232 protein-coding genes, 2 tRNA genes and 1 pseudogene (1 of these 235 only partly in view) are annotated in these 224,926 nt (G+C 67.6%); 143 read left to right on the top strand and 92 right to left on the bottom strand.

The features are described from left to right. The 15 genes from ABQF13_RS08890 to ABQF13_RS08820 form a co-directional block, all read right to left on the bottom strand. A protein-coding gene (locus ABQF13_RS08890; RefSeq protein WP_448392357.1) for a hypothetical protein crosses the window boundary here: on the bottom strand, positions 1-806 show its 5' portion. Its footprint begins 562 nt before the window's first position; only the first 806 of its 1,368 coding nucleotides appear in the window; its start codon is at positions 804-806; its stop codon lies beyond the left edge, outside the window. A gap of 6 nt (positions 807-812) precedes the next feature. Then, positions 813-1,094, bottom strand: coding sequence for a type VII secretion target (locus ABQF13_RS08885; protein ID WP_448392356.1), 282 nt, complete (start codon positions 1,092-1,094; stop codon positions 813-815). 62 nt (positions 1,095-1,156) lie between these two features. Further along, positions 1,157-2,059, bottom strand: a complete 903-nt coding sequence (locus tag ABQF13_RS08880) for an SAM-dependent methyltransferase (RefSeq protein ID WP_448392355.1) — start codon at positions 2,057-2,059, stop codon at positions 1,157-1,159. Continuing rightward, positions 2,046-2,408 carry a monovalent cation/H(+) antiporter subunit G gene (gene mnhG / locus ABQF13_RS08875; RefSeq protein WP_448392354.1) on the bottom strand — a complete coding sequence of 121 codons (363 nt, stop codon included), beginning with the start codon at positions 2,406-2,408 and terminating at the stop codon, positions 2,046-2,048. The genes ABQF13_RS08880 and mnhG overlap by 14 nt, the downstream gene beginning before the upstream one ends. Next, entirely contained in the window at positions 2,405-2,692 is a 288-nt protein-coding gene (locus ABQF13_RS08870; RefSeq protein ID WP_448392353.1) for a monovalent cation/H+ antiporter complex subunit F, read from the bottom strand. The genes mnhG and ABQF13_RS08870 overlap by 4 nt, the downstream gene beginning before the upstream one ends. After that, complete coding sequence (locus ABQF13_RS08865; protein ID WP_448392352.1) at positions 2,689-3,222, bottom strand: Na+/H+ antiporter subunit E; 534 nt, start codon at positions 3,220-3,222, stop codon at positions 2,689-2,691. The genes ABQF13_RS08870 and ABQF13_RS08865 overlap by 4 nt, the downstream gene beginning before the upstream one ends. Further along, a complete protein-coding gene (locus ABQF13_RS08860; RefSeq protein WP_448392351.1) occupies positions 3,219-4,817 on the bottom strand; it encodes a Na+/H+ antiporter subunit D in 1,599 nt (532 codons plus the stop codon). The genes ABQF13_RS08865 and ABQF13_RS08860 overlap by 4 nt, the downstream gene beginning before the upstream one ends. Next, complete coding sequence (locus tag ABQF13_RS08855; RefSeq protein WP_448392350.1) at positions 4,814-5,287, bottom strand: Na(+)/H(+) antiporter subunit C; 474 nt, start codon at positions 5,285-5,287, stop codon at positions 4,814-4,816. Before ABQF13_RS08855 ends, ABQF13_RS08860 begins: the two co-directional genes overlap by 4 nt. Then, on the bottom strand, positions 5,284-8,181 hold the full coding sequence (locus ABQF13_RS08850) for a Na+/H+ antiporter subunit A (RefSeq protein WP_448392677.1): 2,898 nt from the start codon (positions 8,179-8,181) through the stop codon (positions 5,284-5,286). The genes ABQF13_RS08855 and ABQF13_RS08850 overlap by 4 nt, the downstream gene beginning before the upstream one ends. 169 nt (positions 8,182-8,350) lie before the next feature. Next, positions 8,351-10,426: an acyltransferase family protein gene (locus tag ABQF13_RS08845; RefSeq protein ID WP_448392349.1), complete on the bottom strand. Its 2,076-nt coding sequence runs from the start codon at positions 10,424-10,426 to the stop codon at positions 8,351-8,353. 175 nt (positions 10,427-10,601) lie between these two features. Next, positions 10,602-12,749, bottom strand: a complete 2,148-nt coding sequence (locus tag ABQF13_RS08840) for an AAA family ATPase (protein ID WP_448392348.1) — start codon at positions 12,747-12,749, stop codon at positions 10,602-10,604. Position 12,750: 1 nt separating this feature from the next. Next, entirely contained in the window at positions 12,751-13,602 is an 852-nt protein-coding gene (locus ABQF13_RS08835; RefSeq protein ID WP_448392347.1) for a CDP-alcohol phosphatidyltransferase family protein, read from the bottom strand. Next, on the bottom strand, positions 13,599-14,327 hold the full coding sequence (locus ABQF13_RS08830; protein WP_448392346.1) for a phosphatidylserine decarboxylase: 729 nt from the start codon (positions 14,325-14,327) through the stop codon (positions 13,599-13,601). Before ABQF13_RS08830 ends, ABQF13_RS08835 begins: the two co-directional genes overlap by 4 nt. 40 nt (positions 14,328-14,367) lie before the next feature. After that, positions 14,368-15,621: a molybdopterin molybdotransferase MoeA gene (gene moeA, locus ABQF13_RS08825; RefSeq protein WP_448392345.1), complete on the bottom strand. Its 1,254-nt coding sequence runs from the start codon at positions 15,619-15,621 to the stop codon at positions 14,368-14,370. Further along, positions 15,621-16,532 carry an SDR family NAD(P)-dependent oxidoreductase gene (locus tag ABQF13_RS08820; protein ID WP_448392344.1) on the bottom strand — a complete coding sequence of 304 codons (912 nt, stop codon included), beginning with the start codon at positions 16,530-16,532 and terminating at the stop codon, positions 15,621-15,623. The genes moeA and ABQF13_RS08820 overlap by 1 nt, the downstream gene beginning before the upstream one ends. Positions 16,533-16,573: 41 nt before the next feature. Here ABQF13_RS08820 and ABQF13_RS08815 point away from each other — a divergent pair, with 41 nt between their 5' ends. The 4 genes from ABQF13_RS08815 to ABQF13_RS08800 are packed head-to-tail and all read left to right on the top strand — an operon-like array spanning position 16,574 to position 19,644. Beyond that, on the top strand, positions 16,574-17,056 hold the full coding sequence (locus tag ABQF13_RS08815) for a PH domain-containing protein (RefSeq protein WP_448392343.1): 483 nt from the start codon (positions 16,574-16,576) through the stop codon (positions 17,054-17,056). Continuing rightward, the gene (locus ABQF13_RS08810; protein ID WP_448392342.1) at positions 17,053-18,525 is read left to right on the top strand and encodes a PH domain-containing protein; all 1,473 of its coding nucleotides are present in this window, start codon (positions 17,053-17,055) and stop codon (positions 18,523-18,525) included. The genes ABQF13_RS08815 and ABQF13_RS08810 overlap by 4 nt, the downstream gene beginning before the upstream one ends. A 25-nt stretch (positions 18,526-18,550) precedes the next feature. Next, entirely contained in the window at positions 18,551-19,372 is an 822-nt protein-coding gene (locus tag ABQF13_RS08805) for an HAD-IIA family hydrolase (protein WP_448392341.1), read from the top strand. After that, the gene (locus ABQF13_RS08800; protein WP_448392340.1) at positions 19,369-19,644 is read left to right on the top strand and encodes an addiction module protein; all 276 of its coding nucleotides are present in this window, start codon (positions 19,369-19,371) and stop codon (positions 19,642-19,644) included. The genes ABQF13_RS08805 and ABQF13_RS08800 overlap by 4 nt, the downstream gene beginning before the upstream one ends. 51 nt (positions 19,645-19,695) lie before the next feature. Here ABQF13_RS08800 and ABQF13_RS08795 read toward each other — a convergent pair whose 3' ends face one another. After that, a complete protein-coding gene (locus tag ABQF13_RS08795; protein ID WP_448392339.1) occupies positions 19,696-21,384 on the bottom strand; it encodes a DEAD/DEAH box helicase in 1,689 nt (562 codons plus the stop codon). Between the two features lie 66 nt (positions 21,385-21,450). Beyond that, complete coding sequence (locus ABQF13_RS08790) at positions 21,451-21,951, bottom strand: cupin domain-containing protein (protein ID WP_448392338.1); 501 nt, start codon at positions 21,949-21,951, stop codon at positions 21,451-21,453. A 202-nt stretch (positions 21,952-22,153) separates the two neighbouring features. Here ABQF13_RS08790 and groL point away from each other — a divergent pair, with 202 nt between their 5' ends. Further along, positions 22,154-23,779, top strand: a complete 1,626-nt coding sequence (gene groL / locus ABQF13_RS08785; RefSeq protein ID WP_448392337.1) for a chaperonin GroEL — start codon at positions 22,154-22,156, stop codon at positions 23,777-23,779. A 142-nt stretch (positions 23,780-23,921) separates the two neighbouring features. Here groL and ABQF13_RS08780 read toward each other — a convergent pair whose 3' ends face one another. Both ABQF13_RS08780 and ABQF13_RS08775 read right to left on the bottom strand, forming a co-directional pair. Continuing rightward, positions 23,922-24,296: a pyridoxamine 5'-phosphate oxidase family protein gene (locus ABQF13_RS08780; protein WP_220691247.1), complete on the bottom strand. Its 375-nt coding sequence runs from the start codon at positions 24,294-24,296 to the stop codon at positions 23,922-23,924. Further along, a complete protein-coding gene (locus ABQF13_RS08775) occupies positions 24,293-26,017 on the bottom strand; it encodes an N-acyl-D-amino-acid deacylase family protein (protein WP_448392336.1) in 1,725 nt (574 codons plus the stop codon). Before ABQF13_RS08775 ends, ABQF13_RS08780 begins: the two co-directional genes overlap by 4 nt. A 22-nt stretch (positions 26,018-26,039) precedes the next feature. Here ABQF13_RS08775 and ABQF13_RS08770 point away from each other — a divergent pair, with 22 nt between their 5' ends. The 6 genes from ABQF13_RS08770 to ABQF13_RS08745 all read left to right on the top strand — a co-directional run bounded on the left by ABQF13_RS08770 (position 26,040) and on the right by ABQF13_RS08745 (position 31,026). Continuing rightward, positions 26,040-26,444 carry a VOC family protein gene (locus ABQF13_RS08770; RefSeq protein WP_448392335.1) on the top strand — a complete coding sequence of 135 codons (405 nt, stop codon included), beginning with the start codon at positions 26,040-26,042 and terminating at the stop codon, positions 26,442-26,444. A 13-nt stretch (positions 26,445-26,457) separates the two neighbouring features. Further along, entirely contained in the window at positions 26,458-26,973 is a 516-nt protein-coding gene (locus ABQF13_RS08765; RefSeq protein ID WP_448392334.1) for a mycothiol transferase, read from the top strand. Continuing rightward, the gene (locus ABQF13_RS08760; protein WP_448392333.1) at positions 26,970-27,536 is read left to right on the top strand and encodes a phosphatase PAP2 family protein; all 567 of its coding nucleotides are present in this window, start codon (positions 26,970-26,972) and stop codon (positions 27,534-27,536) included. Before ABQF13_RS08765 ends, ABQF13_RS08760 begins: the two co-directional genes overlap by 4 nt. A 9-nt stretch (positions 27,537-27,545) precedes the next feature. Beyond that, the gene (locus ABQF13_RS08755) at positions 27,546-29,063 is read left to right on the top strand and encodes an aldehyde dehydrogenase family protein (RefSeq protein WP_448392332.1); all 1,518 of its coding nucleotides are present in this window, start codon (positions 27,546-27,548) and stop codon (positions 29,061-29,063) included. Positions 29,064-29,174: 111 nt separating this feature from the next. Next, positions 29,175-30,026, top strand: coding sequence for a hypothetical protein (locus ABQF13_RS08750; RefSeq protein ID WP_448392331.1), 852 nt, complete (start codon positions 29,175-29,177; stop codon positions 30,024-30,026). 28 nt (positions 30,027-30,054) lie between these two features. After that, positions 30,055-31,026: a DUF2889 domain-containing protein gene (locus tag ABQF13_RS08745; protein ID WP_448392330.1), complete on the top strand. Its 972-nt coding sequence runs from the start codon at positions 30,055-30,057 to the stop codon at positions 31,024-31,026. Here ABQF13_RS08745 and ABQF13_RS08740 read toward each other — a convergent pair. After that, positions 31,023-31,925, bottom strand: coding sequence for a crotonase/enoyl-CoA hydratase family protein (locus ABQF13_RS08740; RefSeq protein ID WP_448392329.1), 903 nt, complete (start codon positions 31,923-31,925; stop codon positions 31,023-31,025). The genes ABQF13_RS08745 and ABQF13_RS08740 overlap by 4 nt on opposite strands. Before the next feature lie 116 nt (positions 31,926-32,041). Here ABQF13_RS08740 and efeO point away from each other — a divergent pair, with 116 nt between their 5' ends. Together efeO and ABQF13_RS08730 are read left to right on the top strand one after the other, a co-directional pair. Next, the gene (gene efeO / locus ABQF13_RS08735; RefSeq protein ID WP_448392328.1) at positions 32,042-32,965 is read left to right on the top strand and encodes an iron uptake system protein EfeO; all 924 of its coding nucleotides are present in this window, start codon (positions 32,042-32,044) and stop codon (positions 32,963-32,965) included. After that, positions 32,962-34,221 carry a Dyp-type peroxidase gene (locus tag ABQF13_RS08730; protein ID WP_448392327.1) on the top strand — a complete coding sequence of 420 codons (1,260 nt, stop codon included), beginning with the start codon at positions 32,962-32,964 and terminating at the stop codon, positions 34,219-34,221. Before efeO ends, ABQF13_RS08730 begins: the two co-directional genes overlap by 4 nt. On the opposite strand, the gene ABQF13_RS08725 is transcribed toward ABQF13_RS08730, so the two are convergent. Then, positions 34,214-36,223 (bottom strand): prolyl oligopeptidase family serine peptidase, encoded by a 2,010-nt coding sequence (locus tag ABQF13_RS08725; protein WP_448392326.1) that lies wholly within the window; start codon positions 36,221-36,223, stop codon positions 34,214-34,216. The two genes, ABQF13_RS08730 and ABQF13_RS08725, sit on opposite strands and share 8 nt — an antisense overlap. Positions 36,224-36,287: 64 nt before the next feature. Between ABQF13_RS08725 and adh the strand changes: the two genes are divergently transcribed. The 9 genes from adh (at position 36,288) to ABQF13_RS08680 (ending at position 43,943) form a co-directional block, all read left to right on the top strand. Next, a complete protein-coding gene (gene adh / locus ABQF13_RS08720) occupies positions 36,288-37,823 on the top strand; it encodes an aldehyde dehydrogenase (protein WP_448392325.1) in 1,536 nt (511 codons plus the stop codon). Further along, positions 37,823-38,308 carry a DUF779 domain-containing protein gene (locus tag ABQF13_RS08715; protein WP_448392324.1) on the top strand — a complete coding sequence of 162 codons (486 nt, stop codon included), beginning with the start codon at positions 37,823-37,825 and terminating at the stop codon, positions 38,306-38,308. The genes adh and ABQF13_RS08715 overlap by 1 nt, the downstream gene beginning before the upstream one ends. Positions 38,309-38,335: 27 nt before the next feature. Then, on the top strand, positions 38,336-38,614 hold the full coding sequence (locus tag ABQF13_RS08710) for a putative holin (RefSeq protein ID WP_448392323.1): 279 nt from the start codon (positions 38,336-38,338) through the stop codon (positions 38,612-38,614). Further along, positions 38,607-39,053 (top strand): hypothetical protein, encoded by a 447-nt coding sequence (locus ABQF13_RS08705; protein ID WP_448392322.1) that lies wholly within the window; start codon positions 38,607-38,609, stop codon positions 39,051-39,053. The genes ABQF13_RS08710 and ABQF13_RS08705 overlap by 8 nt, the downstream gene beginning before the upstream one ends. Before the next feature lie 74 nt (positions 39,054-39,127). Then, a complete protein-coding gene (locus ABQF13_RS08700) occupies positions 39,128-40,726 on the top strand; it encodes an ABC transporter substrate-binding protein (protein ID WP_448392321.1) in 1,599 nt (532 codons plus the stop codon). Beyond that, a complete protein-coding gene (locus ABQF13_RS08695; RefSeq protein ID WP_448392320.1) occupies positions 40,710-41,750 on the top strand; it encodes an ABC transporter permease in 1,041 nt (346 codons plus the stop codon). The genes ABQF13_RS08700 and ABQF13_RS08695 overlap by 17 nt, the downstream gene beginning before the upstream one ends. Then, positions 41,747-42,571 carry an ABC transporter permease gene (locus ABQF13_RS08690; RefSeq protein ID WP_448392319.1) on the top strand — a complete coding sequence of 275 codons (825 nt, stop codon included), beginning with the start codon at positions 41,747-41,749 and terminating at the stop codon, positions 42,569-42,571. Before ABQF13_RS08695 ends, ABQF13_RS08690 begins: the two co-directional genes overlap by 4 nt. Beyond that, entirely contained in the window at positions 42,565-43,341 is a 777-nt protein-coding gene (locus ABQF13_RS08685; protein ID WP_448392676.1) for an ATP-binding cassette domain-containing protein, read from the top strand. The genes ABQF13_RS08690 and ABQF13_RS08685 overlap by 7 nt, the downstream gene beginning before the upstream one ends. Then, the gene (locus ABQF13_RS08680; RefSeq protein ID WP_448392318.1) at positions 43,338-43,943 is read left to right on the top strand and encodes an ABC transporter ATP-binding protein; all 606 of its coding nucleotides are present in this window, start codon (positions 43,338-43,340) and stop codon (positions 43,941-43,943) included. Before ABQF13_RS08685 ends, ABQF13_RS08680 begins: the two co-directional genes overlap by 4 nt. On the opposite strand, the gene ABQF13_RS08675 is transcribed toward ABQF13_RS08680, so the two are convergent. Further along, a complete protein-coding gene (locus tag ABQF13_RS08675; RefSeq protein WP_448392317.1) occupies positions 43,940-44,602 on the bottom strand; it encodes a TetR/AcrR family transcriptional regulator in 663 nt (220 codons plus the stop codon). The two genes, ABQF13_RS08680 and ABQF13_RS08675, sit on opposite strands and share 4 nt — an antisense overlap. A gap of 132 nt (positions 44,603-44,734) precedes the next feature. On the opposite strand from ABQF13_RS08675, the gene ABQF13_RS08670 reads away from it, so the two are divergent. From ABQF13_RS08670 to ABQF13_RS08655, 4 genes are read left to right on the top strand one after another with little or no spacing between them, the layout of a single operon-like run. Then, positions 44,735-45,121 (top strand): MmpS family transport accessory protein, encoded by a 387-nt coding sequence (locus ABQF13_RS08670; RefSeq protein WP_427072687.1) that lies wholly within the window; start codon positions 44,735-44,737, stop codon positions 45,119-45,121. Further along, entirely contained in the window at positions 45,118-48,030 is a 2,913-nt protein-coding gene (locus ABQF13_RS08665) for an MMPL/RND family transporter (RefSeq protein ID WP_448392316.1), read from the top strand. The genes ABQF13_RS08670 and ABQF13_RS08665 overlap by 4 nt, the downstream gene beginning before the upstream one ends. A gap of 9 nt (positions 48,031-48,039) precedes the next feature. After that, on the top strand, positions 48,040-49,434 hold the full coding sequence (gene lpdA / locus ABQF13_RS08660; protein ID WP_448392315.1) for a dihydrolipoyl dehydrogenase: 1,395 nt from the start codon (positions 48,040-48,042) through the stop codon (positions 49,432-49,434). Beyond that, positions 49,431-49,700: a hypothetical protein gene (locus ABQF13_RS08655; RefSeq protein WP_448392314.1), complete on the top strand. Its 270-nt coding sequence runs from the start codon at positions 49,431-49,433 to the stop codon at positions 49,698-49,700. Before lpdA ends, ABQF13_RS08655 begins: the two co-directional genes overlap by 4 nt. A 64-nt stretch (positions 49,701-49,764) precedes the next feature. On the opposite strand, the gene ABQF13_RS08650 is transcribed toward ABQF13_RS08655, so the two are convergent. Together ABQF13_RS08650 and ramB are read right to left on the bottom strand one after the other, a co-directional pair. Continuing rightward, positions 49,765-50,316 carry a carboxymuconolactone decarboxylase family protein gene (locus tag ABQF13_RS08650; RefSeq protein ID WP_448392313.1) on the bottom strand — a complete coding sequence of 184 codons (552 nt, stop codon included), beginning with the start codon at positions 50,314-50,316 and terminating at the stop codon, positions 49,765-49,767. A gap of 10 nt (positions 50,317-50,326) precedes the next feature. After that, positions 50,327-51,742, bottom strand: a complete 1,416-nt coding sequence (gene ramB / locus ABQF13_RS08645; RefSeq protein ID WP_448392312.1) for an acetate metabolism transcriptional regulator RamB — start codon at positions 51,740-51,742, stop codon at positions 50,327-50,329. 101 nt (positions 51,743-51,843) lie between these two features. On the opposite strand from ramB, the gene ABQF13_RS08640 reads away from it, so the two are divergent. Together ABQF13_RS08640 and aceA are read left to right on the top strand one after the other, a co-directional pair. After that, positions 51,844-52,662, top strand: coding sequence for an acyl-ACP thioesterase domain-containing protein (locus tag ABQF13_RS08640; RefSeq protein ID WP_448392311.1), 819 nt, complete (start codon positions 51,844-51,846; stop codon positions 52,660-52,662). Between the two features lie 238 nt (positions 52,663-52,900). Next, positions 52,901-54,187 carry an isocitrate lyase gene (aceA, locus tag ABQF13_RS08635; protein ID WP_448392310.1) on the top strand — a complete coding sequence of 429 codons (1,287 nt, stop codon included), beginning with the start codon at positions 52,901-52,903 and terminating at the stop codon, positions 54,185-54,187. Between the two features lie 74 nt (positions 54,188-54,261). Here aceA and ABQF13_RS08630 read toward each other — a convergent pair whose 3' ends face one another. After that, positions 54,262-55,098, bottom strand: coding sequence for a polyphosphate kinase 2 family protein (locus tag ABQF13_RS08630; RefSeq protein ID WP_448392309.1), 837 nt, complete (start codon positions 55,096-55,098; stop codon positions 54,262-54,264). Further along, the gene (locus ABQF13_RS08625) at positions 55,095-55,811 is read right to left on the bottom strand and encodes a TetR/AcrR family transcriptional regulator (RefSeq protein WP_448392308.1); all 717 of its coding nucleotides are present in this window, start codon (positions 55,809-55,811) and stop codon (positions 55,095-55,097) included. Before ABQF13_RS08625 ends, ABQF13_RS08630 begins: the two co-directional genes overlap by 4 nt. 102 nt (positions 55,812-55,913) lie before the next feature. On the opposite strand from ABQF13_RS08625, the gene ABQF13_RS08620 reads away from it, so the two are divergent. The 8 genes from ABQF13_RS08620 (at position 55,914) to ABQF13_RS08585 (ending at position 63,274) form a co-directional block, all read left to right on the top strand. Then, the gene (locus ABQF13_RS08620) at positions 55,914-57,254 is read left to right on the top strand and encodes a DUF445 domain-containing protein (RefSeq protein WP_448392307.1); all 1,341 of its coding nucleotides are present in this window, start codon (positions 55,914-55,916) and stop codon (positions 57,252-57,254) included. 90 nt (positions 57,255-57,344) lie between these two features. Then, positions 57,345-57,758 carry a helix-turn-helix domain-containing protein gene (locus tag ABQF13_RS08615; protein WP_448392306.1) on the top strand — a complete coding sequence of 138 codons (414 nt, stop codon included), beginning with the start codon at positions 57,345-57,347 and terminating at the stop codon, positions 57,756-57,758. Between the two features lie 63 nt (positions 57,759-57,821). Then, a complete protein-coding gene (locus ABQF13_RS08610; RefSeq protein WP_448392305.1) occupies positions 57,822-58,481 on the top strand; it encodes a heparin-binding hemagglutinin in 660 nt (219 codons plus the stop codon). Between the two features lie 48 nt (positions 58,482-58,529). Further along, a complete protein-coding gene (locus tag ABQF13_RS08605) occupies positions 58,530-58,811 on the top strand; it encodes a DUF2516 family protein (protein ID WP_448392304.1) in 282 nt (93 codons plus the stop codon). Further along, entirely contained in the window at positions 58,811-59,227 is a 417-nt protein-coding gene (locus ABQF13_RS08600) for a DUF2599 domain-containing protein (RefSeq protein ID WP_448392303.1), read from the top strand. Before ABQF13_RS08605 ends, ABQF13_RS08600 begins: the two co-directional genes overlap by 1 nt. Before the next feature lie 2 nt (positions 59,228-59,229). Beyond that, positions 59,230-59,919: a deoxyribose-phosphate aldolase gene (deoC, locus tag ABQF13_RS08595; RefSeq protein ID WP_448392302.1), complete on the top strand. Its 690-nt coding sequence runs from the start codon at positions 59,230-59,232 to the stop codon at positions 59,917-59,919. A gap of 272 nt (positions 59,920-60,191) precedes the next feature. After that, positions 60,192-61,826: a S53 family peptidase gene (locus ABQF13_RS08590; RefSeq protein WP_448392301.1), complete on the top strand. Its 1,635-nt coding sequence runs from the start codon at positions 60,192-60,194 to the stop codon at positions 61,824-61,826. Next, entirely contained in the window at positions 61,823-63,274 is a 1,452-nt protein-coding gene (locus ABQF13_RS08585) for a zinc ribbon domain-containing protein (protein WP_448392300.1), read from the top strand. Before ABQF13_RS08590 ends, ABQF13_RS08585 begins: the two co-directional genes overlap by 4 nt. Before the next feature lie 4 nt (positions 63,275-63,278). On the opposite strand, the gene ABQF13_RS08580 is transcribed toward ABQF13_RS08585, so the two are convergent. From ABQF13_RS08580 to ABQF13_RS08565, 4 genes are read right to left on the bottom strand one after another with little or no spacing between them, the layout of a single operon-like run. After that, the gene (locus ABQF13_RS08580; protein ID WP_448392299.1) at positions 63,279-64,178 is read right to left on the bottom strand and encodes an LmeA family phospholipid-binding protein; all 900 of its coding nucleotides are present in this window, start codon (positions 64,176-64,178) and stop codon (positions 63,279-63,281) included. Next, on the bottom strand, positions 64,175-65,002 hold the full coding sequence (locus tag ABQF13_RS08575; RefSeq protein ID WP_448392298.1) for a carbon-nitrogen hydrolase family protein: 828 nt from the start codon (positions 65,000-65,002) through the stop codon (positions 64,175-64,177). Before ABQF13_RS08575 ends, ABQF13_RS08580 begins: the two co-directional genes overlap by 4 nt. 58 nt (positions 65,003-65,060) lie before the next feature. After that, positions 65,061-65,573: a DUF2505 domain-containing protein gene (locus tag ABQF13_RS08570; RefSeq protein ID WP_448392297.1), complete on the bottom strand. Its 513-nt coding sequence runs from the start codon at positions 65,571-65,573 to the stop codon at positions 65,061-65,063. Between the two features lie 22 nt (positions 65,574-65,595). Continuing rightward, the gene (locus ABQF13_RS08565; protein WP_448392296.1) at positions 65,596-66,108 is read right to left on the bottom strand and encodes a DUF2505 domain-containing protein; all 513 of its coding nucleotides are present in this window, start codon (positions 66,106-66,108) and stop codon (positions 65,596-65,598) included. A 26-nt stretch (positions 66,109-66,134) separates the two neighbouring features. Between ABQF13_RS08565 and ABQF13_RS08560 the strand changes: the two genes are divergently transcribed. After that, on the top strand, positions 66,135-67,190 hold the full coding sequence (locus ABQF13_RS08560; protein WP_448392295.1) for a UDP-N-acetylmuramate dehydrogenase: 1,056 nt from the start codon (positions 66,135-66,137) through the stop codon (positions 67,188-67,190). A 15-nt stretch (positions 67,191-67,205) separates the two neighbouring features. Beyond that, positions 67,206-68,501 carry a L,D-transpeptidase gene (locus ABQF13_RS08555; protein WP_448392294.1) on the top strand — a complete coding sequence of 432 codons (1,296 nt, stop codon included), beginning with the start codon at positions 67,206-67,208 and terminating at the stop codon, positions 68,499-68,501. Between the two features lie 56 nt (positions 68,502-68,557). Here ABQF13_RS08555 and ABQF13_RS08550 read toward each other — a convergent pair whose 3' ends face one another. From ABQF13_RS08550 to ABQF13_RS08540, 3 genes are read right to left on the bottom strand one after another with little or no spacing between them, the layout of a single operon-like run. Further along, complete coding sequence (locus ABQF13_RS08550) at positions 68,558-69,304, bottom strand: SDR family oxidoreductase (RefSeq protein ID WP_448392293.1); 747 nt, start codon at positions 69,302-69,304, stop codon at positions 68,558-68,560. Positions 69,305-69,349: 45 nt separating this feature from the next. Beyond that, positions 69,350-69,778, bottom strand: a complete 429-nt coding sequence (locus ABQF13_RS08545; protein WP_448392292.1) for a TA system VapC family ribonuclease toxin — start codon at positions 69,776-69,778, stop codon at positions 69,350-69,352. Continuing rightward, on the bottom strand, positions 69,779-70,009 hold the full coding sequence (locus ABQF13_RS08540; protein WP_448392291.1) for a CopG family transcriptional regulator: 231 nt from the start codon (positions 70,007-70,009) through the stop codon (positions 69,779-69,781). 99 nt (positions 70,010-70,108) lie between these two features. Here ABQF13_RS08540 and mshA point away from each other — a divergent pair, with 99 nt between their 5' ends. The 5 genes from mshA (at position 70,109) to ABQF13_RS08515 (ending at position 74,769) form a co-directional block, all read left to right on the top strand. Beyond that, positions 70,109-71,440 carry a D-inositol-3-phosphate glycosyltransferase gene (gene mshA / locus ABQF13_RS08535; RefSeq protein WP_448392290.1) on the top strand — a complete coding sequence of 444 codons (1,332 nt, stop codon included), beginning with the start codon at positions 70,109-70,111 and terminating at the stop codon, positions 71,438-71,440. Then, positions 71,437-71,943, top strand: coding sequence for a type III secretion system chaperone family protein (locus ABQF13_RS08530; RefSeq protein WP_448392289.1), 507 nt, complete (start codon positions 71,437-71,439; stop codon positions 71,941-71,943). Before mshA ends, ABQF13_RS08530 begins: the two co-directional genes overlap by 4 nt. Before the next feature lie 87 nt (positions 71,944-72,030). Beyond that, a complete protein-coding gene (locus tag ABQF13_RS08525) occupies positions 72,031-72,780 on the top strand; it encodes a phosphoglyceromutase (RefSeq protein ID WP_448392288.1) in 750 nt (249 codons plus the stop codon). A gap of 130 nt (positions 72,781-72,910) precedes the next feature. Next, entirely contained in the window at positions 72,911-74,086 is a 1,176-nt protein-coding gene (locus ABQF13_RS08520) for a sensor histidine kinase (protein ID WP_448392287.1), read from the top strand. Then, complete coding sequence (locus ABQF13_RS08515; RefSeq protein WP_448392286.1) at positions 74,083-74,769, top strand: winged helix-turn-helix domain-containing protein; 687 nt, start codon at positions 74,083-74,085, stop codon at positions 74,767-74,769. Before ABQF13_RS08520 ends, ABQF13_RS08515 begins: the two co-directional genes overlap by 4 nt. 76 nt (positions 74,770-74,845) lie before the next feature. Here ABQF13_RS08515 and ABQF13_RS08510 read toward each other — a convergent pair whose 3' ends face one another. Next, entirely contained in the window at positions 74,846-75,622 is a 777-nt protein-coding gene (locus tag ABQF13_RS08510) for a DUF3109 family protein (RefSeq protein WP_448392285.1), read from the bottom strand. Positions 75,623-75,654: 32 nt separating this feature from the next. Between ABQF13_RS08510 and ABQF13_RS08505 the strand changes: the two genes are divergently transcribed. The 9 genes from ABQF13_RS08505 (at position 75,655) to ABQF13_RS08465 (ending at position 83,236) form a co-directional block, all read left to right on the top strand. Then, complete coding sequence (locus ABQF13_RS08505) at positions 75,655-76,635, top strand: Ppx/GppA family phosphatase (RefSeq protein WP_448392284.1); 981 nt, start codon at positions 75,655-75,657, stop codon at positions 76,633-76,635. A gap of 25 nt (positions 76,636-76,660) precedes the next feature. Beyond that, positions 76,661-77,758 carry an Rv0497 family membrane protein gene (locus ABQF13_RS08500; RefSeq protein ID WP_448392283.1) on the top strand — a complete coding sequence of 366 codons (1,098 nt, stop codon included), beginning with the start codon at positions 76,661-76,663 and terminating at the stop codon, positions 77,756-77,758. 17 nt (positions 77,759-77,775) lie between these two features. Then, complete coding sequence (locus ABQF13_RS08495; protein ID WP_448392282.1) at positions 77,776-78,621, top strand: sugar phosphate isomerase/epimerase family protein; 846 nt, start codon at positions 77,776-77,778, stop codon at positions 78,619-78,621. A 28-nt stretch (positions 78,622-78,649) separates the two neighbouring features. After that, entirely contained in the window at positions 78,650-79,459 is an 810-nt protein-coding gene (locus ABQF13_RS08490) for a thioesterase family protein (RefSeq protein WP_448392281.1), read from the top strand. A 29-nt stretch (positions 79,460-79,488) separates the two neighbouring features. Next, positions 79,489-80,349 (top strand): pyrroline-5-carboxylate reductase, encoded by an 861-nt coding sequence (gene proC / locus ABQF13_RS08485; protein ID WP_448392280.1) that lies wholly within the window; start codon positions 79,489-79,491, stop codon positions 80,347-80,349. 142 nt (positions 80,350-80,491) lie between these two features. Continuing rightward, positions 80,492-80,755, top strand: coding sequence for a helix-turn-helix domain-containing protein (locus tag ABQF13_RS08480; RefSeq protein ID WP_427059206.1), 264 nt, complete (start codon positions 80,492-80,494; stop codon positions 80,753-80,755). A gap of 150 nt (positions 80,756-80,905) precedes the next feature. Then, on the top strand, positions 80,906-81,007 hold the full coding sequence (locus ABQF13_RS08475) for a 30S ribosomal protein bS22 (protein WP_003402602.1): 102 nt from the start codon (positions 80,906-80,908) through the stop codon (positions 81,005-81,007). Positions 81,008-81,038: 31 nt separating this feature from the next. Next, entirely contained in the window at positions 81,039-82,136 is a 1,098-nt protein-coding gene (locus tag ABQF13_RS08470; RefSeq protein WP_448392279.1) for an SDR family oxidoreductase, read from the top strand. A 38-nt stretch (positions 82,137-82,174) separates the two neighbouring features. Continuing rightward, positions 82,175-83,236, top strand: coding sequence for a lysophospholipid acyltransferase family protein (locus tag ABQF13_RS08465; RefSeq protein WP_448392278.1), 1,062 nt, complete (start codon positions 82,175-82,177; stop codon positions 83,234-83,236). Between the two features lie 63 nt (positions 83,237-83,299). Here the strand turns inward: ABQF13_RS08465 and ABQF13_RS08460 are convergent, their stop codons facing one another. After that, positions 83,300-83,830 carry an FAS1-like dehydratase domain-containing protein gene (locus tag ABQF13_RS08460; RefSeq protein ID WP_448392277.1) on the bottom strand — a complete coding sequence of 177 codons (531 nt, stop codon included), beginning with the start codon at positions 83,828-83,830 and terminating at the stop codon, positions 83,300-83,302. A gap of 14 nt (positions 83,831-83,844) precedes the next feature. Beyond that, entirely contained in the window at positions 83,845-84,759 is a 915-nt protein-coding gene (locus tag ABQF13_RS08455; protein ID WP_448392276.1) for an HAD family hydrolase, read from the bottom strand. A 39-nt stretch (positions 84,760-84,798) separates the two neighbouring features. Between ABQF13_RS08455 and ABQF13_RS08450 the strand changes: the two genes are divergently transcribed. From ABQF13_RS08450 to ABQF13_RS08380, 15 genes are all read left to right on the top strand, one after another. Next, positions 84,799-85,053: a glutaredoxin family protein gene (locus ABQF13_RS08450; RefSeq protein ID WP_448392275.1), complete on the top strand. Its 255-nt coding sequence runs from the start codon at positions 84,799-84,801 to the stop codon at positions 85,051-85,053. 110 nt (positions 85,054-85,163) lie between these two features. Next, entirely contained in the window at positions 85,164-86,507 is a 1,344-nt protein-coding gene (locus tag ABQF13_RS08445; RefSeq protein WP_448392274.1) for a glutamyl-tRNA reductase, read from the top strand. Positions 86,508-86,510: 3 nt separating this feature from the next. Continuing rightward, the gene (hemC, locus tag ABQF13_RS08440) at positions 86,511-87,461 is read left to right on the top strand and encodes a hydroxymethylbilane synthase (RefSeq protein WP_448392273.1); all 951 of its coding nucleotides are present in this window, start codon (positions 86,511-86,513) and stop codon (positions 87,459-87,461) included. Positions 87,462-87,477: 16 nt separating this feature from the next. Next, positions 87,478-89,151, top strand: a complete 1,674-nt coding sequence (locus tag ABQF13_RS08435; protein ID WP_448392272.1) for a bifunctional uroporphyrinogen-III C-methyltransferase/uroporphyrinogen-III synthase — start codon at positions 87,478-87,480, stop codon at positions 89,149-89,151. Positions 89,152-89,213: 62 nt separating this feature from the next. Next, positions 89,214-90,146 carry a porphobilinogen synthase gene (gene hemB, locus ABQF13_RS08430; protein WP_448392675.1) on the top strand — a complete coding sequence of 311 codons (933 nt, stop codon included), beginning with the start codon at positions 89,214-89,216 and terminating at the stop codon, positions 90,144-90,146. Then, entirely contained in the window at positions 90,143-90,589 is a 447-nt protein-coding gene (locus ABQF13_RS08425; protein WP_448392271.1) for a hypothetical protein, read from the top strand. Before hemB ends, ABQF13_RS08425 begins: the two co-directional genes overlap by 4 nt. A 12-nt stretch (positions 90,590-90,601) precedes the next feature. Next, complete coding sequence (locus ABQF13_RS08420) at positions 90,602-90,973, top strand: hypothetical protein (protein ID WP_448392270.1); 372 nt, start codon at positions 90,602-90,604, stop codon at positions 90,971-90,973. Further along, positions 90,970-91,464, top strand: coding sequence for a transport-regulating membrane protein Mce1N (locus ABQF13_RS08415; RefSeq protein ID WP_448392269.1), 495 nt, complete (start codon positions 90,970-90,972; stop codon positions 91,462-91,464). Before ABQF13_RS08420 ends, ABQF13_RS08415 begins: the two co-directional genes overlap by 4 nt. Beyond that, complete coding sequence (locus ABQF13_RS08410; RefSeq protein WP_448392268.1) at positions 91,461-91,697, top strand: hypothetical protein; 237 nt, start codon at positions 91,461-91,463, stop codon at positions 91,695-91,697. Before ABQF13_RS08415 ends, ABQF13_RS08410 begins: the two co-directional genes overlap by 4 nt. Positions 91,698-91,837: 140 nt before the next feature. Continuing rightward, positions 91,838-92,707 carry an oxygenase MpaB family protein gene (locus ABQF13_RS08405; protein WP_448392267.1) on the top strand — a complete coding sequence of 290 codons (870 nt, stop codon included), beginning with the start codon at positions 91,838-91,840 and terminating at the stop codon, positions 92,705-92,707. After that, complete coding sequence (locus ABQF13_RS08400; RefSeq protein ID WP_448392266.1) at positions 92,694-93,287, top strand: TetR/AcrR family transcriptional regulator; 594 nt, start codon at positions 92,694-92,696, stop codon at positions 93,285-93,287. The genes ABQF13_RS08405 and ABQF13_RS08400 overlap by 14 nt, the downstream gene beginning before the upstream one ends. An 11-nt stretch (positions 93,288-93,298) precedes the next feature. Then, positions 93,299-94,474 (top strand): macrolide family glycosyltransferase, encoded by a 1,176-nt coding sequence (locus ABQF13_RS08395; RefSeq protein WP_448392265.1) that lies wholly within the window; start codon positions 93,299-93,301, stop codon positions 94,472-94,474. Positions 94,475-94,514: 40 nt separating this feature from the next. Beyond that, positions 94,515-94,787, top strand: coding sequence for a hypothetical protein (locus tag ABQF13_RS08390; protein WP_448392264.1), 273 nt, complete (start codon positions 94,515-94,517; stop codon positions 94,785-94,787). Positions 94,788-94,796: 9 nt separating this feature from the next. Beyond that, the gene (locus ABQF13_RS08385; RefSeq protein WP_448392263.1) at positions 94,797-95,279 is read left to right on the top strand and encodes a pyridoxamine 5'-phosphate oxidase family protein; all 483 of its coding nucleotides are present in this window, start codon (positions 94,797-94,799) and stop codon (positions 95,277-95,279) included. Between the two features lie 58 nt (positions 95,280-95,337). Beyond that, entirely contained in the window at positions 95,338-96,696 is a 1,359-nt protein-coding gene (locus ABQF13_RS08380; protein WP_448392262.1) for a cytochrome P450, read from the top strand. A gap of 39 nt (positions 96,697-96,735) precedes the next feature. On the opposite strand, the gene ABQF13_RS08375 is transcribed toward ABQF13_RS08380, so the two are convergent. After that, positions 96,736-97,116 (bottom strand): nitroreductase family deazaflavin-dependent oxidoreductase, encoded by a 381-nt coding sequence (locus ABQF13_RS08375; RefSeq protein ID WP_448392261.1) that lies wholly within the window; start codon positions 97,114-97,116, stop codon positions 96,736-96,738. 23 nt (positions 97,117-97,139) lie between these two features. Between ABQF13_RS08375 and ABQF13_RS08370 the strand changes: the two genes are divergently transcribed. From ABQF13_RS08370 to ABQF13_RS08330, 9 genes are all read left to right on the top strand, one after another. Next, the gene (locus tag ABQF13_RS08370; protein ID WP_448392260.1) at positions 97,140-97,520 is read left to right on the top strand and encodes a nitroreductase/quinone reductase family protein; all 381 of its coding nucleotides are present in this window, start codon (positions 97,140-97,142) and stop codon (positions 97,518-97,520) included. A gap of 99 nt (positions 97,521-97,619) precedes the next feature. Beyond that, positions 97,620-99,923, top strand: coding sequence for an MMPL family transporter (locus tag ABQF13_RS08365; protein WP_448392259.1), 2,304 nt, complete (start codon positions 97,620-97,622; stop codon positions 99,921-99,923). A gap of 59 nt (positions 99,924-99,982) precedes the next feature. Further along, entirely contained in the window at positions 99,983-101,299 is a 1,317-nt protein-coding gene (gene hemL / locus ABQF13_RS08360) for a glutamate-1-semialdehyde 2,1-aminomutase (protein ID WP_448392258.1), read from the top strand. Next, positions 101,296-101,907, top strand: coding sequence for a histidine phosphatase family protein (locus ABQF13_RS08355; protein WP_448392257.1), 612 nt, complete (start codon positions 101,296-101,298; stop codon positions 101,905-101,907). Before hemL ends, ABQF13_RS08355 begins: the two co-directional genes overlap by 4 nt. After that, positions 101,904-102,500, top strand: a complete 597-nt coding sequence (locus tag ABQF13_RS08350) for a TlpA disulfide reductase family protein (protein ID WP_448392256.1) — start codon at positions 101,904-101,906, stop codon at positions 102,498-102,500. Before ABQF13_RS08355 ends, ABQF13_RS08350 begins: the two co-directional genes overlap by 4 nt. Further along, positions 102,497-103,330 carry a cytochrome c biogenesis CcdA family protein gene (locus tag ABQF13_RS08345; RefSeq protein ID WP_448392255.1) on the top strand — a complete coding sequence of 278 codons (834 nt, stop codon included), beginning with the start codon at positions 102,497-102,499 and terminating at the stop codon, positions 103,328-103,330. The genes ABQF13_RS08350 and ABQF13_RS08345 overlap by 4 nt, the downstream gene beginning before the upstream one ends. Further along, positions 103,327-104,970 carry a cytochrome c biogenesis protein ResB gene (resB, locus tag ABQF13_RS08340; protein WP_448392254.1) on the top strand — a complete coding sequence of 548 codons (1,644 nt, stop codon included), beginning with the start codon at positions 103,327-103,329 and terminating at the stop codon, positions 104,968-104,970. The genes ABQF13_RS08345 and resB overlap by 4 nt, the downstream gene beginning before the upstream one ends. After that, the gene (gene ccsB, locus ABQF13_RS08335) at positions 104,967-105,983 is read left to right on the top strand and encodes a c-type cytochrome biogenesis protein CcsB (RefSeq protein WP_448392253.1); all 1,017 of its coding nucleotides are present in this window, start codon (positions 104,967-104,969) and stop codon (positions 105,981-105,983) included. The genes resB and ccsB overlap by 4 nt, the downstream gene beginning before the upstream one ends. Before the next feature lie 44 nt (positions 105,984-106,027). After that, entirely contained in the window at positions 106,028-107,098 is a 1,071-nt protein-coding gene (locus tag ABQF13_RS08330) for a MinD/ParA family ATP-binding protein (RefSeq protein ID WP_448392252.1), read from the top strand. On the opposite strand, the gene ABQF13_RS08325 is transcribed toward ABQF13_RS08330, so the two are convergent. After that, positions 107,095-107,256, bottom strand: coding sequence for a hypothetical protein (locus ABQF13_RS08325; RefSeq protein WP_448392251.1), 162 nt, complete (start codon positions 107,254-107,256; stop codon positions 107,095-107,097). The two genes, ABQF13_RS08330 and ABQF13_RS08325, sit on opposite strands and share 4 nt — an antisense overlap. 55 nt (positions 107,257-107,311) lie before the next feature. Here ABQF13_RS08325 and ABQF13_RS08320 point away from each other — a divergent pair, with 55 nt between their 5' ends. Then, positions 107,312-107,620, top strand: coding sequence for a DUF4229 domain-containing protein (locus ABQF13_RS08320; RefSeq protein WP_448392250.1), 309 nt, complete (start codon positions 107,312-107,314; stop codon positions 107,618-107,620). A 44-nt stretch (positions 107,621-107,664) separates the two neighbouring features. After that, complete coding sequence (locus tag ABQF13_RS08315) at positions 107,665-108,009, top strand: ester cyclase (RefSeq protein ID WP_448392249.1); 345 nt, start codon at positions 107,665-107,667, stop codon at positions 108,007-108,009. A 2-nt stretch (positions 108,010-108,011) separates the two neighbouring features. Here the strand turns inward: ABQF13_RS08315 and ABQF13_RS08310 are convergent, their stop codons facing one another. The 6 genes from ABQF13_RS08310 to ABQF13_RS08285 are packed head-to-tail and all read right to left on the bottom strand — an operon-like array spanning position 108,012 to position 112,928. Further along, on the bottom strand, positions 108,012-108,725 hold the full coding sequence (locus ABQF13_RS08310) for a hypothetical protein (RefSeq protein ID WP_448392248.1): 714 nt from the start codon (positions 108,723-108,725) through the stop codon (positions 108,012-108,014). Next, complete coding sequence (locus ABQF13_RS08305) at positions 108,722-109,609, bottom strand: vWA domain-containing protein (RefSeq protein WP_448392247.1); 888 nt, start codon at positions 109,607-109,609, stop codon at positions 108,722-108,724. Before ABQF13_RS08305 ends, ABQF13_RS08310 begins: the two co-directional genes overlap by 4 nt. After that, complete coding sequence (locus ABQF13_RS08300) at positions 109,606-110,607, bottom strand: hypothetical protein (RefSeq protein ID WP_448392246.1); 1,002 nt, start codon at positions 110,605-110,607, stop codon at positions 109,606-109,608. The genes ABQF13_RS08305 and ABQF13_RS08300 overlap by 4 nt, the downstream gene beginning before the upstream one ends. Next, a complete protein-coding gene (locus ABQF13_RS08295; RefSeq protein WP_448392245.1) occupies positions 110,598-111,071 on the bottom strand; it encodes a hypothetical protein in 474 nt (157 codons plus the stop codon). Before ABQF13_RS08295 ends, ABQF13_RS08300 begins: the two co-directional genes overlap by 10 nt. Beyond that, entirely contained in the window at positions 111,061-111,924 is an 864-nt protein-coding gene (locus ABQF13_RS08290; protein WP_448392244.1) for a DUF58 domain-containing protein, read from the bottom strand. The genes ABQF13_RS08295 and ABQF13_RS08290 overlap by 11 nt, the downstream gene beginning before the upstream one ends. A gap of 2 nt (positions 111,925-111,926) precedes the next feature. After that, positions 111,927-112,928: an AAA family ATPase gene (locus tag ABQF13_RS08285; protein WP_448392243.1), complete on the bottom strand. Its 1,002-nt coding sequence runs from the start codon at positions 112,926-112,928 to the stop codon at positions 111,927-111,929. Between the two features lie 96 nt (positions 112,929-113,024). Between ABQF13_RS08285 and ABQF13_RS08280 the strand changes: the two genes are divergently transcribed. Next, positions 113,025-113,249: a helix-turn-helix domain-containing protein gene (locus ABQF13_RS08280; protein ID WP_448392242.1), complete on the top strand. Its 225-nt coding sequence runs from the start codon at positions 113,025-113,027 to the stop codon at positions 113,247-113,249. Between the two features lies 1 nt (position 113,250). Beyond that, complete coding sequence (locus ABQF13_RS08275; protein ID WP_448392241.1) at positions 113,251-113,814, top strand: Clp protease N-terminal domain-containing protein; 564 nt, start codon at positions 113,251-113,253, stop codon at positions 113,812-113,814. Positions 113,815-113,908: 94 nt separating this feature from the next. Here the strand turns inward: ABQF13_RS08275 and ABQF13_RS08270 are convergent, their stop codons facing one another. Next, positions 113,909-115,072, bottom strand: coding sequence for a sulfotransferase family protein (locus ABQF13_RS08270; protein ID WP_448392674.1), 1,164 nt, complete (start codon positions 115,070-115,072; stop codon positions 113,909-113,911). Between the two features lie 112 nt (positions 115,073-115,184). Here ABQF13_RS08270 and ABQF13_RS08265 point away from each other — a divergent pair, with 112 nt between their 5' ends. Continuing rightward, on the top strand, positions 115,185-115,760 hold the full coding sequence (locus ABQF13_RS08265) for a TetR/AcrR family transcriptional regulator (RefSeq protein WP_448392240.1): 576 nt from the start codon (positions 115,185-115,187) through the stop codon (positions 115,758-115,760). Next, a complete protein-coding gene (locus tag ABQF13_RS08260) occupies positions 115,757-116,860 on the top strand; it encodes a DUF1214 domain-containing protein (protein WP_448392239.1) in 1,104 nt (367 codons plus the stop codon). Before ABQF13_RS08265 ends, ABQF13_RS08260 begins: the two co-directional genes overlap by 4 nt. 31 nt (positions 116,861-116,891) lie before the next feature. Here the strand turns inward: ABQF13_RS08260 and ABQF13_RS08255 are convergent, their stop codons facing one another. Further along, positions 116,892-117,773 carry a 1,4-dihydroxy-2-naphthoate polyprenyltransferase gene (locus tag ABQF13_RS08255; RefSeq protein ID WP_448392673.1) on the bottom strand — a complete coding sequence of 294 codons (882 nt, stop codon included), beginning with the start codon at positions 117,771-117,773 and terminating at the stop codon, positions 116,892-116,894. 59 nt (positions 117,774-117,832) lie between these two features. On the opposite strand from ABQF13_RS08255, the gene ABQF13_RS08250 reads away from it, so the two are divergent. Genes ABQF13_RS08250 through ABQF13_RS08225 form a run of 6 tightly spaced genes read left to right on the top strand, consistent with a single transcriptional unit; the run spans position 117,833 to position 122,980 of the window. Then, a complete protein-coding gene (locus tag ABQF13_RS08250) occupies positions 117,833-118,609 on the top strand; it encodes an S-methyl-5'-thioadenosine phosphorylase (RefSeq protein WP_448392238.1) in 777 nt (258 codons plus the stop codon). Beyond that, the gene (locus tag ABQF13_RS08245; RefSeq protein ID WP_448392237.1) at positions 118,606-119,637 is read left to right on the top strand and encodes an NAD-dependent epimerase/dehydratase family protein; all 1,032 of its coding nucleotides are present in this window, start codon (positions 118,606-118,608) and stop codon (positions 119,635-119,637) included. The genes ABQF13_RS08250 and ABQF13_RS08245 overlap by 4 nt, the downstream gene beginning before the upstream one ends. Further along, positions 119,637-120,452, top strand: a complete 816-nt coding sequence (locus ABQF13_RS08240) for an alpha/beta hydrolase (RefSeq protein WP_448392236.1) — start codon at positions 119,637-119,639, stop codon at positions 120,450-120,452. The genes ABQF13_RS08245 and ABQF13_RS08240 overlap by 1 nt, the downstream gene beginning before the upstream one ends. 13 nt (positions 120,453-120,465) lie before the next feature. After that, a complete protein-coding gene (locus ABQF13_RS08235; protein ID WP_448392235.1) occupies positions 120,466-121,593 on the top strand; it encodes a nitronate monooxygenase in 1,128 nt (375 codons plus the stop codon). A 20-nt stretch (positions 121,594-121,613) separates the two neighbouring features. Then, positions 121,614-122,303, top strand: a complete 690-nt coding sequence (locus ABQF13_RS08230) for a glycosyltransferase family 2 protein (protein WP_448392234.1) — start codon at positions 121,614-121,616, stop codon at positions 122,301-122,303. Positions 122,304-122,305: 2 nt separating this feature from the next. Further along, positions 122,306-122,980 carry a TIGR04282 family arsenosugar biosynthesis glycosyltransferase gene (locus ABQF13_RS08225; RefSeq protein WP_448392672.1) on the top strand — a complete coding sequence of 225 codons (675 nt, stop codon included), beginning with the start codon at positions 122,306-122,308 and terminating at the stop codon, positions 122,978-122,980. On the opposite strand, the gene ABQF13_RS08220 is transcribed toward ABQF13_RS08225, so the two are convergent. Continuing rightward, the gene (locus ABQF13_RS08220; protein WP_448392233.1) at positions 122,952-124,304 is read right to left on the bottom strand and encodes a hypothetical protein; all 1,353 of its coding nucleotides are present in this window, start codon (positions 124,302-124,304) and stop codon (positions 122,952-122,954) included. The two genes, ABQF13_RS08225 and ABQF13_RS08220, sit on opposite strands and share 29 nt — an antisense overlap. A gap of 61 nt (positions 124,305-124,365) precedes the next feature. Further along, a complete protein-coding gene (locus tag ABQF13_RS08215) occupies positions 124,366-124,980 on the bottom strand; it encodes a pyridoxamine 5'-phosphate oxidase family protein (protein WP_448392232.1) in 615 nt (204 codons plus the stop codon). A 56-nt stretch (positions 124,981-125,036) separates the two neighbouring features. Here ABQF13_RS08215 and ABQF13_RS08210 point away from each other — a divergent pair, with 56 nt between their 5' ends. Further along, positions 125,037-125,381 carry a DUF3140 domain-containing protein gene (locus tag ABQF13_RS08210; RefSeq protein ID WP_448392231.1) on the top strand — a complete coding sequence of 115 codons (345 nt, stop codon included), beginning with the start codon at positions 125,037-125,039 and terminating at the stop codon, positions 125,379-125,381. A gap of 2 nt (positions 125,382-125,383) precedes the next feature. On the opposite strand, the gene menE is transcribed toward ABQF13_RS08210, so the two are convergent. The 10 genes from menE to ABQF13_RS08160 form a co-directional block, all read right to left on the bottom strand. Next, positions 125,384-126,502 (bottom strand): o-succinylbenzoate--CoA ligase, encoded by a 1,119-nt coding sequence (gene menE, locus ABQF13_RS08205; RefSeq protein WP_448392671.1) that lies wholly within the window; start codon positions 126,500-126,502, stop codon positions 125,384-125,386. Positions 126,503-126,549: 47 nt separating this feature from the next. Then, the gene (locus tag ABQF13_RS08200; RefSeq protein WP_448392670.1) at positions 126,550-126,852 is read right to left on the bottom strand and encodes a DUF3349 domain-containing protein; all 303 of its coding nucleotides are present in this window, start codon (positions 126,850-126,852) and stop codon (positions 126,550-126,552) included. 14 nt (positions 126,853-126,866) lie between these two features. Then, positions 126,867-127,151 carry a hypothetical protein gene (locus ABQF13_RS08195; protein WP_448392230.1) on the bottom strand — a complete coding sequence of 95 codons (285 nt, stop codon included), beginning with the start codon at positions 127,149-127,151 and terminating at the stop codon, positions 126,867-126,869. A 22-nt stretch (positions 127,152-127,173) separates the two neighbouring features. After that, complete coding sequence (locus tag ABQF13_RS08190; RefSeq protein ID WP_448392229.1) at positions 127,174-128,385, bottom strand: inorganic phosphate transporter; 1,212 nt, start codon at positions 128,383-128,385, stop codon at positions 127,174-127,176. Between the two features lie 27 nt (positions 128,386-128,412). Beyond that, positions 128,413-128,784 carry a VOC family protein gene (locus tag ABQF13_RS08185; protein WP_448392228.1) on the bottom strand — a complete coding sequence of 124 codons (372 nt, stop codon included), beginning with the start codon at positions 128,782-128,784 and terminating at the stop codon, positions 128,413-128,415. Positions 128,785-128,836: 52 nt separating this feature from the next. Continuing rightward, on the bottom strand, positions 128,837-130,378 hold the full coding sequence (locus tag ABQF13_RS08180; RefSeq protein WP_448392227.1) for a long-chain-fatty-acid--CoA ligase: 1,542 nt from the start codon (positions 130,376-130,378) through the stop codon (positions 128,837-128,839). Positions 130,379-130,383: 5 nt separating this feature from the next. After that, entirely contained in the window at positions 130,384-131,262 is an 879-nt protein-coding gene (locus tag ABQF13_RS08175) for an SDR family oxidoreductase (protein WP_448392226.1), read from the bottom strand. Between the two features lie 94 nt (positions 131,263-131,356). Continuing rightward, positions 131,357-132,268 carry a 1,4-dihydroxy-2-naphthoyl-CoA synthase gene (locus ABQF13_RS08170; protein WP_448392225.1) on the bottom strand — a complete coding sequence of 304 codons (912 nt, stop codon included), beginning with the start codon at positions 132,266-132,268 and terminating at the stop codon, positions 131,357-131,359. Further along, positions 132,265-132,711 (bottom strand): nitroreductase/quinone reductase family protein, encoded by a 447-nt coding sequence (locus ABQF13_RS08165; RefSeq protein WP_448392224.1) that lies wholly within the window; start codon positions 132,709-132,711, stop codon positions 132,265-132,267. The genes ABQF13_RS08170 and ABQF13_RS08165 overlap by 4 nt, the downstream gene beginning before the upstream one ends. A gap of 10 nt (positions 132,712-132,721) precedes the next feature. Next, on the bottom strand, positions 132,722-132,787 hold the full coding sequence (locus ABQF13_RS08160; RefSeq protein WP_448392669.1) for a hypothetical protein: 66 nt from the start codon (positions 132,785-132,787) through the stop codon (positions 132,722-132,724). Between the two features lie 191 nt (positions 132,788-132,978). Here ABQF13_RS08160 and ABQF13_RS08155 point away from each other — a divergent pair, with 191 nt between their 5' ends. Continuing rightward, positions 132,979-133,188: a ribosome modulation factor gene (locus tag ABQF13_RS08155; RefSeq protein WP_448392223.1), complete on the top strand. Its 210-nt coding sequence runs from the start codon at positions 132,979-132,981 to the stop codon at positions 133,186-133,188. Then, on the top strand, positions 133,188-133,796 hold the full coding sequence (locus tag ABQF13_RS08150; protein WP_448392222.1) for a nucleoside/nucleotide kinase family protein: 609 nt from the start codon (positions 133,188-133,190) through the stop codon (positions 133,794-133,796). Before ABQF13_RS08155 ends, ABQF13_RS08150 begins: the two co-directional genes overlap by 1 nt. Positions 133,797-133,874: 78 nt before the next feature. Here the strand turns inward: ABQF13_RS08150 and ABQF13_RS08145 are convergent, their stop codons facing one another. From ABQF13_RS08145 to ABQF13_RS08135, 3 genes are all read right to left on the bottom strand, one after another. Further along, a complete protein-coding gene (locus ABQF13_RS08145) occupies positions 133,875-135,128 on the bottom strand; it encodes a hypothetical protein (RefSeq protein ID WP_448392668.1) in 1,254 nt (417 codons plus the stop codon). A 116-nt stretch (positions 135,129-135,244) separates the two neighbouring features. Then, positions 135,245-136,846: a fatty-acid--CoA ligase FadD8 gene (gene fadD8 / locus ABQF13_RS08140; RefSeq protein WP_448392221.1), complete on the bottom strand. Its 1,602-nt coding sequence runs from the start codon at positions 136,844-136,846 to the stop codon at positions 135,245-135,247. Between the two features lie 61 nt (positions 136,847-136,907). Continuing rightward, positions 136,908-137,099 (bottom strand): hypothetical protein, encoded by a 192-nt coding sequence (locus tag ABQF13_RS08135; RefSeq protein WP_448392220.1) that lies wholly within the window; start codon positions 137,097-137,099, stop codon positions 136,908-136,910. 141 nt (positions 137,100-137,240) lie between these two features. On the opposite strand from ABQF13_RS08135, the gene ABQF13_RS08130 reads away from it, so the two are divergent. Next, positions 137,241-137,867 carry an Rv1363c family protein gene (locus ABQF13_RS08130; RefSeq protein WP_448392219.1) on the top strand — a complete coding sequence of 209 codons (627 nt, stop codon included), beginning with the start codon at positions 137,241-137,243 and terminating at the stop codon, positions 137,865-137,867. Next, entirely contained in the window at positions 137,867-138,664 is a 798-nt protein-coding gene (locus tag ABQF13_RS08125) for a mannan-binding family protein (protein WP_448392667.1), read from the top strand. The genes ABQF13_RS08130 and ABQF13_RS08125 overlap by 1 nt, the downstream gene beginning before the upstream one ends. 45 nt (positions 138,665-138,709) lie before the next feature. Here the strand turns inward: ABQF13_RS08125 and ABQF13_RS08120 are convergent, their stop codons facing one another. Next, positions 138,710-139,171, bottom strand: coding sequence for a YciI family protein (locus ABQF13_RS08120; protein WP_448392218.1), 462 nt, complete (start codon positions 139,169-139,171; stop codon positions 138,710-138,712). Positions 139,172-139,271: 100 nt separating this feature from the next. On the opposite strand from ABQF13_RS08120, the gene ABQF13_RS08115 reads away from it, so the two are divergent. Together ABQF13_RS08115 and ABQF13_RS08110 are read left to right on the top strand one after the other, a co-directional pair. Continuing rightward, the gene (locus ABQF13_RS08115; protein ID WP_448392217.1) at positions 139,272-140,876 is read left to right on the top strand and encodes an amidohydrolase; all 1,605 of its coding nucleotides are present in this window, start codon (positions 139,272-139,274) and stop codon (positions 140,874-140,876) included. 2 nt (positions 140,877-140,878) lie between these two features. Beyond that, positions 140,879-142,447, top strand: coding sequence for a long-chain-fatty-acid--CoA ligase (locus ABQF13_RS08110; RefSeq protein WP_448392216.1), 1,569 nt, complete (start codon positions 140,879-140,881; stop codon positions 142,445-142,447). 6 nt (positions 142,448-142,453) lie between these two features. Here ABQF13_RS08110 and ABQF13_RS08105 read toward each other — a convergent pair whose 3' ends face one another. After that, positions 142,454-143,029, bottom strand: a complete 576-nt coding sequence (locus ABQF13_RS08105) for an SOUL family heme-binding protein (protein ID WP_448392666.1) — start codon at positions 143,027-143,029, stop codon at positions 142,454-142,456. Positions 143,030-143,098: 69 nt separating this feature from the next. Between ABQF13_RS08105 and ABQF13_RS08100 the strand changes: the two genes are divergently transcribed. From ABQF13_RS08100 to ABQF13_RS08090, 3 genes are all read left to right on the top strand, one after another. Beyond that, a complete protein-coding gene (locus ABQF13_RS08100; protein WP_448392215.1) occupies positions 143,099-144,064 on the top strand; it encodes an o-succinylbenzoate synthase in 966 nt (321 codons plus the stop codon). A 62-nt stretch (positions 144,065-144,126) separates the two neighbouring features. Continuing rightward, positions 144,127-145,077 (top strand): GlxA family transcriptional regulator, encoded by a 951-nt coding sequence (locus ABQF13_RS08095; protein WP_448392665.1) that lies wholly within the window; start codon positions 144,127-144,129, stop codon positions 145,075-145,077. A 13-nt stretch (positions 145,078-145,090) separates the two neighbouring features. Continuing rightward, positions 145,091-145,801: a DJ-1/PfpI family protein gene (locus tag ABQF13_RS08090; protein WP_448392214.1), complete on the top strand. Its 711-nt coding sequence runs from the start codon at positions 145,091-145,093 to the stop codon at positions 145,799-145,801. Here ABQF13_RS08090 and ABQF13_RS08085 read toward each other — a convergent pair. After that, on the bottom strand, positions 145,798-146,670 hold the full coding sequence (locus tag ABQF13_RS08085; protein WP_448392213.1) for a DUF559 domain-containing protein: 873 nt from the start codon (positions 146,668-146,670) through the stop codon (positions 145,798-145,800). The genes ABQF13_RS08090 and ABQF13_RS08085 overlap by 4 nt on opposite strands. A 125-nt stretch (positions 146,671-146,795) precedes the next feature. Here ABQF13_RS08085 and ABQF13_RS08080 point away from each other — a divergent pair, with 125 nt between their 5' ends. The 3 genes from ABQF13_RS08080 to ABQF13_RS08070 are packed head-to-tail and all read left to right on the top strand — an operon-like array spanning position 146,796 to position 149,778. Beyond that, on the top strand, positions 146,796-147,584 hold the full coding sequence (locus tag ABQF13_RS08080; protein ID WP_448392212.1) for an alpha/beta fold hydrolase: 789 nt from the start codon (positions 146,796-146,798) through the stop codon (positions 147,582-147,584). Beyond that, positions 147,581-149,230, top strand: a complete 1,650-nt coding sequence (gene menD, locus ABQF13_RS08075; protein WP_448392211.1) for a 2-succinyl-5-enolpyruvyl-6-hydroxy-3-cyclohexene-1-carboxylic-acid synthase — start codon at positions 147,581-147,583, stop codon at positions 149,228-149,230. Before ABQF13_RS08080 ends, menD begins: the two co-directional genes overlap by 4 nt. A gap of 29 nt (positions 149,231-149,259) precedes the next feature. Further along, positions 149,260-149,778, top strand: coding sequence for a DUF3592 domain-containing protein (locus ABQF13_RS08070; RefSeq protein ID WP_448392664.1), 519 nt, complete (start codon positions 149,260-149,262; stop codon positions 149,776-149,778). On the opposite strand, the gene ABQF13_RS08065 is transcribed toward ABQF13_RS08070, so the two are convergent. After that, complete coding sequence (locus ABQF13_RS08065) at positions 149,765-150,436, bottom strand: DsbA family protein (RefSeq protein WP_448392210.1); 672 nt, start codon at positions 150,434-150,436, stop codon at positions 149,765-149,767. The two genes, ABQF13_RS08070 and ABQF13_RS08065, sit on opposite strands and share 14 nt — an antisense overlap. A 108-nt stretch (positions 150,437-150,544) precedes the next feature. On the opposite strand from ABQF13_RS08065, the gene ABQF13_RS08060 reads away from it, so the two are divergent. The 3 genes from ABQF13_RS08060 to ABQF13_RS08050 all read left to right on the top strand — a co-directional run bounded on the left by ABQF13_RS08060 (position 150,545) and on the right by ABQF13_RS08050 (position 154,248). Continuing rightward, positions 150,545-151,672 (top strand): glycosyltransferase family 4 protein, encoded by a 1,128-nt coding sequence (locus ABQF13_RS08060; protein ID WP_448392209.1) that lies wholly within the window; start codon positions 150,545-150,547, stop codon positions 151,670-151,672. 42 nt (positions 151,673-151,714) lie between these two features. Continuing rightward, positions 151,715-152,401 (top strand): demethylmenaquinone methyltransferase, encoded by a 687-nt coding sequence (locus ABQF13_RS08055; protein WP_448392208.1) that lies wholly within the window; start codon positions 151,715-151,717, stop codon positions 152,399-152,401. Between the two features lie 68 nt (positions 152,402-152,469). Next, the gene (locus ABQF13_RS08050) at positions 152,470-154,248 is read left to right on the top strand and encodes a hydroxysqualene dehydroxylase (protein ID WP_448392207.1); all 1,779 of its coding nucleotides are present in this window, start codon (positions 152,470-152,472) and stop codon (positions 154,246-154,248) included. A gap of 12 nt (positions 154,249-154,260) precedes the next feature. On the opposite strand, the gene ABQF13_RS08045 is transcribed toward ABQF13_RS08050, so the two are convergent. From ABQF13_RS08045 to menJ, 3 genes are all read right to left on the bottom strand, one after another. Continuing rightward, positions 154,261-154,476, bottom strand: coding sequence for a hypothetical protein (locus tag ABQF13_RS08045; protein ID WP_448392206.1), 216 nt, complete (start codon positions 154,474-154,476; stop codon positions 154,261-154,263). A gap of 94 nt (positions 154,477-154,570) precedes the next feature. Continuing rightward, positions 154,571-155,011, bottom strand: a complete 441-nt coding sequence (locus tag ABQF13_RS08040; RefSeq protein ID WP_448392205.1) for a GAF domain-containing protein — start codon at positions 155,009-155,011, stop codon at positions 154,571-154,573. Further along, complete coding sequence (gene menJ, locus ABQF13_RS08035; protein WP_448392663.1) at positions 155,011-156,240, bottom strand: menaquinone reductase MenJ; 1,230 nt, start codon at positions 156,238-156,240, stop codon at positions 155,011-155,013. Before menJ ends, ABQF13_RS08040 begins: the two co-directional genes overlap by 1 nt. Positions 156,241-156,252: 12 nt before the next feature. On the opposite strand from menJ, the gene grcC1 reads away from it, so the two are divergent. After that, a complete protein-coding gene (gene grcC1 / locus ABQF13_RS08030; protein WP_448392204.1) occupies positions 156,253-157,260 on the top strand; it encodes a nonaprenyl/(2E,6E)-farnesyl/geranylgeranyl diphosphat synthase in 1,008 nt (335 codons plus the stop codon). 84 nt (positions 157,261-157,344) lie between these two features. Then, positions 157,345-158,235, top strand: a complete 891-nt coding sequence (gene htpX, locus ABQF13_RS08025; RefSeq protein WP_448392203.1) for a zinc metalloprotease HtpX — start codon at positions 157,345-157,347, stop codon at positions 158,233-158,235. Here htpX and ABQF13_RS08020 read toward each other — a convergent pair. Then, positions 158,229-158,702, bottom strand: coding sequence for a nitroreductase family deazaflavin-dependent oxidoreductase (locus tag ABQF13_RS08020; protein ID WP_448392202.1), 474 nt, complete (start codon positions 158,700-158,702; stop codon positions 158,229-158,231). The genes htpX and ABQF13_RS08020 overlap by 7 nt on opposite strands. A gap of 100 nt (positions 158,703-158,802) precedes the next feature. Here ABQF13_RS08020 and ABQF13_RS08015 point away from each other — a divergent pair, with 100 nt between their 5' ends. Next, a complete protein-coding gene (locus ABQF13_RS08015) occupies positions 158,803-159,375 on the top strand; it encodes a hypothetical protein (RefSeq protein WP_448392201.1) in 573 nt (190 codons plus the stop codon). Between the two features lie 76 nt (positions 159,376-159,451). Here ABQF13_RS08015 and ABQF13_RS08010 read toward each other — a convergent pair whose 3' ends face one another. Continuing rightward, positions 159,452-160,477, bottom strand: coding sequence for an NAD(P)H-dependent glycerol-3-phosphate dehydrogenase (locus ABQF13_RS08010; protein WP_448392662.1), 1,026 nt, complete (start codon positions 160,475-160,477; stop codon positions 159,452-159,454). 106 nt (positions 160,478-160,583) lie between these two features. Between ABQF13_RS08010 and ABQF13_RS08005 the strand changes: the two genes are divergently transcribed. After that, positions 160,584-160,841, top strand: a complete 258-nt coding sequence (locus ABQF13_RS08005) for a ribbon-helix-helix protein, CopG family (RefSeq protein ID WP_448392200.1) — start codon at positions 160,584-160,586, stop codon at positions 160,839-160,841. Beyond that, entirely contained in the window at positions 160,828-161,265 is a 438-nt protein-coding gene (locus ABQF13_RS08000; RefSeq protein WP_448392199.1) for a type II toxin-antitoxin system VapC family toxin, read from the top strand. Before ABQF13_RS08005 ends, ABQF13_RS08000 begins: the two co-directional genes overlap by 14 nt. Here ABQF13_RS08000 and ABQF13_RS07995 read toward each other — a convergent pair. After that, the gene (locus ABQF13_RS07995) at positions 161,256-161,747 is read right to left on the bottom strand and encodes a YajQ family cyclic di-GMP-binding protein (RefSeq protein WP_064414076.1); all 492 of its coding nucleotides are present in this window, start codon (positions 161,745-161,747) and stop codon (positions 161,256-161,258) included. The genes ABQF13_RS08000 and ABQF13_RS07995 overlap by 10 nt on opposite strands. A 119-nt stretch (positions 161,748-161,866) precedes the next feature. On the opposite strand from ABQF13_RS07995, the gene ABQF13_RS07990 reads away from it, so the two are divergent. The 4 genes from ABQF13_RS07990 (at position 161,867) to ABQF13_RS07975 (ending at position 165,018) form a co-directional block, all read left to right on the top strand. Beyond that, a tRNA-Tyr gene (locus ABQF13_RS07990) sits at positions 161,867-161,952 on the top strand. A gap of 1,001 nt (positions 161,953-162,953) precedes the next feature. Next, positions 162,954-163,079 (top strand): hypothetical protein, encoded by a 126-nt coding sequence (locus ABQF13_RS07985; RefSeq protein ID WP_448392198.1) that lies wholly within the window; start codon positions 162,954-162,956, stop codon positions 163,077-163,079. Next, positions 163,076-163,429, top strand: a complete 354-nt coding sequence (locus ABQF13_RS07980; protein WP_448392197.1) for a hypothetical protein — start codon at positions 163,076-163,078, stop codon at positions 163,427-163,429. Before ABQF13_RS07985 ends, ABQF13_RS07980 begins: the two co-directional genes overlap by 4 nt. A 935-nt stretch (positions 163,430-164,364) precedes the next feature. Continuing rightward, the gene (locus tag ABQF13_RS07975) at positions 164,365-165,018 is read left to right on the top strand and encodes a DUF6308 family protein (protein ID WP_448392196.1); all 654 of its coding nucleotides are present in this window, start codon (positions 164,365-164,367) and stop codon (positions 165,016-165,018) included. Positions 165,019-165,890: 872 nt separating this feature from the next. Here ABQF13_RS07975 and ABQF13_RS07970 read toward each other — a convergent pair. After that, the gene (locus ABQF13_RS07970; RefSeq protein WP_448392195.1) at positions 165,891-167,072 is read right to left on the bottom strand and encodes an endonuclease/exonuclease/phosphatase family protein; all 1,182 of its coding nucleotides are present in this window, start codon (positions 167,070-167,072) and stop codon (positions 165,891-165,893) included. 56 nt (positions 167,073-167,128) lie between these two features. Here ABQF13_RS07970 and ABQF13_RS07965 point away from each other — a divergent pair, with 56 nt between their 5' ends. After that, positions 167,129-169,129 carry an AAA family ATPase gene (locus tag ABQF13_RS07965; RefSeq protein ID WP_448392194.1) on the top strand — a complete coding sequence of 667 codons (2,001 nt, stop codon included), beginning with the start codon at positions 167,129-167,131 and terminating at the stop codon, positions 169,127-169,129. 774 nt (positions 169,130-169,903) lie between these two features. On the opposite strand, the gene ABQF13_RS07960 is transcribed toward ABQF13_RS07965, so the two are convergent. Next, a complete protein-coding gene (locus tag ABQF13_RS07960; protein ID WP_448392193.1) occupies positions 169,904-170,593 on the bottom strand; it encodes a TetR/AcrR family transcriptional regulator in 690 nt (229 codons plus the stop codon). 76 nt (positions 170,594-170,669) lie between these two features. Here ABQF13_RS07960 and ABQF13_RS07955 point away from each other — a divergent pair, with 76 nt between their 5' ends. The 4 genes from ABQF13_RS07955 (at position 170,670) to ABQF13_RS07940 (ending at position 173,842) form a co-directional block, all read left to right on the top strand. Beyond that, a complete protein-coding gene (locus ABQF13_RS07955; RefSeq protein WP_448392192.1) occupies positions 170,670-171,395 on the top strand; it encodes a carboxymuconolactone decarboxylase family protein in 726 nt (241 codons plus the stop codon). Further along, positions 171,395-172,228 (top strand): mycofactocin-coupled SDR family oxidoreductase, encoded by an 834-nt coding sequence (locus tag ABQF13_RS07950; protein WP_448392661.1) that lies wholly within the window; start codon positions 171,395-171,397, stop codon positions 172,226-172,228. The genes ABQF13_RS07955 and ABQF13_RS07950 overlap by 1 nt, the downstream gene beginning before the upstream one ends. After that, complete coding sequence (locus ABQF13_RS07945; protein ID WP_448392191.1) at positions 172,225-173,028, top strand: SDR family oxidoreductase; 804 nt, start codon at positions 172,225-172,227, stop codon at positions 173,026-173,028. Before ABQF13_RS07950 ends, ABQF13_RS07945 begins: the two co-directional genes overlap by 4 nt. A 331-nt stretch (positions 173,029-173,359) precedes the next feature. Beyond that, positions 173,360-173,842, top strand: coding sequence for a YflT domain-containing protein (locus tag ABQF13_RS07940; RefSeq protein WP_448392190.1), 483 nt, complete (start codon positions 173,360-173,362; stop codon positions 173,840-173,842). Between the two features lie 98 nt (positions 173,843-173,940). On the opposite strand, the gene ABQF13_RS07935 is transcribed toward ABQF13_RS07940, so the two are convergent. Continuing rightward, on the bottom strand, positions 173,941-174,423 hold the full coding sequence (locus ABQF13_RS07935) for a hypothetical protein (RefSeq protein WP_448392189.1): 483 nt from the start codon (positions 174,421-174,423) through the stop codon (positions 173,941-173,943). Between the two features lie 144 nt (positions 174,424-174,567). On the opposite strand from ABQF13_RS07935, the gene ABQF13_RS07930 reads away from it, so the two are divergent. Beyond that, on the top strand, positions 174,568-175,440 hold the full coding sequence (locus tag ABQF13_RS07930; protein WP_448392188.1) for a phytanoyl-CoA dioxygenase family protein: 873 nt from the start codon (positions 174,568-174,570) through the stop codon (positions 175,438-175,440). Here the strand turns inward: ABQF13_RS07930 and ABQF13_RS07925 are convergent. From ABQF13_RS07925 to ABQF13_RS07915, 3 genes are all read right to left on the bottom strand, one after another. Beyond that, positions 175,425-175,844, bottom strand: coding sequence for a hypothetical protein (locus ABQF13_RS07925; protein WP_448392187.1), 420 nt, complete (start codon positions 175,842-175,844; stop codon positions 175,425-175,427). The genes ABQF13_RS07930 and ABQF13_RS07925 overlap by 16 nt on opposite strands. A gap of 213 nt (positions 175,845-176,057) precedes the next feature. Continuing rightward, positions 176,058-176,546, bottom strand: coding sequence for a hypothetical protein (locus tag ABQF13_RS07920; protein ID WP_448392186.1), 489 nt, complete (start codon positions 176,544-176,546; stop codon positions 176,058-176,060). Between the two features lie 43 nt (positions 176,547-176,589). Continuing rightward, the gene (locus tag ABQF13_RS07915; RefSeq protein WP_448392185.1) at positions 176,590-176,976 is read right to left on the bottom strand and encodes a DUF2237 family protein; all 387 of its coding nucleotides are present in this window, start codon (positions 176,974-176,976) and stop codon (positions 176,590-176,592) included. A gap of 62 nt (positions 176,977-177,038) precedes the next feature. Here ABQF13_RS07915 and ABQF13_RS07910 point away from each other — a divergent pair, with 62 nt between their 5' ends. Beyond that, positions 177,039-178,289 carry a KasA/KasB family beta-ketoacyl-ACP synthase gene (locus ABQF13_RS07910; RefSeq protein WP_448392184.1) on the top strand — a complete coding sequence of 417 codons (1,251 nt, stop codon included), beginning with the start codon at positions 177,039-177,041 and terminating at the stop codon, positions 178,287-178,289. A gap of 59 nt (positions 178,290-178,348) precedes the next feature. On the opposite strand, the gene ABQF13_RS07905 is transcribed toward ABQF13_RS07910, so the two are convergent. The 4 genes from ABQF13_RS07905 to ABQF13_RS07890 form a co-directional block, all read right to left on the bottom strand. Continuing rightward, positions 178,349-179,242, bottom strand: a complete 894-nt coding sequence (locus tag ABQF13_RS07905; RefSeq protein ID WP_448392183.1) for a cyclopropane mycolic acid synthase family methyltransferase — start codon at positions 179,240-179,242, stop codon at positions 178,349-178,351. A 71-nt stretch (positions 179,243-179,313) separates the two neighbouring features. Continuing rightward, positions 179,314-180,249 (bottom strand): cyclopropane mycolic acid synthase family methyltransferase, encoded by a 936-nt coding sequence (locus tag ABQF13_RS07900; RefSeq protein WP_448392182.1) that lies wholly within the window; start codon positions 180,247-180,249, stop codon positions 179,314-179,316. A gap of 123 nt (positions 180,250-180,372) precedes the next feature. Beyond that, positions 180,373-182,742 carry a flippase-like domain-containing protein gene (locus ABQF13_RS07895; RefSeq protein ID WP_448392181.1) on the bottom strand — a complete coding sequence of 790 codons (2,370 nt, stop codon included), beginning with the start codon at positions 182,740-182,742 and terminating at the stop codon, positions 180,373-180,375. Positions 182,743-182,842: 100 nt separating this feature from the next. Beyond that, on the bottom strand, positions 182,843-184,300 hold the full coding sequence (locus ABQF13_RS07890; RefSeq protein ID WP_448392180.1) for an aldehyde dehydrogenase family protein: 1,458 nt from the start codon (positions 184,298-184,300) through the stop codon (positions 182,843-182,845). Between the two features lie 121 nt (positions 184,301-184,421). Here ABQF13_RS07890 and ABQF13_RS07885 point away from each other — a divergent pair, with 121 nt between their 5' ends. The 9 genes from ABQF13_RS07885 (at position 184,422) to ABQF13_RS07845 (ending at position 194,386) form a co-directional block, all read left to right on the top strand. Beyond that, a complete protein-coding gene (locus ABQF13_RS07885; RefSeq protein ID WP_448392660.1) occupies positions 184,422-185,414 on the top strand; it encodes a PQQ-dependent sugar dehydrogenase in 993 nt (330 codons plus the stop codon). A gap of 49 nt (positions 185,415-185,463) precedes the next feature. Beyond that, a complete protein-coding gene (locus tag ABQF13_RS07880; protein WP_448392179.1) occupies positions 185,464-186,858 on the top strand; it encodes a cytochrome P450 in 1,395 nt (464 codons plus the stop codon). A gap of 325 nt (positions 186,859-187,183) precedes the next feature. Further along, entirely contained in the window at positions 187,184-188,977 is a 1,794-nt protein-coding gene (gene stpK7, locus ABQF13_RS07875) for a serine/threonine protein kinase StpK7 (RefSeq protein WP_448392178.1), read from the top strand. Between the two features lie 64 nt (positions 188,978-189,041). Then, complete coding sequence (locus ABQF13_RS07870; RefSeq protein ID WP_448392177.1) at positions 189,042-189,413, top strand: hypothetical protein; 372 nt, start codon at positions 189,042-189,044, stop codon at positions 189,411-189,413. A 161-nt stretch (positions 189,414-189,574) separates the two neighbouring features. Further along, positions 189,575-191,116 (top strand): serine/threonine-protein kinase, encoded by a 1,542-nt coding sequence (locus tag ABQF13_RS07865; protein ID WP_448392176.1) that lies wholly within the window; start codon positions 189,575-189,577, stop codon positions 191,114-191,116. Positions 191,117-191,391: 275 nt separating this feature from the next. Further along, on the top strand, positions 191,392-191,883 hold the full coding sequence (locus ABQF13_RS07860; protein WP_448392175.1) for a DUF5994 family protein: 492 nt from the start codon (positions 191,392-191,394) through the stop codon (positions 191,881-191,883). Between the two features lie 123 nt (positions 191,884-192,006). Further along, a complete protein-coding gene (locus tag ABQF13_RS07855) occupies positions 192,007-192,210 on the top strand; it encodes a cold-shock protein (RefSeq protein WP_069404468.1) in 204 nt (67 codons plus the stop codon). A gap of 183 nt (positions 192,211-192,393) precedes the next feature. Next, positions 192,394-192,912 (top strand): DUF5994 family protein, encoded by a 519-nt coding sequence (locus ABQF13_RS07850; RefSeq protein ID WP_448392174.1) that lies wholly within the window; start codon positions 192,394-192,396, stop codon positions 192,910-192,912. Between the two features lie 322 nt (positions 192,913-193,234). Then, positions 193,235-194,386, top strand: coding sequence for a fatty acid desaturase family protein (locus tag ABQF13_RS07845; RefSeq protein WP_448392173.1), 1,152 nt, complete (start codon positions 193,235-193,237; stop codon positions 194,384-194,386). Here ABQF13_RS07845 and ABQF13_RS07840 read toward each other — a convergent pair. Together ABQF13_RS07840 and selD are read right to left on the bottom strand one after the other, a co-directional pair. Beyond that, on the bottom strand, positions 194,358-195,746 hold the full coding sequence (locus ABQF13_RS07840; RefSeq protein ID WP_448392172.1) for a glycoside hydrolase family 183 protein: 1,389 nt from the start codon (positions 195,744-195,746) through the stop codon (positions 194,358-194,360). The genes ABQF13_RS07845 and ABQF13_RS07840 overlap by 29 nt on opposite strands. A gap of 223 nt (positions 195,747-195,969) precedes the next feature. Further along, on the bottom strand, positions 195,970-196,962 hold the full coding sequence (selD, locus tag ABQF13_RS07835) for a selenide, water dikinase SelD (protein WP_448392171.1): 993 nt from the start codon (positions 196,960-196,962) through the stop codon (positions 195,970-195,972). A 37-nt stretch (positions 196,963-196,999) separates the two neighbouring features. On the opposite strand from selD, the gene ABQF13_RS07830 reads away from it, so the two are divergent. Continuing rightward, a tRNA-Sec gene (locus ABQF13_RS07830) sits at positions 197,000-197,094 on the top strand. A 14-nt stretch (positions 197,095-197,108) separates the two neighbouring features. Here ABQF13_RS07830 and ABQF13_RS07825 read toward each other — a convergent pair. Next, positions 197,109-197,627 carry a DUF488 domain-containing protein gene (locus ABQF13_RS07825; protein WP_448392170.1) on the bottom strand — a complete coding sequence of 173 codons (519 nt, stop codon included), beginning with the start codon at positions 197,625-197,627 and terminating at the stop codon, positions 197,109-197,111. A 41-nt stretch (positions 197,628-197,668) separates the two neighbouring features. Here ABQF13_RS07825 and selA point away from each other — a divergent pair, with 41 nt between their 5' ends. The 6 genes from selA to nrfD all read left to right on the top strand — a co-directional run bounded on the left by selA (position 197,669) and on the right by nrfD (position 206,521). After that, positions 197,669-199,009 carry an L-seryl-tRNA(Sec) selenium transferase gene (gene selA / locus ABQF13_RS07820; RefSeq protein WP_448392169.1) on the top strand — a complete coding sequence of 447 codons (1,341 nt, stop codon included), beginning with the start codon at positions 197,669-197,671 and terminating at the stop codon, positions 199,007-199,009. Then, positions 198,997-200,685 (top strand): SelB domain-containing protein, encoded by a 1,689-nt coding sequence (locus tag ABQF13_RS07815; RefSeq protein WP_448392168.1) that lies wholly within the window; start codon positions 198,997-198,999, stop codon positions 200,683-200,685. Before selA ends, ABQF13_RS07815 begins: the two co-directional genes overlap by 13 nt. 160 nt (positions 200,686-200,845) lie before the next feature. Beyond that, positions 200,846-201,406: a hemerythrin domain-containing protein gene (locus ABQF13_RS07810; protein WP_448392167.1), complete on the top strand. Its 561-nt coding sequence runs from the start codon at positions 200,846-200,848 to the stop codon at positions 201,404-201,406. A gap of 62 nt (positions 201,407-201,468) precedes the next feature. After that, on the top strand, positions 201,469-204,738 hold the full coding sequence (gene fdh / locus ABQF13_RS07805) for a formate dehydrogenase (protein ID WP_448392166.1): 3,270 nt from the start codon (positions 201,469-201,471) through the stop codon (positions 204,736-204,738). Next, positions 204,735-205,580: a 4Fe-4S dicluster domain-containing protein gene (locus tag ABQF13_RS07800; RefSeq protein WP_448392165.1), complete on the top strand. Its 846-nt coding sequence runs from the start codon at positions 204,735-204,737 to the stop codon at positions 205,578-205,580. Before fdh ends, ABQF13_RS07800 begins: the two co-directional genes overlap by 4 nt. Further along, positions 205,577-206,521 carry an NrfD/PsrC family molybdoenzyme membrane anchor subunit gene (gene nrfD, locus ABQF13_RS07795; RefSeq protein ID WP_448392164.1) on the top strand — a complete coding sequence of 315 codons (945 nt, stop codon included), beginning with the start codon at positions 205,577-205,579 and terminating at the stop codon, positions 206,519-206,521. The genes ABQF13_RS07800 and nrfD overlap by 4 nt, the downstream gene beginning before the upstream one ends. Before the next feature lie 33 nt (positions 206,522-206,554). On the opposite strand, the gene sodC is transcribed toward nrfD, so the two are convergent. Further along, on the bottom strand, positions 206,555-207,427 hold the full coding sequence (gene sodC, locus ABQF13_RS07790; RefSeq protein WP_448392163.1) for a superoxide dismutase[Cu-Zn]: 873 nt from the start codon (positions 207,425-207,427) through the stop codon (positions 206,555-206,557). Positions 207,428-207,495: 68 nt separating this feature from the next. Between sodC and ABQF13_RS07785 the strand changes: the two genes are divergently transcribed. After that, complete coding sequence (locus ABQF13_RS07785) at positions 207,496-208,134, top strand: DUF1361 domain-containing protein (RefSeq protein WP_448392162.1); 639 nt, start codon at positions 207,496-207,498, stop codon at positions 208,132-208,134. Positions 208,135-208,149: 15 nt separating this feature from the next. On the opposite strand, the gene ABQF13_RS07780 is transcribed toward ABQF13_RS07785, so the two are convergent. Further along, a complete protein-coding gene (locus ABQF13_RS07780; protein WP_448392161.1) occupies positions 208,150-208,878 on the bottom strand; it encodes a M15 family metallopeptidase in 729 nt (242 codons plus the stop codon). 3 nt (positions 208,879-208,881) lie between these two features. After that, positions 208,882-211,134, bottom strand: a complete 2,253-nt coding sequence (locus tag ABQF13_RS07775) for a molybdopterin-dependent oxidoreductase (protein WP_448392160.1) — start codon at positions 211,132-211,134, stop codon at positions 208,882-208,884. A gap of 90 nt (positions 211,135-211,224) precedes the next feature. On the opposite strand from ABQF13_RS07775, the gene ABQF13_RS07770 reads away from it, so the two are divergent. Continuing rightward, positions 211,225-211,689: a Crp/Fnr family transcriptional regulator gene (locus ABQF13_RS07770; protein ID WP_448392659.1), complete on the top strand. Its 465-nt coding sequence runs from the start codon at positions 211,225-211,227 to the stop codon at positions 211,687-211,689. A gap of 55 nt (positions 211,690-211,744) precedes the next feature. After that, positions 211,745-213,127, top strand: a complete 1,383-nt coding sequence (locus tag ABQF13_RS07765) for a WS/DGAT/MGAT family O-acyltransferase (protein WP_448392159.1) — start codon at positions 211,745-211,747, stop codon at positions 213,125-213,127. Positions 213,128-213,513: 386 nt separating this feature from the next. Here the strand turns inward: ABQF13_RS07765 and ABQF13_RS07760 are convergent, their stop codons facing one another. Beyond that, positions 213,514-213,798 carry a hypothetical protein gene (locus ABQF13_RS07760; RefSeq protein ID WP_448392158.1) on the bottom strand — a complete coding sequence of 95 codons (285 nt, stop codon included), beginning with the start codon at positions 213,796-213,798 and terminating at the stop codon, positions 213,514-213,516. Between the two features lie 600 nt (positions 213,799-214,398). On the opposite strand from ABQF13_RS07760, the gene ABQF13_RS07755 reads away from it, so the two are divergent. Then, positions 214,399-216,678, top strand: coding sequence for an esterase-like activity of phytase family protein (locus tag ABQF13_RS07755; RefSeq protein ID WP_448392658.1), 2,280 nt, complete (start codon positions 214,399-214,401; stop codon positions 216,676-216,678). 225 nt (positions 216,679-216,903) lie between these two features. Beyond that, entirely contained in the window at positions 216,904-217,467 is a 564-nt protein-coding gene (locus ABQF13_RS07750; RefSeq protein ID WP_448392157.1) for a VldE C-terminal domain-containing protein, read from the top strand. Between the two features lie 66 nt (positions 217,468-217,533). On the opposite strand, the gene ABQF13_RS07745 is transcribed toward ABQF13_RS07750, so the two are convergent. Beyond that, positions 217,534-219,084, bottom strand: coding sequence for a DUF7937 domain-containing protein (locus tag ABQF13_RS07745; protein ID WP_448392156.1), 1,551 nt, complete (start codon positions 219,082-219,084; stop codon positions 217,534-217,536). A gap of 126 nt (positions 219,085-219,210) precedes the next feature. On the opposite strand from ABQF13_RS07745, the gene ABQF13_RS07740 reads away from it, so the two are divergent. Then, the gene (locus ABQF13_RS07740; protein WP_448392155.1) at positions 219,211-220,638 is read left to right on the top strand and encodes a DUF7159 family protein; all 1,428 of its coding nucleotides are present in this window, start codon (positions 219,211-219,213) and stop codon (positions 220,636-220,638) included. A gap of 30 nt (positions 220,639-220,668) precedes the next feature. Here the strand turns inward: ABQF13_RS07740 and ABQF13_RS07735 are convergent, their stop codons facing one another. Then, positions 220,669-221,817: a Fic family protein gene (locus tag ABQF13_RS07735; RefSeq protein WP_448392154.1), complete on the bottom strand. Its 1,149-nt coding sequence runs from the start codon at positions 221,815-221,817 to the stop codon at positions 220,669-220,671. A 380-nt stretch (positions 221,818-222,197) separates the two neighbouring features. On the opposite strand from ABQF13_RS07735, the gene ABQF13_RS07730 reads away from it, so the two are divergent. Then, positions 222,198-223,226, top strand: coding sequence for a patatin-like phospholipase family protein (locus ABQF13_RS07730; RefSeq protein WP_448392153.1), 1,029 nt, complete (start codon positions 222,198-222,200; stop codon positions 223,224-223,226). Here the strand turns inward: ABQF13_RS07730 and ABQF13_RS07725 are convergent. Continuing rightward, a complete protein-coding gene (locus ABQF13_RS07725) occupies positions 223,219-224,199 on the bottom strand; it encodes an ERCC4 domain-containing protein (protein ID WP_448392657.1) in 981 nt (326 codons plus the stop codon). The two genes, ABQF13_RS07730 and ABQF13_RS07725, sit on opposite strands and share 8 nt — an antisense overlap. Positions 224,200-224,277: 78 nt before the next feature. Further along, a pseudogene (locus ABQF13_RS07720) lies at positions 224,278-224,898 on the bottom strand (DUF3375 family protein); the annotation flags it as partial. Between the last annotated feature and the right edge of the window lie 28 nt (positions 224,899-224,926).

The following is a 224,926-nucleotide window of genomic DNA, read 5'->3' as shown; positions in this document are numbered from 1 at the left end:
CTCGAGATGATGTTGCCGCTGGCGTCGTAATGGCTGTCGGTCACTTTGGGGACCAACGGACCGCCGAATTCCCAGAGCACGTGCTTGGTGCCGTCTTGCATCGTCAAGGTCTTTCGGTACTCGTCGTCGTTGACGATCTCCTCCTTTGTCTCTCGCACGGAGGTCGCCATGTCTTCGCCGCGGATGGTGGCCTGTTGGAACAAACCGATGTGGTCACCAGGATCGGGTACGTCGTCATCAGGCTTTTTGACACCGGGAATCATCATGCCGCCCAACCCGTCCGAAGTCGGCGCGGTGAACCCGAACGGTTGAGCCGCCGCGCTGACTTTGGCGGCGGTGCCGTCGTCGGCCTCGCCCACCGCTTGCAGCAGACCGTTGATGACCCCTTGCTGGACAGCCGCCTGTTCCATCAATTCTGCGACATCGTCGGCAGACATCGGCGCGGGCTTGATCAGTACAACCCAGTTGTCCGAGACATGCAGCCGACCCTGATCTATCTCGTCCGCCTTGTTGAGGAGCGCCGACCGTGTGTCGGCGATCCAACTCGCGCCCTCCTTGAGGGCGTAGCCGATTGCGGTGGTGTATTCGGAAAAGCGATCTGCATGATGGCGCGCGCGCTCGAGCATCTCCGCCGCCGCGTCATGCGCCTGCCCGGACCACACCTTGGTTTCCGGCATGACATCGAGACTGTTGTGGATTCTGGTGACGGCCTGCGCCACGTTTGCTCCGGCGGATTCGACCGCGGGACCGGTGAACGACAACGAGTCTGGTTTCCAGCCTTCCAGCCGGGTGCGTGACGGCAGCATGCGGGATCAGATCCTGCCGAAGCGTTCTGCGAGGGCCGAGTCGGTCGCCTCGTACGTGTTGCCCGCACCGCGGACTGCCTCGCCCATCGTGGCGACATTCGCGGCGATGGCGTCGACCTGCTCGGCCACGTGCGCGCCGACCAGTCGCGCGGCCCACTGCGTGCTTGATCCGTTGAGTCCATCAGCAGCAGTGCGGACCTTGTTCCCAGCATCTGCCTCTCGGAGCGCTGCACCCGCCACGTCGACTTGACCGGCGAAGGCTCGCAAGATTTCGGGATCGACCTCCATGGAGTTGAAGCTACCCGACGTCAGCGCTCGTCCCGCGCGCTAATTTTCGGTCGAACCTCGCCTCAGCAGACCAGTCGGGCGTCAATGAACTCGGTGCGCGGCGTGTTCTCCGCTGATTCGTCGGAACCGCAGCGGCCGTAGCGATCCATGAGTTCGGCCGCGGAGGTTGTTGCGACCTCCCACCCCTGTTCCGTCAGCCACTTAACCACGTCGGTGCGCTCCTCGACGTACCAAAGGTCCTCGACATCGAAGACGTTCTCGTCGTCGGTACCGGATTCTTCCCGTAGCTTGCGCATCTGTTCACGCCGGCCGGCCAGGTAATCCGCATCGAAGAAGCCGGTCCCGAACGCTTCCACGGCGATGCGGCTGCCGCTCGCGCTGAGTTCATGGATGCGGTCGAACAGCAGATCCTGGCCGTCGGCCGGTAGGTAGGGCAATAGCCCTTCTGCCGCCCAGGCGGCCGGTTCAGCGTCGTCGAATCCGGCGTCCAGCAACGCCTTCGGCCAGTCCTGCCGCAGATCGATGGCCACCTGCACATACCGGGCTGCCGGCCGGACATCGTTGGTCCGCAGCGTCTCGGCCTTGAACGCCAAGACTTTCGGCTGATCGATCTCGTAGACGACGGTCTCGTCTACCCACGGTAGCCGCCACGCCCGCGAGTCCAGCCCGGCGGCCAGGATCACCACCTGCTCGATACCGTTGGCGCCCGCGGCGATGAAGAACTCGTCGAACCACTTCGTGCGCGACGCCGCATAGTCCGCGATGGAGCGGATCCGCTCCACCACGTACGCGGGCGGCAACTGCCAGCCGCGCGCCATGGCGGCGTCGATGAACATCTGCGCGTACGGATCGGTGAACAGCGGGCACTCCGAGGCGTTCTCCTGGGCGCGCGACCACGCCACCCCCAGCGCCGTCGCGCCTACGCCCTCGGTGACATCCCAATGGTCGTCGTCAGTTCTCGCCATTCTGGTCGAGTTCCCTTTCCGCGACAGCTTCACGCATTTCGTCTCGGGAGAGCAGATCGTCACGGAAGCTGTGTTCGCGGTAGGCCAGCTGTCCCACCCGGTTCGCGATCACCGGCGCAGTGATCACGGCGAACAAACCTGTCAGGATCAGCATCCCGACATCGGCGTTACCCCGTAGCCGAATCACCGCCCCGGTGAGCACCAGCAGCAACCCAAGGGTCTGCGGTTTGGTCGCAGAATGCATGCGCGTCAAGGTGTCTGGGAATCGGACGATCCCGATAGCCGCCGTCAGCGCCAGCGTCGAGCCGCTGAGGATCAGCACCGCGGTGATGATGTCCGCGACGTTCATCGCGCCCCCCGTCCACCGCGTGGTTTCTCGACATCTGGAACACGGAAACGCGCGACGCTGATCGTGCCGACGAACGAGACCAACGCCATGGCGGCAAGGGAGTAGGTGACGGTGGAGTCTTGGCTGTACGCAGCCCACGTACCGATGCCGCACATCGTCACCGCCGTCAGGGTGTCCAGTGACACCAACCGGTCCAGCGTGCTCGGACCTGCCAGCATCCGATACATCGTGACGCCGGCGGCAGCGCTGAGCAGCACGCCGGCGATCATCCACACGTAGCTCACGCGGACTCCTTGTCGGCCGCCGGACGCCAGTCCTCGTCGCGTTCCAGCGCCGCCTTCAGCATTCGCTCCAGCGTTGCCATCTGGTCGTGGAAGTCTTGGACGCGTCGCTCAGTGTGTGCGTTGAGCACATGGACGTAGACGACCCGGCGCGCCTGGTCCACCTCGAGTGCGATGGTCCCCGGGGTGAGGTTGATCAGGTTCACCGCCATCGCCAGCACCAGGTCGGATTTCAGTGCGAACTGCGCACGCAGCACCGAGCTGACCGGCGGCGGGCCCGGCTTGACGGATAGCCAGGCCACCTCGATCGAGGACTTCACCAACCAATAGAACATCTGGATCACCAGCCGAAGCAACGACAACGGGTGCAGTTTGCCTTCGACAGGCACCACCGGCAGCGGTAGCAGCAGCGTGATCACCAGCGCGACCCCGAGACCACCGAGGAAGTTCGCCACAGAAACGCTGCCCCACAACAGCATCCACACCAGGGTCAGTCCGGCCAGCACGCTCAGCCGCAGCAGCGTGGCCCTCATCGGTCCACCACCAACACGGCGGAGATGTACTGGTCACGGTTCAGCACCTGATCGGCGGCGCGGTCGCTGTAGGCGATGATCGGGCCGGCGAAGATGGTCAGGGCCAACCCGACCAGGATGAGGCCGGCGGTGGGCACCAGCATGCCGACCGGCATACGGCCGACGTGGAGCCGGTCGGCGAACTCGACGTCCTCGGAGTCGTCGAGCAGCACCGCAGGCGTCGCGGCCGCGAGGTGCCCCTCGGGAGCGTCGGACCGGGTCCGCCAGAACGCCTTCGTCCACACCCGCGTCACCACGTACAGGGTGAGCAGGCTGGTGACCACGCTGCCACCTACCAGCATCCAGGCCAGTACCGATCCGTTGTCAGCACCGGCCTGCATCAGGGCGACCTTGCCGATGAAGCCGGAAAACGGTGGAATACCACCGAGATTGAGTGCGGGCACCACAAAGACGAACGCGAGCAACGGGCTGGCCGCGGCCAACCCGCCCAGCCGCTGAAGTGTCGACGCGCCCCCTTGCCGCTCGATCAGGCCGACGACCAAAAACAGCGTCGTCTGCACGACGATGTGGTGGGCGACGTAGTAGATCGCACCCGCGGTGCCCAGATCACTGGACAGCGCGATGCCGAACACCATGTACCCGATGTGGCTGACGAGCGTGAACGACAGCAGTCGTTTGATGTCGCTTTGGGCGATCGCGCCCAGAATTCCGACCAGCATGGTCACCAGCGCGGCTACCAGCAGCACCGGGTCGAGGCCGCCGTTGGGGAACAGCAACGTGTGGGCCCGGATGATCGCGTAGACACCGACTTTGGTCAGCAGGCCGGCGAACACCGCGGTGACCGGTGCGGGCGCGGTGGGGTAGGAGTCCGGTAGCCACGCCGAAAGGGGGAACACCGCGGCTTTGATGCCGAACGCCACGAGCAGCACGGCGAACATCGCGGTGCGGGTGCCACCGCTGACATGGTCGAGGCGCACAGCCAGTTCGGCCAGGTTCAGCGTTCCGGTGGCCGCGTAGACGAACGCGATGCCGAACAAAAAGATCATCGACGAGACCATCGACACCATGACGTAGGAGGCGCCGGCCCGTACCCGGTCTTCGCTGCCGCCGATGGTCAACAGCACGAAGCTGGCCGCGAGCAGCACCTCGAAGCCGACATACAGGTTGAACAGGTCACCGGCGAGGAACGCCATGCACACGCCCGCCGACAGCACCAGATAGGTGGGCAGGAAGATCGACACCGGTTGGCGTTCGTCGCCGTCGCGGATACCCTGCCCGATCGCGTAGAGCATGACGGCGAGCAGCACGATCGAGGACACGACGAGCATCAGCGCCGACAGCCGGTCGACCACCAGCGTGATGCCCAGCGGACCGATACCGGCGACCGTGGGGCCCCAACCGCCGACGTGTAGCGCCATGGTGCCGCCGCCGTCGGACAACCCGAGCAAGACCGAACACACCACCACCACCGCCGACAACGCGACGGTGGTGATCAGGCGCTGCAGCCGGACCCGCCGTCCGGCCAGCAGGGTTGCGGCAGCGCCGAGCGTGGGAATCAGCACCGGCAGCGGCGTCAGTACGCCCGCGAGGGTCATCGCGACCCCTCGTGTCCGGGCAACGCGTCGATCTCGTCGGGCGCGTCGGTGTCCTTGTATATCCCGGCTGTGGACGGGCGGTCGGCGTCGATGGTGGTGGCTTCCTCGTCGGACAGCTGCGAAACCCTGGTGTCCTCGGGGTCGTCGCTGACTTCATCGACCGTGGTCAACCGATAGGAGCGGTAGGCCAGCGCCAGGACGAACGACGCGATGCCCATGGTGATGACGATTGCCGTCAGGATCATCGCGTGGCGCAGCGGGTCGGCCATGTTCTCGGAGGCGTTGCTGGTGGCGCCGCGGATCGGCGGGCTGCCCGCCTTGCCGCCCGCGGTCAGAAGGAGCAGGTTGACGGCGTTGCTGATCAGCAACAGCCCCATCAGCATCCGGACCAGACTGCGTTCCAGCAGCAGGTACACCCCGGCGCTGGTGACCCCGCCGATCACCAGGAGCTGAACGATGTAAGAGGTCATCCGACCCGCGCCTGTGTGCTTCGAGCCGAACTCGACTCGGCCAACTCGACGTCAAGGCGCGCGCCCAGGCTGCGTAACACGTCGAGAACCAGGCCGAGCACGATCAGGTAGACCCCCGCATCGAAGAACAGTGATGTGACGAGCTTGACGGTGCCCAACACCGGCACGTCGAATTCGAGCACCGCCGAGGACAATGCGGGCGCGCCGAGTAGCAGCGAGCCGACCGCGGTGCCCGCCGCCAGGGTGAGGCCCGCACCGAGCACCTTACCGGCGTCGAATGGCAGCGTTTCGCCGAGTTCGTAACGGCCACCGGCGATATAGCGCAACACCACGGCGAGCCCCGCGGTCAGACCGCCCGCGAAGCCGCCGCCGGGAGTGTTGTGGCCCGCGAAGAAGAAGTACACCGACAACACCATGATCAGCGGGAAGATGATGCGGGTCGCCACTTCCAGCACCAGGGACCGGTGTTGCGGGTCGCGCAGGTCGCTGCCGCGCAGCCAGGTGATGTCGCCGACGGCCGGGCTGATGTTGATGAACGACGCGATCCGGCCGATGTCGGGCTGGCCTGCGTCGGCGACGCGCGGTGGTGTGCCAAAACGCCGGTGCCGGAACACCATCGACGTCACCCCGGTGGCCGCCACCAAGAGCACCATGATCTCGCCCATGGTGTCCCAGGCGCGGATGTCGACCAGAAGTACGTTGACGGTGTTGGAGCCGTGGCCGCGGAAGTAGGCGGCGTCGGGCAGCAGTTCGGAAACCGAAACCCCGGTGCGCGCGGCGGCTGCGAAACTCGCCAGCGTGACGACGGTGGCGCCCACCGCCAGCGCGAGCACGGCGCGTGGCAACCGGCGCGCGTTGACGTGGGCCCGGTCGGCCTCCGCGGGCAGGGTCCGCAACACGAGGACGAAGACGACCAACGTGAGCGTCTCGACCAGGAACTGCGTCAGCGCCAGATCCGGGGCGCCGTACACCGCGAAGATCGCGCCGCATCCGTAGCCGGTCACGCCGACCAGCAGGGCGGAAGCCAGCCGGTTGCGCGTCACGGTCAGACCGATTGCGGCTGCCAGCATGACGAACCCGATCACGGTGTTCAGCGGGAGGTCCCACATCGCGAAGGTCGGGCGGTCGCGCGCCCCCAGGGTCAGCCCCACCGTCGGCACCACGACGAGCGTGGCCAAGATCGCCGACTGGGTCGCCGGAATCGATCCACGCTGGGTCAGGGCCGTCACGCGCACCGACCACACGTCGAGTGCGCGGATCACCGCGTCGTACATGTGGTCGGCGTTGCCCAGCGGTGTCGGGGCGGTGCGCATGCGCCGCAGCTGCTCCCGCCCGACGTAGGCGGCAGTGCCGGCGGCGAGCACCAAGATCGACAGGTACAGCGGCAGACCGAAGCCATGCCACAGCGCGAGCTCGTAATCGTCCACCCCGCCGGGAACCGTGTCGGCGTAGTCGTCGAGGACGTCGTCGATGCGCGACGGCCACAGCCCCAAGGTCAGCCCCGCAACCGCGAGGATGGCCGGTGGGAGCTGGAAGCTGACCGCCGGACGGTGCATCTCGGCGACCAGCTTGCTGGGTTTCGATTGCCCCTTGCGGCCGAACGCGCCGAACAGGAACCGCAGGCTGTAGATGACGGTGAACACCGACCCGAGCACGATGCCCGCCAGCACGAACGGCGACGCGGCGCCCAGCGACGGGCTGTGCAGCACGGTTTCGAAATCCGCTTCCTTGGCCACGAAGCCGAAGAACGGAGGCAGACCCGCCATACTCGCCGTCGCGAGGACAGCGATGGCCAGCAACGGTTTCGCACGATCGCCCAGCCACGCCAGCCGCCGGATGTCACGGGTGCCGGTGGCGTGGTCGATGACTCCGACGACCATGAACAGGCACGCCTTGAACATCGCGTGCGCGACGAGCATCGCCAGCCCGCCCAGCATCATGTCGCTGCCGCCGCCGCCGACCATCACGGTGATGAACCCGAGTTGGCTGACCGTGCCGAACGCCAGGATCAGCTTCAGGTCGTACTCGCGTACCGCGCGCCAGCCGGCCAACAGCATGGTGAGCAGGCCGAGCGTGAGCACGACCGGACGCCAGATCGGGAAGTCCGCGAACCCCGGCGCCATCCGCGCAATGAGATAGACGCCGGCCTTGACCATCGCGGCGGCGTGTAGATAGGCGCTCACCGGGGTGGGGGCGGCCATCGCGCCCGGCAGCCAGAAGTGCAGCGGCACGATGGCCGACTTCGACAACGCGCCGACGAGGATCAGCACCAGGCCCACCGAGGCGGCCATCCCGGTCGGCGGCGACGCGATCAGCTCCGAAAGCAGGTAGGTGCCCGCGAGGTTGCCGAGCACGACGATGCCCACCAGCATCGCCAGCCCGCCGAAGGTTGTGACCAGCAGCGCCTGGGTGGCCGCGCGTCTGCTGGTGGCACGTTCGGCGTAGTGGCCGACCAGCAGGAACGACAGCACGGTGGTGAGCTCCCAGAACACGTAGAGCATCAGCATGTTGTCGCTGACAACCAGGCCGAACATGGTGCCCGAGAACGCCACCATCTCGGCGGCGAAGCTGGGTAACCGGTTCTCCATGCGGCCGTCACGGCGGTGAAAGTAGGGACCGCAGTAGAACAGGATCAGCGAACCGATGCCGAGCACCAGCACGGCCAGGATTGCCGACAACGAATCGAAGCGCAGCGCCACGTTCATCGACAGCTCGGGCACCCAGGCCACGTCGACCGTCTTGGACTGGCCGGCCCCAGGCCAATTCTGTACCACCCAGATCAGCGAAACCGCTGGCACCATCGCCAGCGGATAGAACGCGCGCCTGCCCCACCGGTACACCAAAAGCGGCGCCAACGCGGTTGCCGCCGCATGGGCGAGCAAGATGGCGAGCACGGCACTCCGATCGGGTCGTCTGGTCGTCATCGGCCGTCAGGCGATGTGCAGACGCGGGGTGTCAGCCGGTGTCAAGGGCTTGTCTGGCTAAGGTCGGGGCCATTCTACGTGGGCCGATGGCGCACCTTCGCACCGTATGTGCAGTGGGCAGTGTGATATTGAAGCCGCGTCACCACCATCCGGTCGCGTCGGAAAGTTGGCGTGCCAGTTCGTCGGTCAGCGTCCGCACATAGGTCGACGAGAGGTGGTGGGCGTCGTGGTAGACGAGTACGTTGCCCTCGACGGCACGGCAGATGTCGAGTCGGCACACCGCGTCGGTGAGGTCCAGTAGCGCCATCGACCGGTAGCGGTCGGCGTAGTCGAGGGTGGGGTTGCGCTCGGTCAGCGCTTCGTGGCGCGGCAGCCCGCAGGACTCCGCGTCGCCGCCCTCTGCCAGACAGTCCACCGGCGCAAAGAGCGTGCCGTCGCGGAACATCCACGGGGTGTCGCGTAGGCCAAGGATCGCGATGCCGTTGGCGTCGAGGGCATCCCAAATGCCGAGATAGCCGTCGGGCACCATGTCGCCGGGCCCGTCGGGATGGGGCCGCGTCGTGGTCGTGAACACGAAGTCAGGCCGGTCGGTGGCCAGGGCGGCCATGGCTTTGTGCACCCACGACCGGCACTCGGGATAGGGCTCATGCGTGACGGCGTTGCGTGGATCGTCGTCGCTCGTGAGCGGGCAGCCCATCTTGAGGTAGGTCACGACGCGGAAGCCGTGGCGCACGCCGAGTAAGTCGAGCGCGGCGATCCAATGTTCTGAGTGCGAACCGCCTGCCAACGCGATCGTGCGCGCCGCGCCGGCGTCGCCGTACACGCACCGGATCACCTCGGTGCTGTCGAACTCGGTGATGCAGCCGTCGGTCGTGGTCGGAGGAAGATCCTCGGCGGCCTCCAGGATGGTGGGCCGCATGGGCAGGTCGGGCACGCGCACGGGGTCGAGCAGCGCGCGGGCACCGGGATAGTCGCGCGGCGACAGGGACGCAAGCTCATTGCCGTTGGCCCGGATGTCCGCGATGTGGTTGCGCCACCCGAACGACGCTACGCACAGCGCCACGACCAGCAGCACGACGGCGCCGCCCAGCCACGGGTGGGCCTTACGGTCTTGGGCACCGCTCACCTGGCGCAGCGGATCCTCGACGAGCCGCAACGTCAGGTAGGCCAGCAGCAGCGAAGCGGCGAACAGCAGGATGCCGCCGCGCAACCCGACGGTGTCGCGGTCCAGAAACGTCATCGCGAAGATCAGCAGCGGCCAGTGCCACAGGTACAGCGCATAGGCCATGGCGCCCAACGTGACCAGCGGTGCCGCGGCCATCAGCCGGTTCGGCCACGGCAAGCCGGCCTCGGCGCCGGCGCCGCTGAAGATCAGCAGCAGCGCGGCGCCGACGGGGACCAGGGCCCACGGTCCCGGGAACTGTGCCGCGCCGTCGAGCAGGACGCCGCAGCTGAAGAGCATGGCCAGCCCGGCCAACGCAGCGGCGACGCGCAACCAGCCGGGCAGGCGCACGGCGGAGATCGCCGCGGCCGCCAACACGCCGGCCAGCATCTGCCATGCCCGGGCGAAGCTGTCGTAGTAGGCAGTGGCCGGGTCGAGATGGTGGGCCAGCACTGCGTAGGCGAACGAGGCGACGGTGGCGGCGGCCGTGACCGTGACCAACACCTGACGTCGCCGCGCGCCCCAGCCGCGCTTGTCGGCGGCGATCATCACCAACCAGGCGAGAAGCAGCATCGCGACCAGGAACTGGCCCTGCACCGACATGGACCAGATATGTTGCAGCGGGCTGACGCTCTGGCCGGCCCGCAGATAGTCGCCCTCCGTGACGGCCAGATACCAGTTCTGGAAATAGCCGAGGCTGGCCAGGCTCTGATCGGCGAACGCCTCCCAGCGCGTCTGCGGTTGGATCAGCACCGTCAGCGCGGCCGCGGCGGCCAGCACCACCACCAGCGCCGGGCCCAGCCGGCGGACCAGCCGAATCAGCGCGCGGGGTAACGGCTCGTCGGCGCCGGGTTCGGAGGCCTGCCGCAACAGTCGGCCGCCGAGGAAAAAGCCGGAGAGCACCAGGAAGACGTCGACGCCGCCGGAGACCCGGCCGAACCAGATGTGATAGATGACGACGAGCACGATCGCGATGCCGCGCAACCCGTTGAGATCGTCGCGGACCCCACGGCGCACCGTCGGGGCAGCGGGATAGAACTGAACGGCGGGCACGCGGATCCTAGGGGCGGTCGAGCATCACGCCCGGTCGCTAGGGCGGAGGTGGCTTAAAACTATCGAAGCCGCGTACCCCCAGGCCAGCTGGGCTGGGCATCAGCGGGTGGCCGAGCACGCCTTCCTGCGATTTCGGCGCGCTTTCGGACCCGCACGGGGCGTTAGCGCGCCGAAATCACGTGCCGAACGCCCGCAGCGACTGCACCTGGGCGGCGTCCAGCGACGGACGCACGGCCTCGCTGGCCTTGGCGACATCGGCGGCCGTCACGTCGGCGGCGTCGATGGAGCGCCGCATCGCCGTGAGCGCCGACTCGCGCAGCAACGCGACACAGTCCGCGGCGCTGTAGCCGTCGAGTTCCTGGGCCACCGCATCGAGATCCACATCGTCAGCCAGCGGCACCGATTTGCCTGCGGTGCGCAGGATCTCGCGGCGGGCCTCGGCGTCCGGCGGTTCGACGAACACCAGCTTCTCGAGCCGCCCGGGCCGCAACAGGGCCGGGTCGATCAGGTCGGGCCGGTTCGTCGCGCCGAGCACCACCACCTCGCGCAGCGGTTCGATGCCGTCGAGTTCGGTGAGCAGCGTGGCCACCACCCGGTCGGTGACACCGGAGTCGAAGCTCTGCCCGCGCCGAGGGGCCAGCGCGTCGATCTCGTCGAGGAACACCAGCGACGGCGCGGAGTCGCGGGCGCGTTGAAATAGTTCGCGCACGGCCTTTTCCGATGAGCCCACCCATTTGTCCATCAGCTCGGCGCCTTTGACCGCATGCACCGACAGCCGTCCCGTACTGGCCAGGGCGCGCACCACGAACGTCTTACCGCACCCGGGTGGGCCGTAGAGCAGCACGCCGCGCGGCGGTGCGACCCCGAGTCGGGCGAACGTGTCGGGATGCTGCAGCGGCCACAGCACCGCCTCGGTTAGCGCCTGCTTGGTGGCTGCCATGTCGCCGACGTCGTCGAGCGTCACCGAACCGACCGAGACCTCTTCGGTGGCTGACCGCGACAGCGGGCGGATGACCGACGTCGCGCCGATCAGGTCTTCTTGGGTCAAACGCGGCGGTGCGTCCTCGGCGCTGGCCCGTGCCGCCGCCCGCAGCGCCGCCTCGCGCACCAGGGCGGCCAGGTCGGCGACCACGAAACCCGGCGTGCGACCGGCGACTTCGTCGAGCTCCAGGTCGTCGGCGGGGACGTCGCGCAGCAGCACTTCCAGCAGCTGTTTGCGGATCGCGCCGTCGGGCAGGGTGAGCCCGAGCTCGCGGTCGCACAGATCGGGGGCGCGCAGCCGGGCGTCGACGTTCTCAGGCACCGCCGAGGTGGCGATGAACGCGACCCCGCGGGTCGCCACGGCGTTGCGCAGTTCGGCCAGGATCAGCGACGCCACCGAGTCCGCCGCTGACGGCAGCAGCGCGTCGATATCGGTGATCAGCAGCACGCCGCCGTCGTCGCGCACGGTCTTGACCGCCGATGCCACCCGGTTGAGCCGGTCTTCGGCGGCCAGCGCCCCGACGTCGGGTCCATCGAGTTCGATGAGTCGCCGCTCGGCGCACACGGCGCGCACCATGGTGGCCTTACCGACCCCGGCGGGACCTGACACCAGCACGCCGAGATGGGCTGCGGCGCCGAGTGTTTCCAACAGCTCCGGCTGATCGAGTGCGAGCTTGAGCCATTCGGTGAGGCGTTCGGCCTGGGGTTGGGCGCCCTTGAGGTCGTCGATGCTGCGCACCGGCGTCGTATCCGGTGGGGCCGGCGGTGACGCCGACGCCGACGTCGACACCGCCCATGCCACCGCCGTATTCGGTTGGACGCTGACCGGTCCGCTGGGATCGGTGCCGGTCACCGTCAGCAGCTCTGAGGTCCAGGTGATGCCGACCGACGACGCCAGCGCCGCGGTGGCCCGCGAGGTGGGGATGTCGGGCCCGAGTTCGCGGGGCAGCAGCGACACCGTATCGCCGACCGTCATCACCTTGCCCAGCAACGCTTGTCGTAGCGTCTGCGGTGAAATCGACTGCGACGTGAGCTTGGAGCCCGTCACCGTCACCGACCGTGCGCCGTAAACGGTCACCGGAGCGACCAGCACCGTGGTGTCTTCGCGTAACCCGGCGTTGGACAACGTGACGTCGTCGAGCAGCGCCGTGCCCGCCGGGGTGCCCGACGGCGCCGCACCCACGACCGCTGCAGTGGTCCGAGAGCCGGTCAACGACACCGCATCCCATTCCCGGAGGCCCAGCGCCGCAATCGCTTCGGGATGCAGCCGGACCACGCCGCGCCGGGAGTCCAGCGCGGACGTGTTCAGCCGGGCGGTCAGGCTGAGTTGCTGGTCCGCCACGTCAGGAGCCGGGCCTGCGTAGTCCGAGCCGCAGCATCGAGCGCCGGTGCGGCTGTGCGCGGCGGATGGCCCGGCGCGCCGCGCGCTGTTGACGTGGCCGCTCGTCCCACACCTCGGGGTGCTGCGCCAGGAACCGTTTGGTTCGCACGGCGAACGGGATGTGGATGACGTAGGCGGCGATGATCAACAGGATCACCAGGTAGCCGAAAAAGATCGCGGCCGCCACACCCATCGCCAGCAGCGCAAGCAGCGGCGCGACCATGTTGGGCGAGACCGAGAAGGTGTGGATCTTGCGCATCGGGATGGTGCTGACCACCAAAAGTGACACGCCGATCATCCAGATGACCACCGCCCACTCCGACGTCCACCAGCCCTCCCCGAACTGCATCTTGGCGGCAAGCGGCCCGATCGATCCGATCGCGCCGGCCGGGGCGGGCATCCCGACGAAGTACTTCTTTTCGTAGGCGGGCTGGTCGATCTCGAGCATCGCGTTGTAGCGCGCCAACCGCAACACGATGCACACCGCGTACAGCAGCACCACCATCCAGCCGACCCGCGACTGTGACAGCAGCGTGGCGTACACGATGAACGCCGGTGCCACCCCGAAGTTGACCGCGTCGGCAAGCGAGTCGATCTCCTCGCCCATCCGCGAGGTCGCCTTGAGCGCGCGGGCCATGCGCCCGTCGAGCGCGTCGAGGATGGCCGCGACCGCGAGAAACGCCATCGCCTCGGTGGGCCGGTCGTCCAGCGCCATTTTGACCGCGGACAGGCCCAGGCAGATCGCGGCCACGGTCATACCGCTGGGCAGGATGCGCAGGCTGACCACGCCGGGCTTGACCCGAGGTTTGATCACGGAGCCGCTCCGGCGGCGACATCGGATCGCGGCAGCTCGGCCAATACCGTTTCACCGGCCAGCGCGCGTTGCCCGGTGGTCACCAGGACGTTCGCATCGGCGGGCAGGTAGGTGTCCAGCCGCGAGCCGTAGCGGATCAGCCCGTAGGTCTGGCCCATGGCCAGCGTGTCGCCGACCTTGGCGTCGCAGATGATGCGGCGTGCGATCAGCCCGGCGATCTGTACGGCGATCACCTCCACCCCCGCGGGGTCGCGGATCACCATGCTGTTGCGTTCGTTGTCCTCGCTGGCGGCCTCGAGTTCGGCCGAACCGAACAACCCGGGCCGGTGAACGACGGCGGTCACCTGGCCCCCGATCGGTGCGCGCTGCACGTGCGCGTCGAACACCGAAAGGAAGATACTGATGCGCGGCAAAGGTGTTGGCGGCAAACCGAGTTCGGCCGGCGGCGGTTTCTCCTCGATGAGGCAGATCAGCCCGTCGGCCGGTGCCACGACAAGACCAGGACGGGTCGGCGCCACCCGGGGCGGATGCCGGAAGAACGCTGCGTTGGCGGCTGCCGACGACAGCCCAGCCCGGCGCAACCACGGGTTTTTCCAGCCGAGCGCGGCGACAGCGAGGCTGGCGCCCACGAAGGGCAGCCCGGCGCGGTGCATCGGCGGAATCGTGGTGCGCACCAGCGCCGCGAGCCGCTCGGGGCCTGATGTGAGGTCGGGGCGTCTGGCCATTGTCCCGCGATTCTACGGGCGGGCGGTGCGGCCTAGACGGCTATGCCAGGTCCCACACCCGCACCTGCGTGCCCTCAGCTACCTCCGTGACGTCCTCGTCGATCTCGAGCAGACAGTTCGCCGACGCCAGCCAGCGCAGATGGTGCGAGGCGGGCGGGCCGTAGCTGGTGACCGTGCCCGCGTCGGCGTCGAACACGCCGCGGCGAAACTGCCGCTTACCGCGCGGCGAGGTCAGATCCTCGGTCAACACCGCGGTGCGGCGCGGACGCTCCGGGTGCGGCAGGCCCATCGCAGCGCGCAGCGGCGCACGCAGGAACACCTCGAACGACACCAGCGCGCTGACCGGGTTGCCCGGCAGCGTGACGATCGGCGTGCCGGTGTCTGATGTCGCAGGCAAGCCTGCTCCGGTGATCCGCCCGCAGCCCTGCGGCATCCCCGGCTGCATGGCCACCTTGACGAAGTCGACGGAGCCGCCCCGGCCGGATGTCGTCGGCGGCCCGACTCCGAACGCCTCCTTGACGACCTCGTAGGCGCCCGCACTGACCCCGCCGGTGGTGACGATCAGATCGGCGTCCCCGACGTGGCGGGCCAACGTGTCGCGGAACGAGTCGACGTCGTCGCCGGACATCGCCGAGGCCACCACCTCGGCGCCGGCGTCGCGCAGGGCGGCCGCCAGCATCACCGCGTTGGACTCATAGATCTGGCCGGGCTGCAGCGGTGTGCCCGGTGCGACCAGTTCGGTGCCCGTCGACATCACCAGCACCCGTTGTCGCGGAATCACGGTCAGCTCACCGAGTCCGAGCGCCGCCGCCAGACCCAGCGCCGCCGGGGTGACCAGATGTCCACGGCGCAGCACCGTGGTGCCCGCCGTGACGTCCTCGCCCGCGCGGCGGATGTGCTTGCCGGGCGTCGCGGTGGCGCGCACGGTGACGGTGTCGACGCCGCCGTCGGTCGCCTCCACCGGTACGACGGCCGTCGCGCCGGAGGGCACCGGTGCCCCGGTCATGATCCGGTGTGCGGTACCGGGTTTGAGCGTCAGCACGTCGGTGCGGCCCGCCGGGATGTCCTCGGCGACGGGCAGCACGACGGGTTGCTCGGGTGTCGCGGCGGCCACGTCGTCGGCGACGACGGCGTATCCGTCCATGGCGGAGTTGTCGAACCCCGGTAACGCCAGTGGCGCGATGACGTCGTCGGCCAGCACCAGTCCCAACGCGCCGGCCAGTGGCACTGCGACCGGCGAGCGGGGCACGATGAGGTCCGCGACGGCGCGCTGATGCTCCTCGACTGAACGCATCAGACGGGGAAGGTGACGCCGGTCAGCTCTTCGGACATGGTCCACAGCCGACGTTGGATGTCCTGGTTGTGCGACTGTGCGCTGGACGCAACGACTTTCGGATGTCCGCGTAATTCTCCGATACCGTCGGGTCCGTAGTACTGACCGCTGTGCACGGCAGGGTCGGTGGCCGCGCGCAGCGTCGGCAACGCGCCCATGTCGGCGGGCTGGGTGACGAACTTCCAGATGAAGCCGGGGATGAAGTCGGGCAGGTGCCGCATGAGTTCAGTGTCCGAGAACCCGGGATGGGCGGCCGCCGCGATGGTGGGGGCCGCCTTGGCCTTCAGCCGGCGCGCCAACTCGTAGGTGAACAGCAGGTTGGCCAGCTTGGACTGGCCGTAGGCCGCCACCCGGTTGTACTTGCGCTGCAGATGCGGATCCTCGAAATGGATGCGCGCCAAGGCGCGGTGCCCCACGCTGCTGACCGTCACGACCCGCGACCCGCCGACCGGCAGCAGGTTCTCCAACAGCAGCCCGGTCAGCGCGAAGTGGCCGAGGTGGTTGGTGCCGAACTGCATCTCGAAGCCGTCTTCGGTGGTCTCGCGCCTCGGCACGTACATCACACCGGCGTTGTTGATCAGCAGATCGATGCGGGGATGGGCCGCGCGAAGTGCGTCCGCGGCCTTGCGGACGCTACGCAGCGACGACAGATCGAGCTCTTGCACCGTGACGTCGGCGTTGGGGCTGGCCGACTTGATCCTCTCGACGGCTTGCCGGCCCTTGTCCAGATCGCGCACGGCGAGCACGACATGTGCACCCTTGTCGGCCAGCACCGCCGCGGTGTCATAGCCCAATCCGGAGTTGGCGCCGGTGACGATTGCCACCCGCCCTGACTGATCCGGCACATCGGCTGCGGTCCATTTGGCGGTCATGGCATCAACATACTGCGCCCGTCGTGCGTCATGCTCGAATCATGGATCTGCTTGAACCCGCCCATCCGCCGAGCCGCAAAGCCCCTCTGGTCTGGGCGATCGGCGCGGCGATTCCGTGGCTGGGCCTGGCGTTCGCCCAGCTGGTGTGGCTGATCGTCGATTTCCGGGTGTGGTGGCTGCACGCGTTGGCGGCCGTGCTCACGGCGGTGGGCATCGTGGTGTTCGTCATCGTGGTGCCGCTGTGGCGGTATCGGGTGCACCGCTGGGACATCGATAGCCGAGCGGTGTACACCCGGTCGGGTTGGCTGGTGCAGGAGCGCCGGATCGCGCCGATATCGCGGGTGCAGACCGTCGACACCGAACGCGGGCCACTGGACCGGCTGTTCGGCCTGTCCACTGTCACGGTGACGACGGCGTCGTCGGCGGGTGCGGTGCGCATCGTGGCGCTGGACGCCGAGGTGGCCGACCTGATCGTCGCCCAACTCACCGACGTCGCGGCGCTCGGCGCGGAGGACGCTACATGAGCGCGCCGCCCGCCGCCCGCAACGAGGTGTGGCACCGGCTCAGCCCGCGCATGCTGCTGGTGCATCCGGTGCACGAGGTGATGCGCCAGATCCCGGTGATCGTCGGGTCGCTGGTGCTCGGCTCGGCGACCGGTAACCCGACCGTGGTGGTGATGGTCGTCGCGGCGACGGTCGCGTTCGGCGTGGCGCGGTGGTTCACCACGACCTACCGGATCGGGCCCAGCGATGTACAACTGCGCACCGGCGTACTGCAACGCAAGGTCCTGGCGGTGCCGCGCAACCGAATTCGGTCGGTGTCCACTGAGGCCCGGCTGCTGCACCGGCTGCTGGGGTTGACGGTGCTGCGGGTGAGCACCGGACAGGAGGCCAGGGGTGACACGGTGTTCGCGCTCGACGCCGTCGAAGCCGAGGAGGTGCCGCGGCTACGCGCTGTCCTGCTGGCCGAGTCGTTGGCTGTCGCCGACGAGGAACAGGGGCCCGCGGGCCGGGTGCTGGCGCGGTGGGACCCGTCCTGGTTGCGCTACAGCCCGCTGAGTTTCACCGGCCTGGCGATGATCGCCGCGGCCGCCGGCCTGATCTATCAGATGGGAGCCGGTGCGGCGCTGCAGGATTCGGAGGCCGCCCGCTCCGGCCTGGACACTGTCGCGCAGTGGGGTGTGGTGGCCACGGTCGCGGTGACGGTCGTCGTCGTGCTGATCGCGTCGGTTGTGCTGTCGGTGCTGCAGTCGCTGCTGAGCTACGCGAACCTGGTTCTGCGGCGCGACGCCGAAGTGCTGCACTTGCGGCTGGGCCTGGTGCGGGTGCGCGAGCACACCTTCGACATGCGGCGGCTGCGCGGAGGCACGCTGCGGGAGCCGTTGTTGGTGCGGTTGTTCGGTGGTGCGCGGCTGGATGCGGTGATGACCGGTGTCGGCGGTGAGGGGGAGGCGTCGTTGCTGCTGCCGCCGTGTCCCAGGCCGACGGCCGAAACGGTGCTGTCGGATTTGATCGAGCGCCCCGAGGTGGTGAGCGGTCCGCTGCGCGCGCACGGCCCGGCGGCCACGCGGCGGCGGTGGACGCGGGCGATGGTGGCCCCGGTGGTGCTCGCGGTCGTGCTGGCCGTCGCCGCGGCGCCGATATGGGCCTGGGTGTTGTGGGCGATGTTCGCGGTGTGCTGCGCGCTGCTGGCCCACGACCGGTCCCGGTCGCTGGGGCACCGGGTCGGGGACGGCTGGTTGGTCGCGCGCACCGGCAGCCTGCAGCGGCGCCGCGACTGCATCGAGGCGTCGGGCATCATCGGCTGGACCGTGCGCCAGACGCTGATGCAACGCCGCGCGGGGGTGGCCACGCTGATCGCGGCGACGGCGGCGGGCGTCAAGCACTATCAGGTGATCGACGTACCCGCGGAGTTGGCGTGGTCGATCGCCGCCCAGGCGTCGCCGTGGCTCGACGACACCGAGTGGGCTCGGGCGGGGTCCGAGTTGCGCTGAAACGATTGCCGTTTAATGTCGGGCAATGGCAATCGGTGGAGTGCTCTTCGACATCGATGGTGTCCTGGTGACTTCGTGGAAACCTATCGAAGGGGCGGCGGCGACGCTGCGCACGCTCAACGATCACCAGGTCGCGTGCTCGTATCTGACCAACACCACGACGCGCACCCGGGTGCAGATCGCTGAATTGCTCACCGAGGCGGGCATGGTGGTGCGTCCCGACGAGGTGATCACCGCGGCGGTGTTGACGGCCGAATACGTCCGCGACCGTTTTCCGGACGCTCGGTGCTTTCTGGTCAACAGTGGCCAGATCGCCGAGGATATGCCCGGCATCGACATCGTGTCCTCGAGCCAGTTCAGCGGACCCGAGACGCCCGACAGACCCGACGTCGTGCTGCTCGGCGGCGCGGGACCGGAGTTCGGCCATCTGACGCTGTCGTGGGTCTATGACTGGATGGCTCAGGGGGTGCCGGTGGTCGCCATGCACCGCAGCACCGCATGGACCACCACCGACGGGTTGCGGATCGACACCGGGATGTACCTGATCGGGATGGAGCAGACCTCCGGCCGCCAGGCGACGGCTGTCGGTAAGCCCGCGCCTGAGGGGTTCCTCGCTGCCGCTGGCCGTCTGGGTGTCGAACCCGACGAGATGTATATGGTCGGTGACGATCTCAACAACGACGTGCTGGCAGCGCAGGTGGTCGGGATGACAGGGGTGTTGGTGCGCACGGGCAAGTTTCGGCAGGACACGCTGGACCGTTGGGCCGCAGACGAGTTCGCGATGCAGCCCAACCACGTGATCGACTCGGTTGCCGATCTGCCGGAGCTTCTCGGGCTGGAGCGATGACCGTGTGGGAGCGGATGCAGCAGGCGTTGCTGCGGCGCGGCATCAACACTGTGTTCGAACTCATGTTGTGGATTGCGTTGTTGTACACCGTGATTGGTGTCGCGTATGCGATGTTGCACATCGAGCTGATCGGCCAACTCAAACATGCGCTCAGCGCCCAGTTCACCGTGTTCGCCAACATCGCGGCGCTGGTGGTCACCGTGGCGTTCTGGCCGGCCCTGCTGGCCAGCTCGCTGCTCTGCGGTGTGGCCGGCTGCGGGCTGCTCACCTAGTGTGATTTCGGCGCGCTTATGCACCCTCAGCGGGTTGTAAGCGCGCCGAAATCACGAATTCAGCGTGCGGACCGCTTCGATACGCGCCTGCAACTGCTCGGTGGTGGCCGCTGCCACCGGCGGGCCACCGCAGATCCGGCGCAGCTCGTTGTGGATCCAGCCGTGTGGCTTGCCGGTGCGGTGATGCGCGATCGACACCAGCGCGTTGAGTTCTCGGCGCAGCTCGCGCAGCTGCCCGTGGCGCGCGATGTGAGCCGCCCGCTGCACCTCGCCGCTTGCAGTGCGTTTGGTCAACTGCTCTTCTTGCCTGCGCCGCAGGAGGTCTCGCATCTGCTCGGCGTCGAGCAGCCCGGGGATACCCAGGAAGTCGGCTTCCTCGTCGCTGCCTGCGGGCGTCGCGGTGCCGAACGACGAGCCGTCGAAGATCACCTGATCCAGCTCGGCGTCGGCGCCCAGCGATTCGAAGCCGTTGTCGAGCTCGCTGGGCTCGGACTTGCGGGGCTCGACGTACTCGTCGTCACCGTCGGTTTCGCGGTGGGGCTTGCCGAGTACGTGGTTGCGCTCGGCCTCCATCTCACTGGCCAGCAACAGCAGGTTGGGTACCGAGGGCAAGAAGATGCTAGCGGTCTCCCCAGGTCTACGGGACCGCACGAAGCGGCCGATGGCCTGGGCGAAGAACAACGGCGTCGACGCGCTGGTGGCGTACACGCCGACGGCCAACCGCGGCACGTCGACCCCCTCGGACACCATCCGGACGGCGACCAGCCAGCGGCTGGTGCCCGCGGCGAACTCGCTGATCCGGTCCGACGAGCCGGGGTCGTCGGAGAGCACCACGGTCGGCGCCTCGCCGGTGATCTTGGTGAGCAGTTCGGCGTAGGCCCGCGCGGCGGTCTGGTCGGAGGCGATCACCATGCCGCCGGCGTCGGGCATGTGCTGGCGCTTCTGCTGCAGCCGTCTGTCGGCGGCGGCGATGACGGCCGGCATCCATTCGCCCGCCGGGTTCAGCGCGGTGCGCCAGGCGCGTGCGGTCTGTTCGGCGGTCAGCGGCTCACCGAGGCGCGCCGAGTGTTCTTCGCCCGCGCTGTCGCGCCAGCGCGCCTCACCGGAGTAGGCCAGGAAGACCACGGGCCGCACCACGCCATCGGCCAGCGCCTCGGCGTAGCCGTAGGTGTGGTCGGCCACCGAGCGCTGTACGCCATGCCCGTCGGGCTGGTAGGCGACGAACGGGATCGGGTTGTCGTCGCTGCGAAACGGCGTACCGGTCAGCGCCAGCCGGCGGGTGGCGTCGCTGAACGCCTCGCGCATGGCCTCGCCCCAACTCTTGGCGTCCCCGCCGTGGTGGATCTCGTCGAACACCACGAGCGTGCGATAGTTCTCGGTGCGCACCCGGTGGCGGGTCGGGTGGCTGGCCACCTGCGCGTAGGTGACGACGACCCCGTGGTACTCCGACGACGTCTGCGCCGACGAGTTGCTGAACTTCGGGTCCAGCGCAAGGCCGACCCTCGCGGCGGCCAGTGCCCACTGGATCTTGAGGTGATCGGTCGGCACGACAACGGTGATGCGCTCGACGGTGCCGTCGCCGAGCAGCTCACCGGCTACGCGCAGGGCAAACGCCGTCTTACCGGAACCCGGCGTCGCGACCGCCAGGAAATCGCGCGGCCGGGCGCCAAGATACCGCACCAAAGCCCGACGCTGCCAGCCTCGCAAAGCCTGGGTGTCGGGCGCTGAATTAGCCCGCACCCAAGACTCCTCACTGATCGGTAAGCAGCCTAACGCAACGGATTACGCGTTCGCATCTTTCCCGCGTCAAGTGTCGATAAAGAAATTGTCGTTGCGAATGAACCACTCGCGCCGCTCGTCTTCGGTCATGTCCCCGAGCTGCGCCATGCCCTCGAAATAGTGTTCACGCGGGGCGCCCGGAGCAAACAACATCAACAGCGATGCCGGCGCGTCGGCGTCGTTTCGGAAGCCGTGGATGCCGCCGGGCGGAACATAGAGAAAGTCGTTGCGGTGCCCGTCGGTCCAACCGGTGCCGTCGTAGAGCGTGACCGTACCGGACAGCACGAAGAACGCTTCGGACATCGCACGGTGAAAATGAGGTCCCGGGCCACCGGCTTTGGGCGCGATCTCGACGCGGTAGAGCCCGTAGTCGCCGTCGGTGGCCTGCTGATTGGCCAGATAGTGGTATTTCACCAGGCCGAACGAGTCGTAGTCCGCTGGATCGTCGCCGCGTTTGAGCCACGCGCTGACCTCCGGTTCGTCCTCGGTGTACCGGGGCGGAGGATAGGGCGGCACGACAAGTGACATCGGCGTCGAGCCTAGCCCTCGGCGACCTTGCACTCTCCCTGGTCGAGTGCTAAGAATGCAGTTGGCACTCGCGACCGGTGAGTGCTAGGTCGGGACGGTGAGGCAAGGGGCCGCACCCGCGGAGCACACCCAAGCCGTCCGTCGCGGGCACTGCACCCGGCCAACAGATGTGCCATCCCCAATCCGGAGGAAACACTTCGCAATGGCCAAGCAAATTGCGTATGACGAAGAGGCCCGCCGCGGCCTCGAGCGGGGCCTGAACGCCCTCGCCGACGCGGTAAAGGTGACGTTGGGGCCCAAGGGTCGCAACGTCGTTCTGGAGAAGAAGTGGGGTGCTCCCACGATCACCAACGATGGTGTGTCCATCGCCAAGGAGATCGAGCTGGAGGACCCGTACGAGAAGATCGGCGCCGAGCTGGTCAAGGAAGTCGCCAAGAAGACTGACGACGTCGCCGGTGACGGCACCACGACCGCCACCGTGCTGGCACAGGCGCTGGTCAAGGAAGGCCTGCGCAACGTCGCGGCCGGAGCTAACCCGCTCGGCCTCAAGCGCGGCATCGAGAAGGCCGTCGACAAGATCACCGAGACGCTGCTGAAGTCGGCCAAGGAGGTCGAGACCAAGGAGCAAATCGCTGCGACCGCCGCCATCTCGGCCGGCGACCTGCAGATCGGTGAACTGATCGCCGAGGCGATGGACAAGGTCGGCAACGAGGGTGTCATCACCGTCGAGGAGTCGCAGACCTTCGGGCTGCAGCTCGAGCTCACCGAGGGCATGCGCTTCGACAAGGGCTACATCTCGGGCTACTTCGTGACCGACGCCGAGCGTCAGGAAGCCGTCCTGGAGGATCCCTACATCCTGCTGGTCAGCTCCAAGATCTCGACCGTCAAGGATCTGCTGCCGCTGCTGGAGAAGATCATCCAGTCCGGTAAGCCGCTGCTGATCATCGCCGAGGACGTCGAGGGCGAGGCGCTGTCCACGCTGGTCGTCAACAAGATCCGCGGCACCTTCAAGTCCGTGGCCGTCAAGGCTCCGGGCTTCGGTGACCGCCGCAAGGCGATGCTGCAGGACATGGCGATCCTCACCGGTGGCCAGGTCATCAGCGAAGAGGTCGGCCTCTCGCTGGAGACCGCCGACGTGTCGCTGCTGGGCCAGGCTCGCAAGATCGTCGTCACCAAGGACGAGACCACGATCGTCGAGGGCGCAGGCGACAGCGAGGCCATCGCCGGTCGCGTTGCGCAGATCCGCAGCGAGATCGAGAACAGCGACTCCGACTACGACCGCGAGAAGCTGCAGGAGCGGCTGGCCAAGCTGGCCGGCGGCGTTGCGGTGATCAAGGCCGGTGCCGCCACCGAGGTGGAGCTCAAGGAGCGCAAGCACCGCATCGAGGACGCGGTGCGCAACGCCAAGGCTGCCGTGGAGGAGGGCATCGTCGCCGGTGGCGGTGTGTCCCTGCTGCAGGCCGCCCCGGTGCTCGAGGAGCTCAAGCTCGAGGGCGACGAGGCCACCGGCGCGAACATCGTGCGTGTCGCGCTGGAGGCTCCGCTGAAGCAGATCGCCGCGAACTCGGGCCTGGAGCCCGGCGTGGTCGCCGAGAAGGTGCGCAACCTCAAGGCTGGTGAAGGCCTCAACGCCGCCACCGGTGATTACGAGGACCTGCTCAAGGCGGGCGTGGCCGACCCGGTCAAGGTGACGCGTTCGGCGCTGCAGAACGCGGCGTCCATCGCGGCGCTGTTCCTGACCACCGAGGCCGTCGTCGCCGACAAGCCGGAGAAGGCAGCCGCACCCGCGGCCGACCCGACCGGCGGCATGGGCGGCATGGACTTCTAAGTCTGTCCAACGGAAAGGCCCGGTCCCTCTTGCGGGGCCGGGCTTTTTCGTGCGCGAACAGATCCGCCGAACGTGGGTTACCCGCACGCTTTTTCGCGCCAGCCGTGACACGAGGCCACACTCGGCGGGCCGCGCAGCGGGGTTACTTCTTCAGCGGCACGCAGTCGTGCAGGCAGTCCGGGCTCGTCGACGGCGATTGAGCCGTGGCTTTACGGTGCAGCACCGCGCGGGTCGGCGTGATCTGCAACGTGTCGTCAGCGGGTCGGCCGGTTCCGTCGACGATCAACGAGTAGCCGCCAGGTTCGCGCGGCGGCCAGAGCACCGTGACATCGCCGTGCGCGGTGACGTTGCGTTGTGTGGTCTTGCCGATGGATCCGACGTCGAGCGTGCCGTCGACGAGGACCGGGTCCACCGCGACGGTGTGCGCGCGGTAGTCGTCGCCGACGGTGATCAGGTAGGCGAAGTCGAAATCGGCCAGCGCGTCACCCAGCTTGTCGAGGTCGACTTTGACACTCATGACGTCGGCTCCGGTTGACGACCCCGGATCAACCGGCCGGGACGCGCCGCGGTGGGCACCCCGTGCTCGGCGATGACCTCACCGGACACAATGGTCGCGACATAACCGTCGGCGCGCTGGTCCAGGCGTCGACCACCCGCGGGCAGATCGTGGGCGACGACGGGCCGGTGCAGCTGCACCGCGTCGTGGTCGATGACGTTGAGATCGGCCTTGTAGCCCACCGCTATTCGGCCGCGGTCGGCCAGGCCGGCCACCCGCGCAGGCACCGACGTCAACTCGCGTACCGCTTCGGCCACCGACAGCCGGCCCGACGCGCGGTCGCGCGCCCAGTGCGCCAACATGTAGGTGGGAAAGCTTGCGTCACAGATCATTCCGTAGTGCGCACCGCCGTCACCGAGACCCAGCACGACGTCGTCGCGGCGGATCAACTCCGCCACCGTGTCGAGGCTGCCGTCGCGGAAGTTGGCCAGCGTGACGAGCAGCATCGCGTGCCCGTCGTCGTCGAGTAGCCGGTCGTAGGCCTCCTCGAGCGGGCTGACGCCGCGGACCCTGGCTCGGCTGGCGATGCTCTCCGAACGCGGAGGTTCGTAGTTCGGCGGGTCACCAAGGGGGAACATCCACTCGAACGCCTGCGCCGCGAACATCAGCGGGTGGCCGTCGGAAGCCGGGGTATCAGACAGGATCCGCTGGCGCACTTCGGGTTTGCGCATCTCGGCGACGCGTTCGGCCAGCGGCAGCGCCGCGATCTCGCGGTAGCTCGGGTACATGACGAACGGGTTGCCCGACAGCTCCAGCCCGAGCACCAGCCCGATCGGGCGGGGGAAGATCTGCGCGGTGATATCGCCGCCCGCTGAGTTGGCCTTCTCCACCATGGTCAGCGCGTCGACGAAGAACGGGTCGCCGGCGTTGCCGATGGCCAACGTGAACGTCACCGGAAGGCCGACGTCCTCGGCGACATCGAACACCGTCTGCAGCACGGGTTCGTAGTCGCCGGCGACCAGGTCGGGGACGAACTGGATCAGGCCGCCGCCGGCATCGTCGACGCCGCGTGCGATGGCCTCGATTTCGGCGCGGTCGGCGTCATAGCTGGGGATCGGCCGGCCGCTTTCGGTCTTGTGCAAAGTGAACCGCGACGACGCGAAGCCCAGCGCGCCGACCTGGACCGCTTCGGCGGCGAGCTTGCGCATCAGCGCGAGGTCCTCGGTCGTGGCCGGTTCGCGGTCGACGCCGCGCTGACCCATCACGTAGACGCGCAGCGGGGAGTGCGGCAGCAGCGCCGCCACGTCGATGTCGCGGTGTCGCGACTCCAGCGCGTCGAGGAACTCGGGGAACGTCTCCCAACTCCACGGCAACCCGTCCACCATCACCACACCGGGGATGTCCTCGACGCCGGCCATCACGTCGACCAGCACGTCGTGGTCTTCGGGGCGGCAGGGCGCGAACCCGACGCCGCAGTTGCCCATCACCGCCGTGGTCACCCCGTGCGCCGAGGAGGGGGTGAGCCGGTCCGACCAGATCGCCTGGCCGTCGTAGTGGGTGTGCAGGTCGACGAAGCCGGGCGTGACGAGCAGGCCGGTCGCGTCGATCTCGCGTGTTCCGGTGCCGTCCACCGCGCCGACGGCGGCGATCACGCCGTCCGAGATCGCCACGTCGCCGACGAAGGGGTCGCCGCCGAGGCCGTCGACGACGGTCCCGCCGCGGATCACGAGTTCATATGTCATACGTCGAATCTACGATGAGCCGGTGATCGATCACTTCGGAATCAACTGTGCGGACTGGGAGCGGTCGAAGGCCTTCTACGACAAGGTGCTCGGCGTGCTCGGCTACACCCGGCAGTTGGACTATCAGGTCGCCATCGGCTACGGCGCCGACGGCAAGCCGGATTTCTGGATCGCCGACATGACCAAGGGCGACGCGGCCGGACCCAACCGTGAGGTGCATTTCGCGTTTGAGGCCGTCGACACCGATGCGGTGCAGGCCTTCTACGCCGCCGCGCTCGAGGCCGGCGCCGAGTCCCTGCACGCGCCGCGGCTGTGGCCGGAGTATCACCCCGGCTACTACGGGGCGTTCGTCCGTGATCCGGACGGCAACAACATCGAGGCGGTTTTCCACGACTTTTCCGCTGGCGCGGCGTCGGCGGCGGACTGAGTAACGTCGGGGCATGGCTGACTCTGATGTTTCGGCGGTTCGCGAACTGCTGCGTGACATGTTCACCCGGCAGATCGAGCACGTCGAGGAGCTGACAGACGGACTGACCGATGAGGTTGCGTTCTACCGCCCGACCAACGAGGCCAACAGCATCTCCTGGCTCATCTGGCACAGCGCGCGCCAGCAGGATCTGCAGTTGTGCGCCCTCGCCGATACCGAGCAGGTGTGGTTCCGCGACGGCTGGGTCGACCGGTTCAACCTCGACCTGCCGCGTGGCGCGATGGGGTACGGCGACGGGCCGGCGGAGGTCGCCAAGGTGCGCGCGTCGGCCGATCTACTCGCCGGCTACTACCGCGCCGTGCACAAGATGACGTTGGAGTACATCGCGTCGGTGACCCCCGATGAGTTGCGCCGCGTCGTCGACGAGAACTGGGATCCGCCCGTCACCGCGGGCGTGCGCCTGGTGAGCATCGTCGACGATGCCGCCCAGCACCTCGGCGCGGCCGCCTACCTGCGCGGAATTGCGTGATCAAGTGGTGGCCGGCGGTCGGGTTGACCGCGATGGTTCTGCTCGGCTGGGTCGTGGGCAAATCATCCACCGGCATTGACGACTGGTTTCACCAGTACAGCAATAGCCCGACGCGTGATCTGCGAGGGTTCACCGATCCGCTGGCGCTGGTCGTCATCGTGGCTGCCACGGTCGCCTTTGCGATGTATCGGCGACGGTGGCTGCTGGCCGCCATCGCCGCGGTGCTGCCGTATAGCGCGTATCTGCTGGTGCAGGTGATCAAGCCCGTTTTCGGCCGGGAGAAGGGCGGCGGCCTGGCTTATCCGAGTGGGCACATCACGACGACGACCGTGGTGTTGGGGCTGTTCGTGCTGGTCACCGGCTGTGCACTGTGGGCGCTGGTGTTTGCGACGGTGTATATCGGGTTGGCGGTTATCGGGGTCGGCACAACGTTTCACTACTTCACCGACACGGTCGGCGGGATGCTGTTGGGCACGTCGCTGGTCGGCATCGCGGCGCTTCTCGCGGCACCGAACTTGACGCGTGTCAACACGCGTGCGGTCTGGGTCACACGAGGTGGTTAGCATGGGGTTATGACTGCGACACCCGACGTTGAGCGGCCCGATACCAGCACCATCCACAACCCCGCGACGGGCGCGGTCGCCGGAACCGTGCGATGGACCGATCCCGCCGATGTGCCGCGGGTCGCGGCCCGGCTGCGCGACGCGCAGAAACAGTGGGAAGCGCGCGGGCCCAAGGGGCGTGCCAAGGTATTGGCCCGGTATGCGGTGTGGATGGGTGAGCACCGCGACGAGATCGAGGCGATGCTGATCAAGGAGACCGGCAAGTCGGCGGCCGACGCCGCCCAAGAGGTGCCGCTGCTGGTCATGATCGCGTCGTACTACATCAAGACGATGGAGAAAGCGCTGGCGCCGGAGACCAGGCCGGCGGCCCTGCCGTTCCTGGCGATCAAGAAGGTCGAGGTGCACTACCGGCCGCGTCCGGTGGTCGGCATCGTTGCCCCGTGGAACTATCCGGTGGCCAACCTGTTGATGGACGGCCTGGCGGCGTTGGCGGCCGGGTGCGCGGTGATGCTCAAACCGTCGGAGCGCACGCCGCTGACCGCCGAGCTGCTGCTGCGCGGCTGGCTGGACTCGGGGGCACCTGAGGTGATGGCGATCGTGCAGGGCGCGCGTGAGGCGGTCGAGGCCGTCGTCGACAACTCCGACTACGTACAGTTCACCGGTTCGAGCGCGACGGGCGCCAAGGTGATGGAGCGGGCGGCGCGTCGGCTCACCCCGGTCAGCCTGGAACTGGGCGGCAAGGACCCGATGATCGTGCTGGAGGACGCCGACGTCGAGCTGGCGGCCAACGCGGCTGTGTGGGGCGCGATGTTCAACGCCGGTCAGACGTGTGTGTCGGTCGAGCGGGTGTACGCGCTGGCACCCGTCTATGACCAGTTCGTCTCCGCGGTGGTGCGCGCGGTGGAGAACCTCAAGATGGGTGCGGGCGAAGGCTACGACTTCGGCTCGCTGATCGACGAGAGCCAGATCGAGGTGACCGAACGGCATGTGCGCGAGGCCGTGGCGGCCGGAGCGAAGGTGCTCACCGGCGGCAAGCGCCTCGACGGACCGGGCAGCTTCTATCAGCCGACGGTGCTCGTCGACGTCGACCATTCGATGGCGTGCATGACCGAGGAGACCTTCGGCCCGACGCTGCCGATCATGAAGGTCGACAGCGTCTCCGAAGCGATCCGGCTGGCCAATGACAGCCCGTACGGCTTGTCGGCATCGGTGTTCTCCAAGGACATCGAGCGCGCCAAAGCGATTGCGGTGCAGTTGGATTGCGGCGCGGTCAACATCAACGACGTGATCTCCAACCTGATGTGTACGACGGCGCCGATGGGCGGCTGGAAGGCATCGGGAATCGGGGCGCGGTTCGGCGGCGCGGAGGGATTGCGCAAGTTCTGCCGCCAGGAGGCGGTGGTGGCGCCGCGCACCAACGTCGGCGCGGGCGGCACGTACTACAACAACTCGCTCAAGGCGCTCAAGCGGTTGAACACGCTGATGATGAAGCTGGCGTTGGCACGGCCGCGCCGCGTCGCGAAGTAGCTCGGGGATCGCCGAAACCTTACCGAGGGTCGTTTGCCCGTCGGCGCAGAAATTCTCCGCCGGAAGGGCTTGAGTAAGTTCGACTACGGCAACGAGGTAAGGAGGGCACGCGTGCGGCTGGTGACGACCATGGTCTTGTGGCTCGTCACCACGATCCTTCTTGCCGTGGCCGTCCCGGCGATGTGGGCACAGCGCAACGTCGTCAGCGAGGACGGTTATGCCGCGCTCGCGGCCTCAGCGGCCAAAGACCCGCAGTTGCAGAGTGCGATGGCCGCCGAGCTGACACGACAGATCCTCTCTTTCGCGTCCGACAACGGCTACACACTCAACCGCGATCTGGTCCGCGGCGGAACCGTCGCCTACACCAGCAGCGCCGGCTTTCCCGGGCAGTTCGGCCAGGCCAACCGCATTGCGCACCGCTGGCTGTTCACCGATTCCGTGCAGCGCGAAGAAGGCTCCAACCGCTGGCTGATCGATATCGCCCCGATGCTCAACGACCCCTCGATCAAGCAGTTGCTCGGGGACATCGACCTCGACGTGCCCCAGACCCTGACCGTCCCGATCACGGTGCCAGAAACCACGGGGCTACATCCGGGGAAGCTGCGGCTGGTGTCGATGTGGGGACCGTGGGTCAGCGTCGGCGCGACGATCCTGACCGGCGTCTTCGCCCTGTTGACCCTGGCCGCGTCCCGATCACGCGGTAAAACGTTTGCCGCGCTGGGCGTTTCGGCGCTACTGGTCGGCGCCGCCGGGTGGGCGGGGTTGGAGGTGGCGCGCAGCCACGTCGACGACGCGCTCAACCAAACCACCGGCGACATCCGCCTGATCGCCGAGGTACTGGTCGGCCGCGCCGAAGACAGCCTGCACCACTGGCTGAACCTGACGCTGGCCGCCGGCGCAGCGCTGGTGGTGTTCGGGGTGCTGGTGTCGATGCTGGGTGGATTGCGCCGACGCGACGGTTAGCCCATCTTTGTATTGATACCGTCGACGCATGCCGTTCGTCTCGGACATCGTCGGCCCCCAGCAGCCCGTGCAAGCGTCGCCGCCGCTGGCCGCCGGGGCGCTGCGCCGCACGAGCACCATCGACACGCATCCGACCGATGACGGGGGTTCCGACGTCCACCTGCGCGCCAGCGACGTGGTGGGAGGCGGAGCCGACACACTCGACCGGGTCGCGATACATGCGCGCCTGCACAACCGCATCATCGCCGACCTTTCCGCCGTTCCGTACGACGACCGGCTGAGCCGGCTGGTAGGCCACCGCGTCGGCCCCGGCTTCCGCTCGACGGTGACTGAACTGCTGCCCGAGGATGTCGAGCGGGCCAGCCTTCTGAATCTGCTGCTCGACGACTGGGTGGGCGCGGCCCTGGTGTCCGGTTATGCGCTGCAACACACGGCTATCGAGCTCGGTGCCGAGCGCGAACTGCCGGCTGGCACCGTGGATCGGATGACGGGCATCTGCGCGGGTTTCGCGCCGGATGCGTCGCTGGTGTCGTACGCGCGACGCAACGACATCATCCCGACCGCGCGCGGCCCGGTTGCGCCGGTTCTTGACTCTGCGCATGCTGTCGAACCGTTGCGCCCCAACGGGATGCGTCGCTACCGGCGACTGGACCTGCATCCGGCGGATGCCGGATCAGCGGAGTTCGATGCCCACTTCCGTGACTCGCATGTCGACAGCGACGGGCTCGAGACGATCGTGCACGAGTACACCGTCACCGGCGTTGTGGATACGTCGACGCGGACCATCGCCTCGGTGCGGGCGGAGGTGCGGGTGTTGCCGTGGCAGGAATGTCCCGGCGCCATCGGAAGCGCCCAACGTGTCCAGGGGATTTCGCTGATGGAGTTGCGGGACCGTATCCGCCGCGAGTTCGTCGGCACGACCACATGCACGCACCTCAACGACACGTTGCGTGCGATCGGGGATCTCCACGCGCTCTTCGAGCTGCGTACGAGCCGCTAGGGTTCGATGATGTGTGACGGGTCTGGCCGCTTCTCGGGCGGCGCCTGACTGTAGTCGCCCCAGGGACCGTCGCGCTGTTCGACGGCGGCCCGAACGCCTTGGGATGCAGCGGTGTCGACGAAGCCGAGAGCATCGGGGGTGTTGCGCATCAGCCCGTCGAGGATGCCGCCGAGGGTCTGGGTGGAGGCCAGGCCCATGTTCTCGTAGGCCTGGTTGACGATCAGTTTCTGGGCCTGAAGCTGAGACAGCGGGATGTTGGCGAGCTTGGCTGCGATCTCGCGCACGCGGGCTTCGAGCTTCTCGAACGGCACCGACTCGTTGATGAGTTCGACTGCGGCAGCTTCCTTTCCGGTCAGCGGCTCACCGGTTAGGGAATGCCATTTGACCTTCGACAAGCTCAGCCGGTAGAGCCACATGCCGGTCAGGTAGGCACCCCACATGCGCGCGTATGGCGTGCCGATGACGGCGTCGTCGCTGGCGATGACGATGTCGGCGCACAGCGCGTAGTCGCTGGCACCGCCGACGCACCAACCATGCACCTGCGCGATGACGGGTTTGGACGCGCGCCAGATCGCCATAAACTTCTGATGCGGACTGGTTTCGCGGGCGCTGACCATCGCGAAATCCTTGCCGGGGTCCCAGCGACCGTCGGTGTTCATCGCCTCACCCCAGTGCTGGAAGCCGCCGCCGAAGTTGTAGCCGCCGGAGAAGGCGCGGCCCGCACCGCGCAACACGATCACAGCGACCGCGGGATCGCGTTCGGCCAGGCCGATGGCCTGCTCGATCTCGTCGGGCATCGGCGGAACGATGGTGTTGAGCTGATCTGGCCGATTCAGCGTGATGGTGGCGATCGGGGGTTCGCTGCGGTACAGAAGCGTCTCGAACTGCGGTGTCGACATGCCTGCAGTCTGGCGCGAGTGTCGGGTTGACGCACGCTTTCTGCGCTCAGACGTAGGTGAACCCGACAGTCGGCAAGGGGTGTAAAGTTCAGCCTCGCCCGACGGAGAGGTGGCAAATGAACCGCTACATCGCATGGTCAGTGCCCGTGGCAGCCGTGAGCCTGATCTTGGTCGGATGCTCCGGTGACAACTCCACCAGCACCGACGCCCCCACGACCGCCGAAGCGACCACAACCTCGGCGGCCGCAGCGGTTCCCGCCGAAGTCTTGGACAAGGCGGCCGCCGACTACAAGGCCTATGTCTCGAGCAACATCGACGAACTCGAGCGCGTCGTAAAGGTTTTCACCGATGCGGTGCGCGCAGGCGACCTGCAGGCGGCGCAGGACGCCTACGCGCCGTCGCGGGTGCCGTGGGAGCGCATCGAGCCGATCGCGGGCCTGGTCGAAGACATCGACCGCAAGATCGACGCCCGCGTCGACGACTTCGCAGGTGTCGACGATCCCGAGTTCACCGGCTGGCACCGGCTGGAGTACATCCTGTTCGAGCAGAACACCACCGAGGGCGCCGCCCCGTTCGCCGACCAGCTCGACTCAGACGTCGCGGCGCTCAAGGAGCAATTCCCCTCGGTCGAGGTGAAACCCGTCGACGTGGCCAACGGAGCCGCGGAGCTGATCGAAGAGGTGTCCGAAGGCAAGATCACTGGCGAGGAGGACCGCTACTCCAAGACCGACCTGTGGGACTTCGACGCCAACCTCCAAGGTGCCCGCGACGCGGTCGGCAAGTTGAATCCCGCGCTGGTTGAGGCTGATCCGGCGCTACTCGGCAAGATCGACGCGGGCATCAACTCGGTGTTCGACACCATGCGACCCCTGCGTCGCGGCGACGGCTGGGTGTTGTTCTGCACCGAGAACGATCCCTACCCGTCCCCGCGCTGCACCGGGGTGACCGTCGACCCGCCGACCATCGACAAGCTCAAGGCCGAGCTCGCCGGGCTCTCCGAGAACATGTCTCAAGTCGCGGGAGTACTGAAGCTGAAGTGAGCCCAGGGCCGCGCCGGCCAGGCATCTCGCGCCGGGCCTTCGTGACCGGGGCGCTTGGCACCGGCGCGGTCGTCGGCGCCGGCGCCGGGCTGGTCGGCTGCGCACGCGACGCCGGCCCCGCTGCCGCGCCGCAGCCGACGTTCGTGCCGTTCGAGGGCCCACACCAAACCGGCATCACCGCGCTGCCGGTGCCCGAGCAGGGGCTGGTGGCGTCGTTCAACGTGCTGTCCAAGGACCGTGCCGCGCTGGCGGACACGCTGGCCACGCTCACCGACGAGATCCGCGGCCTGATGGCGGGCAAACCGCCGGAGGTGCGCGACCCGGAATATCCGCCGGTGGACTCCGGCATCCTCGGGGACAAGCCGCCCGCCGACAACCTGTCCATCGTCGTCGGGGTGGGGGCGTCGCTGTTCGACGACCGGTTCGGGCTGGCCGACCGCAAGCCCAAAGAACTGGTCACCATGCCGTTTCTGGCCAACGACCGGCTGGACCCGACGCTGTCGCACGGCGATCTGTCGATCATCTTCGAGGCCGGCCACAACGACACCGTGCAGTTCGCGCTGCGTCAGTTGATGCGCCGCACCCGAAGCGATCTGGTGCTGCGCTGGATGGTCGACGGCTACGCCCGCGGCATCGGCGCGGGCCGGGCCTCGGAGGCGACGACGCCGCGAAACCTGTTGGGATTCAAGGACGGAACTTCCAACCTGGATGTGAACGACGCCGCTGTGATGGACCGGCACGTGTGGGTGGGGCCCGACGACGGCGAGCCGGCGTGGGCGGTCGGCGGGTCGTATCAGGCGGTGCGCATCATTCGGATGTTCGTCGAGTTCTGGGACCGCACCCAGCTGGTCGAGCAGGAGGCGATCTTCGGGCGCAGCAAGGTCAGTGGCGCGCCGCTGGGCATGTCCGACGAGTTCGCCGATCCCGACTACCCTTCGGACCCCGACGGCGAGCGGATCCCGCTCGATGCGCACATCCGGTTGGCCAACCCGCGCACCACGCAGACGGACGAAAACCTGATCCTGCGCCGCGGATTCAACTACTCCCGCGGTTTCGACGGTGCCGGCCGGCTCGACCAGGGGCTGGCGTTCATCGCCTACCAGCGCAGCCTGCAGCAGGGGTTCCTGACCGTGCAGAGCCGGCTGAAGGGCGAACCGCTCGAGGAGTACATCCTGCCGGTCGGCGGCGGCTTCTACTTCGTCCTGCCCGGCGTCAGCGGCCCCGACCGGTTCCTCGGCGACCAGCTGGTCAGCTGAGCACCGACCACAGAAACTCATAGATCAAGGCCGAACGGAACGCGATCTGGGCGTTGTCCGCAGCACCCGCATGCCCGCCCTCGATGTTTTCGTAGTAGTGCACCGGATGGCCGGCCGCCTCCAGCGCCGCAGTCATCTTGCGGGCATGTCCTGGATGCACCCGGTCGTCGCGGGTCGATGTGGTGATCAACACCGGCGGATAACGCCGGCCCGCCGAAATATTCTGGTACGGCGAGTATTTGGATATGAACGCCCAGTCCTCCGGATCGTCGGGATCACCGTACTCGGCCACCCACGACGCACCGGCCAGCAGCAGATGGAAGCGGCGCATGTCCAGCAGCGGGACGCTGCACACCAGCGCGCCGAACAGCTCTGGGTACTGCGTCAACATCACCCCCATCAGTAGTCCACCGTTGCTGCCGCCCTGAGCGCCCAACTGGTCGACGGTGGTGATACCGCGCTCCACCAGATCCCGTGCCACAGCGGCGAAATCCTCGTACACCAGGTGCCTGTTCTCGCGCATCGCCTGGGTGTGCCAGCGCGGACCGTACTCCCCGCCACCGCGGATGTTGGCCAGCACATAGGTGCCGCCGCGGGCGAACCACAGCCGACCGAGTACCCCGCTGTAGCTCGGTGTGTTGGCGACCTCGAACCCGCCGTATCCGCCGAGCAGCGTCGGGCCCGACGCTTCGATGTGACGGTGGCCCACAACGAAATACGGGATCGCGGTACCGTCGTCAGACTGCGCGAAGTGCTGGGTGACCACGAGATCGGCCGCGTCGAAGAACGACGGGGCCCGCTTGATCTCGGTCAACTGGTCGCCGGCAGATCCGTGCAGCAGGCGTGATGGGGTATCGAATCCGCTTGAGTCCAGGAAGATCTCGTCGCCGACATCGTCGGCTGTGACGATCACCGTGTTGGTATTGGCGGGCAGGCCCGGCACCGGCTCGGCCTGCCACGTTCCCGGTGTCACGACCTCCACGCGGCTGGCGACGTCAGCCAAAGTCACCATGACCAGCTTGTCGCGCGTCCATGCGTACTGGTTCAGGCAGGTGTGCTCGTCGGGGGCGAACACGACCGTCAGTTCCGCAGTGCCCGCGAGGAACTCGTCGTAATCGGCGGCCAGCAGCGACCCGGCCGCATACTGCGCCGTGCCGGTGTACCAATCGGTGCGCAGCTCGATCAGTAGCCAGTTGCGGTGCGCCGAAACGGTCGCATCGGTAGGCGCGTCGATCCGAATCAGTTCCGCACCGCGCAGTTCGTAAACCTCGTCGTTGAAGAAGTCGATCGCCCTGCTGATCATGGTGCGCTCGAAGCCCGGCGTGCGGTCCACGGCCGCCGCGACGATGACGTCATCCCGGGCCCCGCTGAACACCGTCTCGGCCTCGGTGAGCGGCTGTCCCCGGCGCCAGCGCTTGACCTGGCGCGGATAGCCCGACTCGGTCAGCGAGCCCTCGCCGAAGTCGGTGCCGACCAGGACGGTGTCCTCGTCAGCCCAGGTGATCTGGGTCTTGGCCTCGGGCAGCTCGAACCCGCCGGTAACGAATTTCCGTGTCGTCATGTCGAATTCGCGCACCACCGCGGCGTCGGAGCCGCCGCGTGACAGCTCGACGAGCGCCAGCCTGTAATCGGGTTCGATCACGTCGGCGCCGGCCCACACCCAGTTCTCTTTGTCGACACGCGCAAGCTCATCAATGTCGATGAGCACGTCCCATTCGGGCTCCTCGCTGCGGTAGCTGGCCAGCGTCGTGCGCCGCCACAGCCCACGCGGGTTGGCCGCGTCGCGCCAGAAGTTGTAGAGGTGTTCGCCGCGCCGACGCACATAGGGGATGCGGGCGTCGGTGTCGAGCACCTCCAGCGCATCGACGCGCATCTGCTCGAAACGTTCGCCGCCGAACTCGGCGAGCGTCGGCTCGTTGCGCTTGCGCACCCAGTCCAGCGCGTCGTCGCCGGTGATGTCTTCCAGCCACAGGTACGGGTCATCGGTCACAGAGCCAGTCACAGATCCATTGTGGCCGCTCGGCGTAGTGTGAGGTCGGTTACACCGTCTGAGGAGGGAGTCGCTGATGACTGTTTACGCTCGTCCCGGTTCGGCGGACGCGCTGATGGCATACGAGTCGCGCTACGAGAACTTCATCGGTGGCCAGTGGGTGCCGCCCGTTGCCGGGGAGTACTTCGAGAACCCGACGCCGGTCACCGGCCAGCCGTTCTGCGAGGTCGCGCGCTCCACCGAGGACGACGTCAACAAGGCTCTCGACGCCGCCCACGGCGCCGCAGGGCAGTGGGGTAAGACCGCGCCCGCCGAACGCGCCAACATCCTCAACAGGATCGCCGACCGCATCGAAGCCAACCTCGAATCGATCGCGCTGGCAGAGTCGTGGGACAACGGCAAACCCATCCGCGAGACCCTCAACGCCGACATCCCGCTCGCCATTGACCACTTCCGCTACTTCGCAGGCGCGATCCGCGCCCAGGAGGGCTCGCTGAGCCAGATCGACGATGACACCGTCGCCTACCACTTCCACGAACCGCTCGGCGTCGTCGGCCAGATCATCCCGTGGAACTTTCCGATCCTGATGGCCACCTGGAAGCTGGCGCCCGCGCTGGCGGCAGGCAACGCCGTCGTGCTCAAACCCGCCGAGCAGACCCCGGCGTCGATCATGTACCTGATGTCGTTGATCGGCGACCTGCTGCCCGCCGGAGTCATCAACGTGGTCAACGGGTTTGGGTTCGAGGCCGGTAAGCCGCTGGCGTCCAGCAACCGCATCGCCAAGATCGCGTTCACCGGTGAGACCACCACCGGCCGGCTGATCATGCAGTACGCATCGCAGAACCTGATCCCCGTCACCCTGGAGCTGGGCGGCAAGAGCCCGAACATCTTCTTCGCCGACGTGCTGGCCAGTCCGAATGGGGAAGCCGACGACTACCAGGACAAGGCGCTGGAGGGCTTCACGATGTTCGCGCTGAACCAGGGCGAGGTGTGCACCTGCCCGTCGCGCAGCCTGGTGCAGGCCGACATCTACGACGAATTCCTGGAGCTGGCCGCGATCCGGACCAAGGCGGTGCGCCAGGGCGATCCGCTGGACACCGAAACCATGATCGGCTCGCAGGCGTCCAACGACCAGCTCGAAAAGGTGCTGTCCTACATCGACATCGGCAAGTCCGAGGGCGCCAAGGTGGTCACCGGCGGGGAGCGCGCGCAACTCGGCGGCGACCTCAACGGCGGTTATTACGTGCAGCCGACGATCTTCGAGGGCCACAACAAGATGCGGATCTTCCAGGAGGAGATCTTCGGCCCGGTCGTGGCCGTCACGTCTTTCCGCGATTACGACGACGCCATCGCGATCGCGAACGACACCCTCTACGGACTCGGCGCCGGGGTGTGGTCGCGCAACGGCAACACCGCCTACCGCGCCGGTCGCGACATCAAGGCCGGCCGGGTGTGGACCAACTGCTACCACGCCTACCCGGCGCATGCGGCGTTCGGCGGCTACAAGCAGTCGGGCATCGGCCGCGAGAACCACAAGATGATGCTCGACCACTATCAGCAGACCAAGAACCTGCTGGTGTCCTACAGCGACAAGGCGCAGGGCTTCTTCTGATGTCGGAGCGATTTCGGCGCGCAAACGCCCCCTCCGCGGCCGTTAGCGCGCCGAAATCGCCGCCAGGCTCGCCGCCGCGGGCGCTGATCACCGCCGCGGCCGCCGACCTGCTGACCAGGCTGCAGGCCAGACATGGCCCGCTGATGTTTCACCAGTCCGGCGGGTGCTGCGACGGGTCGTCGCCGATGTGCTACCCCGACGGCGAGTTCATCGTCGGGGACCGCGACGTCTTGCTCGAAATCCTCGACGTCGGCGACGGCGTGCCGGTGTGGATCTCCGGACCGCAGTTCGAGGCGTGGAAACACACCCAGCTGGTGATCGACGTCGTGGCGGGCCGCGGCGGCGGGTTCAGTATCGAAGCGCCCGAAGGCATGCGGTTCCTGACGCGCGGCCGGGCGTTCACCGACGAAGAGAACGCGCTGCTGGCCGAGCGGGCACCGGTCACCGGTGCCGAATATGCGGCAGGGCGTGCCTCAGAGGTTTGAGGCCCGATCGGAGTTAACCTGAAAAGCGTGTTACCGCTGCCGCGTCCGTGGCTGCTGACCAGCGCGATGCTGGTCGGGGCGGCGGTCGGCGTGATCGTTGGCATCGGCGCGATGCTGCTGGTCAGCGCCAGCATCCGGCCCGATATCGTGATCGGGCTCGTCATCGGCGTGCCCAGCGTGATCGGGGTGCTGACAATCCTGCTGTCGGGCCGACGCTGGGTCACCACGGTCGGCGCGTTCATCCTGGCCATCGCACCCGGCTGGTTCGGGGCGCTGGCGGCGATCCAGGTGGTGCACGGTGCGTGACACGCTGACGGGCGAACCGACCGAGCCCTACACGCCGATGTTCACCGGCGAACTGCCCGCCCAGCCGTCGGAGCCGTTGCCGGTGCCGCCCCCACCGCTCGTCGTACCCGGCAGCTACCAGTACCTCAAGCGCTGGACGTTCGTCGCGGTGGTGGCGTGCGTGTGGATCGCCGCGGCCGCAGCCGGGTGGGGCCTGTACTACTGGTGGTTTCACTCGATCGACAAGACGGCGCCAGTGTTTGTCGTGCTGATCTTCGTGGTGACCTGCACTGTCGCTGGCGTGCTGCTGGCGATGGTTCCGGATCGGCCGGCGGTCTCGGGGCTGGCGATCGCGGTGATGTCGGCGCCGTTGGCGGCGACCGCTGGCGCGGCGGTGCTACACGGCCTGAACTTCTGCGAATACGCCAGCCGATGCTTCGTCGGCCTGATCCCGTACTGACGACGGCGGCGTTGTAGAGTCGCATCCATCTGTTTACCTGTTCACTCGGACAGGCGTGGGAGGTGGGCGTCGTCGTGAATTGGGCCCCGTGGCGAGGGCTGGCCGTCGTTGTCACCGCCATCGTGATCACCGTCGCCGGTTGCTCCACGGCCCAGCCCGACGCGGAGTCCGACCAGATCGTGCTGGCCGAAGCGCAGCCGCTGGGCGACTACAACCCCGTTCTCGGCTACGGCGAAGCGGGCGTTTCCCCGATCTACGACGCGCTGTACCGCCCCGAGGCGCCCGATGACGAACAGGTGCCGGATCTGGTGCCCGCGTTGGCTTCCGCACCGCCCGAACTGGTGGAGCCGCGGCGCTGGCGGGTGCCGTTGCGCACCGATGTCACGTTCTCCGACGGCAGCGAGTTCGATTCGGCCGATGTGGTGGCCACCTACACCGCGATCAAGAACCCGGCGGTGGCATCGGAGATTTCCACACACGTCGCCCCGATCGCCGCGATCACCGCGGATGGGTCGCACGCCGTCAACGTCGAGGTCAACACCGACGCCGAGCCGACACCGTACCTTCTTGTCGGCATCGCCCCATCGGAGGCGATCGAGAACCGGCCCGCCGCCGCCTGGGCGCTGAACACCCAGCCCGTCGGCACCGGACCCTACCGTCTGGAGAGCCTGCGGCCCGATCAGGCCGTTCTGGTCGTCCGCGACGACTACTGGGGCCAGACACCGCAGGTGAAGCGCCTGGTCTACACCCACAACCCCGACGACAACGTCCGCGCCCAGCGCCTCGTGGCCGGTGAGGTCGACGGAGTCAACCTGCCGCCACGGCTCATCGACTCGATCAACGTCGAGAACGTCGCGACCGTGGCGGCCAAATCCGCGGACTGGCGCGCGGTCGCGCTGCCGGCGGGCAACGCGTTCACCTCCGATCCGCAGGCGAGGCTGGCGCTCAACATCGGCGTCGACCGCGACGCGATGATCCGTGACGTGCTGGCCGGCCACGGCCGCCCCTCGTACACCCCCGTCGCCGACGTGTACGGCGACGCATACAACCCGGAGGCGACATTCACCTTCGATCTGGAGCGCGCCAAGCAGATCCTGCAGGACGCCGGCTGGACGCCCGGCGCCGATGGCATCCGCGAAAAGGACGGTGAGAAAGCGTCGTTCGCGCTGCTGTACAACGCGCAGGACTCGCTGCGCCAAGATCTCGCGGTGGCGTTCGCGGCTGCGGTCAGACCGCTCGGCGTCGACGTGCGGCCGCGCGGCACCAGCTGGGACGAGATCGACACCCGATTCGGCGATTCCGCGGTCGTTCTCGGCGGCGGGTCGACCCCCTACAGCATCGACTCGCAGGTCTACGACACCCTGCACACGCGGGTGCCCGGCTCGTCGCCGTATTCGAACCCCGGCAACTTCACCGCGCCCGGACTCGACGGCCTGCTCGAGCAAGCACGCGAATCGGCTTCGGGCCCAACCAAAGACACGCTCTACCGCGATGTCCAGGCCAGGTATGTGGCGGAGCCGTCCCACGTTTTCCTGACCTTCCTCGACCACACCTACGCGTATCGCGAACTCGGCTGGAACCAGACCCCACCGATCCTCGAGCCGCATTCGCACGGTGTGGCGTGGGGGCCATGGTGGGACATAGTTGCGTGGACACGTGACAGCAACAGTTGAGCGCGTCGTCGTCGAGGGGCCGGTCGAGCCCCGCGTCGACCGCCGCCGTCGACTGCGGGCTGCCGCCCGGTTGTTGGCGGTGCGCAGCGCGATCGCCGTGCCGGTGACTGCGGCCGTGTCGGTGGCGATGTTCTGGATCGCCTCGCTGTCGCCGTTCGACCCGTTGGCGGCGTACCTGGGTAACAACTATCAATTCGCCACGCAGTCGCAGCGTGCGGCGTTCCGCGAGGCCTACCAGACCGACCTGCCGTGGTGGCAGGCGTGGTGGGACTGGGTCACCGGCCTGGCCCGCGGTGACCTCGGTTGGTCGTCGACCCAATCGCAGCCCGTCACAACGGTGTTGGCCGAGCGGATGCCGTTCACGTTGGGGCTGTCGGGCGCCGCGTTGGTGGCTGCGGCCGCCATTGCGATCGTGCTGGGCTGCATCGCGGGTATGCGTCGCGGCGGCCTGATCGACAAGGCGTGCAACGTGTTCGCGGTGACGATGGCCGCGGTGCCGCCGTTCGTCGTCTCGCTGGGGCTGGTGGCCGTCGCGGCCGTCGGCCTGCGCTGGTTTCCGACGTCGGGCGCCAGCGCGCCCGGTGCCGGATACACCATGTCCGGCGTCCTCAATCACGCTGTGCTGCCGCTGATCGCGCTGACGGTATCGCAGATCCCGTGGCTGCTGTTGACCATGCGCACCGCCGTGGTTGACGCGTGCAGTTCCGACGCGGTGCGCGGCGCCCGCAGCCGCGGCGTCGACGGCTGGGTGCTGCTGCGCGGCCACATCGCGCCGGTGTCGGTGCTGCCGACGCTGGCCCTGCTGGGCACCCGGCTACCCGAACTGATCGCCGGTGCCGCGGTCGTCGAAACCGTGTTCGGCTGGCCGGGGATGGCTGCGGTGCTGGTGGACTCCGCTGCGGCGCTGGACTTTCCGCTGCTTGCCACGCTGACGGTGGGCGCCGCACTCGCGGTGCTGCTCGGCTCGGCGCTGTCGGATGCGGCGGCGGTGGCCGTCGACCCGAGAATCGAGATGACGGCATGAGCATCGTGACCAGACCGCAGCGCCGGCTGCAGTGGCCGTGGCTGGTGCTGGCCGTCATCGCCGCGGCGGCCGTGGTGATCCCCGTCATCGCGGGTAACCAGGTCGCCGACTTCTCAGCCGCGCTGCACCCGCCGGGGCAGGCGCATCTGCTCGGCACCGATCACTCCGGATACGACCTTCTGGTCAGGTGCGCGCAGGCCCTACAGATCTCGTTGGTGATCGCCGCGGTGTGCGCGGTCGCCGCCACCGTGCTCGGGGTGGTGATCGGTGTGGGTTCGGCGCTGATCGGCGGTTGGGTGGATGCCTTGGTGATGCGGATTGTCGACGGCTTCAACGCATTACCGCACCTGGTGCTCGGCATCGTCATCGCGGCGATGTGGCGGGGCGCGCCGTTGGCGATCATCGCCTCGATCGCGCTGACCCACTGGCCCGCGGTCGCGCGTGTGGTGCGCGCCGAACTGTTGTCGGTCTCGGAGTCGGGTTGGATCCAGGCCTCACGGTTGGCCGGCGCGTCGCGATGGTTCGTCGCGCGCCGCCACCTGCTGCCCGCGGTGCGCGGGCAGGCGCTGGTGGCGATGGTCATGTTGTTGCCGCACGCGGTCTGGCACGAGTCGACGCTGTCGTTTCTGGGCGTCGGGTTCTCCCCGGATCAGGCCAGTCTCGGCACCTTGCTGGGGCAGGCGCGCGGCGACGTGTTGCTCGGCGCCTGGTGGACGCTGGCCGTTCCCGCGGTGGCGCTGATCGCTACGGCGCTGGCGTTCTCATCGGCCGGTGCGCTGATGCAACGCCGAACCCAACCGCCAGGAGGACAGGTCTGGTGACCCCGCATTCCATCGCGCAACTGTGCGGCCTCACCGTCGACATCGCCACCCGCCACGGCAACACGTCACCGCAGGTGCGCGTCCTGGACGCGGTGAACCTCAGCGTGCACACCGGAAAGGTGACCGCGCTGATCGGCGAATCCGGATGCGGAAAATCGTTGGCCGCGTTGGCCTTGTGCGGTCTGTTGCCGCCGGGGTCGAACGCGCGCGGCGACGTCGTGATCGACGGCGTCAGCCTCGCCGGCGCCGACGAGCGGCGCTGGTGTCAACTACGCGGCGCGCACATCGGTTTCGTTCCGCAGTCCGCGGCGACGTCGTTCACCGCGGTGCGCACCGTCGGGTCTCAACTCACCGAGGTCTGCCGACGCCTCGACGCGGACCGCAGCGTCGACGAGCTGCTCGCCGCGGTGCGCCTGCCCGGGGCGGTGGCGGACCGGTACCCGCACGAACTGTCGGGCGGCATGGCGCAGCGGGTGGCGATCGCGGCGGCCATCGCCGCGCGCCCGAAAGTCGTACTCGCCGACGAACCCACATCGGCTCTGGACCCCGACAACGCGGACATGGTGTGGCAGCTGCTCGGCGAGGCGGCCGCGGCAGGCGCCGGCGTGCTCGTCATCACCCACGAACTGCCGGGGCTGCTGCGCTCCGGGGTGTGCGACGACATCGCGCTGATGCGCAACGGCACTGTCGTGCAGCAGGATACGGCCGACGCCGTGACGGACAGCGCCGACGCCTACGTGCAGCGGTTCTTCGCGGGGGCGATGCTGTGACCACGCACGTTCTGGCGGCCCGGCACCTCACCGTGTGCTTCGACGGGCGCCGGGTACTCGACGACGTCGACCTCACCGTGCGCACCGGCGAGGTCGTCGGCGTGACGGGTCCGTCGGGCAGCGGGAAGACGACGCTGCTGCGGGTGCTAGCGGGCCTGCTGGCGCCCGGTTCCGGTGAGGTCACCTACGACGGCGCGCCGGTCGCGGCGCCGGGGTCGATCGCACTGGTGGCTCAGCATCCGCGCCTGGTGTGCAACCCGCGCTGGACGCTGCGTGCGCTCATCGCCGAGCCCGCGACCGTCCGCCGCGAGCCGGTGGTGATCGACGAGGTGGCGCGCCGGGTCGGGCTGGCCGAACCGCTGCTGGACCGCTACCCCGGGCAGGTCAGCGACGGACAGTTGCAGCGCGCCTGCATCGCGCGAGTCCTGGTGCAGCGGCCGGTGTTCGTGCTGTGCGACGAGCCGACCGCGATGCTCGACCCGATCGCTACTGCCGACGTGGTGGCGATGCTGCGTGAGATCAGCATGTATGCCGGCATCGCGCTGGTGAGCCACGACGAGGCGCTGGTGGATACGTTGAGCCACAGCGTGTTCGCACTCTAGCGGCTGGCGGGCTCCCACGTGCGCATCGCCGCGTCGAGTCCCTGGTCGTCCAACGCGTCGACCGGTAACGCCGACTGGCTGCCGCCGCAACGCATCCCGTCGAGCAGGATCGCAGTGAACCGACGCCACAGACTGCTGTCGACGTGGCCCGCGAACTGGCTGACCGTGCCACCGATCAAGCTGATGATCGGCATGTCCGTGGCCGAGATTTCGGGGCGCAGGTGCCCGTCGTGCTGTGCTCGCGCAACCAATTCGGCGACCACCGGGCCGAGCCGGTCCTGTGCGGCGATCACGCGATCTCCGCCGTATGCCTTGCTGAACGCGATTTCGCGTAGGCCACGATCGGTCGCGGTCAACTCACACATCTGCTCGACGAACCACGCGAAGCCCTCCCAGGAGTCGTCGTACTTCAGCCCGGCCTGCGCCAGAGCCGTGAGTTGATGCAGCGCGTCGACGAAGATCGCCTCGAGAAGTTCGTCCTTGGTGGCGAACCGCCGGTACACCGTCCCCACCCCCACGCCGGCGTGGCGGGCGACGTCATTCAGGTTGGGCTCCAGGCCTTCCGACGCGAACAGGTCACGGGCCGCCTCGAGGACCCGCGCCCGGTTACGCTCGGCGTCCTTGCGCAGCGGGCGCCCCGTCGGCTCATGCGCGGTCACCGAACCGAGTGTAATGCAGCGCACAGATAAGCGGATTGACCTGATCCGCTTAATTCGTTAGCTTCTCTGACTAGCCCAGCCGGAAGGACGCCAACGACGATGAAGACGATCAGGCGTATCTGGCTGCCTACCATGATCGTTCTCGCCGTGGCTGTGGGTGTTCTGGTGGTGTCGCAGCTTCGGACGGTTTTCGGTTCCGAGCCTGTCCTGGTGACGCCGATCGGCGCGGATACCGCCGAGAAGTTCATTCCCAAGGTTGTGACCTATGAGGTGCTGGGTACGGGCAGCGCCGTCGTCAACTATCTCGATCTCGACGGCAAGCCGGTGCGCGCGGGGACCGTAAGCCTGCCCTGGACACTGACATTGGAGACCACGGCGCCCTCGGTGGCACCGAACATCATCGCCCAGACCGACGGTTCGTCCATCACGTGCCGGATCACCGTCGATGACGAGATCAAAGACGAGAACACCGCCACCGGTATGAACGCGCAGACCTTCTGTCTGGTGAAGTCGGCATGAGCGTTCCGGTTGACGACGCGCCGACGGCTCCGAACCCGCTCGCGCGCCCGAGACGGCCGTGGCTGCCGCGGTTGATCCGACTCTTCGCGCTGCCGATCATCCTGGCGTGGGTCGTCATCGTCGGCCTGCTCAACACCACGGTGCCGCAGTTGGAGGTGGTCGGCAAGCAGCGCGCGGTGTCGATGAGCCCGCAGGACGCGCCGTCGATGATCGCGATGAAGCGCATCGGCACCACGTTCGACGAGTACGACACCAGCAGCTCGGTGATGGTCGTGCTCGAAGGCGAGAACAAGCTCGGCGCAGAGGCGCTCGAGTTCTATGAGCAGATGGTGGCCGACCTGCGCGCCGACACCGAACACGTGCAGTACGTCCAAGACCTCTGGTCTGACTCGTTCACCGCGGCGGGCGCACAGAGCGTCGACGGCAAGGCCGCCTACACCCAGGTCTACATCGTTGGCGATCAGGGCGAGAGATTGGCCAACGAGTCGGTGGAGGCCGTCCGCGACATCGTCGACAGGCATCCCACACCGCCGGGTGTCGACGTGTACGTGACCGGTGCGGCGGCGACGACGACCGATCAGAATGCGGTGGGCGACAAGAGTATGCGCACCATCGAGCTGCTCACCTTCGGGGTCATCATCGTCATGCTGCTGGTGATCTACCGGTCCGTCGTCACGACGCTGGTGCTGCTCAGCATGCTGGGGATGGGTCTGCTGGGCAACCGCGGGCTGATCGCGTTTCTGGGCTACCACAACGTCTTTGGCCTCACAACCTTCGCCACCAACCTGGTCGTCACGCTGACCATCGCCACGGCGGTCGACTACGGCATCTTCCTGATGGGCCGGTATCAGGAGGCGCGCCGGTCCGGTGAGGACCGGGAGTCGGCGTACTACACCATGTTTCATGGGACCGCGCATGTGGTTGCGGCATCCGGGTTGACGATCGCGGGCGCCACCTTCTGCCTGAAGTTCACCCGGCTGCCCTACTTCGAGAGCATGGGCTACCCGATGGCCGTGGCGATGGTGTTCGGCATCACGGTGGCCCTGACGTTCGGTCCGGCGATGATCTCGGTGGTCAGCCGTTTCGGTAACTTGCTGGAACCCAAGGGCAACTCGTCCACCCGGGCGTGGCGGCGGGTCGGCACCTCGACCGTCCGCTGGCCGGGGGCGTTCCTGGTGGTCGCGTTGGCGGCCTGCATGGTGGGTCTGCTTGCGCTGCCCGGCTATCACACCACTTACAACGACCGCCTCTACCTGCCCGACGACATCTCGGCCAACATCGGTTACGCCGCCGCGACCCGGCACTTTTCCGAGGCCAGGATGAACCCGGATGTGCTGATGGTCGAGACCGACCGCGATCTGCGAAACGCGGCCGGGTTCTTGATGATCGACAAGATCGCGAAGGCGCTGGCAAGAGTCGACGGAGTCGCCCAGGTGCAGGCCATCACCCGGCCCGACGGCAAGCCGATCGAACACACGACGATCCCGTACATGATCGGCCAGCAGGGCGTCGGCCAGCTCATGGCCAACGACTACCAACAGGGCGTCATCGACAACATCTTGGCCCAGGCCGACGAGATGGCCCACACCATCGAGTCGATGGAGAAGATGAACGCGATCACCCAAGAGCTGTCGGTGGTGTCGCGCAGCATGGCCGACAAAATGGGCGACACGTCGGCGACCCTGCAGGATGTGCGCGATCACATGGCCCACTTCGACGACTTCTTCCGGCCGTTGCGCAACTACTTCTACTGGGAGCCACACTGTTTCAACATCCCGGTGTGCTGGTCGCTGCGTTCGATCTTCGACAGCCTGGACGGCATCGCGACCATGTCCGACGACTTCCAGGACATGGTTCCTGACATCAACCGGATGGCCGATCTGACGCTGGAGATGACCGCGGTGATGCCGGGCATGATCCAGTCGATGAAGAACCAGCGCCAGATGATGTTGAACCAGTATCAGGTGCAGCGGGCGCAGCAGGACCAGACCATCGAGCAGCAGGCAGACAGCTCCGCGATGGGGGAGGCGTTCGACGAAGCGCTCAACGACGACTCGTTCTACGTGCCGCCCGAAGCGTTCGACAACGCGGACTTTAAGCGCGGCATGGAGTTGATGATGTCGCCCGACGGTCATGCGGTCCGGTTCACGATCATCCACCAGGGCGACCCGTTGACCGAGGAGGGCATCTCCCGCATCGAGCCGCTCAAGAAGGCGGCGGCGGCCGCGATCAAGGGGACACCGCTGGAGGGCTCCCTGGTCTACGTCGGCGGTGCCGCGGCGATGTTCGACGACATGCAGGAAGGCGCCGACTACGACCTGCTGATCGCGGTGACGGCCGCGCTGTTGTTGATCCTCGTCATCATGATGATCATCACCCGGGCCCTGGTCGCCGCCCTGGTCATCGTCGGCACGGTGGCACTGAGCCTGGGCAGCGCGTTCGGGATGTCGGTGGTGCTGTGGCAACACGTCATCGGGATCCCGTTGCACTGGATGGTGCTACCGATGGCGATCATCGTCCTGGTGGCGGTCGGCGCGGATTACAACCTGCTACTGGTGTCGCGGATGAAAGAGGAGATCCACGCCGGTCTGCGCACCGGCACCATCCGCGCCATGGCCGGTAGCGGTCCCGTGGTCACGGCCGCCGGGCTGGTGTTCGCGTTCACCATGGCGACGATGGCGGTCAGCGATCTGATCGTCATCGGCCAGGTCGGAACCACGATCGCGTTGGGCCTGATCTTCGACACCTTCGTGATCCGCGGGTTGATGACACCGTCGGTGGCCACCCTGCTCGGCCGCTGGTTCTGGTGGCCGTTGGCGGTGCGCCCGCGGCCGCGCCCGGCGCCGTGGCCCAAGCCGATCCAGCGCGATCCCGCAGGACATGGCGGGCCGTTCGGCGATGCCCATTAGTGTGGGGGCGTGACCCACTATGACGTCGTCGTTCTCGGAGCCGGCCCCGGCGGATACGTCGCGGCCATTCGCGCCGCCCAACTTGGACTGAACACCGCAGTCGTCGAACCCAAGTACTGGGGCGGGGTATGCCTCAACGTCGGCTGTATCCCGTCGAAGTCGCTGCTGCGCAATGCGGAGCTGGCCCACATCATCACCAAGGACGCCAAGCTGTTCGGCATCAGCGGTGAGCCCACCATGGACTACGGGGCGGCCTTCGACCGCAGCCGCAAGGTCGCCGACGGGCGGGTGTCCGGTGTGCACTTCTTGATGAAGAAGAACAAGATCACCGAGATTCACGGCTACGGGAAGTTCAAGGACGCCAACACCCTCGAGGTCGACCTGAACGAGGGCGAAACCGAGACGGTCACCTTCGACAACGCCATCATCGCCACCGGCAGCAGCACCCGGCTGGTGCCGGGCACGTCGCTGTCGGACAACGTCGTCACCTACGAAGAGCTGATCATGACGCGCGAGCTGCCGTCGTCGATCGTCATCGCAGGTGCTGGCGCGATCGGCATGGAGTTCGGCTACGTCCTGCGCAACTTCGGCGTGGACGTGACGGTCGTGGAGTTCCTGCCGCGCGCGCTGCCCAACGAGGACGCCGAGGTCTCCAAGGAGATCGAGAAGCAGTTCAAGAAGCTGGGCGTGAAGGTCCTCACCGGCACCAAGGTGGAGTCCATCCGGGATGACGGCTCGACGGTGACGGTGCAGGTCAGCAAGGACGGCAAGTCCGATGAGCTCAAGGCCGACAAAGTGCTGCAGGCCATCGGCTTTGCGCCCAACGTCGAGGGCTACGGGCTCGACGCCGCCGGGGTCAACCTCACCGAGCGCAAGGGCATCGGCATCGACGATTACATGCGCACCAACGTGCCGCACATCTACGCCATCGGCGATGTCACCGGGCTGCTGCAGCTGGCTCACGTCGCCGAGGCACAGGGTGTGGTGGCCGCCGAAACCATCGCCGGTGCAGAGACTTTGGCGCTCGGCGATTACCGGATGATGCCGAGGGCGACGTTCTGCCAGCCGCAGGTCGCCAGCTTCGGCCTCACCGAGGAGCAGGCCCGCGACGAGGGCTATGACGTCAAGGTCGCCAAGTTCCCGCTCACCGCCAACGGCAAGGCGCACGGCCTAGGTGATCCCAGCGGCTTCGCCAAGATCATCGCCGACGCCAAGTACGGTGAACTGCTCGGCGGGCACCTGGTCGGACACGACGTCTCTGAGCTGCTGCCCGAGCTGACCCTGGCGCAGAAGTGGGACCTGACCGTCAACGAGCTCGCCCGCAACGTGCACACGCACCCGACGCTGTCCGAGGCGCTGCAGGAGTGCTTCCACGGTCTCGCCGGCCACATGATCAACTTTTGAGAGCCATCTGGGTCGCCGGCATCGGCGGACTGGTGGTCGGCCACATGCTGTGGCTGGCCGGCATCTCCCTTGCCACCGCCTCTAGCACGGTCAGCACCTGGGTGCTGGTGGTGGCCGCGGCGTCGTTCGTTCTGGGCGCGGTTTGTGGCGTGCTGGGCTGGCGGGCGTATCAAGACAAGGCCGAGGTGCGGGCGGCATTCTTGTGCGCCCTGCCGGTCTCGCCGGTGCTGCTGTCGCTGGTGGTGCTTGGCGTCACCCACCTCTAGCCTCTAGTCCGGGCGATTTCGGCGCGCTTTTGGCCCCTGGCGGGGCGTCAGCGCGCCCAAATCACTAGTCGGGGAAGTCGAGCGGCACGTTGAGTGTGGTGATCGTGGCGGCCAGCCCGTCGTATTGGGCGGCGAGCATGCAGAACTCGATCAGCTGCGGTTTGGTCAGGTGGCGCGCCAACGTCGACCAGGTTTGCGACGACACCCCGCGGGTGACGACGAACTCATCGGTGGCGGTGATGAGCGCGCGCTGACGGTCCGTCAGCCCGTCGGCGTCGGGGCCCTCGAAGATCTTGGCCTGTAACTCCGGGCTGAGGCCGCGGGTGCGGGCCAGCCGGCGGTGCTGCTGCAACTCGTACTCGCAATTGCGCAGGTGACCGACGCGCAGGATGACGGTTTCGGCGTCTTTCACCGGAAGCTTGCTCAACAGCCCGAGCAGCATTCCGCTGTAGGGCAGCCAGGCCAGAAACAGAAGCCGATGCTGGCCAAGGACATTGAACAGGCTGAACCTCGGCGCCCGGATCGCACGGGCGCCGAGCTTGGCGATGGCCCAGTTGAGCGGGCCGAGTTCCTTGAATCCGCCGGGCGCGATGCGCGCGGGTTCGATTGCGCTCATCGAAGCGAGTCTAGGGCTGTTTCACCAGATAGGGCGACACGGTGCTGCGGTGCTCGTCGAGGTCCAGTGCGCGGCCCAGCGCGGGGAAGGCGCGCTGTGGGCAGTTGTCCCGCTCGCAGACCCGGCATCCGGCACCGATCGGTGTCGCGTTGTCCCCGGACAGATCCAGCCCCTCCGAGTAGACCAGCCGGTGTGCGTGCCGCAGCTCGCAGCCCAGCCCGATCGCGAACGTCTTGCCGGGCTGGCCGTAGCGCCGAGCGCGGCGCTCGACGGTTCGCGCCACCCATAGGTAGTTACGCCCGTCGGGCATCTGCGCGATCTGCACCATGATCTTGCCCGGGTAGGCGAAGGTTTCGTAGACGTTCCACAGCGGGCAGGTGCCACCGCTGGATGAAAAGTGAAACCCGGTGGCGGACTGGCGCTTCGACATGTTCCCGGCTCGATCCACCCGGACGAACGACAACGGCACCCCGCGCATCGACGGCCGCTGCAGCGTCGAGAGCCGGTGCGCGATGGTCTCGTAGGAGACCGAGTAGTACGCCGACAACCGTTCCACGTCATAGCGGAAGTTCTCGGCCACCTCGTGGAAATGCCGGTACGGCAACACGGTTGCGGCCGCGAAGTAGTTGGCCAGGCCGAGCCGGGCCAGGATCGCGGACTCCTCGCTGGTGAACTTGCCGTCGGCGACCAGCTTGTCGATCAGGTGGCCGAACTCCAGGTAGGCCAATTCGGTGGCCATCTTGAACACCGTCTGACCGGACGACAGGTGGTTGCTGATCTGCAGGGCTCTGGTGGTCGGATCGAAGCGGTGCAGCACCGTGTCGCCGAGATCGCTTCGCCGCACGATGTGCACACCGTGCACCATGGTGAGTCTGTCGGAAAGTTGCCGGCCCAGCTCGGAGCGGTGCATTCCCATGCGGACGGTGAAATCCTCTGCAGCGGTGTCGAGTTCGTGTATGTAGTTCTGTCGCTCGTAGAAGTAGTCGCGGACTTCCTCGTGCGGCATGGTGATCGACCCTCGACCGCTGCCGTCGGAGTAGCGGTCCTCGGTTGCGGCGGCCAACTGGGTGGTGGTCAACCGGTAGCGCCGGTGCAGGTTCACCATCGCGCGGGCCAGGGCCGGATGCGCATTGACCATGTCGGCCACCTCCGTGAGGTCGACGTCGACGTCGACGTCGCGGTCGATGGTGACCTCGCGCAGTTCGGCGACCAACCGGGTGTCGTCCTCGGAGGCGAAGAACGTTGCATCCACTCCGAACACCTCGGTGATGCGCCGCAGCACCGCCACCGTCAGCGGCCGCACGTCGTGCTCGATCTGGTTGAGGTAGCTGGGCGAGATCTCGAGCATCTGCGCGAGCGCGGCCTGGCTGAACCCGCGTTCGCTACGAAGTTGACGGACCCGCGAACCGACGAACGTTTTCGCCACGTCACCACCTTAACCTCGGTGTGAAGTCCGTCTTCGCATTGTTGGCAACTTCGTCGCTATGGGAGGATTTAGCGGGGTCGGAATCAGGGGAGAACTCGAGCATGGCGGCTGACGCAGACAAGACCGGGTTGGCGAAGGTGATGATGCCGGTGCCCGACCCGCACCCCGACGTCTTCGACAGGCAGTGGCCGCTGCGGGTCGGCGACGTCGACCGGTACGGCCGGCTGCGCTTCGACGCCGCGACCCGCCATATCCAGGACATCGGCTCAGACCAACTGCGCGAGCTTGGCTACGAAGCCACGCATCCGCTCTGGATCGTCCGGCGCACGATGATCGACCTGATCAAACCCATCGAGTTCCAGGACATGCTGCGGCTGCGACGCTGGTGTTCGGGCACGTCGAACCGGTGGTGCGAGATGCGGGTACGCATAGATGGGAAGCGCGGGCGCGGATTAATGGAATCCGAGGCGTTCTGGATCAACATCAACCGGGAGACCCAGGGGCCTGCGCGCATCGCCGACGACTTCATCGAGGGCCTGCAGCGAACCACCGACGTCGACCGGTTGCGCTGGAAGGCCTACCTGAAGGCGGGCAGTCGCGAGGACGCCACGCAGATCCGCGAGTATCCGGTGCGCGTGGCCGACATCGACATCTTCGACCACATGAACAACTCGGTGTACTGGACGGTCATCGAGGACCATCTGTTCTCCACGCCCGAACTGCAGGGCAAGCCGATCCGGGTGACGATCGAACACGACGCCGCCGTCGCGCTCGGCGACAAGCTGGAGATCATCTCGCATGTGCACCCGGCCGGATCGACCGATCAATTCGGCCCGAACCTGACCGATCGCACTGTTACAACGCTCACATACGCGGTCGGCGACGAGACCAAAGCCGTCGCCGCCATCTTCGAACTCTGAGCCCGCGCGTTCAAACAGTACGTCCGTACTGACCTGCGGAAATCGGTTACCGATCGGTAACTACTGAACCGGTTCAGTGCCCCATGTGATTTGCAAACTTCGCAAATTATCGCGCGGCGTTAACGGAACTTGACAATGGAATCGACTGGACCTGCGGTTATGACGTAGGGCATGCTCGAATCATTGCGGCCGTAAGGTCGCTCGATAGTTAACAACTCTCACACATATGGAGGGGACCATGTCAACGGTCGGTAAGCCGAGGACTCCGGAAGAGATCCAGAAGGATTGGGACACCAACCCGCGGTGGAAGAACGTCACCCGGGAGTACTCCGCCGCCGACGTCGTAGCGCTGCAGGGCTCCGTCGTGGAGGAGCACACCCTGGCCCGCCGCGGCGCCGAGGTGCTGTGGAACCAGCTGCACGATATGGAGTTCGTCAACGCCCTTGGCGCCCTGACCGGCAACATGGCCGTGCAGCAGGTGCGTGCCGGCCTGAAGGCCATCTACCTGTCGGGCTGGCAGGTCGCCGGGGATGCGAACCTGTCGGGTCACACCTACCCGGACCAGAGCCTGTACCCGGCCAACTCGGTGCCGCAGGTGGTGCGCCGCATCAACAACGCGCTGCTGCGCGCCGACGAGATCGCCAAGGTCGAGGGCGATACGTCCGTCGAGAACTGGTTGGCTCCGATCGTCGCCGACGGCGAGGCGGGCTTCGGTGGTGCGCTCAACGTCTACGAACTGCAGAAGGCGATGATCGCCGCCGGTGTCGCCGGTTCGCACTGGGAGGACCAGCTGGCCTCGGAGAAGAAGTGCGGCCACCTGGGTGGCAAGGTGCTCATCCCGACCCAGCAGCACATCCGCACGCTGACCTCGGCGCGGCTGGCAGCCGACGTCGCCGACGTGCCCACGGTCGTCATCGCGCGCACCGACGCCGAGGCCGCCACGCTGATCACCTCCGACGTCGACGAGCGTGACCGCCCGTTCATCTCCGGGGAGCGCACTTCGGAGGGCTTCTACCGGGTCAAGAACGGTCTGGAGCCGTGCATCGCGCGGGCCAAGGCCTACGCGCCGTACGCCGACCTGATCTGGATGGAGACCGGCACTCCGGATCTGGACCTGGCCCGTAAGTTCGCCGAGGGCGTCAAGTCCGAGTTCCCCGACCAGATGCTGGCCTACAACTGCTCACCGTCGTTCAACTGGCGCAAGCACCTCGACGACGCGACGATCGCCCGGTTCCAAAAAGAGCTTGGCGCAATGGGATTCAAATTCCAGTTCATCACGCTGGCCGGCTTCCACGCGCTGAACTACTCGATGTTCGATCTGGCCTACGGCTACGCCCGCAACCAGATGAGCGCCTACGTCGAGCTGCAGGAGCGCGAGTTCGCCGCCGAGGAGCGCGGTTACACCGCGACCAAGCACCAGCGTGAGGTCGGCGCCGGTTACTTCGACCGGATCGCCACCACGGTGGACCCGAACAGCTCGACCACCGCGTTGCGGGGCTCCACCGAAGAGGGCCAGTTCCACTGATCTAGTACCGCCGAGCGCACGGTTGTTGCACGCAAACGTCGAGTAGACGCGTCAACAACCGTGCGCTCGGCGCGCTAGGAGTCCAAGAGCCGGCGCTTCTCTGCCTCGATGTCGAAATCGGCAGGCGGCCAGGACAGGTCGAGGCCCTCGAGCGCCTCGATCAGCAGCTCGGTGACGGCCAGCCGGCTGTACCAGCGGCGGTCGCAGGGCAGCACATGCCACGGCGCGTAGTCGGTCGACGTGCGATCCAGCATCACCTGATAGGCCTCCTGATACGCCGGCCATTTGAGGCGTTCGTCGATGTCGCCGGGGTTGTACTTCCAGTACTTGGTCGGATCCTCGAGCCGTTCGAGCAGTTGCTCCTTCTGCTCGTCGAGCGAGATGAACATCGCGACCTTGACCAGAGTCGTTCCGGCGTCTACGAGCTCACGTTCGAACGCGTTGATTTCGTCGTAGCGCTTCTCCCACACCTCCGGCGGCACCAGGTTGTGCACGCGGACGATCAGCACGTCCTCGTAATGCGACCGATCGAACACCCCGATGTGCCCCGGCGGCGGCAACGCCCGCCGAATCCGCCACAGGTAGTGGTGAGCGAGCTCCTCCTTGGTCGGCTTGCCGAAGGCGGTGTAGCGCACACCCATCGGGTTGACCGCTCCCACAACATGTTTGACGATGCCACCCTTGCCCGCGGCGTCCATACCCTGCAGCACCAGCAGCACCGAACGCTGGTCGTCGTTGGCCTTCCAGTTGGCGTAGAGCAGTGCCTGGAGGTCGGCCAGCCGCTCGCTGAGCGACGCCTGCACCGGCGCGGCATCCGACTTGGACCCGACAAAGCCCGGGGTGGCGTTGGTGTCGACGTCGGCGACCGTGACACCGGGGCGGAATCGCACAAGTGCCGGGATTTCGCTCATATGTCGTGCGGCTGCGACGGCGGCGTGGGCAGCACGGGGGACGGGTGCGGCTGCTCGCGGAACCGCTGCAACGACCCGCCGACCTCGACGATGCCGCACAGCGCGTTCCAGGACAGCATCGTCAGGTAGTCGATCAGCTCGTCGGCGCTCATCCGCCGGTCGCTCATCCACGAGTGCGTGGCCAACTGCACACCGCCGACGGTGTGATAGGCCCACGGCTCGACGCCGCCGACGTCCATCCCGAACGCCAGCATCCGGCGACGCAACATCACCGCCAGCATCCGCGCGATGATCTGTTCGGACGCCGCGACCGCCTTGCTCTTGCTCGCGGAGTTGTTCGCCATGACGAACTGGTAGGGCTCGGGCTCGGCGGCCACCGTCTCGACGTAGACCCGGATGATTTCCCGGGTCAACTCGTAGCCGTCGAGGTCCGACGACAACGCCGCCGCCATGTTCGGGATCAGCGTGGTCTGCGCGAACCGCATCATCACCGCGGTGGTCAGATCGTTCTTATCGACGAAGTAGCGGTACAGCACCGTCTTGGAGACACCGATCTCGGCCGCGATCTCATCCATGCTGACATTGCTTCCGCGGCGCCGGATAGCCTCCAGGGTGCCGTCGACCAGCTCGTTTCTGCGCTCCACCTTGTGTCGATGCCAACGCCGCTTACGCCCGTCGGTCTTGACCGCGAGGGCTTCGCTCTGCTGTGTCACTTTCTCCTGGATCCGTTCCCTAGTTGCCCTCGATAGTACGGCTGATCTTGGTCCCGGGCGCTGCGATGGGTCGCCGTGGCTGTCATAGCGGATGATGGTGGGGTGGCACACAGACCCGCGCCAGGGCTCGCGGCTGGCCGACGCGCCGTAACCCGGGACCGCCCCAGTTTCGCCGAGTCGCTCGCGGGTGTCGACAGCGTCGCCGACGCCGAGCGGCGCCGCAGCCTGCGTCGGATGAAGGTCGTCGCGCTGTCGTTCCTCATCGGCGCCACGGTGATCTTTCTGGTCTGCACCTGGGCGCAGTCACGCGGCGCACCCGGCTGGGTCGGCTACGTCCGCGCCGGCGCGGAGGCCGGCATGATCGGCGCGTTGGCGGACTGGTTCGCGGTCACCGCGCTGTTCAAGCACCCACTGGGCATCCCGATCCCGCACACGGCGATCGTCAAGCGCAAGAAGGACCAGCTCGGCGAGGGCCTCGGCAACTTCGTTCGGGAGAACTTCATGTCGCCGGACGTCGTGGCGACCAAACTGCGCGACGCCGAGATCGCCGGCCGGCTGGGCAAGTGGATGTGTGAACCGGCCAACGCCGAGCGCGTCGCCGCCGAAACCTCCAGAGTGCTGAGGGTTCTGGTAGAAATGCTGCGCGACGACGACGTCCAGCAGGTGCTCGACCGGATGATCGTCAAACGCATCGCCGAACCGCAGTGGGGTCCGCCGATTGGTCGGGTGCTGGCCACGCTGCTCGCCGAGCACCGCCAGGAAGCGCTGCTGCAGCTGCTCGCCGACCGGGCCTTCCAGTGGTCGCTGAACGCCGGCGAGATCATCGAGCGCGTCGTCGAACGCGATTCGCCGACCTGGTCGCCGCGGTGGATCGACCATCTCGTCGGCGACCGCATCCACCGCGAGTTGATGGACTTCACCGACAAGGTGCGCCGCGACCCCGACCACGAGTTGCGTCGCTCGGCCACCCGGTTCTTGTTCGAGTTCGCCGACGACCTGCAGCACGACGTGACGACGATTCAGCGCGCCGAGAACGTCAAGGAACAGCTCATGGCGCGCGACGAGGTCGCCAGGGCCGCCGAGACCGCCTGGGCCGCGGCCAAGCGGATCATCCTCGAGTCGGTCGACGACCCGTCCTCGGCGCTGCGCGAACGCATCGCGGAGTCGGTGGTGCACATCGGGGACAGCCTGCGCGACGACGCCGAACTGCGTGACAAGGTCGACGGCTGGATCATCCGCGCCGCGTCGCACCTGGTCGGCGAGTACGGGGTGGAGATCACCGCGATCATCACCGAGACGGTCGAGCGCTGGGACGCTGACGAGGCCAGTAAACGCATCGAATTACACGTCGGTCGCGACCTGCAATTCATCCGGATCAACGGCACCGTGGTGGGTGCAATGGCGGGCCTGGTGATCTATTCCGTAGCCCAGCTATTCTTCTGACCTGCGCTAACTGCTGCTTGCAAAAGTTAGCACTCCGTCGTACGGTAGTGGTGTCGCAATTCGGATACCCAACGCACGAGGGGGCCTCGCATGACGCAGGATGACAACCTTGCCGTCGTCGTGTCCAGCGCTGCCCAGAGCGCTGCTCAGGACATCGGTAGCTTCATCCGCGCCCAACGTGAGGCTGCACAGGTGTCCGTGCGTCAGTTGGCCGAGAAGGCCGGTGTCAGCAATCCCTACCTCAGCCAGATCGAGCGGGGATTGCGCAAACCCTCTGCCGACGTGCTCAACCAGATCGCCAAGGCGCTGCGCGTGTCCGCGGAAGTGCTCTATGTGCGAGCCGGGATTCTCGAGCTGAGCGAGACCAGCGACGTCCGCGACGCCATCATCACCGACTCGGCGATCACCGAGCGGCAAAAGCAGGTGCTGCTCGACATCTACACGTCGTTTTGCCAGCAGAACGAAGCCGAAGCTACCCAGGCAGACGAGGAGCCGACTGATTGAGACATTCCGACTGACCATCCCACACCCCCATTGACAAGCCACTTTTCGAAAGGAACACCGACGATGGCCAAAAACACCCCGGCCAAGAACCAACCGACCGCCGATGACCTCATGGCTCCGCTGCTCGCTGCGGTGGGCGCCGCCGACCTGGCGCTGGAGCGCGTCAACGAGATCGTCGCAACCCTGCGCGAGCGCGCCGACGACGCCCGCACCGATGCCCGCAGCGCCGCCGAGGAGCGCCGTGCGCGCATCAACAAGCTGCAGGAAGAGCTGCCGTCGCAGTTCGGTGAGCTGCGCGAGCGGCTGAGCAGCGACGAACTGCGCAAGTTCGCCGAGACCTACGCCGAGGCCGCCCAGAGCACCTACAACAAGCTCGTCGAGCGTGGCGAGGTCGCACTGGAGCGGTTGCGCAGCCAGTCCGGCTTCTCCGACGCCGCAGACCGCGTCGAGGGCTACACCGACCAGGCCGTCGAGCTGACCCAGGGCGCGCTGGGCAACGTGGCCGCGCAGACCCGCGCCGTCGGTGAGCGTGCCGCCAAGCTGGTCGGCGTCGAACTACCGAAGAAGGCCGAACAGGGCGCCGCGAAGGGCCAGGAGAAGACGCAGGCGGCGGCCAAGAAGACCCCCGCCAAGAAGGCTCCGGCCAAGAAGGCCGAGAAGCAGGGGCCGGCCAAGAAGGCACCGGCCAAGAAGGCTCCGGCCAAGAAGGTCACCCAGAAGTAGTTCGCGAGAAATTCGCCCAGAGGGCGTAACCCGCATAGGCTTGGGCTCGTGCAGCTCGAAGGCCTAGTGGGTTACGTCCTCTTCTTTTTGCAGATCGCCGTGTTGGTGACGGTGGTGTACGCGTTCGTGCACGCGGCCATGCAGCGTCCCGACGCCTACACGGCCGTCGACAAGCTGACCAAGCCGGTGTGGCTGGTAATCCTCGGCGTCGGGGGTCTGCTGTCGCTGGTGCTCGGCATCTTGGGCACGGCCATCGCCGCCGTGGCCGCCGGCGTCTACCTGGTGGACGTGCGGCCCAAGATCCTGGAAGTCCAGGGGAAGTCCCGGTAGTGCGTCCACTGTTGACGCTGGCCGTCACGGTGGCCGGTGTGCTGGGCTGCGTCGCATTGGCGCCGACGGTGTCGGCCGACCCCGCAGTGCCCGTTGCGCCCTATGTCGACGACGCCGAGTGGGCGAAGTGGGGGGATCTGTCGAGCCTGCGGGTCTATCCCACCGACTCCGGCCGCGAGGCCGCCGGCCTGACCAGCCCCGTCGGCCCTGACGCGGCGTGGTCTGAGGTGCTGGCGCTGTCGCCCGACGCCGATCTTCCCGGCATGCGGGCGCAGTTCGAATGTCATTGGTACTACGCCGAAATCATCGAGCCGGGCAAGGCGAGTTGGAACCTGGAACCGTGGCGACCCGAGGTCAGCTTCGACGACATGATCGTCGCCGGCTGCAATCCGGGCGGCACCGAAGAGCCATTCTGACGGTGGGCAACTACAGTCGCGCGGACGTCGCCGCGCTGGTCGACCACACGCTGCTCAAACCCGAAGCCACCGAAGCCGACGTCGTGCGGTTGGCCGATGAGGGCGCACAGTTGGGGGTGTACGCGCTGTGCGTGTCCCCGTCGATGGTCGCGGTGGCGGCGCGGACGCGATCGAGTGCCCAGAAGATCTGCGCGGTGGTGGGATTCCCGTCCGGGAAACACGTCTCGGCCGTCAAGGCCGAAGAGGCGCGCCTGGCGGTGGCCGCAGGCGCCGACGAGATCGACATGGTGATCGACGTCGGCGCCGCGGTGTCCGGTGATCTCGCGGCCGTGCGCGCCGACGTCGCAGCGGTGCGCGCGGCGGTCGGCGAATCGGTCCTTCTGAAGGTGATCGTCGAGTCCGCAGCGTTGCTGGAGCTCGGCGGAATGGGTGTGCTCAGCGATACTTGCGTGGCGGCCGCCGAGGCCGGTGCGGAGTTCGTCAAGACCTCCACCGGTTTCCACCCGGCGGGCGGTGCGTCGGTGATTGCCGTGGCGGCCATGGCCGCGGCGGTGGGGCCGAAGGTCAAGGTGAAGGCCAGCGGAGGGATCCGTACGGCCGCTGATGCCACCGCGATGCTCGATGCGGGCGCGGAGCGACTGGGCTTGTCCGGTACGCGCGCGCTACTCGACGACATCAAGTACGATCGATGAAGCTTATTTACGCTAGCAACAATTTGCTGCCTACGGATGGGACCAGCGCATGACCGAACTGAATCGTCGGCCCAGGCAGCTTGCTGCTGTCCTCGGCATGGGTGCCCTCATCGCCATGGGAGCGTTGACAGCAGGTTGCGCCAGCGAGGAGGAAAGCGCGCCCGAGACGACGACTCCGACGACGACCTCCGCCCCGGCGGAGACTGTTGCGCCGACCGAGAAGGCTCCTCGCATCGACCCGAGCAACCCGAATCCGTTTACCCCCACCGTCCATGCTCCGCCGCCTGAAGGCCCCACACCTGGCCGCCATCACGGTCCTCGGGGGCAGTAGCCGCCGGGTTTCGGCCCTCCTCCTCGCCGCGCTGCTGATCGCGGCGTCTGCCGCGTGTGCTACGCCCCCGTCGGCGGTGATCACCGGCCCCTATGCGGCATTGCTGGCCAGTTCGACCGATCTGGGTCCGTCGCGTTCGGCCGACGTCCAGCTCACCGTCACGCTCGATGGCACGCGCCGACCCGACGCGTTGATGGACTGGGCGCAGGTCCGCGGCCTGTGGGTGCGGTGGCGCCTCGGTGACGGCTGGGCGATCGTCGAGGGCGCCGCCGAGAACGTCGCGCGTGCGTTCGACGTACCCGTGCGCGACTACCGCGGCCCGAAGGGGCAGGTGTTCTACGCATCGGCGATGCAGCCGCCGGTGCCGCCGTCGCTGCGCGGACCGGTCACCGAAGTCGGCCGCATCATGAGCTACACACCGCATTACCCGAAGACGCCCGACTTCGTTCCGCTCGACGTGCCCATGGGCGGGTTGACGCCGCGGGGTCTGCTCGAGGCGTACAACGCGACGCCGTTGGCCGACGCGGGCTTCACCGGTGCGGGCGCGACGCTCGTGTTCTTCGCGTTCGACGGCGCCGATCAGGACGACCTCGACCTGTTCGCGGACACGTCGGGGCTGCCGCGGTTCACCCCGATCTGGGTCGGCGGGCAACCTGAAGAGTCGCATGGTGAGACGGCGATGGATTTGCAAGTGGCACACGCGATCGCGCCCGATGCGCAGCTTGTCGTGGTCAACGCCCGCCCGACCATAGTGGGCGACGGCGCCTACGAGAAGATCGGTCAGCTGTTCGAATCGGTCGATCAGCAGTTCCCCGGCGCGGTCTGGAGCCTGTCGATCGGGTGGGGCTGCGAGAAGCTCGTCACCGCAGCGGATCTCGCCCCGGTGCAGGCGGCGTTGACGGCCGCCCAGGAACGCGGGACGTCGGCCTTCGACGCCAGCGGCGACAACGGTGGGCTGGAATGTAAGGGCGGCGACGAGTGGTCGTCGCCGCCGGGCGCCGACGACGTCGGGCTGGACTCCGTCTCGTCGCTGCCCACCATGACCGCGGTCGGCGGAACCACCCTGTCGACCGGGCCGCGCGGGCAGTGGCGCGGCGAGCACGCCTGGGTGGATTCACCGCTGTCGCACGGCAGTAGCGGTGGGGTATCGCAGTTGTTCGAGCGCCCGCAGTGGCAGCAGCGGTTGTCGGTGGAGCGCGACACCGCGTTCAAGCGGCTCTCACCCGACGTCGCCGCCGTCGCGGATCCGTTCACCGGAGTGCGGTTCATCTACGGCGGGCAGGAGGTGCTCGGCGGCGGCACATCGCAAGCGGCACCGATCTGGGCCGCGTTGACCGTGCTGATGAACCAGTACGTGGTGGCCAACGGCGGCCACCAGCTCGGCAACCTCAACCCGCAGCTGTACCGGGTTGCCGCCGGATCCAACCTGCCGGGCTTTCGCGATGTGCGCCGCGGCGGCAACGCCGTCGACCTGACGCAACCCGGCTACGACCTTGTCACCGGCCTCGGCAGCCCCAACATCTACAACCTGGCGCGCAACCTCCTCGACCTGCAGAGGGGGACGGCCCCGCGGTGAGTGAGCGTCGCCGTCTGTTGAGCGCCGCGTTGGCGATCCTGGTGGTGACCGCGATCGTGTTGGCGCTGTTGCGGTTACCGGCCCCGTTGATCATGGTCAGCGTGGTTGGGGTGCCGCTCGTGTTGGCGCTGTATCTGTACGAGGCGGACGTCCACCGCGATCTGCCGGCGCGCTGGCTGGCGGTGACGACGGTGTTGGCGGTGGTCATCGGTGCCGGCTGGGCGTGGCTGATCGGTGTGGTCTCCGCGGATGCGTATGACATCGCGGTGTTCGGACCGCAGACCGACGAGCAGGCCTACCTGGTCGGCGTCGCAATACCCACCGTCGGCGCTGTTTTCATGCTTGTGCCGGTCGCGGCGGCTCGGCTGATCCGCCAACCCGACAGGAAGCCACTGGACGGCTTCGCGCTCGGCGCGTCGAGCGCGGTCGTGTTCAGCGCAGCGGCCGCCATGATCCGGTTGGCGCCGCAGTTGACGATGGGTATCACCGCACAGGACCGGCCGGTGAGCGCCCTGCTGGCGCAGGCCGGGATCGTCGGCGCGGCGATCCCGGTGACCGCCGCGGCGATCGGTGGCTTGGTCGGCGCCGCGCTGTGGTCGGGTCGACGGCGGCTGATCGCCGTCAGTGTGGTTGTGGCGCTGGGGCTTTACGCGGCTACGGGCCTTCTCGAGGTTTCGCCGCTGTTGCACGGCCAGCATTTCGCCCTGCACGCGGTGATCGCGGTGCTCGCCCTGCTGGCGCTGCGGATCGGGCTGCGGGACATGCTGCAGCACCAACCTGACGCCGCGGATCCTGACCGGCGGGTGCGCCACCTGAACCCCGCCAGGGTGCTCACGGTGCTGGGTGCGGGCGTCGGCGTCGCGGCCGCAGGCGGGGTGGCCGCCGCGGCGTTGCTGACCCCGCCGCCCGCGCCGTTCGCCTGCCCACCGGACTGCGGCATTCCGCCGTTCGGCGAGGAAGTCGAGTCCAACCCGCGCTTCGTATCCGGCGACGGCGCGTTCACCGTCCAATACCCCGGCCCCGGAACGGCTTACGAGGCGACGCTGAACCCCGACGGCGTGCAGCTGGAGTTCGTGGCCGGCGACACCGGCACGATGCACCTGTTCGGGATGCCCGCACACGAGCAGTCGGCCAAACAGATCGCCGAGGACCTGATCAGCGAGCACTTTCCCGACGCGGTAACCGATTACGAGATCCCCAACGCCATGGTGGGCTACGAACCCGGCTACGGCGTCGTCGTCGACGACTACGGACCCTTCAACCGGACACGGGCGATCGTGATGGTCGCCGTCAAGTACGACTACGCGTTGGTGGCCGCCGCGATCGGCCCCTACCGCGAGTTCACCCCCGACGATGGCCCAGGGCATCCGTCAGCGGCCAACCTCCAGCTGGCCATGGATATGGGCAAGTATGTCAACAGCTTCCGGTGGCGCGACCTGTCCGGCTGAACCGTTAGAGTTCCGCGAAACAGGGGTCTTCTTCGCCCTTCGGCATCGACGCGTTCTGCGTGGAGAACTGGCTCACCACACCGGAATCGGTGACCTGCACCGAGTCGGCGGAGATGCCCATCGGGTAGTTCTCCGTCAGCTGGGCGGTGAAGGCGTCCAGTGCCGGCTGCACCGCTTCGCGCGGCAGGGTGAAGCCCAGCCCGGTGAGCTCGGTGACCTGTAGCGAGAGCCCGTCGTCGACCACGACCGGCTTGGCCTTGATGCTGCCCAGCGTGCCTTCCAGTTCGATGGTGCCCTCGGACGGATTGGTCGTCACCCCGTTGATGAATGCGCCGACGAGCGGTACCGAATCGGCGATCGTCTGCCGGATGCCGTCGGCCGACCAGGTGATGTGGGCGACCAGCGAGCCGACCGAACCGCTGGAAGTGGCGGTGTCCTCGAGCCGCACGTCGTTGATCTCCAGGACCACCTTCATCCCCTTGGCGTCGCGGATCTGGTTGCCTGCCGTCTCGATGTGGATGTTGGTGTAGTGCCCGGTCATGTGCTGCCACAAAAACGGGGGCATGACGCCGAACGACGCGCTCGCCTTGTCCTCGACCACGCATTCCACGACGCCGGCCACCACGGTGTTGGCCCGGTTGCGTGCGTAGAGCTCACCGGCGAGCACCCCGGCGAACGTCAGGGCCAGCACGATGACGATGACGAGCACGATCGACAGCGGATCGCGCAACAGGCTGGTCAGCTTGCCCAGGATCGACGGGTCCTCATCTCCGGGGGGCGGCGGCCCGGGCGGGCCGGGTGGCGGTGGCGGGCCGGGAGGCGGTGAGCCCGGCGGCACGCCCGGCTGTTGCGGTGGCGGGCCGGGCTGCGGTGGCGGCTCCGGGCGGGACCACGGATCAGTCATTTGCGCGATTCTGCCTTACCCGAGGAGTTGAACTCCGCGCGGTTGTTCATCACCGCGATCGTCTCGCGGGCCTGGCGCGCGGCGGCCGGGTCGATGTCGGTGACGAGCAGCTGCGGGTCGGCGCCTGCCGACGCGATGACCTGGCCGACCGGCGAGGCAACCAGGCTGCCGCCGACACCGGTGGGACCGGCGGCAGCGATCTCGTCACCCGGGTAGGCCTGGTCGACGGCGGCGACGAAGCCGGTGGTGTCGATCGCGCGGGCCCGGGCCAAGAGCGTCCACTGGTCGAGCTTGCCGTCGCCGCTGCCCCACGAGGCGTGCACGGTGATCAGTTGTGCTCCGCGGCGGGCCAATTCCACGTAGAGCTCGGGGAAGCGGACGTCGTAGCACAGGGTGAGGCCGACGACGACACCGTCGACGTTGATCGTCACCGGCTCACGGCCGGGCGCGACGGTTCTGGATTCGGCGAACCCGAACGCGTCGTAGAGATAGATCTTGTCGTAGTGCGCATCGACGAGCCCGTCGGTGCTGGGGCCCGTCGCGATCAACGTGTTGGTCACCCGCCCGTCGGGGGCCGGTACGAACATGCCCGCGACCACGACGATGCCGGCCCGTTCGGCGATGGCCCGCACGCCCGCGGCCCACGGCCCGTCCCGCGGTTCGGCGATCGGGCCGAGCGGCACCCCGAACCGGCACATCGTGGCCTCGGGAAACAACACCATCCGCGCGCCGGCGTCGGCGGCGCGGCGGGTGTACTCCTCGACCAGCCCCAGGTTTGCCGCCGGTTCGGCGCCGCTGAGGATCTGCGCCAGCGCAATCCGCATGGTGCCGAGCCTAGACGGGCCGCCGTCGCCCAAATGGTGCGCTCGGCGGCCAGCGCGCTCAATGATGCCGCGAGATCCAGTGCGCGGCGAACTCCTCCTCCGCGTCGAAGAGGTACTTGATGTGGTGCAAGATCAGGTCCTCGAGCGCACCGCCGACCAACGGAATCGACACCTTGCAGACGCTGGCCAACCGCAACTGGCTGCCGGCGTCGGTGTCGGTCAGAACGTACTGGCCGCCGAACCGGCCGGGCCCACGCGGTATGGACGCCGCGTAGTGGCCCTTGGCCCGATTGTTCGCGTGGTCGAACGGGTCGAAATGCTGCTTGCGGGTGATGACCATGTCGGAGGGCACCACCGACCGCGCGATCGCAGGCAACTCCGAGCGCGGCACCTCTTGCACAAACACGATGTCGGTGCCCCGCTCATCGGAGGAGAACGACGTGATCTCCGACGGGCTCAGCCGCCGATAGGCGCCCATCAGGCTTTGCCAGTAGTCGCGGCTGGTGAAATCCTGATACATCTTCTCCGCGGGCACGTCGAACGCGATGGTGTACTCCATGCGACGCGACATGGCGCCTAAGTCTACTTATTGACTAGGCGTTTTCGGTGATCCACATGGTGGTGAAGCGTTCTTCGGCGATGAGCAGCTCCGTCAGCTGAGAGCCGATGAAGTTCTCGATCTTGCCGCCCACCAGTGGCACCCGAACCTCGACAGCGACGCTGAACTCGAGCCGCGAGCCGCTGCCTGAGGTTGCCGGCTTCAACACGGCGGTGCCGGACAGGCTGGCAGGGGCGCCCCCGATCGAACCGTTGACCGTCGCGCCGGCGCGTCCGTCGTGCACCGGGCTCCACGTCTCCTCGCGGATGACGCTCAGATCGCCGCGGTGAAACTGCGTGACCAGGCCGGGCAACCGGTCGGCACGCAACATCTGGGTGGTGACCACGTCGATTCCGCCGTCCTCGGTGACCGCCATCGAGTCCAGCGAGTAGTCGTCGGCGCCGGAATCGGCCAGCCGAGCCCACCAATACCGCTCGTCGCGGAAGGCCCGGTGCACCTGTTCGACGCTGCCCCCGTATTCGGCGGCCATGTCGAATGAACGCGGCATAGCTGGCCACGCTACCGTTACCGCCCGTGGTCACATCGGTCATAGGGGGCGCGTCCGTCGCCGAGGCGGTGCCGCTGGGCCCGCTGACCACGCTGCGGGTCGGTGGGGTCGCACAGCGCCTCATCACCTGCGACACCACTGAAAAAGTGGTGGACGTCGTACGTGCCCTCGGACCCGACGACGACGCGCTCGTCCTCGCCGGCGGATCCAACGTCGTGCTGGCCGATGACCTCACCGACCTGACCGTGATCCTGCTCGCCAACACCGAGGTGACCGTCGAAGACAACGTGGTGCGCGCCGAGGCGGGTGCGGTGTGGGACGACGTCGTCGTGACATCGCTGGCACATGGTCTCGGCGGGCTCGAATGTCTTTCCGGCATACCGGGTTCGGCGGGCGCCACCCCGGTACAGAACGTCGGCGCATACGGCGCCGAAGTCGCCGACACCTTGCGTCGCGTGCGGCTGCTGGACCGTCGCACCGGCGAGGACCGGTGGGTCGCCGCGCACGCGCTGCAGTTCGGGTACCGCACCAGCGCCCTCAAGCACTCGCACGACGCGATCGTGCTCGAAGTGGAGTTCGCGCTCGACACCAACGGCCGCAGCGCCCCGATGCGCTACGGCGAACTGGCCACTGCTCTGAAAGTGGAGGCCGGGGCGCACGTCGACCCCGTGCGGGTGCGGGACACGGTGCTGGAGTTGCGGGCGCGCAAGGGCATGGTGCTCGATGAGGCCGACCACGACACCTGGAGTGTGGGGTCCTTCTTCACCAACCCGGTGGTGTCACGCGCGGAGTTCGAGCGGCTGCGCACCAGCGTCGACAGCCCCGTGCCCAACTACCCGGCCGCCGACCAGGTGAAGCTCGCCGCCGGCTGGCTCGTCGAACGCGCCGGCTTCGCGAAAGGCTATCCGGGCGACGACGCCCCGGCGCGGCTGTCCACCAAGCACGCGCTGGCGATCACCAACCGGGGCGCGGCCACGGCGGCCGACGTGATCGCGCTGGCACGGACCGTACGCGACGGTGTCAGAACGACATTCGGGATCGAACTCACACCCGAGCCTGCGCTGGTCGGCTGCCGTATCTAGGTACGCTGGGAACGCGTGAGCCCCAGCCCGATTTTCGACGCCTGGCCGCCGCAGATCAGCCGGCGGCGCGCCCTGACCGCGCTGGTGGTCGGTGTCGTCGCGCCCGGGACGCTGGCGGCCTGTGCCGGGTCCAGCACGACATCGGGGGAGGCGGCCGCACCTCCGGCGCCGACGGTGACGTCGGAACCGGCCGACGCGGCCACCGACGTCTCACCGGTCGCACCGGTGCGTGTCGCGGTCACCGACGGCTGGTTCCAGCGGGTCGCGCTGACCAACGCGGACGGCAAGGTGGTCGCGGGCACGCTCAACCGGGATCGCACCGAGTTCACCGTGTCCGAGCCGCTCGGTTACGGCTCGCGGTACACCTGGAGCGGTTCGGTCGTCGGCCGCGACGGCAAGGCCGTTCCGTTGGCAGGCGCGTTCACCACGCTGGCCCCGACGAAACAGGTCAACGGCCGGTTCCAGCTCGCCGACGGTCAGGTCGTCGGCGTAGCGGCGCCCATCATCCTGCAGTTCGACGCGTCGATCAGCGACAAGGCCTCCGTCGAGGAAGCCGTCACCGTGACCACCGACCCGCCCGTCGAGGGCAGTTGGGCGTGGCTGCCCGATGAGGTCGGCGGCTCGCGGATGCACTGGCGCCCCCGGGACTACTTTCCAGCCGGTACCAAGGTCAACGTCGACTCGCGCCTCTACGGTGTGCCGTTCGGCGACGGCGCCTACGGCGCGCAGGATGCGACTCTGCACTTCGAGATCGGCCGCCGGCAGGTGGTGCGCGGGCACGCGCCGTCGCACCGCATCCAGGTGCTCGACGCCGACGACGCGGTGATCATGGACTTCGCCTGCAGCTACGGCGAGGGCGATCTGGACCGCAACGTCACCCGCAGCGGTATCCACGTCGTCACCGAGAAGCATCTGGACTTCTACATGAGCAACCCGGCTGCCGGTTACTCCAACGTGCACATGCGCCACGCCGTGCGCATCTCCAACAACGGCGAGTTCATCCACGCCAACCCGGGCAGCCTGGGCTCGCAGGGCAGCAGCAACGTGACCAACGGCTGCATCAACCTGTCGCCGGGCGACGCCGAGCAGTACTACAACAGCGCCATCTACGGGGACCCGGTCGAGATCACCGGCACCCGCCTGGAGTTGTCCTACGCCGACGGTGACATCTGGGACTGGGTGGTGCCGTGGGACGAGTGGGTCGCGATGTCGGCGCTGGACGAGAAGCCCGCACCCGAGGCGATTCCCGATTCCGCTCCCGCGACGCCCTCGGGCGGCCCGACGGGTGCGCCGCAACCCGCCGGCCGCTGAGCGGTTTGTGTGCGGTTTGTTGCGCTCACCGCGCCTAAACGCACACAAATCACCCGTCAGCGGCGGTTGAAGCGGGTGGCGCTGGCCTGATCGCGCGGGCGGATCACGATCGAATCCAGGTTGACGTGCGAGGGCCGTGACGCGACGAACCCGATCACCTCGGCGACGTCCTCGGCCACCAGCGGCGTCACCCCCTGGTACACCTTCTCGGCGCGCTGCACGTCGCCTTCGAACCGGCGCAGCGAGAAATCCGTCTTCACCATGCCCGGCGCGATCTCGGTGAGCCGCACCGGTTTTCCCAACAGCTCCCCGCGCAGCGTGCGATGCAGCGCGGCCTGTGCGTGTTTGGCCGACGTGTACCCCGACCCGTTGTCGTAGGTCTCGAACGCCGCGATCGAGGTGACGGTGACGATCAGCCCGTCGCCGGAGTCGATCAGCTTCGGCAGCAGCGCCCGCGTGACCCGCAGCGTGCCGAGCACGTTGGCCTCCCACATCCACCGCCAGTTGTCGATGTCGGCCTCGGCCACCGACTCCAGTCCGCGGGCGCCGCCGGCGTTGTTGACCAGCACATCGACGCGGTCCAGGGCCTCGGCCAGCGCCGCCACATCCTGCTCGGACGCGACGTCCGTCACGCTCGCGGTACCGCCGATCTCGTTGGCCAGCGCCTCGACACGCTCCGCCCGACGCGCCACGCAGACCACGTGAAATCCTTGTGCCGCAAGAGTTCTCGCGGTTGCCTCGCCGATGCCGGCGCTGGCACCGGTGACCACCGCGACCCGACTCCCGGTCTGTGGTGTCGTCATCTGCCCAACCTTAGTTGTCGTGCTGTTCCCACCGCATGAGCCCGATCAGCGCGCGACCGGGTTCACCCAGCGGATCTCGGTGAAGCGGGCGAAGTCGCTGTCGGCGCTGATCATCGTGAGGCCGTGCTCGATGCACAGCGCTGCCAGTACGGCGTCGGCGATGAGGTTGGCCCGAAGGTCGAGGTCGCGCACCAGCCGGCCGAGGATCTCCCGGTGCGTCCGCCCGGCCTGGGGAATCCAGGTGGTCGGCGCGTCGAGCCAGTCCTCGACAAAAGACCACGCCTCACCGGGCGTCATCGGGTTGCGGAGCGCCCGAGGATGGGTGCCGATGCGGACGAAGGCCGTCAGCGACTGCCACGGTATGGCCACCCGGCGCGTGCCGTTGAGCGCCTGCTCGAGCCAGTCGCGTGCCGGTTCATGGAAGGGGCTGTCGGTGTCATGCGCGTATAGCAGCACGTTGGCGTCGACGAGCACTCAGCGCGCCTCGACGCCTTCGAGGTCTTCTAGAGCGGCGGCCACGTTGGAGACATCGATTCGGATACCGGAGGCCCGGGTGCGCTGCTGGAACTGCGGAGCGTCGGGTCGAGGCATCAGGCCGCGACGGATCAGTTCGTTCACCGCTTGGCTGACGCCGATTCCGAGCTCCTGGCGCAGCTGCTCGACAGCCTTGGCGGTGTCCGGGTCGAACTCCACTGTCGTACGCATGGGTAAATCTTAACATCAGCGTGTAGCCGACCACGCATACGAATGCGCAGACCGACCGCCCTTGGAGGCATCCCGCGCCCGCGGTGTAGACATGAGTGTGTGCGTCTAGTCACCGATGTGCCCGGAGACGATGTCGCCGGCGGCCCGGCTCCGCGACGCGTCGCAGTTCTGTCGGTGCACACGTCGCCGCTGGCCCAGCCCGGTATGGGCGATGCCGGCGGCATGAATGTCTACGTCTTGCAGACCGCTCTGCAGATGGCGCGGCGCGGTGTCGAGGTGGAGATCTTCACGCGTGCGACCTCCTCGGCCGACGCGCCCGTCGTGCCGGTGGCGCCCGGTGTGCTGGTGCGCAACGTCGTGGCCGGGCCGTTCGAGGGCCTCGACAAATACGATCTGCCCACCCAGCTGTGCGCGTTCACCGCGGGCGTGCTGCGCGCCGAGGCCACCCACGAGCCCGGCTACTACGACATCGTGCACTCCCACTACTGGTTGTCGGGTCAGGTCGGCTGGCTGGCCCGCGACCGGTGGGCGGTGCCGCTGGTGCACACCGCGCACACGCTGGCGGCGGTCAAGAACGCCGCGCTGGCCGACGGTGACGCGCCCGAACCGCCGCTGCGCGCGGTCGGTGAGCAGCAGGTGGTCGACGAGGCCGACCGGTTGATCGTCAATACCGAACTCGAAGCCCAACAACTGATTTCGTTGCATTCGGCCGATCCGGACCGCATCGACGTCGTGCACCCTGGCGTCGACCTGGACACGTTCACCCCGGGTGACCGGCGCGCAGCCCGCGCCGCGCTGGGCCTGGATCTCGATGCGCCGACGGTGGGTTTCGTCGGGCGCATCCAGCCGCTCAAGGCACCCGATGTGGTGCTGCGCGCGGCGGCCAAGCTGCCGGGGGTGCGGGTGCTGGTGGCCGGCGGGCCGTCGGGCACGGGGCTGGCGGCGCCCGACGGGCTGATTCGGCTGGCCGACGATCTGGGTATCGGCGACCGGGTGACGTTCCTGCCGCCGCAGTCGCGCGAGCTACTGGTCAACGTGTACCGGGCCGCCGACCTGATCGCGGTGCCGAGCCATTCGGAGTCGTTCGGTCTGGTCGCCGTCGAGGCGCAGGCATGCGGCACCCCGGTGGTGGCCGCCGCGGTCGGCGGGCTGCCCGTGGCCGTGCGCGACGGGGTCAGCGGCACCCTGGTGCATAGCCACGACATCGACGACTGGTCCGCGGCCCTCGGGGCGCTGTTGGAGCGGGACCCGGCCACGTTGAGCAGCGCGGCCGTCGCGCACGCCTCGACGTTCTCCTGGTCGCACACCGTCGACGCGCTGCTGGCCAGCTACGGCCGCGCGATCAGCGACTACCGCGCACGGCATCAACCCCGCGACGCCGCCGCGCGTCGCAACGGACGCATCTTCACCAGACGACGGGTACGGGCATGAACAGCGCAGACGTCGAGCAGATCATCGAGGACGCCTGCAAGGAGAGCCAACTGGTCTGTACCCGCCACGAGGGCGCACACGGCGGACTGCCCGGGATCATCGTCGAGCTGCCCGGTGAGCGTCGCCTGGTGACCAACACGATCCTGTCCATCGGTGAGCACTCGGTGCGCGTCGAGGCGTTCGTGTGCCGCAAACCTGACGAGAACCACGAGGGCGTCTACCGCTTTCTGCTCAAGCGCAACCGCCGGATGTACGGTGTGGCCTACACCCTCGACAACGTCGGCGACATCTATCTGGTCGGCCGCATGGCGCTGCATTCGGTGACCCACGACGAGATCGACCGGGTGCTGGGTCAGGTGCTCGAAGCCGTCGACTCCGACTTCAACACGTTGCTGGAGTTGGGTTTTCGTTCGTCGATCCAGAAGGAATGGGAGTGGCGGGTGTCGCGCGGTGAGTCGCTGAAGAACCTGCGGGCCTTCGAACACCTCATCGACGACGACTGATTTTCCCGCCCAAATGCCCCTTTGGGCGGGTTTGTGCGAGTCGATCCCACCATTTCGTCGAACTCGGCGCGGGCTAGTCTCGGTGCCATGGGTAACTCCACGCTCATCCTGCTGCGCCACGGCGAAAGCGAATGGAACGCCAAGAACCTGTTCACCGGATGGGTCGACGTCGACCTCACCGAAAAGGGACGCGCCGAAGCCGTCCGCGCCGGCGAGTTGATGAAGGAGCTCGACCGCAAACCCGACGTGCTCTACACGTCGCTGCTGCGCCGCGCGATCAGCACCGCCAACCTCGCGCTGGACACCGCCGACCGGCACTGGATCCCGGTGCACCGCGACTGGCGACTCAACGAACGCCACTACGGCGCGCTGCAGGGCCTGAACAAGGCCGAGACCAAGGACAAGTACGGCGAAGAGCAGTTCATGACGTGGCGGCGCGGCTACGACACCCCACCGCCGCCAATCGAACCGGGCAGCACCTACAGCGAAGACGGCGACCCGCGCTACGCCGACATCCCCGGCGGCCCGCCGCGCACCGAATGCCTCAAAGACGTCGTGGAACGCTTCGTGCCGTACTACACCGAGGTGATCGAACCCGATCTGCGCGCAGGTAAGACGGTGCTGATCGCCGCACACGGCAACTCGCTGCGCGCGCTGGTCAAGCACCTCGACGGCATGTCCGACGAGGAGATCGTCGGCCTCAACATCCCCACCGGCATCCCGCTGCGCTACGACCTGGACTCCGACCTCAAGCCCACCGTCATCGGCGGGCAGTACCTCGATCCTGAAGCCGCCGCGGCCGGTGCGGCCGCCGTCGCCGCCCAGGGCGCCAAATAGTCTGCCGAGCGGCCGTTTCGGGCGAACACCGGGTGAACAGCAGTCGAATACCTCAGATTTGCTGTGTGACTTATCCCGTTTACGCCGCACGCTGCTGGGATGACGTTCACCGAATGCGTACGCTTCTCGCGTGAGTGTCGTATCGGCGCTACTGCTTGGCGCGGTGGCGTTGCTCGCACTGGTGATCGGTGTCGGGCTCGGGGCGGGCTTTGCTCCCCGCCTGGTGGAGCGTCGACGCCGCAGGACCGCCCAACAAGCCGGCATCACCGTCTCGCAGATGCTCGAACACGTGATCTCGCAGTCTCCGGTGGGCATCGTCGTGGTCGACACCTTCCGTGACGTCGTCTACACCAACGACCGGGCGCGCAAGTTGGGTCTGGTAACCGACCGGCTGCTCGACGACCGAACGTGGCTGGCCGCGCAGCGCACGCTGACCACGGGGGAGGATGTCGAGGTCGACCTGTCGCCGCGTCGACGCAGCACGCCGGGACGGACGGCGCAGTCCATCCGCGGCCATGTGCGGCTGCTGACCGAGGAGGACCGCCGGTTCGCCGTGGTGTACGTCGACGACCAGTCCGAGCACGCACGGATGGAGGCCACCCGCCGAGATTTCGTGGCCAACGTCAGCCACGAACTCAAGACGCCCGTCGGCGCGATGAGCGTGCTCGCCGAGGCACTGCTGGCATCGGCCGACGACCCCGAAACCGCACGCCATTTCGCCGAGAAGATGCTCACCGAGTCGAAGCGGCTGGGCGACATGGTCGGTGAGCTGATCGAACTGTCACGGCTGCAGGGCGCTGAACGGCTTCCGGATCTGGAAGCCGTCGACGTGGACACCGTGGTGTCGGAGGCACTTTCGCGCTACAAGGTGGTTGCCGACAACGCCGACATCGCGATCACCACCGACACCCCGACCGGCTACCGGGTGCTCGGCGATCAGCCGCTGCTGGTCACCGCGCTCGCCAACCTGGTGGCCAACGCAATCGCATACTCGCCCAACGGATCATCGGTGTCGATCAGCCGACGCCGACGTGGGGACAACATCGAGATCGCGGTCACCGACCGCGGTATCGGCATCGACCGCGACGACCAGGAGCGTGTCTTCGAACGCTTCTTCCGCGTCGACAAGGCACGCTCGCGAGCTACCGGTGGCACCGGACTCGGGCTTGCCATCGTCAAACATGTCGCCGCCAACCACAACGGATCCATCCGACTGTGGAGCCAACCAGGCACGGGATCGACGTTCACGCTGTCGATTCCGGCCTATCCCGATCACGAAGACGAGAGGACCGACGAAACGATATGACCAGCGTGTTGATCGTGGAGGACGAGGAGTCCTTGGCTGATCCCCTGGCCTTTCTGCTCCGCAAGGAGGGCTTTGAAGCCACCGTGGTGACCGACGGACCCTCGGCGCTAGCCGAATTCGAGCGGGCCGGTGCCGACATCGTGCTGCTCGACCTGATGCTGCCGGGGATGAGTGGAACCGACGTGTGCCGGCAATTACGTTTGCGCTCAAGTGTTCCCGTCATCATGGTGACGGCCCGCGACAGCGAGATCGACAAGGTCGTCGGCCTCGAGATCGGTGCCGACGACTACGTCACCAAACCGTACTCGGCGCGTGAGTTGATCGCCCGCATCCGGGCGGTGCTGCGCCGCGGTGCCGAGGTCGAGGATTCCGCTATCGGTGAAAGTGTGCTGGAGGCTGGTCCGGTGCGGATGGACGTGGAACGGCACGTGGTCACCGTCAACGGCGAAACGGTCACCTTGCCGCTCAAGGAATTTGACCTTCTGGAGTACCTGCTGCGCAACAGCGGCCGGGTGCTCACCCGCGGCCAGCTCATCGACCGGGTGTGGGGTGCGGACTATGTCGGTGACACCAAAACCCTTGACGTGCATGTGAAACGACTGAGATCCAAGATCGAGGCCGACCCCGCCAACCCGGTGCATCTGGTCACGGTGCGTGGCCTCGGTTACAAGCTCGAGGGCTAGCGATAACTCCCGTGAGCAGACGTGAAAGCCCCCGAAATGCCGCGAAAATGGGGGTGTTCGCGTCTGCTCGCGCTGATTACTCGGCAGCGCGGGTCGCAGGATGGATGGCGATGAGGCCTAATGCGCTGCGCCGCTTGCACATCGCGGCCAGCTCGGCGTAGGCCTTCTCGCCGAGCAGTTCGGTCAGCTCGGGTGCGTAGGACTCCCACACCGGTCGGGCGCCGACGTGAGCGTTCGGGTCGCCGGTGCAGTACCAGTGCAGGTCGGCGCCGCCCTCGCCCCAGCCCCGGCGGTCGTATTCGGTGATCCAGGTCTTGAGGATCTCCGAACCGTCGGGGCGCTCCACCCACTCCTGCACCCGCCGGATCGGCAGCTGCCAGCACACGTCGGGCTTCATCGTCAACGGCTCCACACCCAGCTTCAACGCCTTGCTGTGCAGCGCGCACCCGATGCCGCCCGAAAAACCCGGCCGGTTCAGAAAGATGCAGGCACCCTTGTACTTTCGAGTGCGAAGGTTGGGTTCGCCGTCGTACTCGTCTTCCTCGAGGTAACCCTTCTTGCCCAGCCCTTTGTCCCGGAACTGCCAGTCCTCGTCGGTGAGCTGTTTGACGGCGTCGTCGAGGCGGGCGCGGTCGTCGTCGTCGGACAAAAACGCGCCGTGCGAACAACACCCGTCGTCGGGCCGGCCTTCCACCGTCCCCTTGCACGCGGGCGTGCCGAACACACAGGTCCACCGCGACAGCAGCCAGGTCATATCGGCGGCGATCAGATGCTCGGGGTTGTCGGGGTCGTAGAACTCGACCCACTCACGGGCGAAATCAAGTTCGACCTCTCCGGGGTGCGTGCCAGTCACGTATCCAACGGTAGACCGATTAAGTTGGGTGGGTGCGATTAGGCGTGCTCGACGTGGGCAGCAATACCGTTCACCTTTTGGTGGTGGATGCCCGCCGCGGCGGCCACCCGACGCCGATGAGCTCGACCAAGGCATCGTTGCGGCTCGCCGAAGCAATGGACAACTCCGGCAACCTGACCCGCAGGTGCGCCGACAAGCTGGTCCGCACCGTCGACGAGTTCGCCAGGATCGCGACCAGCTCCGGCTGCGCGGAGCTGATGGCCTTCGCCACCTCCGCGGTGCGCGACGCCACCAACTCCGAGGCGGTGCTCGCGCGGGTGTACGCCGAAACCGGGGTGGAGCTCCAGGTGCTGGGCGGTGTCGAGGAGGCGCGGCTGACGTTTCTGGCCGTGCGCCGCTGGTACGGCTGGAGCGCCGGACGCATCGTCAACATCGACATCGGCGGCGGGTCGCTGGAGCTGTGCAACGGCGTCGACGAGGAACCGGATGTCGCGCTGTCGCTGCCGCTGGGCGCGGGGCGGCTGACCCGCGAGTGGCTGCCCGACGACCCGCCGGGCCGACGCCGGGTCGCGATGCTGCGCGACTGGCTGGCCACCGAACTCGCCGACGCCGGGGCCGAAGTGCTCAAGGCCGGCGCCCCCGACCTGGCCGTGGCCACTTCCAAGACGTTTCGCTCGCTGGCTCGGCTGACCGGAGCGGCACCTTCGGGAGCAGGGCCGAGGGTGAAAAGGACCCTCACCGCGACCGGCCTTAGGCAGCTCATAGCTTTCATCTCTAGGATGACCGCTGCTGACCGCGCGGAGTTGGAAGGGGTGAGCAGCGACCGGGCGCCGCAGATCGTGGCCGGGGCGTTGGTGGCCGAGGCAAGCATGAACGCGCTTGCTGTGGAGACCGTGGACATCTGCCCGTGGGCGTTGCGAGAAGGGCTTATTCTGCGGAAACTCGACAGCGAAGCCAACGGGAGCGACAGTCCGACCACACTGGAAACGTCCGGACGACATGTTGGACGATAGTGACGAGGCCCAGAGGCGACAGACGATGACAGGACCAGACGACAGCAGCAGCAACACGCGACCGATCTCGGTTGCGGAGTTGCTCGCGCGCAACGGCACCATCGGGGCACCACCGCTGGGTGGGCGGCGCAGGCGCCGCCGCGGCGACACGGGTTCGATCACGGTCGCCGAGTTGACCGGCGAGATCCCGATCATCCGCCCCGACGGGGACGTCGACACCGACACCGTCGCGGCCGCAGCGCCGGACACCGGGGCCGATTCCGAGGCTGTGGAGACCGACGGCGCCGTCGCCCAGGCGGTCGAGACCGAAGCTGAAGACGCCGACGTCGCCGAAGTCGCGGAACCCGAAATCGAGGACGAAGCAGCCGACGTTGATGTCGCTGACGCCGAAGACACCGTCGCCGGGGACGCCGCCACCGACGACGACGTCGACGACGATTACGCCGACGCGGTCGCCGACTACGCCGCCTACGTCGAACACCGCGAACAGGACGACGACCTGGACTTCTTCGCACCGTCGCGGCGCCCCGCGTCGGGCCAGCCGACCGACGAGGTGGGCGCCGAGCAGATGAGCCCGGACCCGGTTGTCGGTTGGGCCGACACCGAGACCGACCTGGACGACGCGGACTCACCGACCGAACACGCCGAAACCGACGTCGACGAGGCCGCCGAGGACGACGACGAGCTGCCGTCGTACCTGCGCTCCACGGCCGGACCGCTGTTCGGCGGCCAGACGGTCGCCGACGACCTCGCCCGGCGCGGTACGCGCCCCGGTCCCGAAGACATCGACCTCGACGACCGCGAGGAAGAGGAGGCCGACGAGGTCGACGAGGTTGATGCGGCCCCGGCGGGCAGCCGGATGTCGTCGATCCTGCGGGCGGCCTGGGTGGTCGGGCAGTGCGTCGTCGCGGTCGCGTTCGGCGCGGGCCTGTTCATCGCGTTCGACCAGCTGTGGAAGTGGAACAACATCGTCGCGCTGATGCTGTCGGTGCTGGTGATCCTCGGCCTCGTCGTGGGTGTGCGGGTGGTGCGCAAGACCGAGGACATCGGCAGCACGCTGATCGCGGTGGCGGTCGGCGCCCTGGTCACGCTCGGCCCGCTGGCACTGTTGCAGTCGGGCTAGGCGCCGGCCGATAACCTGTGCGCCCCGCCATCAAGGTCGGTCTGTCGACGGCCTCGGTCTATCCGCTGAGAACCGAGGCCGCGTTTGAGTACGCCGCACGGCTCGGCTACGACGGTGTCGAGCTGATGGTGTGGGCCGAAACGGTCAGCCAGGACGTCAAGGCCGTCGCGAAGCTGTCGGAGCGCTACGGGGTGCCGGTGTTGTCGGTGCACGCGCCGTGTCTGCTGATCTCGCAGCGGGTGTGGGGCGCCAACCCGATCCCCAAACTGGAGCGCAGCGTGCGCGCCGCCGAGGACCTGGGCGCCCAGACCGTCGTCGTGCACCCGCCGTTTCGCTGGCAGCGCCGCTACGCCGAAGGGTTCAGCGAACAGGTCGCCGAACTCGAGGCGTCCAGCGACGTGCTGGTCGCGGTCGAGAACATGTTCCCGTTCCGCGCCGACCGGTTCTTCGGCGCCGGCCAGACGTCGATCGAGCGGATGCGCAAACGCGGCGGAAGGCCCGGACCCGGCATCTCGGCGTTCGCGCCGTCCTACGACCCGCTGGACGGCAACCACGCCCACTACACGCTGGACCTGTCCCACACGGCCACGGCGGGCACCGACGCGGTCGACATGGCCCGCCGGATGGGGGACGGGTTGGTGCACCTGCACCTGTGTGACGGCAGCGGCGCCTCCACCGACGAGCATCTGGTGCCCGGCCACGGCACCCAGCCCGCCGTCGAGATCTGCGAGATGCTGGCGGCCAGCGACTTTGCCGGGCATGTGATCCTTGAGGTGACCACGTCGGGCGCGCGCACCGCCGCCGAGCGTGAAGCGCTGCTGACGGAGTCGCTGCAGTTCGCTCGCGCGCACCTGCTGCGCTGACATTCCCGCTGACGGAGGAAAACCGCACATGGCTGGCTCCACCCTGTTCACCGATGCGATGGCGCTCACCGCGGCCGGTGACGGTGTCTACGACGGTGAGCTCAACGAGCACTGGACGATCGGACCCAAGGTGCACGGCGGCGCGATGCTGGCGTTGTGCGCCAACGCCGCGCGCACCGAGTTCGGGCCGGGCGCCGAGCCGATCGCAGTCTCGGGCAACTTCCTGTGGGCGCCGGACCCCGGGCCGCTGCGGTTGGTCACCACCGTCCGCAAACGCGGCCGCCGGGTCAGCCTGATCGACGTCGAACTCAACCAGGGCGACCGAACCGCCGTGCATGCGGCGGTGACGCTGGGTGTCCCCGAACACCACGTCCCGCCCCTGTTATCGGTCAACCCGGTGATCCCGTTGATGCAGCCCGAGCCGCCGCCAGGCCTGGAGCCGATCGGCCCCGGCCATCCGATGGCCGACATCGTGCACCTGGCCCGCGGCTGCGACATCCGGCCGTCGCTGACCAGCTTTGAGCCCCGCACCGACGGCGGACCGCCGATCATCGAGTACTGGGTGCGGCCCAAGGGCACCGCGCCCGACGTGCTGTTCGCGCTGCTGTGCGGTGACGTGTCGGCTCCGGTCACGTTCGGCGTCAACCGGTTCGGGTGGGCGCCGACGGTGCAGTTGACGGCCTACCTGCGCACCCTTCCTGCCGACGGCTGGTTGCGGGTGATGTGCACGACGGTGCAGATCGGCCAGGACTGGTTCGACGAAGACCACATCGTCGTCGACAGCGAGGGCCACATCGTGGTGCAGACCCGCCAACTCGCGCTGGTGCCCGCCGAATAGCGCGACCCGCATCTGCCATGCTTTGCGGCATGGCGAGAATCGCGATCGTCGGCGGCGGAGGCATGGGTGAGGCGTTGCTGTCCGGGCTGCTGCGCGCCGGACGGCAGGTCAAGGATCTGGTGGTGGCCGAAAAGGACCCCGACCGCGCGAAGTACCTGGCCGACAAACACTCCGTGTTGGTGACGTCGGTCGCCGACGCCGTGGACACCGCCGAGTACGTGATCGTCGCGGTGAAGCCGTTCGACGTCGAAGGTCTGGTCGCCGAGATCGGGGAGGCCGCGGCGCAGGCCGACAGCGACACGGCCGAACAGGTTTTCGTCACGGTGGCGGCCGGGGTGACCACGGCGTTCTTCGAAAACAAGCTGCCCGCCGGTGCACCGGTGATCCGGGTGATGCCCAACGCGCCGGTGGTCGTCGGCGGCGGGGTGAGCGCGCTGGCGCCCGGCCGGTTCGCAACCGCAGCCCACCTCAAGGAGGTGTCGTCGATCTTCGACGCGGTCGGCGGTGTGCTGACCGTGCCCGAGTCGCAACTGGACGCCGTCACCGCGTTGTCGGGCTCGGGCCCGGCGTATTTCTTCCTGATGGTCGAGGCGATGGTGGACGCGGGCGTCGACGCGGGGTTGTCGCGTGCGGTGGCCACCGAGCTGGTCGTGCAGACCATGGCCGGGTCGGCGGCGATGTTGCTGGATCGGCTCGACCAGACCCAGGCGGTAGGCGGTCCGGAGACCGACACCTCGGCCGCACAGCTGCGCGCGACCGTTACCTCGCCCGGTGGTACCACCGCTGCTGGTCTGCGGGAACTCGAAAAGGGAGGTTTGCGGGCTGCCGTGGCCAACGCCGTCGAAGCCGCAAAAACCCGCTCTGAGCAGCTAGGAATTACATCTCAGTAATTCAATTAATTCTGGTCGATTAACCCACACCCGTCGCAGTAACCCCACAAGCCACGCTATTCTCCTGGTTGTAAGCACAGGTCGGTGTGCCAGCGGTGGGGAAGCCGCTGGAACGGCCTGTGCACGACTGGATTGGGTTGCGATGACGTCTATGAACGGGCCATCGGCGCGGGATTCGGCTAGTGGCAAGTCGGCACGCGAAACCGGCTCCGCCGACAGCCAACCGCCACGAGCTCAATTTCTCACCGTCGCCGAAGTGGCCAGCCTGATGAGGGTCAGCAAGATGACGGTGTACCGGCTGGTGCACAACGGAGAGCTGCCTGCCGTGCGGGTCGGCCGCTCGTTCCGGGTGCACGCCAAGGCTGTCCACGACATGCTGGAGAGTTCGTACTTCGACGCCGGATAGCTTGCAGGACGGGCCCGCGCCGCGCACGCGGCGACGGGCGCTGCCCGACCGGGCGTGAGCCGGTCTGCTGACGGAGCCGTTTTCCGTTCTCCGAGGTAACCCCGGTAAGGTAACGGGGTCAAGGTAAAACACCTCGAGGTAGCGGAGTTCATGGGTTCAGTCATCAAGAAGCGGCGCAAGCGGATGTCGAAGAAGAAGCACCGTAAGCTGCTTCGTCGCACCCGGGTGCAGCGCAGAAAGCTCGGCAAGTAACTTTCGCGCGGCCTCGCTAGGCTGACCCGATATGGATTCCGAGGGTCGCTCCGCTGGGCACGTCGACGGGTCTGATGCACGCGACAGTGTGCACTATCCGAAGGTCGTACTGGTTACTGGGGCATGCCGGTTCCTCGGCGGGTACCTCACCGCCCGGCTGGCGCAGAACCCGCTGATCAACCACGTCATCGCCGTCGACGCGGTCGCGCCGAGCAAGGACCTGCTGCGCCGGATGGGCCGCGCGGAGTTCGTGCGCGCCGACATCCGTAACCCCTTCATCGCCAAGGTGATTCGCAACGGCGACGTCGACACCGTGGTGCACGCCGCCGCGGCGTCCTACGCCCCGCGCTCGGGACGGGCCACGCTCAAGGAACTCAACGTGATGGGCGCGATTCAGCTGTTCGCCGCCTGCCAGAAGGCACCGTCGCTGCGCCGCGTGATCCTCAAGTCGACATCGGAGGTCTACGGCGCCAGCGCGCACGACCCGGTGATGTTCACCGAGGACACCAGTGCCCGCCGACCACCGCGCGACGGGTTCGCCCGAGACAGCATCGACATCGAGGGCTACGCGCGGGGTGTGGGCCGGCGCAGAACCGACATCACGGTCACGATCCTGCGACTGGCCAACATGATCGGGCCCGCGATGGACACCGCGTTGTCGCGCTACCTCGCCGGGCCCGTGGTGCCGACGGTGGCCGGGCACGACGCACGGCTGCAGCTGCTGCACGAGCAGGACGCGCTCGGCGCGCTGGAGCGGGCCACGATGGCCGGTAAGCCGGGCACGTTCAACATCGGCGCCCCCGGGATCGTCATGATGAGCCAGGCGATCCGGCGAGCCGGCCGGATACCGCTGCCGTTGCCCCGGCCGGCGCTGGCCGCTGTGGATTCGGTGTGGCGCGCAACTCGCTACACTGAGCTAGATCGCGAGCAATTGAACTATTTGAGCTACGGCAGGGTCATGGACACCTCGCGGATGCGAAATGACCTCGGCTTCAGCCCAAAATGGACGACCGCCGAGGCCTTTGACGATTACGTCCGGGGTCGGGGCTTGACCCCGATCGTCGACCCCGGCTGGGTACGCTCAATGGAGAGTAAAGCCGTGGCAGCGGCGCAACGGTGGGGAAGGTAGTCGCAAAACTTTACATCCGGTGGGAAGAGGGTACCAGCGTGGCGGGCGAGCCGAAGGCGAAAGTCATTCCGCTGCATAAGAATCCGAGTCGTGCAGCGGCGCAGCGGCGATCTGCTGCGCGGGCTGAAAGCGCTCGCCGTCGACATCCCTCGGTGCTCTCCGATCCGCCCGGCAACGCATCGGCCGAGCAGATCGCGGCCGTCATCCACGAGATCGACGAGCATCGCGGGGAGGCGTCCGGCAGCGAGCAGGTCCCCAACGAACTCGCCAAGCGCATCGCCGACGTCGCTGAATTCCTCCGCAAGCGGATGACCGGTGACTACAACGTCGACGAGTTCGGCTTCGACTCCCATCTCAACGACGCGCTGTTTCTGCCGCTGATGCGGGTGTTCTTCAAGTCCTGGTTCCGGGTCGAGGTCAGCGGGATCGAAAACCTGCCGATCTCCGGGCCGGCACTGGTGGTCGCCAACCACGCGGGCGTGCTGCCGTTCGACGGGCTGATGGCGTCGGTGGCAGTGCACGATCACCACCCGACCAACCGCGATCTGCGCCTACTGGCCGCCGACATGGTGTTCGACCTGCCGGTGCTCGGCCACGCCGCGCGCAAGGCCGGCCACACCATGGCCTGCACCGCCGACGCCCACCGGTTGCTGGCCGCCGGCGAGCTCACCGCCGTGTTCCCGGAGGGCTACAAAGGCCTGGGCAAGCACTTCAAGGACCGCTACAAGCTGCAGCGGTTCGGCCGCGGCGGGTTCGTCTCGTCGGCACTTCGTGCCAAGGCGCCCATCGTGCCGTGCTCGATCGTCGGCTCCGAGGAGATCTATCCGATGATCGCCGACGTCAAGCTGCTGGCCCGCCTGCTCGGGCTGCCGTACTTCCCGATCACCCCGTTCTTCCCGCTGGCCGGGCCGGCCGGGATGGTGCCGCTGCCGTCGAAGTGGCACATCCAGTTCGGCGAGCCGATCGAGACCGCCGACTACGACGAGTCGGCCGCCGACGATCCGATGGTCACCTTCGAGCTGACCGACCACGTGCGCGAAACCATCCAGCAGACGCTGTATCAGCTGCTGGCCAACCGCCGCAACACGTTCTTCGGTTAGGCCGAGTGGCCAGTTAACGCCCACTTTGCGCGGCTTCGCGTGCCATAACTGGCCGCTCGCGGGTTAGCTTTTTTGGTTGGCGATCATATTCTTGATGGCCTCGTCGCGGGCCGCGGCGATCTTCGCACTGACCTCGTCGGCCTCGGTGTCCGACGCGGCCTCACCCATCACGGTGATGACGCTGGTGATCACCGGCTTGCCCTCGGCGTCGGTCACCTCGCCGCGGACCTCGGTCACCACCGCGCCGTGCGACTCGGTCACCGAATCGAGGTAGGAGTCGAAGTACAGCTTGTCGCCGGCGACGATGGGCCGGTGAAAGGTCAGCTTCTGGTCGCGGTGCAGCATCCGCTCCATGTTGATCGGGATGTCGAACTGGTTGAAGATCTCCAGCTGCACCCGCCGGCCAGCGACCGCCAGGAAGGTCAGGGAGGCGATCAACGCGTCGTAGCCGCACTCCTTGGCGGCGTCCTCCGAATAGTGCGCCGGATGTTCGTCTTTGACCGCCCTGGCGAACTCACGGATCTTCTCCCGGTCCACCTCGAAGTGATCGGGGTAGCGGTAGTGAGTCCCGATGATGTTTTCGGCGATGGCCATGACGCGCGAGCCTATCAGCGCTCTTGGCGCCGGGACGCGATGGCGGCCAGCGCACCGCCGGCCGCGCCGAGCGCAAGCGCCGACGGCACACCGATGCGCGCGGCCTTGCGGGCGGTGCGGAAATCGCGGATCTCCCAACCCCGTTCGCGAGCGAGCTCACGAAGGTCGGCGTCGGGGTTGATGGCCACGGCCGTGCCGACCAGCGACAGCATCGGCACGTCGTTGAAGCTGTCCGAGTAGGCCGTACAGCGCCTCAGGTTGAGCCCCTCACGGATGGCCAGCGACCGCACCGCGTGCGCCTTGCCGGTGCCGTGCAGAATGTCGCCGACCAGCCGACCGGTGAATACCCCGTCGACCGATTCAGCGACGGTGCCCAGCGCACCGGTCAGCCCCAGCCGTCGCGCGATCGTCGCGGCGAGCTCATACGGCGTCGCGGTGACCAGCCACACCTGCTGGCCGGCGTCGAGGTGCATCTGCGCCAGCGCGCGGGTGCCGGGCCAGATCTTGTCGGCGATGATCTCGTCGTAGATCTCCTCGCCGAGCGCCTCCAGTTCCGCGGTGGGCCGGCCCTCGATGAACGCCAGCGCTTTGCGCTTACCCGCCGCGACGTCATCGCTGTTCTCCCGGCCGATGAGCTGAAACTTGGCCTGCGCGTAGATGAACTTCGCGATATCGCCGTAGGTGAAGTACTTGCGTGCGGCCAGTCCGCGAGCGAAGTGCACCATCGACGACCCGTGCACCAACGTGTTGTCCACGTCGAAGAACGCCGCAGCGGTCAGGTCGGGCGGCGGTGGCGGCGGAGCGCCGTACTCCTCGCCGGCCAGCTCCGTTACGGCCGCTTTGGCGCTGGCTTCACCGGCAGCCTGCTGCGCTTCGGGCGTCGACGGCCCCGCCAGCTGTTCCGTATCAATGCGACCGGATTCGGACACGGTTTCAACCCTAAGTCACCTGGCGGCGATACTTGCGATATGGACCGGCGAGTGGAGCTGCTGACGCGGGACGGCTGTGTGATCTGCGAGGGGGCGGCCACCCAGCTGCGCAGCCTGGCCGACGAGCTGGGCTTCACGCTGACGGTCACCGACGTCGACGCCGTCGCGGCGGCCGGGGATGCCGCGTTGCGCGCGGAGTTCGGCGACCGGCTGCCCGTGGTGCTGCTCGACGGCAGCGAGCACAGCTACTGGGAGGTCGACGAAACCCGGCTGCGCGCCGACCTGGCGATGTGAGCCACGCAATCCCGGCGGGACCTGCCGGAATATCGATTTCAGTGCAGAAATCGCGAAATTTGGTTACCTAAGTGTTCACCGACTACCTTGGATGACATGGTGATGCGGCCGTGAGCGTATTGCTTTTCGGTGTTTCGCACCGCAGTGCGCCGGTGTCGGTCCTCGAGCAACTGAGCACCGACGAGGGCGACCAGGCAAAGATCGTCGACCAGGTGCTGCAGTCCGAGTTGGTGACCGAAGCCATGGTGCTGTCCACCTGCAACCGGGTCGAGGTCTACGCCGTCGTTGACGCGTTCCACGGCGGCCTCTCGGCCATCGGACAGGTGCTCTCCGACCATTCCGGCATGTCGCTGGGTGACCTGACCAAATACGCCTACGTGCGCTACGCCGAAGCCGCCGTCGAGCATCTGTTCGCGGTGGCCAGCGGCCTGGATTCGGCGGTGATCGGCGAACAGCAGGTACTCGGGCAGGTCCGCCGCGCGTACGCCGCCGCGGAGGCCAACCACAGCGTCGGCCGCACCCTCCACGAGCTGTCCCAACGCGCGCTTTCGGTCGGTAAGCGGGTGCACTCGGAGACGGGCATCGACGCCGCGGGCACGTCGGTGGTGTCGGTGGCGCTGGGCATCGCCGAAAGCAAGCTCGGCTCGCTGGCCGGACGCACCGCGGTCGTGGTCGGCGCCGGCTCGATGGGTTCGCTCACGGCTAAACACCTGATCCGCGCCGGCATAGAGAGCGTGCACGTGGTGAACCGGTCGCTGGAGCGGGCCCGTCTACTCGCCCAGCATGTCCGCGACCAGGGCGTCGTCGCCGAGGCCTATCCGCTCGACCACATGGCGGGCGTGCTCGGCAACGCCCACGTCGTGATCTCTTGCACCGGCGCGGTGCGGCCGGTGGTCTCGCTGGCCGACGCGCACCGCGGGCTGGCCGGCCGCAGGCAGCCCGACCAGCTGGTGATCTGCGACCTCGGTATGCCGCGCGACGTCGACCCGTCGATCTCGGGTCTGCCTGACGTCTACGTCGTCGACATGGAGCGCATCCAGCGCGAGCCCTCGGCGCGCGCCGCGGCCTCCGACGCCGAAGCCGCCCGCACGATCGTCGCCGCCGAGGTTGCCAACTACCTGGCCGGGCAGCGCATGTCGGAGGTCACCCCGACCGTCACCGCGCTGCGGCAGCGGGCCGCCGACGTCGTCGAAGCCGAGTTGCTGCGCCTGGACAACCGGCTGCCCGAACTGAACGCCGCGCACCGCGCCGAGGTCGCCAAGACCGTGCGGCGGGTGGTCGACAAGCTGTTGCACGCGCCGACCGTGCGGGTCAAACAACTAGCCAGTGCACCGGGCGGCGACAGCTACGCCGAGGCGCTGCGCGAGCTCTTCGAGCTCGACCAGCAGGCCGTCGACGCTGTCGCCGCTGGTGAATTGCCCTTGCGGGCAACCGACTTCGACAAAACCGAGTAACGCTTGACGAATCGTCGCCCCAAACTTCGGATCGGCACCCGCGGCAGCCTGTTGGCCACCACCCAGGCGGGTACCGTGCTGGACGCCCTGACCGCGCGCGGGCACGATGCCGAGCTGGTCATCATCTCCACCGAAGGTGACCGCAACATGGGCCCGATCGCCGACATCGGGGTGGGGGTGTTCACCGCGGCGCTGCGCGAGGCCATCCACGACGGCCGGGTCGATCTGGCCGTGCACTCCTGTAAAGATTTGCCCACGGCCGTCGACCCGCGGTTCACGATCGCTGCAACACCCCCGCGCGAGGACCCTCGCGACGCGTTGTGCGCCCGCGACGGGTTGGTGCTGGGGGAGTTGCCGGCCGGCTCGACCATCGGCACATCGAGCCCGCGGCGGATCGCGCAGCTTAGGGCATTGGGTCTCGGTTTGGAAATCCGCCCCCTAAGAGGCAACCTAGATACCAGGTTGAACAGGGTTAGCAACGGTGATCTCGACGGCATCGTGGTCGCACGGGCGGGACTGGCCCGCATCGGGCGACTGGCCGATGTCACCGAGGCTCTCGAGCCGGTGCAGATGTTGCCAGCGCCGGCTCAGGGTGCGCTCGCGGTGGAGTGCCGCGCAGACGACACCGAGCTTGCCGCGCAGCTGGCGGAGTTGAACGACGCCGACACCCGCGCAGCAATCACCGCTGAACGAGCCCTGCTCGCCGAACTGGAGGCGGGTTGTTCCGCACCGGTGGGCGCGATCGCCGAGGTGGTCGAGTCCATCGATGAGGACGGCCGGGTCTTCGAAGAGCTGTCGCTGCGCGGCTGCGTGGCGGCGCTGGACGGATCCGACGTGATCCGCGCGTCCGGGATCGGAACTCCCGATCGGGCACGAGAGGTGGGGCTCTCGGTGGCCAGGGAGCTGTTCGAGCTCGGGGCGCGCGAAATCATGGCGGATCGCACTGAGCTGTAGAGCGGAGTGACGAGAGATGACAGGCCAGAGTAGCGGGCGAGGTCGCAAGCCGACGCCGGGCCACATCACATTCGTCGGCTCAGGCCCGGGAGATCCCGGCCTGCTGACGTTGCGGGCCCGCGCGGTGTTGGTCAACGCCGCCCTGGTGTTCGCTGACCCCGACGTGCCGGAGGCCGTTCGTGCCCTGGTGGGGGCGGAGTTGCCGCCGCCGGCGGGTCCCGAGCCTGCTGAGGCGGCTGCGGATGCCGATGGGGAAACCTCGGCGATTCCCGGTGGCCCGGACGTCCGGTCGGCGGTCGGCGAACCGGCCGAGGTCGCCAAGGCGCTGGCCACCGAGGCCCGCACAGGTGTCGACGTGGTGCGGCTGGTGGCAGGTGACCCGCTGTCGACCGATGCGGTGATCACGGAGGTGTCGGCGTTGGCCAAGACGCAGTTGAGCTTCGAGGTCGTGCCGGGGCTGCCCGACACCACCGCGGTGCCGACGTATGCGGGTCTTCCGCTGGGTTCGGCGCACACCGTCGCCGACGTCCGCGACCCCAACGTCGACTGGGCGGCCTTGGCGGCCGCGCCCGGCCCGCTGATCCTGCACGCCACCGCGTCGCATCTGCCCGACGCGGCGCGCACGCTGATCGAGTACGGGCTGGCCGAAGCCACCCCGGCCGTGGTGACCGCCAACGGCACCACGTGCCAACAGCGTTCGGCGGAAACCACATTGGTCGGCCTGCTCGACAAGACGGCGCTGGACAAGCCCTCCGGCATGGAGCCGGCCCCGCCGAACGGCGAGTGGGCCCAGGGCGTTCCGCTGGTGGTGACGATTGGTAAGACCGTGAACCACCGCGCCAAACTGAACTGGTGGGAGAGCCGCGCCCTGTACGGCTGGACGGTGCTGGTGCCCCGCACCAAGGACCAGGCCGGCGAGATGAGCGAAAAGCTGGTCGGCCACGGCGCAACGCCGGTCGAGGTGCCGACCATTGCGGTCGAACCGCCGCGCAGCCCGGCGCAGATGGAACGCGCGGTCAAGGGGCTGGTCGACGGCCGGTTCCAGTGGGTGGTGTTCACTTCGACCAACGCGGTGCGCGCGGTGTGGGAGAAGTTCAACGAGTTCGGCCTTGACGCGCGGGCGTTCTCCGGTGTGAAGATCGCCTGCGTCGGTCAGGCCACCGCGGACCGGGTGCGTGCCTTCGGCATCGAACCCGAGCTGGTGCCGTCCGGTGAGCAGTCCTCGTTGGGTCTGCTCGACGACTTCCCGCCGTACGACGACGTTTTCGACCCGGTGAACCGAGTGTTGTTGCCGCGCGCCGACATCGCCACCGAGACGCTGGCCGAGGGGCTGCGTGAGCGCGGCTGGGAGATCGAGGACGTCACCGCGTACCGCACGGTGCGCGCCGCACCGCCGCCGGCGCACACCCGCGAGATGATCAAGACCGGCGGGTTCGACGCGGTGTGCTTCACCTCGAGCTCGACGGTGCGCAACCTGGTCGGCATCGCGGGTAAACCGCATGCCCGCACCATCGTCGCCTGCATCGGGCCCAAAACAGCCGAAACCGCAGCGGAATTCGGTCTGCGCGTGGACGTGCAGCCCGAGGTCGCCGCGGTGGGCCCGCTGGTCGACGCGCTGGCCGAGCACGCCGCACGGCTGCGCGCCGAGGGTGCGCTGCCGCCGCCGCGCAAGAAGAGCCGTCGGCGGTAGCGACGGGAGGAGCCGGAGTGTTCCCGCGTCACCGTCCCCGTCGGCTGCGGTCCAGCCCGGCCATGCGCCGTCTGGTGGCCCAGACGTCGCTGGAGCCGAGGCATCTGGTGTTGCCGATGTTCGTCGCCGACGGCATCGACGAGCCCCGGCCCATCTCCTCGATGCCGGGGGTCTACCAGCACACGCGCGACTCCCTGCGACGTGCGGCCGCCGCGGCGGTCGCGGCCAGGGTGGGCGGGCTGATGCTGTTCGGGGTGCCGCGCGAGGACGACAAGGACGCCAGCGGATCGATCGGACTGGCGCACGACGGGATCCTCAACGCCGCATTGCGTGATCTGGCCAAGGATCTCGGCGACGAGACCGTGCTGATGGCCGACACCTGCCTCGACGAGTTCACCGACCACGGCCACTGCGGGGTGCTGGACGCAGCGGGCCGGGTCGATAATGACGCGACCAACGCGCGCTACGTGGAACTGGCTGTGGCGCAAGCGGATGCGGGCGCACACGTGGTCGGGCCCAGCGGCATGATGGACGGCCAGGTGGCGGCGATCCGCGACGGGCTGGATGCGGCCGGGCATACCGATACCGTGATCCTGGCCTACGCCGCCAAATTCGCCTCCGGCTTCTACGGTCCGTTCCGCGAGGCGGTGGCGTCGAGCCTGAGCGGTGACCGTCGCACGTATCAGCAGGAGCCGGGCAACGCCCGCGAGGCGTGCCACGAAGTCGAATTGGACATCGACGAGGGTGCCGACATCGTGATGATCAAGCCGGCGATGGGCTATCTGGACATCGTGCGAGCGGCCGCCGACATGTCACCGGTACCCGTTGCGGCCTATCAGGTTTCGGGTGAGTACGCGATGATCAGCGCCGCGGCCGCCAATGGCTGGATCGACCTGCAGACGGTTGCCATCGAGACGCTGACCGGTATCCGGCGCGCGGGCGCGGACATCGTGCTGACGTACTGGGCGGCCGAGGCCGCCGGTTGGCTGGCGTGACGTCGGGCTTCGAAGGCCGGCCGTCGCAGCCCGAGCCGCAGTCATCCGACGGTCGACCGCCCGACGTCGATACCGGGTTCTGGCTGTGGGTGATCGCGTTGCCGCTGACGGTGATCGGGTATCTCGTCGACGTGTTCGGGTCGGCCGATGCGCGGGTGCCCGTTCTGGTCGGGGTCGTTTCGGTGATGTTCGTCGTGATCCTGTCGGCGGTGGTGCTGACGTTTCAGATCCTCATGCGCCACGGCTACCGGTGGGCGCGCACGCTGTTGACCGGCGGAGGGGTGGCCTCGGTGGTCTACATGGCGGGCAGCCTGTTCACCACCGAACGCGACACCGCCGCGGCGCTGACCTACGCGGTGTGCGCCATCGTGGGGTCGGTGCTCATTCTCGGCGGAGCGGTGCTGTTGCACCGCAAGGACGCCCACGCGTACATGACCCGTTAGGCTGGCCCGACAATGACCGCTGATCAGCCGCGACCGGGCTTCGTCACCGCTGCGTTCTGGTGCTGGGCGGCCGCCGCGGTCTTGCTGATGCTAGGTGGCATGCTGACCGCATCGGTGAACCTGCCGACGGTATTTCGCGTAGCAGGCGTACTCACCGTCGTCGTCGGCGCCGCGATGGCGTTTCTGGCCGGCCGAAGCCGGAAGGGCGACATTCGGTTCCGCCGCGCCGCGGTGGCGCTGGCGGTGGTGAGCTCGGCGTGGATCGGCTTGTCCGCGGCGCTGGGCGTCGTGCACCTACTTACGTTGTTGGCGATCCTTCCGCTGATCGCCGGCGCCGTGTTGATGACGCGGCGAGGTGAACCCGTGCAGGAGGAAGCGCAGTGACCGAGGGCAACGCAACGCCGCCGCAGGTGTTGTTCTACGAGCAGGGTGCGAGCTGGTGGTGGGTGCTGGCCGGACCCGTCGCCGCGATCGCGATGGGCTTGATCCAGGCGTCGGCCGGCTACGGCGTCCAGTGGCTGGTGCCCGGCATCTTCCTGGTGCTGGTCTCGGGGTTTTTGGCCATCCAGGTCAAGGCGGCGCGCATCCACACCTCGGTCGAGTTGACCCCGGAGACGTTGCGGCAGGGCACCGAACTGCTCAGCGTCGACGACATCGTGCGGGTCTATCCGGAGGCCACCGGATCCGAAGCGCCGAAATGGCAGTCGGCACGGGCGCTCGGAGAGTTGACCGGCGTACCGCGCGGCCGCACCGGGATCGGCCTGAAGTTGACCAACGACCGTGCTGCCCAGGCGTGGGCGCGTAAACACCACCAGCTGCGCACGACGCTGACCCAGCTGATCGAGGAACGCATCCCGCCGGACCGCACGCCGTGAGGGCGCCGGTGCGGGTCGCGGTCGAACTGACGCTGGCCGTCGCCGCGGCCGTCGGGTGCGTGCTGAGCTGGGTGTCGGCCAGCTCGACGGTCATGGTGGCCCCGGTGCTGGAGGGCGAGCCCGCGACGTCGTCGGTGGTCTACAGCGCGCCACTGCTGGGGTTGTCGCTGCTGCTGGCGACGGTGGCCGGCGTGCTGGCCGTGCTGGGTATTGCCCGACTGCGCCGGCGGTAGCACGTTGCGCCGAGAGCGACGAAATGACCGATCCACTCGCACTTTGTCGCCCGTTTGTCCGTTTCGGCGAAAAGGCGCAGAAGTGAGAGGCCCCTCACAACCGCTTGGTACAAAGTGCGGAATTTGTAACACTGTGTCACATGACCGAGCTGATGGAGAAGTCCGAGCACCTCGACGACGCGCTGCCGCTGGGCCCGCAGTCGCTGGTCTGGCGCTATTTCGGCGATAACCGGATGTTCCTGATCGGCCCGCGACCCGCGGTGCTGCAGAATATGCTCGCCGAACTCGGCCAGGGTGTGCTCGACCATTCGGTGTTCTTCGACGACACCGCCGCCCGGGTCAAGCGGTCGCTGCCGCCGATCTTCAACACCGTGTACGGCTCCGACGACGACCACCCCGGCACCCAGGTCCGCGACTTCCACACCGACATCAAGGGGGAGATGCCTAGCGAGTATGGGGTGGCCGCGCGCTACCACGCGCTGGATCCGGATACCTACTTCTGGGCGCACGCGACGTTCGTCGAGCAGGTGCTCTACTTCGCCGACACCTTCGTCAAGCGGCTCACCCGCGAAGAAAAGGAACAGATCTATCTCGAGTCCAAGACGTGGTACCGCCGCTACGGCGTCAGCGACCGGCCGATGCCCGCCGACTACGACGCGTTCGAACGCTACTGGAACCGGATGATCGACGAGATCGTCGTCGCGCACCCCACTGCGAAATACGGCGTCGGCTATGTCACCAAAGGCTTTCCGCGCCCCAAGGGCGTACACCCGCTCGTGTGGCGCCTCGTCGCACCGGTCTTCAACCCGATGGCGGCCTTTTTGACCACCGGCGGCATGCCGCCGCGCACCAGGGCGATGCTGGGCCTGCCGTGGAGCGACCGCCAAGAGCGCCGATACCAGCGCTTCGCCGCGTTCTGGCGCACTCGCCCGGTGAACTGGCTGTGGGACCGGTTGCCGATGCGGCTGCGCTACAACGGATATGCGTGCAAGGGCTATGCCAGAGGCTGATGCCACCACACGGGCGATACTCGACGCCGCGGTCGTCGAGTTCGAACGGCACGGGTTTCGGCGGGTGGCCCTCGACGACGTCGCCCGCCGCGCCCGCGTCAGCCGCACCACAATCTACCGACGCTTCACCAACAAGGACGAGCTGATCGCCGCCGTCATCGAACGCGGCAACGCGACGCTGTTCGCCGACATCGCGCACGAACTCAAACAGACTGCGCCGCAGTCCAATTACTACGTCGAAGCGTTCACGCTCGCTATCCTGAAGTTCCGCAGCCACCGGGTGCTGCACCGGATGGTCACCGACGAACCGGCCTTGGTGTTGCAGTTGGCCAGCCAGCACTGGCCGGCGGCCATCGAGCGGATGGCCGAAGCGCTGCGGATCATCTTCCCGCCGGGCTTCGCCGAACGGATCGGCGCGGATGCCGTCAACGAGCTGGCTGACACCATCCTGCGCTACGCCGCGATGGTGCTGCTGCTGCCCAGCGTCACACCGCTGGACACCGCCGACGACATCCGCGCATTCGCCACCCGCCACTTCCTGCCCAGCCTGCCCGCCGCGCTGCGCACCGTGCCCGCCTAGCCTGAGATGGCATGGGCCATATCGCGATCTGCGTGTCGGTGGGCACCGGCCACGTCAACCCCACACTGGGCGTCGCAGCAGAGCTGATCGCCCGCGGACACCGGGTCACCTACGCGGCGACGTCAACGCACCGCGCCCGGGCGACCGACGTCGGCGCGCAGCTCGTGCCGTACCGCACCACGATGGCCGGATCGCAGCCCCCTCCGCAGTTCACCGCCCAGGACTTCCACCGCGCCACCCACGCCGCGCTCGACGAAGTGGAGTACGTGTTGCCCCAGGTACTTTCGGGATTCAGCGGTGACCAGCCGGACCTTGTCCTGCACGACGCCACCGTGGCGTGGTGGGGACGGTTGGCCGCCGCGGACTGGGGTGCACCGGTGGTGGCGGGCTGGCCTAACTTCGTCGGCAACCGGCATTGGTCGCTGAACCGCTACGTCAAGATCAACCCGGTCCATCCGCGGCTGCTCGCGGTGCTGTGGCGGGCGCACCGCATCGCGCGGCGTCATGGCCTGACCGCGGGCAACCTGTTGCAGGCCGCCGGCGCGGACGCCCAGTTGGTGTTTGTGCCGAGGGCCTTCCAGTACGCGGGCGAGACGTTCGGGGCGCCTTACGTTTTCGTCGGACCGTGCCTGACCGAGCGCCCCTCCGACGGCCGCTGGGATCCGCCGTTGGACCACGACGTCGTGCTGGTTTCGCTGGGCACCGCCTACCACGACCGGGCCGACTTCTTCCGGGCCTGTGTCGCCGCGTTCGCCGATGCGCCGTGGCACGTCGTGCTGGCGGTTGGGGACAAGGTCGACCCGGCGGAGCTGGGCACGACGCCGACGCACCTCGAGGTGCACCGCAGCGTGCCGCAACTGCAGGTGCTGCGCCATGCGGCGGCGTTCGTCAGCCACGCCGGCATGGGTAGCACGATGGAGGCGCTGAGCTTCGGGGTGCCGATCGTCGCGGTGCCGCAGATGACCGAACAACAGGCCAACGCCGACCGCATCGCCCAGCTGTGCCTTGGTGTCCGGATCCCGCCGGACGACGCCACCGCCGAGCGGCTGCGCACGGCGGTCGCGGACGTCACCGGCGACGCGCGGCTGGCGCAGAACCTGCGCCGCATGCAGGACGAAATCGGCTCCGCAGGCGGCGCACCGACGGCGGCCGACGTGATCGAGCGCGTGCTAGCCGAGAGCAGCTGAACCGGTTTTGTATCCACGCCGTCGGGGCAGACGTTAAGCCATGAGCAACGACGAACGGCAAAGCTCCGAACCCCGCACCGATGACCACCATCAAGTTCTCGACAAACCCGAGGACCCACCGCCCACCGAGAAGCCCGAGGTGACCGAGGAACACCGCGAGAAGGCCAAGGAAATGGCCAAGGATTACCACGACGAACGCCCGACGATCACGATGCCTGGCACCGGTGGCGCGGTGGCCGGCACTGCGGTCAACGACTGGGTCGACGACGAGGGTAACCCGAAGTACAGCAAGGACGACGCGCCGTCCACGTAGAGTGCCGGCGTGACCTCCCTCGAGCAGATCGCGCCGGCCTTCATCGAGATGGCCCATTCGATCGTCTGGGCGTCGGTGGCCACCGTCGACGCTGACGGCCGACCGCGCACCCGCATCCTGCACCCGATCTGGGAGTGGGACGGCACCGACCTGTTTGGCTGGATCGCGACCGTGCCCAGCCCGGTGAAGAAGGCGCACTTGGCCGCCCATCCCGAGGTGTCGGTCAGCTACTGGTCGCCCAGCCACGACACGTGCAGCGCGGAATGCCTCGTCGAGTGGTATCTCGACGACGACACCCGCGCCGCGGTGTGGGACAAGTTCGCCACCGGCCCCGAGCCCGTCGGCTACGACCCGCGCATCATCGGGATGTGGCGCGACGGGCCGACGTCCGACCAGTTCGCGGCGCTGCGGCTGGGCCCCTACCGGATCCGGGTGATGGCCGGCACCGTGATGATGAAGGGCCAGGGCGCCCCGCTGCTCTGGGCGGCCTGACCGGCCAAAACCCACACCCCCTCGCCGTGCGCGTCGAGGCTGGGCGATGATCAAAGCCATGACGACGACGCTCGACGTCGGCAGCCTGCCGCTGGTACCGAAGAACCCCTTGCCGTTCTGGCAGCTGGTCAAGTTGGTGCGCAGGCTCGACACCGGCCAGGAAACGATTCGCGATGCCGGCGGCCGCATCACCCGCATCCAGTTCGGGCCGAAGTGGTTGTTCCCGCCGATCGTGGCGGTGATGTCGCCCAGTTCGATGCGCGACGTGTTGGGCCGCAGCGACGCTTCGTCGGATCGGTGCATCATCCACGAAGAAGTGCAGAACATGGCAGGCGACAGCCTGTTCGTGCTGCCCAACGAACAATGGCGGCCGCGAAAACGCGCGCTGCAACCGGTGTTCACCAAGCACAACGTCCGCAACTTCGGCGGCCACATGTCGGGTGCGGCGCAGCAGTTCGTGGACCGCTGGCCCGACGGCGGCGACATCGACCTGGACCTGGAGTGCCGCAAGGTGGCCATGCAGTCGTTGGGCCGCTCGGTGCTGGGACTCGACCTCAACGAACGCGCCGAGACCATCGCGCGGTGCATGCATGTGGCGTCGTCGTACACCGCCGACCGTGCACTGCGCCCGGTGCGCGCGCCGCGCTGGCTGCCGACCCCCGCGCGCCGACGCGCCCGCGCCGCCGTCGCCGAGATGCGCAAGATCACCGACGACATGGTGCACGCGTGCCGCGCCGACCCGGATCTGGACGCGCCGCTGGTACAGGCCCTGATCGCGGCCACCGATCCGGAGACCGGCAAACCGCTGTCCGATGAGGACATCTCCAACGACCTGCTGATCTTCATGCTCGCCGGGCACGACACCACCGCGACGGCGTTGACGTACTCGCTGTGGATCCTGGGTCACCATCTCGACGTGCAGGCCCGGGTGGCCGAGGAGGCCGCCGCGCTCGGCGACCGGGAGCTGACGCCGGCCGACGTCCCGCGACTCGAGTACACCGTGCAGGTGCTGCACGAGTCGTTGCGGCTGTGCCCGCCCGCCGCGGGCGTCGCCCGGCTGGCAACGCGGGAGATCGCCGTGGACGGCTACCGGGTCGAGAAGGGCAGCCTGCTGGCCGTGGGCCTGTATGCGCTGCACCACGACCCGGCGCTGTGGCCGGATCCGATGGTGTTCGACCCGGACCGGTTCAGCCCCGAGAAGGTCAAGGCCCGCGACCGCTGGCAGTTCTTGCCGTTCCTCGGCGGCGGCCGGCCGTGCATCGGTGAGCACTTCGCGCGGTTGGAGACGACGCTGGCGTTGGCCACGATCGTGCGGGCCCTCGAGATCCGGTCGACCGAAGACGAGTTCCACTGCGAGGTGCCGTTCACGACGGTGGCCAAGGGCCCGATCCGCGCCCGGCTGCGCCCACGGACCTAAGCGCCGAAAGGGATATTCGGCACCCAAAATGGCGCATGATCACCCTCGCGTGAGCAACACCGCCTGCTCGAACGGCAGCCGCGCGAAAATCGGCCGCCACAGACCGGTGACCGCCGTCGCCGCCTGCGCCTTGGGCATCACCTGCGGATCGCGCACCTCGAAGGTTCGGCCGTAGCGCTTTATCCGCGCGCGGCCGGCGGCCGTGACGTTCTTCAACCAGTCGCGGTCGGGCCCGTAGGTCAGCAGGATCGCCACCCCGTCCTCGGTGGAAAACACGGTCAACGGCGTGCGATAGGTCCGACCGGACTTGCGTCCGACGTGCTCGAGGATGCCGAACGTCGGCGCCCAGCCCGCCCACAGCTTCTGGATCGGGTTGGTGACATGCCTATTGAACCGGGCCAGCCATTGCGGTAGTTGCATACGAACCATCAAACTCGGGACATATGGCGTACCTCAAGCCCGGCTGGCTCACCACCAAGATCTTCAACCCGTTCGCGAAGACCGTCGGCCTCTGGGAGACCCTGACCGTCACCACGCGACGCAGCAAGCGACCCCAGCAGATCCCGATCATCTCCGTCGACGTCGACGGTGCAAAATACCTGGTGTCCACCCGCGGCGAAGCCGAGTGGGTCAAAAATGTGCGCGCCGAACCCAACCTCACGCTCGGGTCGACCGGCTACGTCGCGCGCGAGATCCCCGAACAGGACCGCCCGCCGATCCTGGCCGCGTACCGCAAGAAGGCCGGCCGCGTGGTCGACGGCTACTTCAAGCAGTTACCGCATGAGGCCGACCACCCGGTGTTCGTGCTCACCCCGAACGGCTGAAGCACTCCACGGGTTTGAGGACTGCGCTGCGGGTACTCGTACTTCCGGTGTTAGCCAATCAAGCCTGAACAGCGCATTGGAGGCGGGAGTGCTCCGGAAATGACTTCGGAAACGAGAAAGGCCGACAGTTCCGACTCCGAAACGCCAAAGTCCAAGACCACAAAGTCCAAGACCACAAAGTCCAAGACCACAAAGTCCAAGACCATGTCGCGCTACCTCTACCGATTCGGGCGGTTCAGCTTCCGACACCGGTGGGCGGTGCTGGGCACCTGGCTGGTGGTGCTGCTCGGCGTCGGCGGGGCCGGGCTCGGACTCGGCGGCCAACCCGTCGACAACTTCTCGATCCCGGGCACCGAGTCACAGCGGGCCATCGAACTGCTTCAAGAAAAGCTCCCGACGTTCGCCGGGGCCCAAACCCAGGTGGCCTTCGCCGCGCAAGGTGACGCGACGCTCACCGACCCACGGGTGGCCGCGGCGATCCAGGAATCCATCGCCAACGTCAACGCCATCCCCCAGGTCGCGATGGCGGCCGGTCCCGCCGAAACCCGACTCGCCTCACCCGACGGCCGCGTCGCGTTGGGCACCGTGCAGTACGCCACCCAGATCGGCGGCGTCGAGGACGCGACGCTGCAGGCGCTGCAACGCGCGATGGATCCCGCCGAGGCGGCCGGCGTTCAGGTCGACTACTCCGGCAGCATCTACCCCGGCTTCAAGATCAGCATTCCGGTGGAACCCGAGATCATCGGGATCGCCATCGCGTTCATCATCCTGCTGATCACGTTCGGCGCGGTGGTGGCAGCCGGCCTGCCGATCTTGACCGCCGGGATCGGGGTCGGCGTGGGGGCGCTCGGAATCCTCGCCGCCGCCGCCCTGACCGACATCCCGTCGGCCGCGTTGTCGCTGGCCCTGATGCTCGGCCTGGCCTGCGGTATCGATTACGCGCTGCTGGTGTTGACGCGGCACCGAAACAACCTGCTGCTGCTGATGGATCCCGAGGATTCGGCTGCGCTGGCGATCGGAACCGCGGGCAGTTCCGTGGTTTTCGCTGCGCTGACGGTGATCATCGCGCTCTGCGGGTTGTCGCTGGTGGGGATCCCGTTCCTCACCGCGATGGCGCTGGCCGCGGCCGCGGCGGTGTTCATCGCCATGCTGGTCGTGCTGACCCTGTTGCCCGCGCTGCTCAACTTCGCCGGGACCAAGGTCGCGAAGTTCGTCAGCACCCCGCTCCGGCCGGGCCACGCCAAGCAGGTCGCCCAGATCGCCACCTACACCCCGCAGCGCACCCTCGGCGCCAGCTGGGCACGCTTTGTCGTGCGCTTCCGCAAACAGCTGCTGCTCGTCGGCGTCGCGGCGCTCGCCGTGCTCGGTCTGCCTGCGCTGGGCATGCACTTCGGCTTGCCCAGCGGTGCGACCCAGCCCGAGTCCAGCACAGCCCGCCAGGCCTACGACCTCACCGCCCAACACCTCGGCCCCGGCTTCAACGGCCCACTGCTCGTCATCGCCGACCTCAGCGGCGCACCCGACCCCACCGCCGTCGGCTCGATCACCGCCGCGCTGCAGGCCGAACCGGGCGTGCTGCACGCCGCACCCGCGGCAAGCCAGAACGACGTGGCGGTCATCCAGGTCATCCCCGAGACCGGACCGACCGATCCCGCGACCGCCGATCTGGTCACCACCATCCGCGACGACCGGCAGACCATCGAAGGATCCACCGGAGCTGCCATCCTCGTCGGTGGCCCCACCGCCTCCAACATCGACACCTCCGAAAAGCTCGCCGAAGCGCTGCCGATCTTCCTCTTGGTCGTCGTCGGGCTGGCGTTCATCCTGTTGACGGTCGCATTTCGTGCCGCCCTGGTGCCCATCACCTCGATCATCGGGTTTCTGCTCTCGGTGTTCGCCGCGCTCGGCGTTCAAGTCGCCATCGTCCAATGGGGATGGGGAGCAAGCCTTCTCGGGATCATCCCCGGGCCGACAATCAGCTTTCTGCCGATCATCGTGCTGGCGATCATCTTCGGCCTGTCCAGTGACTACCAGATCTTCGTCGTGTCCCGGATCAAGGAGGAATACGTCAAGAGCGACGACGCGCTGGAAGCCATCCGCCTCGGGGTCGGTCTCTCGGCGCGCGTGATCGCCGCGGCGGCAGCGATCATGGTCGGCATCTTCTTGGCGTTCCTGGTGGCCACCGACCCGATCATCAAATCCGTCGCCCTCACGCTGGCCGTCGGCGTGCTGCTCGACGCGTTCGTTGTGCGGTTGACCCTGATACCGGCGATCATGGCCGTGCTGGGCAGGAGGATGTGGGTGCATTCCCGCTGGTTCGGCAAGGTGGTTCCGGATCTGGATATCGAGGGGACCGCCCTGGACGCCGAGCATCGCCGGGCCGCCGGCGTCGAGGTGCCCTGACCGCTGAACAACTACACCCTGTAGTTGACGGGTTGCGCTGGCCTGGGACACTGGTGGCCATGCGTGCTGACCAGATCTCGACCGAGGTGTCGGCGCGGCTGTTCGCCGACGCCAGCGGGGTCATCCCCGGTGGAGTGAATTCGCCGGTGCGGGCCTTCGCCTCGGTCGGCGGCACACCGCGGTTCATCACCTCCGCTGACGGCTACTGGCTGACCGACGCCGACGGCAACCGTTACGTCGACCTGGTCTGCTCCTGGGGCCCGATGATCCTGGGCCACGCCCACCCCGCCGTCGTCGAGGCCGTGCAGCGGGTAGCCGCCGACGGCCTGTCGTTCGGCGCACCAACACCGTCGGAGACCGAGTTGGCCGCCGAGATCGTGGCCCGCGTCGCCCCCGTCGAACGGCTGCGGCTGGTCAACTCCGGCACCGAGGCCACCATGAGCGCGATCCGGCTGGCCCGCGGCTACACCGGCCGGCCCAAGATCATCAAGTTCGCCGGCTGCTACCACGGCCACAGCGACGCGCTGCTGGCCGACGCCGGCTCCGGGGTGGCGACGCTGGGGCTGCCGTCCTCACCGGGCGTGACGGGCGCGGCCGCTGCCGACACGATCGTGTTGCCCTACAACGACATCCCCGCCGTCGAAGACGCCTTCGGCCGGTTCGGCGACGAGATCGCCTGCATCATCACCGAAGCCAGCCCCGGCAACATGGGCACCGTGGCGCCGCGACCCGGCTACAACGCCGCGCTGCGCCGCATCACCGCCGACGCCGGCGCGCTGCTGATCGTCGACGAGGTGATGACGGGGTTTCGGGTGAGCCGATCGGGTTGGTACGGCATCGATCCCATCGACGCCGACCTGTTCACATTCGGCAAGGTGATGAGCGGCGGACTGCCCGCCGCGGCATTCGGCGGCCGCGCCGAGGTGATGGAGCGGCTGGCCCCGCTGGGCCCGGTGTATCAGGCCGGCACGCTGTCGGGCAATCCGGTGGCGATGGCCGCCGGGCTCGCGACGCTGCGCGCCGCCGACGACCACGCGTACGCCGCGCTGGATCTCAACGCCGACCGGTTGGCCGACCTGCTCGGGCAGGCGTTGACCGAAGCCGGTGTGGCGCACCAGGTTGCACGCGCCGGCAACATGCTGTCGGTGTTCTTCACCGATCAACCGGTCACCGACTTCACGTCGGCGCGGGCATCCGAGACGTGGCGTTTCCCGCCGTTCTTCCACGGTCTGCTCGACGCGGGTATCTACCCGCCGCCCAGCGCCTTCGAAACCTGGTTCGTCTCAACGATGTTGGATGACCAGGCGTTCGAGCGTATCGCCGCAGCACTGCCTGGCGCCGCGCGCGCCGCAGCGGAAGCGAGCAGGCCCGCATGAGCGAAACAACCACCGTGCACGTGATGCGGCACGGCGAGGTGTACAACCCTGACGGCATCCTGTACGGCCGCCTCGACGGCTACCACCTGTCCGAGCGGGGTCACGCCCAGGCCGAGAAGGTGGCCGAGTACCTGGCCGACCGCGACATCGTGGTGGTGGTGGCCTCACCGCTGCTGCGTGCACAGGAGACCGCCACCCCGATCGCCAAGCGGCTGAACCTGCCGATCGAAACCGACGACGAGCTCATCGAGTCACTGAACATCTTTGAGGGCCAGCGGGTTTCCCCCGGCGACGGCGCGCTTCGCGACCCGCGCAACTGGCGCCACCTGTGGAACCCGCTGCGGCCGTCCTGGGGGGAGCCGTACCGCGAGATCGCCGCCCGGATGCGACGCGCCGTGGACCGGACCCGCGAGGGCGCGCGCGGCCGTGAAGCGGTGGTGGTGAGCCATCAACTGCCCGTCGAGATCCTGCGCCGGTCGCTGACCAGTAAGCGGTTCGCCCACGATCCGCGCAAGCGCCAGTGCGCCCTGGCGTCGCTGAACTCGTTCGTCTACGACGGCGACACGCTCGTCGACTGGTACTACCGAGAGCCGGCCGCAGAACTGTGAAGTGGTTGGTGGTCATCGTGAGCGCGGTCCTGGCCGTGCTCACCGGATGCTCCACCGGCGACGACGCCGTCGCGCAGGGCGGCACCTTCGAGTTCGTCGCGCCCGGCGGGCAGACCGACATCTTCTACGATCCGCCCGAAAGCCGCGGCCGCCCAGGCGCGTTGAGCGGTCCGGATCTGATGGACCCGGCCAAGACCATCTCGCTCGACGACTTTGCGGGCAAAGTGGTGGTGATCAACGTGTGGGGGCAGTGGTGCGCACCGTGCCGCACCGAGATCACCCAGCTGCAACAGGTTTACGACCAGACCCGCGACCTCGGGGTGCAGTTCCTGGGCATCGACGTCCGCGACCACAATATGGACGCTCCCCGGGATTTTCTCGTCGACCGCGGTATCACGTTTCCGTCGATCTACGACCCGGCGATGCGTACGATGATCGCCTTCGGCGGCAAGTACCCGACCACGGTCATTCCGTCGACGATCGTGCTGGACCGACAGCACCGGGTGGCCGCGGTGTTCCTGCGTGAGCTGCTCGCCGAGGACCTGCAACCGGTGGTGCAAGAACTCGCGACCGAGTCGGAGCCCAAGGCGTGACCGGGTTCGCCGAACTCGCCGCCGCCGGCCCGGTGCTGCTGGCGCTGGGGGTGTGTGTGCTGGCCGGACTGGTGTCGTTCGCCTCGCCGTGCGTGGTGCCGCTGGTGCCCGGCTATCTGTCGTATCTGGCCGCGGTGGTCGGCGTCGCACCCGCGGACGCCCCGGACCTTTCCCGCCGAAGCCGACGTTTTGGCGGAAAAGTGCGCGAAGAAACCGCCAAAGCGTCGGTCTCGACGAGTGGGGTGCGGCTGCGGGTCGCCGGGGCCGCCGCGCTGTTCGTCGCCGGGTTCACCGCGGTGTTCGTCCTGGGAACCGTGGCGGTGCTGGGCATGACGACCACGCTGATCACCAACCAGCTTCTGCTGCAACGCATCGGCGGCATCGTGACCATCGTGATGGGGTTGGTGTTCGTCGGCTTCGTGCCCGCACTGCAGCGCGACGCCCGGTTCGCCCCGCGCCAGCTGTCGACGATCGGCGGCGCACCGCTGCTCGGTGCGGTCTTCGCGCTGGGCTGGACACCGTGCCTGGGCCCCACCCTGACCGGGGTGATCACGGTCGCGTCGGCGACCGACGGCGCCAACGTCGCGCGCGGTGTGGCGCTGGTGCTGGCCTACTGCCTCGGCCTGGGAATCCCGTTCGTGCTGCTGGCCTTCGGCTCCGCAGGAGCCGTGCAGGGGTGGGGTTGGCTGCGCCGCCACACCCGCACCATCCAGATCATCGGCGGCCTTCTGCTGATCCTCGTCGGCACGGCGCTGGTCACCGGCGTGTGGAATGACTTCGTGTCCTGGGTCCGCGACGCCTTCGTCACCGACGTCACCCTGCCGATATGAGTACCACCGAGGCGCGAGAAGACCTACAACCCCCCAAAAGTGGGGGAAATAGGGTGTTTTCACGTCCGCTCGCCGGAATGCGCAACACCTGGCGCACGCTGACGTCGATGGGCACCGCGCTGGTGCTGCTGTTTCTGCTCGCGCTCGCCGCGATCCCCGGCGCCCTGCTGCCGCAGCGCAACCTCAACGAGGCCAAGGTGCAGCAGTACATCGCCGAACACCCGACGCTGGGGCCGTGGCTGGACCGGCTGCAGGCCTTCGACGTATTTTCCAGCTTCTGGTTCACCGCCATCTACGTGCTGCTGTTCATCTCGCTGGTGGGCTGTGTGACACCGCGGATGGTCGAGCACATCCGCAGTATGCGCGCCACCCCCGTCGCGGCGCCGCGCAACCTGAGCCGGCTACCCAAACACCACACCGCCACCGTCGGCGCGCAACCGGACGCGCTCGCCGCGACGATCACCGAACGGCTGCGCGGCTGGCGCAAAACCATCCGCACCCGAGACGACATCACCGAAATCTCCGCGGAGAAAGGCTATCTGCGCGAGTTCGGCAACATCGTCTTCCACTTCTCGCTGCTCGGCCTACTGGTCGCGGTGGCCGCAGGTAAGATGTTCGGCTACGAGGGCAACGTCATCGTCATCGCCGATGGCGGACCCGGCTTCTGCTCGGCATCCCCGGCGGCGTTCGACTCGTTCCGGGCCGGCAACACCGTCGACGGCACCGCACTGCATCCGATCTGCCTGCGCGTCAACAACTTCGCGGCTGACTACCTGCCGACCGGGCAGGCCACCTCGTACGCCTCCGACATCGAGTACCAGGCCGGCGAGGACCTCGCCACCGGAACCTGGCGGCCCTACCGGCTCAAGGTCAACGAGCCGCTGCGGGTCGGCGGCGACCGAATCTACTTGCAGGGCCACGGTTACGCCCCCACCTTCACCGTGATCTTCCCCGACGGCCAAGCCCGCACCCAGACGCTGCAGTTCCGCCCCGACGACCAGCTGACCCTGCTGTCGTCGGGCGCGATGCGCTTCGACCCGCCGGCAGGCACCTACCCCGACCCCGACGAACGCCGCGAAAACCAGATCGCGATCCAAGGCCTGTTCGCGCCCACCGAAATGCTGCACGGCACGCTGCTGTCGTCGAGCTTCCCGGCGCTCAACGACCCCGCGGTCGCCATCGATATCTACAAGGGCGACGCCGGCTTGGACAGCGGTCGGCCGCAGTCGCTGTTCAACCTCGACGCCCGGCTGATCGAACAGGACCGGCTGACCAAGATGGCGCGCGTCAACCTCGGCGTCGGAGAGTCGACCGAACTCGACGACGGCACCGTGGTGCGCTTCGACGGCGCGGTGCCGTTCATCAACGTGCAGGTGTCCCACGACCCCGCCCAGCTCTGGGTGCTGGTCTTCGCGATGACGATGATGGCCGGTCTGCTGGTGTCGCTGGTGGTGCGGCGACGACGGATCTGGGTGCGGATCACCCCGGCCGGCCCGGGTACCGTAAGCGTCGAGCTGGGCGGGCTGGCCCGCACCGACAACTCGGGATGGGGTGACGAGTTCGAGCGGTTGACCGAGCGCCTGGTGCCTGACGGCGTGCCGGATGACACCGCCCAGCGGTCACGAGAAGAGGTCAAATGAACACCAACATCGACATCGGGCTGGCCCGCTATTCGGACTGGGCGTTCACCACGTCGGTGCTGGTGCTCCTCGGTGCGCTGGTGCTGCTCGCGATCGAGCTGGCCTACAGCCGCAGCCGCAAGGTCGAAAGCCGCGAGCTGGTCGGGGCCGGAGCCGCCCCGGCGGCGACATCCGGGACCGGCGCGCCGGTCGGCGCCGACAGCGCGGCGCCCGGCGTCGTCGCCGAGCGGCCCCGACGCCCGATCGACCAGCGCATCGGCGGCGCCGGGGTGGCCCTGACCTACCTCGGCATCGGCCTGCTGCTGGCCTGCATCGTGCTGCGCGGGCTGGCCACCTCGCGGGCGCCGTGGGGCAACATGTACGAGTTCATCAACCTCACCTGCTTTTGCGGGCTGGTCGCCGCCGCGGTGGTGCTGCGTCGCCCGCAATACCGCACGCTGTGGGTGTTCGTGCTGCTGCCGGTGCTGATCCTGCTGACGGTGTCGGGCCGGTGGCTCTACACCAACGCCGCCCCGGTGATGCCCGCACTGCAGTCCTACTGGCTGCCGATCCACGTCTCGGTGGTCAGCCTCGGTTCCGGGGTGTTCTTGGTCGCCGGGGTGGCCAGCATCCTGTTCCTGCTGAAGATGTCGCGGTTCGGCACCCCTCAACAGGACGCAGCCGACGGCCTGCTCGCGCGCGTGGTGTCGCGGCTGCCCGACGCACAGACCCTGGACCGGATCGCCTACCGCACAACCATCTTCGCGTTCCCGGTGTTCGGGTTCGGGGTGATCTTCGGCGCGATCTGGGCCGAGGAGGCGTGGGGTCGCTACTGGGGCTGGGACCCCAAGGAGACGGTGTCGTTCATCGCGTGGGTCATCTATGCGGCCTACCTGCACGCCCGCTCGACAGCGGGGTGGCGTGACCGCAAGGCCGCGTGGATCAATGTCGCCGGCTTCATCGCGATGGTCTTCAACCTGTTCTTCATCAACCTCGTGACGGTCGGACTGCACTCGTATGCGGGTGTGGGTTAAGGGTGTCTGAACAGCCTGCGCCCCGCGCATCCGAAACTGGTTATGTGCCAACTGGATTCCGTGCACAAAACCGGTTCATCGATCCGGCGGCCGACCCGCCGCCGGAGTGGACAGCCCCGACGCCGCCCAGGGGGATGCCCGCCGTAACGCCGCCGCAGACCGAGCAACACGAGGATCCGCCGCCGTATCTGGACCTGTCGACGGTGGCGCTGCTGGGCCAGCGCAAACGCGCACCCTCCGAAGGTTGGCGCAAGTGGCTGTATCTGGCGTCGTTCAAGCTGATCAACGTGGGGGAGGGCCGCAAAGCCACCCGGCGTCAGGTGCTCGTCACGCAGGTGCAACGCCCGCTGCGGGGCTGCTACCGGATCGCGGTGCTATCGCTCAAAGGCGGGGTCGGGAAGACCACGATCACCGCGACGCTCGGTGCGACGCTGGCCTCCATCCGCGGTGACCGCGTCGTCGCCGTGGATGCCAACCCCGACCGCGGCACGCTGAGCCAGAAGGTGCCGTTGGAGACCCCGGCCACCGTGCGCCATCTGCTGCGCGACGCCGAAGGCATCATGTCCTACAGCGACGTCCGCGCCTACACCTCACAGGGGCCGAGCCGGCTGGAGGTGCTGGCCTCGGAAAGCGACCCGGCGGTGTCGGAGGCGTTCAGCTCGGCCGAATACACCCGCACCCTGGAGGTGCTCGAGAAGTTCTACAGCCTGGTGCTCACCGACTGCGGCACCGGCCTGATGCATTCGGCGATGGCCGCGGTGCTGGCCAAGGCCGATGCGCTGGTGGTGATCAGCTCGGGTTCGGTGGACGGTGCGCGCAGCGCTTCGGCGACGCTGGACTGGCTGGACGCGCACGGTCATCAGGACATGGTGCGCAACGCGATCGCCGTCATCAACGCGGTGCGGCCGCGATCGGGGAAGGTCGATATGCATAAGGTGATCGACCACTTCAACCGGCGGTGCCGGGCGGTGGTCGAGGTGCCGTTCGATCCGCATCTGGAGGAGGGCGCGGAGATCAGCCTCGATCGGTTGAAGCCGCAGACCCGCGAGGCGCTCGTTGAACTCGCAGCCGTGGTCGCCGATGGGTTTCCCGGCGCTAAACGCTCCGCGGGCTAACTGCGGGGGTTGTCCTCGCTGCCGAGGCGGCGCAGAAATTCGGGGTCGTCGTCGGGCCCGATCACGCGGGTCTTCGGACGGCTCGCGGACACCCGTGTCAGCCGCCAACCCAGATAGGTCAGCCCGGCCAATACGGCAATCATCAGCAAGTACGCCACGGGGAAAAGCACCTCCTGGGTCCGATGATACGCGTGCCATCGGTAAGCTCGGGCCGTGTCTGATGGTCGTCCCGCAGCCCGTCTGGTAATCGACGTGGTCGCCTATGCCGCAGCCCGGTTGGTGCTGGTCGCCGTGGTGGCCGCGGCGATCTTCGGTGCCGCGCAGTTGCTCGGACTGCACGAGTTCCCGCTCGTGGTGGCCCTGTTGTTCGCGATCATCATCGCGTTGCCGCTCGGCATCTGGGTGTTCGCCCCGCTACGGCGCCGCGCCACCGCCAGCATCGCGGTGTTCGACGAACGCCGGCGCCAAGACCGCGAGCAACTGCAGGCCAGGCTGCGCGGTGAAGACCCGCCGACCTCCTGAAACGCCTCGATTACCCGCTCAGCTGTCCGGGTAGTCGTTCGGGTATGAGGTCAGCCAAGGATTTGTACGAACGATGGATCTATGAGGTCTGGGCGGGCCAGCCCGTTGCGGCCGAGGTGGTGACCGACGATTTCGTCGGGCACTGGCCCGACCGCGTGGTGCGTGGTCCCGACGGCTTGGAAGACGTGGTCGACGAGACCCACCGGATGTTCAACGAGCTCAAGTTCGTCATCGAAGTCGAACCGTTCGTCGAAGGTGACCTGCTCGCGGCCCGCTGGATCGGCACCGGCGCGGCCAAGGACGGCCCGAAGCGGTTCACCGGTAACGACATCCTGCGGGTGGTCGACGGGCGGTTCGCGGAGTACTGGACCGGCACGTCGGTCGCCTGAGCTCACCCCGCCGCATCCTGCAGCAGTTGGCGCAACCGGCCGAGCGGATCGCCCCGTTCGGGGTGCAGCAGTAGCGGTGGCCGCTCGGAGTCGGGTGCCCCGGGGATTACGACGGCCGCGGGTGGCGGGGGAGGCGGCGCTGACGCCGGCGGCGGCGGTGGCGCCGGTGGGGCGGTCAGGCCCGCGACCTTGGCGGCCAGCCGCGCGGGCGTGTCGGCGCGCACCGCGCGCCGATCGGGATCGGGGTCGGTGTTACCTGCGAAGCAGCCCTGCGGCGCGTCGGCGACCAACTGCGCTGCGCTGTCGTAGCGTTGCCGGGCCGCATCCGGTCGGCCCTCCCACGCCTCGATGTCTCCTTGGCGCTCGCGGACCAACGCCAGGTTGACCCGCACCGGACACGACTGTGCCGCATCGGTGGCCGAAAGCGCTTCGGCGAAGTACGCATCGGCGTCCTCGAGGCGGTTCTGCAGAACGGCGAGCGTGCCCGCGGCGAACGGCGCCTTGGCCGGTTCGATCACGTTGACGATACTCAGCGTGGCGACGTCGTTGCGCAACGCGTCCACATCGCCTGCGTTGAAGTGAGATTCGGCCGCGTGTCCCGCGACAACGACCGACAGCATCTTCACGACGGCAAGTACCGCGACGACGGCCACCGGGGCGGAGAACACCAGCAGCCGTCGCCGCAGCCGCAGCCGCGCGGGGACGTGGCGGGTCATGACGCCACCTCCCGTCGCGCGGTTCTGGTGCGGCGGAATTCGCGGATGCTCGAGTAGCTTTCGAAGAGCAGCAGCACCGCCGCGACGAGCGTGAACACCCAGTACAGTTCCGTGCGCCTGCTGGGTTCGGCGTCGGGTTGCTGCGCCGCGCCGTCCGGCGCGGTCTCGGGGCCGGGCACCTGGCCGGGGCGCAGGTAGGGCACCCCGAGCTGATCGGCGATGCGCCGCAGAGCCGCCTCGTCGAGTGGGTCGCCGTGGCCAAACACCGCCCCACCGTCGACCGACCCGGCGACCGGGTCGAAATCGCTCTGCGGAGCGCGTGATCCGGGGGCTCCGGAACCGACGTAGTACACCAGGTTCGGTGCGTCGGGATACTGCTGGTTCGCCGCGATCAGTTGGTAGCGCAGCACGTTGGCCGCGGCCGCGGCGTTCACCTGACCGCGGGGCTCGTCATAGGACACCAGCGCGGCGATCTCGGGGACCAGGCTCCACGCGTCCTGGGACAGCGGCCAGTCCAGCGACGGCCGCGACGCGAAGCTGATGACCGCGAACCGGGCCTGCGGGTGCTGCTCGATCAGCGTCTGGATGTTGTCGCGGATCTCGTCGATGGCATCGGTTGAGCGGTCGACGAGAAAGAAGACGCTGGCGTTTTCTCCGGACCGCGCGGAGGTGGTGTGCTGCGGTTCGTGGTGTCCGAACCCGGGTCGGGCGGCGGCGATCAGCATCAGAAGCAGCGCCAGGGTGAGCCCCGACCAGCGCCAGACCGTTGCCCAGCGCACGCGCGGCCCGCTGGCCAGCGAGCGCATGGCGATCAGCCGCAGCACGATCACCGCCGCGGCCAGGGCCAACAGCACCGCCGCGGGAACCACCGGAGCCCACGTCATCGCCGCAACACCACCAGCGCCAACGCCAGCAGCAGCGACGCCACGACGGCGACCGTCAGTGGGATCGTCGGCGAGTCGCCATACCATGCGGTGACGGTTTCGGCCTCCGCGGTGGGTTCGGGCGGGTTGGCTTCGATGCCGTCGAGGGCGCGCACTATACCGGCATCTCCGGCGTCGAGCGAAACATATTGCCCGCCGGTCGATTCGGTGATGTCGCGCAATGGACCCGGGCTGGTCGCGAGAACGTTGAGCTGGATGCCCGCCTGGCTCGCCATGTCGGTGACCTGTGGGAGGTCAAGCAGCGACGCCCGCGTCTCCCCGGGCGCGCGGAGCTCGCCCGGGCCCAGATAGACCAGCGAGCGACGGTGCGTGCTGGGTTCGTCGAACGACGGAAACCCGGTGATACACAACGCCAACAGGTCGGCGACGCTGGGCGCGAAGTCGAGATAGGACACCGCGGGCGAGAACGAGGCGGCGGCGCTGCGTTGGGCGGGTGACAGTTCGGGCTCGGCGGGTATGCGGCCGACGTCGGCGATGTCGGTGAGCCTTTCGGCCGCGTACGAGTGGTCGCGGGTCAGCGGAATGACGCGCCGATTGGGTGACGTCAACCCGATGCGCTGGGTGCCGAAGGTCCGGGCCTGCTCAGCGAAGTGTGATAGGAACGCCGCGGTGGTTCCGTCGGTGACGGGTTGGCCAACACACAGCATGATGTCGGACGGGGCCTGCACGGCGCGCGACGACGACCCCCATCCGCTGGGTCTGGCGCTGGCCAGCATGGCGGCGGTGAACAGAATCAGCAGCAGCACGATCGTCGCAATCATCGACAGCGTCCTGGTGCGCGCCACCCGGGCGTATTCGGGCAACCGGGTCAGCCGTGCGGTGTTGGCCAGTGGCCGGAGCTCGCGCATCTCGCGGTCGATCGGCAGCAGCGCCAGGGCAACCGCCGCCGCCAGGCACACGAAGCCGAGCACCGCCACCGGCCACCAACTCAAGGCCACGTGCGCACCAATTCCTGTGCTGCCGAACCAGTCTGGCGGACGTCCACCGGTGATGCGGTGTTGAACTGCGCATCGTCGAGCGCCTCGAACACCGGCGCAGCCGAAGCGAGCTGACTGGCGGCGATGGTCTCGACGTGCATGTACTGCGCCGGGGTGCCGGTCGCCTGATGCAGGAAGCTGCGCAGGGTGCGGCTGATCCCGGCGGCGGCCTGCGCCGCCGACAGCTCACCGCGTTCGTGTTTGTCGGCGACCGTGCCGATGCTGCGGGCGAAGCGGCGCCGCAACAGGGTGGCATGCCAGCTCCGGATAACCGGCAGGCGCCGCAGCCGGTGCGACGGCAGCGTCCACACGAAAACCGCGGTGTACCAGCCGATCACGATCAGCGTCAGCGCGACCGCGAGCCACAGCCACCATGCCGAGTAGGGAGTGGGTCCGATGATGTAGTTGAGCAGGTCATCCGGCACGGGCGAACACCTCGGTCAGTTCGACGAGCCGGGGCCGGATCTCACCGCTGGCGCCGATCCTGGTGTGGGGGATGGCCTGGGCGGTCAAGAACTCGTCGAGTCGATGTGCGCGTGCCTGTTCGGCACGCCGGTAGGCGGCCACCACCCGCGGGCCCAGCGCGGCGCTGTTGAGCACGTGGCGGCCGGACCCGACGTCGTAGCCGTCCTGGTCGTCACCCACCGCGGGCATGTCGGTGACCATCGCCCACAACACGTCGTGGCGCGCGCGTAGTCGGCGGACGGCGTCGTCCAGGCGGTCATCGATGTCGGGTTCGTCGGATACCACGACGATCAACATCGAATGACGATAATGCGTTGCCACGTAGTCGAGTTGGCACCCGATCTCGCTGGGGCCGGGCCGGGCGAGGGTGTGGGCGTAGAACCGGTGCAGCATGTTCTCGATATGGGTTTCCCCGCGCCGCTGACGGATGTTGACGCAGCCGCGGGCGTCGCCGTACACCATGCCGATCTGGTCGGCGCGCCCGAGCGTGACCAGCCCGAAGGCACCCAGGATGTGTGCTGCCACATCGCGTTTGAGCTCACCGCCGGGTGCCAGCGCGGACATGTTGCGGCCGGCGTCGGTGACCAGCAGGATCTTGTGGTGCTTCTCGGAGACGAAGCGTTTGATCAGGATGTTCCCCGAGCGCGCGGAGGCCTTCCAGTCGATGTCACGGACGTCGTCGCCGGGCACATACGGTCGGAGCTCGTCGAATTCGAGGCTGCGGGTGTGCAGCAGCGCGTAGCGTCCGCCTTCGAGCATGCCGCGGGTGTCGGTGCCGAAATGCGCCTTGGCGCGGTTGAGATGCTGGCCCACCGTTAGGGCACCCGGATCGCCTGCAGGACCGCGTCGACGATGCGCTCGGAGGTGATGCCCTTGCTGGCCGCCTCGAACCCGAGGATCAGCCGGTGCCGCAGCACGCGGTGCGCGAGCTTGGCGATGTCGTCGGGTATGACGTGGGCGCGTCCGGACAGCACCGCAAGGGCACGTGCGCTCTGGCACAGCGCGATCGTCGCGCGCGGGCTCGCGCCGTACTCGATGAGGCGGGCGAGCTGGGCGGGTAGGAACTGCTCGGGGTTGCGGGTGGCGCCGACGAGTTGGCCGGCGTAGAGCATCAGCGCCTGGTCCATGTGCACGTGGCGCACGACGTCGCGGGCGCGTCGGATGTCGTCGAGCGTCACGACTGGCCGCGCCCGGTGATCCTTGTCGTACAGCCCGGCGTCCATCCGGAACATCACCTCCACCTCTTGTTCGGCGGAGGGGTAGCCGAGGGTCTCCTTGAGCATGAACCGGTCGGTCTGTGCTTCGGAGAGGGGATAGGTGCCTTCCTGGTCCACCGGGTTCTGGGTGGCGATCACCAGGAACGGCTCCGGGATCGGGTAGACGGTCCCGGCGATGGTGGTCTGGCGTTCCTCCATCGCTTCGAGCATCGCGCTCTGCGTCTTGGCGCTGGAGCGGTTGATCTCGTCGAGCAACACGATGTTGGTGTGCACCGGACCGAGCTGGGTGACGAACGAGTTCGTGGCGGCCTCGTACACCTGGGTGCCGATGATGTCGCTGGGCAACAGGTCCGGGGTGCACTGGATGCGCTGAAACCCGCCGTGGATGGATTCGGCGATGACGCGCGCGGCCGTCGTCTTGGCCAGGCCCGGAACGCTTTCGATGAGCACGTGTCCGCCGGCGAGCAGCCCGATCAACAGCGACTCGCGCAGGTTCTCCTGACCCACGACCTTGGCCGAGAACGCATCGGATACCGCGGCGGCAACGCGGTGCGCGTCGGCGAGATCGCGGCGGTCGAGTTGCGGGCGTGTGGCGGTCATGCAGTGCCTTTCGGGGTTGCCTTCCGGATGCCTATCGGGCTGCGGACAGCGTTGGTTACCCCGGCGAGGGTAGGCGCACACGTCTTGTCCGTAAGGTTGACGTCAACTAAACTTGACAACGTGACCAATATCGACGCGTTGACCAGCAACGACCCGGCTGTCGGGCTCAAGGCGGTCCGCGCGCTGCAGCGACTCCAGGAGCGCCTGGAGGCGATCCACGTCGCGAACGCCCGCGAACAGGGCTGGAGCTGGCAGGCCATCGCCAGCGCGCTCGGGGTCAGCCGCCAAGCCGTGCATCAGAAGCACAACAGGAGGAAATGACATGTTCGAGCGGTTCAGCCGCAGTGCCCGCGTCGCGGTGACGCTCGCCCAGGAAGAGGCGCGGGAACTGGATTCGGAAGTGATCGGTGCTGAACATCTCCTGGTCGGTGTCCTACAGAGCGCCGGGCGGGAGCTCGCGGGCCTGCTGCTCGGCTACGGGTTGACCGCCCAGGCGGTGCGCGCGCGGCTGGATACACAGTCTGCGTCGAGTGACCCGCTGTTCGACGAGGATGCCGAGGCGCTGAGGTCGATCGGGATCGACTTGCATGCGGTCCGCGACCGCGTGAACCGCGCGTTCGGAAAGGACGCCTGGGACAGCGCGTTTCGCCGGTCCGGCCGCCGCAGGCGTCGTGGCTACATACCGTTCACCAAGCCTGCCAAGAAGGCACTCGAACTCTCGCTGCGAGAAGCGCTGGCGCACAAGAGCAGAACCATCGGATGCGAGCACGTCCTGCTCGGCATCCTGCGTGGCGGTGACAAGTTCACCGTCGGCCTGATCACCGAGCGCGTGGACGTGGGAGAACTGCGTGCCGCAGTTGCCACCCTTCTCGACCAGGCGGCCTAGCCACGGCGCGACGGTCCCGCTGCCGCTGGCTGTGCGGATTCATGCGCGACACGCCGCTGCAGGCGTATGAAACCGCACGTTCGCGAGGGAGACGTCAGCTCAGGAATCGCTCGATGTAGGGGGTGAAGCGGGCCTGCAGCTCATGTTCGTCGAGGCCGAACATCTGCGCCGACGTGGCCACCCGGCCGAGCCGACCGCGCTGATGGCCGTCCAAATAGGTGACCATGGCCGCGCGCGCCTCGTCGCTCATCGTCTCGCCGGCAAGTTCGTAAATTGCTGCGGCGGAGCCTATTTCGTCGGCCATGAAGTCGTCGAAGCGCAGGTCGATCGAACGCTGCGCGGGCAGCGCGTCGCGGTCGCGGATGAGGGCGCCCAGCATGAGCTCGAGCCGGTCCACCCAAGACGCGGCGATATCGTCCACCGGCACCGGCGAACAGTGCATCCGCGCCGAGTAGGTGATCATCGTGAGCATCGACAACACCACCGGCACCGGGTCGCGGTGCGTGACGATCACCACGACGTCGGGAAACACCTGGTTCAGCACCGGCAGCTGCTCGAGATGCTGCGGCGATTTCAGTAGCCAGCGCCGCCCGCCGCGCAGGAACTGCAACGCTTTGAGCTGGGTGGCCAGGTGCTCGTAGTGCGGCGTCTGATCGTGTGACAGGTAGTAGTCGCGCCAGCGCGGCACGTGCGCGAGCGTCTCGAACAGCATCGACGAGAAGTCGTTGGCCAGCAGCTGAATTTCCTCGTGGACGTGGTCGGTGGTCATCTCGTGCATCAGCGCGAAGTGCGGCATCACCGCGTTCATGAACTCGACCGCGGCGTCCATCCGTACCCGGCGCGGATCCGGCTCGACACCGGCCTCGGCGGGCAGCGGGAACGGCTCGTTGCTCTCCCAGTACGGCATCGTGCGGAAGGTCGGCCCCGCGGCCAGCAGGTTGTGCAGGTGCGTGGTGCCGGTGCGGGGCAGCCCGGCGATGACGACCGGCGGCACCAGCTCGATGTCGTGGATCTCGGGGTGCCGGTTCAGCAGGTCGGTGAGCAACAGCCTGTTCTTCAAGAACTGCACCAGCTGCGCATGGAAGTTCACCACACCCCCGTCGTGCAAGTTCGTAATCTCCCGCAGCGCAACGAGATAGGTGTCGAGGCGGTCGCGGTAGTCGTCGGCGCCGAAGTCGTCGAGACCCGTCTCGGCCGCGGCCTTGGCGTGCAGGGCATCCGCGTCGAGCGGGCAGTCGGGCGCCATCGCCGCCATCATCTGCCGGAGGGGTTCGACGTCGGCGGGGAAGCTGGGTTCGGCGAGGTCGTCTAATTGCACGGGATCGGCTGTGGTGTCCGTCACAGCCACTTATGTTACTGTCAGTTCCGTAATGACGGTGGACATTGGTCGACCCCGCGATCCCCGCATCGACGGCGCGGTGCTCGCGGCGACGGTCGAACTGCTCGGTGAAACCGGGTACGCAGCGCTTTCGGTCGACGCGATCGCCCGCCGGGCCGCCACCAGCAAGCCGGCGATCTACCGCCGCTGGCCCAGCAAGGCCCACGTGGTGCACGAGGCCGTGTTCCCGATCGGGGCCGCCACCGAACTGCCCGACACCGGCTCGATCGGCGGCGACGTGCGGGAGATCCTGCGCCGCACGGTGGCCGTGCTGACCACCCCGGCCGCGTTGGCGGCGCTGCCCGGCCTGGTCGGTGAGATGGCCGCCGATCCCAGCCTGCACGCGGCGCTGCTCGAGCGCTTCGCCGACATCCTGGGCCGCGGGCTGACCGACTGGCTCGCCGCCGCCGTCGCGCGCGGCGACGTCCGGTCTGAGGTCACCGCCGCCGACATCGTCGACGCGATCGCCGGCATCACGTTTCTGGCCCTGATCACCCACGCGGACACGCTCGACGACGCGTGGGTGAACCGCACCGCCGAACTCATCACGAAAGGGATCAGCGCATGACGCAACACGAATCAACGAAAGCTTGGCGCGAATTGCTCGACACGCTCGGCGGCCTCGACAAGGCCTTCCTCGAGGGGGATCGCGCCGTCAGCGACGACCGCCACATCGCCGACGGCTACCGCATGCTCGCAACCACTCTCGGTGTCGCGCTGGACAACTACCTGTTCGCCGAACCGAGCCGGCCGATGTGGATCGAGGTCAACTCGCCGTATCGGCGCGACCGCCGCTGGGGCGGCGACAACACCGACGCCTACTACTACATGTGCCCGATCGACCCGAAGCGGCGCTACCGCATCAGCGGCAATCGCGGTGAGAGCGTGTACTTTTCGGTGACGGCCTACAACGAGCCGTCGCCCGGGGCGTGGTCGGACCGGATCGTGGCGCTCGTGCGCGACGACGACCTCGAGCGCTCGGGCGCCATGGATGCCGACGGTAACTTTACGTTCGACCTGGGTCCCACGGAGGACGGCGTCGTGCTGATGACCCGCGACTATCAGGCCGACCCGGACACCGGCCGTCCGGTGTCGTGGCGCATCGAGGCGCTCGACGAACCCGATCCCATCCGCCACGGCGACGCCGAAACCGCTGCGGCACTGCGGGCCAGCGCGGCGTGGCTGCGCACGATGTTCGCGATCGTGCCGCTGACGGTCGGCGTCCGCAGTGATGACGCCAAGACGCTCGGCCACGAATTCTCGCAGGGGGCAAATGACTTCGCCCAGCCCTACCAGGTGCCCGACGCCAACTTCGGCTGGTCGGCGCGCGACGCCTGCTACTCCTACGGCAGCTTCGTGCTCGAGGACGACGAGGCACTGGTGGTCACGCACACCCCGCCGTCGTGCCGGTTCTGGAACCTGGTGGTGTGGAACCAGTTCATGGCCGCCCACAGCGCCGGGGACGGGCGGTGTTCGATCAACGGCCACACCGCGGTGCCCAACGCCGACGGTTCGGTCACCGTCGTCGTCTCGCGCGGGATGACCGAGCATCCCAACGCGATCACCACGATGGACTATCCCCGCGGCAACTTGGCGTTTCGCTGGTTCCTCGCCGACGAGGTGCCGGCCCGCCCACAGGTGCAGCTGGTCAAGGTAGCCGACTTGTGATTTCGGCGCGCAAACCTGCGCCCATCGCTGGTTAGCGCACCGAAATCGCCAGGGCAAGGGCGAGGGCCGTCGCGGCGGCCCACACCAGCATCGTCAGCCCGGTGTCGCGCAGCACCGGGATCAACGCCTTACCGCCGAGACCACGACGCACCGGAAGTGCCGCGCGCACCGCGAGCGGCAGCGCCACGAGACCGACCGCGGCCCACGGCGTCGCAAGCATCAACACCACCGTCAGCACGAACGCCGTTACCACCAGCCCCTGATAGAGCAGCCGGGTGTGGGCGTCGCCGAGCCGCACCGCGAGCGTGATCTTGCCCGACTCCGCGTCGGTCGGGATGTCGCGCAGGTTGTTGGCCACCAGCACCGCCGACGACAGACATCCCATCGCCACCGCGCACGCCACCCCGACCCAGTCGATGCGCAGCGCCTGGGTGTACTGCGTGCCGAGCACCGCGACCAGCCCGAAAAACACGAACACCGCGACCTCGCCCAGCCCGGAATAGCCGTAGGGCCGCGAGCCGCCGGTGTACAGCCACGCCCCGGCAAGACACAGCGCGCCGACCGCGATCAGCCAGGGCGCGCTAGACCAGGCCAGCACCACGCCCGCGACCGCGGCGGCGGCCAGGCTCACCAGCGCCGCCGTCAGCACCGCCCGCGGCGCGGCCAACCGCGACCCGACCAGCCGCAGCGGTCCGGCCCGCACGTCGTCGGTGCCGCGGATCCCGTCGGAGTAGTCGTTGGCGTAGTTGACCCCGACGATCATCGCCATCGCAACGAGCAACGCCAGCAACGCCTTCCACCAGCTGGCCGCATCGAGCCAAGCTGCGGCTCCGGTGCCGGCGATGACGGGGGCGATCGCGTTGGGCAACGTCCGGGGGCGAGCACCCTCGACCCATTGCGCGAAACTGGCCACGAGCGTCATCGTCGCATGGCGGACAATGTGGTGATGCCTGCGGACGCGAGGAGAAAAAAGTGCTAGCGGTCATCGGAGGCAGCGGCCTTTACTCGTTCTTCGGCGCCGACGCCCGCAGCGTCGCGATGGACACCCCGTACGGGGCACCCAGTGCGCCGATCACCGTCGGCACGGTCGGCGTGCATGAGGTCGCGTTCTTGCCGCGCCACGGCGTCAATCACGAGTTCTCCCCGCACACCGTGCCGTACCGGGCCAACATGTGGGCGCTGCGCGCGCTCGGGGTGCGCCGGGTCTTCGGGCCGTGCGCGGTCGGCAGCCTCACCCCGGTACACGGCCCGGGCGCGACGGTGGTGCCCGATCAACTGGTGGACCGCACCACCGGGCGCGACGACACCTACTTCGATTCGGGCGGCATCCACGTCGGGTTCGCCGACCCGTACTGCCCGTCGCTGCGCGCCGCTGCGGCCGGGCTGCCCGGCGTGGTCGACGGCGGCACGATGGTGGTGATCCAGGGCCCGCGGTTTTCCACGCGAGCGGAGAGCCGATGGTTCGCAAATCAGGGTTTCACGCTGGTAAACATGACCGGCTACCCTGAGGCGGTGCTGGCGCGTGAACTCGAAATGTGTTACGCCGCCATCGCTTTGGTGACCGATGTGGACGCGGGCGTCGACGCGGGAAGCGGGGTCCGCGCGGTCGACGTGTTCGCGGAGTTCGAACGCAACCTGGGGCCGTTCCGCCAGCTGGTGCACGACGCCATTGAGGCCACCGCCAGCGAGCGCGCCTGCACGCACTGTCTGGCCCACGACGGTGTCCAACTGCCCTTCGACCTGCCGTGAGAATCCTGCTGACCGGTGCCGCGGGCTTCATCGGGGCCCGGATCGACACCGCGCTGCGCGACGCCGGCCACGACGTCGTCGCCGTCGACGCCATGCTGTCCGCCGCGCACGGTTCGGGGGCACGCCCGCCGCAGGGCTGCCGGGTGCTCGACATCCGCGACGCCTCGGCGCTGGCGCGGCTGATGAAGGGCGTGGACGTGGTGTGTCACCAGGCGGCGGTCGTCGGCGCCGGGGTCAACGCCGCCGACGCGCCGTCCTACGGCAGCCACAACGACTACGGCACCGCGGTGCTGCTCGCCGAGATGTTCGCCGCGGGCTGTGACCGGCTGGTGCTCGCGTCGTCGATGGTGGTCTACGGGCAGGGCCGTTACGACTGTGCCGAGCACGGCCCGGTTGAACCGCACGCGCGTAGCCGTGCGGATCTGGACGCGGGGGTGTTCGACCATCGCTGCCCGCTGTGCGGGGCGTTCGTGCGATGGCGGCTGGTGTCCGAGGACGCGCCGCTACGGCCCCGAAGCCTGTACGCCGCCAGCAAGACCGCCCAGGAGCACTACGCGCTGGCCTGGTCGGAGGCCACCGGCGGGGCGGTCACCGCGCTGCGCTACCACAACGTGTACGGCCCGTACATGCCGCGCGACACCCCGTACTCCGGGGTGGCGGCGATCTTCCGTTCCGAACTGGAATCCGGTGATGTGCCAAGGGTTTTCGAAGACGGTCAGCAGATGCGCGACTTCGTCCACGTCGACGACGTCGCCGCGGCCAACGTCGCGGCCGTGACGGCCCGACTCGACGGGTTCACCGCGTTCAACGTGTGCTCGGGCCGGCCGATCTCGATCTCGCAGGTGGCGACCGAACTGTGCGAGGCGCGCGGTGACGCACCACCCGTGGTCACCGGGCAGTACCGCAGCGGCGACGTCCGGCACATCGTCGCCGACCCCGCACGCGCCGCTCAGGTGTTGGGCTTTCGCGCCGTCGTGGACCCGCGTGACGGGCTGCGGGAGTTCGCGTTCGCACCGTTGCGGGCCTGATGCGCCGCGCGGTGGTCGTTGTCGCTATCGTCACGCTTGTGGCGACGGGGCTTTTGGGGTTGATCTGGTCACAGCAGCGACGGCTGATCTACTTCCCCTCACCGGGACCGGTGCCGTCGGCGAGCGCAGTGCTGCCCAACGGGCGTGACGTCGTGATCGAGACCGAGGACGGAATCTCCCTGGGGGCCTGGTATTTCCCGGTGGACGCGGACGGGCCTGCGGTGCTGGCGTTCAACGGTAATGGCGGTGACCGGTCAGCGCGCTGGCCGCTGGCGGCGGCACTGAACCGGATAGGCCTTTCGGTGTTGCTGTTCGACTACCGCGGCTACGGCGGCAACCCGGGCCGCCCCACCGAAGAGGGGCTGGCCGCCGACGCCCGTGCCGCCGAGAAGTGGCTGGCCGAGCAGCCGGGCGTCGAACAAATCGTGTACTTCGGCGAATCCCTAGGCGCGGCAGTGGCGGTCGGGCTGGCGGTGCCCCGGCCGCCTGCCGCGCTGATCCTGCGGTCACCGTTCACGTCGCTGGCCGACGTCGCTGCCGAGCACTACCCATGGCTGCCGGTGCGACGGCTGCTGATCGACCGGTTCCCGTCGATCGAGCGGATCGCGTCGGTGCGGGTGCCGCTGCTGGTGATCGCCGGCGACCGCGACGCCATCGTGCCCGAGCAGCTCAGCCGGCGACTGTATGAGGCCGCCAACGAACCCAAGCGCTACGTCGTGGTGCCCGGCGCCGGCCACAATGACCAGGTGCTGCTCGACGGCGCCGTGCTGCTCGACGCTATCCGGCAGTTCCTGTCATCGGCCGGAGTGACTTAGCGATACTGGCGGGGTGAAACCCGCGATCTGTGAGCAATTCGGAATCGACTTTCCCCTGTTCGCGTTCAGCCACTGCCGCGACGTCGTGGCCGCCGTGACCAACGCCGGCGGCTTCGGTGTGCTGGGTGCGACCGCCTACACCCCCGAGATGCTGGACCAGGAACTGTCCTGGATCGACGAGCATGTCAACGGCAAACCGTACGGGCTGGACCTCATCGTGCCCGCCAAGTTCGAGGGCAAGGGCGAGAAGCTGTCCGACGGCGCGCTGGCCAGCCGGATCCCCGCCGAGTACCGCAGCTACATCGACGCGTTGCTCGCCGAGCACGGCATCGAACCCGACGAGGCGCCGCGCACCGGGCCGTCGATGCTGTCCGGCAACACCGGCAAGGATCTGCTCGAGGTGGCGATGAGCCATCCGATTCGGCTGATCGCCAACGCGTTGGGGGTGCCGCCGGACTACATGATCGAGGCGGGCAAGGAGAACGGCATCCCGGTCGCGGCGCTGGTCGGGGCCAAGGAGCACGCCGTCAAGCAGGTGCAGGCCGGCGTCGACCTGATCGTCGCGCAGGGCACCGAGGCCGGCGGGCACTGCGGTGAGGTGACGACGCTGGTGTTGGTGCCCGATGTGATAGATGCGATCGAGTCCGCCGGTGCCAAGGTGCCGGTGCTGGCCGCCGGCGGCATCGTCACCGGCAGGCAGATGGCCGGCTGCGTCGCGATGGGCGCCGACGGTGCCTGGACGGGCTCGGTGTGGTTGACCACCGAGGAGGCCGAGACCGCGCCCTACACGGTGCAGAAGTTCTTGGCGGCGTCGTCGCGCGACACCATCCGGTCGGCCAGCCGCACGGGTAAGCCTGCGCGACAACTGGTTTCGGACTGGACGCAGGCCTGGCTGCCCAACGACGGCGGGCAGCAGCCGCTGCCGCTGCCGTTGCAGTCGATGCTGGCCGAACCGGTCATCCGCCGCGTCGACGTGTTGGCGTCGCAGGGCCACCCGGGCGCGCAGGCGTTGGCCACCTACTTCGTCGGGCAGGGGGTAGGGCTGATGAACAAGGTCAAACCGGCCCGCGAGGTGGTGCGCGAGTTCATCGAGGACTACCTGGCCGCCACCGAACGGCTGAGCAACTCGCTCCCGGACTAGTTTGCGATTTCGGCGCACTCATGCACCCTCAGCGTCCGTTACCGCGCCGAAATCACTCGGCGTCGCGGGTGACCGTGGTGCTGCCGTGCCTCAACGAGGCGGAGTCGCTGCCGGGTGTGTTGGCGGCGATGCCCGCGGGCTACCGGCCGCTTGTCGTGGACAACAACAGCACCGACGACACCGCGCAGGTGGCGCGCCGATACGGCGCCGACGTCGTCGCCGAGGCGCAACCGGGTTACGGGGCGGCCGTGCACGCCGGGGTGGTGGCGGCGACGACGGACGTCGTGGCTGTGCTCGACGGCGACGGGTCGCTGGACCCCGGTGACCTGACCCGACTCGTCGATGCGCTCGACCGCGGCGCCGACATGGCGATCGGGCGACGACGCGCGCGTCCCGGGCTGCGGTGGCCGTGGCACGCCCGACTCGGCACGGCCGCGGTGTGCTGGCGGCTGCGCCGACGCCACGGCTTGGCGGTGCACGACATCGCCCCGATGCGGGTCGCTCGCCGCGACGACTTGTTGAGCCTGGGTGTGGCCGACCGCCGGTCTGGGTACCCGCTGGAACTGCTGGTCCGGGCGGCCGCCGCGGGCTGGCATGTCGTGGAGCGCGACGTGGCCTACGGCCCGCGGACCGGCGGGAAGTCCAAGGTCAGCGGTTCGCTGCGCGGCAGTCTGGTGGCGGCCATGGACTTCTGGCGGGTGATCTCGTGACGGTGCTGCCGGTGGTCGGGTTGGTGGTCGCCAAGGCGCCGGTGCCCGGGCTGGCCAAGACGCGCCTCGCCGCCAGCATCGGTGAGCGGGCCGCCGCCGACATCGCCGCCGCCGCACTGCTGGACACCCTCGACGCGATGGCCGCCGCACCGCTGCAGGATCGTGTGGTGGCGCTGGCCGGTGACCTCGTGGGTGCCTGCCGCGTCGACGAAATCCAGGACAGCCTAAGCAGATTCACCGTGGTTCCGCAGCGCGGCGCCGCCTTCGCCGAGCGCCTCGCCAACGCCCATCGCGACGCCGCCGACGCCGCCGACCATCAGACGGTGCTGCAGATCGGGATGGACACCCCACAGGTCTCCGACGAGATGCTCGTCGAGTGTGCGCGCGAACTGCTCAGCGCGCAGGCCGTCGTCGGACTCGCGAAGGACGGCGGATGGTGGGTGCTCGGGGTGTCCGACGCCGCGATGGCCGACTGCCTTCGCGGCGTGCCGATGTCGCGCCCGGACACCGGCGCGTTGACGTTGGCCGCGTTGTACGCCAAGGGAATCGACGTCCGGCTGGTCGCCGAACAGGCCGACTTCGACACTGTCGACGATCTCGCCGCCGTGCACCGGGCCTGCCCGGCGGGCAGCCGCTTCGTCGAGGCGATCACCAGTTCGTCAGGATCAGGTGGTTGAGCGCCAACGCGCCGATGACGTTGAGCGCCAGCCACCAACGGTGTGACCGCGGCGGTAGGAGCGCCGCCGCCGCAGGCAACCACACCGTGAACGGCAGCCAGATCCGTTCTGTCTCAGCCTTGCTCAGCATCGACAGGTCGGCCAACGCAATCGCCGCCAGCGCGCCGATCACCAGCAAGTGCAGACCGGCGCGCTGCCGGATCGCCGCGATATCGAAGACCCGACCGATGCCGGCCACACTGCCCAGCCCGATCGCGCATACCACCGACGCCAGGTTCGCCCACCCCCAGTAGGAGAACGGCCGGTCGCTGGCGATGCCCTGCCAATAGCGTTCCTGCACAAGGAAGTAGCCGTCGAACCACCAAAAACCGGCTGCCAGGAACACCACCGTCACCGTGCCGGCGACCACCACAGCCGGGGCCAACACCCGCAGCGCCACCTGCCACGACGGCGCACACACCAGCACCGCCACCGCGGGCAGCGCCATCAGCACCAGGCCGTAGTTTAGGAAAATCCCCCAGCCCAACAACAGCCCCGCGCCACATGCGGCGAGCACCGGCCAGCGCGCCATACCCCGAACCGCCAACGCCAACAACGCGATACCCCATGCCGCCACGCCGGCGAAGTAGCCGTCGGCCGACACCGCGATCCAGATCGCCGTCGGCGCCACCGCGACGAACGGTGCCGCCATTCGCGCGGTGTCCTCAGACGCCAACGCGCGCACTGCGACCAGGATCGCGGCCGCTGCGCTGGAACCCGCGAGCAGGCACAGCAGCGCCGCCCACGCGCCGCCGGCCAACCCGATGCGGTCCAGCCACACGAACGTCAGCAGCGCGCCAGGCGGATGCCCCGACACGTGCGTGATCCACGAATCCGGTTGGTAGTCCAGGATTCTGTCGGCAAAGGTCCGCACGGCCTCGGGGATGTCGGTGACGGTGGGCACTTGACGCAGGTACTCGTGACGGGCCGCCAGTCGCCCGGCGAATCCACGCTGCCAGCCGTCGATCATGGCCAGCGAGAACGCCCACGCGCAGGCCGTCGCCCAGGTCAGCCACAACACCGCGCGCCACGGCAACCGCTGGGCGAGCGCCGGACCCCACAGCACCGCCGCCGCACCGAGCAGGACCGCAGGCACCGTGCCCCAGCCGATATGGGCTTGGAACCAGCCGAAGATCGGCGCCGCGCCCGCGAACGCTTCCAACCGCTCCGGCGACGCGTTGATCAGCGGCGTGACGCCGATGTCCAGGCGTGGCAGCAGAAACGCCGCCGCCACCAGCGCCACCCCGACGGCGACCGCCACCCACTCCGGCGCGAGCAGACGCAAACTCGTCTTTTTGTCGGCATGTCCGTGCGAGTTTGCGTCTGCTCGCCGCAAAGACCGCAACTTAGTAGAGGGCCTTTCGGTAGTTCTCCTCGCTGTAGTACTCGTCGAGCTGCTCCTGGGTCCAGTCGTGGCGCACCGCCTGGGCGATCCGCGCCGCGCTGGGCACCGCGTCGGGCCTCCACGTCGACGGGTCCCAGGCGTCCGAGCGCAGAAAAGCCTTGGCGCAGTGGAAGAACACCTCTTCGATCGACACCTCGAGCGCGAGCGGCGGCCGACGGCCCCTGATCGCGAGCACATCGAAATAGTCGGCGTCGGACAGGATTCGACCCGTGCCGTTGATGCGCAGCGTGTCCCCGCGGCCGGGGATCAGAAACAGCGTGCCGACATGCGGGTTCTGCAGCACGTTGCGGTACCCGTCGACGCGCTTGTTGCCGGGCCGCTCGGGGATCGCGATCGTGGTGTCGTCGATGACGTGGACGAAGCCGGCCGGGTCACCCTTGGGCGACACGTCGACGCGGCCATGCGCGTCCGTCGTCGCAACGAAGCACAGCGGCGAGTGCGCCAGCCAGTCGCGCTGCACGGGCGAGAGCCGGTCCTTCACCTTGTTGGCGACGTAGACATCCGGCTCACCGACGATCGCCTGCAGGTCCTCGACGCTCTCGACTAAACGACGCATCGTCCTATCATGCCCCGCTGCGATTAATCGGCGCGGCGGCCGGGTAGCCGATCGGCATGGCACATCATGTCGAAGTCGAACCGGAACTCTGGGACGAGTTCCACCGGGTCGTGAACATGACATCGCGGGAGCTGCTCGATTGGCTACGCACGCGGTCGGCCGACGAGGGCACCGAGGAGCTACCGGACCAGGCGGGCACCAAAACCGGTCGCGCGGTCCTCGACATCCTGCAGAAGCGCCGCGGAGACCTCACCGACGAGGACGAGCGCGTCATGCGCAAGGTCGTCGACCGGATCCACGCCGAACGCCGCGACGACCTCGAGCCCACCGCGGGCCAGGAGAACTGGCGCCACCGGCTGATGACGATCGGCCACGACCCGCTCAAACCGGCGCCGCGCTGAGCTCAGCCGAACCGGGCGGCCAGCGCGCGGCGGTCCACCTTGCCGATGCCGCGCCGCGGCAGCGACGCCACCTCATGTACCTCCCGTGGTGCGGCGGTCACGTCCAGCGTCTGCGCGACGTGGACGCGTAACTCGGCCACCGTGGGCGCGGTCTGCCCGGCGGCGACGACGACGGCCGCGGCCACCCGCTGGCCGAGCCGTTCGTCGGGCACCCCGAACACCGCGCACTCGGTGACCGCGGGATGCGACGCCAACGCGGTCTCCACCAGCTGCGGTAGCACCGTCAACCCGCCGGTGCTGATCGCCTCGTCCACCCGGCCGAGAATCGTCAGGCGGCCTGAATGATCCACCGTGCCAAGGTCATCGGTGCGAAACCAGCCCGGCTCGGCGAATGGGTCGGGGTGTACCGGGTTGCGGTAGCCCTTGGCCAGGGTCGCACCACCCAACACCACGCGGCCCCCGTTTGATGTCGCCGTCGGCCCGGCTCCGGCGTCGATGCGCACGTGCACCCCGTCCAGCGCGACGCCGTCGTACACGCACCCGCCCGCGGTTTCACTCATCCCGTAGGTGCGCACCACCGCGATGCCCGCGTCGGCAGCACGGCGCGCCACCGCGGCGGGCAACGGGCCGCCGCCGATCAACACGGCGTCCAGCGACGCCAACGCCGCCGTCGCCGCCGGATCCCGCAGCGCCCTGTCGAGTTGCGCCGCCACCAACGACGTGTAGCGCCGCCCGTCGCCCAACGCCTCAACGGCCGAAACCAGTTCGGCCGCATCGAATCCTGACGTGATCGCCACCGGCGCCGTACCCGCGACGACGCTGCGCACCAACACCTGCAGCCCCGCCACATGATGGGCCGGCAGCGCCAGCAGCCAGCGGCCCGGGCCGCCCAGCCTGGCGTGGGTGGCGTCGGCGCTGGCCGTCAACGCGGCAGCCGTCAGCATCGCGCCTTTGGGGACACCGGTGGTCCCGGACGTAGCGACCACGACCGCGACGTCGTCATCGACCTCGAATCCGGCCCGCAACGACGTTGTCAACAGCGAACTTTCGCGCTCGCCTTCGGCCGGCACCGGCAGCAACGATGTTCGCCCTTCGAGCGCGTCGGCTACGACGGGCAGCAGGGTCAGCGCCGAGGCGCCGGACGCGACGGCGACGGGGCGCAGGACGGCTATGTGTCCCCCTCGGGGTCGCGTGGGTCGTCGAGCGGCCAGCCCTTGGCGGCCAGCCGGCTGCGCACCCGCTCGACGTCGTCGACCGACGGCAACCCGTCGGTGATCTGGGTGATCAGCACCCCAATATCGGCGTTGTCGAACTCGCCGCGGGCCATCAACTCGCGCGCGACGGCCTTGACCTCGTCGTCGGTCAGCCGCCGTTTGAGCAGCGCCAGCAACGGAACCCGGTCAGGGCCGGGCACACCCTCGGGATAGCCGTCGGTGACCCACGCGACGATCTTGGCCAGAAACTTGGTCACAGTCACTCACGATGTTACGTGGGCTGCGCGCCGAGCAGGTACAACCCGGTCTGGTGGCCGATGAAGTCACGCGCGATGAACAGCACCCCGATCACCACCGCGACCAGCACCAGCGCGAAGAGCGCCCAGCTCAGCGCCATGAGCCTCGGATTGCGTTGCACCGCACCGTTTTCAGTGACGCCGGCTCCTGCGGCGTTGAGCCGCACCCCAATCGCGAACAGCGCGGGCAGCCCCGCCCCGATCACCAGCCCGACGGCCAGGATCTTCAGCGCTGCGATGTAGTTGAACCAGTCACTCACGGTTGGTCTCCGGTCATCGGGGTCATACGGGCTCGGGTGTCCTGACCGGTTGCGGCGGTGCGTCGGGTACGGGCGGCACCGGCATCGGGGCTTGCGCTGCGGTACCCGCGGTCAGGTTGCCCTCCCAGTCATTGTTGACGTTCTGGTGGTCGATCGGCGCCTTGCGCGACCGCAGCCAGATCGCCAGCGAGACCGCCACCAGCAGCAGGAAGCCCACGCCTGCACCGGTGTAACCACCGATCGCATTGACTACCCAGTAGGTCAGCGCGCCGACGAGCCCGGCGGCGGGCACCGTGATCAGCCACGCCGACGCCATCCGTCCGGCCACCCCCCAGCGCACCTCCGCGCCGCGCCGCCCGACACCGCTGCCGAGGATCGAACCGGTCGCAACATGGGTGGTCGACAGCGAGTAGCCGAAGTGGCTGGACAGCAGAATGATTGCCGCCGAGGAGGATTCGGCGGCCATCCCCTGCGGTGGTTTGATCTCGACGAGGCCCTTGCCCAGCGTGCGGATGATGCGCCAACCCCCGAGATAGGTGCCGAGCGCGATCGCCACCGCACACGACAGGATCACCCAGAACGGCGGCATCGGATCGGACTCGCTGGCCGAGCCGTAGGCGATCAGCGCCAGAAAGATCACGCCCATCGTCTTCTGCGCGTCGTTGGTGCCGTGCGCCAGCGACACCAGCGCCGCCGAGCCGACCTGGCCGTAGCGGAACCCGCTCTCGGTGCGCTCTTCCGGGACGCCGCGCACCATGCGGTACACCAGCCACGTGCCCACCCCCGCGACCACGGTCGCGATCACCGGTGCCAGCACCGCAGGCGCCAGCACCTTGGACACCACGCCCTGCCAGATCACACCGTGGCCGCCCACCGCGGCCAGCATCGCCCCGACCATGCCGCCGATCAGCGCATGCGAGGAGCTCGACGGCAACCCGAGCAGCCAGGTCAGCAGGTTCCACACGATGCCGCCGACCAGGCCGGCAAACACCAGCTCGAGGCTCACCAGGCCCGGATCGATCAGCCCCTTGGCAATGGCCGCGGCCACCGCCGTCGACAGAAACGCGCCGATCAGGTTGAGCACCGCCGACATCGTGACGGCGACCTTCGGCTTGAGCGCACCGCTGGCAATCGAGGTCGCCATGGCGTTGCCGGTGTCATGGAACCCGTTGGTGAAGTCGAAAGCCAGTGCCGTGATCACGACGATGATCAGCAGAAAAAGCTCAAGGCTCACAGTGCGGGTTCTCCGGGTGGCATCGCGTTATCCTCTGTTGTCGCGCCGCAGCGGATGGGTTTCCGGAACCTGCACGAAGATGAGATGCACCCCGTCCGGATCGTGTACATGCATCTCGTGTAAACCCCACGGTTCCTGGCGGGATTCCCGCGCGATCGGCACGCCGCGGCCTGCCAGTTCCTGCTCGGTGGCGTAGACGTCGCGCACTTGCAGCCACATCGCGCCGCCGGCGTTCGGAGTACCGTGGCCGGCCAGCTCGATAAGCGACTGACCTGCGAAGAAGACGGTGCCCGAGCCGTAATCCCGGGCGATGGCCAACCCCAGCCCGTCGCGGTAGAAGCGCACCGAGCGTTGGTAGTCGACCGGTCGGATGAGCATCCGACTGGCCAGGATCTCCATACCGATGTGTGTAGCACGTCGTGGCCGTGATCTAACCGCGACACCCGGCGCGTCACTGGACTCGCCGGGTGACGTGGCGCCAGTAGGGCTCACGTAGCTGCCGTTTGAGCAGTTTGCCGCTGGGATTGCGGGGCAGTTCGGTGGCGAAGTCGACCGATTTGGGCAGCTTGAAACCGGCCAGCCGCTCGCGGGCGAACCGGATCAGTTCGGCGGGCTCCGGCCCGGGTGTCTGGGCGGGGACGACGACAGCTTTGACCGCCTCGCCCCAGGTGTCGTCGGGAACGCCGATGACGGCGACGTCGGCGACCTGGGGGTGGGCCATCAGCGCGTTCTCCACCTCGGCCGGGTACACGTTCTCGCCGCCGGAGACGATCATGTCCTTGACCCGGTCGTACAGGTAGACGTAGCCGGCGTCGTCGAGGTAGCCGAGGTCGCCGGTCTTCAGCCAGCCGTCGCCGGTGAGGGCCTCGGCGGTGGCGTGCGGGTTGTTCCAGTAGCCGAGCATGTTCTGCGTCGAGCGGGTCCACAGTTCGCCGACGGTGCCGCTGGGCGCGTCGTGGCCGTCGGCGTCGACGACGCGGAGTTGCACCCACGGGTACGGCTTACCGCAGGACCGCAGCAGCTCGGGGTCATGGTCATCCAATTGCGTTATGGAGCCGGTGGTTTCGGTCATGCCGTACACCTGGCGCATATCGCAGCCGAATCGTTCGATGGCCGTTACCAACACGTCGTCGGTGATCGGTGATGCGCCGTAGACGATCACGCGCAGGCTCGACAGATCCGCGGAGTCGATGCCGGGGGTGCCCAGCAGCCGCTGGATCACCGCGGGCACCAGCAGCATGTTGGTGATGCGGTGTTTGGTGATCGCGGCCAGGATCGCGTGCGGGTCCACGTCGCGCAGCAGCACCGTCGGGCAGCCGACATACAGGGCGACCAGTGCCCAGCCGGAGCCGGCCATGTGGAACAACGGCATCACGGCCAGGCTGACCGCGTCGGCGCTGAACAGCCACTGGTCGGCGCAACCGACCGTCTTGGCCAGGTAGTTGGCGTTGCTCAGCATCGCACCCTTGGGTGCGCCCGTCGTACCCGAGGTGTACATCAACACGGCAATATCGTCGGAACGTGTTGCGACGTAAGGGTCTTCGGCGGTCTGCGCGCCCAGCCAGTCGTCGAAGGACGGCCAGCGGTCGTGCTCGCCGATCGCCACCACGGTGTGCACATGCTCGAGTTGGTCGGCGATCGCTTCGAGGTGCCCGAAGAACTCGTCGCCGACCACCACCACGGCCGCGCCGGCGTCGGCGATGACGTGGGCCATCTCCGTGGCAGCCAGCCGCCAGTTCACCGGAACACCGATCGCGCCGAGTTTGGCCAGCCCGCACAGGACTTCGAAAAACTCGACGCCGTTCTTCTCGACGAACGCCACCCGGTCGCCGAACCCGACACCGGCCGCGCGAAACGCCTGCGCGGCTTGGTTGGAGCGCGCGTCGAGTTCGGCGAAGGTGACGGTGCGCGCACCGCAGATCAGCGCGACGGCGTCGGGGCGCTGCGCGCCGTGGATCCGCACGATATCGGCGATCGTGGTGAGCTCAGGCATCGAATTCAAGGCTGGACGGTCTGCCGCTTCATCAACGCGTTGAGCCAGTTGGGGGCGACGGTGTCCAGCGCCCTGGCCGTCATCGCGATCCGCGGCGCGATGCGCACCGGCCGTTTGCGCGCGGCCAGGATCATCCAGTCGGCCGCCTCGGCGGCGGTCAGCGCGGGCAGACCCTCGTACGCCTTGGTCGGGGCGATCATCGGGGTGGCCACCAACGGGTAGTACAGCGTGGTGGAATGCACACCGGCCGAGGACCATTCGGTCTCGATCACCCGGCTCACCGTCGACAGCGCGGCCTTCGACGCGTTGTATACCCCGAACAGCGGGGAGGCCTCGCTGAGCACACCCCACGTCGACACGTTGATGATGTGGCCGTCTTTGCGCTCACGCATACCCGGGGCCAGGCCGCGGATCAGCCGCAGCGGTGAGTAGTAGTTGAGCGTCATCGTGCGTTCGACGTCGTGCCAGCGATCCAGCGATGCGGCGAGCGGGCGGCGGATCGACCGGCCGGCGTTGTTGACCAGGATGTCGACGCCGCCGAGCTCGCTTTCGACCCGGTCGACCAGCGCATCGCAGGCGTCCATGTCGGACAGGTCGCACGGGTGCGCGGTCGCGCTGCCGCCGGCCGCGGTGATGCGGTCCACGACCGTGTCGAGCAGCTCTTGGCGGCGCGCCGCGAGCACCACCGTCGCGCCGCGGCGGGCGAACTTCTCCGCGGCCGCCTCGCCGATGCCCGAGGACGCCCCGGTGAGCAGGACCCGCTTATCGCGCAGGTCGACGTCGGCCATATCCGGCCGCAACATCACCAGTTGCGGCGCCAACGGCGGCCGCATCGTGGTCAGCACGACCTGCTCGCGCAACCGCCGCAGCGGGCTCTTACTCACGAGTCCGCAGTCTACGAGGCCCGCGAACGTGGGTTACCCGCACACCATCAGCGCCTCGGGCGTGACACCAGTCCACACTCGGCGGCCTGGTCCGTTAGAAGTAGCGCGGGAAGTTGCTCCAGTCCGGGTCGCGCTTCTCCAAAAACGCGTCGCGGCCCTCGACGGCCTCATCGGTCATGTACGCCAGACGCGTTGCCTCACCGGCGAACAACTGCTGGCCCACCAGGCCGTCGTCGCTCAGGTTGAACGCGTACTTGAGCATCCGGATGGCCTGCGGCGACTTGCCGTTGATCTGCGCGGCCCACTCCAGGCCGACCTTCTCCAAATCGGCGTGGTCGATGACCTTGTTGACCGCGCCCATCGTGTGCATCTGCTCGGCGGAATAGGCGTCGCCCAAGAAGAAGATCTCGCGGGCGAACTTCTGCCCGACCTGTTTGGCCAGGTAGGCGCTGCCGTACCCGCCGTCGAAGCTGCCGACGTCGGCGTCGGTCTGCTTGAACCGCGCGTACTCGCGGCTGGCCAGCGTCAGGTCGCAGACCGCGTGCAGGCTGTGCCCGCCGCCGGCCGCCCAGCCGTTGACCAGGCAGATCACCGGTTTGGGCAGGAACCGGATCAGCCGCTGCACCTCGAGGATGTGCAGTCGGCCCGCCCGCGCCGGATCGACCGTCTCGGCCGTCTCGCCCGCGGCGTACTGATAACCGCTGCGGCCGCGGATGCGTTGGTCACCGCCCGAGCAGAACGCCCAGCCGCCGTCCTTGGGCGACGGGCCGTTGCCGGTCAGCAGCACCACCCCGACATCCGAGGACATCCTGGCGTGGTCGAGCACGCGGTACAGCTCGTCGACGGTGTGCGGACGAAACGCGTTGCGCACCTCGGGCCGGTCGAAGGCCACCCGCACCGTGGGTTGCGCCACGTCGTCGAGCACGTGGCGGTGATAGGTGATGTCGGTCAAGTCGAACCCGGCGACGGGCTGCCAGAGGTTCGGATCAAACGGGTTGTCGCTCATACGTTCTCCAAGAGAAAGACGGGGCAGCGGCCGGCGAGCTGTTCGAACTCGTCGGGGTTGGGCCCGGTGACCAGGCCGATGTTCTTCATGAAGTCGACGCCGGTGGGCACCTCGACCGGGAAGGCGCGCAGCAGCGGACGGGCCTCGTCGATCGGCATCTCCACCACGCGCACGCGTTGGCTGCTGCGGCCCTGGTGCAGGGTCGCTTCACCGGCGGCCCGCAGGTTGGCGGCCCAGTCCGAGCCCGGCACCCCGCCGACGATGTAGCGCTTACCGTCCACGGTCATCGGGGTGACCGGCGTGGAACGCATCTTGCCCGTCTTGCGGCCGGGCACGCTGAGCACGACGGGGCCCTTGCCGCCGAACCCGACACCCAGCTTCTGCAAGCCGATCATCACCTTGTTGACGTACTTCAGCCACCACGGCAGCGACGCGTTGGACATGGCCACGACGCTACGTGACCGCGGCGCCGTAGTCCGCGTCGCTGTCGCCGACCATGACGGCGTGCGCGGCGTCCACCCCGAGCCGCGCCGGCGTGGTCTCGAAGATCGCGGCGCGGATTTGACCGCGCTGACCTCGAAGGACAGCACGGCACGAACCATCGCCTCATGTTAGCGGTGGCCTTCTCCCGGCGAGCAGACGCAAAATCGTGTCGACACGCCGGTGCGCATACGATTCCGCGTCTGCTCGCGGTGGGAAGGTGATCGGCGATGGCTCATCGTTTGGTTACCGCTTACCGGGAGGGACGCAAGGCGTTCCCGCACACGCTCGTCAACCCGTATGCCGGCATTGGCGACCGCGTGGTGGCGCGGATGTGGCGGCTGGGCTGGCAGCGCGCCGCCGAGGAGAACCGCGGTATCCCCAGCGAAAAGGAGCGCATCGCGCGGCTGGCGGCGGAGATCGACGCGCTGCTTGACTGATGACGCCGTTGCCGCGCGACCTCGAGGCGCGGGTGGCTGCCCTCCTGGATCGGCAACACCGCGTCGTGCTCGGCATCACCGGCGCGCCGGGTGCGGGGAAGTCCACGCTGGCCGAAGCGGTGGTCGCGGCGTTCGACGGTGCCGCCTACGTGCCTGCGGATGGTTTTCATCTGGCCGATGTCGAGTTGGCGCGGCTCGGCCGGCTCGACCGTAAGGGCGCCATCGACACGTTCGACGGATACGGCTATCTGTCGCTGCTGCAACGTGTTCGGGCTCAGCCGTCGCACACCGTGTACGCGCCCGGGTTCCATCGTGACCTGGAACAGCCGATCGCGGGCAGCATCCCCGTCGCACCCGATGCGCGGCTGATCGTCACCGAAGGCAACTACCTACTCGACGACGACCCGCCGTGGCCCGCCGTCCGCGATCTGCTCGACGAGGTGTGGTTTATCGACGCTGCGCATGCCGAACGTCTGCCACGACTTGTCAAGCGCCACATGCAGTTCGGCAAGACTGCAGAGCAGGCGCAGGCCTGGGTGCGCGCCGTCGACGAGCCCAACGCCGCCCGCATCGAGGCGTGTCGACACAAAGCCGATCACCTCTTCTAGCGCGAGCGTGCGTAGTAAGAGTGCAACACGCCGATACAACGACGGAGTTTACGAACGCGCGCCGTCACACATCCAGCGTCAAATACCGTCGAGCGCCCCAGCGATGTCGTGCCGCGACCACAGATTCAGAAAGTTCGTCATCATCAACAGGCGGCTGCGGGCCTGCTCATTGCCGGCGATGCTGGCGTCAAACCGGTCGGGTATCGATGACGGCAGAAGCTTCATCAGGTACGACGGCACATCCAGCAGCCACGCCAGGCCCATAACCGCGACGTAGAGCAGCAGATGGCGCTTGACCGTGCCCGCCTCCAGTACCGGCCCGCCAGCCGCGCGAAACTCGGCGAGGAAATGGTCGAGCAGCGCATCGAAGTGCTGATTCCACATGTCGGTCTCCGCGCTGCACATCGCGCCCCAGAGCACCATGGCGAGGTTCATCTGGCCGACGCAACCCCAGTCCAATAGCCCGCATACGAGATGGCCGTCTGGGTGCCGCCAGAACCACGCGTTGTCGACGTTGGCGTTCCAGTGGCACAGCGCGACGTAGTCGGGATCGTCGGCCAGGTACCTCCAGATGGCCGCCTCCGATTCGGGGAATCGGGTTACCTCATCGCGCAGGCGCGCAAGGAATTTCGGATCGCGGAGGTGCGCGGGCAGCAGCGACGCGTGCGTGACGGCGAACTCGGCGAGGCGGTCGACGCGGCGCTGCAGTTGCTCGGCGGTGTAGGACGAACGTTCCCCGACCGCCAGCCGCTGCATGTCGAGCGGAAACTGTTCGACGAGCTCGGCGGGCAGCCGACCGGCCTTGTGCGAGCCGGCGAGCCGGCCGAGCGCGCCCAGCATCGCCTGGTAGTGGCCGACGGGGTCCGGCATGGTGTAGTCCATGCATTTGTCGTAGTGCGGTTCGATACCGTTGGCGCCGTAGGAGATTCGTTCGGTGATCAGGACACCGGTGCCCGACGGCGCGTGGTAGTCGGCGAACAGGCAACGCGGCACCGCGATCGGAAAGCCCGCCACCCGCGACAACAACGCGAAGCGGACCTCGAACTCCATCTGCGTGCGCCCGCCGTCGCGCGCGGCGTCGTCGAAGTCGCGGGAGAACTTAACGAACAGGTCGGTCGGTAGCCCCTCAGCGCCGGAGTAGTCGACCGACAGCAGCGCCTTGCGGCCGGTACTGCCGCCGCGGAACTCCCGTAGGTCGGTGATCGCGATCACGTCGGCGTGCGCGCCCAGCGCCCGCGAAGCCCGGAACGCGTCAGTGAGAAACGCTGCGCCGCCGGCGCGTAACGCATCGGCGTGCGCGGGCAGGTCGATGCCGAGATAGTCGCCGTGCACCCATCCGTCGTTGTTCACCGGGGTCACCTTCTCCCGCGAGCGTGCGCAAACTCGAGGGTTGTGTCGGCGTGTCGCCGGAAAACACGCATGCTCGCGCCCAAAGGAGCACCAAGAACTCAGCCGACGGCGCGGTCGGAGCCCTCCCAGAACTGCGCGCGCACCGCCTTCTTGTCGGGCTTACCCAGCGCGGTCACCGGCACCGAGTCCACGACGATCACCTGCTTGGGTGATTGCACCGAACCCTTGCGCTCCTTGACCGCGGCCTGGATCTCCGACGTCATCCGGGCCACCGCCTCATCGGAGCGGTCGGCGTCGGGGCGCAGCACCACCACCGCCGTCACCGCCTCACCCCACTTCTCGTCGGGCGTACCGATGACACACACCTGCGCGACCGAGGGGTATTCGGCCACAACGTCTTCCACCTCCCGCGGAAATACGTTGAAGCCGCCGGTGACGATCATGTCCTTGGTCCGGTCGACGATGTAGTAGAAGCCGTCGGCGTCCTCGCGGGCCAGGTCGCCGGTGTGCATCCAGCCGTCATGAAAAGTTTTCGACGTCTCGTCAGGACGGTTCCAGTAGCCCCCGGACACCAGCGGGCCGGACACACAGATCTCCCCGACCTCACCCTGCGGCACCGGGTTGCCCTCGGAGTCCAGCAGCGCCACCCGCGCGAACAGCGTCGGACGCCCGCACGACGTCAACCGCTTCTCGTCGTGGTCGCCCTTGGCCAGGTAGGTGATCACCATCGGGGCCTCGGACTGGCCGTAGTACTGGGCGAAGATCGGCCCGAAACGACGGATCGCCTCGGCCAGCCGCACCGGGTTCATCGCCGAGGCGCCGTAGTACACGGTCTCCAGCGACGACAGGTCGCGGGTGTGCGAATCGGGGTGGTCCATCAATGCATAGATCATCGACGGCACCAGCATGGTGGCGGTGATGCGCTGCTCCTCGATAACCCGCAGCACCTCGGCCGGGTCGAACTTGGACAGCACCACCATTTCGCCGCCCTTGACGATCGTCGGCACAAAAAAGGCCGCCCCGGCATGCGAAAGCGGCGTGCACATCAGGAATTTCGGGTTCTCGGGCCATTCCCACTCGGCCAGCTGGATCGTCGTCATCGCGGTGATCGACTGCACCGTGCCCATCACACCCTTGGGCTTACCCGTCGTCCCGCCGGTGTAGGCCATGCCGCCGATGTGGTCGGGCGGCAGGTCCGCGGCCGCCAGCGGGCGCGGCGCATACTTCTCGGCTTCGGCGGTCAGATCCACCGCGACGCCGGTCAGCGCCTGCGGTACCGGCCCGATGGTCAGGATCTGCTTGAGTGACGGCACCTTCTCCAACAGCCCCAGCGCCCGTTCCACGAACATCGGCACGGGGTCGATGATCAGCGACGAGATGCCGGCGTCGTCGAGGACGTAGGCGTGGTCGTCCAGCGAGCCGAGTGGATGCAGCGCCGTGCGGCGGTACCCCTGGGTCTGCCCGGCGCCGATGATCATCAGCACCTCGGGACGGTTCAGCGACAGCAGGCCCACCGCCGCGCCGCTGCCCGCGCCCAGCGCCTCGAACGCCTGGATGTACTGGCTGATGCGGTCGGCGAGTTCGCCGCCGGTCAGCGTGGTGTCGCCGAGAAACAGCACCGGCTTGTCCTTGTTGCGCTTCAGCGCCCCCACCGTGAGGTGGCCGGAGTGGATAGGATGACGCAGCAGGTCCTCGCTCATGGCCATCAGACTAGAACCTGTTACAGAATGGTGGCCCCGGTACCCCGCAGACCCCCGCCACTCACAAGCGGGCCGGGATGCGTCCGCGCTCGCGCAACCAGCCCTTGCGCGCCGCCGGGTACCACCTGAACGACGCGGGCACGTACGGCCATCCCGTCCGGATTGAGGCGCGGATCGCGCGGTAGCGACGTTCGGCGCTGCGCGACCACGGGATGTTGAAACGTTCACGCACGAACGCCGAAATCGACGTCACCTCAGACAATCTCGGTGAGATCTTCGCCGGCAGACCGATCCAACCCTGAAGGGGCGCTACCCGATCCCGACGCCCTACGGTGGCCCGACGCTACCCATCGAGCCGTCCCGCTGACCCGAGGACGTCCGCTAGGAGATGATGATGTCTGTGAGTACCGACAAAGACGACGACGCCGGCGAGGCCGAAGACGTCGAGGAGCCCAAGGAATCTAACGAATCCGAGGCACCCGGGGCCCAGGGCGACGACGACAGCGTCGCAGGTGGTGACGACGAACGGCGCACCGCCCGCGACTGGCGCCGCCACGTGCTGCGGGGCGCGGTGGCGGCGGCATTCGTCGTGGTGCTGGCGGCCGCCGGATACCTGGGTTGGCAGCTGTGGCAGGAGCGTCAGGTCGCGCAGGCCGGACAGGAGGCGCGGCAGGCCGCGACCGACTACGCGCAGGTGTTGACCAGCATCGATTCGGCGAAGGTCGACGAGAACTTCGACGCGGTCCTCGACGGGGCCACCGGTGAGTTCAAGGACATGTACTCGCAGTCCAGTGAGCAGTTGCGTCAGCTGCTGATCGACAACAAGGCCTCGGCGCACGGCGTCGTGCTGGAGTCGGCCGTGCAGTCGGCGACCAAGGACAAGGCGGTCATCCTGCTGTTCGTCGACCAGTCGGTCACCAACACCAACGTGCCCGACCCGCGCATCGACCGCAGCCGCATCAAGATGACCATGGAATACGTCGACGGGCGTTGGCGCGCAAGTAAAGTCGAACTGCCATGATGCGCCTGGCGAGCGCGGTCACCGCCTCGCTGGTCGCCGCCACGCTGGTCACCGCCCCGGGCGCGAACGCGTCGGCACCCGCATTCTGCGGTGAGCTGGGCGGACAGTGGGACGGGCAATTCTGTACGACATCGGTCGTGTCGGAGCGCAACGCGGTCCGACACATCAAAATGGCGCTGCCCGGCGATCTCGTGGAGAACCCGGTAGTTCGGGAGTACCTCACCAACCTGATGAACAACTGGCGCAATGCGGCGAAGAAGATGGTCCAGAACAGCTTCGGAGAGCAGCACTTCCAGACCTTTCAGCATGGCGAGGCGATGACGGTCGTCTTCCACGAGATGTACTCGGGTACGGTCGGTACCGACGCCCTGGCGCATCCGAATGCGCCCATCGTCAGCGACGCCTACCGCACCTTCACCTTCGCCGGCGGGCGGCAGTTGCAATTGGCCGATCTGTTCAAACCTGGTGTCGACCACCTCGCCGAGATCCCGCGCCTGGGTGCGCCATTCATCGTCGCTGCGCTCGATGCCGCGCCGCCGCCGCACCAGGCAGGCACCTATCCGTTCACCCCGGACCGCTGGACCCCGGACAAGGTGTACTCCGGCGCCTACAAGGCGTGGGCGCTGACGCCCGACGAACTGCTCATCTACATGCCGGACTATCCGGTGGCCGGCGACCGTCCGATCAACTTCACCCCGGGGCTCATGCAGTGGTCGATGGACGGCGGCACCGTACAGGCCCATATCCCGCTCGCGGCGTTGGCGCCGATCCTGCGGCCCGAATTCGGCGGTGTCTAGCATTTCGGGGTGTGCGCGCGGGCGTGACCTCGGCACAAGGGAAAATCAACCCAGCTTGTCGGCCTCCGCGGGCGCTTGCGCGGCGAGCTTCTCGGCCAGCTCGGCCTTCCACCGGATCTCCTTCTTGACCCACGGGTTGTCCTGCGGAAACTCCTCGGTCTCGGCGACCCGGCGCACCTCGATCTTGACGCCCTTGCCCAGCGGAACCTTCGTCGCCCACCGCTTGGCCTCCGCCTTCGACGACACCTCGAGGATCCAAAACCCGTTGAACAGCTCAATTTCGGGGTAGGGGCCGTCGGTGACCACCGGCGGATCGGAGTCGAAGTCGACGACGAAACCCTCCTCGGGTCCGGTCAGTCCCTCGCCGGCGCGCAGCACGCCGGCGTTGATCAGTTCCTCGTTGAAGCGGCCCATCGACTCGAGGATGTCGTCGAAGTCGATATCGGCCTCGGCCATCGCGGCCTCGGCAGCGGGGGTGGACCGCATGACCAGCATGTAACGCGCCATTGGGGTGTCTCCTTCGGGTCGTGCGTTCGGTTACCTAAAGACCGACACGTCCCGACGGGATTTCTCATCGCATTTTCCCCGCGGCTGCAAAGATGACCGGATGCCGACCGCTGACCTGGTCATTCGAGGGACCATCCTGACCGTCGACGAACACCGACCCACCGCCGGGGCGATCGCGGTCGCCGACGGCCGCATCGTCGCCGTCGGCGCCAACTCCGACGTCGCATCCTGGGTCGGGCCGCAAACCCGCCAGCTCGACGTCGACGGCGCCGTGATGCCGGGATTTGTTGAGGCCCACGGACATCCGTTGATGGAAGCGATGGTGCTCTCAGATGCCATGGCCGACATCCGGCCGGTGACCCTGCCCGACGCCGACGCGGTCGTCGCGTCGATCCGTGCCGAGGTCGCCTCCCGCGGCGCCGACGGCGCCTACCTCAACGGCTGGGATCCGCTTCTGCAGCACGGGCTTCCAGACCCCACGCTGGACTGGCTGAACGCCATGGCGCCCGAGCACCCGCTGGTGATCGTGCACAACTCCGGGCATAAGGCGTACTTCAACACCGCCGCCGCGGACCGGGCAGGTCTGACCCGCCACACCCCAGATCCCAAGGGCGCCAGCTACGGCCGCGACGCCGACGGCGAACTCGACGGCACCGCCGAGGAGATCGGCGCGGTGTTCTCGCTGCTGACCGATGCTATCCAGCCCAGTGACTACCCCGCGATGCTGCGCGCCGAACTGGCCCGGCTCAACCGCGCCGGTCTGACCACCTGCTCGGAGATGGCGTTCGACCCGACGCTTCGACCCCTCGTGGAGCAGATGCGCGACGAGCTCACCGTGCGGCTGCACCTCTATGAGATCTCCAACGCCCGGATGGCCACCGACGTGGCGCCCGATAACGGTGATGACCTGTTGCGCCAAACCGGAATCAAGATCTGGGTCGACGGCTCACCGTGGATCGGCAACATCGACCTGACGTTTCCGTACCTGGACACCGACGCCACCCGCACCATCGGCGTCGTACCGGGATCATGCGGCTGCGCCAACTACACCTCCGAGCAGCTGACCGAGATCGTCGGCGCCTACTTCCCGCGCGGCTGGCAGCTGGCCTGCCACGTGCACGGCGACGCCGGTGTCGACACCATCCTCGACGTCTACGAAGACGCGCTGCGCCGACATCCCCGCGCTGATCACCGGCTGCGCCTCGAACATGTCGGCGCCATCCGCCCCGAGCAACTGCAGCGCGCCCACGACCTCGGCGTCACGTGCAGCATCTTCGTCGACCACCTCCACTACTGGGGCGATGTGCTGGTCGACGGCCTGTTCGGCCCCGAGCACGGAAGTCGGTGGATGCCGTGCGGATCGGCGGTGGCCACCGGGATGCGTATTTCGCTGCACAACGATCCGCCGGTGACCCCCGAAGAGCCGCTGCGCAACATCAGCGTCGCGGTCACCCGCACCGCGCCCAGCGGCCGGGTGCTGGGCCCCGAGCAGCGGCTCACCGTCGAGCAGGCGATCCGCGCGCAGACCATCGACGCCGCCTACCAGCTGTTCGCCGACGACGCCGTCGGATCACTCGAGGTCGGCAAGTACGCCGATCTGGTGGTGCTGTCGGCCGACCCGCGTGCGGTGCCGGCCGAACAGATCGCCGATCTGGAGGTTCGCGCAACTTTCCTGGCTGGCGCGCAGGTTTATGGCAGGCTCTGAACATGTCTGACCTGCCTGAGCCCCGTTTCCTCGACGAACGAACCGCCCACTGGGCCCAAACCAAGCCGGATGCCGAGGCGATGACGTACCTGGACCGGACCTGGACCTGGGCGCAATGGAACGACCGGGTGCGTCGGCTCGCCGGTGCGCTGACCGAGCGCGGCATCAAACGCGGCGACGTGGTGGCGTTCCTGGACAAGAACCACCCGGCCGGCGTGGAGTTGACGCTGGCGGCCGCCTCGCTGGGCGCGGCCAACGCGCTCATCAACTTCCGGTTGGCCACCGACGAACTCGACTACGTGCTCAACGACTCCGACGCCAAGCTGCTGGTCGTCGGGTCCGAGCTGAAACCGAGCATCGACAAGATCCGCGACCAGCTCACCAACGTCGAGCACATCATCGAGGTGACCCCGGAGGGCGGTGACGGCGACGAGTACGAGGCGATGCTGGCGTCGGCGACCCCGGTGAACCGCGGCGCCGACGTCACACCCGACGACGTGTGCATCATCATGTACTCCTCGGGCACCACCGGCAGGCCCAAAGGCGTTGAGCTCACACAGGCCAACATCATCGCCCACACCGTCAACGCGCACGAGGGCTTCGAGTTCGACGAGGGCGACAAGAGCATGGTGTCGATGCCGCTGTTCCACGTCGGCGGCTCGTCCTACGTTCAGTTCGGCCTGCACGACGGCGTGCCGAGCGTGATGACGCGCGAGGTGGACGGCGCAGCGCTGGCCGGCGCAATTCTGCAGGGCGCCAACAGAACGTTCCTGGTGCCCGCCGTGCTGGCCAAGGTGCTGGAGTCCGGCGAGGACGCGGTGAAACTGTTCGCCGCGCTCAAGACGTTCGCCTACGGCGCGTCGCCGATGCCGCTGCCGCTACTGCGGCAGGCGCTCAAGGCGTGGCCGGACACCGAGTTCATGCAGGTGTACGGGCTCACCGAGGTGTGCGGGGTGATCAGCCACCTGCTGCCCGAGGCGCACCGCGACCCCGGCAGGGAGGAGCGGCTTTCCAGCGCGGGCACGTTGGTGCCCAACGCGCAACTACGCGTCGTCGACCCGGACACGCTGGAGGACGTCCGGCCCGGCGAGCAGGGCGAATTGTGGTTCCGTACACCGCAGTTGATGAAGGGCTACCACAACAAGCCGGAGGCGACCGCCGAGGCGATCACCTCCGACGGCTGGTTCCGCACCGGTGACGTCGGACACGTCGACGAGGGCGGCTACATCTTCGTCGAAGACCGGCTCAAAGACATGATCATCTCCGGTGGGGAGAACATCTACTCCATCGAGGTCGAACGGGTGCTGGCCGAGCATTCCGCCGTCGGCGATGTCGCGGTCATCGGCATACCCGACGAGAAGTGGGGCGAGGTGGTCAAAGCCGTTGTCTCACTTGAGGTCTCGGCTACCCCCGAAGAGCTCATTGCGTGGTGTCGCGAACGGCTGGCAGCCTACAAGTGCCCCAAGAGCATCGATATCACCGACGAGCTGCCGCGCAACCCGACCGGCAAGGTCCTCAAAAAGGAACTGCGCAAACCCTACTGGGAAGGCCGCGACCGCGCGACGGTCTAAGAGCGGCTACTGGCGCACCGGGATCGCGATCTCGTTACGACGGCGAAACGACACTGTCCACGGCGGGTCGTAGAACCAGGACTGCGCCGGTCCGGTCACCTCGATACCGTTGGCGCGCAACGTCTCGGAGAGCTCCTTGGTGCGCGCAGCGACGGCCTGGGCGCTGCGGTCGCCGCTGAACCGCAGTACCGCGACGGTCCCCCCGGGCACGGTTACCAGCCGCACCTCGTCGCCGTCCGGAGTCGGCAGCGTGTCCAGCGTCCACTTCGATGGCATGTAGAACCGGATCGTGGAGTGCTCGCCGTCTCGGGCCTGGGCCACCGGCGCGGTCATCGCAATCGTCTCCTCGCGGTGGTTGCCGCCGAAGATGTAGCCGGCGAGGCGGCGGAACCCGATGTAGCGGGCGCGGTCCTCGTCGGCGGTCACCGTGGTCTCAGCGGCTATCCGCGGACCGTACTTACGGATCTCCACGTCATCGGTGAGCCGGGTGCCCACGTAGTGCGGCTCTTCGGTGCCCACCCGGATACCCACGATCGACAGCACCGATTCCGTGATCTGCACGGGGATCTCGAGCAGCCGCATCATCATTCTCCTTGGTTGCTTGAGATTTTGCCGGTTGGGTAAGGAACTAAACGTCGGCGGTGGGGCAGGATGGACGACGTGGCCGACCTCGACGACATCCTCGACCGTCTGCACGTGGTCGCGCTGCCCATGCGAGTTCGGTTCCGCGGCATCACCGTTCGCGAGGTCTCGCTGATCGACGGGCCGAAGGGGTGGGGTGAATTCGGGGCGTTTCTCGAATACCAGCCGCCCGAGGCCGCGCACTGGCTGGCATCAGCCATCGAGGCCGCCTACCAGCCGTCGCCGTCGACGCACCGTGCCCGCATCCCGATCAACGCCACCGTGCCCGCCGTCGGGGCCGCGGCGGTACCGGAGGTGCTGCAGCGCTTCCCCGGGGCGGCCACCGCGAAGGTGAAGGTCGCCGAACCGGGTCAGTCGCTGGCCGACGACGTCGCACGCGTCAACGCCGTACGTGCGCACGTGCCTACGGTGCGCGTCGACGCCAACGGCGGATGGACGGTCGAGGAGGCGCTCACCGCCGTGGCCGCGTTGACCGCCGACGGTCCGCTGGAGTACGTCGAACAGCCGTGCCCGACGGTCGCGGAGCTCGCCGAGCTGCGCCGCCGCGTCGACGTGCCGATCGCCGCCGACGAAAGCATCCGCAAGGCCGACGACCCCCTGCACGTGGTGCGCGCCGAAGCCGCCGACATCGCGGTGCTCAAGGTGGCCCCGTTGGGTGGCGTCGCACGGCTGCTGGACATCGCCGCGCAGATCGACATCCCGATCGTGGTGTCGTCGGCGCTGGACTCGGCGGTGGGCATCGGTCGCGGCCTGCTGGCCGCCGCGGCGCTGCCGGACCTGCGCCACGCGTGCGGGCTGGGCACCGGCGGATTGTTCGTCGAGGACATCGCCGAACCGCCTTTGCTCAACGAGGGAACGCTGCCGGTGCGGCCGGTCGTCCCGGATCCGGCCCGGCTGGAGGCGCTGGCCGCCCCACCCGACCGCAGGCAGTGGTGGATCGACCGGATCCGGGCCTGCCACGGCGCCGTGTCCTAATTCGTGGGGTGCACGGCATAGACGCCACGTCTCCGGTGCACAACACTGATTCCGTGCGAACGGTGATCATCCTCGGCTATCCGGGTGTGCAGGCGTTGGACCTGGTCGGCCCGCATGAGGTGTTCACCGGCGCCGCGATGTACCTGCAGGCCGACGGCCGCGAGGGGTACCAGGTGCGCGTCGTCACCGCCGACGGCGAACCGGCGAGGACGGGAACCGGCCTGGCCTTCGTCGCCGAACCCCTGCCCGACCCAAGCCGGCCCGTCGACACCGTGATCCTGCCCGGCGGGTTCGGGGTGGACGACGCCCGCGCCGACCCCGACGTCGTCGCATGGGTGAAGGCCGCCGCGCAGCACGCGCGTCGCGTCGTCAGCGTCTGCACGGGCGCGTTCCTGGCCGCGCAGGCCGGTTTGCTCGACGGCTGTCCGGCCACCACGCACTGGGCGTTCGCGGATCGGCTGGCCCGGGAATTCCCCTCGGTGACCGTCGATCCCGAGCCGATCTTCGTGCGCAGCAGCGAGCGGGTCTGGACCGCGGCGGGGGTCACCGCCGGTATCGACCTGGCGCTGTCGCTCGTGGAGGACGATCACGGCACCGACGTCGCGCAGACGGTGGCGCGCTGGCTGGTGATGTATCTGCGCAGGCCCGGCGGGCAGACGCAGTTCGCCGCGCCGGTGTGGATGCCGCGCGCCAAACGTATGCCGATCCGCACCGTGCAGGAAGCCATCGAGTCCGAACCCGGTGGCCCGCATAGCATTCCGGAGTTGGCGCGGCGCGCCGCGATGAGCCCGCGGCACTTCACCCGGGTGTTCACCGAAGAGGTGGGGGAGGCGCCGGGCGCCTACGTCGAACGGATCCGCACCGAGGCCGCGCGCCGTCAGCTCGAGGAGACCGACGACACGCTCACCGCGATCGCCGCGCGCTGCGGCTTCGGAACCGCGGAAACGTTGCGCCGCAACTTCGTTCGTCGTCTCGGCGTCTCGCCCGATCAGTACCGCAAGACGTTTGCCTAACCGAGGAGAAACAATGCAGATCGCGATCATGGTGTACCCCGGCTACACCGCGCTGGACTTCATCGGGCCCTACGAGGTGCTGCGCAACCTGCCTGACACCGAGGTGCGGTTCGTCTGGCACGAGCCAGGGCCCATCGCAGCGGATTCGGGGGTGCTGCTCATCGGCGCCACGCACTCGTTCGACGAGACGCCCGCACCCGACCTCGTGCTGGTCCCCGGCGGCGGCGCCACATTCGAGCACGCCCGCGACGAGAAGGTGCTCGACTGGGTGCGCCGCGTCCATGAGACGTCCACCTGGACGACGTCGGTGTGCTCGGGGTCGGTGATCCTGGCCGCGGCCGGGCTGCTGGAGGGCCGCCGGGCCACCTCGCACTGGATGGCGTTGCAGACGCTGAAGGCCTTCGGCGTCGAACCGGTCGGCGACCAGCGCATCGTGCGAGAGGGAAAGATCGTGACCGCGGCCGGGGTGTCGGCGGGTATCGACCTGGCGATGTGGCTGTGCGGGCAGATCGGCGGGGAGGCCAAGGCCAAGGCCGTGCAGCTGGTCATCGAATACGACCCGCAGCCGCCGTTCGACTCCGGGCACACCTCCAAGGCGTCGGTGGCCACCAAAGCGGCCGCGACCGCGCTGCTCACCAGGGATATGGTCAAGCAGCACCAGGTGGCGCCGTCGGTCAAGCTGGTGTGGAACGCCGCGCTCAAACGGGCGATTTCGGCGCGCTAACGCCCCGCCAGGGTCCGCGAGCGCGCCGAAATCGCTGAGCGGATGGCGGCGAGAACCCGATGTGGATATTCGACGAGGTCCAACCAGGTGAACCGCAGCACCTGCCACCCGTTCAGGATCAGATAGTTCTGGCGTTTCCGGTCGTACTGGAACGCCTCCTGGTCGCTGTGGAAAGCCCAGCCGTCAACCTCGATGGCGATCTTCAGGACCGGAAACGCGACGTCGATCTTGTACGGGCCGCACGGATGGTTCGCCTTCCATCCGGTGACGCGCGCGGTGCGCAGCTGTGTGAGCAGCAGCCGCTCCGCCTCCGACCGGGCGCCGTCAGACGCCGCATGCAACAGCCGTCGTGCCCGCGGCGAGCCGTACCGGCCCTTGTTGCGCAAATGCGCCCGCCACAACTGGTTCAGGGTGACATGGCGCTGCAGGGCGGAGTCCATCAGCTTCACCCCGCCGCCGCGCTGGACGGCGGCTTCGACCACCGTCAGGTCCAACGCCGTCAACCGCATGCCCTCGAGTTCGACGACGTCTGCGGGGCCGAGGTCGCGCCGCCGGACCCGGACGCCGTCACGGCTGCGTCCATGGCTGTTCCGGGGGACTGTCACTTCGACGATCTCGGGTGCGAACCTCGTCAGGTTGTGCCAGAACGCAGCGGTCAGACCGCTTGCCGCGGCGCGCAGGCCGTACGCCGCGCGGATACGTGCTGCGTCGGTGAACGGCCGGTCTTCGACGAAGTACACCCCAGGCGTGCACCGGCGCCAATGGCCGGACGCCACGTGTCGCTGTACGACTTTGCGGCTCAAGCCGGCGTCGCGGGCCTGGGCGAGCGTGATCACGCCGTCATGGCGGCGCAGGTAGTCATCGATCATGGTGGTTGGACGCGCCCGACGGCCCCGCGGTTCCACTCCCGGTGATTTCGGCGCGTTAACGCCCCGCCACGGGCCATTTCCGCGCCGAAATCACCGCGAAACCGCCACCAAGTACCGTCGTCAGCGTGAATCTGGCCTACGACGACCGCGGTAGCGGTCCCGCTGTGGTGTTCATCGCCGGTCGCGGTGGCGCCGGCCGAACCTGGCATCTGCATCAGGTCCCCGAGTTCCAGCGGGCCGGTTATCGCTGCATCACCTTCGACAACCGTGGCGTGGGCGCCACCGAACAAGCCAGCGGCTTCACCATCGAGACGATGGTGGCCGACACCGCGGCGCTGATCGAGAAACTCGACGCCGCGCCGGCCCGCATCGTGGGGGTGTCGATGGGCTCGTTCATCGCCCAGGAACTCATGGTGTCGCGCCCCGAACTGGTCGACCGCGCGGTGCTGATGGCCACCCGCGGCCGCGCGGACCGCACCCGCGAGTTCTTCCGCGACGCCGAGCGCGAGCTCAACGAGGCCGGCATCAATCTGCCACCCAGCTACGACGCCAAAATCCGCCTGCTGGAAAGCTTTTCACCGAAGACACTCAACGACGACGCGAAGGTCCGCGACTGGATCGACATGTTCATGATGTGGCCGACCAAGCCCACCCCGGGACTGCGGGCCCAGATCGGCGTCGCGCCGGAGGGCAACCGGCTGCTCGCGTACCGCACCATCACGACGCCCACCCTGGTCATCGGGTTCGGCGACGACGTCGTGCTGCCGCCGCATCTGGGCCGTGAGGTGGCCGACGCCATCCCCAACGGCCGTTACCTGGAGATCCCCGACGCCGGCCACCTGGGCTTCATCGAGCAGCCGCAGGCGGTCAACGAAGCGGTGCTGGAGTTCTTCGCCGATAGTCTGGAGTCGTGAACCCATCGACCGCGCAGGCCCGCGTGGTCGTCGACGAACTGATTCGCGGCGGCGTACGCGACGTCGTGTTGTGCCCCGGCTCGCGTAACGCACCGTTGGCGTTCGCCCTGCACGACGCCGACCGGGCCGGCCGCATCCGATTGCACGTGCGCATCGACGAGCGCACGGCCGGCTACCTGGCGATCGGGTTGGCCGTCGCCGAGCAGGCGCCGGTGTGTGTGGCGATGACGTCGGGCACCGCGGTGGCCAACCTGGGCCCGGCCGTGGTGGAGGCCAACTACGCGCGGGTGCCGCTGATCGTGCTGAGCGCCAACCGGCCCTACGAGCTGCTGGGTACCGGCGCCAACCAGACCTTCGAGCAGCTCGGCTACTTCGGTACCCAGGTGCGCGAATCGATCAGCCTGGGCCTCGCTGAGGAGGCGACCGACCGGATGGCCGAACTCAACGCGCAGTGGCGCTCGGCGACGTGTCGAGTGCTCGTGGCGGCCAAAGGTTCCCGCTCAGCCAACGCGGGGCCCGTGCAGTTCGACATCCCGCTGCGGGAACCGCTGGTGCCCGACGCGTTCGAGGGGCGGGCCAGTGGTGCGTACGCGCCCGACGGTCGGCCCGGCGGCAAGCCGTGGACCCACACCCCGCCCGTCACGTTCGATCAGCCGCTGGACATCGACCTCACGCCAGACACCGTCGTCATCGCCGGCCACGGCGCGGGCGAGCATCCCAACCTGGCCGAGCTGCCGACCGTCGCCGAGCCGACGGCGCCGCCTGCCGCCAACCCGCTGCATCCGCTGGCGTTGCCGCTGATCCACCCGAAGCAGGTCATCATGTTGGGCCGCCCGACGCTGCACCGGCCGGTCTCCGCGTTGTTGGCCGATCCGTCGGTGCCGGTCTACGCGTTGACGACGGGTCCACGCTGGCCCGACGTATCGGGAAACTCGCAGGCCACCGGCACCCGCGCCGTCACCACCGGCGCACCGCACCCGGGCTGGCTGAAGCGTTGTAAGGAGTTCAACCGGCACGCCGTCGATGCGGTACACGGCCAGCTCGCGGCGCACCCGTTGACGACCGGGCTGCACGTGGCCGCCGCGGTGGCCGACGCGCTGCGACCGGGGGATCAGCTGGTGCTGGGCGCGTCGAACCCGGTGCGCGACGCGGCGCTGGCGGGGCTGAACACCCACGGCATCAAGGTGCGCTCCAACCGCGGCGTGGCCGGCATCGACGGCACGGTGTCCACGGCGATCGGGGCGGCGCTGGCGCACGAACGGGCCACCGCAGGCGGCCGCACTATCGCGTTGATCGGCGACCTGACCTTCGTGCACGACAGCTCCGGTCTGTTGATCGGGCCGACCGAGCCGACGCCGCGGCAGCTGACCATCGTGGTGTCCAACGACAACGGCGGCGGCATCTTCGAACTCCTCGAGCAGGGCGATCCGCGGTTCTCCGATGTGTCGTCGCGGATCTTCGGTACCCCGCACGACGTGGACGTCGGCGCGTTGTGCCGGGCCTATCACGTGGACAGTCGCCAGCTCGAGGTCGACGAGCTGGCCGATGCGCTCGACGAACCGTTCGACGGGATGCGGGTGCTGGAGGTGAAGGCGGACCGGTCCTCGTTGCGGGCGTTGCACGCGTCGATCAAGGCGGCGCTGTGAACCTCGGCCGGCTGCGGCATCCGATCACGTTGCTGCACAGCGTGTTTCCGAACTTGTCGGCGGACCCGAACGGGTCGCGGACCCAGCGGGTGTTTCGCCGGATCCGCATCGGCATCGTGATCGTGGCGTGCCTGGTGACGCTGCAGTCGGTGCTGATGGTGTTGGGCGCATGGCGCAACGACCGTCAGATCGAGCGGCATATGGGGGTGGCGGAGGCCGAGGTGCTGAGCGCGGGGCCGCGGCGCTCGACGATCGAGTTCGTGACGCCGGACCGGGTTACGTATCGGCCGGAGTTGGGGGTGCTGTACCCGTCGGAGTTGGAGGCGGGGATGCGGATCTATGTCGAATACGACCTGAACGACCCGGATCTGGTGCGGGTGCAGGACCGCGACGCGTCGCTGGCGATCATCCCGGCCGGTTCGATCGCGGTGGTGGGCTGGCTGATCGCGGGCGTGGCGTTGGCGGGCTCCAGCCTGGCCCAGCGCCGCCTCACCCAGCGCGCAGGACGGGTCGATCTCGACGCAGGAGTAAAGCTCACGACTGGATGAGCTTTTCCAGCCAGTCGTCGTCGTAGATGTCGAGGCGCTCGTCGTTGACCAGGTCGTAGACCGTCGGGGTACCGGTGCTCAGCGGGTCGATCTGAACCAGGTACCCGAAGTTCGTCACCTCCATATCGGCGATGTTCACGGCCGACCCGCCGGTGCCGACCCGACTGGCGACGCGGTCGGCAAGCCCTGCTTCCCTTGCCATCTCAGCCATCTCATCGTCGCTCGGACCCGAGCCCCCGGATCCTTGATGCGCCCACAGCTCCTCGACGAACCGCTGGTACGCCGCGCCCGTGGCCTCCGGGTCCGCCGCCAGAAACAGCGCGTTGCTCACCCGCGCCGAGTACCCGTCGGCCACCGTGTCCAGAAACGTCAGCGGACGGTAGGTAACCTGCAACCGCCCGACGGCGATGTAGTAGGCGAGCTGATCGCCGAAGTCGGCCTGCAGGTCGGCGCAGTGCGTGCACTGCGGCTCGGTGAAGATTTCGATGTGCGCCCGCGCGTTGTCGAACCCGGCGACGACGCCGTAGCCGTCCGCGCTCAACTCGACGGGCGGCTTGTCCGGGTCGGGCTGCGCGATGCCGGCGATGTGTCGGGTGCAGCCCGCGGCGACCAGCATCACCCCGAGCGCCAGCACCGCCAGGATCCGCGATATCCGCATGTCAACCGCCTTTCCAGTGGGCACCCTACTCGACAAAACCACCAGGTCTTCGCCCGCCGTACCCCGTGCTGCAACCTTGCCGACAACCTCCGCTGACACCCTTTCGGTGTGCGCGTTGCCATCGTCGCAGAGTCCTTCCTCCCCAACGTCAACGGCGTCACGAACTCGGTGCTCCGGGTGCTCGAGCATCTGCGCCGCACCGGTCACGAAGCCCTCGTCATCGCTCCGGACACCCCGCGCGGCCAACCCCCCGCCGAACGGGTGCACGACGGGATCCGCGTGCACCGGGTGCCGTCACGCATGTTCCCCGCGATCAACTCGCTGCCGCTCGGCGTGCCGCGGCCCCGGATGCTCGCTGTCCTGCGCGGATTCGACCCCGACGTCGTGCATCTGGCGTCACCGGCGCTACTCGGCTACGGCGGCCTGCAGGCCGCACGCCATCTCGGGGTGCCGACCGTCGCGGTATTCCAAACCGACATCGCCGGTTTCGCGCAGAGCTACGGCGTCGGCTTCGCCGCGCGCGCCGCGTGGGCGTGGACGCGGCACCTGCACAGCCGCGCCGACCGCACCCTGGCGCCATCGACAGCAGCCGTGGAAAACCTGACAGCACACCGTATTCCGCGGGTGCACACGTGGGCGCGCGGTGTCGACATCACCGGGTTCGTACCGTCTGCGCGCGACGACGAACTGCGCCGCCGGTGGTCACCGCTCGGCAGGCCCATCGTCGGGTTCGTGGGCCGGCTGGCCCCGGAAAAGCACGTCGAGCGTCTGGCGCCGCTGGCCGTCCGCGACGATCTGCAACTCGTGATCGTCGGCGACGGCATCGACCGCGCTAAACTCCAACACACGCTTCCCACAGCGGTTTTCACCGGCGCACTGTACGGAACCGATCTCGCCACGGCCTACGCGTCGATGGACGTGTTCGTCCACCCCGGTGAACACGAGACGTTCTGCCAGGCCGTGCAGGAGGCGATGGCGTCTGGGGTGCCGGTCGTCGCGCCGAACGCCGGCGGGCCGCGCGACCTGGTGGCGCCCTACCGCACCGGGTTGCTGCTGACCGTCGACGAGTTCGCAACCAAGCTGCCCGCGGCCGTCGACCATCTGATCGCCGAACGCGCCCGCTATTCGGTGGCCGCGCGGCGCAGCGTGCTGGGCCGCACCTGGCCGGCCATCTGCGACCAACTAATCGACCACTACGACGACGTGATCGGCCGGCGCCGACTCAAAGCCGCGTAACGCTGATCCCTGTGCCTCGGGGTTACCGGTAGCGTCGACGCGGTGAGCCGCGCGACGCTGGACAAAGACCCGCACGACGTCGCATCGATGTTCGATGCGGTCGCGCGCCGCTACGACCTGACCAACACCGTGCTGTCGCTGGGCCAGGACCGGTTCTGGCGGCGGGCGACGCGCGCGGCGCTGCGGATCGGGCCCGGCGACAAGGTGCTCGACCTGGCGGCGGGCACCGCGGTGTCGACGGTGGAGTTGGCGGCCTCGGGCGCGTGGTGTGTGGCCGCCGATTTCAGCGTCGGGATGCTGGCCGCCGGTCAGCGGCGCGACGTGCCCAAGGTGGCTGGCGACGCGACCCGACTACCGTTCGCCGACGGTGTTTTCGACGCGGTGACCATCAGCTTCGGGCTGCGCAACGTGGTCGACCACGCCGCGGGGCTGCGCGAGACGGCGCGGGTGACCCGCCCCGGCGGCCGGCTGGTGGTCTGTGAGTTCGCCACGCCGACGAACCGGTTGTTCGCGACGGCCTACAAGGAGTACCTCATGCAGGCTCTGCCGCGGATCGCCCGCGCGGTGTCGTCGAATCCGGAAGCCTACGTTTACCTCGCCGAGTCGATCCGCGCGTGGCCCGACCAGCAGGGACTGGCGCGCGAGATTGCCGAGGCCGGATGGTCCTCGGTCCGATGGCGCAACCTGACCGGCGGGATCGTCGCGCTGCACGCCGCGACCAAGCCGTAGCTGGGGCAAATCGACGCCGCACGGCGTGTCTGCCCGTCCCGAGGCAGAATCGCCATTAACTTATCGACATGTCGGGTGATGCGTCTCACACGCACCTGTCCCGCAGGACGTTCCTCGCCGGAACCGCGGCGGCGGCCGCATTGGCCTCGATGCCGCCGCGGGCCAGGGCACAGTCCGGCAAGACGGTCGCGGTGTTCGGCGCGGGCATCGCCGGGTTGACCGCCGCGCACGAACTCGTCGACCGCGGCTACCAGGTCACCGTCTACGAACGCAAGGAACTCGGCGGCAAGGCCCGCTCGATACCGGTCCCGGACTCCGGCGCCACCCCGTTACCCGCCGAACACGGCTTCCGGTTCTTCCCCGGTTTCTACAAGAACGTCACCAACACGATGCGCCGAGTCCCGTTCCCCGGCAACCGAAACGGTACCTGGGACAACTTGACCCGCGCGACGTCGTATCTGCATTCCGGGATGGGCCGCGCGGATCTGACTGTGCCGCTGCCGCTTCCGCTACCGACGATCCCCAACCCGATCACCCCCGAGGTGTTCATCGAATCGGTCACCGCGGTGTTCGAGACGTTGTTCCGGCTGCCGCCGTTGGAGGCGGTCTACGCCGCGCAGAAGCTCGCGGTCTATGTCACCAGCAGCACCGAACGCAAACTCGGGCAGTGGGAGCACATGACGTGGGAGGACTACATCGGGGCGAACCGAAAGTCCCGCGAATACAACCGCTACCTCGCCGACGGCATCATCCGCAACCTGGCCGCCTCCAAATCCAAAGACGCGAGCGCCCATTCGATCGGGCTGGTCGGTGAAGCCTCGGTCTGGTCCATCCTGATGTTCGGAAACGACATCGACGGCAAGGGTTTTGACCGCGTGCTCAACGGCCCGACGAGCTCGCAGTGGCTGGACCCGTGGATCGAGCACCTGCGCGACCAAGGGGTGCAGTTCCGCGTCGGTCAGGCGTTGGCGCGGTTCACCCCCAACGGCAGGCACATCGAATCGGCCACCGTGGTCAACCAGGGCGGCATCCCGCAACCCGTCGTCGCCGATTGGTACATCTCGGCCGTGCCGTGCGAGAAGCTCGCCACCGTCTTGACCTCCGACGTCATCGAAGCCGACCCGCAACTGGCCAACATCGCGCTGCTGCGCACCGAGTGGATGAACGGCCTGATGTTCTACCTCAAGGAACGGGTCGACGTCACCACGGGCCACGTCAACTACGTCGACACCGGCTGGGCGATCACGTCGATCAGCCAGGAACAGTTCTGGAAGAAGAGCCTCACCGAATACGGCGACGGCACCGTCAAAGACTGTATGTCGGCGATCATCTCGGACTGGACGACCCCGGGTAACTTCAACGGCAAAAGCGCGCGCGACTGCACGCCCGCGGAGGTCGCCCGCGAGGCGTGGCAACAGATCAAGGCCCACCTCAACGACACCGGCAAGGTCGTCGATGACGACATGCTGCATTCGTGGTTCCTCGACCCGGCGATCATCGACACGGGCACACCGGATGTGCGCAACGACGAACCGCTGTTCATCCAGGACCCCGGTTCGTGGCATCGTCGACCGAACGCGGTGACGGGAATCGACAACCTGTTTCTGGCGGGCGACTGGGTCAAGACCGACCAGAACGTCACCACGATGGAAGGCGCTAACGAGGGCGGGCGCTACGCGGCCAACGGCGTGCTGCAGGCGTCGGGCTACTCCGGGCAGATGGTCAAGATCGTCGAGTTGTTCCAGGCGCCCTGGTGGGGTCCGTTCAAGGAACTCGACCGGGGTCGTTACCGCTCGGGTCTGCCGCATGTGCTCGACATCTTCGACACCCGCTGGCCGTCCAGATAGCCCAGGTGGAGGCTAGCCGAAGTTCTGAATGTTGTTGGGCGCCAATATGACTTCGCCCGTGGCCTGCTGCGGCGGGATGCGTGGTTGGTCACCGAGCCGTTCGCACACACCGACGTAGGTCACGTTCTGACACGGACCCGAGGGCGCCGCGGCGGCGACGCCTGCTGAACCCACGGCCGCCGCGATGGCGAACGCGCCGAGTGCCGCCCGAATCCTCAGACCCCGCATCGTGGTTCCTCCCTCGATGCATTGACAAACGCCGCCGCACCCAAGAGTAATCCCAGAGCCAGCCCGTGAACAGTTCTGCTAGCTGGGCTTACAGTTAGCTCGGCTCGACAACGCCTGCGTCCCAAGCGTGTTGAGACTGCGCGCCGACGTCGCGGTCGTGGGTCTGCTGAAAGTTGCGTCCGCCGCGTGCGAAGGTGGCGACGACGGCGGCGGGCACCGCGGATTCGGGCAGCGGCCGCGACAGCCACCGGCATGGGCGCACATGCACAAGATCGACTGCCGCCCCGTCGCCGTCGTAGAAGTACGGCCCGTCGATGCGGCCCAGCCAGTACAGGCCGTCGGCGTCGCGCGTCCATACGAACGCGCCGTCCGCGACGTCGGCGAACCGGTCGACGCGGCGCTGCAGCCGCTCATCCGCACCGGCCTCACCGAAGCCCACGAGGCCCAACGCCAACGCGCGCTCGACCGCTGCCGCCGCGTCGAAATCGTCGTTGCGCGAACGCATCGGCGCGCGGTAGACGGCCGGTGTACCCATCAGGAAAACGGGGGTCGTTCGTCGATGCGTCGCGACACCTTTCCTGCCGCCCGCCAGACCCGGGCGATCCAGTCCTCATCCTCATCGGTGACGAAGTTGCCCATCACCCGCACCGCGACCGTCATCAAGAAGTCCGATCTCATCGCCACCGGACCCGCCAGCGGCAGGAAGCGCGGAATCGTCAGCAACAGCGCCAGCCGTCGCGCCACCGAGAACCCGCGCGCGTAGTGCGCCGACAGCACCGCGGGCCACGCCGCGGTCAGATCACCGGAGCCCAGCAGGTCGGCCGCCAGCCGACCGGTCTGCAGCCCGTAGTCGATGCCCTCACCGTTGAGCGGGTTGACGCACGCGGCCGCATCGCCGATCAGCATCCAGTTCGGCCCGGCCACCCCGGACACCGCGCCGCCCATCGGCAACAGCGCCGACAGCCCGGCCCGCGGTTCGCCGGTGAAGCCCCACTCGTCGCGGCGCAGCCCGGCGTAGTAGGACATCAGCGGTCGCAGCGCGGCGTCGGCGGGGCGTTTGGCCGTCGCGAGCGCCCCGACGCCGATGTTCACCTCGCCGTTGCCCAGCGGGAAGATCCAGCCGTATCCGGGCAGCACCGCACCCTCGGGTGAGCGCAGTTCCAGGTGCGACGTGATCCACGGCTCGCTGGCCCGCGGCGTGCCGATGTAGCCGCGGATCGCCACGCCGTACACGGTTTCCTTGTGCCACTGCCTGCCGAGCACCCGGCCCAACGTCGAGCGTGCGCCGTCGGCGACGATCAGCTCGCGACAGCCGATCGACGCCCCGGAGTCCAGCCGCACCTCCGATACCCGTCCAGCCGAATCATGAGTGACACCAATGGCTTTCACGCCCAACATCATCTTGGCCCCCTCGTCGACGGCCACCATGCGGATGCGGTCGTCGAGCTCGGTGCGCGGGACCGCGCTGGAGGTCGCCGGGAACGACGGCCCCGGCCACTCGATTTCGACGTCGGCGCCAAAGCCCGCCATCCGCAGCCCGCGGTGGCGCACCCGGCCGTCTAGCCACGAACCCAGTCCCAGCCGGCCCATCTCCTGTACGGCGCGCGGGGTCAGGCCGTCGCCGCAGGACTTGTCGCGCGGGAACTGGGCGGAGTCGATCACCACCACGTCACGTCCGGCGCGGCACGCCCATGCGGCAGCCGCCGATCCGGCGGGTCCGGCACCCACCACCACCACGTCGGCTCGCGAATCCATGGTTCCCAGTATGTTGGCTGTGTGAGAACCCCAGCGAGCGTGGTGGCGGGAGTGGACTTCGGCGACCCCGCGTTCGCGCGGGACGTACGCGACGGCGTGGCCCGCGTCGAGGACTTGATGGCCGCTGAGCTGGGCAAAGCCGACGAGCTGATGTCCGAGGCCGTCCAACACCTGTTCCGGGCGGGCGGTAAACGGTTCCGTCCGCTGTTCACGGTGCTGTCGGCGCGGCTGGGTCCGGACCCCGACGCATGGCAAGTGACGGTCGCCGGCGCCGTCATCGAGCTCGTGCACCTGGCGACGCTGTATCACGACGACGTGATGGACGACGCGCAGATCCGCCGCGGCGCGCCGAGTGCGAACGCCCGCTGGAGCAACAACATCGCGATCCTGGCCGGCGACTACCTGTTCGCGACGGCCTCGCGTCTGGTCAGCCGGCTGGGCCCGGAGGCGGTACGCGTCATCGCCGACACCTTCGCCCAGCTGGTCACCGGCCAGATGCGCGAAACCCGCGGCGCCGCCGACCACGTCGACTCCGTCGACCACTACCTCAAGGTGGTCTACGAGAAGACCGCCTGCCTGATCGCGGCCTCCGGCCGGTTCGGGGCGACGTTCTCCGGCGCCGACGACGAGCAGATCGAGCGGCTTTCCCGCCTGGGCGGAATCGTCGGCACCGCGTTCCAGATTTCCGACGACATCATCGACATCGACAGCGACCCCGACGAATCCGGCAAATTGCCCGGCACCGATCTGCGCGAAGGGGTGCACACCCTTCCGGTGCTCTACGCGCTGCGTGAAACCGGCCCCGACGTCGAGCGGCTGCGCGAGCTGCTTTCCCGGCCGGTCGACAACGACGACGACCTGGCCGAGGCGTTGCGGTTGCTGCGCAGGTCACCGGGTATGGCGCGGGCCAAAGAGACCGTCGCGCAGTATGCCGAGAAGGCCGAAGACGAGCTCAACCGGCTGCCCGATGGTCCCGGCCGCGAAGCGCTCGCGACGCTGGTGCACTACACCGTGCATCGGCACGGCTAGGACGTCTGGAACCGGGGGCGTCGGCTCAGCGTTATGTCAACGAAGACCCAGTTCCACTAGAGCCCCAAGCAGGAGGAATCCGCGATGACGTGGAACCCGCACGCCAACAGGGTCAAGACGTTCCTGTTGTTGGCGCTGTTCTCCGGGCTGATCGTCGGCGTCGGCGCGATGTTCGGCCGCAACATCATGTTTCTGGCCGTGCTGTTCGCCGTCGGGATGAACGTCTACGTCTACTTCAACAGCGACAAGCTCGCGCTGCGGGCCATGCACGCCCAGCCGGTCAGCGAGATGCAGGCACCGATGATGTACCGCATCGTGCGCGAGCTCGCGACCGCGGCGCGTCAGCCGATGCCGCGGCTGTACATCAGCGATACCGCGGCCCCGAACGCCTTCGCGACGGGCCGCAACCCGCGCAACGCGGCGGTGTGCTGTACGACGGGCATTCTGGCCGTCCTCAACGAACGTGAGCTTCGTGCGGTGCTCGGCCATGAGCTGTCCCACGTCTACAACCGCGACATCCTGATCTCGTGTGTGGCCGGGGCGATGGCGTCGGTGATCACCGCGCTGGCCAACCTCGCCTTCTTCGCGACCATGTTCGGCGGTAACCGTGGCGGAGGCGCCAATCCCTTTGCGATCCTGCTGGTTTCGCTGCTGGGCCCGATCGCGGCGACGGTGATCCGGCTGGCGGTATCGCGGTCGCGGGAGTATCAGGCCGACCAGTCCGGTGCCGAGCTGACGGGTGATCCGCTGGCGTTGGCCAGCGCGCTGCGCAAGATCAGCGCGGGGGTGGAGCAGGCGCCGTTGCCGCCCGACCCGAAGCTCGCCGATCAGGCGCACCTGATGATCGCCAACCCGTTCCGCGCCGGGGAGAAGATCGGCAAGCTGTTCTCCACGCACCCGCCGATGGAGGACCGGATCCGGCGGCTCGAGGAGATGGCCGGTCCCGGTCACCACAGAGGCCCCGGCCTCTACTGAGGCGTCAGGCGCAACTCGACCATCGGCAACGCGGTGTTCTCGGTTTCGATCGGGGCGCCAAGGGTTTGCTCGAGGACGGGTTTCATCGTGTCCCAGGCACGGCGGTGACGGCTGATGTAGCGGCCGAGCGCGGCGTCTGCCTCGCTGGTGCTCAGCACCCGCGCCGTCGCGGGGACGGATCTGCGGGTGCCGGACGACACGCGAACGTTCGGGTTCGCCTCGATGTTGCGGTACCACTGCGCGCGGGTGCCGAAGCCGGAGGCGACGACGTACGTGTCGGGGTCGGGATGGTCGAGCACCTCGAGCACCACGTAGCGCCGAAGCCCTGATCGACGGCCGATGTGCTCGAGCTGCAGGATGCGCGAGCCGAGCAGAAACCCCAGCCGAGCCTTGTAGACCCAGATCGGGGCACGCATCAAGGCCCGCGACCGCAATACCGCGTCACCCGCTTTGGCCAACTTGGACATCGGCAAAGTCTAGTGACTTGGGCGCGCTAGCGGACGCTGGCGGGGTGTGAGCGCGCCGAAATCGCGTAACGACAGGTGGCCGTGAGCCGATGTTCCCGGTATGCGAGCCGCCCCCTCACGCCTTACTGTGTGGACTGTGCTGAATAGAGTTCTGGTCGGTGCCCTCGGTGCAGGCGCGGCGCTGGCCGCTGCCTCGGGCGTCGCTGCGGCGCAGCCGCCGTCGCCGCCGCCGGCTCCGCCTGCACCCGACGTCAACGCCTACGCACCGGTGAAGCTTTCCGATTACGCGGTGATGGACGGCAGCTGGTATGCGTTCCGCACCCCCGACGGGCTGACCTGTGTGCTGCAGCGCAGCGGCGGATACGGCTGCAACGGCGCGATCCCGGCCGCACCAAACGGAGCGAACTTCGTCAGCGGCGGGCCGGGAGCGCCCGGGTTCGCCAACGCCGACGCCTCGGTGTTCGGCTTCGTCGGCGAGGTGAAACCTCTTCCGGCCGGTTCGCGGATCAGCTTCCAGACGGTCAGCTGCGGCAGCGACGGTTCGGTGACGACGTGCGCCGACAGCCGCAACCAGTCTGGGTTCGTGCTCAGCCCGGCGGGCAGCTACATCATCAACGATGGCCGCAGTCCGCTGCTGGAACGGCCCGAGGGCACCAACCCGTACTTCAACTAGCGCCTTTTTTGCGCCGAGCGCACGGTTGTGTACGTAAACGTCGAGTAGACCCGTCACAAACCGTACGCTCGGTGGACTAGAAGCCGGCGCCGTGCACCTCGTGGCCCGGCTTCTCGACCATCAGCCCGCGGTAGGCCTGCTCGACGCTTGAGCCGTGGTTGACCACCCCGTCGACCTCACGCGCGATCGGCATCGACAGCCCGTAGTCGTTACAGAACTCCATGACGACGCTGGCGGCCTTCACACCCTCGGCGACCTGGTTCATCGACGCGATGATCTCCTCGAGCGGCTTGCCCGCGCCGAGCTGCTCGCCGACGTGGCGGTTACGGCTGCGCTGCGATGTGCACGTGACGATGAGGTCGCCCATCCCGGCCAGACCCGCGAAGGTGTCGCGGTGTCCGCCCATCGCCTCGCCGAGCTTCGACATCTCGCGCACCGCGCGCGACATCACCATCGCGCGCGTATTCTCGCCGATGCCAAGCGAATAGCCCATGCCGACCGCAATCGCGTAGACGTTCTTCAGTGCGCCTGCCATCTCCACGCCGACGACATCGTCGGTGGTGTAGGTGCGAAACCGCTTGGTGCGAAACAGTTGTGCCAAATTCGCCGCGAGCTGCTGGTCGGGCATCGCGAGCACCGCAGCGGCGGCATATCCCTCGGCCACCTCGCGAGCGATGTTGGGTCCGGCCAGGATTCCGGCCGGATGCCCGGGCAGCACGTCGGCGACGATCTGGCTCATCCGGTAGTTGGTGCCCTGCTCGAGCCCCTTGACCAACGACACCACCGGCACCCACGGCCGCAGTTCCTTGGCCAACTCGGTCAGCACCGCGCGGAAGCCGTGTGAGGGCACGCCCATCACGATGACGTCGGCGCACGACGCCGCCTCGGAGAAGTCCGTCGTGGCCTTCAGCGACTCCGGCAACTCCACCTCGTTGCCGAGATATTTGGTGTTGCGGTGGTTGTCGTTGATGTCGTCGGCGGTCTCCTGCGAGCGCACCCATTGCAGCGTCGGGCCGCGCCGCGCGCAGATGGACGCCACGGTGGTGCCCCAGGAGCCCCCACCGAGAACGACGACCTTGGGTACACGTTTCTCAGGTGCCATGCCGATCAGGTTAGAGCCGGTGATCAGCAGCGAGGGTCGGTTTGCCAAGGTCGCAGTCGTCATCTTGTGACATCTTGATGACACAGCCTAATGCTAAGATGCTGCTATGCGAACGACCATCCGCATCGACGACGATCTCTACCGAAAGGTGAAGGAGAAAGCCGCACGATCGGGGCGTACGGTCGCTGCGGTTCTGGAGGACGCGGTGCGACGCGGTCTCGAGCCGCCGCAGCGCCGGGGTGCACGCGGTTACAAGATCAGGCCCACCGGGCGGGGCGGGCTGCGAGCCGGTGTGGACCTCTCGTCGAACGCCGCAACCGCCGAAACGCTGGACGAAGGTGCGTCGTTAGATGATCTGCGTTGACATCAATGTATTGCTTTATGCCCACCGCGCAGATCTGCCCGAACACCCGGACTACCGGCCACTTTTCGAGCGGTTGGCGAACGGTGAGGAACCGGTCGGCGTGCCCGATATTGTGCTCAGCGGCTTCGTGAGGGCTATCACCGATCGCCGAGTCTTCACCGAACCGACCCGCCCGGAGGTGGCGTGGGAGGCCGTCGAAGGGTTACTCGACGCACCCGCGGTGATGCAGCTTCGAGCAGGCGAACGACATTGGACATTGTTTCGCCAACTTGCCGATGAGATCGACGCCCGGAGCAACGACATCGCGGACGCCTACCTCGGTGCTTACGCCCTGGAACACAATGCGACGTGGGTGAGCGCGGACCGCGGCTTCGCTCGGTTCAACCGATTGCGGTGGCGTCACCCGCTGGAGCTCTACCGGTAGTTGACGAACTGCAGCGCGACGTCGAGGTCGGCCTTCTTGAGCATGGCGATGACGGCCTGCAGATCGTCGCGCTTCTTCGACGAGACCCGCACTTCGTCGCCCTGGATTTGGGCTTTGACGCCCTTGGGGCCCTCGTCGCGGATGAGCTTGGTGATCTTTTTGGCGTTCTCGCTGTCGATGCCCTGCTTGATGGTGCCGCTGACCTTGTAGGTCTTACCCGAGGCCTGCGGTTCGCCGACGTCGAAGGACTTCATCGAGATGTCGCGGCGCACCAGCTTTTCCTTGAACACGTCGATCGCGGCCTTGACGCGTTCCTCGGTCGAGCTGGTGATCGTGATGGTCTCCTCGCCCTGCCAGGCGATGGAGGTGTCGGTGCCGCGGAAGTCGAAGCGGGTGGCCAGCTCCTTGGCGGCCTGGTTCAGGGCGTTGTCGACTTCCTGGCGGTCGACCTTGCTGACGACGTCGAACGATGAATCCGCCATGGGATCGATCCTCCTTGATGGTCGGGTGACGGTCAGGTGCCGTTTTCGTCTTCAGCCCATCCTCGTTGTACCCTGCTAGTCGCACCAAACCGGGTCAGCCCGGAGGTGCACCACACCCAGGCAGGTTGCCCGAGCGGCCAATGGGAGCGGACTGTAAATCCGTCGGCGAAAGCCTACAGAGGTTCGAATCCTCTACCTGCCACCAGTATCACCGCTGGTCAGATCCTGTTCTTGCTCGAAGTCTTGACGGACAGGTGCGGCTCAGTCCGCGGTTGGTCCGCAGTAGATTGCGCGGTGACATGGAATGCGTTCGCCACGGCGTCGAGCTTGGCGGGGTAAAGGTTGCCGTACCGGTCCAGCGTCACACCGCCGACTTATAGCCAAGCAGAGACATATTCACCGAATCACAGGCACGAAGCAGAGGCAAAGACAGACGGGGTCCTGCCGCCTGCGGTGGGGCCCCGTCTGAAACGTCCCTCGCGGTGACGCGCGAAACGGGCTCGAGAGGCAGAGTCACTGCTCGTCGCCGAGAAGACAACGCTCCTGCCCATAAGCTCGTCTAACAACAGCAAAAAATCTGCCCGGTCCGGGATAGCGGCTTTGTCCGCACGCCTCTTCGGTGACGACTACGGGTGCGAGCGTGCGGACCCCGCCGAGGAAGCGCGCGTCGTCGAGCTCGCACCAAGTCAACGAGATTCAAGCGACCATCAGCCAGGAGCAAGGACAAGAAGCGCGGCGAACCGACACTTATCACCTCATGTTTCTGTTCAACCGACTACACGATGAGGCGTCGTGTCGCACGAGCGAGGCCGAAAAGACGTTCTCGAAGCGCAGAGTGCGTCTCTCGGAACTGGCAACGGAGCGGTAATCGTCGTCAACAAACGGCGCGCAGTAGTCTCGGCGCTCGCGCTCCAGAAGTCGGCCCGCAACGGCTGACAGCGGAACAGGGTTCAAGCCGAGCCCGTTCGTCAAGTCATCGCGGCTCCGCACAGAGCTGCCCACGTGATTGAAGGGCGCCACGCCGAAGCGCCAAGTACCGCCAAGTCCCGCGCAAGTCCCGCGTCACCCCTGTGGTCCAGGACCTGTGAATGTTGCCTGTGACAACTCGAGCCCGAGCAGCGCGTCGCGTAGCTCGGCAGTGATCAGGAGCGTGTGCCGGACTCCCGTCTGCATCGTGCGTAACCACATTGACAAGGCCGGTTCGAGATGACTTCCGTGAAGCTCGGCACCCAGGCAATCGGCGCTGCCGGAGAACTTCTGGTGCAGTACCAACTGCTCAAACTGGGCATCGACAGTGCCCGCCTCACCACCGATTCCGCATCGACTTGGTGATGTATGTGCCGGGTCATCAGTCAGCAGCAACTATTCAGGTCAAAGCGAACGTCGCGCCGAAGCCGGCTGGAGGCAAGGGCAAACTGCTTGTGAGTTGGGCCTTCCCGGACGACTCTCCGGCGCAGTGGCTCGCGTGTGTCGACATGTCGTCCGACAGCGTTTGGTTGTTCCCCATCGAGACGGCCCGAAACCTCGCACAGCAGAAACACGCAAATGGAACGCGGGCGTTGTACTTCTACACCGATGAGTCAGTGGGACCGAAAGCGCTGCGCGTGAGCGACATGACCGATCACCGACTCGAAGCTGTCATAGGCAAGCTGCTCGACGGGCGGGCGAGGACGTTGCCGTGAAGACTGAGCCAATCGACTGATCGGTATCGCGGTGAGGGGCCGACAGTGCCTCTAACTTCGGCCCGTGTGTGCTCCAAGGCCGGCTGGGTCACTAAGACGGGCCAGGCCGATGAAGTTCACGATGACCACCGGGCGGGGTCGAACTGGCGCCAAACGTCGCGCGTCGGCGGTAATCTCCGACGAATGGGGGCACGTGAAGGCAAAAAGACCGCCCGGAATTACCTCGCAGCAACTGTAGGGATGTTGGTACTCCTGTCAGCCGCATTGGTCACCTCCTCGTCGGCGTCGGCGCAACCCAACCGCTGTCCGGCTCCGTCGGGACCCTCCACCGCTGCGGTGATCGGCTGTTCGTGCAATCAGGGAAGTGATCCCACCGTCACCGCAGGCGGTGCGACCGCGTACTGCAGTTACGTCGTAGGGTTGGACGTGCCGGTGGGTTTCTGGTCCTACCACGACACGAATATCTTCCTTCCTCCCGGTCCAATCGACATCAACATGTACGTCTGCCAGTCGCAGACGAACCGCTCTCCGGACGAGTGCGCGATATATCTGACGCAACCGAGTTATGCCGGAAACGGGGTGGCGCACTATTAGAAAAGTGAGATGGCCTCTAACCGCTCCGGACCGGACACAACCCGAGGGACAGCAGGGACCACACTGCGCGGATGAATTCAGGTGCCCGGCCGGTCGACTGGTCGAGTTGGGCCACCTGACGTGTTCGGTTTTCGGGAAGCGGGATATCGACCGACGCCGTGAAGGGCGCAGCCTGGCGCAGGCGCAGCGGGCAGGGTGTGGTCTCCTCGAACGCCGACTGGGCGCTTTCGTCCACTCCAAGCCCGTCTACCCGCCGGAGTACCCGCCCACCCTCATCGCCATCTCACCCTGTTCCCGGCGAAATCCGCGAAACTCCATCCCATTTCCGACTTGATCACAGAATGACCTCGGCCGTGACGAAGCAGCCACCACAGGCGGGCCGCATTGTGATCGCGGGAGAATCTATGGGGCTCGACGAAGCAGTGCAGTGCCTGGAAAGGTACCCGCTGCGCACACCAATGACTTATGACTATCCCGGCCCGGGACACCCCTTTCAAATCAGCCTGGGCGAGATAGCGCGGACCAGAGCGATTAGTTCGCGGATAAGCGCGGTCGAGGGTGAATGGTTCATCGCACTCTCCATCACCGCACCGTGGACTCCTGTCAGCGGTGATTTGCAGGATGCCGATCCCGCCGAGGTCGGCGGATTCTACGACTCGATGCTCCGCCTATACGGACACTTCGCAGGCGCGGCCCCGAAGGGCGTCGGCATCGCGAAGATCAGCAAGGTGCTGCATCTCAAGCGGCCGACGCAGTTTCCGATTCTGGACAGTCGGCTAGTACGGACCTACGCGAAGGCCGCGACGCGGGCAGCGGCGATCTACGCGAGCCGAGGCAATAGGCGGATGTACTGGGCCGCGATCAGGCTTGACCTCGAGCGTAGCGCCGACGGGCTGACCGAACTGCGCAACAGGATGGCCATCCACTCGGCCGCGCGAGTTCAGGCGATGCGGGCTGTCAGCGATCTGAGACTCCTCGACATGCTTACCTGGTGAGCTTCATCAGAAACATCAGTTCGAGCGCGAAGGAGTCCTCATCACTGCCGGCGAAATGCCGCCTGGACCGGCCATCAACGGCATGTTCAAAGTCGGCGATGGCTTCATCTCTCAGGGCACATAGTAGGCCGTCCCGGTGGAGCAGGGCGGCAGCTACGGCGGCCAGGGCGCATACACGCTATGCCGACGCCGCCTGTCAGACCGGGGCGGGGCGGATCGAAACTCAGGTCTTCTCCGGACCGCGCTACATGGTGATCGGACCTGAGTCGGTTACGTCGAGATTAAGGACCTCTCGGTCTCCTCGGTATAAGACGATTGCTGAGCACCCCGCTCAGAACCCCCAACGGGGCGTGCGTCACCTATTGCGTCATCACTGGCGTTCGTCACCGGGCGGCCGTAATTTAGACCGCCAAGGCTGAGAGGTTAAACATGAGTGAGCGCAGACGGCGAACGATGGGTGAGCGGGGTGCGGGCGCTGATCCGATCCGCGACATCAAGTACGGGTTTGAAAAGCCTTCGCCGCCCGGCGATGAGCCTGCCTGGCGGCAGCGCCAACACATGCCGTCACCCAACCAGTACGGGTATGAAAAGCCTTCGCCTCCCACTGATGAGCCTGCCTGGCGGCAACGCCAACATATGCCGTCACCCAAGGAGCGAAAGCCAAGCGGGTGGCGTTGGATGGACCGTCTGGGTTTAGTTCGGCTACGGAAGATGCTCGACTAGCAGGTGAAAGTTTCCGCCAAGCGTCGACAGTCGGCAGGTGGCGGTCGTCCATCTGTGGTTGTCATGCATGATGTGGCCCAATCAACCCGCGTGAACGCCTTAACCCGCGTGAACGCTGCAGGGATGCGTGATCATCGGCGACGGCTGACTCACCTAGCTGTGGCATCGGACGACCGAAGTCGGTCAGCGACCAGTGGTGGCAGGTCGATGATATCGATCCCACCACCTGCCTTGGCCCTCTTCCAGCGATGATCGAGATCGCGCTTGCCGAGAGAACCATCTTGTAGCACGCGTGGTCCCCATATCCTCACCTCCACCAGCACTCCGCTTGACCACTCGGCGGTGAACGACGTAGGGCGGAACGCCTGGACGAACCCTTCGCCGTTGACGCCGCACAGCATGTCGGGCAGGCTGCCTGGTTCGAGTTGAAAGCGCGTCAGTTTGTTGTCTGAAGGTCGCGCCGGTAGGTCCGGAGCGGCGGACAGTCCGCGACTCGCTGGGTCCGTGGACCGCTCTGGAATCACGGTATTCACCGCGTCCGCCTGCGATGACTCTCGTGGTGTCGGAGCAGCGGAGGAGTCGGCGCTTGAAGTCACCCGCAGATCGACGGCCATGGGGCTGTGGTCGCTGTAGGCGAGCCAATCGGTGTGAGCGCCGACTGTGACGGCGTCTATGGCTTCCGGGCGGGAAACGAACGTGTAGTCGATGTGGTAGGGCTTATCGGCGTTTCTGGTCCACCAGAGTGTCGGGTTTGGCTCTGCACCGCGTTCGCAGCCACGGGTGTGGTGATACGCGCTAACAAACCCGCGTGCTTCCAACTGGTCCATGAAGTCGCCGAACTTTGCTCGTTTGGCGGGCTTGTCCCAGCACACGGAGTTATTGAAGTCGCCGCTGATGATCACCAGATCGGCGGGGCCAGAAAGGAATTGCTCGTAGTGGTCGATGGAGGCGCGGCAAGCCCCGAGTTGCCGAGCCGATAGGTGACCGGTCCCTCGGTGATTCATGTCCCATACCGCCAGCAGTCGGATATGCCCTGGGCCGGTGACATGCACGGGCATGACCCACTGGTACCCGGGGTCGTATTCGTCGTCGATGGCTAGTTGCCATCCGTTGAAGGCGGCGACAAAGAGGCCCTTATTTTGATTGCCGCCGATCCATCTTACGGATGTCGCTCCGACCGCCTGTAGTGCGTTTTTAGCCAGGGCGGTGCCGGCGGATTCGGGCAGGACCGCGACGGTGGGGTTCAGGGGCGCCAGCAGGTGCGCCTTGGTGTGGAGCGACATGGCGACGTTCCACTCAACGAGGCGTACCGGGATTGCGTCGTTGCACATGCGGTCGAGGATGCCATCACTGGCCCACAAGGGACGGTAGGTTTCGGGCTGTGCGGATGTCCAGAATCAGTTTGGGTGGCTATAGGGCGGTCCCAGTCGAGGAGTTTGATGTCGGTCCTCTTACCGTGTTGTTCGGAAGGAACAACGTCGGCAAGACCTACATACTCGAAGCGATCTATGGCGTGCTTGCTCCACATGTGTTCTTCGATGAGAGCAACCGCATCCGTGATTTGCGTGCCGACACCGGCGCGTACGGGGCAGTCTATGTTGATCTTGAGCAGGGCTTGGAGTTCGATGATGCTGTCCTGACGTTGATCCCCGACAACGTGGACGGCGGCTACCTCCGGTTTCCAAGACTGCCGCAAGACCAGGTCTGCTATGCCAGCACTCCGGATAATACGAGCCTGCCCAACCCAGACTGGCAGCAGGAACTTTGGTTCGTGGACCTGCGCGATTACTGGACAAAGACCGATTTGGACGGGGAGATTCGCGACGATGTTTCGCCCGACGAGGTTCACCCGGTTGACGAGCGAACCCGACTGGTCGGCGCCGAGCCGCGTGTGCGGCCCGTGTTCCTAGGCTGGGAGTTTTCCGACGTTGACCGATGGGTGACCGCGGCAATCGCCGATCTGAGTGTCGTCCCGGACAGGTGGCAAGACACCGATGGGGGATTCCCCATCACCCACATTCCCGGCTCCCGTGGAGTTCTGATGCGGTTTCAGGGGGCGAAGTTAGATGAGGATGACCGCATCAAGGAGGCGGAAGCGCTGCTCGGCCGAAAGCGCACCCGCCTAGTGGTTGACCCCCATAGGGACGCCTGGCGTGTTCGTCCAGAGGTAGTCGCACGACTGGATCAGCTGGCCGCGTTGGCAACCGATCTTCTGCCCGACTTTCTAGACGGCCTGATCCGCACAGAACTTATAGTTCCGACCGAGTGGGCCGGTTCACCCCATGTCCGTGTGCAATACGTGGAGCGAGGAAGCGACAACGGGCATCCCATCAACGACTTCGGCAGGGGCGCCTCCCGGTGGCTATCCATCGCGCTCCAAGTGGCGATCCACATCATGGAAAAAGACTGGCTAACATCAGGCGTACTTGATGACGCGGGCAGGAGGTTTTCGGGTTCAGTTCTCCTGGTCGACGAACCTGAAGCACACCTTCACCCATCTGCGGTCGCGAGTGTGGTTCGTTGGTGTCGCCGCATGGTGAATGCCGGTTTTCAGGTTGTGGCCGCTTCGCACCACGAAGAGTTTCTGCGGACGACCGGCAGCGATGTGAGGTTCGTCAAAGTGACCCGTGGCGACGGAACTTGGACCGATGTAGCGGGAGAACTCCAAGATGCTGTGCTCACCCGCGCTCGCACCTTGTCGAGTGCAGCGACCCCCGTGTTGCAGGAACTAGCTGCCGAGGTCGGGATGCATCCTGCTGTGGCGCTGTCTCTCCGTCGTGCCGTCTTGTTCGTGGAGGGCACCCTCGATGAAGCGGTTCTCGACGAGTACGCCGGGCCGGCCCTCGACGCCGCCGGGGTGCTAATCGTCCCCATTCACGGCACGAAGAACCTCGAAGGTCTGATCGACTCCGAACTCACCGTCCGCTTGGGCATCAAGATGGGCATTCTGACGGATAACACCGTCACCGCCACGATGCATGAGCGCCCACGGAAGAGGCGATCAGGGGAAGAACGAAAAGTCATCAGGTTGATCAGGACGTTCGAGTCAAGGGGTTTGCCCTTGCCCACCGTCTTCGGGATTCCTGAAGATGACTTGCTGTTCGCGCTGCCGGCGGACGGCATCCGTCAGCACGCAGCAGGTTTAGCGCGAGGCAACTTGGCGGACTTTCCGGGCTGGCATGAGCTTGTTCAGGAGTGCCGCGACGCCCTCGGGGAAACCTCGCCGGCTTCCGCTCCCTGGAAGGAACACGCCCAGAAGCATTACGGACTGCCCATCGAATCGCCGGAAGGGGTGAGGCGCCTCGTCCGCGCCCTCGACTTGGCAGGGGTGGAGATGCCGTCCGTTCGTCGAGTAGTTGATCAGATCGTCGGCTGGGCTGGAAGGTAGGCCGTCGCGGCAGACCCACGTCTCGAAAGCGATGGGTTCTTGAGACTGGGGCGCACCGGGTTCGGTCTGCCATCCCAGCAGCGACGACACCGGTTCCCGACTGTCTAGAAAAGCTGTCCCATAACCGGTATTTCTCAAAACGAACACATGTACGGGTTAATGAGGCAGGGGAATGCAGTGGCGCACATGGGATCCGCGAGGGTTTCGACCGCCAACCAGAACATGGCGCTGCAACTCGACGCCCTCCGCGAGGCCGGAGTGGAGAAGGTCTTCCGCTACCAGGGGGTTCAGCGGATCCTTGTGCGCTCGCGACTTTCCCGCAGAATTGGTGGATGCGGGGTTGTGGTCGCACAATGCCGACTGGCAGGCCGATACCGACCTTGCCGCCGACCTGACTGCATCAGGTACAACGACCAACCCGTCGAGACTGTAATCGCCGTTCTCGATGCGCACCGCCGCGGTGAGTCCATCAATGCTGCTGCAAAGGGATCGGGGATCAACTTCCGGACTGTGAAGCGGACCATCGAAGCGGCTGGGTCGCGGTCGGAGGACCTGCGTCTCGGCAGACTGGCTTACCGGGCCAAAGGGTCTACCCCCTGCCCTCGTCACCCAGACGGTCCCCGGGGCGCCGGTCCGGAGGTGATGAGCGGCAGGCGCCAGCGCGTACTTCTGCGCGAATCATGTTGGGCCTCCCCAAAACCATCCCGGAAGGCCGTAGGCGCTCATATCTCTGCACTCGACGAGACCCCATGGGCCCCGAGCTCCGTCCGGGCCCTAAGGCAACGCCCGAAGCGCCACGCGGCGCGCCCGCGATCCCTTCAAAGCGGCGAGCGTCTCCTCCGAAGGTGCAGCCACCAGCAGCGCCACGAAATCGTCGAGCAAAGAGCTGACGTGCAATGCGTACAACGGAACCGGCAGCCCGAACGCACGGTATCGATGGCGGTCGGCGCAAGCGTGCACACACATCGCGGAGACTCTGTGGATCCGCTCCTCGCGGATGGGCCGCGGAATGTGCCTGGTGACATCGCTGACCCTCTTGACGTACTCCCGATGCGAGCGCTGATGCTCCGCGGGCAGGTTCGCGAGCGGACTGATCGACGAGTCGTAGCGCAGCAGCTGCTCCAAGAACGAGACGTAGAAGCAGTTCTCGTCCTCTGCCATCTCGATGAGCGGCAGCTGATGCGCCTCGATGATCGCGCGTAGGTCATCGGCGGGAGCCCGGGCAGCCAGCAGCCGGCGTCGCTGAGTCAACTCCTCGAGGCGGTGCAACAGAATCGCTTGTATCAGGCCGTCTTTCGACCCGAAGTGGTATTGGACCGCCGACTTGTTGGCCATGCCCGCATCGGTGCCGATCTGGCGCAGCGGAACACCGTCGAGGCCGCGCTGCGCGAACAACCGCTCGGCGGTGAGCACCAGTTGCTGCTTCGCCGACGGCTCCACCGGCACAGACACGGACCTGGACATGATGCCCAGAATCTCACACTGGACGAATTAAGTCTATGGACTTAGAGTTCAGTCGACCGACTCCTAGGGGGTGTTCATGGCCGACCCGGCATATCAGGACGTGATGATCGCTGATCCTGTCTTCGGGCCCGTCTGGGAACGACCGGGCCTCAGCAGACGAGATCGCCGGTTCGTCACCCTCACCTGTGTATGCGCCCTCGAGAGCGTTGACCACATGAACCAGCACATGTACGCCGCACTTGCCAGCGGTGACATCACCTACGACGAGATCCTCGAGTTCGTACTACAATTCGCCGTCTACTGCGGCTGGCCTCGGGCGTCCGAAGCCGAAGGAGCGGCTCGCAGCCAGTGGGCACGGTTGGCCGCCGAGCGCGGCGAGGAGGTCCCCCCGCGGCGCGATCTCCCGGTGGATTCTTTAGGGCCGACCGATCACCACGTTCGCCTCGACGAGGGCGAGAAGTGCTTCGTCGACGTCAACCTGCTTCCCGCGCCACCGCGCGACTCGCCGTACTTCCAGGCGGGCATCCTCGCGTTCGTCTTCGGCCACCTCTGGCAACGACCCGACCTCGGCCGTCGTGAGCGCCGCCTGATCACCGTCGCCGCCGTCGGGGTCTCGGGCGCGCTCGGGCCGATCTACTCACATGTCGGCGCGGCACTGGGGTCGGGTGACATCACCCGTGCGGAGATGAACGAAGTCATCCTGCAGTTCTCCGCCTACAGCGGGTTTCCCAAGGGCCGTCTCCTGCAGACGGCCGCCGACGACTCGTGGCGGCGGATCACGGCCGCCGCGAAAGGAGACTGATGTCGAAGCCACTCGAAGGCAAGGTCGCCTTCATCACCGGTGCCGCCCGGGGACAGGGCCGAGCTCACGCGGTGCGGCTGGCGCGCGACGGCGCCGACATCGTCGGCGTCGACATTTGCGAGAACATCGAGACGATGACATATCCGAACGCCACGCTTGACGACCTCGAGGAAACCGAACGGCTCGTCGAGAAAGAAGGCCGCCGCATGGTGGCGCGCAAAGGCGATGTCCGCAACCTCCACGGTATGCAGGCCGCGGTCGACGCTGGCGTCGGGCAATTCGGCCGCATCGACATCATCATTGCCAACGCCGGAATCGTCCGCCTCGCAGGTGAATCCGACGACTTCATGCAGGACTGGCAGAACGTCATCGATACCAACCTCACCGGCGTCTACCACACCATCCGGGCGGCTCTGCCCGTCATGCGCGACGGCAAGCGCGGCGGGTCGATCGTCATCACCAGCTCCACCGCGGGCCTGAAGGGCACCGCCTCACTTAACGCCAGCGGCAACGCCTACGCGGCTGCGAAGCGAGGCGTGGTGGCGCTGATGCAGAACCTCGCCAACTACCTTGCCCCGGAATGGATCCGCGTCAACACCATCCACCCCACCGGGGTCCTCAGCGGCATGACGCAGAACGACGCGATGAACGCGTTGATGGCGCAAGCGGCGGAAGGCGGCCAGAACGCGATCTCCGGCATGGAGAACGCACTTCCGTTGCCCATCCTCCAGCCCGAGGACGTCGCCAACGCCGTGGCCTTCCTCGTCTCCAAAGAGGCCAAGTTCATCACCGGCATTCAATGGCCGCTCGACGCCGGCTTCACGATCCGGTGAACCTGCAGGACGCCACCGCCGTTATCACCGGCGGAGCCAGCGGCATCGGCCGCGCGACCGCACACTCCCTGGCCACGCGAGGAGTGCGGGTCGTGGTCGCGGATGTTCACGCGGACAACGCCAATGACGCCTCGGCGCAACTACGAGAGAACGGTTACGCGGCCGAGGCGTTCGTATGCGACGTCGGAACCGATCACGCCTTTGCCGACCTCCGCGATTTCACTCTGGACCGGTTCGGCTCGGTCGATATCGTGATGAACAACGTCGGCGTACTGACCAGCGGTCGACCCGACCACATGCCGGTCGGTGAGTGGGAGCGGATTATCAATATCAACTTGATGTCCGTCGTGCGCAGCAACGCCGTCTTTCTCCCGCTTCTCATCGCGCAGGGCCATGGCCACATCGTGAACACCGCATCGTTCGCCGGTCTCTACACGTACTCGTACGACCGGATGCCCTACGCGGCGACGAAGGCCGCGATCGTCCAGATCTCAGAAGGACTCCGGCTTTATCTGCAGCCGCAGGGGATCGGTGTCACCGTGCTCTGCCCCGGCCCGGTGGCGACCAACATCCTCGCGACAATGCCCGCCGCCTTCGGTCCCAAGGTCCAAACCGGCTATCCCGGCGAACAATTTGAGATCCTTCGACCAGATGAGGTCGGCGAGCAGGTCGCCGAAGCCATCCTCAACGACACCTTCATGCTGTTCACCGACGATCAGGTTCGCGACGTCCTGGTCGAGCGCGCCTCGGACTGGAACTCCTTCATCGCCAAGCAGACGGAGAAGCTGGCTCGACGCTGAGGCGACCGCCCCGGCCGCATTCAACGTCGCGTGATGGCGCGGCTATCACCTCGGCCGCGGCGACGGGCGTCAGGGCGAGTTCGTCCGAAGGCGGTATTGCCTGCGCGACCATCGCTGCCACCGTCTGCACCAGGTTCATTCGAGCATTGCCAACTGGTAGCCCGGCATAGCGCAACCAGTGGGGTTCGTGGTCGCGGCAGGCCCCTTGTCATCTTGGGACGACTGACATCCGGCGCTCGCGAGCGCAGCCCTGCTCCCGTCCTCGCCGGTTTTGGGACTAATTGGGCGGGTACCCCGATGGCCGAAATCGACCTCACGGATCGGAGAAACCATGACGACCTCACCGGAACCCAACGCACGCCTGGAAACGACTGCCGAGGGTAGGCGGTCCCTGCTGGCGTCGTTCAACGACTATCTGTCGGCTCAGCAGCTGGTGGATCGGATGTCCGACGGTGGGTTTCCAGTCGAGCACGTACAGATCGTGGGCGAAGGCGTGAGCACGGTCGAAAGCGTCACCGGGCGCATGACGAAGGGCCGGGCGGCGCTGGCCGGCGCTGGTAGCGGTGCCTGGTTCGGTCTGCTGATCGGCCTACTGTTCGCCATCTTCGCCGTGGGGCCCCTGTGGATTTGGGTGGTGCTGATTGCGACGGTCATCGGCGCGTTCTGGGGCGCCGTGTTCGGCTTCGTCGCGCACTGGTCCACTCGCGGTCAGCGTGACTTCTCCAGCGTGCAGTCCTTGCAAGCCCAGCGCTACGACGTCTACGTCACCGAGCAGTACGCCGCCGATGCGGCCCGGTACGTGCGATCAGTCTGAAAACGGTTCGTCGGCGCTACGCTGAGCCGAAAATTGCACACCGGGCCGTTGCGCGACCGAATCAACAACCCTGTGTGCAAAATCGACGCAAGCGACGCTCACACAGGGGTGAACCGCACCGCCGCGAGGCGTTCACGCTGCACCACGTCGGCGAAATCCGCGACCGACGGTATGCCGCCGTCGCGGAACTTCAGACCCATCATCGACGGTGCGAGTCGGGGTCCCCAGTACTTCGCGCAGCGGTGGGACAACTCGGCAACTTGCGCGGTATCGGTCAGCAGTTCACCGCGCATCTTCGTCGTCCGCCCGTCGACCACCACGTCGCAGGTCGCCCCGCCGCGGAAGTTGTTCTTCCAGCCCGCCGATGTCAACGCGTACAGGCCACCGTCAATCTTGTGTGCGCTCACCGGGATTGAGTACTGCCTGCCGGTTTTGCGGCCGACGACGTCGACCATCATCATCCGGCTGCGCAGCGGTCCGGCCAGCGGCGTGCGCAGCAACTTGTCGAGTATTGGGTTCACGATCCGCAGCATCTTCTCCGGCGGATGCGCCGCGGTGACGGCGGGGGTCTGTTCAGCCATGGCTGTCACGCTATGACGTGCACGCCGCGTAGATCGGGTTCTCGCAAAAGTGACCGCGCCGGCCCAGCGTCTTGACCAGCGGTCCAGCGAGGTCCAATGTTGCCTACAGGCCGCCGAACGCATGTCGGCCGGTAAGGGACAGCCATGAGCATCGACGACGATCCGGTCAGCACGCTCGACGACCTGCGCAGCGATCTGGCGGGCCGGCACAAGTGGACACCCAGCAGCGGCGCCTCGGTGGACCCGGCGGTCGTCGACGCCGACATGGCGGCCATCGAGCGCGACGGCTACATCATCTGGGAGAACCTGCTCGACGCCGAAGAGTGCCGCCAGATCAAATCGACGGTCGCACCCTGGCTCTCACACACCGGGCGCAACTCGTTCGAGGGCCATCGCACCCAGCGCATCTACAGCCTCTTGAGTAGAACCCGCGTCTGCGACCGGCTCGTCGACCATCCGCGGGTGCTCGCGGTGCTCGACCGGTTGCTGATGAACAACTACCTGCTGTCGGCGCTGCAGGCCATCAACATCCAACCCGGCGAGACCGCGCAGCTGGCCCATCACGACGACGGGTTCTATCCGATACCGCGGCCCCGCGATCCCCTTGCGGCCGCGACTATTTGGGCGATCGACGACTTCACCGCAGACAACGGCGCCACCGTCCTCTATCCGGGCAGCCACCGCTGGGGAAGGCGCGGGCCCACGTCAGAGGATCTTGCGCACCCCGTCGTCATGCCCGCCGGATCCTGCGTCTTCTTCGTCGGCACACTCTGGCACGGCGGAGGCGCCAACAGCAGCGCTGCCGCGCGGCTGGCCGTCACCGCCCAGTACTGCCAGCCCTGGTTGCGGCCGATGGAGGCCTTCACGCTCTCGATATCACGGGACACCGCGCGCGAGGTCTCCGCGGACATCCGCCGCATGATCGGATACAGCGTGCATCCACCGTTCGTCGGCGCGGTCGACGGTCTGCATCCGCTGCGGCTGTTGGAGCAGCAGGATGGTCAGGCGGCGCGCTGATCCGTTCGCACACCCACCGAACCCGGGGAGGGGCCGGCGAGCACGTTGAACTTGATCGCGAAGATTTGCGCATCTCCGCTGGAACCGTACGAGTACGGGAGCCGACGGCGGATCTCGCAGCCCGCGTTCTCGATGATGACGTGGACCTCGTCGGCGTCGTGCCCGGGCGGTGCAGTGGTGGTGGCTGTCGCGGTGAGCCCGGCGAGGGGAAACCTCTGGGCCTCCGGACCGGACCCGACGAGCAGGTGTGTGCGGGTCAGTCGTAGATCGTCAAAGGACAACAGGACACCGTCGGCGTGATCGCGCCGGCGTTGTCGTCGCTCCACCACGTACGCCAACGCCATCATGACCGCCATGGGTACGACCAGCACGCCGATCCACGCGGGACTCAATGTCGGATCCATCGCTCCCCCCCTTCAAGCGGATCTCTCGATCCAGTTGAATTCAATATAGCGTGACCCCCATCACAGCACGATTTGGTAACAGCATGACCGGAATGGAAATATTCAAACTTATTTTTTCGGCTCCCGCGGGTTGCCTACACGTGGTCAGACGCACGGCACGTACCCGAGGGTATGGCCGACCGCGCACCGCTTGTATGTAAGCGGCGCTGACCCTCAGTTTCTCGGCGTCAGCCGGATCGCCGCGAAACGCTCCCGCGCCACCGCATCGGCGAACTCCTCGAGCGTCGGGATGCGGCTGTGGTCGCGGAACTTCATGCCCAGCGACATCTGTGCGCGTTTGGCGCCGTAGGCCTGCGCGCAGCGCCGGCAGATGTCGGCGACGTCGGCAGGTTCGGTGATCAGCTCACCGTGTACCCGGACGATCGACCCGGCGTGCTGCACCGTGGCGTTGGCGCCGCCGCGGAAGTTGTTCTTCCACGGCGCGCTGGTCAGCGCATAGTAAACGCCGTCAATTTGATGCGCGCTCAACGGAAACGAGAACCTGCGCCTGCTTTTGCGTCCGGTGACCGTCAGCACGATCATCTGCTGGCGCATCGAACCGATCAGGGGCGTGTGCATCAGCAGCCGCATCGTCGGGTTGGCCACCCGCAGCAGACGCTCCGGGGGATTGGACAGCGTGACCGCGGGTACATCGTCAGCCATGCGCTCACGGTACGGCCTCACCGCCACCGCGTCGCGCCGATCGTCAAAGGTCACCGAGGTCGTCGGGCACGTCGACGGCGTGCTCGCGCAGCGCCTCCAACGGCACCACCTCCAGCGTGCGTTCGTGGGTGCACGCCAACACCACCGGCGCCGCCGCGCCGTCCCGATACGCCCGCAACCAGTTCACCGCGGTGACGCACCACCGGTCACCCGGCTTGAGCCCCGGAAACCGGAACTCCGGCCGAGGCGTCGACAGGTCGTTGCCGATGGCGCGCTGGTGATCGAGAAACGGGCCGGTCACCACCGCGCAGATGGTGTGCCTGCCGATGTCTTCCGGACCGGTCGAACAGCACCCGTCGCGGTAGAAGCCAGTCATCGGCTCGGTGCCGCACGGCTCGAGCGGACCACCAATCACATTGCGCTCAGTCACCTAATCTCGCCTCCGCAGCATCCGGGTTCTAATCTAAACGTTGGCATGGAGGAGCACCTGGTATGGCTTCGCTGATGACCGGCGACGGGCTTCCCGGTGTTGTGATCACCGCGGTGGCCACAACGACCGCGCTGGCGCCCGACGCCGAACAGACGTGGCAGCAACTGCTGCAGGGCGACAGTGGAATCCGCGCGCTCGACAAGTGGTTCGTCGGCGAATACGAATCACCGGTCCGCATCGGCGGACAGCTTCGCGAGGACTTCGACGATCAACTCAACCGCGTCGAGAAACGCCGGATGGCGTTCATGCAGAAGATGTCCACCCTGCTCGGACGCCGGCTGTGGGAGGTCGCCGGTTCCCCAGAAGTCGACACCAGGCGGTTGATGGTCTCGGTCGGGTTGGCGCTCGGCTCGACCGAGGAGATCCCGGCCCAGTACGACTCGTGGAAACAGAAAGGGCTGCGGGCGGTTTCGCCGCTGGCCGTGCAGATGTACATGCCCAACTCGGCGGCCGCGGCGCTCGGACTGGACCATCAGGCCAAGGCGGGGATCATGTCGCCGGTGATGGCCGACGCCTCCGGCGCAGCGGCCATCGGCCAGGCCTGGCGCCACATCGTGTTCGACGACGCCGATGTGGCGATCTGCGGCGGCGTGGAAACCGAGATCGAGGCGGTGCCGGTCGCGGCGTTCATTCAGCAGGGCGCGATGTCCACCAACAACGCCGACCCGGCGGGCGCCTGCCGCCCGTTCGCCAAGAACCGCGACGGCATGGTGCTCGGCGAAGGCGGGGCGCTACTGCTCGTCGAGCGAGAGGAGCACGCCAAAGCGCGTGGCGCGCGCATCCTGGCGCGGCTGATGGGCGCGGCGATGACGTCGGACGGCTACGACGCCCTCGAGCCCGAACCCTCGGGGGAGCGCGCAGGCGATGCGATCAGCCGCGCCATCGAGGTGGCGGGGCTGACGCCCACCGACGTCGACCACATCAACGCCCACGCCTGCGGAACCCGCGTCGGCGACCTCGCCGAGGCGCGAGCCATCGGTCGCGCACTCGGCGCGCACAAACCCGCCGTGTACGCATCGAAGGCGGCGCTGGGTCACTCACTGGGCGCCGCCGGAGCGGTCGAAGCCGCGCTGACCGTGCAGACGCTGCGCGACGGCGTGGTGCCGCCGACCCTCAACTACACCGAACCCGACCCCGAGATCGACCTCGACGTCGTCGCAGGCGGTCCGCGCCGCGGCGACTACCGCTACGCGATCAGCACCTCGTTCGGGTTCGGCGGCTACAACGTCGCGCTGGTGTTCGGCGCGCCCTAATAGAGCGATTTGTGTGCGCTTGCGCGCGCTCAGCGCGCGTAAACGCACACAAATCGCTATTACTTGACGAGGGTGAACTGCCCGACCTCACAGATGCCGCGCTCGAAGAAGTCCGCGCAGCCGGTCAGGTAGTGCATGTAGCGCTGGTAGATCTCCTCCGACGTCACCGCGACGGCCTCGTCGTGGTGCGCCTCCAGCGCGTCGGCCCAGGTGCGCAGGGTCCGCACATAGTGCGGGTTCAGCTTGTCGAGTTCCTGCAGCGTGAAGCCGGCGTCCCGGGAGAAGTCGATGACATCCTCGTCGCACGGCACGGCACCCCCGGGGAAGATCTCCTTGGCGATGAACCGCATGAACTTCAAGTCGCTCATGACGATCGGGATGCCCATCTCCGGCCACCGCTTGAGCGGGTGTCCCATGATGGTCTGCAGCAGCAGCCGGCCGTCGCTGGGCATGACGCGGTAGCACGTTTCGAAAAACGCCTTGTACTTCGACTTGGGCCACGCCTCGAACGCCTCGATGCTGACGATGCGGTCGACGCGGCCGTCGAACTCCTCCCAGCCCCGCAGATGCACCTGCCGCGAGCGCTCGGTGTCGAGTCCCGCCAACATCTCGCTGGCGAACGCGCGCTGGTTCTTGCTCAGCGTCAAACCGACGACGTTGACGTCGTACTTCTCGACCGCCCGCTTCATCACCGAGCCCCAACCGCACCCGACGTCGAGCAGCGTCATACCCGGTTGCAGATCCAGCTTTCCGAGAGCCAGGTCGATCTTGGCCAGCTGCGCCTCTTCGAGCGTCATGTCGTCACGCTGGAAGTAGGCGCTGCTGTAGGTGCGCGACGGGTCTTGGAACAACCCGAAGAACTCGTTGGATAGGTCGTAATGGGCCTGAACATCTTCGTAGGCTGGCCGCATATCCGTCGAGATCTTCGTCGAGCCCGACCTGCTCTCCGACATCCGCGTTCGGCTCCTTCAGCTATGGGGTGCGCAATTGACGCACTTTGTATATCTCACTTTTCGTAAATCGGCTAAACGCCTGCCTTCTCACACGTGAACTGGCAGACGTCGGTGTAACCGTCGCGGAACAGGTCAGCGCAGCCGGTCAGATACTTGTAGAACCGCTCGTAGATCTCCTCGGACGTGATGGAAATCGCCTCGTCCTTGTGGGCTTCGAGGTTGGCCGCCCAGGTGTCCAGCGTCTTGACGTAGTGGGGCTGCAGGTGCTGCTCGCGCGTGACCGTATAGCCGGCCTTGACGGCGTGATCCCGGACCATCGAGGCCAGCGGCAGCCGCCCGCCGGGATAGATCTCGTCCATGATGAACTTGATGAAGCGCACATTGGACATGGTCAGCGGCAGACCCTTGGCTTTGATCTCTTCGTCTTCCGGAATGATGATCGTGTGTAGCAGCATCGCGCCGTCATCGGGCAGCCAGTTGAACGTCTTCTTGAAGTAGTCGTCGTACTTGTTGAACCCGAAGTGCTCGAAGGCCCCGATCGACACGATCCGGTCGACGCGGCCCTCGAACTCCTCCCACGGCTGCAGCCGCACCTCCATGTTTCGCTTGCTCTTCGAGTTGGCGAACCAGTGGTTCTCGATGTGCTCTTTTTGGTTCTCCGACAGGGTCAGTCCGATCACGTTGACGTCGTAGCGGTCGACCGCCCGCATGATGGTGGAACCCCAGCCGCAGCCGATGTCCAGCAACGTCATACCCGGCTGCAGTCCCAACTTGCCGAGGGCCAGGTCGACCTTGGCCATCTGGGCCTCTTCGAGCGTCATGTCGTCGCGTTCGAAGTAAGCGCAGCTGTACGTCTGGGTCGGGTCCTGCCACAGCTTGAAGAAATCGTTGGAGATGTCGTAGTGGAACTGGACTTCCTTCTTGTCTGAGCCGCGGGTCTGAGCCGCCGACTTCGACAGCCACTTGGACTCTGGCTGGCCGGTCCCTGCGCTTGATTGATCTGTCATCGTCACCCTTTACCGAATGTGGCGGTTGGTCTTGCTCGTTCGCGCAGCTGTTCTCGACACGATGAGTCGACAGTACCCGTTGTGGGGGTGGTGTTGGAACGGCCCCGCCGACGCGTCGACCTGCTAAATTCGTGCGTTTTTCGTCATCCAGCGCATCACCTGCCACCCGGCGAACACCGGCAGCCAAATCGTCAGGACGCGGTAGAGCAGCACGGCGGGCACCGCGGTCGCGGCAGGCATTCCGAACGCCGCCAAACCACCGATCAGCGCGGCCTCGACGGCGCCGACGCCACCGGGGGTGGGGGCCGCCGACGCGAGCGTCCCGCCCACCATCGTCACCACGGTGACGGTGATGAACGACGTGTCCCCGCCGAACGCCGCCACCGCCGCCCACAAGGCGAATGCGTTACCCAGCGTCGTCGCCGCACAGCCCGCGACGATGATCGCAAGACGCCTGGGCTCGCGGGCCAGTTCGGTGAGGTGGCCGACCATCTCCTGCAGCCGCGGGCGCACCGCGGTGGCCAGCCATCGCCGCAGCTTGGGCACCAGCAAGAAGGTGCCGACCAGGCCCAGCGCCACCCCGGCGACCAGGTACAGCACCGCGATGTCGGGGACGAAGCGACCCAGATCCGCCGACGCTCCGGCCGCGGTGCTGAACAGGATCAGCAGCCCGATGTGGGTGATCACCTGCACCGACTGTTGCAGTGCGACGGCGGTGGTGGCCCTCATCGGGCTGACGCCGCCCTTCTGCAGGTAGCGCGCGGACAGCGCCAGGCCGCCGACGCCGGCCGGGGTGGTGGTCGCAGCGAACTTGTTGGCGACCTGCATGACGGTCAGCCCGCGCAGCGTGACCAGGCCGTCGGCGCAGGCCCAAAGTGCCGCCGCCGCACCGATATACGTCAGCCCCGATGCCGCCAGCCCGACCAGCGCCCACCACCAGTTGGCGGTGCGCAGTTCGGTGACGAAGGTCGGCACCGAGCTGATGAACGGATAGGCGACGTACACCAGCGCGATCAGCAGCACCAGCTGGATGATCTGGCTGCGGGTGAACCGGGTGACCGTCTCGGCGCGGATCTCGTCGACGCGGGTTTGCCGCTTGACCTCGTCGCGCGCTTCCGAGATCACCGCGCCGGCGTCCTCGATCGGTTGCCGGATATGTTGGGGCACTGCGGCTTTCGTGAGCCGCCGGGATGCGTTGAGCACCGCGTCCTTGCCGAACGAGTCGATGGCGGCGCGCACGGCCGACGGTGCGTCGTACAGGTCGGATGTGGTGACCAGCAGCTGGGCGACGTCGGAGCGCAACTGGGCGTCGGTGGCGCCGTACTCGGCCCGCTCGAACCCGCCGAACAGCACCTCGTCGTCGGCGACGGTGATCTTGCTGGCACGCAGGTCGCCGTGGGAGATCTGGCAGTCGTGCAGCGACCGCAACGACTCCCACACGCGGCCGACGGGGATGGTGTCTTCGTCGATCGGGGCGCCGCGGGCGGGGGTGTGGGCGTAGAGCGTCCAGCCGCGGTCGAGGGCGGCGACGCTGATCGTCGAGGTGTTGGCGAGGCCGAGTTGTCCGATCGCGATGGCCATCAACGCGCGGTGTTCCACTTGGCGGCGCATGGAGGCATGCAGCGGGGCGGTTTCGCGGTCGCGTAATCGCAGCTTGAGCCACAGCTGGCGGAGCACACCGCCGCCGCGCTGGTGCGGCCCGTACAGCTCCATCACCGCTGATGACTTCTGGTCCACACATGTCGCGAGCATCACCAGCGGCCCGGCGCCCGCGGGCCGCACCACGGTCAGCCCCGTGACCACGCAGCCGCGTCGTGCCATCGCGCGCACGGCGCCATCCAGGGGCACCTCCAGGCCGGGGGTTCCGACGACGAGCACCACCAGCGCGCCGACGAACCAGCCGACGGCCAGCCCGAACAGCGATCGTGCGGGCACGATCGCGCTGATCAACAGGTGGATCGGCACGAACGCCAACAGCAGCGCCCACCACCAGCGCCGCCAACGCGCAGGCAACCACGGTCCCGAGACGGTCAGCACCGCGACCAGCATCGCGATCCAGCGCGGATCGTCGACGAACTGCGAGGTCACCGAATCGAGGCGCTCGGACAGGTCGAAGTGCCAGCGCGGCGCGGCCAGGCCGTCACCGGTCACCGACAGCGCCAGCCCCGCGATGGCCGCAGCGGCCGCGTACGCGCCGAGCAGCTTCCACTGCCGCGACACGATCAGGCCGACCAGGATCAGAAACGGCAGCGCCACCAGCGCGATGCCGTAGGCGATGTACACCAGGTTGGCCTGGGTGGGGGTGAGCACCCCGACGATCCCGGAGATCGACTGCTCCAGCGCCACCCACTCGTAGCGGGTGACCAGCGAGCTGAAGATGACGATCGCCAGAAACAGCCCCGACAGGATGACCCGCAGAATGTCGTTGGTCCGCCGGGTCAGCGGCTGCAGGAGGCTGCCGGAAACGGCGATCTCCCGCCCGTCAACGCGCATGTCTCCACGATCTTTCGTATCCGGCGCCGCATAGGTAGCGACTCGCCGTCAACCTAGCCGGATTCCGATCTAGGGGAGTGAACGACGCGGGGGCGTCTGGTCAGATCGCGTACTGGCGGGGGGTGTGCTGCACCGACACCCAGTGGTCGGTGGTGAACTCGTCGATCGCCCACTGGCCGCCGAAGCGGCCGATGCCTGAGGCCTTCTCACCACCGAATGCGGTGTTGGCGTCGTCGTTGACCGGTGAGTCGTTGACATGGGTCATGCCGGCGTCGATCTGGCGACCGAAGCGCACCGCGCGCTCGACGTCGCGGCTGAACACCGCCGACGACAGACCGTATTCGGTGTCATTGGCCAGTCGCAGCGCGTCCTGGTCGTCCTCGGCGCGCACGATCGTGATCACCGGGCCGAAGACCTCCTCGCGCGCGGTCGCGACGTCGTTGCTGCCGGTCAGGACGTGCGGCGGCAGGCACTGCCCGGTGGGGCCGAACGGTTCGCCGCCGAGCAACACCTCGGCGCCGTCGTCGCCGGCGCGCGCAAGCTTGTCTTGGATCGACTCCACCTGCGAGGAGTTGATGATCGGCCCGAGATGGTTGGCCGGATCGCTCGGATCGCCGACGCGCAGTTCGCGAACCTGTTTGACGAACTGGTCGACGAAATCATCGTGCACGGCGGCGTCGACGATGATCCGGTTGGCGATCATGCAGACCTGGCCCTGGTGGAACAGCGAGCCGAACACCGCGGCGCGCACCGCCAGGTCGAGGTCGGCGTCGTCGAACACGACGAACGGGCCGTTGCCGCCCAACTCCAGCGCCAGGTGCTTGAGGCCGGCCTTGGCCGCGATACCTTCCCCGACCGGCGTCGACCCGGTGAACGAGACGACCCGCGGCGCAGGGTGCGTCACGATCGCGTCGCCGATGTCTGAGCCCGAGCCGACCACCACGCTCAACAACCCGGGCGGCAACCCGGCTTCCTCGAAGATGCGGGCCAGCAGCAGCCCGCCGGTCACCGGGGTGTCGCCGGCGGGTTTGAGGACCACGGCGTTGCCGACGGCCAGTGCGGGTGCCACCGACCGGTTCGACAACTGCATCGGAAAGTTCCACGGTGAGATGACGGCGACGACGCCGACCGGGCCGCGGTAGACCCGGCTTTCCTTACCGGGGATGTCCGACGGCATGATGCGGCCCTCGACGTGGTGCGGCATGGTCGCGGCCTCCCACAGCACCGAGCGCACCAGGCCGTACTCGAGTTCGGCCTTGGCGACGGTGCCCCCGGTCTCGCGGATCAGCCAGCCGGTGATCTCGTCTTTGCGCGCGGCCATCACGTCGGCGGCGTTGCGCATCACCTCGGCGCGCGCCGCCGGCGGCTGCGATGCCCAATCGCGTTGCTGCGCAACAGCGGTCGAATAGGCCTCGTTCAGGTCGTCGGCGTCGGCCTGCGGGATCTCGGCCAGCGTGTCGCCGCTGTAGGGGTCGGTGTCCTCGCGGGTCTTGCCCGACGACCCGGCGCGCCAGCGCTGGCCGATCGGCATCGTGTCGAAGGCCGGGTAGGTGCTCACCACACAGCCGTACCCGGTCTGTGCCGCCTTATGCGGGTCGTTTGACGTGCCCGGGCGCGGGAACTCGGGGCGCATGAAGCTCACCGGGAAGGTGGCGGTCGCGCTCGGAGCGGTTTTCGCGATGGTGGCCGTCGCCTGCGGCGGCGACGCCGACGGCCAACCCGATCCCGCCGGGCCGCGCGATGTCGCCACCAACCTCGACGTGCCGTGGGGCATCGCGTTCCTACCCGACAGCAGTGCGTTGATCGCCGAACGCAACAGCGGCGCCATCCACCACCTGTCGCTGTCCGGAACGGTGAACCAGGTCGGTGCGGTCGATGGTGTCGCGGCGCGCGGGGAGGGCGGGCTGCTGGGACTGGTCACCGTCGGCCAAACCGTCTACGCCTACATCACCACCGCACAGGACAACCGGGTGGTGCGGATGAGCTTCGACGGCGCCGCGCTCTCCGAGCAGGCACCGATCTTTACCGGCATCCCGGCGGGCACGATCCACAACGGCGGTCGCATCGCGCTGGGCCCGGACGGCAAGCTCTACGTGGCCACCGGTGAGCGCGGTGATCCCGGTCTGGCGCAGGACCCGTCGTCGTTGGGCGGCAAGATCCTGCGGATCAACCTCGACGGGTCGATCCCGCCGGACAACCCGGATCCGGCATCGCCGATGTGGTCGTTGGGCCACCGCAACATTCAGGGGCTGGCCTGGGATGCGGCCGGCCGGATGTGGGCCACCGAGTTCGGCGCCAACCGCATCGACGAGCTCAACCTGATCGAGCCGGGCGGCAACTACGGCTGGCCGATGGCCGAGGGCCGCGCCGGCACCGAAGGTCTGATCGACCCGGTGGTGCAGTGGGGTGTCGATGAGGCATCGCCGTCCGGGCTGGCGTCTTTCGGCGGCGCGCTGTGGGTCGCGGCGTTGCGCGGTGAGCGGCTGTTCCGGATACCGGTCGGCGCCGACGGCGGACTTGGTGAGCCGGAGTCGCTGTTCGTGGGCCGGTTCGGGCGGCTGCGGACGGTGGTCGCCGCACCCGATGGCGCGTTGTGGTTCACCACCAGCAACCGCGACGGGCGGGGGACCCCGCGCGACGGCGACGACCGGATCCTGCTGTATCAGCCGTGATCGAACGAACCCGTTCCATGTCGCGACGGGAACTCGTAGCCTATTAGGCATGAGTGGAACAAGCCGGGCAGGGTTGCCGCCGGGACCGCCGATTCCCTCGTTCATCCAGCTCATGGCCATGGCGCGGTGCTGGGGACCGTTCGTGGCCGCGTGCCGGCGCCGCTACGGCGACGTCTTCACGCTGCGCAACTCGATGATGGGCCCGATGGTGTACCTGTCCGACCCGGACGACATCAAGACGGTGTTCGCCGGTGATCCGCGGATTTTCCATGCCGGGGAAGCGAATTCGATGTTGCGCGGGCTGCTCGGGGACAGTTCGGTGCTGGTGGTCGACGGCGACGCGCACCGCGAGCGTCGTCGGCTGATGATGGCGCCGTTCCATCGCGACGCGGTCGCGCGTCAGGCGGCGACCATGGCCGAGATCGCCGCGGAGAACATCGCGGGCTGGCCGGTGGGCCGGCCGTTCGCGGTGGCGCCGAAGATGGCCGAGATCACGCTGGAGGTCATTTTGCGCACGGTGATCGGCGCCAGCGACCCGGCCCGGCTGGCGGCGCTGCGCGCGGTGATGCCGCGGCTGCTCGACGTCGGCCCGTGGCAGTCGGTCGCGCTGGCCAAGCCGCATCTGCTGCAGCGCCGGCCGTGGCGGCGGTTGCGCGAACACATCGCCGAAGCCGACCGGCTGCTGTACGAGGAGATTGCCGAACGGCGCGCCGACCCAGAGTTGGCGTCGCGCACCGACGCGCTGGCGATGCTGGTGCAGGCCGGTGCTGAGGACGGTACGGCGATGAGCGACAAGCAATTACGCGATCAGCTGATCACGCTGCTGGCCGCCGGCCACGACACCACCGCGACCGGGTTGTCGTGGGCGCTGGAACGGTTGACGCGCCATCCCGAGGTGCTGGCCAAGGCGGTGGCCGCGGCGGACTCCGGCGACGACGAGTACCTGGACGCGGTGGCCAAGGAGACGCTGCGGGTGCGGCCGGTGGTGCCCGACGTCGGTCGCATCATCAAGGAACCGGTCGAGATCGCCGGCTATCGGTTGCCGGCCGGGGTGATGGTGGTGCCGAGCATCACGCTGGTGCACTCGAGCGCGTCGGTCTATCCGCGGCCCGAGGACTTCGATCCGGAGCGGATGGTGGGTGCGACGCTGAGCCCGACGACCTGGCTGCCGTTCGGCGGCGGCAATCGGCGTTGTCTCGGTGCGACTTTTGCGCTGACCGAGATGTGCGTGGTGCTGCGCGAGGTCTTGCGTCGTGTCGAGTTGGCCACCACGACGGAGGCCGATGAGAAGGTGCGGCTGCGGCACGTCATCTTCGCGCCGAAACGCGGCGCCCGGATCACGGTGCGATCCCGCCGCGCGCGCGACCCGCTTTCCAGTGACGGCGCCGAGGAGCGGTCTGCCGCCGTCTCCAGAGGTGCGGTCTCGAGAGGCACTGTGACCTAACTGCCAAGCTATGCGCGACAAATTCGCTCAAGTTACGTGGCGCAGTAGTAGGTGAGCGAAGAATTCGCGCATAGCTTGGCACTTCACTAGGTGTCCCCCGGAGAGCCATCCATGCAGATCGTCGCGCCGCGGGCACGTATCAGACCGTATGGACGCTGGGCGAGCTGCGGGTTTCCAACGTCACGCTCACGCTGCCGACCGCGGACGCGGTCCTGGTGAAAGCGGCCTGATCGCATCCGCGAATGGCACGCGCGGCCACATTGCTGGCAAACGTGTTGTAGTTTCGATCGACACAGCGACGCGGGGCACGCTGCGAGGAGTGAGGGTGGACGCGACACCATTCGGGCACTATCAACTGCAGCAGTTGATCGGCCGGGGCGGAATGGGTGAGGTCTATCGCGCCTACGACACCCGTACCGACCGCGTCGTCGCGCTCAAGCTGCTGCCGGTCGCGATGGCCGCCGACGAGACGTTTCAGCAACGGTTCCGGCGCGAATCTCAAGCTGCCGCCGGCCTCAACGATCCGCACGTGGTGCCGATCCACGGCTTCGGCGAGATCGACGGCCGCCTCTACCTGGACATGCGCCTGATCGAGGGCCGCAACCTCGGCACCATGCTCGCCGACGGGCCCAACCCGCTGGAGCCGGCGCTGGCGGTCAGCATCGTCGAACAGCTCGCGTCGGCGCTGGACGCCGCGCACGCAACGGGCCTGATCCACCGCGACGTCAAACCGTCGAACATCTTGCTCACCGACCGAGACTTCGTGTACCTCATCGACTTCGGGCTCGCCCGCTCGGCCGGCGAACAAGGGTTGACGACGGCGGGCAGCACCCTGGGCACGATGGCCTACATGGCCCCCGAGCGTTTCGAGGGCAAACCCGTCGACCCGACCGCCGACATCTACGCGCTTGCTTGTGTGCTCTACGAGTGCCTGACCGGGGTGCGGCCGTACCCCGCCGAAACGCTCGAACAGCAGATCGCCGCGCATGTGAGCAAGGAGGTGCCGCGCCCGTCGGCCACCGATCCCGGGCTCGCCGCGTTCGACGACGTCATCGCCAAGGGCATGGCCAAGAAGCCCGGTAAGCGGTTCCAGAGCGCGGGCGCGCTGGCCGATGCCGCGCGCCGGGCGCTCAACGCGCCGGTGCGGATGGCAGGCAGCGGCCGCCACGCCGCACGGCGCACCCCGGGCATGTCCAGGCGGGTGCTCGCGGTGGCCGGTGCCGTGGTGCTGGTGGCCGCGCTGGGCACCTTCGGCGTCTGGCAGTGGCGCGGCGGCAACGGGGGCGAGGCGACGCCGGCCTCCATGGCCGAGGGCTCGTCGACGGCGACGCCCGAGGCCGTCCCGGGTGCGGTGCAGTCGATCGCGGCGACGGTGCCCGAGGACATCCGGTCGACGGGCCGGCTGATCGTCGGCGTCAACGTGCCTTACTCACCAAACGAATTCAAGGACGCCGACGGGCAGATCGTCGGATTCGACGTCGACCTGATGAACGCAATCGCCCGCACGCTTGGCCTGGTGCCGGAGTACCGCGAGACCGCGTTCGAGGCGATCTTCCCGTCGGTGCGGGCCGGCGATTTCAACGTGGGGATGTCGTCGTTCACCGACACCAGGGAACGTCAGCAGTCGGTGGACTTCGTCAACTACTTCGAGGCAGGCACGCTGTGGGCGCAGCAGGCCGGCTCCTCGGTGGATCCCGATAACGCGTGCGGCCTGCGCGTCGGCGTGTCGTACGCGTCGCTGCAGGAGACCGCGGAGATCCCGGCCAAGAGCGCGGCGTGTGAGGCCGCGGGCATGGCCGGGATCGAGAAGGCCGTCTACGTCAGCCAGGACGACCTCAACACGGCGCTGATCAACGGTGAGGTCGACGCGATGTCGGCCGATTCGCCGGTGACCGGGTTCGCCATCAAGACCTCTGGCGGCGCGCTGGAGGCAGCAGGGCAGGTGTTCGACTCCGCGCTCTACGGCTGGCCGGTGGCCAAGGGATCGGCGCTGGCCGAGTCGCTGCGGCTGGCGCTGGAACACCTGATCGAGACCGGTGAGTACCGCACCATCGCCACGATGTGGGGGGTGGAGAAGGGCATGATCGACCAGCCGTCGATCAACGGCGCGACGAAGTAACGTTTCGTGCTCCCGGCCGCCGGGAATTCGTCGGCTTTCACCGCCGACACCGCTGGGAGCGCTGATGAGCGAACCGACCAACCGAGCTGTGCGAATCGCGATCGGCGCGGCCGCCGTCGTGGTGGCCGCCTCCTTGGCCGCGTGCGGTAGCGAAGAGCAACCACAGGACACCACCACGACGACGACCACCACCACCGCGACCACCACGGCGTCGCCGACGCCGACGCAGCCCCCGGCGCCGACGACCCAGGAGCAGGCGCCGGTCACCACGTCGCCCGTCGCACCCGCCGGGCCGCCCGCCGCGCCGCCTGCCGGTGCGCCGCCGGCCGAGGAGCCCGACGAGGGCCCGAGCCGGGTAACCCGCGCACCAGATGTCAGCGCGTCGCCGCCGGTCACCGCGCCCAACCCGAACGCCACCGAGGAAGAGTCCGGCTGAGTTTCCGTTCAGCGAGAGTGCCAAACCACCTGTGCGGCATACAGTTTGGTAGTGTCGGGCGCTCATCACGTTAGGTCCGAGCGCGCGGCGGGAACCCTGTCGACGCTGCCAATTGACCTGCACAGTCGCTGCCGCACGCGGTTGAACGGAAAGGATTTGATGTGAGTTCCCCGAACGGCGACTCTCGTCTGGGCACCCGGTTCGGGTCCTACGAGCTGCAGTCTCTGATCGGGGTCGGGGGCATGGGCGAGGTGTATCGGGCATACGACACCGCCCGGGACCGCATGGTGGCGATCAAGCTGCTGCGGCCGGATTTGGCGTCGGATCCGACGTTTCAGGAGCGGTTCCGCCGCGAATCCCGCGTCGCGGCCCGGCTGCAGGAGCCCCACGTCATCCCGGTGCACGACTTCGGCGCGATCGACGGGGTGCTCTACATCGACATGCGGCTGGTGGAGGGCGCCAGCCTCAAGGAGGTACTGCGTAACGCCGGCGCGCTGCCGCCGACGCGGGCGGTGTCGATCATCACCCAGGTGGCCTCGGCGCTGGACGCCGCGCACGCCAGCGGGCTGGTGCACCGCGATATCAAGCCGGAAAACATCCTGCTCACCCCCGAGGATTTCGCCTACCTCGTCGACTTTGGCATCGCGCACGGCAGCGGCGAGGCGAACGTGACGATGACGGGGCTGCTGATCGGCTCCAGCGCCTATATGGCGCCCGAACGGTTCAACGGGGAACGCGGCGGCCCGGCGTCGGATGTGTACTCGCTGACGTGTCTGCTGTATGAGGCCCTGACCGGCCGCGCACCGTTCGAGGCGGCCGATCTGCGCCAGGTCATCACCGCGCACCTGTTCAACCCGCCCCCGCGACCGAGCATCATGCGCAGGGGGATCAGCCGGGCCTTCGACGACGTCATCGCCCGCGGTGTGGCCAAGAAACCCACCGACCGCTACGCCTCGGCCGGGGAGCTGGCCAAGGCGGCCGCCGCGGCGCTCGATCAACCGCCCGCCGCGGCGCCGACGCCGGCGCCGGCGCCCGTGCCGCCTGCGCCGCCATCGACGCGGCAGTTCCCGGCGGGCTATCCGCACCCGGCGGCGACGGGCCAGCCGCCGTACGCGCCGCCGCGGCCGGCGCGTCGGTCACGGTTCAGCCGGGCCCAGATGGCGCTGCTGATCGGCACCGTCGTGATGTTCACCGCGGCAGTGGTGTTGGCCGCGGTGCTGGTGTTCACCGACGGGGGCGGCAGCCAACCGCAGACCAGGCTCGCAGTCCCGCCGCCGGCGGGCCCGGAGCCCACCTCACCGACCACAACCGCCACCACCACGACACCCACCACCACGTCACCGACGACGACGCCGTCGCCGAGCGGGGCGCCGATCGCCGGGGTGTCGGGCACCGATTCGCTCGGCTTCGTGGGCCGTTCGGCGCGCTGTGACAGCGGGGACGAACCGGCGGCGGCGATCCGCACGGCGAATTCGCTTGCGATCGTGTGCGAAACGTCGCCGGGAGACTTCTACTACCGCGGCGAACGGCTGAGCGACGGCGCCAGCCTGCAACTCGGCAACGCCGTGCCATCCGGGACCGGGTTTGTCGCGGTCAACCCGGCCGACGGGGCTCGCTACGAGGTGCGCCCCGACATGTTGACCATCTCCAGTAACCGCGGCGTGGACTCCAGAGAACCGGCATTGGAGTTCGGTTCGAGTTAGTGCCCGTGTAGGCTGGGGGTAGACCGGCTCCGGTCAGCAGCGCTTCGACACCCGCTTCGGGAGACGATCTGCCTGCGATTTCGATTGCCCTTCGCTCGACGGTCCGTTGGCCGAAGCGCACCATACTTGAGGACTTGTTTTATGAAGTCGTCCGAACTTTTTTCACATCTCGATGAATCCGAGCCCATCGCGAACACCAGCGGAAAAGACGAACCGGTGACGAACCCGGTGTTCTCCGATCGGCCGCAGCGGAATCCGTCTGTAACGACGTCGTCATGAACGGCTTGACGGGTACACCGCGACTTGCCCGGCCCGTCAGGCTCGTACTCGCGCCCATGTTGGGCGCGGACATCGACGGTGCGTGGTGGCCGCATACCGGCTCGACGGCCCGTGAATTACCGCAACTGATCAGCGTGCTGCATCGACCGCTCGGAGAGATCGTCGACATCTGCGTGAACTGGTCGGCCACCGAGGGGGCGTTGGACCTGAATTCAATCCTGACCAGTGCGCGGCCCAAGGCCCCCGCCGAACATCGGCGGCACCGACTGATGCGGATCGTGGGCCGTACGGCCGAAGCCAAGCTTCTCATCGTGCCGCATATGACGACGCCGGTATTGGGCAACCTGGTGATGCGGTGCGCATCGGGCAGGCCGCTCGTCGGGTCTGAACGCGAGAGCCAGTGGTGTGACGCGGCCGAAAGCGTACTTCGGGACGCAAATGCCGAGAGCGCCCTGTGGACCAGCCGGATGGCCAGCGCCGCTATGTAAAGCATTAGCGCACAACGCATTCCTTGCGGCGATTTATCGTCGATAGGTCAATGGCGGCGGTTGCTGCTATCCTGACCACGGATGTCCTCTGACATCCGTTCAGAATGAGAGAAGTTGGAAAGTATGACACAGGGAACCGTGAAATGGTTCAACGAAGACAAGGGCTTCGGCTTCATCGCTCCTGATGGAGCCTCGAATGACGTGTTCGTCCACTACAGCGAAATTCGCGGTGACGGCTACCGGACACTGACCGAAAACCAGCGCGTCCAGTTCGACATCGAACAGGGCAACAAGGGTCCGCAGGCAGTCGGAGTGACGGCCGTCTAGCGAGTACATCGTTCGTTGTGGGCTGGCGGTTTTCCGCCAGCCCACAATGCATTTCGGGACCCATTGAGGTGCCCTGGCGTACACTGGCGGCATCGGCGGTACGTCGCGCACGAGGATCTGATCCGTGTGCATCGCCGATTCGAAGTAACCGGCCGCTTTCGGCGGCTGAGACGGGATCGTCCTATGACCGCTCAAGTTGGCTACGCCGTATCGAGCACCCGCAAAACCGGACCGCGGAACACGCCGCGGCTGAGGTTGAAGCCCAAAGCGCCCGCAACGGGCTACGTCGATGGCGCCTGGTGGCCGCACAGCGATGACCTCGCGCGTGAACTATCCGACCTGCTGGCCGTGCTATCGGTACGGTTGGGGCCCATTTCCCGGGTGATCTACAACCTCGACGACTGGCTGGGTGTGCCGGCCCGCATGCGACTGGCAGATCGACAGGTTCGCCTCGACGGGTACCGCCTGCAACCGGACCACACCATCGAGGTACTGGGGCTCACCGGAGACAGAATCGCCTTGCTCGTCGTTCCACCGCTTTTCGACCCGGACCACGCGCACGAGACGTTGATGACCGCGGCTGCGCCCGACGACACATCGTCGACCGACGCGCTGCTCGAGATCAGTGAGCAGGACCGCGAAATTCGCGACCAAACGGCAGTCAACGAGCGGCGTTGGCTGTCCGGAGCCAGCGCGAAATAGCCGGGCTGTCAACGTTTCTTGTGCTGGAATACCGCCTCGGTGGACGACTCGTCACGGGCGGCCGCCTTGGCGTGCTTGGCGGCCCGCTTCTCCTTGAGGGTCTTTCCGGACTTCTTGCTCATGGATTGTCGAGGAGACTTGTCAGACATCGCCGGCCCTTCATCGTGGGGCCCGAGTGGTCCCGCCTGAACCTGACACTACGCCACCGCGGTGTAGCGTCAACAGATCAACGCTGACCAGATGAAGTTTAGGAAGCGCCGCTTTCGGGGAAAACCGTCACGGACACACCCGGCCTCGTCCGGACGGACCAATAGGACATCGATTGGCAATTACCGACATTGCCGCGTATGCGCATCTGAGTAGGACGGACATCGAGGCCCTCGGTGCGGAACTCGACGCGATCCGCCGCGACATCGAAGAGTCGCTCGACGCGCGCGACGCGACCTATATCCGACGCACTATCGGCTTCCAGAGATCGCTTGAGGTGTTGGCGCGCGTGATCATCGGCGTCAGCCGGTCACGTGCGGGCTGGCTGCTGGGCACAGCGGGCCTGGCCTACGCCAAGAGCGTCGAGAACATGGAAATCGGCCATAACGTCGGCCATGGCCAATGGGACTGGATGAACGACCCGGAGATCCACTCGAACACCTGGGAGTGGGACATGGTCGCGCTCTCCTCGCAGTGGCGGTACTCGCACAACTACCGCCATCACGTGTTCAGCAACATCGTCGGCGTCGACGACGACCTTGGCTTCGGCGTCATTCGGATCACCCGCGACCAGCCATGGCAACCTCAGCACCTGGTGCAGCCACTTCGGAACCTTTTGCTGGCAGCGGTTTTCGAGTGGGGTATCGCGCTTCACGGTGTGCATTCCGAGCGTGACCGACATGCTCCGGACACCCAGAAGATCTCTGCGGCCCGGATGGAGCTCGTCACCAAGATCGTCCGCCAGGCCGTCAAAGACTACGTGGTGGTGCCGGCGTTGAGCCGATCCCGTTGGCGCAGGACGCTGGGCGCCAACGTATCGGCGAACCTGCTGCGCAACCTGTGGGCCTACCTGGTGATCTTCTGCGGGCACTTTCCCGACGGTGCGGAGAAGTTTACCGCCGACGTACTGAAGGACGAGACCCGCGGCGACTGGTATCTGCGGCAGATGCTTGGTGCGGCGAACTTCAACGCGGGTCGACTGCTGGCATTTTCCAGCGGACACCTGTGCTACCAGATCGAACATCATCTGTTTCCCGACCTGCCGAGCAACCGGCTGCCCGAGGTATCGGTGCGGGTGCGGGCGCTGTGTAAGAAGTACCACCTGCCGTACACCACTGGATCGCTTGCGCGCCAATACTTTCTGACGTTGCGCACGATCCACAAGCTCGCGTTGCCCGACCGGTTCCTGCGCGCCACCAGCGACGATGCCCCCGAGACGGCCTCGGAGCGCAAGTTCCTCAGGGCAGAACGGTTTTCATCAGCATGACGTTGTATGCCGACCACAGCGAGAGGTTGTAGTACAGCTCCTTCCCGGTCGACCACGGATGCAGGAACGGCGCATAGATGCCGCCGGGGAAGTCCCACGACCGCACGAGCAACCGTTCGGGGCTCCACGGCCCCTGCGGTGCGGGTGCGGTTCTGGCGACGATGTCGTTGGCGCCGTTGCCGTACAGCACCAGGTACTGCTTGAGGTACGTGTTGTACTGCGCCGACATCTCGCTCACCGGAGCGGGGATCACCGGTGTGGCGGCGGCCGGATCGCCGGGCACCCAGGCGTCGGCGGCCGAACTCCAGTACTCGTACTTGCGAAGGTCGGGCACATAGGCGGGAAGAACGCGGGAGACGAACGCGGGTCCGCCGCGCCCGGACGGTGTGCCGAACGAGTAGATGTACGGGTCGCCGGGTCCGGGCTTGAGGAATGCGCCCTGTTGGAAGTTCTGGTTGCCCGGCGCGTATTTGACGTCCGGGACGGCGTTTTCGGCGGCGGGCCGCACGCTGTCGGGATAAATGCCCCAGTGCTCGCCGTTGTCGGGGGACACCGCGATCGCCGAGTAGTTGGTGGTCCAGCGGCCGTCGCCGTCCCAGCTCTTGATCGACATGAAGTTCAGGTACTGCTTACCGCCCACCGCGATGCCCGCGGTCGGGATCATCCCCTTCTCCTCGGGCGCCCACTTGACGCCGGGCAGGATCGCCTTGGAGATGTTGGGCCGCAGCATCGGCGAACCCGAATAGTTGCTGGCCAGAACGCCGTTGGGCACCGCGACGGTGTTGGACAGGGTGCCGTCCTGGCTGCGGAACAGCACGTTGTAACGCCACTGCTGGCCACGCACGCTGCAGTAGCCGTAGGTGTCGCCGAACGCCATCAGCACCTGGCGGTTGGCGGGATCGCCGTTGTCCCACATGATCCCGAGATCGGTGCCGGTGATCGCGAAACGTTCGATGGTCTTGTTGGGGCTGTCGGGTCCGGTGACCCACCCGACGAGCGAGGTGCCCGGCGGCGACGGTGGCGCCGGTGGAGCCGGGGCAGGCGCCACGGTGTTGGCGTCGGGCACCGGCGGAGCGGGCTGTACGGCGGCCTGCTGTTGCAGCGGTGCCGAGATCTGCCCCAGGCTCGGCAGCGGCGCGTCCTCGTTGGCGCCGTCGGGGCGTTGGCCGACCGGTCGACGGTTCAGCCCAGGCAGCAGTGGGGTTTCTTCGGCGTTGTTGGCGGCGGGAGGTTGAGCGGCCGCGGCCGCACCGGTGCAGGGTTCGGCGGCGGCCGGCGCGGCGAGCCCGAGTGTGGCGATCAGACCGATCACGGTCGCCGACGCCACCGAGAGCGTTGGGATACGTCGACGCGGCGACATGTCACACCTTCCGGGCGGACGTCGCAGTGACGTCGGTTCAACATTTGGGGCTGATGTGACGATAGTGACCGATGATCTTGTTGTGCCTGATGAGTTGCAATGGATACGCGTCCGTGACCGTGTCGCAATACGGTCACCGGCTTAATTCTCGCGAGGCGTACACCAGGGTCGCGATTTCGGCCGGATCGCAGCCCCGGTGTACGTCTCGCGAGAGTTACCTGCGTCAGCGCACGACGATCGTGTGCTCCCCGCGCGGCACCAACTCACCGATGACCGGCGCGCCCGGGATCTCCCCGACGATCAACAGCCCGCCAGAGGTCTGGGCGTCGGCGAGCAGCACCGCCTCGTCCTCGTCGATTGCGTCCAGATCGACGTGCGGGCGGACCCAGTCGAGGTTGCGCTTGGTGCCGCCGCTGACATACCCGGCCGCCAACGCCTCGCGCGCACCGTCGATGTATGGCACCGCGTTCGCGTCGAGCACCGCCGTCACACCGCTGGCCCGCGCCAACTTGTGCAGATGACCCAGCAGCCCGAAACCTGTGACGTCGGTGGCACATTCGACACCAGCCTTCAGCGCAGCCTGCGCCGCGGCGGCATTCAGCGTCGTCATCACCTCGATGGCCTCGGCGAAGCGCTCACCGGTGTTCTTGTGCCGGCTGTTGAGCACCCCGACACCCAGCGGTTTGGTCAACGACAGCGGCAAGCCTGGCTTAGCGGAGTCGTTGCGCAACAACCGGTTCGGGTCTGCGATACCGGTGACCGCCAGGCCGTACTTCGGTTCGGGGTCGTCGACGCTGTGCCCACCCGCCAAATGACAGCCCGCGAGACCGCAGACGTCCATGCCGCCGCGCAGCGCCTCGGCCGCCAGCTCGAACGGCAGCACATCGCGCGGCCAGCCCAGCAGGTTGACCGCGACGACGGGTCGCCCGCCCATCGCGTACACATCCGAGAGCGCGTTAGCCGCGGCGATGCGGCCCCAGTCGTAGGCGTCGTCGACGACGGGCGTGAAGAAGTCCGTCGTCGCGATCAGCGCCGTATCGCCGTCGATGCGCACGGCCGCGGCATCGTCGCCGTCGTCCAGGCCGACCAGCAGCTCGCCGACCGGGTCGCGCGGCGCGCCCAGCGTCAGCCCGCGCACCACGTCCTCCAACTCGCCGGGCGGGATCTTGCACGCGCAACCGCCGCCGTGGGCGTACTGGGTCAGTCGATAGGCCATGGCTCCATGCTGCCCTGGCATGATCGGACCCGGGCAGGGAGGCGTATCTGGTCTGGTGACCGGCACGGTCTTCAAAATCGTTGAGCGGCAGATTCTGTCGTTGGCGGGTTCGATTCCCGTCCGCCTCCGCCACCCGAAACGCCAGGTCAGACCCACACCAGCTGGCCGTCGTCGCGCAGCTGCGCGCCCTCGGAGGCCGGGTGCTCACGCAGCCGGCCGTCGTGCATGAGGTGGCAGACCGGCACGTCGAACTTCACCACCGCCACGTCGGCGACGATGCGCCGATGACAGCGCCACCACACCGCCTCGCTGCACATCATGGCCGTGCGCTGCTGCTGCGACTGCTCGAGAAGCTCCGCGAACGCTTCGCCGAACTCGTCGGTGCGGGTGTAGGCCGCGTAGGCGGCGAACTGTTTGACCCGCCACCAGGTGTCCTCGGGTTCGGTGTCGGCGGGCAGCCGTCGGCGCCCACCCAGCCGGGCATCCCAGCGGTAGTCCAGCCCGGCCTCGGCCGCCCACGCGGTGATCGCGCCGGTCTCCACGTCGGGGTTGTGCCGACTGTTGGGGTAGCGGCGAATGTCGACCAGCGCCTCGACCTCGGCGTCGGTCAAGAGTTGCGACAGCGCCGCCTTGTCGAGCGCGCCGTGGCCCACCGAGATCAACACTTCTTCTGTGTACCCGAGGAGCGGCTTGTCATGATGGCCCCATGTCCCGGCGATTTCGGCGCGCTAATGCCCCGTCAGAGTCCCTGACCGCGCCGAAATCACACGAAGACCCGCGCCGGCAGGTGCCGCGCACCGATGTGCTGCTCGCGGACCCGCGCCTGGTCGACGCCTCGCGGACGCTGGGCCGCACGCTGGTCAAGTCCGTCATCGCCGACGCCCAGCAACGCGCGCGGGCGGGCACGATCGCGCCCGAACACGTGGCCGACTACGCCGTCGCGGCGCTGCCCACCAGTGCCGCGAGCCTGCGCCCGGTGATCAACGCGACCGGCGTCGTCGTGCACACCAACCTCGGGCGCGCGCCGCTGTCGCAGGCCGCGGTCGAGGCGATGGTCACCGCTGCGGGCGCCACCGACGTCGAGTTCGACCTCGAGTCGGGACGGCGTGCGCGACGCGGGCGGGGTGCGTTGGCGGCGCTGGCCGCGGCCGTCCCGACCGCAGGCGGGGTGCACGTGGTCAACAACAACGCCGCCGCACTGCTGTTGGCTGCGATGACGCTGGCGCCCGGCAAGGAGATCGTGGTCAGCCGCGGCGAGCTGATCGAGATCGGCGACGGCTTCCGCCTGCCGGAGCTGATGGAGTCCACCGGTGCGCGGTTCCGCGAGGTCGGCACCACCAACCGCACCCACCTGCGCGACTACACCGACGCCATCGGCGTCGACACTGGTTTCGTGCTCAAGGTGCACCCGTCGAACTATCTCGTCAGCGGATTCACTTCGGCGGTAAGCGTTTCCGAGCTCACGGGCCTTGGCGTGCCGCTGGTCGTCGACATCGGCTCGGGGTTGCTGAATCCGCATCCGCTGCTGCCCGACGAGCCCGATGCGACGTCGGTTCTGCGCGACGGCGCCGACGTCGTCACCGCCAGCGGCGACAAGCTGCTCGGCGGGCCGCAGGCCGGGGTGCTGTTCGGCGCCGCGGAGCTGATCGAGCGGCTGCGACGGCACCCGGCGGCGCGGGCGCTGCGGGTCGACAAGCTCACGTTGGCGGCGCTGGAGGCGACGCTGAAGGGCCCGCCGTCGCCGGTGGCGGAGGCGCTCGACGTGGACGTGGTCTCGTTGCGGGAACGCGCGGCGCGGTTGGCCGCGCAGTTACCCGACGCCTGGGCGGTGGACTGTGTCGCCGCGGTGGGCGGTGGAGGCGCACCAGGTGTCGAATTGCCTAGTGCGGCAGTGAGTCTGCCCGAGTCATGCGCAGCGCCGCTGCGGATGGGTAGCCCGGCAGTGGTCGGCAGGCTGGAGAACGGCCGCTGCCTGCTGGATCTGCGCACGGTGCGGCCGGACGACGACGACGTGCTGGTGCGTGCGGTGCGGGCATGTATGTCGTAGCCACGGCGGGCCACGTCGATCATGGGAAGTCGACGCTGGTGCAGCGGCTCACCGGGATGTGGCCGGACCGGTTGGCCGAAGAGAAGCGCCGCGGGTTGACGATCGAGCTTGGCTACGCGTGGACGGAGATCGAGGGTCGGCAGTTCGCGTTCGTCGACGTGCCGGGCCATGAGCGGTTCGTGGCCAACATGCTCGCCGGCGTCGGCGGGATAGCCCCGGAAAACCCGGTGATGTTCGTCGTCGCGGCCACCGAAGGATGGATGCCGCAGTCCGAGGAGCATCTCGCCGCACTGCGGGCGTTGGGTGTGCGGCACATCATGGTGGTGATCAGCAAGGCTGACCTGGCCGATCCTGCTGCGGCGATAGCTGCTGTGCAGCAACGGCTTCCGGATGCGTCCGTCGTGCTGGGCACGGATCTGGATGCGGTGCGGGCGGAGCTGGTGGCGCTCGCCGCGCGGCTGCCGGCCCCCGACGTCGACGCGGATGTGCGGCTGTGGGTGGACCGGTCGTTCACGATTCGCGGGGCCGGGACCGTCGTCACCGGGACGCTGGCGGCGGGGACGGTGCGGGTCGGCGACGAGCTCGAGCACGCCGGTCGGCGCTATACCGTGCGGGGATTAGAGTCGCTCACCCGCGCCCAAACGTCCCTTTCGGCGGTGGCGCGCGTCGCGGTGAACTTACGCGGGCTGGACCACCGCGCGGTCGGCCGCGGCGACACCCTGCGTACACCGGGGGCGTGGCTAGACACCGCCGAAGTGGACGTTTCGGTGCGGGCAACGGGAGAGTTGCACCGAAACCTGTTGCTGCACATCGGTTCGGCAGCCGTACCGGTCCAGCTGCGACCGCTGGGCACGGCAGCGGCGCGGTTGCGGCTGGCGCGACCGTTGCCGTTGCGTATCGGCGACGTCGGGCTGCTGCGCGACCCCGGTCAGCATCTGATCGCGGCGGGCATCGAGGTGCTCGATGTGCGGCCGCCGGCGCTGCGTCGGCGGGGCGCCGCACGAGCGCGGGCCGAGGAGTTGGCGTCCGGACGCGCGAAGCCGCCGGTGTGTGCGCGGTTAGATGACTTGCACGCCATGGGGTTTGTCGTAGATGGTCTGCGGGTCGGCGAGTGGGTAATCGATCCAGACTGGTGGGCGCAGCAACGCCGGCAAGTGTCGGTGGCCGTCGAACGGTGGTCGACCGAGCACGACATCGCCGCGGGCATGCCGTTGGAGACGCTGCGGCAGGACCTCGAGTTACCCGCCGCCGAACTGGTGGCCGCGCTGCTCGACGGTACCGGCTTGCTCGTGGCCGACGGGGTGGTGCGGCGACCGGACGCGACGCTGCCGCCGCGGGTGGACGAGGCGGTGCGAACGGTCGAAAAATGGTTGGCGGCAAAGCCGTTCCGGGCGCCGGAGGCCGATCAGCTCAGCGAGCTCGGGCTCGGCGCGCGGGAACTGGCCGCTGCCATCCGTGCCGAACGCCTGACCCGCATCGCCGACGGTGTCGTGCTCGGCGCCGACGCGTTCGACCGGGCCGCCGAGATTTTGCAGACCCTGCCGCAGCCGTTCACCGTCGCCGAAACCAAGCGGGCGTTGAACACCACCCGCCGCGTCGCGGTGCCGCTGCTGGAGCAGCTCGACAAGCGGGGCCGTACCCGTCGCGCCGAAGACGGCACCCGCACGGTGATCTAGCCGTCCTTCGCCGCTCCGCTGGCCGCGAGCGCTCACCCTCGTACGGTTTTGCCCCCGAAATCTGTACCAGAGTGAGCGCTCGCGGGCCTGAGCGCCCGCCGGTCGAACGTTTGGCGCCGTTCCGCGCGGGTACGCGTCCGAGGTACGGAAGGAGCAGCCCATGGCCGACGTCAAAACCGGCAACATCGTCGACGACATCATCACCGACCACCGCGAGTTCGAGAGCGTCTTCACCGAAATCGAGTCCGCCGGCGATCCGCGCACCCAACCCGAACTGGTGGAGCACGTGATCGCGGGCATCGTGCGCCACGCCGTCGCCGAGGAGCAGTTCGTCTACCCGGCGGCCCGAGAGAAGGTGCCCGACGGCGACAAGCTCGTCGAGCACGAGATCGAGGAGCACTCGGAGGCCGAAGAGGTGATGAAGGACATCGAGAAGGCCGGCACCGACGACCCCAAGTACGACGACCTGGTCCGCAAGCTGATCGCCGATATCCGCCATCACATCGAAGATGAAGAAGAAGATCTGCTGCCCCAGCTTCGCGACGCCTGCACCGGCGAAGAGCTCGGCGAGCTCAGCGAAAAGTTCCACCAGGCCAAGAACCTCGCCCCCACCAGGCCGCATCCGCTGGCACCGGACCGCCCGCCGGCCAACAAGATCCTCGGGCCGGGCGCCGGGCTGGTCGACCGGCTGCGCGACGCGCTGACGGGCCGCAATAGCTGAGCAATACGCGGGACGCTCCCGCCCGTGGTTTGATCGAGGGACCGCCGGGTAGGGAGAGCTTCATGGAGATCAAGAAACTGTTCCAGTCGTGGCCGGTGTATCGGCAGCTCACGGGGCAGGATCCGACGGGTCGCGGCCGGGCCGCCCAGTCCAAGCTCAGCGCGGAGCTGACCCCACGCACCGTCGACGCCGACCGTGTCGCGCGCTCGGTTTGCCCGTTCTGCGCGGTCGGCTGCGCGCAGAACGTCTACGTCAAGGACGACAAGGTCATCCAGATCGAGGGCAACCCGGACAGCCCGATCTCCCGAGGCCGCCTGTGCCCCAAGGGATCTGCCAGCAAGCAGCTGGTCACCGGCCCGCAGCGGCTGACCAAGGTGCGCTACCGCCCGCCGTACGCCACCGAATGGCAGGAACTCGACCTCGACACCGCCATGGACATGGTTGCCGACCGGGTGCTCGACGCCCGCGACAAGGGTTGGCAGCAGTTCGACGCCGACCGCAACACGCTGCGCCGCACCCTGGGCATCGCCAGCCTGGGCGGCGCCACGCTGGACAACGAAGAGAACTATCTGATCAAGAAGCTCTTCACCGCCTTAGGCGCTTTGCAGATCGAGAACCAGGCCCGTATTTGACACAGCGCCACGGTTCCCGGTCTGGGAGCCTCCTTCGGTCGCGGCGGAGCGACGGACTATCAGCAGGACCTCGCCAACTCTGACTTCATCGTCATCATGGGCTCGAACATGGCCGAAGCCCATCCGGTCGGGTTCCAGTGGGTGGTGGAGGCGAAGGCCCGCGGCGCGCGCGTCGTGCACATCGACCCGCGGTTCACCCGCACCAGCGCGCTGGCCGACCAGTACGTCCCGTTGCGCGCGGGCAGCGACATCGCGTTCCTCGGCGGGGTGATCAATTACATCCTGTCCAACGAGCTGGACTTCCGCGAGTACGTCGCCGCCTACACCAACGCGTCGTTCCTGGTCGACGAACGCTACCGGGACGCCGAGGATCTCGACGGCCTGTTCAGCGGCTACGACACCGACACCGCCTCCTACGATCCCTCGACCTGGCAGTACCAGACCACGGGCTCAGAACAAGGCGGCAAGGAAGACAAGGAAGAGGCGGCACCGGAGCGGCACGGCTCGGGCGGTGCGCCGCTGGAAGGCACCCAGCAGATTCCGTCGGACCCGACGCTGCAGGACCCGCGCTGCGTCTACCAGATCCTCAAACGCCACTACGCCCGCTACACCCCCGAAATGGTGGAGCGGGTCTGCGGGGTGCCCGCCGAGCAGTTCCTCGAGGTTGCCAGGGCCTGGGCGGAAAACTCTGGGCGAGAACGGACTTCGGCGCTGGTGTACAGCGTCGGCTGGACGCAGCACTCGGTGGGCGCGCAGTACATCCGCGCGGGTTCGATCATCCAGCTGCTACTCGGCAACATCGGCAGGCCCGGTGGCGGCGTGCTGGCGTTACGCGGGCACGCCAGCATCCAGGGTTCCACCGACGTACCGACACTGTTCAACTTGCTGCCCGGTTATCTCGCGATGCCCGAGGCTGGCCATGAGTCGCTGTCCGACTACCTCGACGACGTCATGGGCACCTACCAGAAAGGGTTCTGGCGCAACGCCGATACCTACATGGTGTCGCTGCTCAAGGAGTACTGGGGCGACGCCGCCACCGCGGACAACGACTACTGCTTCGACTACCTGCCCCGCATCAACGGCGACCACGGCACCTACCGCACCGTAATGGATATGGTCGACGGCAAGGTTTTCGGCTACTTCCTGCTGGGCCAAAACCCTGCGGTGGGCTCGGCGCACGGCCGGCTGCAGCGCCTCGGCATGGCGAACCTGGACTGGCTGGTGGTGCGCGACCTCGTGGAGATCGAAAGCGCGACGTTCTGGAAGGACGGCCCGGAGATCGAGACGGGCGAGATCAACCCGCAGACCTGCCGCACCGAGGTGTTCCTGTTCCCGGCGGCCGCGCATGTGGAGAAGTCGGGCACGTTTACCCAGACGCAGCGGATGCTGCAGTGGCGTGAGCAGGCCGTCGAACCGCCGGGCGATGCCCGCTCGGAGCTGTGGTTCTTCTACCACTTGGGTCGCCGGTTGCGCGAAAAGCTCGCCGGCTCAACCGATGAGCGCGACCGGCCGCTGCTGGAGCTGTCGTGGGATTACGCGATGGACGGCGACGAGCCCTCCGCGGAGGACGTGCTGCGCCGCATCAACGGGGTGGACCTGACCACCGGCCGCGCGGTGAACGGCTACACCGAACTCAAGGCCGACGGCAGCACCCTCTGCGGCTGCTGGATCTACAGCGGCGTGTACGCCGAGGACATCAACCAGGCCGCGCGCCGCAACCCGCACACCGACCACGGCCCGCCCGGCGAGTGGGGCTGGACCTGGCCGATGAACCGGCGGGTGCTCTACAACCGGGCCTCGGCCGATCCGCAGGGCCGGCCCTGGAGCGAACGCAAGAAGCTCGTCTGGTGGGACCCCGAGAAAGGGGACGCTGGCGAGTGGACCGGTTATGACGTACCGGATTTCGAGAAGACGAAACCCCCGGACTACCGGCCGGATCCGGACGCCATCGGGGTGGCGGCATTGCGCGGTGACGACGCGTTCGTCATGCAGGCCGACGGTAAGGGTTGGCTGTTCGCTCCCAGCGGCGTGCTCGACGGTCCGCTGCCGACGCACTACGAACCGCACGAATCACCGGTGCGCAACGCGCTGTACCAGCAGCAGGGCAACCCGGCGCGCAAGGTGTACGGCCGCGCCGACAACCCGTCGAACCCCTCACCGCCCGAACCCCACGGCGAGGTGTTCCCGTACGTGTTCACCGCCGCGCGGCTGACCGAGCACCACACCGCGGGCGGTATGAGCCGGCAGCTGCCGTATCTCAGCGAGCTGCAGCCGGCGTTGTTCGTGGAGGTGTCGCCGCAATTGGCTGAGCTGCGCGGACTTTCGCATATGGACTGGGCGCACGTCATCACCAGCCGCACCGCGGTGGACGCCCGCGTACTCGTCACCGAGCGGATGCGGCCGCTGCGCATCGAAGACCGGGTGGTGCACCAGATCTGGATGCCGTATCACTGGGGACACGTCGGGCTGATCGACGGCGACGTGGTCAACGATCTGCTCGGCGTGGTCGCCGACCCGAACGTGTTCATCCAGGAGAGCAAGGTCGCGACGTGCGACATCCAGCCGGGCCGGCGGCCGCGCGGTGTCGAATTGCTGGGGTACATCGCGGAATACCGGCGTCGGGCCGGTGTCACGGCCGAGACCGGCACCGAGGTGGACACCACGAAACCCGCCGACGAACACACCGAGGAGGCGCCATGACCGCCTACGACGAGCAACCGCGGGTCGGCTTCTTCACCGACACGTCGGTCTGCATCGGCTGCAAAGCGTGCGAGGTGGCGTGCAAGGAATGGAACGCGGTGCCCGACGACGGGTACAACCTGCTGGGCACGTCGTTCGACAACACCGGTGAGCTGGGGGCGAACTCGTGGCGGCATGTCGCGTTCATCGAGCAGCCGCCAGTTGACCCCCCAGTCGACCTGGGAATGCCGGGATTTGAGCGGCCCGGTGATACGTCAGGTGCCGAGGCCCGCACCGACTTCCGCTGGCTGATGAGCAGCGACGTGTGCAAGCACTGCACGCACGCCGGCTGCCTGGACGTCTGCCCGACCGGCGCGCTGTTCCGCACCGAATTCGACACCGTCGTTGTGCAGCAAGACATCTGCAATGGCTGCGGGTATTGCGTTTCGGGCTGCCCGTACGGGGTGATCGAACGCCGAGAAGGCGACGGGCGCGCCTGGAAGTGCACGTTGTGCTACGACCGGCTGCACGACGGGCTCGAACCGGCGTGCGCGAAGGCCTGCCCGACCGACTCGATCCAATTCGGTGTGCTCGACGAGCTGCGGGAGCGAGCTGCGTTGCGGGTGGCCGACTTACACGAACGCGGCGTCACCGAGGCGCGCCTGTACGGAGAGAACCCCAACGACGGTGTCGGCGGCAACGGCGCGTTCTTCCTGCTGCTCGACGAGCCGGAGGTGTACGGGTTGCCGCCGGATCCGGTGGTGCCCACGCGCGACGCCCCGGCGATGTGGCGCTACGCGGGCATCGCCGCCTCGGCGATGGTGGGCATCGCGGTGTCGGCGTTCGCGGGGTGGCGGCGATGAAGGAACAACTGGCGGTGCCGCGCGCGGAGTTCCGCTCCTACTACGGCAAGCAGATCCTCAAGACTCCCGTATGGGACTGGCGGATCGCGGCTTACCTGTTCGCCGGCGGCCTCTCGGGCGGTTCGGCGATGCTGGCCGCGGGCGCGGATTTGACGGATCTGCCTGGGCTGCGCAAGGTTTCGCGGATCGGCGCGCTGGTGAGCGTGCTGGCGAGCCTCTACTTTCTCATCGCGGATCTGGGCCGTCCGGAGCGGTTCCATCACATGCTGCGGGTGGCGAAACCGAGTTCGCCGATGAGCATGGGCACCTGGATCCTGTCGGCGTACGGGCCGGGCGCCGGGGTGGCCGCGGTGGCCGAGGTGATGCCTCAGCGGCTGCGCCGCACGCGGCTCGGCCGATTGGTGGCGCGGTTGGCGCGCCCGGCGGGGCTGGGCGCGGCGGCGACGGCGCCGGCGGTGGCGTCCTATACGTCAGTGCTGTTGTCGCAGACGGCGGTTCCGGCGTGGAAGGAGGCGCACCCGCAGCTGCCGTTCGTGTTCGTCGGCTCGGCGGCGGCCAGCGGCGGCGGGCTGGGGATGCTGCTGGCGCCGGGCGACGAGACCGGCCCGGCGCGGCGGATGGCCGTCGTCGGCGCGGCGCTGGAAGTGACCGCGGCTCGGGTGATGGACCAGCGGATGGGCGTGGCCGCCGAGGCGTACGCATCGGGCAAGCCGCACCGGCTGCGCCAAGTGTCGGAGGCACTGACGGTCGGCGGCGCGGTCGGCGCGCTGATCGGCGGCCGGCGCGCGGTGACGGCCGCGTCGGGAGCGGCGCTGCTGCTGGGCAGCGCGCTGCAGCGGTTCGCCGTGTTCGAGGCGGGTGTGGAGTCCACCCGCGACCCGAAATACGTTGTGGTGCCCCAGCGGGAGCGGGTCGACGCGGGCCAGCGCGCCCACGCGTAACAGCCGACCGGGGTGACGGTGCGCGAAACGCGTTTACCCGCCGGGCTGACCCTCTTCGGGTTCAGTCGGCGTGGTCGTCACGGTGGTAGTGGTCGTCGTCTCCGTGGTCGGTGACGTCGTCGTGGCCGGGCTCTCGGTCGTGGTCGGGCTGGTGGTCTCGGCCGGCGGCGTCTCGGTGCCCGGCGAGGTCGTGCCCGCAGGCGGCGGCACCGCCGGGGACGTCTCGGTCACCGTCGTGGTGTCCGTGGTCGGCGGGGCCTCGGTGGCCGGTGCCAGCACACCGCACGCGACGCGGCTGCCGGCGTCGCCGGTGGACAGCGTCTCGGCGTCCGGGCCGGGCACCCCGTTGACGGTGTAGCGCGGCGGGATGTTGGCGAAGTTGTCGGGCTGCTCGTGCAGCATCAGCGCAGACCCTTGCGCGGTACGCAGGTCCTCGAGAGTGAACTCGTCGGTCGTGGCGACCAGGCGTGCCGATCCGTCCGAGCGCACCTCCACCGGGGTCAGATCGCCCGCGGCCGGGTGGTCGGTGGACTGGCCGCGCATGTGCAGGTGCCCGCCGGCGGAGAGGAAGTCGCCGGGTTCCCCACCGCCCGGTGCGACGGAGTTGGGCTCGCATCTCCCGAATTCGTGGATGTGAAAGCCGTGGAATCCGGGCGTCAGGACGCCGCCCTCGGTGGTCTCGAAGGTAATCGTGGCGAAGTCGTCGGTGAACTCGATCGTCGCGTTGGCGACCGTGGTGCCGTCGGCGGTTTTCAGATCGGTGCTGATCGTCTCGGCGTCCGGCGCGGGGCTGGTGGTGGGCGAGGTGGTTTCCTGGTCGGCGCCCTGGGTGTCGCAAGCACTCAACATGGCGATCGCGAGGGGTGCGGCGAGGGCGGCGGCAGCTGCGGTTTTCGACTTGGACATGGGAGGCACGTACCCGAAACAAGATCTTTCAATCGTCGCGGATAAAACTGTGCTGGCAAGCTGCAGAGATGACCGAGTCGTCGCGGCTGGTGCTGCTCGTTTCGCTGGTGGCCACCACCGGGTTGGCGATCGTACTGGGGATCACCGATCCGGCCGAACCGTTGTTCTATCCGACCCGGTTCCTCATCTGGAACCTGGTGCTGGCGTGGATTCCGATGTGCTTCGCGGCCGGGTTCGCCGCGGTGCGACGGCGGGTCTGGCTGATCCCGCTGGGACTGGTGTGGCTGGCGTTCCTGCCCAACGCCCCCTATCTGGTGACCGACCTGGTGCACCTGGGCGAAGGCGTCGAATTGTGGCGGCACGTCCTGCAATACGGGGTGGCGGCGTGGACCGGCATCATCCTCGGGACGGTGTCGCTGTATCTGGTGCATCGACGGATCGAACGCGAGTTCGGCCCGCTGGTCGGCTGGACGGCGGCGATCGTCTCGGTGGGGTTGTGCGCGATCGGCGTCGTGATCGGACGCTTTCAGCGGTGGAACTCGTGGAACCTGCTGACACACCCGGAGGCGGTGGCGGCGTCGACGCTGGACTGGGTGCGCTCACCGTTCGCGTACGTGCAGTCGACGGGGGTGGCGGTCGCGGTGGCGGCGTTCTTCGGGCTGGCGTATCTGACGGTGTGGTCGCTGGCCGCGTCGGACCGCCATTGAGCCGCCCGGGACGGGTCAGCGGCGCTCGAAGTGCTGGTAATCCTTGGGCGTCCGCCAGTGGCCACCCCAACGCCAGCCGCGATCGGTGAAGGCGAGCACAGCGGGATCGCCGTCGTGCAGAAGACCCGGGTCGATGCGGCTGCGGTCCAGGTAGACCTCGGCGTTGTCGGGCTGGAAGTCACCCGCGGCGTCGATGTACGGGTTGATCAGCGGGTTGAGGTCGATGGCGCGGCCGTAGGCATGCCACGACCAGCTGCCGCTGCCCGGGATGTCGCGGCAGTTGAACGCCGACGTGTTGTTGTCGCGCATGGACAGCTCGTCGTCGGCGCCCGGATAGCGCTCCACGGTCTGCATCTTCTCGATGGGATAGCGCAGCCGGTACAGCTCCTCGAAGATCTTGACGACCTCGGCCACCAGATCCTCGTGCACGATCAGCTCGCCGCGGTGGGTCTGGTCGTCGAAGCCGATGTGGTCGATCTCGACCCGGCGAAGCCGCTCCGGTGCAAGCGGACAACCCGGGCGCCAACTCGGCCCGAGCTCGGCGGCCGTCACCGGGTGAACGGCCGGGGGAGGCGGGCTCGGCGGCGGTGGCGGGCTAGCTGGTGGGGCGGCCGGGACGACGGTCGACGACGGCGGCGGAGCCGGGGGCGCAGGCGCGGGTTCGGCGCTGCAGTGCGGTAGTACGCCGGCTGCGATGGTGGCCATCACCAGGGTGGCCAGGCGTCGTCGGGTGGGTACTCGCATCGGTTAGTCGGGTCGGCGAACGCGGCACGATACGCCGTTGACCACCTGCGTGCTGCTGGGCACGTCGAGCAGGTCGGCGGGGTTGAGCAGGTTGGAGTTGACGCCTGGGTGCGCGTTGGCGACCTGAAGCCGGGTGCCGTCGAGGCCGTGTCCCCAGCCGTGCGGCAGCGACACCACGCCGGGCATCATCTCGTCGGACACCTCGGCGGGTACCGTCAGCGCACCCTCGCTGGTGGACACCTCGACGAGGTCGCCGGTCCGGATGCCGGCGGGTTCCGCGTCGACGGGGTGGATGAGCAGGGTGCAACGGTCTCTGCCGCGCATCAGGGCGGGCACGTTGTGCATCCACGAGTTGTTCGACCGCAGGTGTCGACGGCTGGTGAGCAGCAACCCGCCGGCGGGCCGCTGCAACCGCGCCCGCAACCGTGGCACGTCGTCGACGAGGCGTTGATGCACCAATTCGACTGTGCCCGAAGGCGTGCACACCGTCGCGTCGAGCCGGCCGCCGTCCACCTCGTCGAGCCGCAGCCCGTTGGGATGGCGGCGCACCTCGGCCAGCGTCAACCCACCCGGACGCCGCCCGAGGTCGTCGCCCCACGGGCCGAGCCGAATTCCCAAGTCCACCAGGCGCTCTGGTCCGCGTGCGGAGAGCGCGGCTGTCGCCTCCTGCGGATCACGTCCGGTCAGCGGCGTGCCCGCCGTGGCGCAGGCGGTGGCGACCAGCCCGGCCACGTAGAGGTCGTCCATCGCGGCGACGTCCACCTCGGGCGTCGGGGTGCCGACCATCGCACCCGCGAGCCGCAGCAGAATCTCCCACTCCGACGGGCGATTCGGGTCCGGGGCGAACACCGGATCTGACCATTTCAGGCACGACGACGTCGCGTAGATCCAGTACAGGTCGTCGGCGTGCGGCCGTTCCAGCGGCGAGAGCCCGGGCAGGATGACGTGTGCGTGCCGGGTGGTCTCGTTGAGCCAGCTGTCCACCGCGATCATCGCGTCCAGGTCGGCCAGCGCCGTGTCCAGCCGTCGCGCGCCGGGCGCCGACACCACCGGGTTGCCCGCCACCGTGATCAAGCCGCGCAACTGTCCGTCACCGGGTGTGTCGATCTCCTCGGCCAGACAGCTGACCGGGAACTGGTTGAACACCTCGGGCGCACCGCGGACCCGGCTGTGGAACCGGCCGAACCGCCAGCCGGGCCCGTCCTGGTCGGGCGGCTTCATGAACATCGGCGACCACACCGCCGGCTTGGCGAACACCGCGCCGCCCGCGCGGTCCAGCGAGCCGAGCGCGGTGTTGAGCACGAACACCAACCAGGTCGCCAGCGTGCCGAATTCCTGTGTACAGGCGCCGATTCGGCTGTACAGCACCGGTGTCTCGGCGTGGGCGAGGTCGCGGGCGAGTCCGCGGATGGTGGTTGCGTCGACGCCGCAGGCTTCGGCGACGGTCTCCGGCGCGAAGTCGGCGGCCATCGCGATGACGTCGTCGAGGCCGGTGACGCGGCCCTCGAGGTGGGCGGGTCGGCGCACCCAGCCCTGCTCGGCCAGGGTGTACAGGATCGCGAACAGCAGCAGTGCGTCGGTGCCCGGTCGGATCGGCACCCACTGCGACGCGCGTTGCGCGGTCAGCGTGCGGCGCGGATCGACGACGGTGACGGTGCCCCCGCGGCTGCGGATCGCCGCGAGCCGACCCATGAGATCGGGTGCCGAGAGCATGGAGCCTTGGGAGGCAGCCGGATTCGCGCCGAGGATCATCAGGTGATCGGTGCGGTCGACGTCGGGTATCGGCGCGTTCCACATCCCGCCGAACAGCAGCGCGCTGACGAGGTTCAGCGGCCACTGGTCGACGGTGCCCGGCGAGTAGTACGCGGGCATGCCGACGGCCTGGGCCATGCCGATCAGTGCGCCGATGTGGGTGGACAGCCCGAGGTTGTGGGCGACGGGGTTGCCGACGTAGACGGTGACGGCGGAGGCGCCGTGGCGGTCGAGCACCGGTCGCAGCACCCGTTCGACTTCGGCGTACGCGTCGTCCCACGCGACCGGGGTGTGGCCGGTGCGCGTACGGACCATGGGCTGGCGCAGCCGGTCGGGGTCGGTGTGCAGCTGCGCCAGCGCGGTGCCCTTCGGGCAGATATGACCCCGCGACCAGACGTCGTCGCGGTTACCGCGGATGTCGGTGACCACGCCGCCGTCGACGCGGATCTGCAGGCCGCACATCGCCTCGCACAGCGGGCAGGTCACCGCGAATGGGCTGGACACCTGTCCAGGATAGGAAACCAGCGCTGGAAACGACGGGTATTCACTAAGCTCCCGGTGGCAGCGAAAACGTCGCGGATCGGGGATCACATGGTGGACAACCGCAAATACGCCCGGGAGAGCGAACAGGCTCGCGCGCAGGAGATCGAAGAGGACGCGGGTCGGCTCCGGGAGTTCGACACGTTCGCGAAGTTTTCCGACAAGGACCTCAAGCGGCTGGTGTCAGCGGCGCATCGCACGTCGACGTCGGGGCCGTGGCCGCTGATTCAGGAGCAGACGCCCTCGGATGCGTGCTACATCCTGCTCAGCGGGGAGGCCGGGGTGTACGTCGGACATGACCGCATCGCGGTGGTGGGGCCCGGTGAGGTCATCGGGGAGTCGGTGCTGCGCGGATCGCTGCGCAACGCGACGGTGACGACGATGGGTCGCGCCGCCGTGCTGCACATCGCCCGCGACGATCTGCGGCGCCTGCTCGATGAGATGCCGGCGCTGCGCGAAACCATGGATCAAACTGTGGCGCGGCATGTCCCGGGGGCTTCGCCCGACGGTTCGGGCTAACCGATTCTGCGCACCCGAGGTTTGACACGACTGTCAGCCTGGGTACATCGGGTCGATGGAACGGCTCACGGCGTTCGACGCCAGTTTGCTTTACGCCGAATCGACTTCGGTTCCGCTGCATGTGTGTTCGATCGCGGAGTTGGACCCCTCGACGATCCCCGGTGGCTACAGCTTCGACGGCATCCGCGACCGTCTGGCGTCGCGGATGAGCGCGCTGCCGGAGTTGCGAGCAAAGCTTGCGAACAGTCAGCTGAACCTCGACCATCCGGTGTGGGTGGAGGACACGGACCTCGATGTGTCACACCATCTGCACCGGGTCGCGCTGCCCGCGCCGGGTGGGCGCCGCGAACTGTCCGAAGTCTGCGGGCGCATCGCCTCGACTCCGCTGGACCGCAGCAAGCCGCTGTGGGAGATGTGGGTGATCGAGGGCATCGCCGGCACGGATCCGCAGGACGGCGGGCCGATCGCGTTGATGATCAAGGTGCATCACGCCGCGGTCGATGGCGTCTCGGCGGGCAACCTGCTCAACCAGCTGTGCGACCTGCAACCCGACGCGCCGCCGCCCGATCCGGTGGACGGACCCGGTGGGGCCGGGCGGTTGGAGATCGTTGCCGGAGGGTTGATGCGGTTCCTCACACGTCCGCTGGAGCTGACGCGTGCGGTGCCTGCCACGGTGTCGACCGTTGTCAACACGGTCAGCCGGGCGGTGAGCGGGCGGGCGATGGCGGCGCCGTTCAGCGCACCGGCGACGGTGTTCAACGCCGAAATCACCGCGGACCGCACGCTCGCGCTGGCGCAGTTGGATCTGGACGACGTCAAACGGGTGAAGGACCGGTTCGGCGTCAAGGTCAACGACGTGGTGATGGCGCTGTGCGCGGGGGCGCTACGGGGATACTTCGAAGACCGCGGAGAGCTTCCGGACAAGCCCTTGGTGGCGGTGGTGCCGTCGTCGGTGCGCGAGGAGTCGGACCGGCCGGGGCGCAACCAGCTGTCGGGGATGTTCTGCAGTTTGCAGACCCATATCGCAGATCCGGTCGAGCGGTTGCGGGTGATCGCCGAATCCAGTTCGCGGGCAAAAGAACACAGCTCAGCACTGGCTCCGACGCTATTAGCGGATGTGACCCAGGCGCTGCCGCCGGCGATGTTCGGTGTGGCGTTCGAGGTGTTGTCGCGCACGCCGTTGAAGCGCGCACCGATTCACAATGTGGTGATCTCGAACGTGGCTGGCCCGCCAACCAAGCTGTATGCGATGGGCGCGGAGATGAGATCGCTGTATCCGCTGGGGCCGATCTTTCACGGCTCCGGTCTGAACATCACCGTGATGTCGTTGAACGACAAGCTGAACGTCGGCATCATCTCGTGTCGCAAACTGGTCGATGACCTGTGGAACCTGGCGGATGGGTTCGAGACGGAGCTGACTGCACTGTTGAAGTCCTGAAATCGGCGCTACGACTTCGACGTAAGCGGCCCGCTCACTTCGCGAAGCTCAAAAGCTAAGCGCTCCGCTCAATTTCGGCAGAGGGCTGATCGCGAAGGTAGGTGAGCGTGAGCCGGTAGGCGGATGTGCAGCTCGCATCGGGCTGGGCGCCGATCAGCCGTGCGAGTGACGCCATCGGGCGGTACTCGAAGAGGGCCAGTATTCGAGATTCAAGGTTAGTCAGCATGGCGGTCTCTCATCTGCCGGTTCAAACTCAGTAGACGCTCGATTTCCCTGTGTGTCAATAGCTTTAGATGGCACGTGTGGAGCATCGCCTTGATTCTGCTGCGGCTGGCAAATCTGGGCTCAGAGCACGGTGGCGGGTGGGAGACAATGACGTGTGCTGCCTACCCGCTCGACATCGACAGCTGGAAACCAGAAACGCTGGGGGCGTCGTCGGTGCCGCTGGCGCCGCGGCATGGGCCGCGGTGTCGGGCGTGGACGTCGCCTGCCGTCCGCGCGGGTGGACGGAAACTGCACAGAATGCCGGGGAAGAAACGGTTAGCCGCGCTGATGTTGTGGCCGAACAGTTCTGGAATAACCCGGGCGCGGTAGCGACTGCGATAGGTGTCGGCGCCGCATTGCTCGAAAGCGCGCGCAGCGAGTTGTCGGCCAAGGCCAATGAGTTCCACGCCGGACCGCGGAAGGTAACTGACTCGTGGGTGGTGCAAATTGATTCAACGTATGTCTCTGAGAAAAGAGATGGCGCTATTGCAGACGTCGGTATTGCGGGAGCATGAGCCATGCATGCAATGCTGATTGCTGTGGGGGCTGAGGCGGCGGACGCGGTTATGTAGGCGGGCAAGGGATTCAATAAGGTCGGTTCGGCGACCGCTCGCAACGGCGTCGCGGCCCGCCGATCAGCTGCCCGATCCCGGGACGATGGTCGGTGTGCTTGGCCGGGAGGCGATCCGCTCGGCTGATCAACAGCAAAGTGTGCGTGGGATTAAACCTATTCGCATGGCCAAACAGGTTGAACATCAACGCGGTTGAGGAATTTGACAAAGGCGGCGAGTTTGTCGGCAGGACGCGGCATCGCTTAGGCCGGTTCGCCGCCGAAGGTTACTGCCGAGTCAGTTGACGAGCGCGCCAAAGTCACGCTGTTGCCTCTTGTTCACCCGGCGATTACCGGCTGGCTACCTGTACGCGCCAAACTCACTCGACCCATTGGACAACTGAAGAGGGTGTAGCGCGTGAGGACGAACTCGGCTCGGGCGGTGGCCGCGGCGACGATGGCAGCGTTGATGGTGGCTGGATGCTCGGCCGACCGGCAGCAGGAAGACACCACCGAGAACCGCCCCGACGGCGATTTCAACCTGCCGGCATCGCAGCGTTACCACCGGCTGACCACCTACCCGGTGTACCTCAACGGGCCCGCCGAGGATCCGGTCGACGCAGAGACGGTCGCCGAGATCTCCACCGTCACACCCGACGGCAACACCGTCATCTACACCGACGCCGCCGCCAAGCGCATCGGTTTCCTCGACATCCGCGACCCGGCGAAACCCGCTGGCCTGGGGACGCTTTCACTGGCAGAGCTGGGCAACGCCGACGACCAGCCCACCTCGGTGGCCGCCGTCGGCGACGTCGTGCTGGTCGTCGTCGACACCACCGGCCGCGACTTCACCAACCCGTCGGGCCGCGTCGACATCGTCCGCGTCGACGACCGCACCCGCGTGCACAGCATCGGCCTGGGCGGACAACCGGATTCGATCGCGATCAGCCCGGACGGCTCGTTCGCCGCGGTCGCGATCGAGAACCAACGCGACGAGGAGGCCACCCCGCCCGGTGGCGAAGAAGGCGACTTACCGCAGCCGCCACCGGGATTCGTCCAACTCATCGACCTCGCCGGTGCGCCGACGACATGGACTCCACGCCGCGTCGACTTCGACGTCGACGCCGCCCGCGCCGCCGGGCTCCACACACCCGAAGACCTCGAACCCGAGTACGTCGCCATCAACTCCCGGGGTCAGGTCGCGGTGACGCTGCAGGAGAACAACGGCATCGCGATCATCGACGGACGCACCGGTGAAGTCAGCCAGATCCACAGCGCTGGAAGTACCTCCGTCGACGGCATCGACACCGCCGAGAATGGATCGATCGACCAGACCGGCTCCATCCCCGACACTGCCCGCGAGCCCGACGCCATCGGCTGGATCGGCGACGATCACCTCGCCACAGCCAACGAGGGCGACTGGACGGGCGGCACCCGCGGCTGGACGATCTTCGACGCCAACACCGGCGAGGTGGTCTGGGACGCTGGCAACACGTTCGAACAGCTAGCGGTACGCACCGGCCTGCACATCGAAAGCCGCGCCGAATCGAAGGGACCCGAACCCGAAGGGCTCGCCATCACCGAGATCGGCGGTAAGCCCACCGTGCTGATCGCCTCGGAGCGCAGCAATTTCGTCGCCGCCTACGACGTCAGCGACGTCACCGCGCCGGTCTTTCGCCAAATCATGCCGACCACGCCAGGACCCGAAGGCGTCCTGCCCATTCCGGCGCGCAACCTTCTGGTCATCTCGTCGGAGGCCGACGACGCCGAAGCCCGGGTGCGCTCCTCGGTCACCGTCTACGGCTACGGCGACCAGTACGCGGCGGCCGGCGGCACGCCCGCGTTCCCGTCCATCGTGTCCGGTGACGTCGACGGCGCCCCGATCGGCTGGGGCGCGCTGAGCGCCCTGGCCGCCGACCCGGCCGACGAGAACCGCCTCTACACCTCACCCGACATCGCGGTCGGACCGTCGCGGATCCTCGGCATCGACCTGACCAAGACCCCGGCGTTGATCGACACCGCGCTGCCGGTCACCGAGAACGGACAGCCCGTCACGCTGGACATCGAGGGCGTCTCCGCCCGGCCAGATGGCGGGTTCGTGCTCGCCGTGGAGGGCGAAGACGGCCCGGGCAACCAGCTGGTCTACGTCGGCGCCGACGGCAGCATCGAACGGCGCGTCGGGTTGCCCGCCGACATCGCCGCGGCGCTGGGCGGGCAGGGCCTGGAAGGGGTGGCTGTCGACGGCGACGGCGTCTGGGTGGTGCTGCAGCGCGAGCTCGAGGGCGATCCAGCGGGCGTCGCGCGGATCGGCCGCTACACCTCGGGCGGTGACACGTGGGAGTGGTACGGGTACGCGCTGGAAAGCACTTCGGCGGAGGGCGATTGGATCGGGTTGTCCGAGATCGCCGTGCGCGACGGCAATCTGCTGGTGCTGGAGCGCGACAAGCTTAACGGACCCGACGCGCGGGTGAAGGCCATCTACCGTGTCGCGGTGCCCGACGGCCCCGGAGTGACGTCGGCAGGAGAAGCGCCGCCGGTGCTGTCAAAGACGCTGGCGCGCAACCTGTTGCCGGATCTGCAGGCGACCAACGGCTTCGTGCAAGAGAAGGTCGAAGGTTTCGCGACCGCCGGCAATGGCAACCTGTACGTGGTCACCGACAACGACGGACTCGACGACGCAAACGGCGAAACCCAGTTCCTCGATCTCGGTCCGGCGGGTGAGGCATTGCGGTCCTAACGGCCAAAGCGGCGGAGGTCACATGCGTCGCTAAACATGATGCTGACCACGGGTGGCTGAGGTAGTCGGCGCGGCGGCGGCCCGGTGAGCTGGTGTTTTGTTCTCAAATCGGTGAATCGGCGTGCCCGCGAAGGGTTCACGGCAATTTGCGCTCACCGGAGCGGTCGATAGGCTGCGGCCCCGATGGGAAGGCATTCGGTAGCCAAACGGCGGCAGTCAGCGCGTTTGGCCGTAGTCGCAGGGGTGGTCGCCGCCGGCACGTTGTTTGTCGTCGGTGCAGACGGCCCTCCGCGCACCGTCGAGGCGGCTGTGACGGCGCCGCAGCCGAGCCCGGCGCCGCCGATGCAGCTGATGGCCGCCGAGCCGCCGCCTCCGCCTGCCCCGGCTCCGTTACCGCAGGGGGTGGCACCGGAGACCGGGCTGCAGGTCGACACGATCCTGACCGCGCGTGCGGTGAGCGCGACCTTTCCGGAGATCCTCGACATCGGCGGAGTCCGATCGGATCCGTTGAAGTGGCATCCGCACGGGTTGGCGATCGACGTGATGATCCCGAACGCGCGCTCGGCGGAGGGAGTAGCGCTGGGGGACAGGGTCACGGCGTACGTGCTGGAGAACGCCGAGCGGTTCGGTCTGGTGCACGCGATCTGGCGACAGACCATCTACAAGCCCGATGGTTCGAAAAGGACGATGGCGAACCGGGGTTCGGACACCGCCAACCATTACGACCATGTGCACATCGCCACCGAGGGCGGCGGATTCCCGTCGGAGGACCAGACCTACCTACGCTGACACCCTCTCTGCGATTTCGGTGCGCTAACAAGCGAACAGCGCAGGTTGGCGCACCGAAATCACACGTTACGACGGCGGTTCGCGGCGTTGGATCCGCAGCGCGGTGGTGAACTGCTCGGTCTCCGGCGCCAACACGGTCGTCGACGAATCTTCTGGCCGCCGAACGATTCTCGGCGGCGGCGCCGGATGCACCACCGTCGACGGCTCAGGCTCAGGCTCAGGCTCCGGCAGACGCGGTTCGCGGCGACGCATCAGGTAGCCCGCCAGCGGCCCGGTGAACAGCATCACGACCAACACGACCAGACACAGCATGCAGATCACCACGTCGAACGTGCTGGTGATCTGTTGGGCCAGGTTGTTGCCGTAGATGGCGCCGGACGACGGTTCTGCGTAGCGCGGGGCCAGCGCGACGCCAATCGCCACGTTGGCGACCGTGAACACGAACAGCAAGGCGCTGAACGCTGCGAGGACGGCCGTCGAGGACAACCCCCGGCCGAGCTGGCGGTGCAGCCACCACGCGATGAGGCCGGCGAACAGGTTGAACGCCGTCATCGCCACGCTGTCGTACAGCGCGCGAGGCAGATCCAGCGACATCGCGATCACGAAGTCGACCACCCGGCACACCGCCGCGGCGAACGCCCAGAACGCGATCAGCGTCAGGCACTTCTGCGCGGCGGAGCGAAACGCCCCCAGCGTCGGCGGTTTGATCAGGAAGACGGTGTACAGCGTCGTCGGCGCGACGATCGCCGCGGCGGCCGCCCAGAACAGGTAACCCTCGTAGCCGACCGCCGCCGTCGACGTATTCTGCGCGATGCCGTGGAACGCGTCGACGTCGCGACCGACCGGCAGCACCCACACCAGCAATGCGGCCAGCCCGGCCGACGCGCCCAGCGCCGTGGCGGCCATCCGCGCGGCCGCCGACTTCAGGATGAGCCAGCGCGACCCGATGATCACCGCGGTCAGCGCCACCGCGCCGTAGAGCAGCGTCGTGACGATGACGGCGATGTCCTGGCCGTCGAACTCGGCGTTGGCGACGAACAGGTAGCGCAGCCGCCAGTACACGTTCCACCCCATCGACAGTGTCGCGAGCGTGATCGACACCGCACCGAGCACCCGAGCAACCGCATACCAGCGCCGAAACCCGTTGTCTTCGAGGGTGATACTGGTCACCGGCCGCTGCATCGCCAGCAGCGCACCCCCGACCCCGAGCACCAGGCCGGGGCCGATGCCCGGCGGCACGATGCCGGTGCCGCCGTCGCGCACGGTCTCCACCAGGTGATAGCCGACGAAGCCGAGCGCGACCACGAGGTAGGGCAGGCAGACGAACAGCCGAACTCGACTGAGCAGACGGACGTCGAGCTGCGGGTTGGTGAGGCGCAGCGGGCCGATGTGCGCGTCGAGCGCGGCGGTGACCGCGAGCGCCGTCACGACGATCACCAGCGCCCACACACCGTTCGTACTGCCGGGCACGGCGAACCCGAAGTCGAGGTTCCACGGCAGCAACAACGCGAGGACGAGCAGGGCGACCGCGATGCCGTCGCGCACCCTGTTGGTGCGGACGGGCACGTAGCCGACGCGCGATGACGGGCCGGACGCGTCGTAACGCGGGTCGCTCACGTGCCGATTCCTCCTATAGAGACGTGTCGGGGTTCAGCGTGCTCACTTTTGCGTCGTCACACAAGCGAGACGCGAAGGGTAACTTTGGACCGTTGTGGCAGGGACGAGATTGGCGAGGGTGAACTGGTGGACGTAGTCCTCGGGGTGGCGGTGACCGGGCGGGTCGCGCGGCTGGCGATGGTCGGCGCCGCGGACGCGCAGGTCTATGACCAGTACGCGCTGGATCTGCCCGATGACGCGATGACCGATCTCGCCGACACGATCGTGGGCACGTACCGGGCGGTGGCCGACTCGGGCAACCGGGTGGCCGCGACGCGGATCTGTCTGCCCGACGCCGAGGCGGCCCAGGCGCTGCGCCAGACGGTGTCGGATGCCGGGGTGGCCAACGTCGAGGTGGTGCCGGAGGCCGATGCGCTGGCCGGCAGTGCCGGCGCGGACGACGAGTTCGCGACCGCGCGGGGTGCGGCGCTGACGCCGGCCGCCGGGTTCCCGGCGGGTGCGGCGACGCAGATGGCGCCGGTGGCCGACGACGCAACGCAGATGGGGCAGGCGGCCGGTGAGGCGACGCAGATGGCGCCGACGGCGGATCCTGCCGTGGTCGGGCCGCAGCTGGCCTACTCGCAGGAGGAGCCGGGCGAGTATGAGCTGCCGTTGGATTCGTTGGAGGAGTTCGTTCCGGAGCTGGAGGACGAAGAGGCCTACACCTCGATGATTCCGGCGCCGCCGCCGCGGACGCTGCTGATGGGCAGTGCGCTGGGGTTCGTGGTGGTCAGCTTCGCGACGCTGGCGGCGTCGGTGGCGATCGCGGTGCGGCCGGTCGCCGATGTGTCCGCGCAGCCGCCGCCCCCGCCGCAGACGCAGGCGGACACGGTGCCCGGGCGTTACCTGCCGCAGGTGCCGCATGAGCCGGATCCGGTGGCGTTGCCGGTCGCGGTGGTGTCGCCGGCGCCGCAGGCGCCGCGGGGGACCGATGTGCGGGTGAACCGGGGGCCGAACCGGGTGGTGCCGCAGGTTCCGGCGCCGCAGGTGCCCGTGCCGGCGCCCGCTCCGCCGCCGGCACCGAACGCGCCGGTGGTTCCGGTGCCGGTCATTCCGCCGCCGTTCAATCCGTTCCCGACGCTGCCGACGTGGACGACGACGGTGACGACGTCCGTGACGCCGACGACCACCGCGACGCCCACTACTACTGCGACGCCGACGACCACGGCAACGCCGACGACGACGGAGACGGTGCCGACTACGACGGAGACGGTGCCGACGACGACGGAAATTGCGCCGACGACGACCGAGGCGCCCACCGTGGAGCCGACGATCCCGGATTCGCCGGTCACACCTACGCCTGAGCCGCCGACGACGCAGGTGGTGCCGACCTACACGCCGCCGCCTACTGTTGCGCCAGCACCCGCGCCTGCTCCAGCGCCCGCGCCCGCGCCAGCCCCTGCCCCTGCCCCCGCGCCGGTGGTTCCGCAGATGCCGTCGAGTGGAAGTGGAAGCGGCAGCAGCAGTGGAGGTTCCGTTCAGGCGCCTGCGACGACGGTGTTGGAGTCGCCGTAGCGCCAGGTTGCGGCATCCGTCGGCGTTGGGTTACGGATCGAGGACCCGCAAGACGTCCTCAGCGAACCATCGATGACGGGTACCGGGACCCTCGCCGACCTCGCGGACGATTCCTTCGGCAGTAAGCGCCCTGAGTAGTTTTGTGGCCCCAGGCTGACTTACACCCAACGCACTTTGAACAGCCCGCACGGTCATGATCGGGTTAGCGAACAGTAAGTCGGCTACCTCGATGGCGCGACTGCGACTTCCCTGCAGCCGCAGTCTGTACTGCTCTCTGAGATCAGCCAACTCTTCGGCACGACTCACCGCATCAGTTGCTTGACCGGCAATGCCGGACAGGAAAAAGTCCAGCCATTCGTCAATCTCGCCACGCTCGCGGACCAATTGCAATCTGTCGTAGTAATCGTCTTTGCGTTGGTCGAAGTAGCTGGAGATGTAGAGCAACGGAGTAGGCAGACGTCCGAGGCTCACAAGATAGAGGATGATGAAAAGCCGTCCAAGACGGCCATTTCCATCCAGGAACGGGTGAATCGTTTCAAACTGGTAGTGAAGAAGCGCGCACCGAATCAGCAACGGTAGCTTGGGCTGTTCATCGTGGAGGTACTTCTCCCAGTCGTCTAGCGCCTTCCACATCTCTTCAACAGTGGGAGGGACGAACCGTGCCGTCCTCGGCTGATTGTCGGGAGACGAGATCCAGTTCTGACTCTGGCGAAACTCGCCCGGTGTTCGTTCCTGGCCGCGAACGCCGGTTAGTAGGAGCTTGTGCATCTCGCGAATTAGACGCAGCGAGATCGGGAAGCCCTCGTCCATCCTGCGCAAGCCATGCCTGAGAGCTTGGATGTAGTTGCGAACTTCCTGAACATCCTCCCGCGGCGACCGATCGGTGACCTCGGCGTCAAACACTTCCGTTACTGAAGCCTGCGTCCCTTCGATCCGCGAGCTGGCAACGGCTTCTCGTGTGATGTAGGCGTTCACAAGCAGATGTGGGTCAGGCAAAAGTCTCCCGGCGCCGGCCAACCTCCCCAATGCAGCGTCTGCCTCTGACATGAGCATGATGGTGTGGGGATCCAGCGTTAGTTCTTTCGGAACAAATGCCGGTACGAATGCGTGGTAGGCAGCAGATCCACCCGTCGATACCGCTCTCCCCCAATGGGGAGCTACAAACTTGGTTGGGTCCACACCGACAAGCTATAACAAAAATGCGTTTGAGTTATAGGTTGTATACGCACCTACAACCTCCGTTTAAAGCGCGAGTGCCACCGGTACCGGCAGCAGACACTGCCGCGTTTAAAAGGTCGTCGCTGGTCAACGTCTTACCAGGCGACCACTTCGGTGGGCCTCACGCCCCGGTCGGCTCCACTCACGCCCACCTCGAGACCGACACAATGGTCGATTCGCCGGCCTGAAACCAGCCAAAGCGTCGGCCTAGATGGACTCGACGCGACGACGCTAGGCCTCAGACGCTGGCCGGCACCTCGGCGCTCGCCCGCAGCTGCGTTCGTGCTTGATCGCGGTGAGGCTCTGGATCTGATGTCAGCATCTCGTGTCAGGCTGGACCCATGACTGCGACGCCACCCCCGGGCCGTGCGGATCTCGTGTTGTCCGGCGGCGGGGTGAAGGGCATCGGGCTGGTGGGAGCGGTCGGCGCGCTCGAGGACGCGGGCTATGAGATCCGGCGGGTGTCGGGCACCTCCGCGGGGTCGCTGGTGGGGGCGGTGGTGGCCGCGGCGGCGCAGCGCGATGCACTGACCAGCGAGCAGCTGCGCGACCTCGCGTTGAACGTGCCGTATCACAAGTTCGGTGACAGCGGACCGATCGAGCGGATCCCGGTGCTGGGCACGGCATGGGGGTTGCTACGCGAAACCGGTATCTACCGAGGCGATTTCGCGCATGACTGGATACGCGGTGAGCTGAACAACCTGGGCGTGCGCACCTTCGGGGATCTGGCCGTCGACAACGATCACTTGCTGCCGGAGCGACGGTACCGGCTGGTGGTCACGGTGACCGACTTGACGACCGGCCAACTCGTGCGGCTGCCATGGGACTACCGGCGGGTCTACGGCCTGGACCCCGACGAGCAGCCGGTCGCCGACGCGGTGCGCGCCTCGATGGCTATCCCGTTTTTGTACCGGCCGGTGACGTTGAGAACCGCTGCGGGGCAACCGTGCACGTTGGTCGACGGCGGTGTGCTGTCGAACTTCCCGATCGATTCCTTCGACCGTCCCGACGGCAAGGAGCCGCGCTGGCCGACGTTCGGGGTGACGGTGGTGCCCTACCTGCCGGCGCCGACGGCCGGAGACCTGATTCCCGTGCTGGGCCGGTTGCCGTTGGGTGGGCCGTCGTTGCTGGAAAGCCTGATCACCACCATGCTGGTCGGACATGACCAGACGCACCTGAGCCAGCCGTGGGTCAAGGTGCGCACCATCCAGGTGGACTCGACCGATGTCGGTGTGCTCGATTTCGGCATCACCCGTCAGGACGCCGAAACACTGTACGAGAAGGGGTATTCGGCGACTACCGAGTTCCTGTCCACCTGGGACTGGCCGGCGTACCTCGAGCGGTTCCGCGCGGCGCACCGGGTCAGCTAGGGTCGTTGGCGTCGTGCCAGGCCTGCCAGATGTCGGGGCGGAGCCGACCGCGGTCGGGAACCGCGAGCCCGGCGGTGCGGGCCCAGGCGCGGACTTCGGCGGTGCTGGGTCCTGGTGGTGCGGCTGCCTGACTGACGTCGACGGTGGCCGGTGAGATGCGTTGCAGCGCAGCGTGTTCGGTGGTCGTCCAGGCGTGGGCGGCGGCGAGGAAGCGGTAGGTCCATTCCTCGGCGAGCTGGCGGGTCTCGCAGAACACGATCGGCACGTTGGGCCAGCGGATCTGCAGTTCGGCCAGCGCGTCGGTGACCACGGCGGGACGGACCCAGTCGAGCTTGAACACCTGTGAGTAGCGGTCCTCCACCACGACGGCCGCACGCGGCAGCGCGGCCAGATCGGCGACCTGATAGCGCAGCTTGCCGCTGGTCAGGCTGGAGACCAGATCGGCCAGGGATTTGCGTTCCACGCTGGCGACCAACTGCCCGTCGACCACCAGACCGTAGTCGCCGCACGGCAGCGCCCGCTGCACGGTGCTGACCTGCTGGGTGCCGAACCGGTAGGCGTAGCGCTCGTGGGAGTCGATCACGATCTGCAGCTCGTCGATGCCCTGGGCGCGGGCGGTCGGGGTGCGCACGTTCGGACGGGCCTGCTTGCGGGTGCGCGGCGCCTGCCAGAAGACGGCGTCGCGGCCGCGTGCGGTGGTGAAGACCAGCTGCGAGCGGTTTTCGCGGGCCCGCTGCACGATCACGTCGATGGCCGCACCGCGGCGCTGACACGAGCGCAGTTCGAGGCGTTCGACGATCTCCGCGTCGGCGGGCCACTCGTCGAGGCCGACCGGGTGGCAGTACAGCGCCTTGACCCGCGGCCACGTCCCCGACGTGCGAAACACCAGGTCACCGCCGGGCTGCGGCAGCCGCAGCAGATACGGCAGCCGCGAATTCTCATCCGGGTTGCGCGCGATCACCAACTCCGCCACACCCCGAGTCTGCCCAATGTGCGCGAGATTCGGCGCGACGACCCCCGCGCGGGCCTGTGCCATGGCGGTCCGAGCGGCTAGTGGTGCGGTGAATGTCAGTCGAAGGACGGCGATTTCGCGGTCACGGCCGTCCAGGGAGTGGAAGCGCACGACGCTGGATTCGGTGTCGTGGTCGGATGTGGGGGTTTGGGGCTGGCTGAGCGCCCAGGACCACAGCACGATGACGTGGCCGAGGTAGGCGGTGTCGGGCATGGCAACGGCGTCGGGCAGCGACACGGGCCCGTCGCGCAGCGCGTCGTTGAGCATGGCCGACATGGCGGGGGCGTCGACTTGGGTGGTGAGGGCGGCGAAGCTGGTGAGGTCGACGTCGCCGTCGGCGGGTTTGGCGGGCTTCGGGTGGGACAGGTCGCCGATCTTGAAGCTCAGGGCGCCAACGGAAGTGACGGCGTGGCGGGCCAGCGGGACGTCGATGTCGAGGCGGGAGTCGGTGAAGCTGGACTTGAGCAGCGCGCGGGCGGCGCCGAGGGCGTCGTTGAGTTGGCGGGCGATGCCGCGGCTCTGTTCCATGGTGCCGAAGGCGGTGAAGCGTTTGACGCGTTGGGCGCAGCGCTGCTGGATGCGTTCGACTTCGTCGATCTGGTGGCCGACGAGTTCGAAGAAGCCGGCCATGACCTTGCGCAGGGCGGGCTCGAGGTCGGGTTACATACGACACCGTCCGCAGCAAGCG

It is taken from the genome of Mycolicibacterium sp. XJ879 (genome assembly GCF_053483935.1).
The sequence above is the reverse complement of the archived record's forward strand: the minus strand, read 5'-3'. Positions and strand labels throughout refer to the sequence as shown.

Coding starts and splice junctions, on each gene's coding strand:
- selD (WP_448392171.1), bottom strand. CDS start 196,962: ATGGCCTATCGACTGACCCAGTACGCCCACGGCGGCGGTTGCGCGTGC.
- ABQF13_RS08790 (WP_448392338.1), bottom strand. CDS start 21,951: ATGTCACTTGTCGTGCCGCCCTATCCTCCGCCCCGGTACACCGAGGAC.
- ABQF13_RS07885 (WP_448392660.1), top strand. CDS start 184,422: ATGGTGGCCGTCGCCTGCGGCGGCGACGCCGACGGCCAACCCGATCCC.
- ABQF13_RS08650 (WP_448392313.1), bottom strand. CDS start 50,316: ATGAGCGCAATCGAACCCGCGCGCATCGCGCCCGGCGGATTCAAGGAA.
- ABQF13_RS08365 (WP_448392259.1), top strand. CDS start 97,620: ATGACTTCGGAAACGAGAAAGGCCGACAGTTCCGACTCCGAAACGCCA.
- ABQF13_RS08170 (WP_448392225.1), bottom strand. CDS start 132,268: ATGAGCGACAACCCGTTTGATCCGAACCTCTGGCAGCCCGTCGCCGGG.
- mnhG (WP_448392354.1), bottom strand. CDS start 2,408: ATGAACGTCGCGGACATCATCACCGCGGTGCTGATCCTCAGCGGCTCG.
- ABQF13_RS07985 (WP_448392198.1), top strand. CDS start 162,954: ATGACTTCCGTGAAGCTCGGCACCCAGGCAATCGGCGCTGCCGGAGAA.
- ABQF13_RS08450 (WP_448392275.1), top strand. CDS start 84,799: ATGGACCGGCGAGTGGAGCTGCTGACGCGGGACGGCTGTGTGATCTGC.
- ABQF13_RS08755 (WP_448392332.1), top strand. CDS start 27,546: ATGACTGCGACACCCGACGTTGAGCGGCCCGATACCAGCACCATCCAC.
- ABQF13_RS07780 (WP_448392161.1), bottom strand. CDS start 208,878: ATGCGAGTACCCACCCGACGACGCCTGGCCACCCTGGTGATGGCCACC.
- ABQF13_RS08800 (WP_448392340.1), top strand. CDS start 19,369: ATGACCGTGTGGGAGCGGATGCAGCAGGCGTTGCTGCGGCGCGGCATC.
- ccsB (WP_448392253.1), top strand. CDS start 104,967: ATGAACACCAACATCGACATCGGGCTGGCCCGCTATTCGGACTGGGCG.
- ABQF13_RS08240 (WP_448392236.1), top strand. CDS start 119,637: ATGCGCCGCGCGGTGGTCGTTGTCGCTATCGTCACGCTTGTGGCGACG.
- ABQF13_RS07925 (WP_448392187.1), bottom strand. CDS start 175,844: ATGGATCCGACATTGAGTCCCGCGTGGATCGGCGTGCTGGTCGTACCC.
- ABQF13_RS08775 (WP_448392336.1), bottom strand. CDS start 26,017: ATGACATATGAACTCGTGATCCGCGGCGGGACCGTCGTCGACGGCCTC.
- ABQF13_RS08670 (WP_427072687.1), top strand. CDS start 44,735: ATGATCGTTCTCGCCGTGGCTGTGGGTGTTCTGGTGGTGTCGCAGCTT.
- ABQF13_RS08780 (WP_220691247.1), bottom strand. CDS start 24,296: ATGAGTGTCAAAGTCGACCTCGACAAGCTGGGTGACGCGCTGGCCGAT.
- ABQF13_RS08275 (WP_448392241.1), top strand. CDS start 113,251: ATGTTCGAGCGGTTCAGCCGCAGTGCCCGCGTCGCGGTGACGCTCGCC.
- ABQF13_RS08515 (WP_448392286.1), top strand. CDS start 74,083: ATGACCAGCGTGTTGATCGTGGAGGACGAGGAGTCCTTGGCTGATCCC.
- ABQF13_RS07855 (WP_069404468.1), top strand. CDS start 192,007: ATGACACAGGGAACCGTGAAATGGTTCAACGAAGACAAGGGCTTCGGC.
- ABQF13_RS08215 (WP_448392232.1), bottom strand. CDS start 124,980: ATGCGTCGTTTAGTCGAGAGCGTCGAGGACCTGCAGGCGATCGTCGGT.
- ABQF13_RS08305 (WP_448392247.1), bottom strand. CDS start 109,609: ATGACGTGGGCTCCGGTGGTTCCCGCGGCGGTGCTGTTGGCCCTGGCC.
- ABQF13_RS08010 (WP_448392662.1), bottom strand. CDS start 160,477: ATGGCACCTGAGAAACGTGTACCCAAGGTCGTCGTTCTCGGTGGGGGC.
- resB (WP_448392254.1), top strand. CDS start 103,327: ATGAGTACCACCGAGGCGCGAGAAGACCTACAACCCCCCAAAAGTGGG.
- htpX (WP_448392203.1), top strand. CDS start 157,345: ATGACGTGGAACCCGCACGCCAACAGGGTCAAGACGTTCCTGTTGTTG.
- ABQF13_RS08185 (WP_448392228.1), bottom strand. CDS start 128,784: ATGGAGATCCTGGCCAGTCGGATGCTCATCCGACCGGTCGACTACCAA.
- ABQF13_RS07900 (WP_448392182.1), bottom strand. CDS start 180,249: ATGACAGATCAATCAAGCGCAGGGACCGGCCAGCCAGAGTCCAAGTGG.
- hemB (WP_448392675.1), top strand. CDS start 89,214: ATGCGCCGTCTGGTGGCCCAGACGTCGCTGGAGCCGAGGCATCTGGTG.
- ABQF13_RS08810 (WP_448392342.1), top strand. CDS start 17,053: ATGAGCGCGCCGCCCGCCGCCCGCAACGAGGTGTGGCACCGGCTCAGC.
- ABQF13_RS08165 (WP_448392224.1), bottom strand. CDS start 132,711: ATGTCCAACGCGTCGCTGCCGTGGTGGCTGAAGTACGTCAACAAGGTG.
- ABQF13_RS08435 (WP_448392272.1), top strand. CDS start 87,478: ATGACAGGCCAGAGTAGCGGGCGAGGTCGCAAGCCGACGCCGGGCCAC.
- ABQF13_RS08540 (WP_448392291.1), bottom strand. CDS start 70,009: ATGCGTACGACAGTGGAGTTCGACCCGGACACCGCCAAGGCTGTCGAG.
- ABQF13_RS08040 (WP_448392205.1), bottom strand. CDS start 155,011: ATGGGTACACCGGCCGTCTACCGCGCGCCGATGCGTTCGCGCAACGAC.
- ABQF13_RS07935 (WP_448392189.1), bottom strand. CDS start 174,423: ATGGCTGAACAGACCCCCGCCGTCACCGCGGCGCATCCGCCGGAGAAG.
- selA (WP_448392169.1), top strand. CDS start 197,669: ATGTCCCGGCGATTTCGGCGCGCTAATGCCCCGTCAGAGTCCCTGACC.
- ABQF13_RS08855 (WP_448392350.1), bottom strand. CDS start 5,287: ATGACCTCTTACATCGTTCAGCTCCTGGTGATCGGCGGGGTCACCAGC.
- ABQF13_RS07860 (WP_448392175.1), top strand. CDS start 191,392: ATGAACGGCTTGACGGGTACACCGCGACTTGCCCGGCCCGTCAGGCTC.
- ABQF13_RS08270 (WP_448392674.1), bottom strand. CDS start 115,072: ATGATGGCGGCGATGGCGCCCGACTGCCCGCTCGACGCGGATGCCCTG.
- ABQF13_RS08265 (WP_448392240.1), top strand. CDS start 115,185: ATGACGGTGGACATTGGTCGACCCCGCGATCCCCGCATCGACGGCGCG.
- ABQF13_RS08815 (WP_448392343.1), top strand. CDS start 16,574: ATGGATCTGCTTGAACCCGCCCATCCGCCGAGCCGCAAAGCCCCTCTG.
- fadD8 (WP_448392221.1), bottom strand. CDS start 136,846: ATGAGCGAGGACCTGCTGCGTCATCCTATCCACTCCGGCCACCTCACG.
- ABQF13_RS08690 (WP_448392319.1), top strand. CDS start 41,747: ATGAGCATCGTGACCAGACCGCAGCGCCGGCTGCAGTGGCCGTGGCTG.
- ABQF13_RS07930 (WP_448392188.1), top strand. CDS start 174,568: ATGAGCATCGACGACGATCCGGTCAGCACGCTCGACGACCTGCGCAGC.
- ABQF13_RS08380 (WP_448392262.1), top strand. CDS start 95,338: ATGACGACGACGCTCGACGTCGGCAGCCTGCCGCTGGTACCGAAGAAC.
- ABQF13_RS08715 (WP_448392324.1), top strand. CDS start 37,823: ATGTCGGAGCGATTTCGGCGCGCAAACGCCCCCTCCGCGGCCGTTAGC.
- ABQF13_RS08570 (WP_448392297.1), bottom strand. CDS start 65,573: ATGTCGCGTCGCATGGAGTACACCATCGCGTTCGACGTGCCCGCGGAG.
- ABQF13_RS08155 (WP_448392223.1), top strand. CDS start 132,979: ATGGCTCATCGTTTGGTTACCGCTTACCGGGAGGGACGCAAGGCGTTC.
- ABQF13_RS08100 (WP_448392215.1), top strand. CDS start 143,099: ATGGACGACGTGGCCGACCTCGACGACATCCTCGACCGTCTGCACGTG.
- ABQF13_RS07815 (WP_448392168.1), top strand. CDS start 198,997: ATGTATGTCGTAGCCACGGCGGGCCACGTCGATCATGGGAAGTCGACG.
- ABQF13_RS08110 (WP_448392216.1), top strand. CDS start 140,879: ATGTCTGACCTGCCTGAGCCCCGTTTCCTCGACGAACGAACCGCCCAC.
- ABQF13_RS08615 (WP_448392306.1), top strand. CDS start 57,345: ATGACGCAGGATGACAACCTTGCCGTCGTCGTGTCCAGCGCTGCCCAG.
- ABQF13_RS07910 (WP_448392184.1), top strand. CDS start 177,039: ATGGCTTCGCTGATGACCGGCGACGGGCTTCCCGGTGTTGTGATCACC.
- ABQF13_RS07970 (WP_448392195.1), bottom strand. CDS start 167,072: ATGTGCAACGACGCAATCCCGGTACGCCTCGTTGAGTGGAACGTCGCC.
- ABQF13_RS08000 (WP_448392199.1), top strand. CDS start 160,828: ATGATCTGCGTTGACATCAATGTATTGCTTTATGCCCACCGCGCAGAT.
- ABQF13_RS08130 (WP_448392219.1), top strand. CDS start 137,241: ATGTCTGTGAGTACCGACAAAGACGACGACGCCGGCGAGGCCGAAGAC.
- ABQF13_RS08375 (WP_448392261.1), bottom strand. CDS start 97,116: ATGCAACTACCGCAATGGCTGGCCCGGTTCAATAGGCATGTCACCAAC.
- ABQF13_RS07965 (WP_448392194.1), top strand. CDS start 167,129: ATGTCCAGAATCAGTTTGGGTGGCTATAGGGCGGTCCCAGTCGAGGAG.
- ABQF13_RS07730 (WP_448392153.1), top strand. CDS start 222,198: ATGACTGCGACGCCACCCCCGGGCCGTGCGGATCTCGTGTTGTCCGGC.
- proC (WP_448392280.1), top strand. CDS start 79,489: ATGGCGAGAATCGCGATCGTCGGCGGCGGAGGCATGGGTGAGGCGTTG.
- ABQF13_RS08640 (WP_448392311.1), top strand. CDS start 51,844: ATGGCGGCTGACGCAGACAAGACCGGGTTGGCGAAGGTGATGATGCCG.
- ABQF13_RS08550 (WP_448392293.1), bottom strand. CDS start 69,304: ATGACGACACCACAGACCGGGAGTCGGGTCGCGGTGGTCACCGGTGCC.
- ABQF13_RS08065 (WP_448392210.1), bottom strand. CDS start 150,436: ATGCGGATATCGCGGATCCTGGCGGTGCTGGCGCTCGGGGTGATGCTG.
- ABQF13_RS07920 (WP_448392186.1), bottom strand. CDS start 176,546: ATGGCTGACGATGTACCCGCGGTCACGCTGTCCAATCCCCCGGAGCGT.
- ABQF13_RS08830 (WP_448392346.1), bottom strand. CDS start 14,327: ATGGCCAGACGCCCCGACCTCACATCAGGCCCCGAGCGGCTCGCGGCG.
- ABQF13_RS08820 (WP_448392344.1), bottom strand. CDS start 16,532: ATGACCGCCAAATGGACCGCAGCCGATGTGCCGGATCAGTCAGGGCGG.
- ABQF13_RS08315 (WP_448392249.1), top strand. CDS start 107,665: ATGAGGTCAGCCAAGGATTTGTACGAACGATGGATCTATGAGGTCTGG.
- ABQF13_RS08575 (WP_448392298.1), bottom strand. CDS start 65,002: ATGCGGATTGCGCTGGCGCAGATCCTCAGCGGCGCCGAACCGGCGGCA.
- ABQF13_RS07850 (WP_448392174.1), top strand. CDS start 192,394: ATGACCGCTCAAGTTGGCTACGCCGTATCGAGCACCCGCAAAACCGGA.
- ABQF13_RS07955 (WP_448392192.1), top strand. CDS start 170,670: ATGGCCGACCCGGCATATCAGGACGTGATGATCGCTGATCCTGTCTTC.
- ABQF13_RS07755 (WP_448392658.1), top strand. CDS start 214,399: ATGGCAGCGTTGATGGTGGCTGGATGCTCGGCCGACCGGCAGCAGGAA.
- ABQF13_RS08590 (WP_448392301.1), top strand. CDS start 60,192: ATGCTCCGCCGCCTGAAGGCCCCACACCTGGCCGCCATCACGGTCCTC.
- ABQF13_RS08405 (WP_448392267.1), top strand. CDS start 91,838: ATGACCGAGCTGATGGAGAAGTCCGAGCACCTCGACGACGCGCTGCCG.
- ABQF13_RS08370 (WP_448392260.1), top strand. CDS start 97,140: ATGGCGTACCTCAAGCCCGGCTGGCTCACCACCAAGATCTTCAACCCG.
- ABQF13_RS08310 (WP_448392248.1), bottom strand. CDS start 108,725: ATGACCCGCCACGTCCCCGCGCGGCTGCGGCTGCGGCGACGGCTGCTG.
- ABQF13_RS08805 (WP_448392341.1), top strand. CDS start 18,551: ATGGCAATCGGTGGAGTGCTCTTCGACATCGATGGTGTCCTGGTGACT.
- ABQF13_RS07960 (WP_448392193.1), bottom strand. CDS start 170,593: ATGTCCAGGTCCGTGTCTGTGCCGGTGGAGCCGTCGGCGAAGCAGCAA.
- ABQF13_RS08765 (WP_448392334.1), top strand. CDS start 26,458: ATGGCTGACTCTGATGTTTCGGCGGTTCGCGAACTGCTGCGTGACATG.
- ABQF13_RS07785 (WP_448392162.1), top strand. CDS start 207,496: ATGACCGAGTCGTCGCGGCTGGTGCTGCTCGTTTCGCTGGTGGCCACC.
- moeA (WP_448392345.1), bottom strand. CDS start 15,621: ATGCGTTCAGTCGAGGAGCATCAGCGCGCCGTCGCGGACCTCATCGTG.
- ABQF13_RS08125 (WP_448392667.1), top strand. CDS start 137,867: ATGCGCCTGGCGAGCGCGGTCACCGCCTCGCTGGTCGCCGCCACGCTG.
- ABQF13_RS07840 (WP_448392172.1), bottom strand. CDS start 195,746: ATGTCGCCGCGTCGACGTATCCCAACGCTCTCGGTGGCGTCGGCGACC.
- ABQF13_RS08745 (WP_448392330.1), top strand. CDS start 30,055: ATGCCGTTCGTCTCGGACATCGTCGGCCCCCAGCAGCCCGTGCAAGCG.
- ABQF13_RS08150 (WP_448392222.1), top strand. CDS start 133,188: ATGACGCCGTTGCCGCGCGACCTCGAGGCGCGGGTGGCTGCCCTCCTG.
- ABQF13_RS08530 (WP_448392289.1), top strand. CDS start 71,437: ATGAACAGCGCAGACGTCGAGCAGATCATCGAGGACGCCTGCAAGGAG.
- ABQF13_RS07800 (WP_448392165.1), top strand. CDS start 204,735: ATGACCGCCTACGACGAGCAACCGCGGGTCGGCTTCTTCACCGACACG.
- aceA (WP_448392310.1), top strand. CDS start 52,901: ATGTCAACGGTCGGTAAGCCGAGGACTCCGGAAGAGATCCAGAAGGAT.
- ABQF13_RS08885 (WP_448392356.1), bottom strand. CDS start 1,094: ATGGAGGTCGATCCCGAAATCTTGCGAGCCTTCGCCGGTCAAGTCGAC.
- ABQF13_RS07880 (WP_448392179.1), top strand. CDS start 185,464: ATGAGTGGAACAAGCCGGGCAGGGTTGCCGCCGGGACCGCCGATTCCC.
- hemL (WP_448392258.1), top strand. CDS start 99,983: ATGCGTGCTGACCAGATCTCGACCGAGGTGTCGGCGCGGCTGTTCGCC.
- ABQF13_RS08665 (WP_448392316.1), top strand. CDS start 45,118: ATGAGCGTTCCGGTTGACGACGCGCCGACGGCTCCGAACCCGCTCGCG.
- ABQF13_RS08460 (WP_448392277.1), bottom strand. CDS start 83,830: ATGGCCATCGCCGAAAACATCATCGGGACTCACTACCGCTACCCCGAT.
- ABQF13_RS07950 (WP_448392661.1), top strand. CDS start 171,395: ATGTCGAAGCCACTCGAAGGCAAGGTCGCCTTCATCACCGGTGCCGCC.
- ABQF13_RS08390 (WP_448392264.1), top strand. CDS start 94,515: ATGAGCAACGACGAACGGCAAAGCTCCGAACCCCGCACCGATGACCAC.
- ABQF13_RS08020 (WP_448392202.1), bottom strand. CDS start 158,702: ATGTCCAAGTTGGCCAAAGCGGGTGACGCGGTATTGCGGTCGCGGGCC.
- ABQF13_RS08420 (WP_448392270.1), top strand. CDS start 90,602: ATGACCGCTGATCAGCCGCGACCGGGCTTCGTCACCGCTGCGTTCTGG.
- ABQF13_RS08285 (WP_448392243.1), bottom strand. CDS start 112,928: ATGACCGCCACACGCCCGCAACTCGACCGCCGCGATCTCGCCGACGCG.
- ABQF13_RS08005 (WP_448392200.1), top strand. CDS start 160,584: ATGCGAACGACCATCCGCATCGACGACGATCTCTACCGAAAGGTGAAG.
- ABQF13_RS08120 (WP_448392218.1), bottom strand. CDS start 139,171: ATGGCGCGTTACATGCTGGTCATGCGGTCCACCCCCGCTGCCGAGGCC.
- ABQF13_RS08090 (WP_448392214.1), top strand. CDS start 145,091: ATGCAGATCGCGATCATGGTGTACCCCGGCTACACCGCGCTGGACTTC.
- ABQF13_RS07940 (WP_448392190.1), top strand. CDS start 173,360: ATGACGACCTCACCGGAACCCAACGCACGCCTGGAAACGACTGCCGAG.
- ABQF13_RS08490 (WP_448392281.1), top strand. CDS start 78,650: ATGGCTGGCTCCACCCTGTTCACCGATGCGATGGCGCTCACCGCGGCC.
- sodC (WP_448392163.1), bottom strand. CDS start 207,427: ATGTCCAAGTCGAAAACCGCAGCTGCCGCCGCCCTCGCCGCACCCCTC.
- ABQF13_RS07905 (WP_448392183.1), bottom strand. CDS start 179,242: ATGTCGGAGAGCAGGTCGGGCTCGACGAAGATCTCGACGGATATGCGG.
- efeO (WP_448392328.1), top strand. CDS start 32,042: ATGAACCGCTACATCGCATGGTCAGTGCCCGTGGCAGCCGTGAGCCTG.
- groL (WP_448392337.1), top strand. CDS start 22,154: ATGGCCAAGCAAATTGCGTATGACGAAGAGGCCCGCCGCGGCCTCGAG.
- ABQF13_RS08860 (WP_448392351.1), bottom strand. CDS start 4,817: ATGACCCTCGCGGGCGTACTGACGCCGCTGCCGGTGCTGATTCCCACG.
- ABQF13_RS08230 (WP_448392234.1), top strand. CDS start 121,614: ATGCACCCTCAGCGTCCGTTACCGCGCCGAAATCACTCGGCGTCGCGG.
- ABQF13_RS08085 (WP_448392213.1), bottom strand. CDS start 146,670: ATGATCGATGACTACCTGCGCCGCCATGACGGCGTGATCACGCTCGCC.
- ABQF13_RS08630 (WP_448392309.1), bottom strand. CDS start 55,098: ATGAGCGAAATCCCGGCACTTGTGCGATTCCGCCCCGGTGTCACGGTC.
- ABQF13_RS08475 (WP_003402602.1), top strand. CDS start 80,906: ATGGGTTCAGTCATCAAGAAGCGGCGCAAGCGGATGTCGAAGAAGAAG.
- nrfD (WP_448392164.1), top strand. CDS start 205,577: ATGAAGGAACAACTGGCGGTGCCGCGCGCGGAGTTCCGCTCCTACTAC.
- ABQF13_RS07975 (WP_448392196.1), top strand. CDS start 164,365: ATGACCTCGGCCGTGACGAAGCAGCCACCACAGGCGGGCCGCATTGTG.
- ABQF13_RS08355 (WP_448392257.1), top strand. CDS start 101,296: ATGAGCGAAACAACCACCGTGCACGTGATGCGGCACGGCGAGGTGTAC.
- ABQF13_RS08480 (WP_427059206.1), top strand. CDS start 80,492: ATGACGTCTATGAACGGGCCATCGGCGCGGGATTCGGCTAGTGGCAAG.
- ABQF13_RS07995 (WP_064414076.1), bottom strand. CDS start 161,747: ATGGCGGATTCATCGTTCGACGTCGTCAGCAAGGTCGACCGCCAGGAA.
- ABQF13_RS08580 (WP_448392299.1), bottom strand. CDS start 64,178: ATGACTGATCCGTGGTCCCGCCCGGAGCCGCCACCGCAGCCCGGCCCG.
- ABQF13_RS08470 (WP_448392279.1), top strand. CDS start 81,039: ATGGATTCCGAGGGTCGCTCCGCTGGGCACGTCGACGGGTCTGATGCA.
- ABQF13_RS08525 (WP_448392288.1), top strand. CDS start 72,031: ATGGGTAACTCCACGCTCATCCTGCTGCGCCACGGCGAAAGCGAATGG.
- ABQF13_RS07765 (WP_448392159.1), top strand. CDS start 211,745: ATGGAACGGCTCACGGCGTTCGACGCCAGTTTGCTTTACGCCGAATCG.
- ABQF13_RS07870 (WP_448392177.1), top strand. CDS start 189,042: ATGAGCGAACCGACCAACCGAGCTGTGCGAATCGCGATCGGCGCGGCC.
- ABQF13_RS08395 (WP_448392265.1), top strand. CDS start 93,299: ATGGGCCATATCGCGATCTGCGTGTCGGTGGGCACCGGCCACGTCAAC.
- ABQF13_RS08500 (WP_448392283.1), top strand. CDS start 76,661: ATGACAGGACCAGACGACAGCAGCAGCAACACGCGACCGATCTCGGTT.
- ABQF13_RS08105 (WP_448392666.1), bottom strand. CDS start 143,029: ATGCGGCTGCTCGAGATCCCCGTGCAGATCACGGAATCGGTGCTGTCG.
- ABQF13_RS08050 (WP_448392207.1), top strand. CDS start 152,470: ATGTCGGGTGATGCGTCTCACACGCACCTGTCCCGCAGGACGTTCCTC.
- ABQF13_RS08565 (WP_448392296.1), bottom strand. CDS start 66,108: ATGCCGCGTTCATTCGACATGGCCGCCGAATACGGGGGCAGCGTCGAA.
- ABQF13_RS07895 (WP_448392181.1), bottom strand. CDS start 182,742: ATGCGCGTTGACGGGCGGGAGATCGCCGTTTCCGGCAGCCTCCTGCAG.
- ABQF13_RS08180 (WP_448392227.1), bottom strand. CDS start 130,378: ATGCCTGAGCTCACCACGATCGCCGATATCGTGCGGATCCACGGCGCG.
- ABQF13_RS08210 (WP_448392231.1), top strand. CDS start 125,037: ATGGCACATCATGTCGAAGTCGAACCGGAACTCTGGGACGAGTTCCAC.
- ABQF13_RS08740 (WP_448392329.1), bottom strand. CDS start 31,925: ATGTCGACACCGCAGTTCGAGACGCTTCTGTACCGCAGCGAACCCCCG.
- ABQF13_RS07810 (WP_448392167.1), top strand. CDS start 200,846: ATGGCCGACGTCAAAACCGGCAACATCGTCGACGACATCATCACCGAC.
- adh (WP_448392325.1), top strand. CDS start 36,288: ATGACTGTTTACGCTCGTCCCGGTTCGGCGGACGCGCTGATGGCATAC.
- ABQF13_RS08610 (WP_448392305.1), top strand. CDS start 57,822: ATGGCCAAAAACACCCCGGCCAAGAACCAACCGACCGCCGATGACCTC.
- ABQF13_RS08045 (WP_448392206.1), bottom strand. CDS start 154,476: ATGCGGGGTCTGAGGATTCGGGCGGCACTCGGCGCGTTCGCCATCGCG.
- ABQF13_RS08115 (WP_448392217.1), top strand. CDS start 139,272: ATGCCGACCGCTGACCTGGTCATTCGAGGGACCATCCTGACCGTCGAC.
- ABQF13_RS08880 (WP_448392355.1), bottom strand. CDS start 2,059: ATGGCGAGAACTGACGACGACCATTGGGATGTCACCGAGGGCGTAGGC.
- ABQF13_RS08400 (WP_448392266.1), top strand. CDS start 92,694: ATGCCAGAGGCTGATGCCACCACACGGGCGATACTCGACGCCGCGGTC.
- ABQF13_RS08015 (WP_448392201.1), top strand. CDS start 158,803: ATGCGAGCCGCCCCCTCACGCCTTACTGTGTGGACTGTGCTGAATAGA.
- ABQF13_RS08260 (WP_448392239.1), top strand. CDS start 115,757: ATGACGCAACACGAATCAACGAAAGCTTGGCGCGAATTGCTCGACACG.
- ABQF13_RS08865 (WP_448392352.1), bottom strand. CDS start 3,222: ATGAGGGCCACGCTGCTGCGGCTGAGCGTGCTGGCCGGACTGACCCTG.